Source organism: Pararhizobium sp. DWP1-1-3 (genome assembly GCF_049896125.1).
Classification (GTDB): Bacteria; Pseudomonadota; Alphaproteobacteria; order Rhizobiales; family Rhizobiaceae; genus Pararhizobium.
The window spans coordinates 1-218,865 of sequence record NZ_JAFCTR010000007.1 but is presented as its reverse complement, the minus strand read 5'-3'; the positions used below and the strand labels follow the sequence as shown (position 1 = coordinate 218,865).

234 protein-coding genes, 2 tRNA genes, 1 other RNA gene and 1 pseudogene (1 of these 238 only partly in view) are annotated in these 218,865 nt (G+C 60.1%); 137 read left to right on the top strand and 101 right to left on the bottom strand.

Annotated features, from left to right (window positions below):
• Both ACP7BS_RS16715 and ACP7BS_RS16710 read right to left on the bottom strand, forming a co-directional pair.
• Window positions 1-97, bottom strand: the 5' portion of a protein-coding gene (locus tag ACP7BS_RS16715; protein WP_426239044.1) for an aminodeoxychorismate synthase component I. Its footprint begins 1,061 nt before the window's first position; 97 of the gene's 1,158 nt are visible here — the first part of the coding sequence; it begins with the start codon at window positions 95-97; the stop codon falls past the left edge of the window.
• Between the two features lie 208 nt (window positions 98-305).
• Window positions 306-2,168 carry a M3 family oligoendopeptidase gene (locus tag ACP7BS_RS16710; protein ID WP_426238988.1) on the bottom strand — a complete coding sequence of 621 codons (1,863 nt, stop codon included), beginning with the start codon at window positions 2,166-2,168 and terminating at the stop codon, window positions 306-308.
• Window positions 2,169-2,372: 204 nt separating this feature from the next.
• Here ACP7BS_RS16710 and ACP7BS_RS16705 point away from each other — a divergent pair, with 204 nt between their 5' ends.
• The 5 genes from ACP7BS_RS16705 (at window position 2,373) to msrA (ending at window position 7,228) form a co-directional block, all read left to right on the top strand.
• Window positions 2,373-3,923 carry a sigma-54-dependent transcriptional regulator gene (locus tag ACP7BS_RS16705; RefSeq protein WP_426229708.1) on the top strand — a complete coding sequence of 517 codons (1,551 nt, stop codon included), beginning with the start codon at window positions 2,373-2,375 and terminating at the stop codon, window positions 3,921-3,923.
• A gap of 184 nt (window positions 3,924-4,107) precedes the next feature.
• Window positions 4,108-5,973: a DUF882 domain-containing protein gene (locus tag ACP7BS_RS16700; protein ID WP_426238987.1), complete on the top strand. Its 1,866-nt coding sequence runs from the start codon at window positions 4,108-4,110 to the stop codon at window positions 5,971-5,973.
• 79 nt (window positions 5,974-6,052) lie between these two features.
• Window positions 6,053-6,178: a hypothetical protein gene (locus ACP7BS_RS16695; RefSeq protein WP_426238986.1), complete on the top strand. Its 126-nt coding sequence runs from the start codon at window positions 6,053-6,055 to the stop codon at window positions 6,176-6,178.
• A gap of 82 nt (window positions 6,179-6,260) precedes the next feature.
• Complete coding sequence (gene msrB, locus ACP7BS_RS16690) at window positions 6,261-6,707, top strand: peptide-methionine (R)-S-oxide reductase MsrB (RefSeq protein ID WP_426238985.1); 447 nt, start codon at window positions 6,261-6,263, stop codon at window positions 6,705-6,707.
• Complete coding sequence (gene msrA / locus ACP7BS_RS16685) at window positions 6,707-7,228, top strand: peptide-methionine (S)-S-oxide reductase MsrA (protein WP_426238984.1); 522 nt, start codon at window positions 6,707-6,709, stop codon at window positions 7,226-7,228. The genes msrB and msrA overlap by 1 nt, the downstream gene beginning before the upstream one ends.
• A 110-nt stretch (window positions 7,229-7,338) precedes the next feature.
• Here the strand turns inward: msrA and ACP7BS_RS16680 are convergent, their stop codons facing one another.
• The 3 genes from ACP7BS_RS16680 to ACP7BS_RS16670 form a co-directional block, all read right to left on the bottom strand.
• A complete protein-coding gene (locus ACP7BS_RS16680) occupies window positions 7,339-7,602 on the bottom strand; it encodes a DUF2312 domain-containing protein (RefSeq protein ID WP_113317095.1) in 264 nt (87 codons plus the stop codon).
• Window positions 7,603-7,739: 137 nt separating this feature from the next.
• Window positions 7,740-8,045, bottom strand: coding sequence for a DUF1244 domain-containing protein (locus ACP7BS_RS16675; protein WP_426229704.1), 306 nt, complete (start codon window positions 8,043-8,045; stop codon window positions 7,740-7,742).
• A gap of 19 nt (window positions 8,046-8,064) precedes the next feature.
• On the bottom strand, window positions 8,065-8,859 hold the full coding sequence (locus tag ACP7BS_RS16670; RefSeq protein WP_426238983.1) for an N-formylglutamate amidohydrolase: 795 nt from the start codon (window positions 8,857-8,859) through the stop codon (window positions 8,065-8,067).
• A 216-nt stretch (window positions 8,860-9,075) separates the two neighbouring features.
• Between ACP7BS_RS16670 and ACP7BS_RS16665 the strand changes: the two genes are divergently transcribed.
• Window positions 9,076-9,528: a DUF1036 domain-containing protein gene (locus ACP7BS_RS16665; RefSeq protein WP_372353174.1), complete on the top strand. Its 453-nt coding sequence runs from the start codon at window positions 9,076-9,078 to the stop codon at window positions 9,526-9,528.
• Window positions 9,528-10,967, top strand: a complete 1,440-nt coding sequence (pyk, locus tag ACP7BS_RS16660; RefSeq protein WP_426229702.1) for a pyruvate kinase — start codon at window positions 9,528-9,530, stop codon at window positions 10,965-10,967. The genes ACP7BS_RS16665 and pyk overlap by 1 nt, the downstream gene beginning before the upstream one ends.
• Window positions 10,968-11,037: 70 nt before the next feature.
• Here pyk and ACP7BS_RS16655 read toward each other — a convergent pair whose 3' ends face one another.
• From ACP7BS_RS16655 to ACP7BS_RS16625, 7 genes are all read right to left on the bottom strand, one after another.
• Window positions 11,038-11,694 carry a hypothetical protein gene (locus ACP7BS_RS16655; RefSeq protein ID WP_426238982.1) on the bottom strand — a complete coding sequence of 219 codons (657 nt, stop codon included), beginning with the start codon at window positions 11,692-11,694 and terminating at the stop codon, window positions 11,038-11,040.
• Between the two features lie 160 nt (window positions 11,695-11,854).
• On the bottom strand, window positions 11,855-12,877 hold the full coding sequence (locus tag ACP7BS_RS16650) for an alpha/beta fold hydrolase (protein ID WP_426238981.1): 1,023 nt from the start codon (window positions 12,875-12,877) through the stop codon (window positions 11,855-11,857).
• Window positions 12,878-12,987: 110 nt separating this feature from the next.
• Entirely contained in the window at window positions 12,988-13,602 is a 615-nt protein-coding gene (locus ACP7BS_RS16645; RefSeq protein ID WP_426239043.1) for a tetratricopeptide repeat protein, read from the bottom strand.
• 153 nt (window positions 13,603-13,755) lie between these two features.
• On the bottom strand, window positions 13,756-13,881 hold the full coding sequence (gene ykgO / locus ACP7BS_RS16640) for a type B 50S ribosomal protein L36 (protein WP_113242037.1): 126 nt from the start codon (window positions 13,879-13,881) through the stop codon (window positions 13,756-13,758).
• A gap of 184 nt (window positions 13,882-14,065) precedes the next feature.
• The gene (locus ACP7BS_RS16635; protein ID WP_426238980.1) at window positions 14,066-15,115 is read right to left on the bottom strand and encodes a 5-(carboxyamino)imidazole ribonucleotide synthase; all 1,050 of its coding nucleotides are present in this window, start codon (window positions 15,113-15,115) and stop codon (window positions 14,066-14,068) included.
• Window positions 15,112-15,576 carry a 5-(carboxyamino)imidazole ribonucleotide mutase gene (purE, locus tag ACP7BS_RS16630; RefSeq protein ID WP_426239042.1) on the bottom strand — a complete coding sequence of 155 codons (465 nt, stop codon included), beginning with the start codon at window positions 15,574-15,576 and terminating at the stop codon, window positions 15,112-15,114. Before purE ends, ACP7BS_RS16635 begins: the two co-directional genes overlap by 4 nt.
• Before the next feature lie 132 nt (window positions 15,577-15,708).
• Window positions 15,709-15,912, bottom strand: a complete 204-nt coding sequence (locus tag ACP7BS_RS16625) for a YdcH family protein (RefSeq protein WP_426229698.1) — start codon at window positions 15,910-15,912, stop codon at window positions 15,709-15,711.
• A gap of 241 nt (window positions 15,913-16,153) precedes the next feature.
• On the opposite strand from ACP7BS_RS16625, the gene ACP7BS_RS16620 reads away from it, so the two are divergent.
• Window positions 16,154-16,327 (top strand): YdcH family protein, encoded by a 174-nt coding sequence (locus ACP7BS_RS16620; RefSeq protein ID WP_037099985.1) that lies wholly within the window; start codon window positions 16,154-16,156, stop codon window positions 16,325-16,327.
• A 195-nt stretch (window positions 16,328-16,522) separates the two neighbouring features.
• Here ACP7BS_RS16620 and ACP7BS_RS16615 read toward each other — a convergent pair whose 3' ends face one another.
• Both ACP7BS_RS16615 and ACP7BS_RS16610 read right to left on the bottom strand, forming a co-directional pair.
• Window positions 16,523-16,783, bottom strand: coding sequence for an ArsR/SmtB family transcription factor (locus ACP7BS_RS16615; RefSeq protein ID WP_426229697.1), 261 nt, complete (start codon window positions 16,781-16,783; stop codon window positions 16,523-16,525).
• A gap of 142 nt (window positions 16,784-16,925) precedes the next feature.
• On the bottom strand, window positions 16,926-17,705 hold the full coding sequence (locus ACP7BS_RS16610; protein WP_426238979.1) for a sulfite exporter TauE/SafE family protein: 780 nt from the start codon (window positions 17,703-17,705) through the stop codon (window positions 16,926-16,928).
• Between the two features lie 104 nt (window positions 17,706-17,809).
• Between ACP7BS_RS16610 and ACP7BS_RS16605 the strand changes: the two genes are divergently transcribed.
• The 7 genes from ACP7BS_RS16605 (at window position 17,810) to ACP7BS_RS16575 (ending at window position 25,279) form a co-directional block, all read left to right on the top strand.
• Window positions 17,810-18,463: a thiamine phosphate synthase gene (locus ACP7BS_RS16605; RefSeq protein ID WP_426238978.1), complete on the top strand. Its 654-nt coding sequence runs from the start codon at window positions 17,810-17,812 to the stop codon at window positions 18,461-18,463.
• 9 nt (window positions 18,464-18,472) lie between these two features.
• Window positions 18,473-19,675: a tetratricopeptide repeat protein gene (locus ACP7BS_RS16600; protein ID WP_426238977.1), complete on the top strand. Its 1,203-nt coding sequence runs from the start codon at window positions 18,473-18,475 to the stop codon at window positions 19,673-19,675.
• A gap of 104 nt (window positions 19,676-19,779) precedes the next feature.
• Complete coding sequence (efp, locus tag ACP7BS_RS16595) at window positions 19,780-20,343, top strand: elongation factor P (protein ID WP_426238976.1); 564 nt, start codon at window positions 19,780-19,782, stop codon at window positions 20,341-20,343.
• 70 nt (window positions 20,344-20,413) lie between these two features.
• A complete protein-coding gene (locus ACP7BS_RS16590) occupies window positions 20,414-21,214 on the top strand; it encodes an inositol monophosphatase family protein (protein ID WP_426229693.1) in 801 nt (266 codons plus the stop codon).
• Window positions 21,215-21,372: 158 nt separating this feature from the next.
• Window positions 21,373-22,476: a MotA/TolQ/ExbB proton channel family protein gene (locus ACP7BS_RS16585; RefSeq protein WP_426238975.1), complete on the top strand. Its 1,104-nt coding sequence runs from the start codon at window positions 21,373-21,375 to the stop codon at window positions 22,474-22,476.
• Entirely contained in the window at window positions 22,476-23,507 is a 1,032-nt protein-coding gene (locus tag ACP7BS_RS16580; RefSeq protein ID WP_426238974.1) for a peptidoglycan -binding protein, read from the top strand. The genes ACP7BS_RS16585 and ACP7BS_RS16580 overlap by 1 nt, the downstream gene beginning before the upstream one ends.
• Window positions 23,508-23,635: 128 nt before the next feature.
• Window positions 23,636-25,279: an FAD-binding dehydrogenase gene (locus tag ACP7BS_RS16575; RefSeq protein WP_426238973.1), complete on the top strand. Its 1,644-nt coding sequence runs from the start codon at window positions 23,636-23,638 to the stop codon at window positions 25,277-25,279.
• Window positions 25,280-25,326: 47 nt separating this feature from the next.
• Here ACP7BS_RS16575 and ACP7BS_RS16570 read toward each other — a convergent pair whose 3' ends face one another.
• On the bottom strand, window positions 25,327-26,316 hold the full coding sequence (locus tag ACP7BS_RS16570) for a Bug family tripartite tricarboxylate transporter substrate binding protein (protein WP_426238972.1): 990 nt from the start codon (window positions 26,314-26,316) through the stop codon (window positions 25,327-25,329).
• Between the two features lie 91 nt (window positions 26,317-26,407).
• Window positions 26,408-28,213 carry an ABC transporter ATP-binding protein/permease gene (locus ACP7BS_RS16565; RefSeq protein ID WP_426238971.1) on the bottom strand — a complete coding sequence of 602 codons (1,806 nt, stop codon included), beginning with the start codon at window positions 28,211-28,213 and terminating at the stop codon, window positions 26,408-26,410.
• 218 nt (window positions 28,214-28,431) lie between these two features.
• Between ACP7BS_RS16565 and rpmE the strand changes: the two genes are divergently transcribed.
• Window positions 28,432-28,653, top strand: coding sequence for a 50S ribosomal protein L31 (gene rpmE / locus ACP7BS_RS16560; RefSeq protein WP_113242022.1), 222 nt, complete (start codon window positions 28,432-28,434; stop codon window positions 28,651-28,653).
• A gap of 81 nt (window positions 28,654-28,734) precedes the next feature.
• Here the strand turns inward: rpmE and ftrA are convergent, their stop codons facing one another.
• Window positions 28,735-29,721, bottom strand: a complete 987-nt coding sequence (ftrA, locus tag ACP7BS_RS16555; protein ID WP_426238970.1) for a transcriptional regulator FtrA — start codon at window positions 29,719-29,721, stop codon at window positions 28,735-28,737.
• An 88-nt stretch (window positions 29,722-29,809) separates the two neighbouring features.
• Between ftrA and ACP7BS_RS16550 the strand changes: the two genes are divergently transcribed.
• The 8 genes from ACP7BS_RS16550 (at window position 29,810) to ACP7BS_RS16515 (ending at window position 34,448) form a co-directional block, all read left to right on the top strand.
• The gene (locus ACP7BS_RS16550; RefSeq protein WP_426238969.1) at window positions 29,810-30,238 is read left to right on the top strand and encodes a rhodanese-like domain-containing protein; all 429 of its coding nucleotides are present in this window, start codon (window positions 29,810-29,812) and stop codon (window positions 30,236-30,238) included.
• A 67-nt stretch (window positions 30,239-30,305) separates the two neighbouring features.
• On the top strand, window positions 30,306-30,635 hold the full coding sequence (locus tag ACP7BS_RS16545) for an ArsR/SmtB family transcription factor (RefSeq protein WP_426238968.1): 330 nt from the start codon (window positions 30,306-30,308) through the stop codon (window positions 30,633-30,635).
• On the top strand, window positions 30,632-31,114 hold the full coding sequence (locus ACP7BS_RS16540) for an SRPBCC family protein (protein ID WP_426238967.1): 483 nt from the start codon (window positions 30,632-30,634) through the stop codon (window positions 31,112-31,114). The genes ACP7BS_RS16545 and ACP7BS_RS16540 overlap by 4 nt, the downstream gene beginning before the upstream one ends.
• Before the next feature lie 167 nt (window positions 31,115-31,281).
• Window positions 31,282-31,698, top strand: coding sequence for a GFA family protein (locus ACP7BS_RS16535; RefSeq protein ID WP_426238966.1), 417 nt, complete (start codon window positions 31,282-31,284; stop codon window positions 31,696-31,698).
• Window positions 31,699-31,817: 119 nt separating this feature from the next.
• Window positions 31,818-32,462 (top strand): lysophospholipid acyltransferase family protein, encoded by a 645-nt coding sequence (locus tag ACP7BS_RS16530; RefSeq protein WP_426238965.1) that lies wholly within the window; start codon window positions 31,818-31,820, stop codon window positions 32,460-32,462.
• The gene (locus tag ACP7BS_RS16525) at window positions 32,459-33,409 is read left to right on the top strand and encodes a phosphatidate cytidylyltransferase (protein WP_426238964.1); all 951 of its coding nucleotides are present in this window, start codon (window positions 32,459-32,461) and stop codon (window positions 33,407-33,409) included. The genes ACP7BS_RS16530 and ACP7BS_RS16525 overlap by 4 nt, the downstream gene beginning before the upstream one ends.
• Window positions 33,406-33,801, top strand: a complete 396-nt coding sequence (locus tag ACP7BS_RS16520; protein WP_426238963.1) for a hypothetical protein — start codon at window positions 33,406-33,408, stop codon at window positions 33,799-33,801. Before ACP7BS_RS16525 ends, ACP7BS_RS16520 begins: the two co-directional genes overlap by 4 nt.
• Window positions 33,798-34,448, top strand: a complete 651-nt coding sequence (locus ACP7BS_RS16515) for a CDP-alcohol phosphatidyltransferase family protein (protein ID WP_426238962.1) — start codon at window positions 33,798-33,800, stop codon at window positions 34,446-34,448. The genes ACP7BS_RS16520 and ACP7BS_RS16515 overlap by 4 nt, the downstream gene beginning before the upstream one ends.
• An 80-nt stretch (window positions 34,449-34,528) precedes the next feature.
• On the opposite strand, the gene ACP7BS_RS16510 is transcribed toward ACP7BS_RS16515, so the two are convergent.
• The 3 genes from ACP7BS_RS16510 to ACP7BS_RS16500 all read right to left on the bottom strand — a co-directional run bounded on the left by ACP7BS_RS16510 (window position 34,529) and on the right by ACP7BS_RS16500 (window position 36,900).
• On the bottom strand, window positions 34,529-35,047 hold the full coding sequence (locus tag ACP7BS_RS16510; RefSeq protein ID WP_037099944.1) for a DUF1465 family protein: 519 nt from the start codon (window positions 35,045-35,047) through the stop codon (window positions 34,529-34,531).
• Window positions 35,048-35,434: 387 nt separating this feature from the next.
• Window positions 35,435-35,623 (bottom strand): DUF1192 domain-containing protein, encoded by a 189-nt coding sequence (locus ACP7BS_RS16505; RefSeq protein WP_426238961.1) that lies wholly within the window; start codon window positions 35,621-35,623, stop codon window positions 35,435-35,437.
• On the bottom strand, window positions 35,620-36,900 hold the full coding sequence (locus ACP7BS_RS16500; RefSeq protein WP_426229677.1) for an MFS transporter: 1,281 nt from the start codon (window positions 36,898-36,900) through the stop codon (window positions 35,620-35,622). Before ACP7BS_RS16500 ends, ACP7BS_RS16505 begins: the two co-directional genes overlap by 4 nt.
• Window positions 36,901-37,078: 178 nt before the next feature.
• Between ACP7BS_RS16500 and ACP7BS_RS16495 the strand changes: the two genes are divergently transcribed.
• From ACP7BS_RS16495 to ACP7BS_RS16485, 3 genes are all read left to right on the top strand, one after another.
• Complete coding sequence (locus ACP7BS_RS16495) at window positions 37,079-37,234, top strand: hypothetical protein (RefSeq protein WP_426229676.1); 156 nt, start codon at window positions 37,079-37,081, stop codon at window positions 37,232-37,234.
• Window positions 37,235-37,356: 122 nt separating this feature from the next.
• Window positions 37,357-38,871, top strand: a complete 1,515-nt coding sequence (locus ACP7BS_RS16490; protein ID WP_426238960.1) for a sensor histidine kinase — start codon at window positions 37,357-37,359, stop codon at window positions 38,869-38,871.
• Window positions 38,864-39,223 (top strand): response regulator, encoded by a 360-nt coding sequence (locus ACP7BS_RS16485; RefSeq protein ID WP_426229674.1) that lies wholly within the window; start codon window positions 38,864-38,866, stop codon window positions 39,221-39,223. The genes ACP7BS_RS16490 and ACP7BS_RS16485 overlap by 8 nt, the downstream gene beginning before the upstream one ends.
• A gap of 18 nt (window positions 39,224-39,241) precedes the next feature.
• On the opposite strand, the gene ACP7BS_RS16480 is transcribed toward ACP7BS_RS16485, so the two are convergent.
• The 5 genes from ACP7BS_RS16480 to tkt all read right to left on the bottom strand — a co-directional run bounded on the left by ACP7BS_RS16480 (window position 39,242) and on the right by tkt (window position 46,048).
• Window positions 39,242-40,162 carry a PhzF family phenazine biosynthesis protein gene (locus ACP7BS_RS16480; protein WP_426238959.1) on the bottom strand — a complete coding sequence of 307 codons (921 nt, stop codon included), beginning with the start codon at window positions 40,160-40,162 and terminating at the stop codon, window positions 39,242-39,244.
• A 172-nt stretch (window positions 40,163-40,334) separates the two neighbouring features.
• Complete coding sequence (locus tag ACP7BS_RS16475) at window positions 40,335-41,360, bottom strand: class I fructose-bisphosphate aldolase (protein WP_426238958.1); 1,026 nt, start codon at window positions 41,358-41,360, stop codon at window positions 40,335-40,337.
• A 218-nt stretch (window positions 41,361-41,578) separates the two neighbouring features.
• Complete coding sequence (locus ACP7BS_RS16470; protein WP_426238957.1) at window positions 41,579-42,778, bottom strand: phosphoglycerate kinase; 1,200 nt, start codon at window positions 42,776-42,778, stop codon at window positions 41,579-41,581.
• Window positions 42,779-42,982: 204 nt separating this feature from the next.
• Complete coding sequence (gene gap / locus ACP7BS_RS16465) at window positions 42,983-43,993, bottom strand: type I glyceraldehyde-3-phosphate dehydrogenase (RefSeq protein WP_426238956.1); 1,011 nt, start codon at window positions 43,991-43,993, stop codon at window positions 42,983-42,985.
• 72 nt (window positions 43,994-44,065) lie between these two features.
• Window positions 44,066-46,048, bottom strand: coding sequence for a transketolase (gene tkt, locus ACP7BS_RS16460; RefSeq protein WP_426238955.1), 1,983 nt, complete (start codon window positions 46,046-46,048; stop codon window positions 44,066-44,068).
• 338 nt (window positions 46,049-46,386) lie between these two features.
• Here tkt and ACP7BS_RS16455 point away from each other — a divergent pair, with 338 nt between their 5' ends.
• The 3 genes from ACP7BS_RS16455 to ssrS all read left to right on the top strand — a co-directional run bounded on the left by ACP7BS_RS16455 (window position 46,387) and on the right by ssrS (window position 47,287).
• A complete protein-coding gene (locus ACP7BS_RS16455; RefSeq protein WP_113317131.1) occupies window positions 46,387-46,659 on the top strand; it encodes a DUF4164 domain-containing protein in 273 nt (90 codons plus the stop codon).
• Between the two features lie 30 nt (window positions 46,660-46,689).
• Complete coding sequence (locus ACP7BS_RS16450; protein ID WP_426238954.1) at window positions 46,690-47,067, top strand: cell division protein ZapA; 378 nt, start codon at window positions 46,690-46,692, stop codon at window positions 47,065-47,067.
• 60 nt (window positions 47,068-47,127) lie between these two features.
• Window positions 47,128-47,287, top strand: a non-coding RNA gene (gene ssrS / locus ACP7BS_RS16445) — 6S RNA.
• 20 nt (window positions 47,288-47,307) lie between these two features.
• Here ssrS and ACP7BS_RS16440 read toward each other — a convergent pair.
• Together ACP7BS_RS16440 and ACP7BS_RS16435 are read right to left on the bottom strand one after the other, a co-directional pair.
• Window positions 47,308-48,192 (bottom strand): LysR family transcriptional regulator, encoded by an 885-nt coding sequence (locus ACP7BS_RS16440; RefSeq protein ID WP_426238953.1) that lies wholly within the window; start codon window positions 48,190-48,192, stop codon window positions 47,308-47,310.
• Between the two features lie 309 nt (window positions 48,193-48,501).
• Window positions 48,502-48,714 carry a transcriptional regulator gene (locus ACP7BS_RS16435; RefSeq protein ID WP_426229665.1) on the bottom strand — a complete coding sequence of 71 codons (213 nt, stop codon included), beginning with the start codon at window positions 48,712-48,714 and terminating at the stop codon, window positions 48,502-48,504.
• Window positions 48,715-48,994: 280 nt separating this feature from the next.
• Here ACP7BS_RS16435 and ACP7BS_RS16430 point away from each other — a divergent pair, with 280 nt between their 5' ends.
• The 8 genes from ACP7BS_RS16430 (at window position 48,995) to ACP7BS_RS16395 (ending at window position 53,737) form a co-directional block, all read left to right on the top strand.
• On the top strand, window positions 48,995-49,606 hold the full coding sequence (locus ACP7BS_RS16430) for a 5-formyltetrahydrofolate cyclo-ligase (protein ID WP_426238952.1): 612 nt from the start codon (window positions 48,995-48,997) through the stop codon (window positions 49,604-49,606).
• Window positions 49,584-50,408, top strand: coding sequence for a TIGR00282 family metallophosphoesterase (locus ACP7BS_RS16425; RefSeq protein ID WP_426238951.1), 825 nt, complete (start codon window positions 49,584-49,586; stop codon window positions 50,406-50,408). The genes ACP7BS_RS16430 and ACP7BS_RS16425 overlap by 23 nt, the downstream gene beginning before the upstream one ends.
• Before the next feature lie 46 nt (window positions 50,409-50,454).
• The gene (locus tag ACP7BS_RS16420; RefSeq protein ID WP_426238950.1) at window positions 50,455-50,736 is read left to right on the top strand and encodes a BrnT family toxin; all 282 of its coding nucleotides are present in this window, start codon (window positions 50,455-50,457) and stop codon (window positions 50,734-50,736) included.
• Entirely contained in the window at window positions 50,696-51,004 is a 309-nt protein-coding gene (locus ACP7BS_RS16415; RefSeq protein ID WP_426238949.1) for a BrnA antitoxin family protein, read from the top strand. The genes ACP7BS_RS16420 and ACP7BS_RS16415 overlap by 41 nt, the downstream gene beginning before the upstream one ends.
• Window positions 51,005-51,119: 115 nt before the next feature.
• Window positions 51,120-51,959, top strand: a complete 840-nt coding sequence (locus ACP7BS_RS16410) for an MBL fold metallo-hydrolase (protein WP_426238948.1) — start codon at window positions 51,120-51,122, stop codon at window positions 51,957-51,959.
• A gap of 16 nt (window positions 51,960-51,975) precedes the next feature.
• Window positions 51,976-52,455: a hypothetical protein gene (locus tag ACP7BS_RS16405; RefSeq protein ID WP_426238947.1), complete on the top strand. Its 480-nt coding sequence runs from the start codon at window positions 51,976-51,978 to the stop codon at window positions 52,453-52,455.
• A gap of 87 nt (window positions 52,456-52,542) precedes the next feature.
• On the top strand, window positions 52,543-53,289 hold the full coding sequence (locus tag ACP7BS_RS16400; protein WP_426229659.1) for a YebC/PmpR family DNA-binding transcriptional regulator: 747 nt from the start codon (window positions 52,543-52,545) through the stop codon (window positions 53,287-53,289).
• A 91-nt stretch (window positions 53,290-53,380) separates the two neighbouring features.
• The gene (locus ACP7BS_RS16395) at window positions 53,381-53,737 is read left to right on the top strand and encodes a cupin domain-containing protein (RefSeq protein WP_426238946.1); all 357 of its coding nucleotides are present in this window, start codon (window positions 53,381-53,383) and stop codon (window positions 53,735-53,737) included.
• A 45-nt stretch (window positions 53,738-53,782) separates the two neighbouring features.
• Here ACP7BS_RS16395 and ACP7BS_RS16390 read toward each other — a convergent pair whose 3' ends face one another.
• Window positions 53,783-54,784 (bottom strand): LLM class flavin-dependent oxidoreductase, encoded by a 1,002-nt coding sequence (locus tag ACP7BS_RS16390; RefSeq protein ID WP_426238945.1) that lies wholly within the window; start codon window positions 54,782-54,784, stop codon window positions 53,783-53,785.
• Between the two features lie 172 nt (window positions 54,785-54,956).
• Here ACP7BS_RS16390 and ruvC point away from each other — a divergent pair, with 172 nt between their 5' ends.
• From ruvC to ACP7BS_RS16345, 9 genes are all read left to right on the top strand, one after another.
• Window positions 54,957-55,469, top strand: coding sequence for a crossover junction endodeoxyribonuclease RuvC (gene ruvC / locus ACP7BS_RS16385; protein WP_426127036.1), 513 nt, complete (start codon window positions 54,957-54,959; stop codon window positions 55,467-55,469).
• Between the two features lie 55 nt (window positions 55,470-55,524).
• Entirely contained in the window at window positions 55,525-55,773 is a 249-nt protein-coding gene (locus tag ACP7BS_RS16380; protein WP_426126861.1) for an AbrB/MazE/SpoVT family DNA-binding domain-containing protein, read from the top strand.
• A complete protein-coding gene (locus tag ACP7BS_RS16375; protein WP_426126863.1) occupies window positions 55,773-56,186 on the top strand; it encodes a type II toxin-antitoxin system VapC family toxin in 414 nt (137 codons plus the stop codon). The genes ACP7BS_RS16380 and ACP7BS_RS16375 overlap by 1 nt, the downstream gene beginning before the upstream one ends.
• Before the next feature lie 13 nt (window positions 56,187-56,199).
• Window positions 56,200-56,817 (top strand): Holliday junction branch migration protein RuvA, encoded by a 618-nt coding sequence (gene ruvA / locus ACP7BS_RS16370; protein ID WP_426238944.1) that lies wholly within the window; start codon window positions 56,200-56,202, stop codon window positions 56,815-56,817.
• A 65-nt stretch (window positions 56,818-56,882) separates the two neighbouring features.
• Window positions 56,883-57,161 (top strand): AbrB/MazE/SpoVT family DNA-binding domain-containing protein, encoded by a 279-nt coding sequence (locus ACP7BS_RS16365; protein WP_426238943.1) that lies wholly within the window; start codon window positions 56,883-56,885, stop codon window positions 57,159-57,161.
• Window positions 57,161-57,565 carry a PIN domain-containing protein gene (locus tag ACP7BS_RS16360; protein WP_426239041.1) on the top strand — a complete coding sequence of 135 codons (405 nt, stop codon included), beginning with the start codon at window positions 57,161-57,163 and terminating at the stop codon, window positions 57,563-57,565. The genes ACP7BS_RS16365 and ACP7BS_RS16360 overlap by 1 nt, the downstream gene beginning before the upstream one ends.
• Window positions 57,562-58,602, top strand: coding sequence for a Holliday junction branch migration DNA helicase RuvB (gene ruvB, locus ACP7BS_RS16355; RefSeq protein ID WP_426238942.1), 1,041 nt, complete (start codon window positions 57,562-57,564; stop codon window positions 58,600-58,602). Before ACP7BS_RS16360 ends, ruvB begins: the two co-directional genes overlap by 4 nt.
• Window positions 58,603-59,475 carry a metallophosphoesterase gene (locus ACP7BS_RS16350; RefSeq protein WP_426238941.1) on the top strand — a complete coding sequence of 291 codons (873 nt, stop codon included), beginning with the start codon at window positions 58,603-58,605 and terminating at the stop codon, window positions 59,473-59,475.
• Window positions 59,476-59,478: 3 nt separating this feature from the next.
• The gene (locus ACP7BS_RS16345) at window positions 59,479-59,988 is read left to right on the top strand and encodes an NUDIX hydrolase (protein WP_426238940.1); all 510 of its coding nucleotides are present in this window, start codon (window positions 59,479-59,481) and stop codon (window positions 59,986-59,988) included.
• A 36-nt stretch (window positions 59,989-60,024) separates the two neighbouring features.
• On the opposite strand, the gene ACP7BS_RS16340 is transcribed toward ACP7BS_RS16345, so the two are convergent.
• Genes ACP7BS_RS16340 through ACP7BS_RS16330 form a run of 3 tightly spaced genes read right to left on the bottom strand, consistent with a single transcriptional unit; the run spans window position 60,025 to window position 63,006 of the window.
• Window positions 60,025-60,912 carry an NAD-dependent epimerase/dehydratase family protein gene (locus tag ACP7BS_RS16340; RefSeq protein ID WP_426238939.1) on the bottom strand — a complete coding sequence of 296 codons (888 nt, stop codon included), beginning with the start codon at window positions 60,910-60,912 and terminating at the stop codon, window positions 60,025-60,027.
• A 13-nt stretch (window positions 60,913-60,925) separates the two neighbouring features.
• Window positions 60,926-61,789, bottom strand: coding sequence for a glycosyltransferase (locus ACP7BS_RS16335; protein WP_426238938.1), 864 nt, complete (start codon window positions 61,787-61,789; stop codon window positions 60,926-60,928).
• Complete coding sequence (locus ACP7BS_RS16330) at window positions 61,786-63,006, bottom strand: NAD-dependent epimerase/dehydratase family protein (protein ID WP_426238937.1); 1,221 nt, start codon at window positions 63,004-63,006, stop codon at window positions 61,786-61,788. The genes ACP7BS_RS16335 and ACP7BS_RS16330 overlap by 4 nt, the downstream gene beginning before the upstream one ends.
• Window positions 63,007-63,131: 125 nt before the next feature.
• Here ACP7BS_RS16330 and ybgC point away from each other — a divergent pair, with 125 nt between their 5' ends.
• Window positions 63,132-63,575 carry a tol-pal system-associated acyl-CoA thioesterase gene (ybgC, locus tag ACP7BS_RS16325; RefSeq protein ID WP_426238936.1) on the top strand — a complete coding sequence of 148 codons (444 nt, stop codon included), beginning with the start codon at window positions 63,132-63,134 and terminating at the stop codon, window positions 63,573-63,575.
• A gap of 2 nt (window positions 63,576-63,577) precedes the next feature.
• Here ybgC and ligD read toward each other — a convergent pair whose 3' ends face one another.
• Genes ligD through ACP7BS_RS16310 form a run of 3 tightly spaced genes read right to left on the bottom strand, consistent with a single transcriptional unit; the run spans window position 63,578 to window position 67,367 of the window.
• On the bottom strand, window positions 63,578-66,196 hold the full coding sequence (ligD, locus tag ACP7BS_RS16320; protein ID WP_426238935.1) for a DNA ligase D: 2,619 nt from the start codon (window positions 66,194-66,196) through the stop codon (window positions 63,578-63,580).
• Window positions 66,197-66,205: 9 nt separating this feature from the next.
• Window positions 66,206-67,045, bottom strand: a complete 840-nt coding sequence (locus tag ACP7BS_RS16315) for a Ku protein (protein WP_426238934.1) — start codon at window positions 67,043-67,045, stop codon at window positions 66,206-66,208.
• A 49-nt stretch (window positions 67,046-67,094) separates the two neighbouring features.
• Window positions 67,095-67,367, bottom strand: coding sequence for a hypothetical protein (locus tag ACP7BS_RS16310; RefSeq protein WP_426229645.1), 273 nt, complete (start codon window positions 67,365-67,367; stop codon window positions 67,095-67,097).
• A gap of 308 nt (window positions 67,368-67,675) precedes the next feature.
• Between ACP7BS_RS16310 and tolQ the strand changes: the two genes are divergently transcribed.
• From tolQ to pal, 5 genes are all read left to right on the top strand, one after another.
• A complete protein-coding gene (gene tolQ, locus ACP7BS_RS16305; protein ID WP_426126885.1) occupies window positions 67,676-68,395 on the top strand; it encodes a protein TolQ in 720 nt (239 codons plus the stop codon).
• A 46-nt stretch (window positions 68,396-68,441) separates the two neighbouring features.
• Window positions 68,442-68,903 (top strand): protein TolR, encoded by a 462-nt coding sequence (gene tolR, locus ACP7BS_RS16300; protein ID WP_113317157.1) that lies wholly within the window; start codon window positions 68,442-68,444, stop codon window positions 68,901-68,903.
• A gap of 10 nt (window positions 68,904-68,913) precedes the next feature.
• The gene (locus tag ACP7BS_RS16295) at window positions 68,914-69,981 is read left to right on the top strand and encodes a TonB C-terminal domain-containing protein (RefSeq protein ID WP_426238933.1); all 1,068 of its coding nucleotides are present in this window, start codon (window positions 68,914-68,916) and stop codon (window positions 69,979-69,981) included.
• A gap of 38 nt (window positions 69,982-70,019) precedes the next feature.
• Window positions 70,020-71,324, top strand: a complete 1,305-nt coding sequence (tolB, locus tag ACP7BS_RS16290) for a Tol-Pal system beta propeller repeat protein TolB (RefSeq protein ID WP_426238932.1) — start codon at window positions 70,020-70,022, stop codon at window positions 71,322-71,324.
• 193 nt (window positions 71,325-71,517) lie between these two features.
• Window positions 71,518-72,045 (top strand): peptidoglycan-associated lipoprotein Pal, encoded by a 528-nt coding sequence (pal, locus tag ACP7BS_RS16285; RefSeq protein WP_426126890.1) that lies wholly within the window; start codon window positions 71,518-71,520, stop codon window positions 72,043-72,045.
• A gap of 78 nt (window positions 72,046-72,123) precedes the next feature.
• On the opposite strand, the gene ACP7BS_RS16280 is transcribed toward pal, so the two are convergent.
• A complete protein-coding gene (locus ACP7BS_RS16280; RefSeq protein WP_426238931.1) occupies window positions 72,124-72,258 on the bottom strand; it encodes a hypothetical protein in 135 nt (44 codons plus the stop codon).
• Between the two features lie 198 nt (window positions 72,259-72,456).
• Here ACP7BS_RS16280 and ybgF point away from each other — a divergent pair, with 198 nt between their 5' ends.
• The 9 genes from ybgF (at window position 72,457) to ACP7BS_RS16235 (ending at window position 84,249) form a co-directional block, all read left to right on the top strand.
• Entirely contained in the window at window positions 72,457-73,452 is a 996-nt protein-coding gene (gene ybgF, locus ACP7BS_RS16275; protein WP_426238930.1) for a tol-pal system protein YbgF, read from the top strand.
• The gene (tilS, locus tag ACP7BS_RS16270; RefSeq protein WP_426238929.1) at window positions 73,442-74,824 is read left to right on the top strand and encodes a tRNA lysidine(34) synthetase TilS; all 1,383 of its coding nucleotides are present in this window, start codon (window positions 73,442-73,444) and stop codon (window positions 74,822-74,824) included. Before ybgF ends, tilS begins: the two co-directional genes overlap by 11 nt.
• Window positions 74,825-74,925: 101 nt before the next feature.
• The gene (gene ftsH / locus ACP7BS_RS16265; RefSeq protein ID WP_426229640.1) at window positions 74,926-76,866 is read left to right on the top strand and encodes an ATP-dependent zinc metalloprotease FtsH; all 1,941 of its coding nucleotides are present in this window, start codon (window positions 74,926-74,928) and stop codon (window positions 76,864-76,866) included.
• Between the two features lie 369 nt (window positions 76,867-77,235).
• Complete coding sequence (gene glmM / locus ACP7BS_RS16260; protein ID WP_426238928.1) at window positions 77,236-78,588, top strand: phosphoglucosamine mutase; 1,353 nt, start codon at window positions 77,236-77,238, stop codon at window positions 78,586-78,588.
• Between the two features lie 231 nt (window positions 78,589-78,819).
• Window positions 78,820-79,641: an outer membrane beta-barrel protein gene (locus ACP7BS_RS16255; protein WP_426238927.1), complete on the top strand. Its 822-nt coding sequence runs from the start codon at window positions 78,820-78,822 to the stop codon at window positions 79,639-79,641.
• Window positions 79,642-79,824: 183 nt separating this feature from the next.
• A complete protein-coding gene (locus tag ACP7BS_RS16250) occupies window positions 79,825-80,631 on the top strand; it encodes an outer membrane protein (protein WP_426238926.1) in 807 nt (268 codons plus the stop codon).
• A 152-nt stretch (window positions 80,632-80,783) separates the two neighbouring features.
• Window positions 80,784-81,962 (top strand): phosphoserine transaminase, encoded by a 1,179-nt coding sequence (locus tag ACP7BS_RS16245; RefSeq protein WP_426238925.1) that lies wholly within the window; start codon window positions 80,784-80,786, stop codon window positions 81,960-81,962.
• Window positions 81,963-82,037: 75 nt separating this feature from the next.
• The gene (serA, locus tag ACP7BS_RS16240) at window positions 82,038-83,633 is read left to right on the top strand and encodes a phosphoglycerate dehydrogenase (RefSeq protein WP_426238924.1); all 1,596 of its coding nucleotides are present in this window, start codon (window positions 82,038-82,040) and stop codon (window positions 83,631-83,633) included.
• Between the two features lie 88 nt (window positions 83,634-83,721).
• Entirely contained in the window at window positions 83,722-84,249 is a 528-nt protein-coding gene (locus ACP7BS_RS16235; RefSeq protein ID WP_426238923.1) for a GNAT family N-acetyltransferase, read from the top strand.
• Here ACP7BS_RS16235 and ACP7BS_RS16230 read toward each other — a convergent pair.
• Window positions 84,246-85,160: a DMT family transporter gene (locus tag ACP7BS_RS16230; RefSeq protein WP_426229630.1), complete on the bottom strand. Its 915-nt coding sequence runs from the start codon at window positions 85,158-85,160 to the stop codon at window positions 84,246-84,248. The two genes, ACP7BS_RS16235 and ACP7BS_RS16230, sit on opposite strands and share 4 nt — an antisense overlap.
• A 20-nt stretch (window positions 85,161-85,180) precedes the next feature.
• Between ACP7BS_RS16230 and ACP7BS_RS16225 the strand changes: the two genes are divergently transcribed.
• From ACP7BS_RS16225 to ACP7BS_RS16215, 3 genes are all read left to right on the top strand, one after another.
• Window positions 85,181-85,450 carry a hypothetical protein gene (locus ACP7BS_RS16225; protein ID WP_426238922.1) on the top strand — a complete coding sequence of 90 codons (270 nt, stop codon included), beginning with the start codon at window positions 85,181-85,183 and terminating at the stop codon, window positions 85,448-85,450.
• Between the two features lie 137 nt (window positions 85,451-85,587).
• Entirely contained in the window at window positions 85,588-86,886 is a 1,299-nt protein-coding gene (locus ACP7BS_RS16220; protein WP_113241962.1) for an adenylosuccinate synthase, read from the top strand.
• 62 nt (window positions 86,887-86,948) lie between these two features.
• A complete protein-coding gene (locus tag ACP7BS_RS16215) occupies window positions 86,949-89,255 on the top strand; it encodes a hypothetical protein (protein ID WP_426238921.1) in 2,307 nt (768 codons plus the stop codon).
• Between the two features lie 74 nt (window positions 89,256-89,329).
• Here the strand turns inward: ACP7BS_RS16215 and rpoH are convergent, their stop codons facing one another.
• From rpoH to ACP7BS_RS16200, 3 genes are all read right to left on the bottom strand, one after another.
• The gene (gene rpoH, locus ACP7BS_RS16210; protein ID WP_426229624.1) at window positions 89,330-90,235 is read right to left on the bottom strand and encodes an RNA polymerase sigma factor RpoH; all 906 of its coding nucleotides are present in this window, start codon (window positions 90,233-90,235) and stop codon (window positions 89,330-89,332) included.
• 234 nt (window positions 90,236-90,469) lie between these two features.
• Entirely contained in the window at window positions 90,470-90,727 is a 258-nt protein-coding gene (locus ACP7BS_RS16205) for a DUF2171 domain-containing protein (RefSeq protein ID WP_426229622.1), read from the bottom strand.
• 171 nt (window positions 90,728-90,898) lie between these two features.
• A complete protein-coding gene (locus ACP7BS_RS16200) occupies window positions 90,899-91,921 on the bottom strand; it encodes an RluA family pseudouridine synthase (RefSeq protein ID WP_426238920.1) in 1,023 nt (340 codons plus the stop codon).
• A gap of 31 nt (window positions 91,922-91,952) precedes the next feature.
• On the opposite strand from ACP7BS_RS16200, the gene ACP7BS_RS16195 reads away from it, so the two are divergent.
• Together ACP7BS_RS16195 and ACP7BS_RS16190 are read left to right on the top strand one after the other, a co-directional pair.
• Window positions 91,953-92,336 carry a hypothetical protein gene (locus ACP7BS_RS16195; RefSeq protein WP_426238919.1) on the top strand — a complete coding sequence of 128 codons (384 nt, stop codon included), beginning with the start codon at window positions 91,953-91,955 and terminating at the stop codon, window positions 92,334-92,336.
• A gap of 12 nt (window positions 92,337-92,348) precedes the next feature.
• A complete protein-coding gene (locus ACP7BS_RS16190) occupies window positions 92,349-93,170 on the top strand; it encodes a TrmH family RNA methyltransferase (protein ID WP_426238918.1) in 822 nt (273 codons plus the stop codon).
• Window positions 93,171-93,177: 7 nt separating this feature from the next.
• On the opposite strand, the gene ACP7BS_RS16185 is transcribed toward ACP7BS_RS16190, so the two are convergent.
• A complete protein-coding gene (locus ACP7BS_RS16185; RefSeq protein WP_426238917.1) occupies window positions 93,178-94,377 on the bottom strand; it encodes a hypothetical protein in 1,200 nt (399 codons plus the stop codon).
• Between the two features lie 171 nt (window positions 94,378-94,548).
• Window positions 94,549-95,082, bottom strand: a complete 534-nt coding sequence (locus ACP7BS_RS16180; protein ID WP_426229932.1) for a DUF1134 domain-containing protein — start codon at window positions 95,080-95,082, stop codon at window positions 94,549-94,551.
• A gap of 321 nt (window positions 95,083-95,403) precedes the next feature.
• Here ACP7BS_RS16180 and chpT point away from each other — a divergent pair, with 321 nt between their 5' ends.
• Window positions 95,404-96,051 carry a histidine phosphotransferase ChpT gene (gene chpT / locus ACP7BS_RS16175; RefSeq protein WP_426239040.1) on the top strand — a complete coding sequence of 216 codons (648 nt, stop codon included), beginning with the start codon at window positions 95,404-95,406 and terminating at the stop codon, window positions 96,049-96,051.
• A gap of 110 nt (window positions 96,052-96,161) precedes the next feature.
• Entirely contained in the window at window positions 96,162-96,524 is a 363-nt protein-coding gene (locus ACP7BS_RS16170; RefSeq protein ID WP_426229613.1) for a response regulator, read from the top strand.
• A gap of 223 nt (window positions 96,525-96,747) precedes the next feature.
• Here the strand turns inward: ACP7BS_RS16170 and ctrA are convergent, their stop codons facing one another.
• Window positions 96,748-97,446 (bottom strand): response regulator transcription factor CtrA, encoded by a 699-nt coding sequence (ctrA, locus tag ACP7BS_RS16165; protein ID WP_060639445.1) that lies wholly within the window; start codon window positions 97,444-97,446, stop codon window positions 96,748-96,750.
• A gap of 441 nt (window positions 97,447-97,887) precedes the next feature.
• On the opposite strand from ctrA, the gene ACP7BS_RS16160 reads away from it, so the two are divergent.
• Complete coding sequence (locus ACP7BS_RS16160; RefSeq protein WP_037099811.1) at window positions 97,888-98,238, top strand: hypothetical protein; 351 nt, start codon at window positions 97,888-97,890, stop codon at window positions 98,236-98,238.
• A gap of 104 nt (window positions 98,239-98,342) precedes the next feature.
• Here the strand turns inward: ACP7BS_RS16160 and ACP7BS_RS16155 are convergent, their stop codons facing one another.
• A complete protein-coding gene (locus tag ACP7BS_RS16155) occupies window positions 98,343-98,624 on the bottom strand; it encodes a GNAT family N-acetyltransferase (protein ID WP_426229610.1) in 282 nt (93 codons plus the stop codon).
• A 114-nt stretch (window positions 98,625-98,738) separates the two neighbouring features.
• On the opposite strand from ACP7BS_RS16155, the gene ACP7BS_RS16150 reads away from it, so the two are divergent.
• Window positions 98,739-99,188 (top strand): paraquat-inducible protein A, encoded by a 450-nt coding sequence (locus tag ACP7BS_RS16150; RefSeq protein WP_426238916.1) that lies wholly within the window; start codon window positions 98,739-98,741, stop codon window positions 99,186-99,188.
• A gap of 37 nt (window positions 99,189-99,225) precedes the next feature.
• On the opposite strand, the gene ACP7BS_RS16145 is transcribed toward ACP7BS_RS16150, so the two are convergent.
• Window positions 99,226-99,501 carry a DUF1153 domain-containing protein gene (locus ACP7BS_RS16145; RefSeq protein WP_037099805.1) on the bottom strand — a complete coding sequence of 92 codons (276 nt, stop codon included), beginning with the start codon at window positions 99,499-99,501 and terminating at the stop codon, window positions 99,226-99,228.
• A gap of 556 nt (window positions 99,502-100,057) precedes the next feature.
• Here ACP7BS_RS16145 and ACP7BS_RS16140 point away from each other — a divergent pair.
• The 4 genes from ACP7BS_RS16140 to ACP7BS_RS16125 all read left to right on the top strand — a co-directional run bounded on the left by ACP7BS_RS16140 (window position 100,058) and on the right by ACP7BS_RS16125 (window position 102,728).
• Entirely contained in the window at window positions 100,058-100,744 is a 687-nt protein-coding gene (locus tag ACP7BS_RS16140; RefSeq protein ID WP_426239039.1) for a LuxR C-terminal-related transcriptional regulator, read from the top strand.
• A gap of 153 nt (window positions 100,745-100,897) precedes the next feature.
• Complete coding sequence (mnmA, locus tag ACP7BS_RS16135; RefSeq protein WP_426239038.1) at window positions 100,898-102,121, top strand: tRNA 2-thiouridine(34) synthase MnmA; 1,224 nt, start codon at window positions 100,898-100,900, stop codon at window positions 102,119-102,121.
• Window positions 102,122-102,290: 169 nt separating this feature from the next.
• A tRNA-Met gene (locus ACP7BS_RS16130) sits at window positions 102,291-102,367 on the top strand.
• Between the two features lie 136 nt (window positions 102,368-102,503).
• Window positions 102,504-102,728: a YMGG-like glycine zipper-containing protein gene (locus tag ACP7BS_RS16125; RefSeq protein ID WP_426239037.1), complete on the top strand. Its 225-nt coding sequence runs from the start codon at window positions 102,504-102,506 to the stop codon at window positions 102,726-102,728.
• A gap of 145 nt (window positions 102,729-102,873) precedes the next feature.
• On the opposite strand, the gene ACP7BS_RS16120 is transcribed toward ACP7BS_RS16125, so the two are convergent.
• Window positions 102,874-103,890, bottom strand: a complete 1,017-nt coding sequence (locus ACP7BS_RS16120; protein WP_426238915.1) for a hypothetical protein — start codon at window positions 103,888-103,890, stop codon at window positions 102,874-102,876.
• 144 nt (window positions 103,891-104,034) lie between these two features.
• Between ACP7BS_RS16120 and ACP7BS_RS16115 the strand changes: the two genes are divergently transcribed.
• The gene (locus tag ACP7BS_RS16115) at window positions 104,035-105,726 is read left to right on the top strand and encodes a hypothetical protein (protein ID WP_426238914.1); all 1,692 of its coding nucleotides are present in this window, start codon (window positions 104,035-104,037) and stop codon (window positions 105,724-105,726) included.
• Between the two features lie 56 nt (window positions 105,727-105,782).
• On the opposite strand, the gene ACP7BS_RS16110 is transcribed toward ACP7BS_RS16115, so the two are convergent.
• Both ACP7BS_RS16110 and ACP7BS_RS16105 read right to left on the bottom strand, forming a co-directional pair.
• Window positions 105,783-106,007, bottom strand: a complete 225-nt coding sequence (locus ACP7BS_RS16110) for a hypothetical protein (RefSeq protein ID WP_426229599.1) — start codon at window positions 106,005-106,007, stop codon at window positions 105,783-105,785.
• Window positions 106,008-106,071: 64 nt separating this feature from the next.
• Window positions 106,072-107,007, bottom strand: coding sequence for an AraC family transcriptional regulator (locus ACP7BS_RS16105; RefSeq protein ID WP_426238913.1), 936 nt, complete (start codon window positions 107,005-107,007; stop codon window positions 106,072-106,074).
• 221 nt (window positions 107,008-107,228) lie between these two features.
• On the opposite strand from ACP7BS_RS16105, the gene ACP7BS_RS16100 reads away from it, so the two are divergent.
• Window positions 107,229-108,269 (top strand): NAD(P)-dependent alcohol dehydrogenase, encoded by a 1,041-nt coding sequence (locus tag ACP7BS_RS16100; RefSeq protein ID WP_426126947.1) that lies wholly within the window; start codon window positions 107,229-107,231, stop codon window positions 108,267-108,269.
• Between the two features lie 60 nt (window positions 108,270-108,329).
• Here the strand turns inward: ACP7BS_RS16100 and ACP7BS_RS16095 are convergent, their stop codons facing one another.
• The 3 genes from ACP7BS_RS16095 to ACP7BS_RS16085 all read right to left on the bottom strand — a co-directional run bounded on the left by ACP7BS_RS16095 (window position 108,330) and on the right by ACP7BS_RS16085 (window position 110,547).
• Window positions 108,330-108,692, bottom strand: coding sequence for a hypothetical protein (locus ACP7BS_RS16095; protein ID WP_426238912.1), 363 nt, complete (start codon window positions 108,690-108,692; stop codon window positions 108,330-108,332).
• A 193-nt stretch (window positions 108,693-108,885) separates the two neighbouring features.
• Complete coding sequence (locus ACP7BS_RS16090; protein ID WP_426126950.1) at window positions 108,886-109,350, bottom strand: Lrp/AsnC ligand binding domain-containing protein; 465 nt, start codon at window positions 109,348-109,350, stop codon at window positions 108,886-108,888.
• Window positions 109,351-109,383: 33 nt separating this feature from the next.
• The gene (locus ACP7BS_RS16085) at window positions 109,384-110,547 is read right to left on the bottom strand and encodes a M20 aminoacylase family protein (RefSeq protein WP_426126951.1); all 1,164 of its coding nucleotides are present in this window, start codon (window positions 110,545-110,547) and stop codon (window positions 109,384-109,386) included.
• A gap of 142 nt (window positions 110,548-110,689) precedes the next feature.
• Here ACP7BS_RS16085 and ACP7BS_RS16080 point away from each other — a divergent pair, with 142 nt between their 5' ends.
• Genes ACP7BS_RS16080 through ACP7BS_RS16070 form a run of 3 tightly spaced genes read left to right on the top strand, consistent with a single transcriptional unit; the run spans window position 110,690 to window position 113,820 of the window.
• Window positions 110,690-111,817, top strand: coding sequence for a D-alanyl-D-alanine carboxypeptidase family protein (locus ACP7BS_RS16080; protein ID WP_426238911.1), 1,128 nt, complete (start codon window positions 110,690-110,692; stop codon window positions 111,815-111,817).
• 27 nt (window positions 111,818-111,844) lie between these two features.
• On the top strand, window positions 111,845-113,023 hold the full coding sequence (locus ACP7BS_RS16075) for a CobW family GTP-binding protein (protein ID WP_426238910.1): 1,179 nt from the start codon (window positions 111,845-111,847) through the stop codon (window positions 113,021-113,023).
• A gap of 20 nt (window positions 113,024-113,043) precedes the next feature.
• The gene (locus tag ACP7BS_RS16070) at window positions 113,044-113,820 is read left to right on the top strand and encodes a DUF930 domain-containing protein (RefSeq protein WP_426238909.1); all 777 of its coding nucleotides are present in this window, start codon (window positions 113,044-113,046) and stop codon (window positions 113,818-113,820) included.
• A gap of 14 nt (window positions 113,821-113,834) precedes the next feature.
• On the opposite strand, the gene ACP7BS_RS16065 is transcribed toward ACP7BS_RS16070, so the two are convergent.
• From ACP7BS_RS16065 to ACP7BS_RS16035, 7 genes are all read right to left on the bottom strand, one after another.
• Window positions 113,835-115,097: an RNA polymerase sigma factor gene (locus tag ACP7BS_RS16065; RefSeq protein WP_426238908.1), complete on the bottom strand. Its 1,263-nt coding sequence runs from the start codon at window positions 115,095-115,097 to the stop codon at window positions 113,835-113,837.
• Between the two features lie 70 nt (window positions 115,098-115,167).
• On the bottom strand, window positions 115,168-115,590 hold the full coding sequence (locus tag ACP7BS_RS16060; protein ID WP_426126960.1) for a YciI family protein: 423 nt from the start codon (window positions 115,588-115,590) through the stop codon (window positions 115,168-115,170).
• Between the two features lie 171 nt (window positions 115,591-115,761).
• Window positions 115,762-115,992: a sulfurtransferase TusA family protein gene (locus ACP7BS_RS16055; RefSeq protein ID WP_426229579.1), complete on the bottom strand. Its 231-nt coding sequence runs from the start codon at window positions 115,990-115,992 to the stop codon at window positions 115,762-115,764.
• A complete protein-coding gene (locus ACP7BS_RS16050) occupies window positions 115,992-117,458 on the bottom strand; it encodes a L,D-transpeptidase family protein (RefSeq protein WP_426238907.1) in 1,467 nt (488 codons plus the stop codon). Before ACP7BS_RS16050 ends, ACP7BS_RS16055 begins: the two co-directional genes overlap by 1 nt.
• 202 nt (window positions 117,459-117,660) lie before the next feature.
• Window positions 117,661-118,614 carry an acetyl-CoA carboxylase carboxyltransferase subunit alpha gene (locus ACP7BS_RS16045; RefSeq protein ID WP_426238906.1) on the bottom strand — a complete coding sequence of 318 codons (954 nt, stop codon included), beginning with the start codon at window positions 118,612-118,614 and terminating at the stop codon, window positions 117,661-117,663.
• A 79-nt stretch (window positions 118,615-118,693) separates the two neighbouring features.
• Complete coding sequence (xerD, locus tag ACP7BS_RS16040) at window positions 118,694-119,650, bottom strand: site-specific tyrosine recombinase XerD (RefSeq protein WP_426238905.1); 957 nt, start codon at window positions 119,648-119,650, stop codon at window positions 118,694-118,696.
• Window positions 119,647-119,796 (bottom strand): hypothetical protein, encoded by a 150-nt coding sequence (locus ACP7BS_RS16035; protein WP_037163889.1) that lies wholly within the window; start codon window positions 119,794-119,796, stop codon window positions 119,647-119,649. Before ACP7BS_RS16035 ends, xerD begins: the two co-directional genes overlap by 4 nt.
• 156 nt (window positions 119,797-119,952) lie before the next feature.
• On the opposite strand from ACP7BS_RS16035, the gene ACP7BS_RS16030 reads away from it, so the two are divergent.
• The 3 genes from ACP7BS_RS16030 to ACP7BS_RS16020 are packed head-to-tail and all read left to right on the top strand — an operon-like array spanning window position 119,953 to window position 123,003.
• Window positions 119,953-120,531, top strand: coding sequence for a shikimate kinase (locus tag ACP7BS_RS16030; RefSeq protein WP_426238904.1), 579 nt, complete (start codon window positions 119,953-119,955; stop codon window positions 120,529-120,531).
• A gap of 4 nt (window positions 120,532-120,535) precedes the next feature.
• Window positions 120,536-121,669: a 3-dehydroquinate synthase gene (gene aroB, locus ACP7BS_RS16025; RefSeq protein WP_426238903.1), complete on the top strand. Its 1,134-nt coding sequence runs from the start codon at window positions 120,536-120,538 to the stop codon at window positions 121,667-121,669.
• On the top strand, window positions 121,666-123,003 hold the full coding sequence (locus ACP7BS_RS16020) for an HlyC/CorC family transporter (RefSeq protein ID WP_426238902.1): 1,338 nt from the start codon (window positions 121,666-121,668) through the stop codon (window positions 123,001-123,003). The genes aroB and ACP7BS_RS16020 overlap by 4 nt, the downstream gene beginning before the upstream one ends.
• Window positions 123,004-123,015: 12 nt before the next feature.
• Here the strand turns inward: ACP7BS_RS16020 and ACP7BS_RS16015 are convergent, their stop codons facing one another.
• The 3 genes from ACP7BS_RS16015 to ACP7BS_RS16005 form a co-directional block, all read right to left on the bottom strand.
• Complete coding sequence (locus ACP7BS_RS16015; RefSeq protein WP_426238901.1) at window positions 123,016-123,762, bottom strand: peptidoglycan-binding domain-containing protein; 747 nt, start codon at window positions 123,760-123,762, stop codon at window positions 123,016-123,018.
• Window positions 123,759-124,493, bottom strand: coding sequence for a caspase family protein (locus ACP7BS_RS16010; protein WP_426238900.1), 735 nt, complete (start codon window positions 124,491-124,493; stop codon window positions 123,759-123,761). The genes ACP7BS_RS16015 and ACP7BS_RS16010 overlap by 4 nt, the downstream gene beginning before the upstream one ends.
• Before the next feature lie 318 nt (window positions 124,494-124,811).
• A complete protein-coding gene (locus ACP7BS_RS16005) occupies window positions 124,812-125,093 on the bottom strand; it encodes a BolA family protein (protein WP_426229565.1) in 282 nt (93 codons plus the stop codon).
• A 152-nt stretch (window positions 125,094-125,245) separates the two neighbouring features.
• On the opposite strand from ACP7BS_RS16005, the gene ACP7BS_RS16000 reads away from it, so the two are divergent.
• From ACP7BS_RS16000 to ACP7BS_RS15985, 4 genes are all read left to right on the top strand, one after another.
• On the top strand, window positions 125,246-125,881 hold the full coding sequence (locus tag ACP7BS_RS16000) for a J domain-containing protein (RefSeq protein WP_426229929.1): 636 nt from the start codon (window positions 125,246-125,248) through the stop codon (window positions 125,879-125,881).
• Window positions 125,882-125,974: 93 nt separating this feature from the next.
• Window positions 125,975-126,970, top strand: a complete 996-nt coding sequence (cobS, locus tag ACP7BS_RS15995) for a cobaltochelatase subunit CobS (protein ID WP_113241926.1) — start codon at window positions 125,975-125,977, stop codon at window positions 126,968-126,970.
• Between the two features lie 3 nt (window positions 126,971-126,973).
• A complete protein-coding gene (gene cobT / locus ACP7BS_RS15990; RefSeq protein ID WP_426238899.1) occupies window positions 126,974-128,878 on the top strand; it encodes a cobaltochelatase subunit CobT in 1,905 nt (634 codons plus the stop codon).
• A 120-nt stretch (window positions 128,879-128,998) separates the two neighbouring features.
• Entirely contained in the window at window positions 128,999-129,991 is a 993-nt protein-coding gene (locus tag ACP7BS_RS15985) for an esterase-like activity of phytase family protein (protein ID WP_426239036.1), read from the top strand.
• Window positions 129,992-130,233: 242 nt separating this feature from the next.
• On the opposite strand, the gene ACP7BS_RS15980 is transcribed toward ACP7BS_RS15985, so the two are convergent.
• Window positions 130,234-130,872 (bottom strand): queuosine precursor transporter, encoded by a 639-nt coding sequence (locus tag ACP7BS_RS15980; RefSeq protein ID WP_426238898.1) that lies wholly within the window; start codon window positions 130,870-130,872, stop codon window positions 130,234-130,236.
• Window positions 130,873-131,033: 161 nt separating this feature from the next.
• Window positions 131,034-131,336: a 50S ribosomal protein L28 gene (rpmB, locus tag ACP7BS_RS15975; protein WP_113241922.1), complete on the bottom strand. Its 303-nt coding sequence runs from the start codon at window positions 131,334-131,336 to the stop codon at window positions 131,034-131,036.
• Between the two features lie 349 nt (window positions 131,337-131,685).
• Between rpmB and ACP7BS_RS15970 the strand changes: the two genes are divergently transcribed.
• Window positions 131,686-132,462 (top strand): DUF3108 domain-containing protein, encoded by a 777-nt coding sequence (locus ACP7BS_RS15970; RefSeq protein WP_426238897.1) that lies wholly within the window; start codon window positions 131,686-131,688, stop codon window positions 132,460-132,462.
• A 27-nt stretch (window positions 132,463-132,489) separates the two neighbouring features.
• On the top strand, window positions 132,490-133,380 hold the full coding sequence (locus tag ACP7BS_RS15965) for a DMT family transporter (protein WP_426238896.1): 891 nt from the start codon (window positions 132,490-132,492) through the stop codon (window positions 133,378-133,380).
• Between the two features lie 2 nt (window positions 133,381-133,382).
• Here the strand turns inward: ACP7BS_RS15965 and ACP7BS_RS15960 are convergent, their stop codons facing one another.
• Both ACP7BS_RS15960 and gloB read right to left on the bottom strand, forming a co-directional pair.
• Entirely contained in the window at window positions 133,383-133,826 is a 444-nt protein-coding gene (locus ACP7BS_RS15960) for a cupin domain-containing protein (protein ID WP_426229555.1), read from the bottom strand.
• Entirely contained in the window at window positions 133,826-134,596 is a 771-nt protein-coding gene (gloB, locus tag ACP7BS_RS15955; RefSeq protein WP_426238895.1) for a hydroxyacylglutathione hydrolase, read from the bottom strand. The genes ACP7BS_RS15960 and gloB overlap by 1 nt, the downstream gene beginning before the upstream one ends.
• 90 nt (window positions 134,597-134,686) lie before the next feature.
• Between gloB and ACP7BS_RS15950 the strand changes: the two genes are divergently transcribed.
• The 3 genes from ACP7BS_RS15950 (at window position 134,687) to ACP7BS_RS15940 (ending at window position 137,733) form a co-directional block, all read left to right on the top strand.
• Window positions 134,687-135,430 (top strand): class I SAM-dependent methyltransferase, encoded by a 744-nt coding sequence (locus ACP7BS_RS15950; RefSeq protein ID WP_426238894.1) that lies wholly within the window; start codon window positions 134,687-134,689, stop codon window positions 135,428-135,430.
• Between the two features lie 258 nt (window positions 135,431-135,688).
• Window positions 135,689-136,795: a histidinol-phosphate transaminase gene (hisC, locus tag ACP7BS_RS15945; RefSeq protein ID WP_426238893.1), complete on the top strand. Its 1,107-nt coding sequence runs from the start codon at window positions 135,689-135,691 to the stop codon at window positions 136,793-136,795.
• Between the two features lie 11 nt (window positions 136,796-136,806).
• A complete protein-coding gene (locus tag ACP7BS_RS15940) occupies window positions 136,807-137,733 on the top strand; it encodes a prephenate/arogenate dehydrogenase family protein (RefSeq protein ID WP_426239035.1) in 927 nt (308 codons plus the stop codon).
• A 106-nt stretch (window positions 137,734-137,839) separates the two neighbouring features.
• Here the strand turns inward: ACP7BS_RS15940 and ACP7BS_RS15935 are convergent, their stop codons facing one another.
• Window positions 137,840-138,592, bottom strand: a complete 753-nt coding sequence (locus ACP7BS_RS15935; protein WP_426238892.1) for a hypothetical protein — start codon at window positions 138,590-138,592, stop codon at window positions 137,840-137,842.
• 166 nt (window positions 138,593-138,758) lie between these two features.
• Entirely contained in the window at window positions 138,759-139,802 is a 1,044-nt protein-coding gene (locus ACP7BS_RS15930) for a DUF2125 domain-containing protein (protein WP_426238891.1), read from the bottom strand.
• Between the two features lie 166 nt (window positions 139,803-139,968).
• Between ACP7BS_RS15930 and ACP7BS_RS15925 the strand changes: the two genes are divergently transcribed.
• Complete coding sequence (locus ACP7BS_RS15925; protein ID WP_426238890.1) at window positions 139,969-140,508, top strand: gamma-glutamylcyclotransferase; 540 nt, start codon at window positions 139,969-139,971, stop codon at window positions 140,506-140,508.
• On the opposite strand, the gene ACP7BS_RS15920 is transcribed toward ACP7BS_RS15925, so the two are convergent.
• The 4 genes from ACP7BS_RS15920 to ftsE all read right to left on the bottom strand — a co-directional run bounded on the left by ACP7BS_RS15920 (window position 140,505) and on the right by ftsE (window position 143,850).
• Window positions 140,505-141,299: a lysophospholipid acyltransferase family protein gene (locus ACP7BS_RS15920; protein WP_426238889.1), complete on the bottom strand. Its 795-nt coding sequence runs from the start codon at window positions 141,297-141,299 to the stop codon at window positions 140,505-140,507. The genes ACP7BS_RS15925 and ACP7BS_RS15920 overlap by 4 nt on opposite strands.
• 92 nt (window positions 141,300-141,391) lie before the next feature.
• On the bottom strand, window positions 141,392-142,087 hold the full coding sequence (locus tag ACP7BS_RS15915; RefSeq protein WP_426238888.1) for a YdcF family protein: 696 nt from the start codon (window positions 142,085-142,087) through the stop codon (window positions 141,392-141,394).
• Between the two features lie 100 nt (window positions 142,088-142,187).
• Window positions 142,188-143,198 (bottom strand): cell division protein FtsX, encoded by a 1,011-nt coding sequence (locus tag ACP7BS_RS15910; protein WP_426238887.1) that lies wholly within the window; start codon window positions 143,196-143,198, stop codon window positions 142,188-142,190.
• Entirely contained in the window at window positions 143,191-143,850 is a 660-nt protein-coding gene (gene ftsE / locus ACP7BS_RS15905; protein WP_037100430.1) for a cell division ATP-binding protein FtsE, read from the bottom strand. Before ftsE ends, ACP7BS_RS15910 begins: the two co-directional genes overlap by 8 nt.
• Before the next feature lie 276 nt (window positions 143,851-144,126).
• Here ftsE and ACP7BS_RS15900 point away from each other — a divergent pair, with 276 nt between their 5' ends.
• The 3 genes from ACP7BS_RS15900 to ACP7BS_RS15890 all read left to right on the top strand — a co-directional run bounded on the left by ACP7BS_RS15900 (window position 144,127) and on the right by ACP7BS_RS15890 (window position 145,925).
• Window positions 144,127-144,795, top strand: coding sequence for a hypothetical protein (locus ACP7BS_RS15900; RefSeq protein WP_426238886.1), 669 nt, complete (start codon window positions 144,127-144,129; stop codon window positions 144,793-144,795).
• A gap of 67 nt (window positions 144,796-144,862) precedes the next feature.
• Entirely contained in the window at window positions 144,863-145,408 is a 546-nt protein-coding gene (gene hpt, locus ACP7BS_RS15895) for a hypoxanthine phosphoribosyltransferase (RefSeq protein WP_113315266.1), read from the top strand.
• 157 nt (window positions 145,409-145,565) lie between these two features.
• Entirely contained in the window at window positions 145,566-145,925 is a 360-nt protein-coding gene (locus tag ACP7BS_RS15890) for a response regulator (protein WP_426238885.1), read from the top strand.
• 262 nt (window positions 145,926-146,187) lie between these two features.
• On the opposite strand, the gene ACP7BS_RS15885 is transcribed toward ACP7BS_RS15890, so the two are convergent.
• From ACP7BS_RS15885 to argH, 4 genes are all read right to left on the bottom strand, one after another.
• On the bottom strand, window positions 146,188-148,821 hold the full coding sequence (locus ACP7BS_RS15885) for a TIGR02302 family protein (RefSeq protein ID WP_426238884.1): 2,634 nt from the start codon (window positions 148,819-148,821) through the stop codon (window positions 146,188-146,190).
• A gap of 140 nt (window positions 148,822-148,961) precedes the next feature.
• The gene (gene lysA, locus ACP7BS_RS15880) at window positions 148,962-150,230 is read right to left on the bottom strand and encodes a diaminopimelate decarboxylase (RefSeq protein WP_426238883.1); all 1,269 of its coding nucleotides are present in this window, start codon (window positions 150,228-150,230) and stop codon (window positions 148,962-148,964) included.
• A gap of 12 nt (window positions 150,231-150,242) precedes the next feature.
• Window positions 150,243-150,437: an LPS translocon maturation chaperone LptM gene (gene lptM, locus ACP7BS_RS15875; protein ID WP_426229532.1), complete on the bottom strand. Its 195-nt coding sequence runs from the start codon at window positions 150,435-150,437 to the stop codon at window positions 150,243-150,245.
• 94 nt (window positions 150,438-150,531) lie between these two features.
• Window positions 150,532-151,935 carry an argininosuccinate lyase gene (gene argH, locus ACP7BS_RS15870; RefSeq protein WP_426238882.1) on the bottom strand — a complete coding sequence of 468 codons (1,404 nt, stop codon included), beginning with the start codon at window positions 151,933-151,935 and terminating at the stop codon, window positions 150,532-150,534.
• 31 nt (window positions 151,936-151,966) lie between these two features.
• Here argH and tlpA point away from each other — a divergent pair, with 31 nt between their 5' ends.
• Window positions 151,967-152,644 carry a thiol:disulfide interchange protein TlpA gene (tlpA, locus tag ACP7BS_RS15865; protein WP_426238881.1) on the top strand — a complete coding sequence of 226 codons (678 nt, stop codon included), beginning with the start codon at window positions 151,967-151,969 and terminating at the stop codon, window positions 152,642-152,644.
• 250 nt (window positions 152,645-152,894) lie between these two features.
• Here tlpA and ACP7BS_RS15860 read toward each other — a convergent pair whose 3' ends face one another.
• From ACP7BS_RS15860 to ACP7BS_RS15830, 7 genes are all read right to left on the bottom strand, one after another.
• Complete coding sequence (locus tag ACP7BS_RS15860) at window positions 152,895-153,767, bottom strand: 3-hydroxybutyryl-CoA dehydrogenase (RefSeq protein ID WP_318414004.1); 873 nt, start codon at window positions 153,765-153,767, stop codon at window positions 152,895-152,897.
• 228 nt (window positions 153,768-153,995) lie between these two features.
• Window positions 153,996-154,925 carry an electron transfer flavoprotein subunit alpha/FixB family protein gene (locus tag ACP7BS_RS15855; protein WP_426229527.1) on the bottom strand — a complete coding sequence of 310 codons (930 nt, stop codon included), beginning with the start codon at window positions 154,923-154,925 and terminating at the stop codon, window positions 153,996-153,998.
• Window positions 154,926-154,956: 31 nt separating this feature from the next.
• A complete protein-coding gene (locus ACP7BS_RS15850) occupies window positions 154,957-155,706 on the bottom strand; it encodes an electron transfer flavoprotein subunit beta/FixA family protein (protein WP_426238880.1) in 750 nt (249 codons plus the stop codon).
• A 287-nt stretch (window positions 155,707-155,993) separates the two neighbouring features.
• Window positions 155,994-156,788, bottom strand: coding sequence for a rhomboid family intramembrane serine protease (locus tag ACP7BS_RS15845; protein WP_426238879.1), 795 nt, complete (start codon window positions 156,786-156,788; stop codon window positions 155,994-155,996).
• Between the two features lie 39 nt (window positions 156,789-156,827).
• The gene (locus ACP7BS_RS15840) at window positions 156,828-157,406 is read right to left on the bottom strand and encodes a cob(I)yrinic acid a,c-diamide adenosyltransferase (protein WP_426238878.1); all 579 of its coding nucleotides are present in this window, start codon (window positions 157,404-157,406) and stop codon (window positions 156,828-156,830) included.
• A 3-nt stretch (window positions 157,407-157,409) separates the two neighbouring features.
• The gene (locus ACP7BS_RS15835) at window positions 157,410-157,607 is read right to left on the bottom strand and encodes a twin transmembrane helix small protein (protein WP_113246998.1); all 198 of its coding nucleotides are present in this window, start codon (window positions 157,605-157,607) and stop codon (window positions 157,410-157,412) included.
• Between the two features lie 24 nt (window positions 157,608-157,631).
• The gene (locus ACP7BS_RS15830; protein ID WP_426238877.1) at window positions 157,632-158,465 is read right to left on the bottom strand and encodes an SDR family oxidoreductase; all 834 of its coding nucleotides are present in this window, start codon (window positions 158,463-158,465) and stop codon (window positions 157,632-157,634) included.
• 93 nt (window positions 158,466-158,558) lie between these two features.
• On the opposite strand from ACP7BS_RS15830, the gene ACP7BS_RS15825 reads away from it, so the two are divergent.
• The gene (locus tag ACP7BS_RS15825) at window positions 158,559-159,491 is read left to right on the top strand and encodes a YihY/virulence factor BrkB family protein (protein ID WP_426229521.1); all 933 of its coding nucleotides are present in this window, start codon (window positions 158,559-158,561) and stop codon (window positions 159,489-159,491) included.
• On the opposite strand, the gene gluQRS is transcribed toward ACP7BS_RS15825, so the two are convergent.
• The gene (gene gluQRS / locus ACP7BS_RS15820; protein ID WP_426238876.1) at window positions 159,486-160,373 is read right to left on the bottom strand and encodes a tRNA glutamyl-Q(34) synthetase GluQRS; all 888 of its coding nucleotides are present in this window, start codon (window positions 160,371-160,373) and stop codon (window positions 159,486-159,488) included. The genes ACP7BS_RS15825 and gluQRS overlap by 6 nt on opposite strands.
• Window positions 160,374-160,459: 86 nt before the next feature.
• Here gluQRS and ACP7BS_RS15815 point away from each other — a divergent pair, with 86 nt between their 5' ends.
• Both ACP7BS_RS15815 and ACP7BS_RS15810 read left to right on the top strand, forming a co-directional pair.
• Entirely contained in the window at window positions 160,460-161,107 is a 648-nt protein-coding gene (locus tag ACP7BS_RS15815; RefSeq protein WP_426238875.1) for a DNA-3-methyladenine glycosylase family protein, read from the top strand.
• A gap of 108 nt (window positions 161,108-161,215) precedes the next feature.
• Window positions 161,216-161,773: an HNH endonuclease gene (locus tag ACP7BS_RS15810; protein WP_426131542.1), complete on the top strand. Its 558-nt coding sequence runs from the start codon at window positions 161,216-161,218 to the stop codon at window positions 161,771-161,773.
• 56 nt (window positions 161,774-161,829) lie between these two features.
• Here ACP7BS_RS15810 and ACP7BS_RS15805 read toward each other — a convergent pair whose 3' ends face one another.
• The gene (locus ACP7BS_RS15805) at window positions 161,830-162,339 is read right to left on the bottom strand and encodes a disulfide bond formation protein B (RefSeq protein ID WP_426238874.1); all 510 of its coding nucleotides are present in this window, start codon (window positions 162,337-162,339) and stop codon (window positions 161,830-161,832) included.
• 31 nt (window positions 162,340-162,370) lie between these two features.
• Window positions 162,371-162,958 (bottom strand): YqaA family protein, encoded by a 588-nt coding sequence (locus ACP7BS_RS15800; protein ID WP_426229516.1) that lies wholly within the window; start codon window positions 162,956-162,958, stop codon window positions 162,371-162,373.
• Window positions 162,959-163,135: 177 nt separating this feature from the next.
• Here ACP7BS_RS15800 and ACP7BS_RS15795 point away from each other — a divergent pair.
• Both ACP7BS_RS15795 and ACP7BS_RS15790 read left to right on the top strand, forming a co-directional pair.
• Window positions 163,136-163,220, top strand: a tRNA-Leu gene (locus ACP7BS_RS15795).
• 90 nt (window positions 163,221-163,310) lie between these two features.
• A complete protein-coding gene (locus tag ACP7BS_RS15790; RefSeq protein ID WP_426238873.1) occupies window positions 163,311-164,732 on the top strand; it encodes a tyrosine-type recombinase/integrase in 1,422 nt (473 codons plus the stop codon).
• A 47-nt stretch (window positions 164,733-164,779) separates the two neighbouring features.
• Here the strand turns inward: ACP7BS_RS15790 and ACP7BS_RS15785 are convergent, their stop codons facing one another.
• Window positions 164,780-165,820 carry a Shedu immune nuclease family protein gene (locus ACP7BS_RS15785; RefSeq protein ID WP_426238872.1) on the bottom strand — a complete coding sequence of 347 codons (1,041 nt, stop codon included), beginning with the start codon at window positions 165,818-165,820 and terminating at the stop codon, window positions 164,780-164,782.
• Window positions 165,821-166,384: 564 nt separating this feature from the next.
• On the opposite strand from ACP7BS_RS15785, the gene ACP7BS_RS15780 reads away from it, so the two are divergent.
• Entirely contained in the window at window positions 166,385-167,083 is a 699-nt protein-coding gene (locus ACP7BS_RS15780) for a recombinase family protein (protein WP_426238871.1), read from the top strand.
• Between the two features lie 881 nt (window positions 167,084-167,964).
• Window positions 167,965-168,366, top strand: coding sequence for a hypothetical protein (locus ACP7BS_RS15775; protein ID WP_426238870.1), 402 nt, complete (start codon window positions 167,965-167,967; stop codon window positions 168,364-168,366).
• A gap of 394 nt (window positions 168,367-168,760) precedes the next feature.
• Here ACP7BS_RS15775 and ACP7BS_RS15770 read toward each other — a convergent pair whose 3' ends face one another.
• Window positions 168,761-169,615, bottom strand: coding sequence for an SIR2 family protein (locus tag ACP7BS_RS15770; RefSeq protein WP_426238869.1), 855 nt, complete (start codon window positions 169,613-169,615; stop codon window positions 168,761-168,763).
• Window positions 169,608-170,648, bottom strand: coding sequence for a ParA family protein (locus ACP7BS_RS15765; protein WP_426238868.1), 1,041 nt, complete (start codon window positions 170,646-170,648; stop codon window positions 169,608-169,610). Before ACP7BS_RS15765 ends, ACP7BS_RS15770 begins: the two co-directional genes overlap by 8 nt.
• Window positions 170,649-171,284: 636 nt before the next feature.
• Here ACP7BS_RS15765 and ACP7BS_RS15760 point away from each other — a divergent pair.
• The 3 genes from ACP7BS_RS15760 to ACP7BS_RS15750 all read left to right on the top strand — a co-directional run bounded on the left by ACP7BS_RS15760 (window position 171,285) and on the right by ACP7BS_RS15750 (window position 173,970).
• Complete coding sequence (locus tag ACP7BS_RS15760; protein ID WP_426238867.1) at window positions 171,285-171,509, top strand: hypothetical protein; 225 nt, start codon at window positions 171,285-171,287, stop codon at window positions 171,507-171,509.
• Window positions 171,510-171,773: 264 nt separating this feature from the next.
• Window positions 171,774-172,241, top strand: coding sequence for a GNAT family N-acetyltransferase (locus tag ACP7BS_RS15755; protein WP_426238865.1), 468 nt, complete (start codon window positions 171,774-171,776; stop codon window positions 172,239-172,241).
• 100 nt (window positions 172,242-172,341) lie between these two features.
• Window positions 172,342-173,970 carry an AMP-binding protein gene (locus ACP7BS_RS15750; protein WP_426238864.1) on the top strand — a complete coding sequence of 543 codons (1,629 nt, stop codon included), beginning with the start codon at window positions 172,342-172,344 and terminating at the stop codon, window positions 173,968-173,970.
• A 24-nt stretch (window positions 173,971-173,994) separates the two neighbouring features.
• On the opposite strand, the gene ACP7BS_RS15745 is transcribed toward ACP7BS_RS15750, so the two are convergent.
• The 3 genes from ACP7BS_RS15745 to secA all read right to left on the bottom strand — a co-directional run bounded on the left by ACP7BS_RS15745 (window position 173,995) and on the right by secA (window position 179,831).
• Window positions 173,995-175,278, bottom strand: a complete 1,284-nt coding sequence (locus ACP7BS_RS15745; RefSeq protein ID WP_426229508.1) for a GNAT family N-acetyltransferase — start codon at window positions 175,276-175,278, stop codon at window positions 173,995-173,997.
• On the bottom strand, window positions 175,275-176,669 hold the full coding sequence (locus tag ACP7BS_RS15740; protein ID WP_426239034.1) for a lipopolysaccharide biosynthesis protein: 1,395 nt from the start codon (window positions 176,667-176,669) through the stop codon (window positions 175,275-175,277). The genes ACP7BS_RS15745 and ACP7BS_RS15740 overlap by 4 nt, the downstream gene beginning before the upstream one ends.
• Before the next feature lie 450 nt (window positions 176,670-177,119).
• Window positions 177,120-179,831 carry a preprotein translocase subunit SecA gene (secA, locus tag ACP7BS_RS15735; protein ID WP_426238863.1) on the bottom strand — a complete coding sequence of 904 codons (2,712 nt, stop codon included), beginning with the start codon at window positions 179,829-179,831 and terminating at the stop codon, window positions 177,120-177,122.
• Window positions 179,832-180,060: 229 nt separating this feature from the next.
• Between secA and ACP7BS_RS15730 the strand changes: the two genes are divergently transcribed.
• The 6 genes from ACP7BS_RS15730 (at window position 180,061) to ACP7BS_RS15705 (ending at window position 184,338) form a co-directional block, all read left to right on the top strand.
• A complete protein-coding gene (locus tag ACP7BS_RS15730) occupies window positions 180,061-180,927 on the top strand; it encodes a peptidylprolyl isomerase (RefSeq protein WP_426229504.1) in 867 nt (288 codons plus the stop codon).
• Between the two features lie 144 nt (window positions 180,928-181,071).
• A complete protein-coding gene (gene argJ, locus ACP7BS_RS15725; protein WP_426238862.1) occupies window positions 181,072-182,313 on the top strand; it encodes a bifunctional glutamate N-acetyltransferase/amino-acid acetyltransferase ArgJ in 1,242 nt (413 codons plus the stop codon).
• Complete coding sequence (locus ACP7BS_RS15720) at window positions 182,313-183,092, top strand: GNAT family N-acetyltransferase (RefSeq protein ID WP_426238861.1); 780 nt, start codon at window positions 182,313-182,315, stop codon at window positions 183,090-183,092. Before argJ ends, ACP7BS_RS15720 begins: the two co-directional genes overlap by 1 nt.
• Window positions 183,093-183,094: 2 nt before the next feature.
• A complete protein-coding gene (mutT, locus tag ACP7BS_RS15715) occupies window positions 183,095-183,508 on the top strand; it encodes an 8-oxo-dGTP diphosphatase MutT (RefSeq protein ID WP_426229501.1) in 414 nt (137 codons plus the stop codon).
• Window positions 183,509-183,701: 193 nt separating this feature from the next.
• The gene (locus ACP7BS_RS15710; RefSeq protein WP_426229500.1) at window positions 183,702-184,022 is read left to right on the top strand and encodes a hypothetical protein; all 321 of its coding nucleotides are present in this window, start codon (window positions 183,702-183,704) and stop codon (window positions 184,020-184,022) included.
• Between the two features lie 139 nt (window positions 184,023-184,161).
• The gene (locus tag ACP7BS_RS15705) at window positions 184,162-184,338 is read left to right on the top strand and encodes a Flp family type IVb pilin (protein WP_426238860.1); all 177 of its coding nucleotides are present in this window, start codon (window positions 184,162-184,164) and stop codon (window positions 184,336-184,338) included.
• 15 nt (window positions 184,339-184,353) lie between these two features.
• Here the strand turns inward: ACP7BS_RS15705 and ACP7BS_RS15700 are convergent, their stop codons facing one another.
• A complete protein-coding gene (locus tag ACP7BS_RS15700; protein WP_426238859.1) occupies window positions 184,354-185,244 on the bottom strand; it encodes a methyltransferase domain-containing protein in 891 nt (296 codons plus the stop codon).
• A gap of 68 nt (window positions 185,245-185,312) precedes the next feature.
• Here ACP7BS_RS15700 and ACP7BS_RS15695 point away from each other — a divergent pair, with 68 nt between their 5' ends.
• The 7 genes and pseudogenes from ACP7BS_RS15695 to ACP7BS_RS15665 form a co-directional block, all read left to right on the top strand.
• Window positions 185,313-186,101, top strand: a complete 789-nt coding sequence (locus ACP7BS_RS15695; protein ID WP_426238858.1) for a ComF family protein — start codon at window positions 185,313-185,315, stop codon at window positions 186,099-186,101.
• A gap of 48 nt (window positions 186,102-186,149) precedes the next feature.
• Window positions 186,150-186,407, top strand: coding sequence for a glutaredoxin 3 (gene grxC / locus ACP7BS_RS15690; RefSeq protein WP_426131566.1), 258 nt, complete (start codon window positions 186,150-186,152; stop codon window positions 186,405-186,407).
• A gap of 12 nt (window positions 186,408-186,419) precedes the next feature.
• On the top strand, window positions 186,420-187,274 hold the full coding sequence (locus ACP7BS_RS15685; protein WP_426238857.1) for a carbon-nitrogen hydrolase family protein: 855 nt from the start codon (window positions 186,420-186,422) through the stop codon (window positions 187,272-187,274).
• Entirely contained in the window at window positions 187,271-187,699 is a 429-nt protein-coding gene (locus tag ACP7BS_RS15680) for a DUF1178 family protein (protein WP_426229492.1), read from the top strand. Before ACP7BS_RS15685 ends, ACP7BS_RS15680 begins: the two co-directional genes overlap by 4 nt.
• Before the next feature lie 256 nt (window positions 187,700-187,955).
• Entirely contained in the window at window positions 187,956-188,237 is a 282-nt protein-coding gene (locus ACP7BS_RS15675) for a ribbon-helix-helix domain-containing protein (protein WP_426238856.1), read from the top strand.
• Entirely contained in the window at window positions 188,227-188,541 is a 315-nt protein-coding gene (locus ACP7BS_RS15670; RefSeq protein WP_426238855.1) for a type II toxin-antitoxin system RelE/ParE family toxin, read from the top strand. Before ACP7BS_RS15675 ends, ACP7BS_RS15670 begins: the two co-directional genes overlap by 11 nt.
• A gap of 253 nt (window positions 188,542-188,794) precedes the next feature.
• Window positions 188,795-189,157 (top strand): annotated as a pseudogene (locus tag ACP7BS_RS15665) (GNAT family N-acetyltransferase); the annotation flags it as partial.
• Between the two features lie 287 nt (window positions 189,158-189,444).
• Here ACP7BS_RS15665 and ubiG read toward each other — a convergent pair.
• The 6 genes from ubiG to ACP7BS_RS15635 form a co-directional block, all read right to left on the bottom strand.
• The gene (gene ubiG / locus ACP7BS_RS15660; RefSeq protein ID WP_426238854.1) at window positions 189,445-190,191 is read right to left on the bottom strand and encodes a bifunctional 2-polyprenyl-6-hydroxyphenol methylase/3-demethylubiquinol 3-O-methyltransferase UbiG; all 747 of its coding nucleotides are present in this window, start codon (window positions 190,189-190,191) and stop codon (window positions 189,445-189,447) included.
• A gap of 54 nt (window positions 190,192-190,245) precedes the next feature.
• Window positions 190,246-190,632 carry a hypothetical protein gene (locus ACP7BS_RS15655; protein ID WP_426238853.1) on the bottom strand — a complete coding sequence of 129 codons (387 nt, stop codon included), beginning with the start codon at window positions 190,630-190,632 and terminating at the stop codon, window positions 190,246-190,248.
• A 514-nt stretch (window positions 190,633-191,146) separates the two neighbouring features.
• Window positions 191,147-191,917, bottom strand: coding sequence for an SDR family oxidoreductase (locus tag ACP7BS_RS15650; protein ID WP_426238852.1), 771 nt, complete (start codon window positions 191,915-191,917; stop codon window positions 191,147-191,149).
• Between the two features lie 171 nt (window positions 191,918-192,088).
• The gene (locus tag ACP7BS_RS15645) at window positions 192,089-192,475 is read right to left on the bottom strand and encodes a response regulator (protein ID WP_426238851.1); all 387 of its coding nucleotides are present in this window, start codon (window positions 192,473-192,475) and stop codon (window positions 192,089-192,091) included.
• Window positions 192,472-193,452 carry a sensor histidine kinase gene (locus ACP7BS_RS15640; RefSeq protein WP_426238850.1) on the bottom strand — a complete coding sequence of 327 codons (981 nt, stop codon included), beginning with the start codon at window positions 193,450-193,452 and terminating at the stop codon, window positions 192,472-192,474. Before ACP7BS_RS15640 ends, ACP7BS_RS15645 begins: the two co-directional genes overlap by 4 nt.
• Window positions 193,453-193,660: 208 nt before the next feature.
• Window positions 193,661-193,822, bottom strand: a complete 162-nt coding sequence (locus tag ACP7BS_RS15635) for a hypothetical protein (RefSeq protein WP_426229483.1) — start codon at window positions 193,820-193,822, stop codon at window positions 193,661-193,663.
• Window positions 193,823-194,102: 280 nt separating this feature from the next.
• Here ACP7BS_RS15635 and ACP7BS_RS15630 point away from each other — a divergent pair, with 280 nt between their 5' ends.
• From ACP7BS_RS15630 to ACP7BS_RS15620, 3 genes are all read left to right on the top strand, one after another.
• Window positions 194,103-195,740 (top strand): phosphoethanolamine transferase, encoded by a 1,638-nt coding sequence (locus ACP7BS_RS15630; RefSeq protein WP_426239033.1) that lies wholly within the window; start codon window positions 194,103-194,105, stop codon window positions 195,738-195,740.
• A 140-nt stretch (window positions 195,741-195,880) separates the two neighbouring features.
• Window positions 195,881-196,543 (top strand): response regulator transcription factor, encoded by a 663-nt coding sequence (locus tag ACP7BS_RS15625; RefSeq protein ID WP_426229481.1) that lies wholly within the window; start codon window positions 195,881-195,883, stop codon window positions 196,541-196,543.
• Window positions 196,544-196,569: 26 nt separating this feature from the next.
• Complete coding sequence (locus ACP7BS_RS15620) at window positions 196,570-197,901, top strand: sensor histidine kinase (protein WP_426239032.1); 1,332 nt, start codon at window positions 196,570-196,572, stop codon at window positions 197,899-197,901.
• Window positions 197,902-198,063: 162 nt separating this feature from the next.
• On the opposite strand, the gene ACP7BS_RS15615 is transcribed toward ACP7BS_RS15620, so the two are convergent.
• Window positions 198,064-198,723, bottom strand: coding sequence for a glutathione S-transferase family protein (locus ACP7BS_RS15615; RefSeq protein WP_426238849.1), 660 nt, complete (start codon window positions 198,721-198,723; stop codon window positions 198,064-198,066).
• 91 nt (window positions 198,724-198,814) lie between these two features.
• Between ACP7BS_RS15615 and ACP7BS_RS15610 the strand changes: the two genes are divergently transcribed.
• Window positions 198,815-199,318, top strand: a complete 504-nt coding sequence (locus ACP7BS_RS15610; protein WP_426238848.1) for a winged helix-turn-helix transcriptional regulator — start codon at window positions 198,815-198,817, stop codon at window positions 199,316-199,318.
• Between the two features lie 566 nt (window positions 199,319-199,884).
• On the opposite strand, the gene ppk2 is transcribed toward ACP7BS_RS15610, so the two are convergent.
• Complete coding sequence (ppk2, locus tag ACP7BS_RS15605) at window positions 199,885-200,787, bottom strand: polyphosphate kinase 2 (protein ID WP_426229478.1); 903 nt, start codon at window positions 200,785-200,787, stop codon at window positions 199,885-199,887.
• A gap of 221 nt (window positions 200,788-201,008) precedes the next feature.
• On the bottom strand, window positions 201,009-201,386 hold the full coding sequence (locus tag ACP7BS_RS15600) for a hypothetical protein (RefSeq protein WP_426238847.1): 378 nt from the start codon (window positions 201,384-201,386) through the stop codon (window positions 201,009-201,011).
• Between the two features lie 453 nt (window positions 201,387-201,839).
• Here ACP7BS_RS15600 and ACP7BS_RS15595 point away from each other — a divergent pair, with 453 nt between their 5' ends.
• From ACP7BS_RS15595 to ACP7BS_RS15540, 12 genes are all read left to right on the top strand, one after another.
• Window positions 201,840-203,093 (top strand): aspartate kinase, encoded by a 1,254-nt coding sequence (locus ACP7BS_RS15595; RefSeq protein ID WP_426229476.1) that lies wholly within the window; start codon window positions 201,840-201,842, stop codon window positions 203,091-203,093.
• Between the two features lie 90 nt (window positions 203,094-203,183).
• Window positions 203,184-205,451, top strand: a complete 2,268-nt coding sequence (gene ptsP / locus ACP7BS_RS15590; RefSeq protein ID WP_426238846.1) for a phosphoenolpyruvate--protein phosphotransferase — start codon at window positions 203,184-203,186, stop codon at window positions 205,449-205,451.
• Between the two features lie 244 nt (window positions 205,452-205,695).
• On the top strand, window positions 205,696-206,778 hold the full coding sequence (gene prfA, locus ACP7BS_RS15585) for a peptide chain release factor 1 (protein WP_426238845.1): 1,083 nt from the start codon (window positions 205,696-205,698) through the stop codon (window positions 206,776-206,778).
• On the top strand, window positions 206,775-207,638 hold the full coding sequence (gene prmC, locus ACP7BS_RS15580) for a peptide chain release factor N(5)-glutamine methyltransferase (RefSeq protein WP_426238844.1): 864 nt from the start codon (window positions 206,775-206,777) through the stop codon (window positions 207,636-207,638). The genes prfA and prmC overlap by 4 nt, the downstream gene beginning before the upstream one ends.
• A 355-nt stretch (window positions 207,639-207,993) precedes the next feature.
• Complete coding sequence (locus ACP7BS_RS15575) at window positions 207,994-208,974, top strand: DUF4167 domain-containing protein (RefSeq protein ID WP_426238843.1); 981 nt, start codon at window positions 207,994-207,996, stop codon at window positions 208,972-208,974.
• 131 nt (window positions 208,975-209,105) lie between these two features.
• The gene (locus ACP7BS_RS15570) at window positions 209,106-209,318 is read left to right on the top strand and encodes a hypothetical protein (protein ID WP_426238842.1); all 213 of its coding nucleotides are present in this window, start codon (window positions 209,106-209,108) and stop codon (window positions 209,316-209,318) included.
• Window positions 209,315-209,776, top strand: a complete 462-nt coding sequence (locus ACP7BS_RS15565; protein ID WP_426238841.1) for a DUF2268 domain-containing putative Zn-dependent protease — start codon at window positions 209,315-209,317, stop codon at window positions 209,774-209,776. The genes ACP7BS_RS15570 and ACP7BS_RS15565 overlap by 4 nt, the downstream gene beginning before the upstream one ends.
• Window positions 209,777-209,838: 62 nt before the next feature.
• Window positions 209,839-210,714, top strand: coding sequence for a phosphotransferase family protein (locus ACP7BS_RS15560; RefSeq protein WP_426238840.1), 876 nt, complete (start codon window positions 209,839-209,841; stop codon window positions 210,712-210,714).
• Between the two features lie 191 nt (window positions 210,715-210,905).
• The gene (clpB, locus tag ACP7BS_RS15555; protein WP_426229467.1) at window positions 210,906-213,512 is read left to right on the top strand and encodes an ATP-dependent chaperone ClpB; all 2,607 of its coding nucleotides are present in this window, start codon (window positions 210,906-210,908) and stop codon (window positions 213,510-213,512) included.
• A 66-nt stretch (window positions 213,513-213,578) separates the two neighbouring features.
• Complete coding sequence (locus ACP7BS_RS15550; RefSeq protein ID WP_426238839.1) at window positions 213,579-214,217, top strand: glutathione S-transferase family protein; 639 nt, start codon at window positions 213,579-213,581, stop codon at window positions 214,215-214,217.
• A 9-nt stretch (window positions 214,218-214,226) separates the two neighbouring features.
• Complete coding sequence (locus ACP7BS_RS15545; RefSeq protein WP_426238838.1) at window positions 214,227-215,219, top strand: alpha/beta hydrolase family protein; 993 nt, start codon at window positions 214,227-214,229, stop codon at window positions 215,217-215,219.
• A 242-nt stretch (window positions 215,220-215,461) separates the two neighbouring features.
• Window positions 215,462-216,406 carry a S66 peptidase family protein gene (locus tag ACP7BS_RS15540; RefSeq protein ID WP_426238837.1) on the top strand — a complete coding sequence of 315 codons (945 nt, stop codon included), beginning with the start codon at window positions 215,462-215,464 and terminating at the stop codon, window positions 216,404-216,406.
• Window positions 216,407-216,445: 39 nt separating this feature from the next.
• Here ACP7BS_RS15540 and ACP7BS_RS15535 read toward each other — a convergent pair whose 3' ends face one another.
• Entirely contained in the window at window positions 216,446-218,413 is a 1,968-nt protein-coding gene (locus ACP7BS_RS15535) for a M23 family metallopeptidase (protein WP_426238836.1), read from the bottom strand.
• Window positions 218,414-218,660: 247 nt separating this feature from the next.
• Here ACP7BS_RS15535 and ACP7BS_RS15530 point away from each other — a divergent pair.
• Window positions 218,661-218,865 (top strand): hypothetical protein (locus ACP7BS_RS15530; RefSeq protein WP_426238835.1); only part of this gene is annotated, 205 nt, incomplete at its 3' end.

The following is a 218,865-nucleotide window of genomic DNA, read 5'->3' as shown; positions in this document are numbered from 1 at the left end:
TTGTATGCGCGGTGATCACGCGCAGCGGCTCGGCAAACACAGTCGTCCTGTCTTCGCTGTCGTCCCTGAAAAGGACATAGGGGCCGGTGCCGGTCATGCTGCTCACGCTTGTGTCCGCATGGATCCTCGGGTCGAGCCGGAGGATGACGGAGAATGGAGTTGCCGCCGGAAATCGGTTTGCCGACCGCAGAGTAGAAGCGGTTTTGCAGCCAGCCGCGCCCGCAGCTCGTTATCCTCGGACCTGACCCGAGGATCCACGCCGGTATCCGCAAAGCACGCTGTCATCGTCCGTTCCTGCTCAAGACTTACGCCTGTCTATCAAGCACTTCCAACTCGTCGATCAGCCCTTCCAGCATCGACAGGCCCTGTGCCCAGAACGACGGATCGGTGGCGTCCAGCCCGAAAGGCGCGAGAAGCTCGGAGTGATGCTTGGTGCCGCCGGCCTTCAGAAGCTCGAAATACTTCTGTTGGAAGCCGGTTTCGGCCTTCTGGTAGACGGCATAGAGCGAATTCACCAGGCAATCACCGAAGGCATAGGCGTAGACGTAGAACGGCGAATGGATGAAGTGGGGGATATAGGCCCAATAGGTCTCGTAGCCCTCTGAAATCCGAATGGCCGGGCCGAGGCTTTCCTCCTGTACCGACAGCCAGAGCTGGCCGATATCGTCAGCGGTCAGTTCACCGTTCTTGCGGGCGGTGTGGACCTTGCGCTCGAATTCGTAAAAGGCGATCTGTCGCACGACGGTGTTGATCATGTCCTCGACCTTCTGGGCGAGCATGGCCTTGCGTTCGCGCTTGTCCTTCGTCTTGTCCAGAAGGGCGCGGAACGTCAGCATTTCGCCGAAGACGGAGGCGGTTTCGGCCAGCGTCAGCGGCGTCGAGGCCATCAGCGCGCCCTGGCCACCTGCCAGAACCTGATGCACGCCATGGCCAAGCTCGTGAGCGAGCGTCATCACGTCGCGCGGCTTGCCCATATAGTTGACCAGCACGTAAGGGTGGGCCGAAGGCACGGTCGGGTGCGCAAAAGCGCCCGGCGCCTTGCCGGGACGAACCGGCGCATCGATCCAGCCGCCATCGAAGAAGCGGCGGGCGATATCGGCCATTTCAGGCTCGAAGCCGGCATAGGCCGACAGCACGGTTTCCTTGGCTTCGCTCCAGGGGATCAGCGTTGTCGGCGATTCTGGCAGCGGCGCGTTGCGATCCCAGAATTCCATCTGTTCCATGCCGAGCCATTTTGTCTTCATCGCATAATAGCGGTGCGACAGGCGCGGATAGGCGTCCTTCACGGCAGCGGCCAGCGCATCGACCACGTCGCGCTCGACACGGTTGGCCAGGTGGCGAAAGTCAGCAATATCGTCGAAGCCACGCCAGCGGTTCTCAATTTCCTTGTCTTTAGCGAGCGTATTGGTGATCAGCGTGAAGGTGCGGATATTGTCCTTGAAGGTTTTCGTCAGCGCCTGCGCCGCTTTCTTGCGGATGGCCGGATCGGCCTCCTGCAGCATGCTGAGTGTCACTTCGAGCGGCAGTGTCTCGCCATCGACCTCGAAGGTCAGTGCCGCCATGGTTTCATCGAACAGCCGGTTGAAGGCGCTGGCGCCGGTCATCGATTTTTCAAGGAAGAGCTGCTCGATCTTGTCGTCGAGCTGGTAGGGCTTGTCCATGCGCAGATCGACGAGCCAAGGCTTGTAGTGAGCTGCCAGCGTGTCGTTTTCCAGTGCCGCATCGATGACGGCGTCGTCGATCCGGTTCAGTTCCAGCGCGAAGAACAGGAGGTGGCTCGCCATGTCAGTGAGCTTGGCCTGGGCATCGCCATAGAGCTTGCCGTTGGCCGGATTGGACGTATCGGAGAAATAGGTCAGGCCGGCAAAAGAGCCGATCTTGCCCATCAAATCTTCGAGCACTTCGTATTCGCGCACGGCAGCGCCAATGCCATCGTTACCGACGAGCGTCGCTGCCTGCGCCAGCTTGCCCTTCCATTTGGTCTCGAAGGCCTTGGACAGCGTGTCAGCCTTTTCCAAGTCGCCGAGATATTCGGGCGAGTTTGCCGAGGGGTAGAGATCTTCCAGCTTCCAGGACGGTAGCTCGCCCAATTCCGCCGTATGCGCGCCGCTCGCCGATGCGGCCAGGACGATGCGCGACGATGTCTGGAAGGCAGAAAGATGGTGCATTGGCGGTCACTCTTTGTGTCGAAGTAAGCCCGGATTCGGGCGGCGAGGCAGAGGTCGGATATGGGGCCATGACCTAACGTCGGCAATGGATAAAATGCAAGCATTTCTCAAAAGAGGATTTTCAGGCCTTTCTGACAGGAATGCTTCTCACGATACGGCACATGATGTGGCGATCGGGTTCTACGCGGAAAGCAGGAGGCCTTCATGACATCCCAAATTCTCGTCATCGATGACGATCCGGTCCAGCGCCGGCTGCTGACGAACATGATCGAGCGGCTCGGTCATATTGCCCATCTCGCCGACAACGGACGCAGCGGTCTGGAACTGCTGGAGCGCAAGCGCGGGCTGATCAGCGTCATTCTTCTAGACCTGATGATGCCGGAAATGAACGGTCACGGCTTTCTCGAAGCGATCGCCGAGCGCGGCATCGAAACGCCCGTCATCGTGCAGACGGGGCAGGGCGGTATCGAGACGGTGGTTCTGGCCATGCAGGCCGGTGCCTTCGATTTCGTCGTCAAGCCGGTGTCGCCCGAGCGCCTTTCCGTTGCCATCACCAACGCCCTCAAGATGGATCATCGCGACAGCAAGAGCAGCCGCGCACCAAAGCGGTCGCGCAGCGGTACTGTCGGGTTCGACGATATCGTCTCGGCCAGCCCGGCGATGATCCGCGTGCTGGATCTGGCGCGCCGTGCCGCGCAGTCCAACATTCCGATCGTGCTCGAAGGGGAATCCGGCGTCGGCAAGGAAATGGTCGCGCGTGCCATCCAGCATGCCAGCGAGCGTGCCAGCAAGCCGTTCATTACCGTCAATTGCGGCGCCATCCCGCACAATCTGGTCGAGAGCATTCTCTTCGGCCACGAAAAAGGTTCCTTCACCGGCGCCACCGAAAAACACGCCGGCAAATTTGCCGATGCTGACGGCGGCACGCTGTTCCTCGACGAGATCGGCGACCTGCCGCTTGAGGTCCAGGTAAAGCTGTTGCGCGCTGTGCAGCAGGGCGAGATCGAAACGATCGGTGCCCGCCATCCGCAGAAGGTCAATGTCCGGCTGATTTCGGCCACCAACAAGGACCTGATTAACGAGGTGCGCGAAGGCCGCTTCCGTGAAGACCTCTATTACCGGCTGAACGTGTTTCCAATCGCCATGCCGGCACTGCGCAGGCGTAAGGAAGATATTCCGGTTCTGGTTCGGACCTTCGTTGAGCGGTTCGCGCTGGAACAGCGGCTGGCGTCGCCGCTTTCGGTGTCGAGCGGGGCAATGGCGCTGCTGACGGCCTATGACTGGCCGGGCAATATCCGCCAGCTGGAAAACGCCATCTTCCGGGCCGTTGTTCTGGCCGAGGGTGCCGAATTGACGGTGAAGGATTTTCCGCAGATTGCAACCCAGATTCCCGGCTATGTCGTCGCCGAGAAGTCTGGCTTTACCTGGGAAGAAACCGGGCCGGCAAAGGGAACAGTTGCCGACGCCAATTATCTGCCGCCCGTCTACCCGCATTTCAGCGCCGCCGAAAAGGCGGATCTGCGCAATGCAGCGCCCGATCAGCATTCCGACAACGCGATTGCAAGCGTCGATGACGGTGGAAATGTGCGGAAATTGGCCGACGTGGAAGAGGAACTGATTCGGTTCGCGCTGAAATTCTACAGGGGCCAGATGAGCCAGGTGGCCCGCAAGCTCGGCATTGGCCGCTCGACTTTGTATCGCAAACTCAAGGATTACGGCATCAATCCGGACGATCCTTTCAGCGAGGCCGCCTAAAACCAGGGATAACGATCCTTAACGGTCCGTCGTATTTGGCTGTTGTCGTTTAGACCTTGTTAGTGAACCATTCACTATATTATAAGGATAACCGATGACTGTGGCATATTTGCCATGCTGTCACCGCAATTGACAGTCATCTGAGCAGCCACGGGACGCGTTGTCCGTCGGACGGGGATTGAGTTTGCAAAATTTGTTCGGATTCAAGAAGCCTAGCGGCTCCGGGATCACCCGCTTTTGCGCCGCGGTTGCCGGCAAGCTGCCGCGTGTTCTCGCATCGCTTCTGATCGCCGCGTCCATGGTTACGCCCGGCTTTGCGCCGCCTGTCGAGGCAGCAGGCCAGACGCGTACGCTCAAGCTCTATTTCATTCACACCCAGGAAAAGGCGTCGATCACCTTCAAGCGCAACGGCCGTTACGATGCCAAGGGCCTGCAGGAGATCAACCGCTTCCTGCGCGACTGGCGCCGCAATGAACCGACGAAGATGGACCCCCGTCTTCTCGATCTCGTTTGGGAAGTCTACCAGAAGAGCGGTTCGCGCGATTATATTCACGTGGTTTCGGCCTACCGTTCGCCAGCCACCAACGGCATGCTGCGGTCGCGCTCGAAGGGTGTCGCCAAGAAAAGCCAGCACATGCTGGGCAAGGCGATGGATTTCTATCTGCCTGACGTCAAGTTGAAGACCCTGCGCGAAATCGGCATGAAGTTCCAGGTCGGCGGCGTCGGCTTTTATCCGACCTCCGGATCGCCTTTCGTGCATATGGATGTCGGCGGCGTACGCGCCTGGCCGCGCATGACCCGCAACGAACTTGTCCGGCTGTTCCCGGACGGCAAGACCCTGCATGTTCCGGCCGACGGCAAGCCGTTGCCGGGCTATGAGCTGGCCGTCTCAGACTACAAGCGGCGCGTCGGTGCCAGCGGCATCGAAGTAGCCGGTGGCGGTACCAAGGGGGCGGGCGACAAGGAAACGACCAAGCGTAAGGGCAACTTGTTCGCCATGCTCTTCGGCGGCGGCGGCGGCGATGAGGATGAAGAACCCAACGCAATTGCCAGTGCCGATCTTGAAGGCTCTGACGAGCAGCCGGCCGCCAAGGCGAAAGTCACGCAAGTCGCTGCTGCAGAACAGGCCCTTCCGGGCGTAGAGAATTCCGTCCAGCAGCCAGCCGCGCAACAGAAGGATGTTGCTGCTCCCGTTCCCGGCGTAAGGCCGGCCTTCAAGGATGCCGACGCCGGCATTCAGACGGCCCTGGTCGCGCCGACCAAGGAAACCACACAGGAAGCCTGGGCTGCCGCTCTGCCGGCACCCGCTGCAACCACCGAAGGTCAATATGCCGATCTGACCGCCTACAAGATTCCGGTGCCTCAGATGCTCGGCAAGCGTGGCGCCAATGGCGATGCCGGCAGCGACACGCTGATGGCCTCGACCGACCCGAATGCGGCCGTGTTGCCTGAAGACGTGGCAGCGCTCGGCTTTGTCCCGGTTCCCGGTGCGCGGCCGGCAGGCGAGGAAGCGCTGATGGCCGTGGCAGACGCCAATGTCGCGGTCCCGTCGTTCGCCGAACGGGTACAGCCGCAGGCCGTTGCCTTGGCGCAGAAGCCGGTGGAAGCCGCAGCCGAAGCGCAGACACGCGTCGCATTGGCGGAGCCGACGCAGAAGGAGCAGCCGGTCGAAATGGCTGCGTTCGTCCCGCAATCGGCTGCTAGCGCGCGCGATGCAGTGTTCGACGATGCGTTCGATGGCAGTTCCGAAGCGCCTGCCAAGGGCAAGCGTCCGAAGAAACAGGAGGCCGATGCCGCGACCCGCTCGTCGGTGCGCACGGAGCCGAAGCTGACCCAGCAGATCATCTCTTCCTGGGCGTTGACAAACGGCCGCATGGCCACCCTGTCGAAGCCGGTGAAAGCGCCGCGCTTTGTCAGCAAGGCCCTGCGCGCTTCACCGACGACGGTCTACTCGGCTGGCTTCTCCAATGAAGCCGTGGCGGCCGACACCGCGCGGTTCAGTGGGACCGCGGTCAACTTCCTCGAAGTGAAGAAATTCAGCACCAACTGATTGTTGAGATTGAACCTCGACAAGGCCCGCCGGTGACGGCGGGCTTTTTGTTGTCCGCAGCGGCGCGCAACGATATCACATGAAAGTGTGCGTTTACGGCGTTCGAGCGCCTCTTTTGGCGTTGAACGGCGTGGCGAAAGCGCTTTTGCCTTCCTATATCACCGTCATTCCCTTCGTCGGAGAAACGTTTCCCATCCTGCTGTGATGTGTTTGGTTTGCAGCCAGCGGCGCATGGAAACGGAAGGCCGTGAAGGAGTTCCCGTTTAAAACGGACAAGGAGTGTGCGAATGCCGAAGTACAGCAAGACCCCGGAGGCGATTGCGAAACTGTCTGCAGAACAGTATCGCGTCACGCAGGAGAACGGCACGGAGCGGCCGGGCACCGGGCAATATAACGATAACAAGGCGCCGGGCATCTATGTCGATATTGTCTCCGGCGAACCCTTGTTTGCGTCATCCGACAAATATGAATCCGGTTGCGGCTGGCCAAGCTTCACCAAGCCGATCGAGCCTGCCCATGTTGCCGAGCTGCGCGATGTATCGCATGGAATGGCCCGGACCGAGGTCCGCTCGAAACACGGCGACAGCCATCTCGGGCATGTCTTTACCGACGGTCCGCGCGACCGCGGCGGATTGCGCTATTGCATCAACTCGGCCTCTCTCCGCTTTGTCCCCCGCGACAAGATGGAGCCGGAAGGCTATGGTGACTATCTCTTTCAGGTGGAGGATATCTGATGACAACCGAACGCGCAGTATTGGCCGGTGGCTGCTTCTGGGGCATGCAGGATCTGATCCGCCGTTATGACGGCGTCATCTCGACACGGGTCGGTTATACCGGCGGCGACGTCGCGAATGCGACCTATCGCAACCATGGAAACCACGCCGAAGCCATCGAAATCACCTTCGATCCCGCGCGGATCAGCTATCGTGATCTGCTGGAGTTCTTCTTCCAGATCCACGATCCATCGACGGCCAACCGACAGGGCAATGATACGGGCGCCAGCTATCGTTCGGCGATCTACTATACCGACGACGCGCAGAAGCGGGTTGCCTTGGAAACCATTGCCGATGTCGATGCCTCCGGACTGTGGCCGGCAAAAGTGGTGACGGAAGTGGACGCTGTCAGCGATTTCTGGGAAGCCGAGCCCGAGCACCAGGATTACCTGGAGCGCATTCCGAACGGCTATACCTGCCATTTCATCCGTCCGGGCTGGAAACTGCCGCGACGCGAGAAGGGCAGCGAAGCGGCTGCCTGAGGCGGTTATCTTCGCTCTATTTTGCCATCGTTCCAGAATGATAAAGGCCGGTCGACACCGGCCTTTTTAATGTTCAAAGCCTGCACCCGTTTCGATTGGGTGAGATTGCTTTATGCGGCGTCCGGCGCTTCGATCATGCCGAGGGCTGCGAGATAGGTGTCGAGGATGGCTTCCTGTTCCATGCGCTCGTCCTTGTCCTGCTTGCGGATCGCGATGACCTTTTTCAGGATCTTCGTGTCGAAACCGGTGCCCTTTGCTTCGCCGTACACATCCTTGATGTCGTCGGCGATGGTCTTCTTTTCTTCTTCCAGCCGCTCGATGCGCTCGATGAACGAACGAAGCTGGTCGCGTGCGACGCCGTGGGCATCCGACATGGTGTTCTCCTTGTTGGGGATATCAATGAGGTGGGACTGAATTTGTGAGGCTGTGACCTGCCGCGAAGTGCGGTCGAGGTCAAGTGACATTGCGCAACACCGCGCTGATTTTCGGCCCGGGAGGGCTGCCTCGAGCGTTATTCCTTGGGCTTGCTCGCTTCAAAGGCCGCCTTCTGCTCGCCAGTGGCCTCCTTCTGGTTCAGAGCCCGCCACTCCTCGTAAGGCATGCCATAGACGATCTCGCGGGATGTTTCCTTGTCCATATCGACGCCTGCGGCATTGGCGGCATCACGGTACCAGTTGGACAGGCAATTGCGGCAAAACCCGGCCAGGTTCATCAAGTCGATGTTTTGCACGTCGCCGCGTTCGCGCAGGTGGGACACCAGGCGGCGAAAGGCGGCGGCTTCGAATTCAAGCTGTTGTTGTGGTGTCAGGTCGCTCATCGTCGGTCTCTTTCAGCTGTCAGAACATATAGGGTCCGGTGCGCGACGGATAACGCCTGATTTCGTGCAATTCGGGGCGGGCATTCAAATTTTTAAGGATCGGGCCAAGCCGGGCATCCCATTCGGCAACGCCGCTATCATCGCCGATCAGGTCCTGGCGCACTTCGATCAGCGCGTGGGCAATGCCGGTTTCCATGCCGTGGCGAAACATCGTGTCGCCACGCAGGGCACCGTCATAGGGCTCATTGTCGCCGACAAGGATTTCGCCGGAGACTTCAAGCGCTTCGATCAACGGCGTCACCGCGCGCGGATCGCCGTCCCAGAGAACCGCAGCATGCCAGGGGCGGGGTACACCCTTCCAGGCTGGGGTATAGGAGTGGATGGAAATCACCAGCGGCGCCTTGCCGCTTGCTGCGCTGACATCGGCGATGGTTTGCGAAACCGCGCGGTGATACGGGCGATGGAAACGGTTGAGGCGGGTTTCCCATTCCTCCGCGGTAATCGGATGGTTGCCGGGAACAATGGCACCGTCGGAAATCTTCATGATCAGCGTCGGATCGTCCTCGCCCCGGTTGGGGTCGATCAACAGCCGCGAGAAGCAGCTAAGAACAGCCGGCACATTCAACCGTGCCGCCAATCGGCGCACGAGCGGTTCGACGCCGATGTCATAGGCGATGTGGCGCGCGAAAGCACTTTCGGGAAGGCCCAGGCGGCCATATTCCGGCGGCAGGCGGTTTGTGGCGTGATCGGCAAGAATGACCAGTCCAGCCGACGGGTCGCCTTCAATGATTTCGAATGGTGATGTTTGGGGCATACAGTATCAACTTGTTTCATCCTTGACAAAATTTGATGGCATGCTGTGGTGGATATCGCAAGGCAGTCGCGGATTTGCGATGTTTGCGTCAACAAAAAGCCAGATGTAATCGATTAGAGTCGCGTTGACATTCAAGCCCTACCGTCGCAAGAAAGTCCCTCGACTAATCCCAACGGAGACCCATTGGAAACCGTGTCCAGATATCCTTTTTCCAGGCTGACTCTGCGGAACTGGTCCTTAAGCACCATTCTCCTCTTCGTTCTTACCGCGTTTTCGCCGGCGTTGATCGCAAGTGAAGCCCGCGCCGAGTTTCGCGTCTGCAATGGGACGCAGAATCTGGTCGGCGTCGCTATCGGCTACCGTGCCAAGGAAGGCTGGATCACCGAAGGCTGGTGGCAGGTCCCCGCGACAACCTGCGCCACCCTGATCGAGGGCGAACTCCAGTCACGATACTATTATCTCTATGCTGAAGATGCGGCTCGCGGCGGACGCTGGACGGGCGACGTCAATATGTGCGTTGCCGAAAACGAGTTCAAAGTAACCGGCGTGCAGGACTGTTTCGCGCGCGGTTTTCAGCGGATGGGGTTCAAGGAATACGACACGGGGCGTCAGGGAAGCTGGATGGTTCAGTTGTCCGACACCCCAGGGACTCAAGAAAGCCATAACTGATGAAGCGGAATAGAAAAGTCAAAATCCTCGCAACGCTCGGACCGGCATCGGGCGAAGAAGAGATGATCCAGAAGCTGCACGAGGCGGGGGCTGATCTTTTCCGGATCAACATGAGCCATGCCAGCCACGATATGATGCGCACGCTGATCAAGCGCATCCGCAATGTCGAGGCGCGCTGTGGCCGGCCGATCGGCATTCTCGCCGACCTTCAGGGACCGAAACTGCGGGTCGGCAAGTTTGCCGCCGGCAAGGTCGATCTGGTTCCCGGACAGACGTTTACCCTCGACAACAAGGACGAGCCGGGCGACGCCACCCGTGTCTACCTTCCGCACCCGGAAATTCTGGAATCGGTCAAGGCCGGCCACCGCCTGCTGATCGATGACGGCAAGCTGCATCTGCGCGCCGACAAGTCGGACGGCAAGAGCATTGTCTGCACCGTTATCGCCGGTACCAAGATTTCCGACCGCAAGGGTGTCAGCCTTCCCGATACGCTGCTGAGCGTCGGTGCGTTGACCGAAAAAGACCGTGCCGACCTCGACGCCGTCCTCGAAACCGAGGATGTCGATTGGGTCGCCCTGTCGTTCATTCAGCGTCCGGAAGATCTGTCCGAAGTCCGCAAGATCTCGCGCGGCCGCGTCGGCCTGATGTCGAAGATCGAAAAGCCGCAGGCGATCGAGCGGATCGACGAAATCATCGAGCTGTCCGATGCGCTGATGGTTGCCCGTGGCGACCTCGGCGTGGAAATGCCGCTTGAGGCCGTTCCCGGTCTGCAGAAGCAGTTGATCCGGGCTGCCCGCCGCGCCGGCAAGCCGGTCGTCGTCGCCACGCAGATGCTGGAATCGATGATTTCGGCTCCGGTCCCGACCCGCGCCGAGGTCTCCGACGTTGCGACGGCCGTGTTCGAAGGCGCTGACGCCATCATGCTGTCGGCCGAATCGGCTTCGGGTGATTATCCGGTGGAATCGGTGGCGACCATGGCCTCGATTGCCAGCAAGATTGAAACCGACCCGCATTATCCGGGCATCATCTATGCCCAGCGCACTCCCCCGGAAGCCACCGGCGCCGATGCGATTTCGCTGGCTGCCCACCAGATTGCCGAAACGCTCAAGCTGTCGGCCATCGTCTGTTATACCTCGTCCGGCACGACCGGCCTGCGCACCGCGCGCGAGCGTCCGCAGGTTCCGATCCTGGCCTTGTCACCGGTTATCCAGACGGCACGCCGTCTCTCCGTCGTCTGGGGCCTGCACTGCGTCGTAACGTCCGATGCGACCGATCTGGACGACATGGTCAACCGCGCCTGCCGCATCGTTGCCACCGAAGGCTTCGGCAAGCCGGGCGACCGGGTGATCATCTCGGCCGGCGTTCCGCTCGGAACGCCGGGCGCCACCAACATGCTGCGTATCGCCTATATCGGCTCCGACGGCCTCAGCGGCGTCTGAGACAAGCTTAAAGTTCATGAAAAAACCGCCCGAGCGATCCGGCGGTTTTTTTGTCTTTTGGCTTCTCTGGTCAGATGGTGATGCTGACGGGGATGGCGATTGTCACACCCGGTGCTCCAGCTGGAGCGCCGCTGCCGAACGCGGCGTTCAAGCCTTCGATTGCCTGGTTCAGGCTCTCTCCCGACCTCTGCACTTCGCTTATGGCGTTCTGGTCGGCATTCTTCTGCTCGCGCATGCGCCGCTGGGCATCTTCGAGCAAAGCCTTGATCTCCTGCGCCACGGCCTTGAATTCCTCAAGCGTCTTGCGGTCATCGGCGGAGACGGTCTGTTGCTCCGTGCCATCCTTCATCGTGTCCTGATAGGCCTTCTGGGCGAAGGACATGTCGTCTTCAGCGCTGTCGGTCGTCCCAGCGGTCTGCGCATCGGACTGCCCGGCCAGCGTTGCCGCAGCCTCCGTCGTGCTGGTCGTGCCGGCTCCTGTGATCGATCCGGCTGAAACGGCCGATGCAAAGTCCTTGGCTGCAGCGCCGATTTCGCGGGCCAGATGGCCTGCCTGCCGGGCGAGGATTTCCGGATCGAAATTCCAGCGGCGGAGGTATTCCAGCTGCTTCTTGGCGTCATCCAGTTTTTGCCTCGCCCGCGCCTTCATGTCGTCGGCATCGGTTTCTGCCGTGCTTTTCAGCATGCCGAGCGCCCAGTCCCGCAGGCTTTGCGTATCGGTTGCCACGCCAGCCGGGCCCGCCCCTGCTGTGGAGGCCGTGGTGCGACGGGATAGGTTGTGGCGATGCCGCCGATTTGCATGAATGGGACCTCCGGATTGGGGCCGCAGGTTGCAATCGCCAACTTGCATGGGGCTGGCGCGTTAGCTGTTAAGCTGCTGAAAGAAGCTAGTTTACCACCGTGATCCCGGCCTCAGCCTGTGCGGCGAATGCGTTCAGGTCACGCTTCTTGCCCGCCAGAGATTCTATCGCGGCAATGGCGAGATCCGTGACGATGTAATCCGGCTTGTGGCCCAGATTATGGATGCGCAGCAGTGTCGAGCCTGCAATCTCTTCATGCAGTTGCCGCGAGTGGATCTCCGGCAGGACGACGCGGTCGGCATCGCCGGTGATGATCACGGTCGGTGCCTTGATCTCCTTGTAGCGCGGCGCAACTCGCTTCACGTAGTCGAGCAGATTGGCGATATCGATGGCGTTGTTGCGAAAGGCGGCGGGCCTGATCGCCAGGTAGGCGGCTGTGTCTTCAACATAGCTGTCAGGGCGCGGATTGGGTGCAAAAACGTATCTGGTCGCCTTGTCGATCGAGGCAAGGCCGATGGGTGGCGCCACCAATGTGGCAAACAGCCAGCCGAGCACCGGCGTTCTGGTGACGCTGTAATACCACTCGATACCGCCGGGCCAGGGGTGGGTGGCCGGGGACAGAAACAGCAGGCCCGCCACCATATCCTTGTGGTTCAGGGCGAAGGTGGCGGCAATCGCACCGCCGAAAGAATGGCTGACGATGATGGCTTTCTTGATGCCGCGCTTTTTCATCAGGGCGGCGATCGCATCGGCTTGGCCGTCGGGATAGGCATTCTGCGGCCCGCCGCGATCGGAGAAGCCGAGGCCGGGGCGGTCGAGGAACAGCATGTCGGCGCGGCCTTCGAGCTTGCTGCGGAAGGCAACCATCGGGTCGCGCAGATTGGCGCTTGCCCCGTGGATGAAAACCAGGGTGGGCAGATCGGCGTTTTTCGGGCGCGGCACGTAGACGCTGTTCATCTTGTAGCCGCCGACATCGATCCGCTCACCGGTATTGGGATTGTCCCGTTCGAAGGCTGCCGCCTGATAGGCGCTGAAACCGAACCCAGTGACGAGGGCGGCAAGGAACACGGATGCAAAGACCAGCATGACTTTCCTGAAAACGAAATTCATCAATCCCTCTTCCGCGCGCTTGCAGATCGTCCGGATGGGCAATCGGCCGGATGGTCGGTTATCGTCCGATACGTAGAAGAGGGCGCCACGGTTTCGCCGGGGAGGCAGAATTATGTGCGGTTGCCGGCAAGTTTTTCTTCCAGCTCGCCAAGCTGCTCCTGCGCCTTGCGGTCGGCGGGATAGATGTCGAGGAATTGTTCCCAGGCGCGCAGTGCCAGCTCGTCCTGTCCGGAAGACGTGAGGATCGCGGCCATTCCGGCAAGGGCGCCGAAATGACGCGGCTCGATCGCCAGCACTTGGTTGATGTCGGACATGGACTTGCGGTAGTTGCCCATCTGGTAATGCAGCGTTGCCCGCTGGTTCCAGCCTTCGACATAGCGCGGTGAGAGGGTGATGACCTGGTCGAAAATATCCAGTGCGGTTGCCTGCTGGTTAGTTTCGACGGCTTTGGACGCCCATTGCATCAGGAGATTGACGGTGGCGCTGCCGGACTCCTGCCACTCCACGCGGATCCGGTTGGAAATCTCGCGCGCCTTGTCCTGGTCGCGTTCGCGCTTCAATTCGGCAAAAAGCGTATCGAGCTTCTGCATGGGCGTCGTCAGCTCAGACGTCGCCGATGCCTGGGCCGCATCAGCGGCAAAGGCGGGCAGGGGACTGGTTGCGGATGCAACGAGTATGCTGCCGAGAATCAAAAATGAAGACATGAGTTTAACCATGGCAGATATGGTAGTCCGCCATGGCCGAAGATCAAATCAAATTTGAGACATCAAAATGATGAACCGCTGGGAAACAAGCTGTGTTGAAAGCAAGTCTACCCGAGCGCACTCAACCCATGCGTGGTCTTTCCGAAAGCACAGACTTCCGGCGCACACGATGGATCAGCCCTGACGGGCCTTGAAGCGCGGGTTCAGCTTGTTGATGATGTAGACGCGACCCTTGCGGCGAACCAGACGGTTTTCGCGGTGACGGGACTTCAGCGACTTAAGCGAATTTTTGATCTTCATTTTTCTGATCCGCAGTTTCGGCGACTTTGAACTCGCCGGTCTTTAACAATCAAAAGCGCGCTTGCAGACCGTTAAGGCCGAGCGCGCTCTTAGGGTGGCAGGCAAATAACCCGGCATCGTAAACGTGTCAACCGCAGAGAGCCTGTTTTCATGGCGGTTGGCGGCTTTTCTGTGGGTTAAACCCTTAGTCAAGCCAGGTGACATGCCCCATCTTACGTCCCGGCCGTGCTTCCGTCTTGCCATAGAGGTGAACGAGCGTATCGGGCTTGGCGAGCCATGCCGGCAGGTCGTCGATATCGTCGCCGATCAGGTTCTGCATCACGCAGCCGGAGTGGCGGGCGCCGTCCGACAGGGCCAATCCGGTGACGGCGCGGATGTGCTGCTCGAACTGCGAGACTACGCAGGCTGCCTCCGTCCAGTGGCCGGAATTGTGGACGCGCGGGGCGATCTCGTTGGCGATCAGGGTGCCGTCCGAAAGCACGAAAAACTCGACGCCGATGACGCCGACATAACCAAGCGCCGTCAGGATAGCCGTGGCCGCAAGGCGGGCTGCCTCGGCCGTCGCCTCGTTGATCGAGGCCGGAACGGTGGACGTGTGGAGAATGCCGTTGCGGTGGACGTTTTCGGCCGGATCGTAGCAGGCAATGGTGCCATCGGTGCCGCGCGCGGCGATGATGGAGACTTCCCGCTCGAACGGCACGAAGCTTTCCAGAATGCACGGAACGCCGCCGAGCGCCAGATAGGCGCCACCCGGATCGTCAGCCTCGCTGCGGAACACCCTCTGGCCCTTGCCGTCATACCCGAGGCGCCGGGTTTTCAGGACCCCCTTGCCGAAGAAGTCGGCAAGCGCCCGCTCAAGGTCAGCCTGGCTGTCAATTGCATGAAAATGTGCGGTGTCGATGCCGCAGCCGTTGAGAAACTGTTTTTCCGTCACCCGGTCTTGCGATATTTCCAGAGCCTTTGGCGGCGGGAAGACGGGGAGGGTCCGGGCGAGGCGTTCGGCCGCATCGACGGGAACGTTCTCGAATTCGTAGGTGACGACATCACAGTCCGCAGCAAGCCGTTCGAGCGCTTCCGGGTCGTCATAAGCGGCGACGATCTGGCTGTTGGCGACTTGCGCTGCCGGACAGTCGATCTGAGGCTCCAGTATGACGGTGCGGAAATTCAGCCGGGCTGCGGCCATGGCCAGCATGCGGGCGAGTTGGCCGCCGCCGATGATGCCGATGGTCTTCATGCCTGATCCACGGGATATTCGGCAACCCCAGCGCTTTGCTGTTCGCGCCAGTCGTCGAGCCGGTCGGCAAGATCGGAATCGCTGAGTGCCAGAACGGCGGCGGCCAGAAGGGCTGCATTGATGGCGCCGGCGCGGCCGATCGCCAGGGTGCCGACGGGAATGCCGGCCGGCATCTGGACGATGGAGAGCAGGCTGTCCTGGCCGGAGAGCGCCTTGGACTGGACCGGAACGCCGAAAACGGGAAGCGGCGTCATCGCGGCTGTCATGCCGGGCAGGTGGGCTGCGCCGCCGGCGCCGGCGATGATCACCTTGAAGCCCTCGTCGCGCGCGCCTCTGGCAAAATTGATCAGTCTATCGACCGTGCGGTGCGCCGAAACGATACGGGCATCATAGGCGATGTCGAGGGCATCGAGCGTGTCGGCGGCATTCTTCATGGTTTCCCAGTCGGACTGGCTACCCATGATGATGGCGACGGGCGGGGTTGCTGCTTTCGTCACGTTGTTCGTTCCGCTTTGTTACAAGGCCGGGTTACAAGAGGGCCGAAGGTCCGGCCGGAGCGTTCGCAGCGTATCATGGCGGGACACGCAAGGGCTTCAGGCGATGATATCGGGAATGATCATGTCTTCGATCTTGGTGATCTTGTCCTTTATGATCAGCTTCTTCTTTTTCATCCGCTGGATACGCAGAGCGTCACAGCCCGTCTGGATCATCGCATTGATCGCAACATCATAGTCTTCATGTTCCTGTCTCAGCCGCGCTACGGTCAATCTGAGTTCGGCCTGATCCTGATCTGGCATGCAATTTTCCCCGTCAGCGCCGGCAGCAGATAGTCTGCTATCCGCATGAATCGAGCGTCCTCTAGCACAGAATTGTTGGTAACGGGAAGTTATCCCAATACCAAATCTCGACATCGAGATTTGCTGTCGGCCACGATTTCGCCTTCGACAAATGAAAAATAGCATGGCACACTATCTCGGTTGATACGTGGAACACCCGGCGCTTACTGATCGGGTGCAAGCAAAAGGAAGGGACTGCCACATGACCATTGAGGCTCATCTTGCAACGCTTGAGAAAAAACATGGTGTCTTGGAGCAGGAGCTCCATTCGGCGCTGACACAGCCGTCGGTCCAGGATCAGCATATCGCTGACATCAAGCGTCGGAAGCTGCGCTTGAAGGACGAAATTGAGAAGATTCGTTCTTCAACTCACTGATTACAGAAAGCAATCACATTCATCGGGAGACTTGTGTTCCAGCGCATTTGTTGAATTCCGGACAGCCAACTGAACTTTGAAGGCCGGTTTCAAGCGTTGTCGATAATGCGGAGTTGGTTGGTGCGGACATGAGGTTCGCCAAAACTGCGCAAGTATTAAGTTTCCCGATGACTGGCCATTGGCGGCCAAAACCCCTTACGACCAGAACTGATCCAGCCAGAGATTGACCCGGTCAAAGCCTGGCTTGTTGATCGCGTAGATCCGCTTTGTGCCGCTGGCCGATACGGATACGAGATTTGAATCCAGCAAAGCTTTCAGATGCTGCGATACGGCAGGCCGGCTGATTGGCAAACCCTGTGCCAGTTCATTCACCGTGCGCGGCGCGCGGCGCAATTCCTCCAGCAGATACCGCCGGTTCGGGTCCGAGATCGCATCGAAGGGATCAGCTTGTGCCATGCACAAAAGCTAAGAGAAATAGCGGCGCCCGGCAAGTAAATTGTGCGGTGCGGTAGAGAAATTTTGCGTTGCGGAATGCAGCTTTGGCGCGTGCATTGTCCACGGTCGGCCTACAGATCTTTCAGGTCTTCGCATCGAACGGCTATGACCCTGCAACAAGCGCGATGATCCCGTCATAGACCAGCTTGGAGCCGGCCAGAAATGCCATCGTGTACATGAAGGGATAAAACACCTGCGGCTGCATGCGCCGGACCACCCATGCGCCGGCCATAGTCGCCAGCATGGCGAGCGGAAACAGTGTCAGCGACGTGGTAAGATTGCTGAGATCCAGCTGTCCGAGCGCGAAATATGGGATGAGTTTGACGGCGTTGAGGATCGCAAAGAACCGCACGATCGTGCCGGTATATTCGCGCGGCGGCAATTTCAGCGGCAGGGTGTAGATCTGGAATGGCGGACCGCCGGCATGCGCGACAAAACTGCCATAGCCGGCGAGGCTACCGAAAAACGTTGCTTGAACCGGCCTTTGCGGCTTGGCGGGGGTGATGATCCCCTGACGCGCCCGCCACAGATTATAGACGTAGCGCAGCACGAAAAGAACGGTGATCGCCCCGATGATCAGCCTCAGTGCATCGCGCGGCACATAGGCTGCCGTGGCCCAGCCGATGACGATACCGATCAGTGCGCCGGGCAACAGGATCTTCAGCGTCGTCATGTCGCCATGCTTTCGCCATGTCCAGAGCGCGACCAGATCCATGGCGATCAGGATCGGTAAAAGAAGGGCTGCCGCCTGTACCGGCGAGACGGCCAGCGACAGAAGCGGCACGCCCATGAGCGAAAGCGCCTCTCCCATGCCGCCCTTGCTGAAGCCGACGAGCAGAACTGCGGGAATGGCGATGGCATAGAATTGAAAATCAGGAAGCATGGGTATCGGTTGATCCTTTGGCCGCTAGGGTCTATCGCTTTTGCAGATCGAAATCGAGTAGGGGTGATGCGCCGCCGCGCATTTCACCGGGAACAGAGACATTTATGAGCAATACAGACAATCGCTGCCGCCTCGTCCTCATCGTGCCGGATATCGCCGATATCGACAGCCGCGCGCAAATCCTGGGCAATGCGCTGCGTGGCGGCGATGTGGCCTCGGTGATCGTGCCGCAATACGGCCTAGACGATCAGACCTTCCAGAAGCATGCCGAAGCGCTGGTGCCGGTGATCCAGGCAGCGGGTGCTGCGGCACTGGTTGCCGGCGATACGCGGGTTGCGGGCCGGGTCAAGGCCGACGGCCTGCATGTGACCGGCAATGCCACCGAGCTGGCGGAAGCGATGGAAAAATTCTCGCCCAAGCTGATCGTTGGCGGCGGCAATGCCACCGACCGTCACCATGCGCTGGAAATGGGTGAAGTCCGTCCGGATTATGTATTCTTCGGAAAGGTCGACGGCGATATCAAGCCGGAGGCGCATCCGAAAAACGTCGCGCTGGCCGAATGGTGGGCCTCGATGATCGAAATTCCCTGCATCGTCATGGGTGGTACGGATCCGGAATCGGTGCTTGACGTCGCCGAAAGCGGAGCGGAGTTCGTCGCGTTGCGGCTGGCTGTGTTTGCCGAGCCGGAACAGGCACCGGCCATTGTCGCGAGCGTCAATGCACTTCTGGACGAAAAAGCGCCACGGTTTGAAGCTTAAGACATTTGCATGTTGATCCGTCCTTTTCCATCGCTACGCCGAATTCCTCTCCTGTTGCTCGGAGCTGCCCTTCTGGTTGCGCCGTCGGGCCTTCGTGCCGACGATACGCTGCCCGGTGTCAATGACGCGGCGCCGCCTGTGGTGCAGGACGAAAACGACGAGGGTGTGGTTGCCAAACGCGGCCGCATCACGCCCTTCAACGGGGCTGCGCTGCCCGAGGGCGAGCTCCCGGCCTTGCAGTCTCCCGAAGATGCCAAGAAGGCCGATGACGAGGCAAAAAAAGCCGATGCCAAAAAGCTGGGGCCGTCGACCGGCGTCAACGTGCTGGAGCGCATGGGCGCCGAACTGCCGGCCTTGCCGCAGGAAAAGCCGTTTGAGGGCAAGGCTGACGATGCCTATGGTGCGTTTCAGCGCGGCTATTATCTGACCGCGATGGAAATGGCTTTGCCGCGTGCACAGCTTGGCGATGCGGCGGCGCAGACGCTGGTCGCGGAAATCTTTTCGCAGGGGCTTGGTGTCGCGCGCAACAAGAAGGATGCGGCGTTCTGGTATGGCCAGGCGGCCAATTCCGGCGATCCGGCAGCGATGTTCAAATACGCGCTGCTGCTGATGGAAGGCCGCGATGTTACCCGCGACAAGAAGAAGTCGGAAGAGCTGATGAAGAAGGCTGCCGATCTCGGCAATTCTTCTGCACAGTTCAATTACGGCCAGCTGCTCGTCGCCGACATGCCCGGTGAAAAAGGCCTGAAGGCAGCGCTGCCTTACTATGAGAAGTCTGCCGAGCAGGGCATTGCCGACGCGCAATATGCCCTGTCGCAGATCTATCTAAATGTCGATGGCATCGATGACAACAAGCGGGCGACGGCGCGCGACTGGTTGCTCCGGGCAGCCAAGGCAGGGTTCGATACCGCCCAGCTGGACCTTGCCATCTGGTTGGTCGATGGCATCGGTGGCGACCGAAATCTCGAGGAAGGCTTCAAGTGGATGTCGCGGGCAGCCGGCGGCGGCAATGTCGTGGCCCAGAACAAGCTGTCGCATCTCTACGTCAATGCGATCGGCACGCGGCCTGATCCGATCGAGGCGGCCAAATGGTATGTATTGTCGCGCCGGGCCGGGCTGAAGGATGCGGCTCTTGAGGATTTCTATCTGGGGCTGACGGATGAGCAACAGAAGGCGGCGCTCAGTGCTGCCAACAAATACCGCTCGTCCTGACCGAGTTTCTGCGGCAAGACTTGAACTTTCGAGGGTTTTGTGGTCTTGAAGCGCCGGATTGGCGGCCGTAGGGGCGGCTCTCGGTTCTTTAGGGAATGCTCCCCATGAAAATCAACGGCAATGAAATTCGGCCCGGCTGCGTGGTCGAGCACAATGGTGGTCTTTGGGCTGCCGTGAAGTGCACGACCGTTAAGCCGGGCAAGGGTGGTGCTTTCAATCAGGTCGAACTGAAGAACCTGATCGATGGCACCAAGCTGAACGAGCGTTTTCGCTCGTCGGAAACCGTTGAGCTGGTCAGCCTTGAACTGAAAGACTTCCAATTCCTCTATGAGCAGGGCGATGCGCTGGTGTTCATGGACAATGAGAGCTATGAACAGCTGGAATTGCAGAAGGATTTCGTCGGCGATCGCGCCACCTTCCTGCAGGACGGCATGATGGTGACGGTGAAGCTTTACGACGAGAAGCCGATCGGCATCTCGCTGCCGGACCAGGTGGTTCTGACGATCGCGGAAGCCGATCCGGTGGTGAAGGGACAGACGGCAGCGTCCTCCTACAAGCCGGCGATCATGGAAAATGGCGTTCGCGTCATGGTTCCGCCGTTCGTCGCGACTGGAGAGCGTATTCTGGTCGATACCAATGAAATTACCTATCTCCGCCGCGCGGACTGATCCGCAGCGGCATATCTGAATTTCTCCGGCCGTTCCTGCGGCCGGTTTTCTGTTTCGAAGGAAAAGCCAAATGGCACGCTCAGCTCTTCTCAATGTCATGGTTCAGGCCGCGTTCAAGGCCGGCAAGTCCCTGGCGCGCGACTTCGGCGAAGTGCAGAACCTGCAGGTCTCGCTGAAAGGCCCCGGCGATTATGTTTCGCAGGCCGACCGCAAGGCAGAAAAGCTGCTCCGCGAGGAACTGATGAAAGCCCGCCCGACCTACGGCTTCCTCGGCGAGGAAGGCGAAGAGATCATCGGCACCGATGGCGCGCATCGCTGGATCGTCGATCCGCTTGATGGCACGACGAACTTCCTGCACGGCATTCCGCATTTCGCGATTTCGGTGGCGCTTGAGCGCCAGGGCGAAGTTGTCGCCGCTGTCATGCTCAATCCGGCGACCGACGAACTCTACACGGCAGAGCGTGGCGGCGGAGCCTTCCTCAACGACCGCCGTCTGCGCGTCGCCGCCCGCAAGAACCTCTCGGATGCTGTCATCGGCACCGGCACGCCGCATCTGGGCGTCGCCAACCATGGCACCTATTTGGTCGAACTGCGCCACGTCATGGGCGAAGTTGCCGGCGTGCGCCGCATGGGCTCTGCCTCGCTTGATCTCGCCTATGTCGCTGCCGGCCGTTTCGACGGCTTCTGGGAGCGCGGCCTGATGCCGTGGGATCTGGCAGCCGGCATCCTTATGATTCGCGAAGCCGGCGGCTGGGTTGCCGATATCGACGGTGGCAACAAGCCGATGGACGACGGCTCGATCGTTGCGGGCAACGAATATATCCGCAAGGCGCTGCATGACGTGTTGCACCGCCCCATTCCAGGCAAGTAAGCAGAGAATGGTCTGAACGGGCGGCTGTTTCATCCTGTTGATGTTGCCCGTTGTTTCCCCTTCAATTTGGCACAAACTTCCTCTAGTCTCCGCCCAGCGTCGCCCTACCTGTTCGGCAGGCAAGGGCGCAGCACTGGCAAACCGGAGAGTAGAGCCCCATGGCGAAATTGGAACTGTCGGGATGGGATGCCGGCGGAGGTTTGAACGAGGGGTATAATCCCAACAAGCTGTCGAGCCCGATGGTCTTCTTCTGGACCATGGTGATCTTCCTGATCATCGTCGGGTTCGTCGCAGCCATCCTGTTTCGCCAGGCACAGGCGGCTTTTCTCAGCAATCCCGGCCTGAACGGCCTTATTTTCGGCGTTCTGCTGATTGGCGTCCTGCTGGTCTTCAACCATGTCTTCAGTCTGCGGCCCGAAGTCCGCTGGTTCAATTCCTTCCGCGCTGCCGGCAGCGCCGAGAAGGTCGGCCGCGATCCGGTGCTTCTGGCGCCGATGCGGGCGCTGATCGGCCAGCGCCATTCGATGTCGATCTCGACGACGGCACTGCGCTCCATTCTCGATTCGATCGCCACCCGCCTCGACGAATCGCGTGACACCTCGCGATACCTGATCGGCCTTTTGGTCTTCCTCGGTCTGCTCGGCACGTTCTGGGGCTTGCTCGGCACGATCGGCTCGATCAATACCGTCATCCAGTCTCTGGATGCTGGAACGGGAAGCACCGAGGACGTCCTTGCCGCGCTGAAAACCGGCCTGTCTGCACCTTTGACCGGCATGGGCACGGCATTCTCGACATCGCTCTTCGGTCTGTCGGGATCGCTGATCCTCGGTTTTCTTGATCTTCAGGCCGGCCGCGCGCAAAACCGCTTCTATACCGAGCTTGAAAACTGGCTCTCCTCGGTGACGGACGTCAGTTCCGACCAAGCATCCGTGCCTGGCAAGCCGCTTTCGGCGCCGGTCGAGGAATTGCGCCAATTGACCGAACAATTGGCCCGGCTGAACCAGGATGGCGGCATGAACCAGCGCACCACTGCCGCAATGGCAAGTCTTGCCGAGGGCATACAAGGGCTGGTGAAAAACATGCGCGGCGAACAGCAGATGCTGCGCGACTGGATCGAGGCGCAGCAGGAAGAGGCAAAGTCGATGCGCAAGACGCTCGACAAGCTTTCGTCCCGCATCGGCCATGCAGACAAGATTCCGACGCACCCGGACAGGACCCCACCCAAGCTTGCCCGCGTCGAAGATGCCGGAGGGAATGACTGATGGCACTGGCGCGCAAGGGCCGCAGCCAGAGGACCGTCGATTACTGGCCGGGTTTTGTCGATGCCCTGTCGACGCTGCTCTTGTCGATCATGTTCCTGCTCTGCGTGTTTGTGCTTGGGCAGTTTCTGCTCAGCCGCGAAATCAGCGGCAAGGACGATGTGCTCAACCGGCTGAACAGCCAGATCAACGAACTGACCCAGCTTCTGGCGCTGGAAAAGGGCGGCAAGCAGGATCTTGAGGATTCGCTGGCCAATCTCCAGGCATCGCTGTCCACATCGGAAGGCGAGCGCTCACGGCTGCAGGCGCTGCTGGATCAAGGTGCGGGCAGTTCCGATAGCGCAAACCAGCAGATCGGCGACCTCACGGGAAAGCTCGATGCGGAAAAGCAGGTGAGCACCCGGGCCATGAACCAGATCGATCTGCTCAACCAGCAGATCGCCGCACTGCGCAGCCAGATTGCTGCCATCGAGGGCGCGCTGCAGGCCTCCGAGTCGAAGGACACTGCCTCGCAGACGAAAATCGCAGATCTCGGCCGCCGGCTGAACGTGGCGCTGGCACAGCGCGTGCAGGAGCTGAACCGCTACCGCTCCGACTTCTTCGGCCGTCTGCGTGAAATCCTTTCGGACCGTGAGAATATCCGTATCGTCGGCGACCGTTTCGTTTTCCAGTCGGAAGTGCTGTTTCCGTCAGGCGGCAACGAGTTGAACCCGGCAGGCCAGGAAGAAATGGGCAAGCTTGCCTCGGCGGTGCTTGATCTTGCCAAAGAGATTCCCTCCGAGATCAATTGGGTGCTGCGTGTCGACGGCCATACCGACAACGTGCCGCTGTCCGGGACTGGGCGCTATATCGACAATTGGGAGCTTTCGTCTGCGCGTGCGACATCGGTCGTCAAATTCCTGATTTCCAAGGGCGTTCCCGCCAACCGTCTGGTGGCCGCCGGCTTTGGCGAATTCCAGCCGATTGCCGAGGGCGAAACGCCGGAAGCGCGATCGCAGAACCGCCGCATCGAGTTGAAGCTCACCGAGAAGTAAAGGACCCGCCCTCTTTTGACGCGGCGGTCAACCATTCACTACCGAGGACTTTCCGGCCGTGTTGCCCGTTGCCCTGACGTTTACGTGTGCGTAATGTTTGGAGTGGGTGGAATTGCAGGAGGATGCCGATGGATTGTGATGTTCTGGTGATCGGGGCGGGGCTTGCGGGCCTTGTGACAGCTGTCGAGGCTGCCGATCGCGGTCTGCGGGTCATCGTTCTCGATCAGGAAGGCGAACAGAATCTCGGCGGCCAGGCCTTCTGGTCGCTCGGCGGTCTTCTGTTTATCGATAGTCCCGAGCAGCGGCGTATGCGCATTCGCGATACGCTCGATCTTGCCCACCAGGACTGGATGGGATCGGCGCAATTCGATCGCCCCGAGGATTTCTGGCCGCGCCGCTGGGCAGAGGCCTATCTCGATTTCGCGGCGACTGAAAAGCGCGCCTGGCTGCACAGTCAGGGCATGCGCTGGTTCCCGGTGGTCGGCTGGGCAGAGCGTGGCGGTGGTCTGGCCGATGGTCACGGAAATTCGGTGCCGCGTTTCCATGTGACATGGGGAACGGGACCGGGCGTTTTGGCGCCGTTCATTGCGCGGGCACGGGCGCTGGAGGCGCGGGGGCGCATCCGTTTCCGGTTTCGCCATCAGGTCGATGAACTGATCATGAGCAATGGGGCGGTTACCGGTGCGCGCGGCTCGGTTCTCAAAAGTGACGGCGTGCCGCGCGGCCAGCGCAGTTCGCGAGAGGTGGTCGACGAGTTCTGGTTCGAGGCCGGTGCCGTCGTCGTCTCGTCCGGCGGTATTGGTGGCAATCACGATATGGTGCGGCGGCAATGGCCGGTCGATCGCCTTGGCCCGCCGCCGAAGTTCATGGTCAGCGGTGTGCCTGACTATGTCGATGGCCGCATGGTGGAGATTGCCGAGCATGCGCGCGGATCGGTGATCAACAAGGATCGCATGTGGCACTATACCGAAGGTCTTAGAAACTTCGATCCGGTCTGGACGAACCACGGTATCCGCATCCTGCCCGGGCCATCCTCGTTCTGGTGCGATGCCGACGGCAACCGGTTTGCAGCACCTGCCATGCCGGGCTTCGACACGCTTGGAACGCTGAAAGCGATCCGCAAAACCGGGGCGGACTATAGCTGGTTCATTCTGACCAAGGCGATCATCAGACGAGAGTTCGCGCTGTCCGGCTCCGAGCAAAACCCGGATCTGACGGGGAAGAATATTCCACTGCTGTTGAAGCGGCTCGGCAAGAACCCGCCCGGCCCGGTACAGGCGTTTATGGACAAGGGCGAGGATTTCATCGTTCGCGACCGGCTGGAGGATCTGGTTGAGGCGATGAATGCGCTGAGCGGCGAAGGGCGGCTGTCGCTGGAGCATCTGCGCGGTCAGATCGAGGCTCGCGACCGGGAGATCGGCAATCCGTTCTCCAAGGATGCTCAGGTGACCGCCATTCGTGGCGCGCGCAATTACCTCGGCGACAGGCTTATGCGGACGGCCAAGCCTCATCGGCTGCTCGATCCGAAAGCCGGACCGCTGATTGCCGTGCGGCTAAATATCCTGACACGGAAGACGCTGGGTGGCCTGCAGACGGATCTGAACGGCCGGGTGCTGGAACTGTCGGGCGAGCCGGTTCCGGGGCTCTATGCGGCCGGCGAGGTCGCCGGTTTCGGTGGTGGCGGCATGCACGGCTATAACGCGCTGGAAGGGACGTTTCTCGGCGGGTGCCTGTTTTCGGGACGGGTCGCCGGGCGCAGCGTCGGCATCTGATCGATGCTTGGAGACAGCTCCCCGGATGACCGGGGAGCGGCTTATGATCAATCCAGCTGGACGTTGGCGTCCTTGACGACGGGACCCCATTTCGCCAATTCGGCCGTGACATGGGTGGCCAGTTCTTCCGGTGTCGAGGCAATGATGGTGGCGCTGAAGTCTTTCATCTTTTCGGCCACGGTCGGATCTGCGAGCGCTTTCTTGGCGGCAGCATTCAGCCGGTCGATGGCCTCCTTCGGCGTTCCGGCCGGGGCAAACAGAGCGTTCCAGGTATAGGTCTCATAACCCGGGATGGTCTCGGCGATGGTCGGCACATCCGGGAAGGACGGCGCGCGTTCCTTCGTGGTCACTGCAAGCGCCCGCAAGGTGCCGGACTTGATATGGCCGGATGACGAGGGCAGGTTGTCGAACATGATCGGCACCTGGTTGCCGATCACGTCGTTCAGCGCCGGACCTGATCCCTTGTAGGGCACGTGCTGCATGCTGACACCAGCCATCTTCTTGAATAGCTCGCCGGAGAGATGCAGCGGCGTGCCATTGCCGGAAGAGGCATAGGAATATTGCTCCGGTGCCGCCTTTATAAGAGCGACGAGCTCCGCGACGGTCTTGGCCGGCAGTTCCGGATTGACGACAAGCACGTTGGGCACCAGCACCAGCAGCGAGACCGGAGCGAAATCCTTTTCCGGATCGTAGGGCTTGGTCTTGAGGATCAGCGGATTGAGCGCGTGGGTCGCGACTGTTCCCATCAGGATGGTGTAGCCATCGGGCTCAGCCCGTGCCACCCGGTCGGCGCCGAGATTGCCGCCGGCACCGGCGACGTTTTCAACCACGACCTGCTGGCCGAGATCGTCGGCCATTTTCTGCCCGATGATGCGGGCAACGACGTCGGTCGAGCCGCCGGCTGCAAATGGTACCACGAGGGTGACCGGCCGATCGGGGAATTCCTGTGCTTGCGCTGCAGTGGCAAGCGTAAGCGCTGATGCTGCTGCCATCGCAAGCGCGAGAGCCGTGCGTCGCTTCAATAAAGACAAAGTCATTCAAATCTCCTCCCAAAGACGTTGCTGCGGGCAACAATAGCGCTGCAAGCCGGCAGGGCAACCGTTGGAAGAAGATTAACGGTTAACAGCGTCAGCCAAGCGTGACCACATTGCTTGCTTCTGGCGCATCATAGTCGAATTGCAGCCGGGCGAGCTTGGCATAAAGGCCGCCCTGGCGGACGAGGGACGCATGCGTGCCCTCCTCGACGATCCGGCCCTGGTCCATCACCAGGATGCGGTCTGCCTTCAGAACGGTTGCCAGCCGGTGGGCGATGACCAGTGTCGTGCGTTCGCGCATCAGGCCATCCAGAGCCTTCTGCACCAGCGTTTCGCTTTCGGCGTCGAGTGCCGAGGTCGCCTCGTCGAGCAGCAGCACGGGCGCATCCTTGAGGATCGCACGGGCAATGGCGATGCGCTGCCGCTGGCCGCCCGACAGCGTGATGCCGCGTTCGCCGACCTGCGTGTCGTAGCCCTGATCCAACCTGGCGATGAATTCATCAGCCTGTGCGGCCATGGCAGCGATCTTGACCATATCGCGTGATGCCGACGGCAGGCCGAAGGCGATGTTGTCGTGGATCGAGGCGGCAAAGATCGTCACGTCCTGCGGCACGATGGCGATGCGGCGGCGCAAGGCTTCCGGATCGACGGCGCGGATATCGGCGCCATCGACGGAAACCGCGCCCTTGACCGGATCGTAGAAGCGCAGAAGCAGCGAGAACACCGTGCTCTTGCCCGCACCCGACGGGCCGACGATCGCAACCGTCTCGCCGGGCTTGACGGCAAAGCTCAGGCCCTTGACGCTCTTGTAGCCCGGCCGCGACGGATAAGCGAAGTGCACGTCGTCAAAGCTTACCGCACCCTGCGCCGGTTCCGGCATCGGCAGTGGATTGGCCGGCGCGGTGATCTCGGGCTGTTCGACCAGCAATTCGCTCAATCGCTCGGCGGCACCTGCGGCCTGGGAGAGTTCGCCCCAGACTTCCGAGAGCGCGCCGAGGCTGCCGGCGGCAAAGACCGAATAGAGCAGGAACTGGCCAAGCGTACCGGCCGAGAGGGCGCCGGACAGCACGTCCTGCGCGCCGAACCACAAGACGGCGACGACGCTGCCGAAGATCATGGTAATGGCAAATGCTGTAAGAATGGAGCGGGCCTTGATGGCGGAGCGCGCCGCCTCATAGGCGCTTTCGACGGAACTGCCGTAGCGGGCCTGCGCTGCCGCTTCGCCGTTGAAGGCCTGAACGGTGCGGGCGGCGGAGATCGCTTCGCCGGCATAGGCTGAGGCGCTGGCCAGCGTATCCTGTGCCTCACGCGACCGGCGCCGCACCGAGCGGCCGAACCCCACCAGCGGAAAAACGATGACGGGGATCGCGGCAATCACCAGGCTCGACAGTTTCGGGCTGGTATAGACCATCATGCCGATGGCCCCGAGACACAGGATGATGTTGCGCAGCGCCACCGACGCGGTGGCGCCGACGGCGGATTTGATCTGCGTCGTATCGGCGGTCAGCCGCGAGACGATCTCGCCGGACTGGTTGACGTCGAAGAAGGACGGGGAAAGCCGGGTGATATGATCGAACACATCGCGGCGCAGATCGGCGACGATGCGCTCGCCGAGCGTGATGACGAAATAATAGCGGCAGGCACTCGCCAAAGCCAGAATGATCGCCAGGATCATCAGCATCGAGAAGTAGGTGTTGATGAAACCGGAATCGGAATTGGAGAAGCCGTGGTCGATCATCCGGCGCACGGCCATCGGCAGCGTCAAGGTGGTCACGGCTGCGGCGACCAGCGAAATGCCGGCGCCTATGACGAGATTGCGATAGCGCTGGATATACGGCAGCAGCTTGACCAGCGGGCGGACTGACTTTCGCCCCGCCGGTTGAACGACCTCATTCGACACATGACCTCCAATACCGGAAGAAGCTTACAAAACTCGCATGAGTCTTCTCCGGCGGTACTTGTTATCCTAATGACCATCATGTATAGGCACGGCATCAAATTGGGAAGCCGTGGTCCCTTCAGTGGTCTTCGGCATCATTTACGTGTTCGGTCCTCATGCCGCAATGGCCCGCTAATGGCTTGCGACAATTGGACCCTGGAACTTGCAGGAAGATTGTTATGAAGGCTGATATCCATCCCGCTTACCACATGATCAAAGTCGTCATGACGGACGGCACCACGTACGAAACCCGCTCGACCTGGGGTACGGAAGGCCAGACCATGAACCTTGAGATCGACCCGACGTCGCACCCGGCATGGACCGGCGGCAACCAGCAGATGCTGGACCGCGGCGGCCGCGTTTCCAAGTTCAAGAAGCGCTTCGAAGGCCTCGGCCTCTAAGCTTCCTGCTGGAAGATATTGTCGAGAAAGCCCGGTTTTGCCGGGCTTTTTTGCGTTGCGGTTGCGCGGTCTTTCGCCTTGTCATGACGCTTTGCCGAATGCCTCCTTGTAGGCGGCGGGCGTCGTGGACAGATGCTTGCGGAAGTGATGGCGTAATGTCGCAGTCGTTCCGAAACCGGCGATCTCGGCCACCGTCTCGACGGAAACATTCGACGTCTCCAGCAAATCCCGTGCGCGCGACAACCGCTCGGCCAGGAGCCAGCGCGCCGGTGTCACGCCTGTCGCCGCCTCAAAGCGCCGCAGGAACGTGCGCGTGCTCATGCCTGCGCGCATTGCCAGCGCCTCAACCGAATGGTCGCCACCCAGGTTCGCGCGCATATGATCCAGCAGCGGTCCGAGCCGGCTGCTCTCGTGGGGCTTTGGGACCGCCTGCGCGATGAACTGGGCCTGGCCGCCATCGCGGTGGGGTGGAACAACCAGCCGGCGGGCGACTGTATTGGCGGCTGCCGTGCCGAAGTCGCGGCGGATCAGGTGCAGGCAGAGATCAAGACCGGCGGCGCTGCCTGCGGATGTCAGGACATTGCCCTCGTCGACATAAAGCACGTCGGGCGTCACCAGAATGTCGGGATATCGCAGCTTCAGGGTTTCCGTGTAGCGCCAATGCGTCGTCGCACGTTTTCCGGAAAGAAGCCCGGCGGCGGCAAGAACGAAGACGCCAGAGCAGATCGATAGAATGCGGGCGCCACGGTCATGCGCCTTGTTCAGCGCATCGCACAGATCGTCAGGCACCGGCGTCTCCACGCCGCGCCAACCGGGAACGATGATCGTATCGGCCTCTGACAGAAGCTCCAGCCCGCCATCGACGACAAATCGCACGCCGCCTGTCGCGCGCATCTCACCATCATCGATCCCGGCAACGGCAAAACGGTACCAGTCCGGCCCCATCTCCGGCCGCGAAAGGCCGAAAACCTCGACCGCAACGCCGAATTCGAACGTGCACAGGCCATCATAGGCGATGGCAACGACGAGGGGATTGCGGCTGGGCGAGGTTGGAGATACGTTTGGCATAATATTGATCCTATATGGCGATAGTGCCATCTGCAACTCCGCCCGGATGTGGCTTAGGAATTTCTCCGTCATCATAACGGAGGCCAAAATGAGCTTTGTAACCGACTATCCCGCCGCACCATCCATCGTCGCCATCGATCACTTCCTGAAGCGTCTTTCGGTGGAGACCGATTGCTCGGATGTGGCATCTGCCTTGAGCTCCGGCGAGCAGGATTTTGTCCTTCTGCACGTCGTCGGTTCGCCCGACGCTTATGCGCGCCGCCATGTTCCGGGCGCGCTCCACCTGCCGCACCGCGAAATGACGCATGCGCGCATGGCGGAATGGCCTGGTGATACGCTGTTCGTTGCCTATTGTGCCGGCCCACATTGCAACGGGGCGGACCAGGCTGCGCTCAAGCTTGCGCGCCTCGGGCGGCCGGTGAAGATCATGATTGGCGGCATCACCGGATGGGCCGATGAAGGGTTGCCCTTTGCGTCGGGCTCGCAACCGGACGTTTTTCCCAAGACGGCGGCATGAGCGTCAACCGGGCAGAGTTGAATCAATAGTGTTGACTAATCAATTAGCGAATACTACTTGAAATGTCATGATTGAAGCGACCGATATTGCCACTGTCCTGCGAACACTTGCCGACCCGACGCGCCGGGCCGTGTTCGAGCGTGTCGCCGGTTCAGACGAAATATCCGTGGTCGAGCTGACGCGCGGCAGCGGGGTGACGCAAGGCGCCATCTCGCAGCACCTCAAGTCGCTGAAGCAGGCGGGTCTGGTCGTGGAGCGGCCGGAAGGCCGCAATGTCTATTATCGCGCCCGGCCGGAAGGTCTTGAGCCGCTGGCCGACTGGATGGGCCATTATGGTGCCTTCTGGCGCGACCGCTTTGCCAATCTCAGAACCCTGCTCAAGGAGATCGATTCATGACCGGTGCCGCATTGAAATCCGATACGCAGGACATCGTGCTTGAAGAGGTATTCCCGCATGCGCCCGAGACGATCTGGAAAGCGTTGACATGGGGCGATCTGATTGCCCGGTGGATGATGGCCCCGGCGGGGTTTGAGGCGGTCGAGGGAACGCATTTTACCTTCACGACGACACCGTCAGGTGAATGGGACGGGGTTATCCATTGCCAAGTGCTGCAGGTCATTCCCAATCAACGCCTGGCCTATGCCTGGAAAGGCGGGCACGCGGGCAATTCCGGTTATGGCTCGCCGCTCGATACTGTCGTTACCTGGGTGCTGACCAAGGCTGAGGGAGGGACGCGCATCCGGCTTGTTCATTCCGGTTTTGTACTGCCGAGGAATGATACGGCCTACCAGAACATGAGCAATGGCTGGAAAAAGGTTGTCCGGAACCTCGATGCGGTGGCGGCCGAACAGGAGGGGACGAAGTCCCTGCATTGACGATACCCCGTGCGGACCTGCTTGCTGAAGCCGGCCGGCCTCCGCTCGCGTCGTCACTGAAATCATAACGCTGCTGCCAACTGAGGTTCCGGTCTACCCGCGTACGTCGCGGGCGAGCCCGTGCGCGGGCACTATTTGCTTTCAACCGCATCTTGAGGAGAAGAGAGATGAGCATGGCTTTCAAGGGTGGATGTGCCTGCGGCGTGATCCGTTATGAAATCTCCGCAGAACCGATTTTCATGAACGAGTGCCAGTGCCGGGATTGCCAGCATAGGAGCGGCGGCGGACATGGCTCCTATATGACATTCGCCGGCCGCAAGGACGTGAAGCTTGAGGGGGAGGCGAAAGAGTGGGAAGTCGCTGGCGATAGCGGCGGCATCAAGCGTCACGCCTTTTGTCCCACATGCGGATCGCCGGTTTATCTGACCTTCGTGGCAATGCCGGATCTGTTCACGGTGCACGCTGCCAGCCTTGACGATCCCAGCAGGTACAAACCGCAAGCGGTGACTTACCATGTGCGCGGCTATGCCTGGGACCACCTTGATCCGGATCTACCTAAATTCGACAGAATGCCGCCGGCGTAACGATACGCACCGGTTAAACGCCGGCTTTGCACCGGATGCTTCAATGGCGGCTTCCCTCACGGCGCAACCGCCGCTAGAGTTCTCATCAGCGTCACGAAGCTGACGGGGGTGGGATAAGTATGAAGATCATGATTGCGGAGTTCGCTGCGGCGGCCTTCGTTCTGTTTGCCCGCGCGATCACCGCAGTTCGCGCCATCTGGCCGGAGCATGGACTGCCGTCGCGCCCTTGCGTCTATTTTGCCAATCATTCCAGCCATGGCGATTTCGTTCTGGTCTGGGCGGTGCTGCCGCCGAGACTGCGCAAGCTGGCGCGGCCGGTGGCCGGTGCCGAATACTGGCTGAAATCGAAGGTCAGCACCTTCATCGGCCGCGATGTCTTCAACGCGGTGCTGATCGAGCGCGAACGGGAAAACCGCACGCAGGATCCGATCGCGCTGATGACTGCGGCGATCGACGAAGGCTCGTCGTTGATCCTGTTTCCCGAGGGGACGCGCAATCAGACGGATGCGCGGCTGCTCCCTTTCAAGAGTGGGCTCTTTCATCTGGTCTCGTCGCGGCCGGACGTCGATCTCGTGCCTGTGTGGATCAACAATCTCAACCGCGTCATGCCGAAGGGCGAGATCGTGCCGATCCCGCTGATCTGCACCGTCACCTTCGGCGACGCCCTTCGCATCGCGCCAAACGAGGGCAAGGACGCCTTTCTTGAGCGGACGCAGGCAGCACTTCTGGCCTTGGCTCCAAAACCATTGGGAAGCGGCGAATGAATACGGCAAGCTCCGACCTCCTGACCCTGGTTTTGGGTATTTTCGGAGTCCTGATCCTTGCCTCGGCAATCGGCTACGTGCTACAGCGGCGCTTCGCCGCCACCGGACCGAATGCCGCGGTGGACAACCTCAATGCCCGCATCAAGGCGTGGTGGGTGATGGTCATCCTGATCGGCATCGCCTTTATCGCCGGCCGGGTCGGCGTCCTCGTTCTCTTCGCCTTCTGCTCCTTTGCCGCCCTGCGCGAGTTCGTCACCCTGATCAACACCCGGCGCGCCGATCACTGGGCGCTGGCCTCGGCCTTCTTCATCGTCTTGCCGATCCAGTACTATCTGCTGTGGGCTGAGGAATACGGCATCTTCGCGATCTTCATTCCGGTCTATGCCTTCCTGTTGATGCCGATCATTTCCGTGCTGAGGGGCGATACCGAGCGGTTCCTCATTCGTATTGCAGAGGTGCAATGGGCGCTGATGATCTGCGTTTTCTGCGCCTCGCATGTGCCGGCGCTGCTGACGCTCACCATACCCGGTTACGAGGGACGCAGCGTGCTTCTGATCGCCTTTCTGGTGATCGTCGTGCAGTTGAGCGATGTGCTGCAATATGTCTGGGGCAAGCTGTTCGGGCGTACCAAGATCGCTCCGAACCTGTCACCGTCGAAGACGGTTGAGGGCTTTGCCGGCGGCGTCATCAGCGCCACGCTGATCGGCGCATCGCTGTGGTGGATCACGCCGTTTACGCCGTTCCAGGCAGGCGTCCTTGCCTTCATCATTACCATCATGGGGTTCTTCGGCGGGCTGGTGATGTCGGCGGTCAAGCGCGATCGCGGTGTCAAGGACTGGGGTAACCTGATCGAAGGCCATGGCGGGCTAATCGACCGGCTGGATTCCGTCGTCTTTTCGGCGCCGATCTTCTTCCACATCGTGCGCTACTGGTGGTCGCTGTCGTGACGGCAACGTTGAGGCGATTGGCAGGCAGCGGCACGGTGCATGTCCTGTTCGCCTTTCTGGCGATGGGCGGCTGGGCTTCCTTTGCCAATCGCGGTCATGCCATGCCGCAACCGCTCTATTCGGGGCTTCTGCAGGGGGCGCTGTCGGCCTGCCTGACGCTGTTCCTAAAATCCGTGATTGACGTTCTGTCCAGACGTTTTAGAGGCGTCACGAGATTTTGGGCGCCGCCTTTGATCGCATGCCTGGGCTCGGCAAGCCTGCTGACCGCGTTGCATGCACTGATCGGCACGCCCGAAATCGCCAAAACCATCGCGGTGCCATTGCTGGTCTCGACCAGCTATGCGGCGATCTACAATTATTCGATTTCCAGAAGAAGAGGTGCGGGATCATGACGGAGACAGGCGACCGGCGGCCGCTGGCAAGCCGCAACACCCGATGGGCCGGAACCATCGCCCGGTGGCTGGCAGCACGGGCGATTACGCCCAACCAGATCTCTCAAGCCAGCATGGTGGCGGCAGCGCTGGCCGGTGGCGCATTCGTGCTGGCCGGGCAGAGCACAGGCGGCTTGCGGATACTCTGCCTGCTCTCGGCTATCCTGTTTTGCCAGCTTCGGCTGCTCTGCAACCTGTTCGACGGCATGGTGGCCGTCGAAGGAGGCAAGGGGGCGCCGGATGGGCCGTTCTGGAACGAGTTTCCGGATCGGGTCGCCGATCTCCTGATCTTTGCCGGTGTCGGCTACGGCATCGGCATGCCGGGCCTCGGCTGGGCCGCCGGTGCCTTTGCCGTCCTCACAGCCTATGTCCGCGAACTCGGCCGTGCCACCGGGCAGCCAAGCGACTTCTCAGGCCCGATGGCCAAGCAGCACCGTATGGCGGCGATCACGGCGGCGGCTGCCATCTCTATTCTGGAACCGATGTGGAACGGTCACAATCAGGTGCTGATGGTGGCGCTGTGGATCGTTGCCATTGGGGCAGCTCTCACGGCAGCTCGTCGTGGCCGGAAATTGGTCCTTCGTCTGAAAGCTGCGGGCGAGCAGTAGTCCCTAAAGGAACGCCAGAGGAACAAAAAACCCGGCTCATTGGCCGGGTTAGTAAGTCCTGTTGCCTGTAGGCTTGGAGATCAGTTGGTACCGAAGGCGGTCTGCAACAGGTTGAGCTGTGCCTTGACGCCGTTCTGGTTGTCCGGAAGGAAGTTCTGGGCTTCCTGCGGGCGGTAGATTTCGCGGTCGAGCAGGGCGACGCGGTTTTGCAGGCGCAACGAGCGGTCGATCAGATCGCGAAAGCCTTCCGGCAGGTCGTTCCAGCCCGGTGCGGTGCGATCGACATTGAAGCTGTCGAGCCGAACCTTGTTCTTTTCCGACAGGACCTGTTCGCGGTTCATCTCGCCATTGTTGACGGCGCGCTGCAGCAGAAGCCAGGACGCCATCTGCATCAGGCGGGTGGTGAGGCGCATCGATTCGGCTGCATAGAGCACCGACGCCATGCGCGGCAGCACCTTGGATGCGGTGCGGCCGGGGCCGTCGAGATAGCTTGCCGTTTCTTCAACCAGGCCCATGCCTTCAGCGTACAGCACCTTGAACTGCGCCGAAGATGCAGCATGCCCCGCGAAGCTCACAGTATTCAATCCCCGTTCGGACATGGTTTGATTCCCTGGTTAAACGCATCGACTTGGTCAGGTAACGGACGGGTTAACGAAAAGTTTCCTGCCGCCCGTTTGATAGCTTGAACATGATCCCATAGCGCATTCCGCGCAAGCCTATTCTTAAGAAAGGGTTAATCTCCACAATTCTCTGCAAGTTGTGGAAAAAAAGACAAAAAAAGAGCCGCAAAAGCGGCTCTCAAGGTAAAACAGGGAGAAAAATCAGACCATTCGCCAATGGTGAAATGTCTGAGTCCAGAGCGATCCGGATGCCTCAGTAATACATTATAATGCTTAATGATGTGTTTCGACGGCCAGAATCAGGGCGAAATGTTGCCATAGTTTCAATGGCCAGCCGTCATGACGTTCCTTCGACATGCAAAGCTATTAACGAAAGAAACTCTCGGCGGCGGATTTGCTTGCCGACTTTCTTTGCCGCTCTGCTTCCAGCCGCTCGATCTCCTGTTTCAGCAGGTCGATGCGTAGGGAAAGCTCGTCGGCCGACAGCAATGCGAGGTCGGAGCCGATCTCATGGGCCAGCTGTTTCTTCGGGCGGTCATCATCAAACAGGCTCATTGCGGCTTCCTTTCCGGCTCTTCGCTAGCCGGCTCCTCGTCGAACGGCGCGGCGCGCGGCGACAGTTGCAGGCTCTCGGGCGTCGTCAGCGTTCCCGGGTTGATCGTCGAGTAGGCGTCGCGTTCGGACGCCGGTACGGCGGCGCGCATGCGGCTGCGGAAGATCGCATAAGCGGTGATCAGCACATGGGCGCAAGCGGTGATCATGAACAGGCCGTAGGGGCCGGTGACGGTCATGATCGGGCCGCCGATGGTCGGTCCGATGATCGTGCCGATGCCATAGAGCAGAAGCAGGCCGCCGGAAATCTTGACGAAATCCTCGGGCGTCGCAAAGTCGTTGGCGTGCGATACGGCGATCGGATAGAGCGCGTTGGCGGTGGCGCCATAAATGCCGACAAGCGTGATCAGCATGATCACATGGGTCGGCTCGATCAGGAAGATCAGCGTGCCGGCGACAGCGGCGACGGCGGCGAGCGCTGCCAGAACATAACGGCGGTCGATCATGTCGGAGAGGCGGCCGGCGGGAAACTGCATCACCGCCCCGGCAAAGATCGTCGTACTCATCATCAGCGCGACATTGCTGTCGGTCAAGCCGACCTGGCGGCCGAACACGGCGCCGAGCGTACCATAGGCACCGTTGGCAATGCCGACCAGCAGGATGCCGAGGAAGGAGATCGGCGAATTGCGATAGAGGCCGCGCAGGTCGAGGCTGACCTGTTTCAGCGGCTGCGGCGAGGCTGCTGTCGAAAGCAGCGTCGGCAGCATGGCCAGGCAATAGACGATGCCGCAGATCATGAAGAATGTCGTCGTTCCGGTATCGCCGAACGGGATCATCAACTGGCCGCCGACGACGCCCATCAGCGTGATGGCGATATAGAGCGAGAAGATGGCGCCGCGGCTTTCATTGGTGGCGCGCTCGTTCAGCCAGCTTTCGATGATCATCGACGTGCCGGCCGTCGAAAACCCGGTAAAGGCGCGCAGCACCACCCACCAGATCGGATCGACCAGCAGGCCGGTCAACAGGGCGATGATGGCGAGAAGGGCGGCAAAGCCGCTGAACGCGCGCACATGCCCGGCGCGCTTGACGATCGTCGGGGCAAGCAGGCAGCCAAGGACGAAGCCGCTGGCCCAGGACGTGCCGAGCAGACCGAGCAATGTGGTCGAATAGCCTTCCGTCGTCCCGCGCACCGGCAAAAGCAGGCTGTGCAGGCCGTTTCCAAGGAACAGAAACAGCGTTCCGAGCAGGAGTGCGGCGACAGGAAGAAGGTTTTTTCGCATGTGAAATCCGCTGGTTCCGGGCTCCGACAAAACTAAGGCCATGCCTGCGCAATTGCCAGCCGGAATTTTTCATTGAGTGAGAATGCAAAAGACGCTCTAACCCAGATCGCGCGCAAAAGCGACGCGCGCGTGACGGGCCGGAAGCGTCCTTAAGCTCTTCGCAACAAATGAGAAAACAATGTCGAAAGCGTTAACGGTTCTTCTGCTTTTGGCGATGCTGATCCAGGTGTTGAAACCGCTCAACCTGCCCGGGCTGCGCCGTCGCAGCGATTTCTGGAAGATTGCCGTGTTCGCTATCGCGGTGATGATGATAACGGTGCTGATCCGGCCGTGAAACTTTGCTTCAAACCCGCCGCCGCCAGTCTTGCCGTTTCAAAATTGTGCGTTAAATCCCGTCCGTTAGTGAAACGATTGACAGTTTAACCTGCTTTGCGGTTGGCGTGAAAGGGCTTGGCCATGAGCCTTGGACTGATTGAAGCTCGAAACGATGAAGACGAATTCGAGTTTCTGGGAAATGGGGGCGCGTTGGGCAGGCTCATCCGGGACTGTGATTGGGCATCGACGCCTCTGGGTCCTGCCCGTGATTGGCCCGGCTGTCTGAAGACGGCGACGGCGCTTCTGCTGCAATCTCCCGTGCCCATCGTCATGCTTTGGGGGGAGCAGGGCGTGATGATCTACAACGACGCCTATTCCATCTTTGCCGGTGGACGGCACCCCGACCTGCTCGGCTCGAATGTGCGCGAAGGTTGGCCAGAAGTCGCCGATTTCAACGATAATGTCATGAAGGTTGGACTGGCCGGCGGAAAGCTTGCTTACCGGGATCAGGAGCTTACCCTGCACCGCAAGGGCGTACCGGAACAGGTCTGGATGGACCTGGACTACTCCCCGGTGCTTGACGAGAGCGGCAAGCCTGCCGGTGTCATCGCCATTGTCGTGGAGACGACGGAGCGCGTTCTCGCCGACCGGCGCAATGCCGCCGAGCATGAGCGGCTTCAGCAATTGTTCGAGCAAGCCCCGTCTTTCATGGCTATGCTTCACGGCCCCGAGCACCGGTTCGAACTGGTCAATCCGGAATATCGCAAGCTGATTGGCGAACGCGACGTCCTTGGAAAAACAGTTGGTGAAGCGCTTCCGGAAATCGCAGGTCAGGGTTTTGTCGAATTGCTGGATACGGTGTTTGAAACCGGACAGGCGGTCAGCCGTTTTTCCGAAAGAGTGCTGCTGCAAAGATCAGGCGAAGCGGTCGAAGAGCGATATCTCGATTTCGTCTATCAACCGATCAAGAGTGACGATGGCAAGGTGACCAATATTTTCGTGCAGGGATCGGATGTGACCTTGCGGGTGCGGGCGGAGAACCATCAAAGGCTGCTGGTCAACGAACTCAATCACCGGGTCAAGAACACCCTTGCATCGGTGCAATCGATCGTCATGCAGACCCTGCGCGGCTCGCATTCGATGGAAGAAGCAAGCGGCGCGATCAGCGCTCGTATCCTCGCCTTGTCGGCAGCGCATAATATCCTGACCAACGAAAACTGGGATGGAGCTGATCTCTCCGTCATCGTGGCATCATCGACTGACGCCTTCGACGGCCCTGCCCGGGATCGCTTCCGGATCAAAGGGCCGCATGTCCGGCTTGGACCGCGGGCAGCGCTGTCGATGGCCCTTGCCCTTCACGAACTGGCGACGAACGCAGTCAAATATGGAGCACTGTCGAACGAGACCGGGTTTGTGACGATCGAATGGTCGGTGAACAATACAGGCGATGACGGTGCATTCATGCTCACCTGGCGCGAGATCGGTGGCCCGTCCGCGCCCGTATCCGACCGCAAGGGTTTCGGGTCCCGCCTTATCCTGCGGGTCCTGCCGATGGAACTCGGAGGAACGGCGCAGATCGATTACGGCCCTGAGGGATTTTTCTTCACGCTGGACACGACACTCAGAGCCATCGAGGAAAGTGTGTCCGGTGGATAGACAGGCAAAAAAACGTGTCCTTCTGGTCGAGGATGAAGCCCTCGTCGCCATGCTGGTTGAAGATTACCTGACGGATCTCGGCTTCGATGTGGTCGGCCCTGCCATGCGGCTGGAGCCGGCGCTGCAAATGGCGCAGACTGCGGATATCGACTTTGCCGTTCTCGACATCAACCTTGCCGGAAAGCAATCCTTTCCGATCGCCGAAATCCTGCGTCAGCGCGGAATAGCCTTCCTCTTTGCCAGCGGCTATGGCGCTGCCGGGCTGGCGGAGGGATTTGAACAGGTGCGGGTGCTGCAAAAGCCCTTCGATCGCAGTGATCTCGAAAAGGCGATGCAGCAAGTCACCTCGTAAGGACTGCCGGTACGTTGCCTAGAGAAGGATCGTGCCGCTCATCACGGTGGCGCATTCTCCGGCGATGCGGATGCTTTTGATTTTTCCACCGGATTTCCTTGCCGTCACGCCGATCACGCTTCTGCGCCCCATCTCGACGCCCTGCTCTATGGTAATTTCTACGACGGTGTTGCTCTCCGGCAGCAGCGAGGTCAGTAAAGCGCCCAGTGCACCGGAGGCGCTGCCGGTTGCCGGATCTTCGATGACGTTATCGAGCGGCGCAAACATGCGGGCGCGCAGATGCCACGGGTTTTCCGCCTGACGCACGTAGAGAAACAGCGCAAACTGATCGTCTTCCGGCGAGTAACGCCGCCCGGCCTCGGCAAAGGCTGCGGTGTTTGGGCATGCCTTGCCAAGCGTTTCGAGATCGGCCAGTTCGGCCACCGCAAAGGGCAGGCCGACAGAGGCGATAACCGGGGCGTGGGCCGCAAGGGAAATCGCTGCTACCTCGATCGAGGCGCAGTGGGCGATGGTTTCGCGGTCGATCTGTGGCCCAAGCGATAGTCGCTGCGGCGCGAAAATACCGGCGCCAGTCACTTGCCCATCGGCCTCGCGTATCAATGCCGCCTCGACAATTCCAGCTTTCTCCTCGAACCGGAGCACATCGCCTGTTGGACGGCCGAAAACATCGGGCTGACGGCCGAGAACGAAGGCTGTGCCGACATTGGGATGCCCGGCAAACGGAATTTCCATGGTCGGCGTGAAGATCCGCACATGCGCCGTGTTGGCGGGATGTTGCGGGGGCAGCACGAAGGTGACTTCGGAATAGCGGAATTCGGCGGCGATGTTCTGCATCTGCGCGTCCGTGAGACCACGGGCATCCGGGATGACAGCCAGCTGATTGCCGGAAAACCGTTCGCTGGTGAAGACATCGACGGTGACATAGGCAATGCTGTTCATAATGGTTTTCCCTTGGCCAGGCTGATCCGCGTGTCAGGGATAGCGCGAGGCGGAGATCATGCGAACACGATTTTTGTCACCCAGACAATCGAAAGGGCATCATGGCTTTGCGCAACAGTAAAAGCCCGGCCGCTTGCGCGAACCGGGCTTCCTCCCCTCAGTAACTGTGACGTTACGCGGCTTTTTCGAGGTCTTTCTTCCAGCCGCCCTTGGCGGCAAGGCTGCACATTTCGGCGCGATGGCTGAAGGCGCGCTGGCCGGCGGCGATGTTTTCCGGCTTGCCGCTCCAAGCGGCCAGTGCCTCGGTCTGCAGCGCTCGGCCATAGGAGAATGTCATGCCCCAGGGTAGGTCGTAACCGGCCTTCATAGCAGAGAGATGCGCGGTCGCTTCCTCGGTGGACTGGCCACCGGAAAGGAAGGCGATGCCCGGAACGGCTGACGGCACGGTGCGCTTCAGAACCTTGACCGTACGTTCGGCGACTTCGGCGACCGAGGCTTTGCGCGCTTTCTTGCCGTCGATGACCATGCTTGGCTTGAGGATCATGCCTTCCAGGCTGACGCGGGCATCGTTCAGTTCGTCGAACACGATGCGCAATGTCAGTTCGGTCACTTCCTCCGAGCGTTCGATCGAGTGGGTTCCGGGTACGCCGTCCATCAGCACTTCCGGCTCGACGATCGGCACGATGCCGGCTTCCTGGCAAAGCGCGGCGTAGCGGGCCAGCGCCTGCGCATTGGCCTTGATGGCGCCGAAGCTCGGCAGTACATCGGAGACCGAGATCACGCCGCGCCATTTGGCGAAGCGGGCGCCGGCATCATAATAGGTTTTCAGGCGGGCGGCGAGGCCATCGAGGCCTTCGGTGATCGTCTCTCCCGGAAACTTTGCCATCGGCTTGGCGCCGGTATCGACCTTGATACCGGGAACGGCACCGGCGGCGCGGATGACATCGACGAGCGGTGTGCCGTCGGCTGCCTTCTGGAACAGGGTTTCCTCATAGAGGATGACGCCGGAAATGTAGGCCTTCATCGCGTCGTCGGCGCGAAACAGCATCTCGCGGTAATCGCGGCGGGACGTTTCCGTCGATGTCAGGCTGATCGTCTCGAAGCGCTTGCCGATCGTCGCGGTGGATTCGTCGGCTGCCAGCAGACCCTTGCCGGTGGCGACCATGGCGGCTGCAATATCTTCCAGTCTTTCGCTCATATGCGTTCTCCTGATTGTCCTGATGGATCGCGGATAGCAGAAGAATACGGCAAGGAAAACGGAAGTTAAATTGTTTAAAACGATTAAAATAAATTTAATCGTTTGAAAGATTGGGATTATTTTTGCACTGCATCCAAAAGTGGGTGCGACGCAACGAAAAACCCCCGGCACAGGGCCGGGGGGTGGAAGGGTGATTGGCGTTCGCTCAAGCGGTCAATTTACTTCTGCTGGTGCAGAACATCGACGCCCGGCAACGGCTTGCCTTCCATCCATTCGAGGAATGCGCCGCCGGCTGTCGAGACATAGGTCAGGTCATCGGCAACGCCGGCATGGTTCATTGCCGAAACCGTATCGCCGCCACCGGCAACCGAAACGAGAGCGCCGCTCTTGGTACGGCTTGCCGCATGTTTGGCCACTGCGACGGTGGCCTTGTCGAACGGGGCGATTTCAAACGCGCCGAGCGGGCCGTTCCAGACCAGCGTTTCGGCCTTGCTCACCCATTCGTTGACGGCAGCGATCGACTTCGGTCCGACATCGAGCACCATGGCGTCGGCCGGGATCGCTTCGATATCGACCACTTCATTGTCGGCACCAGCCTTGAACTCGCGGGCAATGACGCCGTCGACCGGCAGTACGATGGCGCAACCGGCCGTCGCTGCTTCGATCATGATCTGCTTGGCGGTGTCGGCAAGGTCATGCTCGCACAGCGACTTGCCGACATTGGTGCCGCGGGCGGCGATGAAGGTATTGGCCATGCCGCCGCCGATCACCAGCGCATCGACCTTCTTCACCAGGTTCATCAACAGGTCGATCTTGGTGGAGACCTTGGCGCCGCCGACGATGGCGACGACCGGGCGCTTCGGATTGCCGAGGCCCTTTTCCAGCGCCTCAAGCTCGGCCTGCATGGTGCGTCCGGCATAGGCGGGCAGCAGGCGGGCAAGGCCTTCGGTCGAGGAATGGGCGCGGTGGGCGGCAGAGAAGGCGTCGTTGACATAGATGTCGCCATTGGCGGCCAGCGCCTTGGTGAACGCGGCGTCGTTCTTTTCCTCGCCCTTGTGGAAGCGGGTATTTTCGAGCAGCAGGACGTCGCCGTCGTTCATGCCGGCAACAGCAGCCGCTGCCTTTTCGCCGATGCAATCGGCAGCGAATTGAACGCGCTGGTCGAGAATGTCCTCGACGGCAGACGCGATCAGCGACAATGACATGTCGGCGACCGGTTCGCCCTTCGGACGGCCGAAATGGGCAAGCAGGATAACCTTGGCGCCCTTTTCGGAGAGTTCGCGGATGGTCGGTATGATACGTTCGATGCGGGTCGCATCCGTCACCTGGCCGTCCTTGACCGGCACATTGAGATCGACGCGCACAAGCACGCGTTTGCCGGCGATATCGGTAAGGTCGTCGAGGGTCTTGAAAGTCATGGATTGTCTCCGGATCGGCGTTCGGAGTATGAGGCGGGCTACCCCCCTCTGTCCCTCCGGGACATCTCCCCCTCAAGGGGGGAGATCACCGAAGCCCCGAATGCTTCATGTAAGGTTGGCAGGTGTGTTGCAGCCAATCTCCCCCCTTGAGGGGGAGATGTCACGGTAGTGACAGAGGGGGGTGCCCCTCCAAGTACTCGAATCCTAGATCAGCTTTGCCATCGCAACGGCCGTGTCGGCCATGCGGTTGGAGAAGCCCCATTCATTGTCGTACCAGGACAGGATACGGACGAACTTGCCTTCCAGAACCTTGGTCTGGTCGTTGGCGAAGATCGACGAATGGCTGTCATGGTTGAAGTCGCGCGACACCAGCGGCTCGTCGGTGTAGCCGAGGATGCCCTTGAGGGCGCCGTCAGCGGCTGCCTTGATCGCGCCGTTGATTTCGGCAACCGTCGTGTCGCGCTTGGCGACGAACTTGAAGTCGACGACCGAAACGTTCGGGGTCGGCACGCGGATCGAGGTGCCGTCGAGCTTGCCCTTGAGGTGCGGCAGCACGAGGCCGACGGCCTTGGCGGCGCCGGTCGAGGTCGGGATCATCGACAAAGCTGCAGCGCGGGCGCGGTACAGATCCTTGTGCATCGTGTCGAGCGTCGGCTGGTCGCCGGTATAGGAATGGATCGTCGTCATGAAGCCATGATCGATGCCGACGACATCGTCCAGGGTCTTGACGACCGGAACCAGGCAGTTGGTCGTGCAGGAAGCGTTGGAGATGACCAGATGTTCCTTGGTCAGTTCGCTGTGGTTGACGCCGAAGACGACAGTCAGATCGGCACCGTCGGCAGGCGCCGAAACGATGACACGCTTGGCGCCGGCCTGAAGGTGCAGGGCAGCCTTGTCGCGCGATGTGAAGATGCCGGTGCATTCCAGAGCGATATCGACGCCCATTGCGGCATGCGGCAGGGTTGCCGGGTCCTTGATCGCGGTGACCTTGATCGGCTTGCCGCCGGCAACGATGATCGTGTCGCCTTCGACCTGCACCGTGGCCGGGAACTTGCCGTGGATCGAATCGTAACGCAGCAGATGGGCATTGGTCTCGACAGGGCCGAGATCGTTGATGGCAACGACTTCAATATCGGTGCGGCCGGATTCGACGATGGCGCGAAGGACGTTGCGGCCGATGCGGCCAAAGCCGTTGATGGCAACTTTTACAGTCATTTCAGGTCTCTCCCTGTCTAAGGTGTCGATGTGGAAAACGGAGCGCGTTCTGACGCGCTCCGAAGGGGAAAATCAGGCAAGCTTCTTTTCGGCAGCCGCGACGATGGCGTCCGAGGTGATGCCGAAATGCTTGAACAGGTCCTTGGCCGGACCGGACGCGCCAAACGAGTGCATGCCGACGAAATCTCCATCATTGCCGATGAAGTAATCCCAGCCCTGGCGGACTGCGGCTTCTGCGGCGATCTTGACCGGTGCTGTACCGATAACGGCCTTGCGGTAATCGTCCGGCTGCTCCTGGAACAGTTCGACGCAGGGAACCGAAACCACGCGGGTCGCAATGCCCTTGCCGTTCAGTTCGGCTGCAGCCTTGACGGCCAGTTCGACTTCCGAGCCGGATGCGAAGATCGAGACCTTGGCATTCTCAGCGGCGATTAGCTCATAGGCACCCTTGGCGCAGAGGTTTTCGGCCGAATAGGTCAGGCGCGCCGGCGCCAGATTCTGGCGGGTCAGCGCCAGGCCGGATGGACGGTGCTGTTCCTTCAGGGCTTGCTGCCAGCATTCAGCGGTTTCCACCGCGTCGGCCGGGCGGAACATCAGGAGGTTCGGAATGGCGCGAAGGGCTGCCATGTGTTCGACAGGCTCGTGCGTCGGGCCATCTTCGCCGACCCCGATCGAATCGTGCGTCAGGACATGGATGACGCGGATGCCCATCAGGGCAGCCAGGCGGATCGACGGACGGCAGTAGTCCGAGAAGATCATGAAGCCACCGGAATACGGGATCAGACCGCCGTGCAGCGTGATGCCGTTCATGGCGGCAGCCATGCCGTGTTCGCGGATGCCCCAGTGCATGTAGCGGCCGGAGAAATCGGTCGGGGTGATCGACGTCATCTGGCTGGTCTTGGTGTTGTTGGACGGCGTCAGGTCGGCCGAGCCGCCCAGCATTTCCGGCACGATGCCGTTGATGACTTCAAGCGCGTCTTCCGACGCCTTGCGCGTGGCAATGGCCGGCGGAGCATCGGCCAGCTTTTTCTTGTAGGTGTCGATGGCGGCATCGAGATTGCCCGGAAGCACACCGGCAAAACGGCGGGTGAACTCGGACTTCTTGCCGGCCTCGGTCGAAGCCAGACGGCCTTCCCAGGCCTTGCGCGCGTCTGCCGAGCGGCCACCGGCCGTGCGCCAGGCGTCGAGAACGTCTGCTGGGATGGTGAAGGCTTCGGATTCCCAGTTCAGCGCCTTGCGGGCTGCCGCAATTTCCTCGGCGCCGAGCGGCGAACCGTGGACTTTATGGGTGCCCTGCTTGTTGGGCGCGCCGAAACCGATGACGGTCTTGCAGGCGATGAAGGTCGGGCGGTCGGACTTGTGGGCTTCCTCGATGGCTGCCGCGATCTGATCCGGATCATGACCGTCAACGCGGATCGTGTTCCAGTGAACGGCCTGGAAGCGGGCGATCTGGTCGGTCGAATCCGACAGCGAGACGGCGCCGTCGATGGTGATGTTGTTGTCGTCCCAGAACAGCACCAGCTTGTTGAGCTTGAGGTGGCCAGCCAGCGCAATGGCTTCGTGGCTTATGCCCTCCATCAGGCAGCCATCGCCGCACAGGACATAGGTGCGATGGTTCTGCAGGTCGCTGCCGAACTCTTCTTCGAGCTTGCGCTCCGCAATCGCCATGCCGACGGCATTGGCAATGCCCTGGCCGAGCGGGCCGGTGGTGGTTTCGATGCCGGAGGCATGACCGTATTCCGGATGACCGGCCGTTTTGGAACCCAGCTGGCGGAACTGCTTGATGTCCTCGATGGTCATATCCTCGTAGCCCGTCAGATAGAGCAGCGAGTAGAGCAGCATCGAGCCATGGCCGGCCGACAGGACGAAACGATCGCGGTCTGCCCAGAGCGGCGCCTTCGGATCGAATTTCAGGTAACGGGAGAATAGCACCGTTGCCACATCGGCAGCACCCATGGGCAAGCCGGGATGGCCGGAATTGGCCTTTTCAACGGCATCCATGGAGAGGAATCGGATTGCATTTGCCATCCGGTCGTGATTTTCGCGAGAGATCATTGTCTGTTCCGCTTGAGTTCGGTGGACAGGGGACGGTCTCTATCCTCCAAAGACCGTATGAGAAGCGGCTGACACATAGCACCTGCTTCGACGGAGTCAACAAATACGGGCTTTCCGACTATGCCGGAAGGTGCTTTTTGGAGTGGTTTACGCTTAATCGGTACGGGCGGGCCTGCGGCATGCTAATCGATTTAAAAATCGTGATCCACAGGTTCCGCAGCCTGTGCGGGCCGTCGGCGTTGTGAACACTTGCCGAATGGGTTTATTAGTGTGATTGGCTTGAAATACAGGCTCCGGGCGGCGATTCGACGCGGCCTGGCGCGTATCAGGAAAGCGTGATGGCGGCAGGAAAGACAGTCAAGGCGGCGATCGACGAGTTGCGTAGTGCATTAAGCAGCCTCGAAAATGCCATTGATGGACGGTTCGACCGGGAGCGGGATCGCGGCGAGATCGAAGGTGAAGTGCGGCGTGTCAACACCGACCGGTCGCGGCTCGCCCAGGAACTCGACCAGTCGCAATTCCGGGCAAACCGCCTTGAGGAAGTCAATCGCGAAGTCTCGCGCCGTCTGGTGACGGCCATGGAAACGATAAGGGCAGTGCTGGACCGCTAAGGCGCGGTCGGCCTGCGGGTCAGGTGACGTATGGCGCAAGTAACGGTGACGATCGACGGCAAGGCCTATCGCATGGCATGCGAGGAGGGCCAGGAAGATCACCTGACCGAACTGGCCACCCACTTCGACCAGTATGTCAATCATCTGAAAAGCCAGTTCGGCGAGATCGGCGACCTGCGCCTGACCGTGATGGCCGGCATCATGGTGATGGACGAGCTCAGCGAAGTGAACCGCAAGCTGAAAAACCTGCATGAAGAGGCCGATGGTCTGAGACAGGGCCGCGCCGCGACCTTGTCCGATCAGCAGAAGAATGAGGATGCCCTGGCTTCGGCGCTCTCAGAGGTGACATCGCAGATCCACGACATTGCCGCCAAGCTCAGCGGCAAGGCTGCTTCTTCGTCTCATTGAATTTTGACAGTTTCAGCGCGTGCCACTGGCGCAAGCGGTCAATGCACTCTATATTCCAGTTGCGGTCTGCGCTTCCCGACAGGACACCACAATCCCTGGGGCCATACTCGATCCAAAGGGAGCTGTCCCTGACCTGGCCCGTGGGCTAGGTCACATGGCGCCCACCTACGTTTGTAGGCACCCAGGATCGTAAAAAGTCCATCGGTTGTGTGGATCGCACTTTTCCCCTTCTGAAAACACCTATCCCTGTGCCGCTGGCCGAAATGCCTCGCGGATGGCGTTGGACATGGTTTCGACGATCCGTTTGTTGCCGCGGGGCCTGGTTTTCATCACGACATTCGAAAAATCGATGACATCGTAGCCATCCGCTGCGGTGAGCTCGCGGCAGCCGGCGGGGATGCTTGAGCGAGTGAGCGGGGCGATGGCAAGGCCTGACGTGACTGCGGCGATCAGGCCGCTGCTGGTGCGGCTGATATAGGCGACCCGGCTATCGATGCCGCGTTTCGTCAGGCTGCGCAGTGCCAGCTCATCGCACCATCCATTTTTGAGGTAGGTATAGGTGGCGATCGGTAGAGGCTGCCTCGTGTGGGCACCGTGCTGGTCGGATGTCACCCAGACGGTTGGATCGACCATCAGCACTTCGTTGCGCGTTGGTCCGCCCGGCTCGAAAACAACCGCAATGTCGATTTCGCCGGCATCGAGCGCTGCGAGGTTGGACATCGAGACACCCTGCTGCACGGTGACTTCGACGCCCGGATGAACGGCGGCGAATGCACCCAGCGCCTTCGGTAGGGTCGAGTTGATATATTCCTCCGAGATGCCGATCCTGACCGAGCCATCCAGAGCCGGAAGCCGGATCGATGCGGCGGTGTCGTCCAGCAGCGTGACGATGCGGCGGGCGTTGTCCAGCAGCCGTATGCCGTGCCCGGTCATGTTGACGCCGCGTGAACCGCGCTCGAACAGGCTCTCGCCCAGGATCTCCTCGAGCTTTTTGATCTGCATGCTGACGGCCGATTGCGTCCGGCCGACGGTTTCACCCGCCTTGGTGAAATTGCCGCTTTCGGCGACGGCGACGAAGGTACGGAGAAGATCGCTTTCGAGAGGAGGAAACATCGTGCCAGCCATCATATTTTCTGATGATAGGCATGCTCGCAATTCGTTGGCTTGATGTCAATGGACGTCCGATACTCCCGGTAAACACGTCGGAGTTGTCCGGATATGAAGCACGACCACAGAACACGGCGGTGGCCCGCCAGACTGAGCAGATGGATATGGAGCACGCTTGCGCAATGGCAGCAGAAGCGCCGGGCGCGGCTGGCATTCACGGAAATATGGCGCCGTAAAAGCGCGCATCTGCTGGAGGACATCGGTTTGAACAGAAGGGATGCCGGATGCGATCTGCCCGATGGTGCCAAGCGGCACCGTTTCTGGATGTTATGAGATCAAATCCATCCGGGCGGCGCGAAAAACCGCTTCGGCGACGTTGCCAGCCTGCAGTTTCTCCATCGCCGAGGCGAAGGCCTGCTCTATCTTCTCGTGGCAAATATCGGTTTCCCGGGTGATGTCTTCCCGGGTTCTCCCGCGCGCCGTCAGTGACAGGCAACGCAGTTCCAATGGATCGAGTTCTTGCAGCATCTTGTCCTTCATGGACATATCCGGCTCCGTATAAAAGCTGAACAGTTCCCCGCATCGCCGGAAGCGGGCACCGAACTGTTTTCCTGATGTTGATTGCAGCCCTCTCTTGCACGGCGGCGAGAGGGCGCGAAAGTGGAACCGGTTTGCATGATGAACAGACTTCTAAAATCGTGCCAGTTTGGGAAAACCGCGCGGTTGTGTGGCAAAAAGTGGCAGATGTACCGGTTGCGCGGTTCCCTTGGCCCGGTTTGATGCACTAGACATGAATGATGGCAGACGGGAGAGCATGTCCATGACACCGAGGGAACTGAAAGCTGCGCTGCGTTTGGAACGTCTGGCGCTGCGCGATTCGATGACGCCGGAGGCGCGCATCGAAGCGAGCCTCAGAATGCTCGACCATGCCGGCGATACGATTGAATTTGATTCCGGACAGGTGATTTCCGGCTTCTGGCCGATCCGCTCGGAGGTGGATATCCGGCCGCTGATGGCGCGCCTGTGCGAGCGCGGCGCCCGGCTTTGCCTGCCGGCCATTCTCGACAAGCAGACGATCGTTTTTCGTGAACTCGTAGCCGGCGCCCCTATCGTGGAAACAGGGTTTGGTACGACCGGGCCAGCCGAAGACGCGCCGGTTCTCGATCCGGACATTATGCTTGTGCCCTTGGCTGCCTTCGACAGGACGGGCCACCGGATCGGCTATGGAGCTGGATATTACGACCGAGCCATCGAGCGTTTGCGCCTGAAAGGCCATATGCCGAGGCTGATCGGGATTGCATTTGACTGCCAGGAAGTGGCATCAGTGCCGGCGGAGCCGCATGATGTGGCGCTGGATGCCCTGCTGACCGAAAGCGGGTTCCGGATTTTCGGGCTAGGAATAAGCAAATATGAGACTTTTGTTTCTGGGTGACATGGTTGGCAAGACTGGCCGGACGGCGGTCTGGGAAAAACTGCCTGGCCTGATCAGCGACCTGAAACTCGATTTCGTCATCGTCAACGGCGAGAATGCCGCCGGCGGTTTCGGCATCACCGAAGATATCTTTCTCGAGACGATCAATGCCGGCGCCGATGTGGTGACCACCGGCAACCATGTCTGGGATCAGAAGGAAGCGGTTTCATTCTGCCAGCGGCACGACCAGTTCCTGAGGCCTGCCAATTATCCGGCCGGAACACCCGGGCGTGGCTCGAACCTCTATTTCGCCCGCAACGGCGCCCGCGTGCTCGTCGCCAATGTCATGGGCCGCGTCTTCATGCATCCGGAGCTCGACGACCCCTTCAAGGCGGCCGAAAGCATTCTGGCTGCCTGCCCGCTGAAGGAACAGGCCGACGCGATCATCTTCGATTTTCATGCGGAGGCAACCAGCGAGAAACAGTGCTTTGGCCATTTCGTCGATGGCCGCGCCAGCTTTGTCGTCGGGACCCATACCCATGTCCCGACCGCTGACGCGCAGATTCTTAATAGCGGCACGGCTTACATGTCGGACGCTGGTATGTGCGGCGATTACGACTCGTCGCTCGGCATGGAAAAGGAAGAGCCGCTCAACCGCTTCATCTCCAAGATGCCGAAGGGCCGCTTCGAGGCCGCCTCCGGTCCGGCCACCCTCTGTGGAGTCGGTGTCGAGATTTCCGATCGCACGGGATTGGCCGAGAATATCGCGCCGCTGAGAATCGGGCCGCGGTTGGCCGAGACGATCCCCACGTTCTGGAGTTGAACTTTCCCTTTCATAATTTCACGCGATTAAATGTGATACAAAAATTATGAAAATCGTTTATGATGAGATCAAGCGGAAGCTCAATATAGAGCAGCACGGGTTTGATTTCGCCGATTTGACACTGGACTTTTTTGCGAGCGCCACGATCGTTCCGGTCAAGCAGGGACGATTGATGGCGATCGGAATCATGCGACCCGGCGTGATCGCCGTCGTCTTTGTCACTCTTGGTACGCAGGCCATTTCGATTGTCTCGCAACGCCTGGCAAGCAGAAAGGAAAGGTTGGCTCATGAACGTTCACAAGCCGCAAATCCCACCGCTGACGGATGAGCAGGAGGCTGACATTCAAAGAAAGATAGCCAGTGACCCGGACAACCCTGAAGCGACCGACGAAGAACTGTCGCAAGCGCGCCCTTTTGCCGAGGTGTTTCCCGAATTGATGGACAGTATCCGCCGTTCGCGCGGGCGCCCGGTTGTTGAAACACGCAAGCAGCAGATTTCTTTGCGGCTCGATCCCGATGTCATCGCGAAGTTCAAAGCGACGGGCAAGGGCTGGCATGCGCGCGTCAACGAGATTTTGAAGCAGGCAAAACCCTAATCCAGCCATTATACTGATGACGTAATCGTGAGTGGCAGCTCGGCAATCGAGACTGGACCTTGCGCATCCGCTGTCTATCCTCAGCGTCCATGCCAACCTTGGTTCTAAGAGGTGCATGATGCCGCGATTGATCCTGATTGCATTTGCCGCCATCGCTCTTTTGCACATTCTGTGGCCGATGCCTGCGCATGCGCAGAGCGCCCGGCCGCCGGTCAGCCAGTGCCAGGCGATCGCCCGGTCTCTTCCCGCCGTCATCTTCGCCAGTTTCAAGCCGTCGTCCGCCTTTGGCGTTCAGGCCGCGGCCGACGACAAGGTCGTTATCACCTATGTCGGCCATTCGACGTTTCTGATCGAGACGCCGGGCGGCGTTTCGATCGCCACGGATTACAGCGGCTGGTATGCGCCACCGAAGGTGCCGGATGTGGTGACGATGAACAAGGCGCATTCCAGTCACTATACGCTGACGCCGGACCCGGCGATCAGCCAAGTGCTCCACGGGTGGGGTGATAACGGGCAACCGGCGGATCACGATGTCGTTGTCGGTGACGCCTATATCCGCAATGTCACGACGGATATCCGCTCGGGCGGCGCCGTGATGGAGCCGGACGGCAATTCGATCTTCATCTTCGAGGTGGCGGGCCTTTGCATCGGCCATCTCGGGCATCTGCATCATGAACTCGACGATACCGATTATGCCGAGATCGGCAGGCTCGATGTGCTGATGGTGCCGGTCGATGGCGGCCTGACGATGGGGGCGCAAAGCATGAGCCGGGTGGTGACGCGGCTGCGCTCGTCGCTGATCCTGCCGATGCACCGCCGCGGCCCGCCGGTCACAAGCTTCCTGCAGATGTTCGGGGATGGTTTCGACAAGAGTTTTTCCGCGCAGGCAAGCGTAACGGTCTCCATGCGTTCCTTGCCAAAGAAGCCGCTGATTTATATTCTGCAGGGCGTCTGACCCTGGGGACCCTGGAATGAAGTTTTTCGCCGCTTGCCTTCTTGCCGTTCTTTCCATGACAACTCAGGTTCTTGCCGACGGCGCCCCGCCGCCGCGTTTGCCCGCTGCGGAAGGCGGCAAGACGCCTATCACCGTGCCGGAGACGACAACGTTCGGCCGGCAGGAAGAGTTCGTTCTGCCCTCCGGCAATATCGGCTGCATCTATACGCCTGAAGGCGGCACGGAGGTGTATCAGCCAGCGGACGGCGGTCCGGAACTGTCCTGTGATCGCGTCGAGCCCCATTATGTCCGCGCGACATTGTCCCGCAAAGGGGCTGCCGCGCTTGTCAAAGATGTCGGCGATCCGAGTTGCTGCTCGGCAGGCCCCGTGCTCGATTATGGTCAAAGCTGGGCTGCAGGGCCCTTTTCCTGTCTTTCGACCCGAACCGGTCTGTCCTGCCAGCGTAGCGACGGCCATTCGTTCTTTCTCAGCCGCAAGCGCCTTGCCGCCAACTGAAAAAAGGCGGCCCCTTCTGGACGCAAAGCGCCAATGAAACTATAAGGCGGCCAATTCCAAACATGACTAGCATGAGAAGAGGGCGCCATGGCCGGCCATTCACAGTTTAAAAACATCATGCACCGCAAGGGCCGTCAGGACGCCGTGCGGTCGAAAATGTTCTCCAAGCTCGCACGCGAAATTACCGTTGCGGTCAAGGGCGGTCTGCCCGACCCGACGATGAATGCCCGCCTGCGCCTGGCGATCCAGAACGCCAAGGCACAGTCGATGCCGAAGGACAATATCGAGCGCGCCATCAAGAAGGGCTCGGGTGCCGACGGCGAGAACTACGAAGAAGTCCGTTACGAAGGCTATGGCCCGGGCGGCGTTGCCGTCATCGTCGAGGCTCTGACGGACAACCGCAACCGCACCGCCTCCAATGTCCGCTCGACCTTCACCAAGGCCGGCGGCGCGCTGGGCGAAACCGGCTCGGTTTCGTTCTCGTTCGATCGTGTCGGCGAGATTTCCTACAAGCTTTCGGTTGGCGATGCCGACACGGTGATGGAAGCGGCAATCGAGGCCGGTGCCGAGGACGTGACGACCGACGAGGACGGCCACTTCATCATCTGCGGCTTCGAGGATATCGGCGACGTTTCCAAGGCGCTTGAAGCGACGCTCGGCGAAGCCGATACCGTCAAGGCGATCTGGAAGGCCCAAAACACGGTGCCGGTCGACGAAGAACGCGCCCAGTCGCTGATGAAGCTGATCGACACGCTGGAAGACGACGATGACGTGCAGAACGTCTACACCAACTTCGAAGTGTCCGACGAAGTGATGGCCAAGCTTTCGGCCTAACTTGCGCGGTTCACGTCACCGCCTGTCGGAATTGGCAATCCAGTTCGGGCAGTTGGGCATTAGGCTCCCCTCTTTTCGAGAGGATGTTGATATGCAGACCGTGACGAAACTCGCGACACCCGTTCCCGCAGACGGCGATCCGGCAACACTGGATGGTTGGGTTGTTGTCGCGGGTAATCCTTCGATGAAAACCTGGGCACTGCACACATCGTCTGACGGGTCGATGGTATCGGGCTTTTGGGAAGCGACGCCCGGCACCTATCACGCGACCTACACGGCCTATGAGTTCGTGCACATGATCGCCGGCAAGATCATCATCACACCGGATGGCGGCACGCCCGTCACGGTCTCCGCCGGCGATGCCTTCGTCGTCGAGGCCGATTTCAAGGGCACGTGGGAAATCCTTGAAACCGTGCGCAAGCATTTCGATTTCAAGGTTTCAGCCTGATCTAAGATTGAGGTGATGGATACCCCGGATTTCTCCGGGGTATTTTTATGCCGCCTTGGCCAGTCGCTGCTGCGCATCTGCAAACAGCCGGACCGATTTCAGCCGCGCGTCCATATCGTAGATCGGCATGGAGACAATCACTTCGTCGGCGTCCGTCTGGTCGATGAACCGGTCGAGTTTCGTTTTGATCGTCTCCGGCCCGCCGACGACTGCATAGGTCATGGCGTGATCGACGAAGATTTTCTCATTGTCGCTCCAGAGATCGTCCATCGAATCGACCGGTGGCGGAAACTGACCGCGGGCATTGCGGCGCAGTGCCACGAAAGACTGCTGCATCGAGGTGAAGAGGTGGTCGGCCTCGGCATCGCTATCGGCGGCGACGCCCATCATGCCGACCATGGCATAGGGCTGGTCGAGATATTGCGACGGCTCGAAACGTTCGCGGTAGATTTCCAACGCCGACAGGAGCATGTCCGGAGCGAAATGCGAGGCGAAGGCGAAGGGCAGGCCGAGCATGCCGGCCAGATGCGCACTGAAATGGCTTGAACCGAGCAGCCAGATCGGCACATTGCTATCGGCGCCGGGCACGGCGATCAGGTCCTGACCATCTTGGATCGGACCGAGCAGCGCCTGCAGTTCAATCACGTCATTGGGGAAATTGTTGGCGCTCGCTTCCATGTTGCGGCGAAGCGCCGATGCGGTGCGCATGTCCGTTCCCGGCGCGCGGCCAAGGCCAAGGTCGATGCGGCCCGGATAGAGCGCGGCCAGCGTTCCGAACTGCTCGGCAATCACGAGCGGAGAATGGTTGGGCAGCATGATGCCGCCGGAGCCGACGCGAATGGTCTTGGTGCCGGCCGCCACATGCGAAATGACGATGGCGGTCGCCGCACTGGCGATGCCCTTCATGCCGTGATGCTCGGCCAGCCAGAAGCGCTTGTAGCCGGATGCTTCGGCTTCCTGCGCCAGCCGGCGGGAGTTTTCCAGGGCTTGGGAGGCGGTCGACCCCTGCGTGATCGGGGAGAGGTCGAGGATCGAAAAGGGCACCATGGGAAAAGCCTTCGATGAATGGAACTGATAGAAGCCTATGTAAGATCGAATTTCGTAAATCCAAGCCTGACGATGACATGTGATGAGACCGTATCGCCAAATTGTGATGGATGTTTTTGTTTTGTTCACATTTTGCTGGCAGCGTCCGGGCATGAGTATTAAGCTTCCGACCATGCACAACACGATTCGTATCATCGGCATCGATCCAGGCCTGCGCCGCACCGGCTGGGGTGTCATCGATACGCTCGGCAATTCGCTGCGCTTCGTCGCTTCCGGCACCGTTACCTCGGATGGCGAGATGGACTTGGCGTCGCGGCTTTGCCAGCTGCATGACGGTCTGGTTGACGTTATTCACACCCATAAGCCGGATGAGGCTGCCGTCGAGCAAACCTTCGTCAACAAGGACGCGGTGGCGACGCTGAAGCTCGGCCAGGCGCGCGGTATCGCCATGCTGGTGCCGGCGCGGGCGGGTCTTCAGGTGGCTGAGTATGCGCCGAACGCGGTGAAAAAAGCCGTGATCGGTGTTGGCCACGGTGAAAAAAAGCAGATCCACATGATGCTGAAAATCCTGATGCCGAAAGCCGAATTCAAAGGCGACGATGCTGCGGATGCCTTGGCGATCGCCATCTGCCACGCCCACAATCGCGGCGGCGCGCGGATGCGCATGGCGGCGCTCGCCGGCTGATTTGTTCTTGACTTGTTCTATTTTGGCGCTTAAGTAATACCTAAGAGGTATTACAATGCGTGTGACGGAAAAAGGTCAGGTGACCATCCCGAAGAATGTGCGATCGAATCTGGGTATCGAGCCGGGGTCGAGCGTTGAGTTCGTTCTGAAAGGGAGCGAGGCCGTTCTGCGTCGCATCGAGCCCGCTCACGCGGCGATCGAACGCTCGGTTCAGGAGTTTTCTGATCATCTCAACCGCCACAAAGGATCGATGCATCTTGGCGGTATGGATGGAGATGAATTTTACCGGCTGTTGAGGGACTGATGGCAACATTGGTCGATACGAACGTGCTGATTGACGTGTTTCACACGGGCAGCCCGTTTGAGGAGTGGTCGGCTCTGCGGCTGGCGGATGCCAAGCGCGTGGGTTCAGTCGTCATCAATCCATTGATCTACGCCGAAATGGCTGCAGGCTTTGTTCTTGCTTCAACGCTGGAGGCGGTTCTGTCCCCGTCCGCTTTTCAGCGTGAGGATTTGCCATGGGAGGCTGCGCACGCGGCTGGACAGGCTTTTTTGCGATACAAGAAATCTGGTGGAGACAAGCGGTCGCCGTTGCCGGATTTTTATATCGGCGCCCATGCAGCGGTGCGCGGCTACCGGATTCTGACCCGTGATCCGGCGCGATACAAACTCTACTTTCCCTCCGTCGAACTGATCACCCCGGACACTCACCCATGAAGGATTTTGCGCCATGATCGGCAAGCTCAAGGGAACGATCGACGAGATTGGCGAGGACCATGTCGTGGTGGATGTTCATGGCGTCGGCTACGTCGCCCATTGTTCGTCACGGACATTGTCGAAGATCGGTTCGCCCGGCGAGGCTGTCGTGCTGTTCATCGAGACCTATGTGCGCGAGGACCAGTTGCGGCTGTTTGGTTTCTTGTCGGCCCTTGAACGGGAATGGTTCCGGCTGCTGCAAAGCGTGCAGGGCGTCGGCTCCAAGGTGGCGCTTGCCGTTCTCTCCGTGTTGACGCCGGGCGAATTGGCCAATGCCATTGCGCTTCAGGATAAGACAGTCGTGTCGCGCGCACCGGGCGTCGGGCCGAAGGTTGCGGGCCGCATCGTCACCGAACTCAAGAACAAGGCACCAGCCTTTGCCGGCGATGCGGGCGCCAATATCGGCTTGAAGCAAGAGCTTGGCGAAGGCGTCGCTTCCGCGCCGGTGTCGGATGCGGTGTCGGCGCTGAGCAATCTCGGCTATTCGCGGGATCAGGCGGCCAATGCCGTGGCAGCGGCGTTGAAAAATGGCGGCGAGGGGCTGGACAGCGCCAAGCTGATCCGGTTGGGGCTGAAGGAATTGGCACGATAGTTTGTTGCTTTTCACACGCCGCCTTACTATTTTAGAAAAGTAAGGATTTTGGCTGGGGTAATATGATGGGACATCATGCGACGATTACGTCAAAAGGTCAGATGACTGTACCGAAGGCTGTTCGGGAAGCACTGAACATAAAGCCGGGCGATAAGTGTTATGTGTGGGTTCGCGACGGTGAAATGATCGTTATTCCCCGCAACAAGAGTTTTGCCGATTTGGCTGGCATACTCGGTGAGCCGCCGTATGGAGCAGGTGCGACGATTGGTGACTTGTCCGACGCCGCCGCCGATGGCGCAACCAAGCATGTGATGCGCTCCGTTCGGCAGGCAGACGCGGAGTGATGGCGCGCATCGGTGTGGGCACTAACATCTTGGTTCGCCTCTTTGTGAAGGACGATCTCAGGCAATTCGCATCTGTTGCACGATTGGTTACTACTCTTAAGGACGACGATGTATTTTTTATCAATATCGTCGTCTTGATTGAGACATTGTGGACGCTGAGCAGACAATACGGTTACCAAAAGCCTCAACTTTTGGCTTTGGCCCAGGCGCTTCTGGAGCGTAGTGACCTGGAGGTTGACCAATATGAAATCGTCGGCAATGCGATCAATATATCGAGACTTTTGGGCGCGGACATATCCGATGCCCTGATCGGTGAATTGAACCGGCTTTCGGATTGCGCCCACACTCTTACTTTCGACGCGAAAGCCGCCAAAACAGTCCCCGGAATGGAACTTCTCGCATGACCGATGCCGCACGTTTGATCACCCCGGAAAAGCGCGGCGAGGACCTCGATACGACGCTGCGCCCGCAATCGCTGGACGAGTTTACCGGCCAGGCGGAGGCGCGCGCCAATCTGAAGGTGTTCATAGAGGCGGCGAAGAACCGGGGTGAGGCGCTGGATCATGTGCTGTTCGTCGGCCCGCCCGGCCTCGGCAAGACCACATTGGCGCAGATCATGGCCAAGGAGCTCGGCGTCAATTTCCGCTCGACATCCGGCCCGGTGATCGCCAAGGCTGGTGACCTTGCGGCACTTTTGACCAACCTTGAAGACCGGGATGTGCTGTTCATCGACGAAATTCACCGGTTGAACCCGGCCGTAGAGGAAATCCTCTACCCGGCGATGGAGGATTTTCAGCTCGACCTGATCATCGGCGAGGGACCGGCGGCCCGGTCGGTGAAGATCGACCTGTCGAAATTCACGCTGGTAGCGGCCACCACCCGGCTCGGGCTGTTGACGACGCCGCTGCGCGACCGTTTCGGCATTCCGGTGCGGTTGAACTTCTATACGATGGAAGAACTGGAATCGATCGTCCGCCGTGGCGCCCGGCTAATGGGGCTGGGTATCACCGAAGATGGTGCGCGCGAAATCGCCCGCCGGGCGCGCGGCACGCCGCGTATTGCCGGACGGTTGTTGCGCCGGGTGCGGGATTTTGCCGAGGTTGCAAAGGCCGAAGCCGTCACCAAACAGATCGCCGATGAGGCGCTGACCCGGCTTCTGGTCGACAATATGGGGCTCGACCAACTCGACAAGCGCTACCTGACGATGATTGCACTCAATTTTGGCGGCGGTCCGGTCGGCATTGAAACAATTGCCGCAGGTCTGTCCGAACCCCGCGATGCGATCGAGGACATCATCGAGCCCTACATGATCCAGCAGGGTTTCATCCAGCGGACCCCACGGGGGCGTATTTTAACCGCAAACGCATGGAAACACCTTGGATTGCAGGTGCCGAAGGATCTGGAAGCCACGCAGTTCCGCCTGTTCCAAGAGGATGATTGATTGTTGACGCGGCGGAGTTTTGTAAGAACGCTTGGCGCACTGATGTTGTCGGGCGTGGCCTCCGGCGCTTATGCCGTCGGGATAGAGCCTGTGGGACGGCCGCGGGTCGTTCGCTACAATCCGGTTCCAAACAAGTGGCCGGCCGGGTTAAAACTGCGGCTGGTGATCCTGGCCGATCTGCATGCCTGCAGGCCTTGGATGTCACCGCGCCGGATCGGCGATATCTGCGCGCAGGCCAATGCGCTTGATGGCGACATGATCCTGCTGTTGGGCGACTTTCTCTCCGGAATGCGCATGGGGGGCAACCGGGTAACATCCGATGAGTGGGCGGGCGAGCTTGCCCGCCTTGCGGCGCCTCTCGGTGTTCACGCGGTGATGGGAAATCATGACTGGATCGATGATCCCGATGCAATGATCGCAGGCATGGGGCCAACGATCGTGCACAAGGCTCTTTCCTCGATCAATGTCCCTATCTACGAAAACCAGGCAGCCCGTTTCGAAAAGGACGGCAAAGGGTTTTGGCTGGCAGGTCTTGCCGACCAGATCGGGCCGCGCGAAGGCCTCGACGATTTACCGGGAACCTTGGCGCAGGTCACCGACGAAGCGCCGGTTATCCTGATGGCGCACGAGCCCGATGTTTTTCCAGCGGTGCCGGACAGGGTGTCGGTGACATTGTCGGGGCATACGCATGGCGGGCAGATCCGGCTGTTTGGCTATTCGCCGATCGTGCCGTCGCGCTATCGCAACCGGTACGCTTATGGGCATGTGGTGGAGGACGATCGTAACCTGATCGTTTCAGGTGGGCTCGGCTGCTCGATTGCCCCCATCCGTTTCGGCTCGCCGCCGGAAATCGTCGTCGTCGAACTTGGATAGGTCATGCCCAAACGTAAAATGATCCGGATGGATGGGCCGCGCAGACAGCGGTTCAATTTTCGCATTGCAGGCCTTGGCTTTCGCGACGGTCACGTTCTGGTGCATCGGGCAGTGCATGAGGATTTCTGGACATTTCCGGGCGGGCGGGCAGAGATCGGCGAGACGTCGGTTGAAACATTGAAGCGCGAAATGATCGAGGAACTCGGCGTCGAGGTCAGCGTCGGGCGCATGCTCTGGACGGTCGAAAACTTCTTTCGCTACGAGGAGCGCGATCATCACGAGATCGGCTTCTACTACGAGATGGAAATTCCCGCGCGGTTTCCGTTTCATCCCAGCGATATCGTTCATCGCTTGCGGGACGGCAAGAACGATCTGGAATTCAAATGGGTGAAGGCTACCAAGGCGGCGCTGACGGCGCTTGATATCCCGCCCTATTTTATCGCCGAACAGATTGAGGCCTTGCCACAGACACCGGTCCATATCATCTGGCATGACGGCGATCTCGATCGGTAGATCACAGCGCCCGGCACACGGACGGACACTGCCGGGCTAAGCCAGCTGTCCTATCGTCGCTCTGAGCAACTCCAAGCCGCCCGGCTTCCAGTCTAGCGCTTCAATTTTGCAAGTGCCCATCGGGTTGCAGGCTGCCCTGTCCCCGGGGGGCGGCAGGGGATGCGGACAGTGCGTGGCGCGCTGCAGAAACGACAGGATTTCACGGGTGTCGGTCACGACATCGGAGACGTTGAAGGTTTCTCCGTTGATCCGCACGCTGTCCGCTTCCAGCATCAGCCGCACGGCTCGGGCAACATCGTCGCCGTGTACTTCGGTGCTGGCGCGCGGTGTAATGGGCTTGCCGCCAAGGTAGTCCTCAAACAGCCTGGCCCATTTATGCCGACGCCCGGGTCCTGCGGGGCCGTAGATGCCGGTTGCCCGCAGGCTTGCGGTGACGAAGCCATGGCCGCAGAGGGAAAGCAGGCTGCGCTCCGCCTGCAGCTTGACTTCGCCATAGAGCGTGTCCGGCTTGCCGTGCATATCCTCTGTCAAGAGCGTGCCGGGTGGTTGCTGGCCATAGGCGGCGCGACTCGACAGGAAAACGCAGCGGCGCACGCCGGCGTCGCGGGCGGTTTCGAAAAGCCGCACCGTGCCGTCAAGATTGGCGCGTTGAAATCCTTCGGAATCATCCCCTTCGCCGTCGCGATATTTTCCGGGCACATGATGAAAGGCGGCATGTACGAAATAATAGACATGATCGAAGGCTTCGATCTGTTCGGCATCCGGATCGAGCCGCAGCGGCACGAAAGCGACATCCTTGGAAAAGAAGCCCGGTTCGGGCGCGGTGCGGCCGCCGACGGTGACTTTGTAGCCATTGGCCAGCAGGTGCTCGACGATGAAGCGGCCGGCATAGCCGGTGCCGCCGGAAACGAGAACGCGTGTCATAAGCTTCCTGATGTCACTCCGGGCTTTGCGGGCTCGGGTTTGGCAGATCGGCAATGGACGGAATAGCCTTGCCGCTGAAAAAAGCATGCCAGAGATTGATCAGCGGTCGCAGTCTTTCCGCTTTCGGATGGTCCTTTTCCCACGGTTTTTCATATTGATAATGCAGCACACCGATCGATGACCAATCCCACAGCGCCGGCATGGTAAACCATACATATTGCAGCATATTCATCGTGACAGGGAGCCCGTGCCATTCCGGGAAAAAATCCTGCAGAAAAGTCTGGTCGGTGCGCGGCCAGAAGGTATCCGGTGCATCCAGTCGTGCCAGCATGGCGTCGAACGTCTGGAGAGAGGGCGTGGCGACGAAGACCCCGGAGTTCAGCCGATGGAAATCAGCAAGGCTCTCATAAACGTTGGGCGCTGCGGAAAATTCCGGATAGTCGAAATAGCGGTCGATGTTTTTCAGGACCAGCGCATCGGCATCGATGAAGATACAGCGCTCGTAGCCAGTTAGTTGCCAAAGCCGCAGCTTGCAGAAATTGTCGAGTGGCGAGTGAAAGTCAGGCTTGCGCCCTTTGGTGAAGGGGGCCGTGCTGTGAATGCTCTTGCGTGCATGCCGGGCGTTGAAAGCGTCCGAGAGCGGCAGAAGCTCGATGGCGACACACCGGCAGCCGAAGTCGCAGAGTGGTTTCAAAGCCTGCTGATCGACACCGCCGGTGTGGAGAACGACGATATCGGCCTTTGTTCCCGTCAGCCGGATCGAGCGGGCCAGCGCCGTTGCACCCATCGCGTAGTCCGCATTCGTTACCAGCGTCACGAATGCGTGCCGCGATCCGGCAGGGGCGACACCGTTTAAGGCAGCAACGGATTGCATCATGAAACCGATTTCAGCCTTTTTCCTTCCGGATCGTGATTGATCCTGGCGGCGATGTCCTTGGTCCAGGCTGAAACGGCAGGCACGCAGCTGCGATCGACACGGTAGGCGTACTTCTTGCCGACATCGACGATTTCCGCAAGCAGGCCGTCCTGCAGCGTGATCGGGTTGAGGCCAAGTTGGCGGAATTTTTCGTTGCGCACGACCAGATCGTTTTCGGCCGCTTCCTTGCGTGGGTTGGGCAGCCAGGCGATTTGGGAACCAGTGAGGCCGGCGATCATCTCGGCAAGATCGCGGATCCGGTGGGTCTCGGTCATCTGGTTGAATATCTCGACGCGCGCGCCGCGCTGGGGCGGGTTTTTCAATGCCAGTTCGATGCAGCGGACCGAATCCTGGATGTGAATGAAGGCGCGGGTCTGGCCGCCGGTGCCATGCACGGTCAGCGGATAGCCGATCGCCGCCTGGATCAGAAAGCGATTGAGCACAGTGCCGTAGTCGCCGTCATAGTCGAAACGGTTGATCAGCTGCTCGTGGCGGCGGGTCTGTTCGGTATGCGTGCCCCAGACGATGCCCTGATGCAGGTCGGTGATCCGCAGGCTGTCGTTCTTGGCATAGAACTGGAACAGCAGCTGATCGAGGCATTTGGTCATGTGGTAGATCGAGCCGGGATTGGCCGGATAGAGGATATCCTGCTTCGCCGTCTCACCGCTTTCGGTCTCGATGCCGACTGGAAGGTAGCCTTCCGGAATGGCCGCGCCGACCGTCGAATAACCATAGACACCCATCGTGCCGAGATGGACAAGATGGGCATCGAGGCCGATCTCGACCAGCGCGTTCAGCAGGTTATGGGTGGCATTGACGTTGTTGTTGACCGTGTAGTTCTTGTGGCGGTCGCTTTTCATCGAATAGGGCGCGGCGCGCTGCTCGGCAAAATGGATGACGGCATCCGGCCGGTTTTCGGCGAGCCAGTTTTTCAAGAGTTCGTAGTCGCGGGCCAGATCGATCAGGTGGAAATGGATACGCCGGCCGGTCTGCGCATGCCAGATGCGGGTGCGCTCCTGAATGCTGTCCATCGGGGTCAGCGACTGCACGCCGAGCTCGGTGTCTATCCAGCGGCGCGAGAGGTTGTCGATAATGTGGATGTCATGTCCGGCATCGGACAGATGCAGGGCTGTCGGCCAACCGACAAAGCCGTCACCGCCAAGGACTGCAATCTTCATGCGCCAATCTCCAGTGGGATGGAAGTCATGCGCCGGTGATAGGAGAATAGTGTGACAAGCCTGCAAAGCTTGCAAAAGGCGTCCGGTTCCTGCACAGGAAAACGAATAATTTTGCGAGGTTGCGGATGACTTTGATCGCACTTTCAGGCGAACTGACGGATGCCGGACACCAGCTTGTGCAGCGTGTCTACTACGAGGACACGGATTTTTCCGGTGTCGTCTATCACGCCCGATACCTGCATTTCATGGAGCGGGCACGTACCGATTATCTGCGCCTGCTCGGCGTCGAGCAGGCGACGCTGGCGATCGAGGGGGATAGCGAAGGTCTGGTATTCGTCGTTCACCGGATGGAGATCGATTTCAAGCAGCCGGCGCGCATGGACGATATCTTGACAATCATCACGGCAACGGAAAAGGCCGGCGGCGCGAAGATGATATTGCAACAGGAAATCCGCCGCGAGGGCACGCTGCTGATCGCGGCCAAAGTGATCATCGCCGTGATCAACGGGCAAGGACGGCCACGGCGGCTGCCTGAGACGCTGGGCAAAAGGTTCCTCGGACAAGGCTGAATTTAGCCGTCCGCCTCGACGGCTTTCAGCATCGCCTTGGTCAGGCTCTGTTTCCAGTCCTTTGCATGGCCCCACGGGTCGGTGCCGCTTTCCAGCCGCTTGAGAATATCGGGAATATGAAACCCGTTGGCGGCGTCGAGACCGTCCAGTTCGTCCCAGCCGACAGGTGTGGCAACCGGGCCATTGGCGCGGGCGCGCACCGAATAGGGAGCGACGGCGGTGGAGCCGCGATCGTTGCGCAGCCAGTCGATGAAAATGCGGCCCTTGCGTTTGGCCTTGGACATGGTGGCGATGTAGTTGTCCGGATCGTTGTCGGCTATCCTGGCGGAAAGCCCCTTGGCAAAGGCCTTGGCTTCCTCCCACGGGGCGCGGCGCGACAGCGGCACGATGACATGGATGCCCTTGCCGCCGGAAATCATGGCGACCGATTTCAATCCAAGCTCTTCCAGCGCGTCGCGAAGCGCGACGGCGGCCTGTTTGACCGTCTCGAACGTCACGCTCGGATCCGGGTCGAGATCGAAGACGAGCCGGTCGGCGGCGTCGAGCTTGTCGATGGTCGAGCCCCAGATATGCAACTCGATCGTGCCCATCTGCACGGCGGCAACCAAGCCCTTGGCATCATTGACGTAGAGATAATTGGCCATATCGCCATCGGATTCCTTGATGGGAACCTGATGGATTTCATCAGGGAAACCGTCGCCGGCATGTTTCTGGTAGAAACACTGATGATCTGGTCCCTGCGGGCAACGCAGGATCGAGGCGGGGTGGTCGGCAGCGTAGGGCAACATTCGATCGGCGATGACGCCGTAATAGCGGGCGAGGTCGATCTTGGTGATATCCGGATCGGAAAACAGCAAACGGTCGGCATGGGTAATGCGGATACCAAGCACGTCGCCGTCCGCATCCTTTTGCCTGCGCGCCGGACGTTTCTTGTCCGCAGGCGGCTCGGCCGGTGCTTCCGCTTCATTCGCCGCGGCTCTGGACGGTGGTGTTGGGTTCTTCGTTTCTGGTGTCACGGCGGAAGCCTCCTTGTCTTCACGCAGGCCCTGAAAAGCCCCGTGACGGATATGACCATCGTCGGTAAACTCGGCGAAATCGACCTCTGCAACAAGCTCCGGCGTCAGCCAGACAGCGTCACGGGCAATCTCCTTCGGGACCGCGTCGAAGGGTGACGTCTTGCGCTTCAACTTCAGGAAGCGTTTGGCCATGTCTGCCATCGTGTCTTCGTCAAACCCGGTGCCGACGCGGCCCTGATAGACGAACTTCCCGCCATCATAGGCACCAACCAGGAGCGAGGCGAATGGGCGGCCGCGTTTGTCGGAGGGCGAATAGCCGCCGATGACAAACTCCTGCCGTTTCGTGCATTTGATCTTCAGCCAGCTGCCGACCCGGCCTTCGCGATAGGGGGCATCGACTTTTTTGGCGATGATGCCTTCTTGCCCAGACTTGCACATGGCCTGGAATACTTTCTCGCCATTGCCACGGACATGTTCGCTGTACTGTACCGATCGGCTTGGGCCGAGTGTGTCCAAGAGGGCTTTCAGCGCCTTCTTGCGCTCGATCAGCGGTTGCTTGCGCAAATCCTTGCCGTCGAGTTGCAGCAGATCGAAGGCATAGAACCGCGTTTCACCGCCGGTCTTGATCGCCTTCTGCAAAGCGGAGAACTTCGAGCCTTCGTCGGAGGCAGCGACGGCTTCGCCGTCGATCAATGCGGTATCGCAATCCAAATCGGCGAACCCATGGGCGATGTCGGGAAATTTTTCCGTCCAATCCAGTCCTGTACGGGTGAAGCAGGTGATGCCGTCCTTGCCGATGGAAACAATCAGACGGTAGCCGTCGAACTTGGCTTCGTTCAGCCAGCCGTCGCCTGCCGGTGCTTCGGCGGTAAGGGTCGCCAGCTGCGGCTTGACGAAGGCGGGCGATTTGCCCGTGCGTTTCCGCGCATTTCGTGGCTCAGAGGGTTCTGCGGCAATGGCACTAGCCTTGACGTTGGCGGCAGCGCTTTTCGCCGATTCCCAGACATGGGCTTTCTTTTCCCCCTCGCCGGACGCGATCTCCTCCATCGAGCGGCCGGTTTTCACGCTTGTCAGGTTTTCTGTCAAAAGGCTTTCACCGTCCTCGCCGGTTTCCTCGTCATGCTCTTTGATCAGCAGCCAGTTTTCGCGCTTTTCTCCGTTGCGCGGCTTCATCCGCACCAAAGTCCAGCCGCCGTGCATGCGCTGGCCATGGATGTGGAATTTAAGCTTGCCTTCCCTCAGGCCTTCATCCGGATCATTGTCCGGCTCCCACCAGCCGGTATCCCACAGCATCACCGTGCCGCCGCCATATTGCTTCTTTGGAATCGTGCCTTCGAAATCGCCGTAGGCGAGCGGATGGTCCTCGGTACGCACGGCAAGCCGCTTGTCGTCCGGGTTGATGCTCGGACCGCGCGTCACCGCCCAGCTTTTCAAAACGCCCTTCCATTCGAGCCGGAAATCATAGTGCAGCCGGGTCGCATCGTGTTTTTGCACGAGAAATAGCTTGCCCGCCTTGGCGCGTTTTGCCGCCCCCTTGGGCTCGGCAGTCCTGGTGAAATCGCGCTTGCGGTTGTATTCGGAAAGGGTGTCTTGCTGCTCGGCCATGGCGGTGCCTCAAGCGGTTTTTTTCTTCGGGGCAGCTTTCTCAGGCGCGGCCTTCTCGCCGCCGCCTTCGAGGCTTTTCTTCAGCGCCGACATCAGATCGACGACATTGTCGCCACGTTTGCTGGTATCTTCCTCATCTTCGACCTCTATCTTGGCCTTCTTGCCCTTGAGCTTTCTCTGCACCAGTTCTTTCAGGGCGGTTGAGTAATTGTCCTTGAAGGTGGTGGCATCGAACGGAGCACTCTTCTTGTTAATCAAAGCGGTTGCGACTTCCAGCAGGTCCTCGTCGGAGGTTTTACCGGAAAGGCCGTGGAACATCGGGTCGGCCTTGCGCAACTCGTCGGCGTAATGCAGCGTCTCCAACAGCAGCCCGTCACCGCAGGGTTTGATGGCGGCGATGTATTCGCGGCCCCGCAGTGTCAGCTGGCCAAGCCCCACCTTGCCGGATTTGCGCAGCGCATCCCGCACCACGCGATAGGCGTCCTCGGCCAGATCGTCGGCGGGGACGACATAATAGGGTTTGTCATAGTAGATCGGCGAGATTTCCGAGGCATCGACGAACTGAACGAGTTCAAGCGTCTTTTTGGTCTCGAGTTTGACGGCGTCGATTTCCTCGGGCTCGAGCAGGACATATTTGCCGCTCTCGTACTCATAACCTTTGACAATCTCGTCGGTATCGACCGGCCCGATGCCATCGACCACCTTGTCATAGTGAACCGGCTTGCCGGAGGGTTCGTGGATCTGGCGGAAGGCAAAGCGCGCGCCGGTCTTGGTGGCGCTGAACACTTCGACGGGGATGGAAACGAGGGAAAGGCGCAACTGCCCCTTCCACAATGCACGCGATACCATGGCTCCACCTTTTCCGTGTGTCGATGTTAGTGCGGAATATTCGTCGTGGTTAGTGCGGAATATTCGTCGTGTTCGTGTCGCGGGCCAGCAGACGTTCCAGCGCCGCCACGTCCTCGCTGGTAATCACCGGCACCGGATCGGCGACCATGGCCTGCAGCAGGTCCGGCGTTATGGCACCGTTCTCGATAGCCCATTCCAGCGCTTCACGCGTCTCGCGCTCTGCCTTCAGTTGGGCGTAAAGCGCAAGGATCAGGCGGTCGCGATGATCCAAATGCGGCCGGGACAGAGGTTTGGACGATTTCTTCGGCGTGGTGGTGCTCATGGCCGGGTAACGCGGCGGGGGGCAAATTGTTCCGGTGCCAAGTCTTGGCAAAGATGACATTGCAGTGCGGCAAAGTAATACTCTCTTAACCATAATGATGTCTTAATGCGCATATTAGGGTTTCGTGCAGTGCACGTCATCCTTTCACCAAGATTGAACGCAAGAAGGCAGACAGGAAGCTTAAAGATCGGCATGACGCCGGTCATCGGCAGCTGCCGGGTCAATCTTGCAACAATGACGTTTGAGCACCCTGGCTGTGAGCATGTGACTGCTCTTGCCGGGCGTTTGGATTCGGGGATTTGAGAACGATGGAACAGGTTGGATTGGCTGCGGCGACGACAGACGTGACGCTGTGGTCGCTATTCATGCAAGCGGGCTTCGTGGTGAAGCTGGTCATGCTGGGACTGATCGGCGCGTCGATCTGGACCTGGGCGATCGTCGTCGACAAGACGCTGAAATTCGGCAAGGCCCGCCGCCAGCTGGACGCCTTTGAACAGGTGTTCTGGTCCGGCCAATCCTTGGAGGAACTCTACCGGACGCTGTCCGACCGGACGACCTCCGGCATGGGCGCGATCTTCGTCTCGGCCATGCGCGAATGGAAAAAGTCGTTCGAGCGCGGCGCCCGTTCGCCGATCGGTCTGCAGATGCGTATCGACCGGGCGATGGACGTCACCCTGTCGCGTGAAGCCGAGGCCCTGGAAGCCAGGCTCGGATCGCTCGCCACCATCGGTTCCGCCGGTCCGTTCGTCGGCCTGTTCGGTACGGTCGTCGGTATCATGACCTCGTTCCAGGCCATCGCCGGATCGAAATCGACCAATCTTGCAGTCGTTGCACCCGGCATCGCCGAGGCGCTTCTGGCCACCGCGATCGGCCTTCTCGCCGCTATTCCGGCGGTTATCGCCTACAACAAGTTCTCCGCCGATGCAGGCAAGCTGACGGCCCGCATGGAAGGTTTCGCCGACGAGTTCTCGGCCATTCTTTCGCGCCAGATCGATGAAAAGCTGCAGCCGCGCCAAGCGGCACAGTGACGGCCGCACAGTAAAAGCCTGAGCGGCACGAAGACGGAGATAGACCATGGGTATGTCAGCAGCAGGTGGATCTAAGGGTGGCGGCCGTCGCCGTGGCGGCCGTAGCGGCCGCGGTGGCAAGGGCGTCATGAGCGAAATCAACGTGACGCCGTTCGTCGATGTCATGCTGGTGCTTTTGATCATCTTCATGGTTGCAGCACCGATGATGACGGTCGGCGTGCCGATCGACCTGCCGGAAACGCAGGCCAAGGCGCTCAATGCCGAAACCCAGCCGATCACCATTTCAGTCAAGAGCGACGGCCAGGTCTTCCTGCAGGAAACGCCAATCCCGGTCGAAGAGGTCGCAGCAAAGCTCGAGGCGATCGCCACGACGGGCTACAGCGAGCGCATCTTCGTGCGTGGCGATGCGACGGCGCCTTACGGCGTGATCGCCGATGTCATGGCGCGCATTCAGGAAGCCGGCTTCAAGAATATCGGTCTCGTCACCCAGCCGCAGAAGGGCCAGTAGAGCGCGTACGATGAAGAGCAGTCTCATCACATCCGCTGTGCTGCATGGCCTGGTTCTGACCTGGGCGCTGGTGTCGCTTGGCAGTCCCAAATCGTTCGAGGTCTCCAGCATGGAGTCCATTCCGGTCGATATGGTGTCTGTCGAAGAGCTGACCCAGTTGCAGCAGGGAGACGCAAAGGCTCCGAAGTCCGAAAAGCCTTCGCCTATTCCAACTAAAAAGCCGGCCGAAATCAACAATGGTGAAAATACCGGCGACAACAGCGTCGATCTCAAAACACCGCCGAAACCGGAATCCAAGCCGATCGAGAAGGAATCGACCGGCGCGATCAAATCCGAAGAGAAGCCGCTGCCGACACCTGAACCGGTGAAGGAAGATACGCCCGACGTGACCGAAGAAAAGCCGGCATCGGAGCCTGCGACGGAGGTCGCTTCGCTGCCAGAGCCGAAGCAGGAGGTCCAGCCCGACCCCAAGCCTGCGGAGACCCCTGCCGAGGAGAAGCCTGCGGAAAATCCGGATGCCGAAGCTTTGCCGGACAAGGTTCCGACGCCAATGGCAAAGCCCAAGGTGGAACAGCCGGCGCAGACGGCCAAGACGCCCGATCGCAAGAATGAAGAGAACAAGACGGAAAAGAAGAAGACATCGACAGCGATGAAGTCGGATTTCGATGCTGACGAAGTGTCGGCCCTCTTGAACAAGCAGGACTCGTCCGGTGGCGGCACGAAGAGGTCCACCGAAACGGCTTCGCTCGGTGCCAAGAAAACCACGGGCAATACGCTGTCAGCCAGTGAAATGGATGCGCTTCGTGGGCGGATCCAAAACAATTGGTCTGTTGTTGCAGGCATTTCCGGTGCCGAAGGCCTGACGATCAAGGTGACGATGCAGCTCGACAAGAATGGCGAGATCATCGGTCGGCCTGAAGTGGTGGCGTCCGGTGGAACCGATGCCGCACGGCGGACTTTCGAAGGTAGTGTGCGGCGAGCGATCATGAAGTCGGCGCCGTTCGATAATCTACCGACAGATAAATACGACGACTGGAGCGAAGTGGTCGTCAATTTCGATCCAAGCTCCATGCTTTAGAACATCACATGAATGAATGGCTGAAAGGCTCCGTTACAATGTTGACACGCAATCCCTTCCGTTTTCTGATCGCGCTCGCGACGATGGTTACGCTATCGATCTCGCCCGTGCTTGCGAAAGTCGAACTGAATATCAACAAGGGCAATGTCGAGCCTTTGCCAATCGCCGTCACCGACTTTCTGCAGGGTGAACTGGGCCAGAAGATTTCCGATGTCGTCGCAGCCGACCTGAAGCGCTCCGGCCTGTTTGCGCCGATCGCCAAGAGCGCCTTCATCGAGAAAATCACCAATCCGGATGCTGCACCGCGCTTCGAAGACTGGAAGGTCATCAACGCGCAGGCGCTGGTCACAGGCCGTGTCACTCAGGAAGGCGACGGACGTTTAAAGGCTGAATTCCGCCTGTGGGATAGTTTTGCCGGTCAGCAGATGGCAGGCCAGCAGTTCTTCACCCAGCCGGAAAACTGGCGGCGTGTCGCCCATATCATCGCCGACGCGATCTACGAGCAGATCACCGGGGAGAAGGGCTATTTCGACACGCGCATCGTCTATGTCGCCGAAAGCGGCCCGAAGACGGCACGCAAGCGTCAGCTGGCCATCATGGACCAGGACGGCGCCAATGCCCGCGGCATCACCAATTCCAACGACATCGTCCTGACGCCGCGTTTCTCGCCGAACAAGCAGGAAATCACCTACATGTCGTTCGAGGGCAACGAGCCGCGCGTCTATCTGCTGCAGCTCGAAACCGGACAGCGCGAGGTGGTCGGCAATTTCCCCGGCATGACCTTTGCGCCGCGCTTCTCGCCGGACGGTCAGCGGGTGATCATGAGCCTGCAGCAGGATGGCAACGCCAACATCTATACGATGGACCTGCGTTCGCGCACCACGACACGCCTAACCTCGACGCCGGCAATCGACACGTCCCCATCCTATTCACCTGATGGTGGGCAGATCGTCTTCGAAAGCGATCGCGGCGGCCGCCAGCAGCTTTATGTCATGAGCTCCGGTGGCGGCGGACAGAACCGCATCTCGTTCGGCGACGGCTCCTATTCGACTCCGGTCTGGTCGCCGCGCGGAGACCTGATCGCGTTTACCAAGCAGTCGGGTGGCAAGTTCTCGATCGGCGTGATGAAGCCGGACGGGTCTGGCGAACGCATCCTGACGACCGGCTTCCACAACGAAGGCCCGACCTGGGCCCCGAACGGCCGCGTCCTGATGTTCTTCCGCCAGAACGCCGGTGCCGGTGGCCCGCAGCTCTATTCGATCGACCTGACCGGCTATAACGAGCAGCTGGTCCAGACCAAGGGCTTCGCTTCCGACCCGGCCTGGTCGCCGCTTCTCGAATAGCCTCCTCGAATAGCATCGTGACGGTGCGGCGGGAAATAAGGCGAAATTGCCGCTTTCTCGCCGCAAAGGACTGATCTAGCAAGCCCACAAGTCTATTTTGACAAACTGTTAACCATATCCGTTGAAATGGGATTAACCGCTTCCGGTTACAGTCTGGCAACCCTGAATTCAGACCATCCAAGGAGACCGGCCCATGAGCCGCATTCACGCCCAGGCCGCAGGCCGCATGCAATCCATCGCCCGCAACCCGATCATGATCGCTCTCTTCGCCAGTCTGGCACTTGCCGCCTGCGCCAAGAAGCCGATGAACAGCGCCGGTGATCTCGGTCTCGGTGCCAATTCTGCGGCGACCCCGGGTTCGACCCAGGATTTCACCGTCAATGTCGGCGATCGCATCTTCTTCGACACGGATTCCACATCGATCCGTGCAGATGCCCAGGCAACGCTCGATCGTCAGGCTCAGTGGCTGGCCAAGTACCCGAACTACGCCATCACGGTTGAAGGTCATGCCGACGAACGCGGCACCCGCGAATACAACCTGGCACTGGGCGCACGCCGTGCCGCTTCGACCAAGGAATATCTCTCTTCGCGCGGTATCTCAGCTTCGAAGATCCGTACGATTTCCTATGGCAAGGAAAAGCCGGTCGCCGTCTGCGACGACATTTCCTGCTGGTCGCAGAACCGCCGCGCCGTCACGGTTCTCGGTGGCGCCGGCATGTAATTGCCGGTCTGTGTGACAGCCGGACTTTTCTTCAAAATGCCAAGGGCCGCGTGTTTTTCACGCGGCCCTTTTTTTACTTCACGCGGCGGCGGCATGCGCCGCGATCGCTCCGATGATCTGCGGCCAATCGTTCCGATGCAGTTCGTGGCCGCCGCCTTCGATCCACTCCAGTTTCGCGTCTCCGACGACGTTTGCCAGAGCCTGGTTTGACATGAGGATTCTCTCCGGTGCCGTGGTTTCAATCGCCGCATGGGCGAAAGGGTAGGCATTCCGGCCGTTCCTTTCTTTTTTGTCACACTTTGACCGAACTCCGTTGCTTTTTGAGGCCAATTGGAAAACTGTGCGGCAATCATCCGTCAACCGATTTGCAACGGTTTGGGTGAGAGTGGATACACAAACAGGACACATGACATGAAACATTTTGTCGTGGCGGGATTGATCGGCCTGACCGCCCTTGCGGGGTTTGGACAGACAGTAACCGCCATGCCGCTTTCCGCGCTGTTTAACCGCGCAATTCACGGCGAAGCCCAATCGCCGGGCAAAGCGCCGTTGCTCAAGGTCCAGTCGAGTGAGGTTGGACGCATTGGGCAGCTTGAGGAACAGATCCGCTCGCTCAACGGGCGTATCGAGGAGATGAGTTTCCAGCTTCTGCAGATGCAGGAGCAAATCCGCAAGTTCCAGGAGGACAACGAGTTTCGTTTCCAGGAACTGGAAGGCGGCAAGTCTGGTTCCACCAAGAAGAGCCAGCTTGAAACACCACGCACCAACGATCAGGCTTCCGGCACCGCGCCGGCAGCGACCGATCAGGCAACGGCAACCGATCCCAACGCAGGTTTGGGATCGGGTACCGTTGCCGGTGCCAGTACCGGCGCGCCGTCATCGACGCTCGGCCAGATCGTCTTTGACGAAAACGGCAATCCCGTCGCAGCAAACCAGGACACGTCGAGCCTTGAATCAACACTTCCCGGTGCTGATCAGGGCATCAACCAGACACCGGATAGCCAGCAACAGACAGCGGCGCTCGACAATCCCGGCGATCTCTATCAGTCGGCCTATGGCCATGTTCTGACCGGCGATTACAGCCAGGCCGAAAACGAGTTCCGCAGCTATCTCGACGCATTTCCGAAGGGCGAAAAAGCCGCAGATGCGAGCTTCTGGATGGGTGAGGCGCAATATTCGCAGGGCAAGTTCAACGATTCCGCCAAGACGTTCCTGAATGCCCATCAGGCCTATAGCAAGTCGCCGAAGGCGCCGGAAATGCTGTTGAAGCTCGGCATGTCGCTGGCAGCTCTCGACAACAAGGATACCGCCTGCGCCACGTTGCGCGAGGTCAACAAACGCTATCCGAAGGCTTCGCAGGCGGTAAAGACCAAAGTTGCCAGCGAACAGGGCCGCCTTGCCTGCTGAGGCGGACCGCGCCGCGCCGCACGCCGCGATCGATGCGGCAAAACGATTTCTTTCCACGTTCAAGACCCCCGGCCTGATTATGGCCGCCGTTTCCGGCGGGAGCGATTCAAAAGGCCTGGTTCTGGCGTTGCATGAAGCGATAACGCTCGGCGGCTTCTCAGCTTTTTCACTTGCCGCCTGTACCGTTGATCATGCGCTTCGGTCTGAATCTGCAGAGGAAGCACGTGATGTTGCGGCCTTCTGCGCCGAAAAAGGCATCCCGCATACCATCCGCCAATGGTCCGGCGACAAACCGGCGACCGGTATTCAGGCAGCTGCGCGCGCAGCGCGCTATGGGTTGCTCGCCGATGCGGCGCAGGGCATGGGCGCCTTGTGCATCGTCACGGCCCATACCGCCGATGACCAAAACGAAACGATTGTCATGCGGCAAAGCCGGTCGGACCCCAACGCGCCGGGTCTGGCCGGTATGGCTGCGGGGGTTCTGGTTGACCGTCGCGCCTGGGTGTGGCGTCCCTTTCTCCATGTGTGCCGGGCAGACATCCGTGCCTTTCTTGCGGCGCGCGGTGAGGGGTGGTTTGATGATCCAAGCAACAGCAACCGCCGCTTCGAACGCGTGCGTGTGCGGCAGGCACTGAACGAGAGCGGGCCGTCGTCCGCCGACATGCTTGCCGCTGGGAGAGCCCGCCTTGGTTCGAGCGAGCGTGCAGCGCTACTGGTTGCGCGGTACGTGCAAGGTTTCGAAGGTCTGGTGGCGCGGGTCGATCCTGCACTCTCAGCCAATATGGCTGACCCGGATGGTGCGCGGGCGCTGATGTCGATTGCCGCTGTTGTCGGTGGACGTCATCATCTTGCCGGCCGCGAGACGGCCGTACGGCTTGCCGCGTTTCTGAGAGATGCCGATGGCGGTCGGATGACGGCCGGACGGGTGGTGTTCGATCGCCGCAAGTCCGGGCTCTATCTCTACCGCGAGGCGAGGGGGCTGAGACAAATGGAGCTTCAACCCGGTGAACGCGCCCTCTGGGATGGCCGCTTTCTGGTCAGCAATACGGGTTTGGACAGCGTTGCAGTTCATGCCGGGGGTGAAACGGCCGGATTACGCGCGAGACTGATTGCCGCAGGCCTGCCCCAACCGGTGGCCAAGCGCGCCGTCAAATCCGCCATCCATTTTTCCGCGATGGCTGAGGTATCGTCTCCTTCCGATGCGGCGGCTCCCTTGCAGCCAACGCCTTGCGTGCAAACCCACATCAGCCTTTACGACACCTTTTTGCCGTGTTTCGACCTGATGATGGCCAACAGCATTGCCACGCTCTTTGGCCGTGACCGCTATCTTGCTCCTCCGGTTCACGATGTTTTGACGGAAAAGTCAGGTTAGTCTTGAGTTTGCCTTGGCAAGGCGGTCACGCAACCCTATGTTAGGGGCAAGAATGCAGCCACAAATCATTGCGGGTTGCGACAGAGGTTCCGGGGAGTTCGATGAACCCTAATTTCAGAAATTTTGCACTTTGGGCAATCATTGCCCTGCTTTTGATCGCGCTGTTCAGCATGTTCCAGCAGCCGACCGAGCGGACTGGATCGAAGGAAGTTCCCTTTTCCCAGTTCTTGAAGGATGTGGACGGAAGTCGCATCAAGGAAGTGGTGATCACCGGCAATAAGGTGATCGGCTCTTATGCCGAGAGCGGTGCGACCTTCCAGACCTATGCACCTGCGATCGATACCGCCCTGACCGAGCGCATGGAAGCCAAGAACGTAACCGTGACGGTTCGCCCCGAAACCGATGGTTCGTCCGGCTTCCTGAGCTACGTCGGCACCTTGTTGCCGATGCTGCTCATCCTCGGTGTCTGGCTGTTCTTCATGCGCCAGATGCAGGGCGGTTCGCGTGGTGCGATGGGTTTCGGCAAGTCCAAGGCCAAGCTTTTGACCGAAGCCCACGGCCGGGTGACCTTTGACGATGTCGCCGGCGTGGACGAGGCCAAGCAGGATCTTGAGGAAATCGTCGAATTCTTGCGCGATCCGCAGAAGTTCCAGCGCCTTGGCGGCCGAATTCCGCGCGGCGTTCTGCTCGTTGGCCCTCCAGGCACCGGTAAGACGCTTCTCGCCCGCTCCGTTGCCGGCGAAGCCAATGTGCCGTTCTTTACGATTTCCGGTTCGGACTTCGTGGAAATGTTCGTTGGTGTCGGCGCAAGCCGTGTCCGCGACATGTTCGAACAGGCCAAGAAGAATGCCCCCTGCATCATCTTCATCGACGAAATCGATGCCGTCGGCCGCCATCGTGGTGCCGGTCTCGGCGGCGGTAACGATGAGCGCGAACAGACGCTCAACCAGTTGCTGGTCGAGATGGATGGGTTTGAGGCCAATGAAGGCATCATCCTGATCGCCGCCACCAACCGTCCCGACGTTCTCGACCCGGCGCTTCTGCGTCCAGGCCGTTTCGACCGCCAGGTCGTCGTTCCGAACCCGGATATCAACGGCCGCGAGCGCATCCTCAAGGTGCACGTCCGTAACGTTCCGCTGGCCCCGAATGTCGATCTCAAGGTTCTGGCCCGCGGTACCCCTGGTTTCTCCGGTGCCGACCTGATGAACCTTGTCAACGAAAGCGCCCTGATGGCCGCACGCCGCAACAAGCGCGTCGTCACCATGCAGGAATTCGAAGACGCCAAGGACAAGATCATGATGGGCGCGGAACGCCGCTCGTCTGCCATGACCGAAGCCGAGAAGAAGCTGACCGCTTATCACGAAGCCGGGCACGCCATCATGGCGTTGAAGGTTCCGGTTGCCGATCCGCTGCACAAGGCGACGATCATTCCGCGCGGCCGTGCACTCGGCATGGTCATGCAGCTTCCCGAAGGCGACCGCTATTCGATGAGCTACAAGTGGATGGTCTCGCGTCTTGCCATCATGATGGGCGGCCGCGTTGCCGAGGAAATCACCTTCGGCAAGGAAAACATCACCTCCGGAGCGTCCTCCGATATCGAACAGGCAACCAAGCTTGCCCGGGCAATGGTGACGCAGTGGGGCTTTTCCGACGTGCTTGGACAGGTTTCCTATGGCGAAAACCAGCAGGAGGTTTTCCTCGGGCATTCGGTTTCGCAGACGAAAAACGTGTCTGAAGCGACGGCTCAGAAGATCGACAACGAAGTCCGCCGCCTGATCGACGAGGCTTATCTGGAAGCCAGGCGGATCATTACCGAGATGCACAGCGAGTTTGTTGCGATTGCCGAAGGCTTGCTCGAATACGAGACGCTGACCGGCGATGAGATCAAGGCTTTGATCCGCGGCGAGAAGCCTGCCCGTGACCTTGGCGACGATTCGACCCCGCATCGCGGTTCAGCCGTTCCATCGGCCGGAACCAAGAAAGACGGGTCCGTCGGCAAGGGTGACGAAGCCGAAGGCGGGTTTGAGCCGCAGCCTCAGTAATCTACCGAAGTAGACAATCGAAACAGAGCCGCCGCGCCTTGATGCGCGGCGGTTTTCGTTTGTGTCTCCTGGTTTTCCGGCCTCCGGCTTGGTAACGCGCTGTAATGAATTCTGATGATAGGGTGGGATGCTGTTGCAGAAGATTTATGCCATGACGTAACGAGGTCGCCCAAAAGGATGCGTCGGATTTTGGCGCAACTGCAGGCATAACTGAAAACCTCGCAGTTGCGGGAGGGCAGCCGTCGATGACGCTCCCCGGCGACGGTTTCTTGAAATGACCCATTGGGCTTAAGATGGAATTCAGGGTGATGTCGCCGGCAGTGCTCTCTTGGTGAGCCGCCGGAACCCCTGATAAAAATTGGAGTTTTTATGAAGCGCAAATATTTCGGCACGGATGGTATCCGCGGACAGTCCAATGTTTTTCCGATGACACCGGATCTGGCGATGCGGGTCGGCATTGCCGTTGGCACCATCTTCCGCAATGGCGCGCATCGTCACCGTGTGGTGATTGGCAAGGACACACGGCTGTCCGGCTATATGCTGGAGAATGCGCTGGTCGCCGGTTTTACAGCTGCAGGCCTCGACGTGTTTCTGCTTGGACCTATTCCGACGCCCGGTGTCGCCATGCTGACGCGCTCGCTTCGCGCCGATGTCGGCGTGATGATTTCGGCCTCGCACAATCCGTTTGAAGACAATGGCATCAAGCTGTTCGGGCCGGACGGCTACAAGCTGTCCGATGAGATCGAAGCACAGATCGAGGATCTTCTTGAGAAGGACATGACCGCCCAACTCGCGAAATCCCAGGAAATCGGCCGGGCCAAGCGTGTCGAAGGCGACATCTACCGCTATATCGAACATGCCAAGCGCACCTTGCCGCGCGATGTCACGTTGCAGGGGCTGAGGGTCGCCATCGACTGCGCCAACGGTGCCGCCTACAAGGTCGCCCCCTTGGCACTTTGGGAGCTTGGTGCAGACGTGGTGACCATCGGAAACGAGCCGAACGGTGTCAACATCAACCTCGAATGTGGCTCGACGCATCCGGCAGCGCTGTCGCGGAAAGTGCATGAAGTGCGGGCCGATATTGGCATTGCGCTCGATGGCGATGCAGACCGCGTCCTGATCGTCGATGAGAACGGCACGGTTATCGATGGCGACCAATTGATGGCGGTTATCGCCAACAGTTGGGCCGATGACGGTGTGCTCAAGGGCAATGGCATCGTCGCGACGGTGATGTCCAATCTCGGCCTGGAACGCTACCTCAACGGCCGCGGCCTCGATCTGCACCGCACCAAGGTTGGTGACCGTTACGTGGTCGAGCACATGCGCCAGCACGGCTTCAACGTCGGCGGCGAGCAATCCGGCCATCTGGTTCTGTCCGACTTCGGCACCACCGGTGACGGTCTTGTCGCAGCTCTTCAAATCCTCGCCTGCGTCAAGCGCCAGGGCAAAACCGTCAGCGAAGTCTGCCATCGCTTCGACCCCGTGCCGCAGGTGTTGAAGAATGTCCGGGTGTCTGCCGGCATGCCGCTCGAAAACGCCGTCGTGCGTCAAGCCATTGCCGACGCGGAATCCGAGCTTGCCAAGAATGGCCGCCTGCTGATCCGTCCGTCGGGTACCGAACCGTTGATCCGCGTTATGGCGGAAGGCGACGACCGGGCCCAGGTGGAGCGCATCGTCGATGATCTGATCAGCGTGATCGGTGGCGTGCGAAACGTCGCCTGATCTGCCCCGTGAGACGAGACTTGAAGAGGCCGGGTTTTCCCCGGTCTTTTTTATGCGTTGTTTAACGGGCAGGGAGCGTTGCTTAATAATTCAGCCGATGTATTAACAGTTACAGTAAATTTTTGTAGTTAATTAGACCTTAACCTTTCCTATCCATGATCCACATCAACACGATTTGTTGGAGGCCGGTCTGCCGGCTGACCAAGCAGCAAGATGTATTGGAGTGTGGCAATGAAGACTATTTTGATTGGCGTTGTTGCAGCTTTGCTCGGCAGCACCGCGACCTTTGCTGCGGATCTCTACGAGCCGCCTATGGAGCAGCCCGTCGCAGAGCCGGTTCAGCTGGTCGAAGCAAGTGGGTGGTATTTGCGCGGTGACGTTGGTTACGCCTTCACCAATCTTCGTGGTGCCAATTTCTATCAAGGCCCGGGCCGCTACGTTCGCGATTTCGATGAGGCCGACCTCGATGACAGCTGGACGGCCGGCGTCGGTGTCGGTTACCAGATCAACAATTACCTGCGCACGGACCTGACGCTCGATTATCTCGGCAATGCCGATTTCGAGGGTTCGACGACTGGCGGCTGCGGCGTCGCCGTCGCCTGCACATCGCGGGATATTTCGGCAATCGCTGCCTGGAGCCTGATGGCCAACGCCTATGTTGATATCGGTACCTACGGTTCGTTCACTCCCTATATCGGCGCCGGTATTGGCGGAACACAGGTCCGTTGGGACAAGCTGCGCAACACGAGCTGCGAAACGGCCAATCCAAGCAATTGCGATCCGACCTTCGAACATGAAGGCGGCCGCAAGTGGCGCTTCACATACGGCCTGATGGCGGGTACGGCGATCGACCTGACCTGTAATCTGAAGGCTGACGTCGGCTACCGCTTCCGTCACGTGCTTGGCGGCAACATGTTCGGCTACAACGAGAACAGCGGTCCAGGTTCAGACAAGGGTATGTATCTCCATGAAGCCCGCGCCGGTCTGCGTTACTCCTTCGGTGGATGTGCCGAAGCTTACGTCCCGCCGGCTGAGCCAATCGTTTACAAGTAAGCGCGTCGCGCTCCCGATCTGCAAAAGGCCGTCCGGTTTCCGGGCGGCCTTTTCGGTTTTGCGGACCCGTTTGGTTAAGGAGCATGCTTAACCTGAGGTTAACCGGCGGATGCGATGATGGGAGCATATTAACGCGGGCGACGGGAGTTCCGGTCGCCGATACCATTTTTCAAGGACAGCAAAATGAAGTTGCGGCTTTCTCTCCTCAATGCATCTGCACTGATCCTGCTGTTTGCCGGTGGGCAGGCGATGGCTGCAGATCTTCTCGAAGCGCCGGAAGTCAGCATCTCACCCATGGAGACTGTGGGTCAGGGGTTCTATCTGCGGGGCGATCTCGGTTACGCCGGATGGACGCGAGGCGGCGACCCATCGCTGCGCCTATTCGATGCCGGCACGGGTGCGACCAACTCCGCGTCCTTTGACAATGACTTCGACCAACCTTTTTCCGGGACCCTTGGCGCCGGCTATCAGTTCAATGATATGTTCCGGGCGGATTTGACCGGCGATTATTTCGAAGGCGACGTCCGGGGAAGCGGCCAGGCTAACATTCCTTGCGACGGTGAAGCTGCCGGGACATCTTGCGCCGGCGGCCTCAACGCCGACTATAAGGCGATTGGCCTGATGGCGAACGGCTATGTCGATCTCGCGACCGTGGCCGGCTTGACCCCTTACGTCGGCGCCGGTCTCGGCGTGACGCAGCTTCGCTGGAACGATATCGCGTTGCGCACCAGCTGCGTGCCGGGCGCAGCCGGTTGCTCCGGTGCTGGGCCGGTCAATCAAACTTTTGACGGCGAAAGCAGCTGGCGCCTGACCTACGCGTTGATGGCAGGCGTTTCCTACAATATGACCGAGCAGCTGAAACTGGACGTCGGCTACCGCTATTCGCAGATCACCGACGGCGACATGTTCAACGGCAGCGATATCGACGGCCTGGACGACGGCCTCGGCCGCCACGAAATCCGCGCTGGCCTGCGCCTGTCTTTGTGGTAGGCGAGACGGCATCGACCCTAGCAATGCTCTCAACGCCAAAAATCTTTCCGGAAACGACACATCATTCTTGACTTCCTGGCCTGTCCGCAATATCCACGGCGGCAGGCCACCTCTCCCTAACGAGAGGCTTTCTATCTGGAAGGATAGCATTGATGACGACCCCTGCGACACCGGAATTGCGTCCGGCAAACACCCATTTTTCTTCTGGTCCCTGTTCCAAGCGCCCCGGTTGGTCGCTTGATGCTCTCTCTGATGCGGCCCTCGGGCGCTCGCACCGTGCCAAGGTTGGCAAGAGCAAGCTGAAGCAGGCGATCGATCTCACCCGCGAAATTTTGCAGGTTCCGGCGGACTACCGCATCGGTATCGTGCCTGCCTCCGACACCGGCGCCGTCGAAATGGCGCTCTGGTCGTTGCTTGGGCCCCGTGGCGTCGATATGGTCGCCTGGGAGAGCTTCGGCTCCGGCTGGGTCTCCGACGTCGTCAAGGAGCTGAAACTCCCCGACACCCGCAAGTTCGTTGCCGATTACGGCAAGCTCGTCGATTTCGACCAGGTCGATTTCGACCGTGACGTCGTCTTCACCTGGAACGGCACCACCTCTGGGGTCCGTGTTCCCAATGCCGATTTCATTCCGGCCGACCGCAAGGGCCTGACGATCTGCGATGCCACATCGGCCGCGTTTGCGCAGGACCTCGATTTCGCTAAGCTCGATGTGGTCACCTTCTCCTGGCAGAAGGTTCTGGGCGGGGAGGGCGCGCATGGCATCCTCATCCTCAGCCCGCGCGCTGTCGAGCGGCTGGAAAGCTATGAACCTTCCTGGCCGCTGCCGAAGATCTTCCGCATGACCAAGGGCGGCAAGATCATCGAAGGCATCTTCCAGGGCGAAACGATCAACACCCCGTCGATGCTGTGCGTCGAGGACTATATCGATGCGCTGAACTGGGCAAAGTCGCTCGGCGGCCTCAAGGCACTGATGGCGCGGGCCGATGCCAATGCGCAGGCTATCGATGACTTCGTTGCGAAGACCGACTGGATTGCCAATCTGGCGGTCGATCCGGCCACGCAGTCCAACACCTCGGTTTGCCTGAAGATCGTCGACAAGGACGTTGCAGCGCTCGATGCTGCCGGTCAGGACGCCTTTGCCAAGGGCATGGTCGCGCTGCTGGAAAAGCAGGGCGTCGCCAATGACATCGGCGCCTACCGCGATGCGCCGTCCGGGTTCCGTATCTGGGCCGGTGCGACGATCGAGACTTCGGATATCAAGGCGCTGATGCCCTGGTTCGACTGGGCATTTGCGACCCAGAAGGCAACGCTGTCTCAGGCAGCGGCCTAACCGGTTAGACCGCGCCAACAGGGCGCGGTCCTCCTCACCAATCAGAATTTTTGACGAAACCAATGGAGGCCTCTCATGGCACCGCGCGTACTCGTATCCGATGAACTGTCGGAAACTGCCGTCCAGATTTTTCGTGATCGCGGCGTAGACGTCGATTTCCAGCCGCAACTTGGCAAGGACAAGGCAAAGCTTGCCGCAATCATCGGTAATTATGATGGTCTTGCGATCCGGTCTGCCACCAAGGCGACGGAAAAGCTGATTGCTGCTGCGACCAACCTCAAGGTCATCGGCCGCGCCGGCATCGGCGTCGACAATGTGGATATCCCGGCCGCCTCGCGCCGCGGCATCATCGTCATGAACACGCCGTTCGGCAACTCGATCACGACGGCCGAACATGCCATCGCGCTGATGTTTGCCGTTGCCCGTCAGCTGCCGCAGGCCGACACGTCGACCCAGGCCGGCAAGTGGGAAAAGTCCAAGTTCATGGGCGTCGAAATCACCGGCAAGACGCTTGGCGTTATCGGTGCCGGCAATATCGGCGGCATCGTCTGCTCGCGCGCCATCGGCCTGAAGATGCATGTGCTCGCCTACGACCCCTTCCTGTCGAAGGAACGGGCCGAGGAAATGGGTGTCACCAAGGTCGAGCTGGACGAACTGCTCGCCCAGGCCGATTTCATCACCCTGCACGTGCCGATGACCGACAAGACGCGCGGCATCCTCAATCGCGAGGCACTGGCCAAGACCAAGCCCGGCGTGCGCATCATCAACTGCGCCCGTGGTGGCCTGGTTGACGAGCAGGCGCTCGCCGATGCCATCAAGTCCGGCCATGTCGCCGGCGCCGGTTTCGACGTGTTCGAAGTCGAGCCTGCAACGGAAAGCCCGCTGTTCGGCCTGCCGAACGTCGTCTGCACACCGCATCTCGGCGCCTCGACCACGGAAGCGCAGGAGAATGTCGCACTGCAGGTAGCCGAGCAGATGTCGGATTATCTGGTCAAGGGTGCGGTCTCCAACGCCATCAACATGCCGTCGATCACGGCTGAGGAAGCCCCGCTTCTCAAGCCTTTCATCCGGCTTGCAGATGTGCTCGGCGCCTTTGTCGGTCAGGTGACGGAAAGCGCGATCAAGGAAATCGAGATCCTTTACGATGGATCGACCGCTGGAATGAACACCAAGGCGCTGACGAGTGCTGCCCTTGCCGGTCTCATCCGCAGCCAGGTTTCCGACGTTAACATGGTTTCTGCACCGGTGATGATCAAGGAAAAAGGCATCATCCTGTCCGAGGTCAAGCGTGACAAGACGGGTGTGTTTGATGGCTACATCAAGCTGACGGTGACGACCGAGAACCAGACGCGCTCGGTTGCTGGTACCGTCTTTTCCGATGGCAAGCCGCGGTTCATCCAGATCAAGGACATCAATCTGGACGCCGATGTCGGCAATCACATGGTCTACATCACCAATACCGACGTTCCCGGCATGATCGGCTTCATTGGCATGACGCTGGGCGATGCCGGCGTCAACATCGCCAACTTCCAGCTCGGCCGCCACAATGCCGGAGCCGATGCGATTGCACTGCTCTACGTCGACGGCGCCGTGTCGGAAGACGTGCTCGACAAGCTGCGCGCCAACCCGGCGATCCGGGCTGCAAAACCGCTGGTCTTCAACGTCGATTGATCAGCTGAAAGGTTGATGGCTTCGAAGAATTGAGAGGCAAACGCGCCGGATGCTCTCCGGCGCGTTTGCCGTTGATGAAAGTAATGGAATGAACGCGACAGACCGCCTAGCCGATTGGCGCCCTGCCATTTTGACGGATATTGACGCCATCTACGGTATCCAGTGCATCGTACATGCCGAATACCCCGAGGCGCGGGAGGTTCTGCTTGAGAGGCTGGAACTGTGCCCGGCGGGATGTTTCGTGCTGGAAAAAGGCGGCGTGGTTTCGGGATATGTGCTCAGCCACCCCTGGCGCCGTCTCTCGCCGCCGCCGATCGATACCAGGCTTGGGGCAATTCCGGCAGGCGCGGATAGCTGGTATCTGCACGATCTGGCCTTGTTGCCGGGCACGCGTGGTTCCGGCGCGGGTGCGAAAGTGGCGACGCTGATTGCGGAACGCGCCCGCAGGGATGGATACCAAACCCTGGCACTGGTCTCGGTCAACGGATCGCAAGGTTTCTGGGAACGGCAGGGTTTTTCCGTGCACCAGGATGAAATGCTTGCCGCCAAGCTTTCCGGCTATGGCAACGAGGCCGTCTACATGGAGCGCGATCTGGCTGGTGCGGATCGGCGCTAGGATGTTTTCCCGGTGTCTGTCGCCAGGCGCGGGCGCCCTTTTTCCGCCACCGCAATACCACCCAGCACCAGCACGATTGCGACGATATGGAATGTCTGCAGCGCCTCGCCGATTAGGGCGATCGACAGCAACGTGCCGAAGATCGGGATTGTGTTGATGAACAGGCCGGCCCGGTTCGGGCCGATCAGCTCAACCCCGCGCACGTAAAGAATCTGCGACACGAGAGAGGGCAGGAGGCCGGCATAGGCGACGATGATCCAGCCTTGCGTATCCGGCCAGATCAACCGGCCGGTGGAGAATTCCCAGACGACCAGCGGAAGGCTGCTGAGCAGCGCCCCGAAGGCAGAGATCGCGATCAGGCTTTTCCAGTGGATTGCCGGTTTCCAGCGCAGCGCCACCGTATAGCCGGCATAGACCAGCACCGCTGCCATCATCAGCGCGTCACCCTGGTTGAGATCGAGGGAGAGGAGTGTCGTCAGATCGCCATGCGACGCGGTCAGCGCCACGCCGAACAGCGTCAGTGTAAAACCGGCGATCTGCGCCATGGAAAAGGCGGTGCGGAACAGCACATAGTTCATGACGAAGATCACCATCGGAATGCCAGCCTGTTCGATGACGGCATTGATGGCGCTGGTGAACTGCAGAGCCGAATAGAGAAAAGCATTGAAGGCGGTGAAGCCGACGGTGCCGTAGCCAAGCAGGAGCAGCCAGTTCTTGCGGATAACCGGAAAATCGCGGCGCACTTGCGGAGCGGCAAAAATCAAGAGCACGCTGCAGGCAATCACCCAGCGCATTTCCGTCAGCATCATCGGACTGACATGGCCGATCGCCATCTTTCCGGCCACCGTGTTCCCGCCCCAGATCAGGGTGGTGATGCAGAGAATGATGTAAGCTTGCAGATTGACGGGCACGGTATTCCCTAAGGCAAAACATGACGGGTATAGATGATGGTAAAAGACAGGTGCTGCCGTACCAGCCTTTGCCGACGCAGCTTTATCCGCGCATTGAATCAACCCGGACCGCAGAAGGCAAGCCCGCATTTTTGGCCGTGGCAGTGTTGCAGCAGGATAGAGCGGGGCTCACGCCACTCTTGAGGACGATGCCGCTGCAAAACTGGCATGAATATTTCGCGATCCAGCCGTTTTGTCAGTATCCCCGGTTAATTCAGTCCTGCCAAACAGCGCGTCAAGGCAAAATCTGAGGGTCAAATGCGGTCTTTACCATGCAAAAACCGCGAATCCCGGCTTAAGCAGGGTCGCTTTCCAAAAAACAAAACAGTATAGATGCGCGGGTTTGAAGACAGCGCAATCACAGGCGCGTGGAAACAGGAAAACTGAAATGACGAATGTCGTGGTGGTCGGATCGCAATGGGGTGACGAAGGCAAGGGCAAGATTGTCGACTGGCTTTCCGAGCGTGCCGACGTGGTCGTGCGCTTTCAGGGCGGGCACAATGCCGGCCATACGCTTGTCATCGATGGCACCAGCTACAAGCTTTCCCTTCTTCCGTCCGGCGTCGTGCGCCCAGGCAAGCTCGCCGTTATCGGCAATGGCGTGGTCATCGACCCGCATGCACTGATCTCGGAAATCGAGAAGCTCGACAAGCAGGGCGTCACCATTACGCCGGAAAACCTGCGCATCGCGGACAACGCCACGCTGATCCTGTCGCTGCATCGCGAACTGGACGGTATCCGCGAGGATGCAGCCTCCAACAGCGGCACCAAGATCGGCACGACACGCCGCGGCATCGGCCCGGCCTATGAAGACAAGGTCGGCCGCCGCGCCATCCGCGTCATGGATCTTGCCGATCTCGATACGCTGCCCGCCAAGATCGATCGTCTGCTCACCCATCACAATGCGCTGCGCCGTGGTCTTGGCGAAGCCGAAGTGAGCCATGAGGCGATCATGACCGAGCTTTCCTCGATCGCTGCCCGCGTTTTGCCGTTCATGGAAACCGTCTGGCTGCTGCTCGATCGTCATCGCCGCAAGGGTTCCCGCATCCTGTTCGAAGGCGCGCAAGGCACGTTGCTCGATATCGATCATGGCACCTACCCCTTCGTGACGTCGTCCAACACGGTTGCCGGACAGGCGGCGGCCGGTTCCGGCATGGGGCCAGGGGCGCTCGGCTATATCCTCGGCATCACCAAGGCCTACACGACCCGCGTCGGCGAAGGCCCGTTCCCGACCGAGCTACATGACGAAATCGGTCAGTTCCTCGGCGAAAAAGGCCATGAGTTCGGCACGGTAACGGGGCGCAAGCGCCGTTGCGGCTGGTTCGATGCGGCTCTGGTGCGTCAGTCGGTTGCCACCAACGGCATCACCGGCATCGCGCTGACCAAGCTCGATGTGCTTGATGGCCTCGACGAATTGAAGATCTGCGTCGGCTATACGCTCGATGGTGTCGATATCGATCATTTGCCGGCAAGCCAGGCGCAGCAGGCCCAGGCAAAGCCGCGCTACATCACGCTTGAGGGCTGGAAAGAATCGACTGTCGGTGCCCGCAGCTGGGCGCAGCTTCCGGCCCAGGCGATCAAATATGTGCGTCAGGTCGAAGAGCTGATCGGTGCGCCGGTGGCGCTGCTTTCCACCAGCCCGGAGCGCGACGACACCATACTTGTGACGGACCCGTTTGAGGACTAGTCTGACGTTGACGACTAGGGAAGAATTTGGCGTAAACGCGCCGATGGTATGAGAAAGTTCTGATGGCGGATTTTGTTGCAGTTATTCGAAGGACCGTCGATGGTCTGTCGGACAATGTTCCCGAAATGCGGGCCAAGGTCTATGACAAGGCCCGCGGCGCCGTCCGCCGTCAGCTCGAAAGCATGAAGCCTCGTCCTTCGGACGAGATGATCGAGCGCCAGATGGTCAAGCTCGAGGCGGCGATCAACGAGGTCGAGGACGATCACGCCGAGGCGCTTCCGCCGTTGGACGAGCCGCACGATGATTCGATACCGGAAGCGGCCGATGCCGAGGAGCACGTTGCTGACCCGGCAACGGTAGCGGAATATCAACCGGAACCGGAAGCCGCGGAGGACGAACGCCCGGAACCCGTTGCCGAGCCGTACGCCGCCGCCGAACCGATGGAAGAGCCAGTGCCGGCCGCTGCCGTCCAGCCACCGGTGGAGGACGAGCATGTCTATCCTCAGCCAGAGCCAGAAGTGGTGGATGCCGGCACGGCAACTGCTGGTGTCGAAGACCACGTCCCAGCCGTATCGGTCCATCCGGAAGAGCCGGAAGGCGATCGCCACGAGCCTGCTGCCGAGCCGGAGCATCCGGCCACTACGGTGTTCGACCCTCTTGAGCACTACGGCGCGGCTGTTGAAGAAACGGTTCACACTCCGGAAGCCGTCGCCGAACCGGAAACAGTCGCCGAACCGATCACCGAGCCGGCTGTCGAACCGGTCGAAGAAAAACCTGCGGCTTCCGCTGAGTGGGAATTGCCGGAATGGAATGATCCGGTTCCGGCAACTGCCCATAACGAACCGGTCTGGACGGAGGCTGCGGAAGCAGCACCTGTCGTTGACGACATTCCCGACCTGACGCAGTACCAGCCTGTCGAAACGGTAACGCCGCTGCACGACGACACCGGCGTCAAGAACAGAGCTGCAGGTGAAGCTGCGGCCGCCTGGGCCTGGGACGATAACGATCCCTTTACCCAGGCGCCAGCCGCCGCACCAGCCGAAACGTCGGAACCTGCAATCGCTGACTGGTCCTGGCCGGTCGAGAAGACGGCTGCCGCCGAACCTGAACAGCGCAAAGCTGCCAATGACAGCTGGAACGATATCGACGAGCTTCTGGCGCACGGCAGCACGGCCGCAGCAGTTGGAGGCGCCAGCGCGTCACAGGCCGGTAGAACTTCCGCCGCCGTCGATGACGATGTCGACGTGCCGGCGCGGCCCGTTTCCTACCGGGTAGAGCCGAAGCGCTCGCGATTGAATGTGAAGGCGATCGGACTTGCCGCAGTGCTTGCGCTCATCCTGGGCGGCGGCGGTTATGCCTATTGGCAAAATCAGACTAGAGTGAATGCGTGGGTCTCCGGCGTGCTGGCCTCCATCACTGCAAAGATCCCGAGCCAGACAACGCCGGAGGCATCTGCGCCCGAAGAGGGCAACAAGAATCTGACTGCGCCGGAGACGAACAACCAGACGCAGACGCCGGCGAATGCCGAGGTCGCGGCGGTCGAAGGCAATAGCAAGTTCACACAGCGGTTGCAGCAGGATGGTACGGAGATCGATCCGGGTCCGGCGGCGGTGCCTGCAGGTGCAAATGCTACCGAGGAGGGCAAGTCGGTGGCTGCGCAGACCGAGGCCGGCAAGCCTGTCGATACTGCTCAGGCGACTGCAACCACGCCGGCAGGCCAGGCGGCGACTGACGCGCAGCCCGCCCAGCCCGTGCCCGGTCAGCAGACAGCGGCCAATCCGGCGACGCAGCAGGTGCCAGCCGGAGCTCAGAAGATGTTCCTCTATGAGGAGCGGCTGGGCCAGTCGGCGCCAACGGCAATCGAAGGCAATGTCGCCTGGTCGGTCAAGGAAGAATCACCTGGTGGCGATGCCAAGCCGGAACCGGTCGTTCAGGCGCAGATCAATGTTCCCGAGCGCGGGCTGACGGCCCTCATGACGATCAAGCGCAACGCCGACTCATCGCTGCCGGCCAGCCATGTGATCGAGTTTGTCTTCTCGCTGCCGGAGAATTTCGAAGGTGGCAGCATCGATAGCGTCCAACGCGTTTCGATGAAGCGCAACGAGCAGGATCGTGGCGATGCGCTGATTGCGGTTCCGGCCAAGATCACCGAAGATTTCCACATGATCGCGCTCAACGACTTCCCCGAAGCGGTCGCGACGAATACCGAACTTCTGCGCACGCGCGGCTGGATGGATATTCCTTTGACCTATCGCAACGGCCGCCGCGCGCTGTTGACCCTCGAGAAGGGGGCTGCCGGCACGGAGGCCTTCACCAAGGCGATGCAGGCCTGGAGCCTGGCCGCAAAGCCCGATCCGGCCGGTCAGTAATCTTCAAGAGTACAAAAAAGAAACCCGGCTGGAGCGATCCAGCCGGGTTTCTTTTTGTTCAATCAGCGCCGGTGTCAGGCGTCTTCGACGACCCGAAGCGCATTCTGGCGCTCCTGCGCCGCCTTGCGGACGGCATCCTGGACTTTTTCGAAGGCGCGGACCTCGATCTGCCGGACGCGCTCGCGGCTGATGTCGAACTCCGTCGACAGCTCCTCAAGCGTCACCGGATCTTCCGTCAGGCGGCGCGCCTCGAAGATACGGCGTTCACGGTCGTTCAACACGTTCATCGCGCTCGACAAAAGGCTGCGGCGGTTATCCAGCTCGTCCTGTTCGATCAGGATGTCTTCCTGGTTGTCGTGGTCATCGACGAGCCAGTCCTGCCACTGGCCGGATTCGCCTTCACCCGCCTTAATCGGCGCGTTCAGCGAGGCGTCGCCGGAGAGGCGCTGGTTCATCGAAATCACTTCGGCTTCCGACACCTTCAGGGTCGTGGCGATATGCGCGACCTGATCGGGCTTCAAGTCACCCTCGTCGAGGGCCTGGATCTTGCCCTTGAGGCGGCGAAGGTTGAAGAACAGCCGCTTCTGATTGGCGGTCGTGCCCATCTTCACCAGTGACCACGAGCGCAGGATATATTCCTGGATCGAAGCCTTGATCCACCACATGGCGTAGGTGGCCAAACGGAAGCCCCGTTCCGGGTCGAACTTCTTGACCGCCTGCATCAGGCCGACATTGCCTTCAGAAACGACTTCGCCGATCGGCAGGCCGTAGCCGCGATAACCCATGGCGATCTTCGCCACGAGGCGCAAATGGCTGGTCACGAGCTGATGGGCAGCCTTGCGGTCGTCATGCTCCTGATACCGCTTGGCCAGCATGTACTCTTCCTGCGGTTCAAGCATGGGAAATTTGCGGATTTCATCGAGATAGCGGTTAAGACCACCTTCTCCTGCAGTGATGGACGGTAACGTACTGCGGGCCATGATGCACCCCCCTTTCGCGTTCCGGCCTCCTGGTGGCAGGCCGGGAATGTGGGTCTGTCCGACCCCACATCCTCATAGATAAGTGCAGCGAAAGCATGATTCAAGAACGCCGGTTTCACAGAGACGTGAAGCCGGAGACGCGTATGCTCCAGTTGGGTTACAGCCTGTAAATTGGGTCCGCCCCCGAAATATCAAGGGCGGAAAGGGAATTCGCGATGTTTTCCGGCGTCTGGATCAGTGGATCGGCGAATTGTCTTCTTCTTCCTCAAACATCACGGCGACGTCGCCATTGGCGCTGAGGCGCACACGATTGTCATCAACGCTTGCAACCAGTTCAAGGGCGATGAAGTGGTGATGGCCTTCATGGCCAGAGCCGCTATCTCTTTTGGTCAACTTGATCCGGTCGCCTTCGACATGATCGACCGTACCGACATGAAGGCCGTCGGCGCTGATCACTTCGGCATGTTCTTTGATCTGTGTGACATCAATCATCGGGTTTCTCCTTTTGCTGTTTCGCAACAACGCGCCAGAGCTGGAAAGGATGCATAGCGACATCAGAAATCGTATGACGCCGCTATGCAAATTCTGCCCTTTGCTCGCGCTTGAGCGCGCCGCTCTTCGCGCGTGAAGGGCCTCAAACAAGCGAATGTCCGAGTCTGTGCTTCAGCCGCGCAGTGCTTCGACCAATTCCTGTATGTCGTCGGGAACCGGCGATTCGAAATGCATGGTCTTTCCGGTGGTTGGATGTTCGAAGGCCAGCATGAAGGCATGCAGGGCCTGGCGGGGGAAACGGTTGACGACCGCCTTTGCAGCATCCGGAAGAAGATTGGCTTTCGTCTTGAAGGCAGCGCCGTAATCCGGGTCGCCGATCAGCGGATGGCCGATATAGGCCATATGGACGCGGATCTGATGGGTGCGGCCGGTTTCGAGATTGCAGCGGACCATGGCTGCGAGCGCCGTGGAATCCGGTTTTTCTAGGTAGCGCTCGACCACCTGATAGTGGGTGATCGCCTCGCGGGCGTCATCGGCGCCTTCCTGCTTGACGGCGCGCTTGATCCTGTCGCCGGCGCGGCCGAGCGGCGCGTCGATCGTGCCCTTCAGGCCGCGCGGGCGGCCCCAGACGATAGCCATGTAGGCGCGCTCCAGCGGCCCTGTACGGCCATGGTCGGCAAACTGGTCGGAGAGGTGGCGATGGGCGATATCGTTCTTTGCGACCACCATGACGCCGCTGGTATCCTTGTCGAGCCGGTGGACGATGCCGGGGCGCTTGACGCCGCCGATGCCCGAAAGGCTTGCGCCGCAATGATGGATCAGCGCGTTGACCAGCGTGCCGGTCCAGTTGCCGGCGCCGGGATGAACCACAAGGCCCGGCGGCTTGACCAGAACAATGAGATCGTCGTCCTCATAGAGTACGTCGAGCGGGATGTCCTCGCCCTTCGGTTCCGGGTCTTCCGCTTCGGGCATGCCGATCTCGAAGACGTCGCCGGGCTGGACCTTCTTCTTGGCTTCCTTGACGGTCTTGCCGTTGACCGAGACCTCGCCCTGTTCGATCAGGCTCTTGATGCGGTTGCGCGAAAACTCGCCGCCCAGCGCTTCGGTCAGATAGGCATCCATCCGCCCGGTCGCGTCCTCATTTGCCGTGAGGACTTTCCTAATCGCCGAGGCTTGTTTAAAGGGGTCGTTCATTCTCATTCCATTTCCGCAGGGTAGGCCAGCCATGTCCAATCAGAAACCAGTCGAACAGGAAGACAAGCCGCTCGATCCGGTGATGGAGAACGTGCGCCGCAAGATGGTCAAGCTGCAGCTGGTCTCGGCTGGTGTCATGGTGGTGATGCTTATGGTCGTGCTTTCAGCGATTGTCTATAAGCTTACGCGTCCGGGCAAGGCCGATGTGACGCAAAGCGCCTCTATTACGGTGCCGGGCGAGGCGCCGGTCACGGCAATCGCTGCCCTGCCTGCCGGGTTCGAAGTTTCCGACGTTGCTTTGTCGGGCGGCCAGATCCTGTTTTATGGCGCGGTTGCCGGTGGCGATCGCAAGGCGATCGTCTTCGATATCGCTGCCGGCCGCATCGTTGCGGATGTTTCCGTCAAGACCAACTGAGAAGGCCTGGCCGTGATCCCGCTCCGCATCGACGACCCGGCCGATCCGCGCATCGCCGGCTTCGTCTCGATCAAGGAGCGCGACCTGACCGGACGCCATGGCCGGTTCATTGCCGAGGGTACGGTCGTGCTACGCATGCTGGCGGCAGCGCATCATGCCGGGCGTGGCATCGAGGCTGAAGCCATCCTGCTGCTCGAAAACCGCGTCGATGGTGTCCGCGGCATCCTGGCTGAATTCCCGGCGGACATTCCGGTCTATGTGGCCAGCGCTCCGGTGTTCGATGCCATTGCCGGTTTCAACATGCACAGGGGCGTGCTGGCGCTCGGCAAACGTCAATCGGCACGCGGTCTGGATACGCTCGTCAGCAGCCTTCCGGAGAAGAGCCTGGTTCTCGCTGCCTGCGGCATTTCCAACCATGACAATATGGGCTCGATGTTCCGCAACGCCGCCGCCTTCGGCGTCGATGCCATCCTGATGGATGAGACCAACTGCGATCCGATGTATCGCAAGGCGATTCGGGTCTCGGTCGGCTCGGTGTTGAGCGTGCCTTTTGCCCGCGAGGGCTCGGTGACAGCACTGATCGGGCGTCTGCAGGCGGAAGGTTTTGCGATCTGGGGATTATCGCCGCGGGGCAGAACCGATCTGCACGATATTCCACCATCGCCGCGCACCGTGCTGCTTGCCGGGACGGAAGGCGAGGGGCTGCCTGAAAACATCATGGCATTGATCCAGACCGCCCGCATCCGCCAGCGGCCGGGCCTCGACAGCCTGAACGTCGCGGCAGCGACAGGCATCGCACTGCATCAGGTGGCGATGATCAACGGCTTTATCTGAGTAGAAGTTATCGATGGTCCGGCGGCAGCATGTCGCGGGCGCGGGCTGCGAGGCTTTTATCCGAACGATTGGGCTGCGTGCCTGCCGCAGCGAGGAGGGTGGGTATCGGCGATCCCTGGCCTTCCCTGGCCGCTGTCAAAGCCACCATGGTTGCCGCGATGTCGGCAATTTCCTCGCGCAAGGCGTCGTCGTGTGCTGAAGATGCCGAGTTGATCAACTGTTCCGAAAGTGCGGCAGCCCGGTTGCGGGCATAGTCGGCCGGCACGGTCAGATCGATGGCGGCTACGGGTGACATGGCGTTCTGTGCATCCGGGTTGTCCTGTGTTCGTATGGTGCCGACTGTTGCCGGATCCGGTGCCGCGATTTTCTTCTCGCGGCGCACGGGCATGGTCAGACCGGCGGCACGCAACGCCTTTGAGGCGTCGCGCAGGTCCGTGCCCGCATCCCTGACCTTGGCTTTCAATCGCTCGATCTCGCCGCCCCTGCGTTCCAGAAAACTGTCCTTGTCGGCATTGGCAGCCATTTCTCTGGCAAGCTTTGCCTCCAACTGCTTCAGGCGGGTTTCGTCACGGGCAAGCCGGACTTCCAGTTCGCGCGCCTTGGTGCTTTCGGCTTTCAGTTCGTTGCGCATGATCTCGCGTTCGTCCTTCAGGCCGGCAATGCGGCTCTTCAGGTTCTCTGCCTCTGCATCATGGGCAGCAACGTCGATCTTCAGACTGTCCATATCGCCGGAAAGGTGCTCCACCTGTCTGGTCAGGGTTTTGATGTCGATGTTCTTTTTGACATTGTCGCGCTCGACATCGGCAAGCGTCACTTTCAGCCGCTCGATGTTCTGCTCGAGCTGCCGGGCAGCCGAACGCAGGTCCGCCGCTTCGACATTCATGTCGGCAAGCTGCGCATGCAGGTCGGCGTTTTCACCGGCGAGGCGCTGGGTTTCCTTCAGGGTGGAACCGTTTTGCAGCAAAAGAGCGACGTTCTTGTCGCGCTCGCGTTTCAGCATCTGGCTGGTCCTGGCATTTTCGGCCGCGTACCCGGCGCGGGCCGCGTCTTTCTGGGCCCGGACCTCCTGTGGCGACAGCGGCATCGTTGCCGTCAGCCGGTCCTCGGCAAAGCGGACGATGCGCCTGTGCACGACGGGCGCCACCAGCAGGCCGAGCAGCGCCGCAGTCAGAAAACCCAGGGCGAACAGGAGTGCGAATTCAATCACGGGCTGGCCATTTCAGTTCAGGGCACGCGGCGATACGCAATAATCCATGGTTTTCGTTTCATTCGCACTAAAGACGAACGAGAATATCACTTCAAGTGCTCGCGAACGCGCATTTTTTTCCAGCCGCCTCAACGACTGGAAAACCTCGGGAAAATCAGCAGACGTTTTGCCTCAGAAGGGGTTCCAGGTCGGCTGCTGTGTCAGCTTCAGGTAGCCGACATTGATGCCGAGGCGAGCGCCAAGGCCGGTTCGGATCGGAACCAGGACGATGTTTTCGTCGGTGAGTACCGTCATGCCGACACCGGCGACCACGTAGGCCGAGCCCGAGACGCCGCCAAAACGCTTGTAGAGCGAGGGGACGGCAGGCAGGTTGTACACCAGCATCATCGTCCGGCTACCCTGCCCACCCCAGTCGAGTCCGAGCGACGGCCCCTGCCAGAACACGTTATGCTGGCCGGCATTCTTGGTATAGAGGTCGCCTTCGCCATAGGTCAGGCCGGCCACGAATGCGCCGGATCCTTCCTGGCCGAGAATGTAACCGTTCGGCAGGCCGTATTTGGAAAATGCGTTCTCGACCACCTTGGCAAGTCCGCCGGAGGTGGAGCCGAAGAAGCCGTGACCGGCATCGACGATTTCCTGCATCGTGTATTGTTCGCCTCTGCTCTGCGCAAGCGCCGCCGGCATGAGGCTGAACGCAGCCATCATCGCCACGAATGTGCGCAAGAGTGGGAATTTCACGGCATTGAGGATCCGCTGCATGTTTTTCTCCGTAATCTCAGGAGCGCCGCGACGTCATGCGCGGGCCGCTATCCTGCCCCGTTTCACTCTGTGACGGGGGTCGGGCTGATTGTCAGCAATTTGAACCGATGATCTTAACAATCGGTTTACCAAATGTGGTGTCTTTATGATCTTCGCCTTGAGACTATGCCCGCGCAATCTTCGCGGGCTAGACCAATGGGCAATAGGATCGCGGAAGGCCGCCTGATCTCGCTTGTGAGCCGTCCGGCGGCTATTGAGGATACGACCATGGGAAAGAACCCGAACCTGACCTTGACCGGTCCCGATCTCGCAGCGCTTCTGTGCAGCCGTGTCTGCCATGACATCATCTCGCCGGTTGGCGCGATCAACAACGGCCTCGAACTGCTGGACGAGGGCGGGGCGGATGCCGATGCCATGGACCTCATCCGCACCAGCGCGCTCAACGCTTCGGTCCGGCTGAAATTTGCCCGTCTGGCCTTCGGTGCTTCGGGCTCGGCCGGCGCTTCGATCGATACTGGTGAGGCGGAAAAGGCGGCCAAGGATTTTGCCTCCGTCGAAAAGAAGACGGAAGTCACCTGGACCGGACCGCGCGTGATCATCGCCAAGAACCGGGTCAAGCTGCTGCTCAACCTGTTCCTGATCGCTTACGGCGCCATTCCGCGTGGTGGTTCGATCGATGTCGTCCTGGAAAACCCGGAATATGACGCGGCCTTCAAGCTGATCTGCAAGGGCCGGATGATGCGCGTACCGCCAAAGCTTGTCGAGCTTCTTTCGGGAACGCTCGAAGAGGCCGTCGACGCGCATACGATCCAGCCCTACTACACGGTTCTGCTTGCCGACGAGGCCGGCATGGAGATCGAGGTCACCTCGAACTCGGAAGAAATCGTGTTTTCCGCGAAAATGGTTGCAGCCTGAAGTCGAGATAAATCTGCTTTTAGGCATGGCGGTAACTGATTCTTTGCCAAAGCGGCATACGGTTGTAGATAGGGATTAGTTCCCGCTGTAGCGCCAAGAGGGAGCTTGAGATGCAACGCTTGATGATTGCCGATGATTCGGACGTCGTACGCAAGGTCGGGAAGCGCATCCTCTCGGGCCTGAATTTCCTGGTCTCCGAGGCCGCAAACGGCCTCGAAGCGCTTGTGCGCTGCGAAGCGGAACTGCCCAACATCATCATCGTTGATGCGGGCCTTGATGGCGCGCTGGATTTGATTGCCAATATCCGCAACCTTCCCGACGGCAAGGCCGTCCGCATCTATTATTGCGTCGTCGAGGCGGACCTGAAGAAGATGATGGCCGGCAAGCGCGCCGGTGCCGACGATTTCCTTTTGAAGCCGTTCGACCGCAAGATCCTGACCAGCGTCTTTGGCAGCCTGTCGATCGCCGCCTGATCCTTTACAACCGATATCGTTTCAAACCAGCCGTTGCCTTTCCAGGCGGCGGCTTTTTTACGCACCCCTCATAAGGGGCCGGGCGCGGTACGATGCGGAAACCCGGAAACGCAAAAGCCCGCCATCATCGGCGGGCTTTCACGAAACTTTCGGCACGATCAGCCGTGGCGTCCCTGCATTATGCGGGATGCGAAACACCGCCGGCTGGAATGGCCGGTGGTTATCAGGCGCTTTCTGCGAATTCGCCTTCCGGCTCGCGCAACACATAGCCGCGACCCCAGACGGTTTCGATATAGTTGGCGCCGCCGGCAGCATTTGCGAGCTTCTTGCGCAGCTTGCAGATGAACACGTCGATGATCTTCAGTTCCGGTTCGTCCATGCCGCCATAAAGGTGGTTGAGGAACATTTCCTTGGTGAGCGTGGTACCCTTGCGGAGCGAAAGCAGCTCCAGCATCTGGTATTCCTTGCCCGTCAGATGAACGCGCTGGCCGCCGACTTCAACGGTTTTCGCGTCCAGGTTGACGATCAGTTCGCCGGTCGAGATGACCGACTGCGCATGGCCCTTGGAACGGCGCACGATCGCATGGATACGAGCAACCAATTCGTCCTTGTGGAAAGGCTTGGTCATGTAGTCGTCTGCGCCGAAGCCTAAGCCCCGAACCTTATCCTCGATGCCGGCCATGCCGGAGAGGATCAGAATAGGTGTCTTGACCTTGGACAGACGCAGCGTTCTCAAAACCTCGTAACCGGACATGTCCGGCAGGTTAAGATCGAGCAGAATGATGTCGTAATCATAGAGCTTGCCGAGATCGACACCCTCTTCACCAAGATCGGTGGTGTAAACGTTAAAACTTTCCGACTTGAGCATCAGTTCGATGCTCTGCGCTGTCGCGCTGTCGTCTTCGATGAGTAGAACCCGCATAATTGTCCCCTTTTCCGCCGCCGAAAGGTCGTTGTGGCCCCCTTACGCGATACGGATCCAGTCGTTGCCTGATTTGGAGGCTGCCAGCAAATGGTTAACAAATTCTGATTCACTCTGGCAAGGTGTATCGAAAATGTTAAATATTTTTTGCAGACCTCTGATTTTACATGTGAATCTAGAATGACATCCTTAACGCACAACATTAAGGAAATCGGCTATGTGACTCATCTGACTCAATCTATGCCAAACACCAAATTTAGCGCTGGGCATTTACTGACCCTTAAATGATCGTCCCTATGATTAACGATGCCCGTAAACGAAAGGTTACCAGCGGTAGGATTTTGTTAAGATCGCTGTAATTATTTTCGTTTCCGACGCCGTAAGGTCGGTTGAACGGGTCAAATCCAGTAACCGGGGTCTCGCATCACGGGAGTATTGCGTATGAAGTCACGTGAGAGCCTTGTTCGCCTGAAGGAATTTCAGGTGAAGGAGAAACAGCGTCAGTTGAGCCAGCTACAACTGATGATGTCCGAATTTGAGCGGATGACCAAGGAATTGGAAAATCAGATCACTTTCGAGGAAAAGAAGTCCGGGATCACCGATCCCACCCATTTCGCCTATCCGACGTTTGCCAAGGCTGCGCGACAGCGGGCAGACAATCTCCAGGTCTCGGTTCGGGAACTGAAGGTACAGCAGGATGCGGCGGAACTTGCGCTGGAAGAGGTTCAGGCGGAATTCGCCAAGGCCGCAGCGCTCGAAGAACGCGACAGCGGTGCGCGCATGCGCGCTTAGGCGCGCTTGAGGCTTGCCCAAGGCCAAAAGGCCCTTCTCACGGACTTACGTCAAGTCCGTGAGAAGGGCCTTGTGTATTTTTGAAGCAGGTTCAAGGACGCTTCTTAAGCTTGGATTGCGTCCTGCCATTCCGGATGACGCTGTGTCTGGGCGCGCATGAAGGGGCAGAGCGGAATGATCTTCCAACCGCCTTTTCGCGCCGCGTCAATTGCGTGCGCCGCCAGCGCTTGGCCGACGCCTTTGCCGCGCAGTTCATCCGGAACCGCAGTGTGATCGATGATGATCAGTTGCGGCGATGACCGGGAATAGGTCATTTCAGCCGTATGGCCCTCGACTTTTGTACTGTAGCGGCCATGCGAGCCGGTTTCTTCGCTGATAATATCCATCAATCTCTCCCCCTTGCCGGCTGCCCGGACCGTTTCCATCGTGGTTGGTTCATCACTGTTCAGCGCCACCAAAGGTGATATGTAATCCCGTCCGTGCAAGAGAAGACAAGAATCATGCGTCTCATCCCTCCGCTTTTCCTTGTTCTGTCCGCTTTTTTTCTCGCTCTCGGGCTTGTGCTGCCATTGGTTCAGTTTGAAAAACTGGTTTTTTTCACCGAAACGCCGTCGCTGCTGGGAATCGTATCGTCGCTTTGGGGAGAGGGCAACCAGATGCTGGCCATCATCGTGGCGCTTTTTTCCATCGTGTTCCCTTTTGCGAAGCTGGTCGGGATTGCCTTCGAGGCGACAGCACCGGCGAACGGTAAGGCTGCGGACGGAATGGTCGCCCGCCTTCTGCCGTTACTCGGCAAATGGTCGATGATGGATGTGATGCTTGTAGCGCTCGTCATCTTTGCGGCAAAGACCAGTGGAATGGCAGAGGCTTTCACCCAGCCGGGCCTTTGGTTCTACGCCGGATCGGCGGTGCTGACGGGGCTGCTTCAAATGCAGCTGCGGCCGCACTGAATGCGGCCGCTTGAGCTCTTGCAAATGAAGGGTCTGGCTAGTGGCGATATTGCTGGATGCGGGTCGTCCGCAGGCCGGCAAGGCCATGGTCGCTGATCGAGGACTGCCAGGACAGGAATTCTTCGACGGTCAGGGTATAGCGGTCACAGGCTTCTTCCAGGCTCAGCAGTCCGCCACGCACGGCGGCGACGACTTCTGCCTTTCTGCGGATCACCCAGCGGCGCGTATTGGCCGGTGGCAGATCAGCAATTGTCAAAGGGCTGCCATCGGGTCCGATGACATATTTCACGCGGGGTCGTATCATTTCGGTCATTGGACTCTCTACACATACTCAAGACCATGTAGGCTCAACTTACCCTGCCACATTTAACATTTGCCTAAGCGCGTGGTAACAATTTGCTAATAATTTTAGAGACTTCCAGAACGCTCTTCGACCAATTGCGGATCGTCCAAGCGGTATATGGAGCGGCGTAACTGTTCTCCCGAACCTATTTTTATTGTAGTCTTCGAAAGCTTTGTCCTGGTAATTTCCAGGTATGCATGGGAGCTATGCAAATATAATGGTTCAATTTTCATCAAATTGTTGATAATAACGGCGAGTAATTGAGCATATGCAACATTTTGTTGCTCTGGAATGCTCTCGATGCGCCATTTTATTTCAAAACACCCTCCTTTTCGCTTCGATTGTGTCCCTGGTGGCCTCTCGGAGTTTTTGTCGGTGTTGGATCTATCGTGCTGCTGCCGAAAAAATTCCGGAATGAGAATTTTTCGAGAGCTGGCGCGATGGCCGGCAGGTTGGTGATGAAAATATGAGAGACCCTGACAAGCTGACCTTGCGAAGCGAAGCTTATGCTGATTTTCTTTCAGGCATGAACAGTTCCGCAGTCCAGACGGAGTATGAAGTGCTCCACCTGATGCGCCAGTGCACGGCGCAATTCGGTTTCAGCCATTTCATGATCGCGCGTATTCCCTTCGGCGAGCAGCAGCGCTTCGCCGAGCGCCTTGTTTTGAGCAGCTGGCCATCGGAGCTTGTGCGGGAATACGACGCCGCCACGGTTTTTCAGGCCAGTGCACTGATCGAGCGGCTGCGTCATACGAAACTGCCGGTCTTCGGCGCAACACAATCGCTGCTCAATGCGCAAGGCTCTGCAGCCCGTGACACTGTCGGCGCGCTGTTTGCCGCGCAGGCGATGAACAATACATTTGCCGTTACGCTGCACACCACCCACGGGGAGGCATTTGCTGCTCTGCTGTGCGGACCGCGTGGCGAGCCCGACAGGGCCGAGACGGCCGATCTCTATCTGACCCTGCTGCAACTGTTCGAAACCCTCGAGCGAACCTTCGAGGTCGGCGCCTCGGCGCGCGACAAGCTGTCGACGCGCGAGATCGAGTGTCTGCGCTGGGCTGCGGCGGGCAAGAGCAGCGACGAGATCGCCATCATCCTCGGTATTTCCGCCTATACGGTTTCCAGTTACTTCAAGACCGCGACCCGCAAGCTTGATTCGGTCAATCGCATGCAGGCGATTGCGCGCGCCATGCGGATGAAGCTGATCTGACCAGCCCAAAGCCCTTGCCCTTGTTCAATTCCCCGCGACTTTCTATATAACGGCTTGCGGCATGGCCGGCCTGGGCCGGAACCGCTTTGCTGCGGCGTTGGCCGTTTGCAGGAAACAGGGTATGGTCGCGCGACAATGCCGAACAACCCGCCGATGGACCGCAATGCCGGATTGGATGCCGTGAACAGTCTCGATTTTGACCGCAAGCCCGAAGATACGCGCGTCGTGGTTGCCATGTCCGGCGGCGTTGACAGTTCCGTCGTGGCCGGCATCCTGAAACGGCAGGGCTACGACGTTCTTGGCATCACCCTGCAGCTTTACGATCACGGGGCGGCCATCCATCGGGCCGGCTCCTGCTGCGCCGGCCAGGACATCGACGATGCCCGCCGCGTCTGCGAGGTGCTGGGCATTCCGCATTACGTTCTCGACTATGAGCAGCGTTTTCGCGAAACGGTAATAAATCCCTTTGCCGAAAGCTATGTCGCCGGCGAGACGCCGATCCCCTGCGTTGCCTGCAATCAGACCGTCAAATTCGCCGATCTTCTGGCGACGGCCCGCGATCTCGGCGCCGATGCGCTGGCGACCGGCCATTACATCCGCTCGAAGGCCAATCCGCAGCCGGACGCGCCTAGCCGCCGCGCGTTGTTTCGCCCGACGGATGCCGATCGGGACCAGAGCTATTTCCTGTTTGCCACCACGCAGGAGCAGATCGACTATCTACGTTTTCCGCTCGGCAACCTCACCAAGGCGGAAACAAGGGCGCTTGCCGAAGATATGGGCCTCGTCGTCGCCAAGAAGGCCGACAGCCAGGACATCTGTTTCGTGCCGCAGGGCAAATATGCCGATATCATCAACAAGCTGAAGCCGAATGCGTCTTTGGCGGGCGATATCGTCCATCTGGATGGCCGCGTTCTCGGCAGCCACGATGGCATCCTGCACTATACGATCGGTCAACGCCGCGGCATCGGCGTCGCCACCGGCGAGCCGCTTTATGTGGTGCATCTCGATGCCCGTTCGCGCCGCGTCATCGTCGGTCCGAAGGAAGCACTGGAAACCCGCCGCGTCTATCTGCGCGACATCAACTGGCTGGGTGACGGCGATATTTTCGATGTAGCGGCCGATGGGTTTGCCTGTTTCGCCAAGGTCCGATCGACGCGTCAGCCAGCGCCTGCGATCCTGCGCGCCGGCGCAGACGGCGTCTCGGTCGAGCTGCTGGAAGGCGAGGCGGGCGTTGCCCCCGGCCAGGCCTGCGCGCTCTATTCCGGCATCGGAGAAGACGCCCGCGTCTATGGCGGCGGTTTCATCCTGCGCTCCGAACGCGAGGCCGCAGCCGAAGCTGCTCTGAAGGACCTGCTGCAGAGCGTGGTTGCAGCCTGATAAAGGGCCGGGGACTGCGCATCACGCGCTGTGTCCGGCCATTGTCCAGCGTCCCTTGAAAAACTTCCGGTTTTTTGAAACGGCTCGGCTTGACACCAGCATGAACCGCACCTTATAAGCCGCCCACTGACGCGACGACAGCGGCCAAGCGCCCAAGTCGCAGTCTGATGGCGGGGTAGCTCAGGTGGTTAGAGCAGCGGAATCATAATCCGCGTGTCGGGGGTTCGAGTCCCTCTCCCGCTACCAAAATTCCAAAATCTTTTGAACAACTTTTAGATGCTGTCAAAATTGGCAGCTATTCTCTACCGCTCACGCTTTAGCAGCTTCTTTGGTCATTCGGCCGGACTGGAAATGAGCGGCGTCCCGGCGTGCTCCCACACTAATTGTTGCCCTGTCGTCTTGCGCGGTGACAGAGCGAGGGACTGCAATCGGCGCAGGCTCCGGCGCAATCATCGGCGGCGTTGTCAGCAACAGCTGGGGCGGCGCGGCTATTGGCGCAGTAGCGGGCGGCATCGTCGGCAATCTCATTGGCCGTTCGCATGAGCGCAAAGGCTATTGCATCTATCGAGACCGTAACGGCCGGCGGTTCGAGGCGCGCTGCCGGTAAGGCATTGTCATCCTCTCCAGCGTTGTGGAAAAAGTGACCCGACTGGCGTAGCCCGTCGTCGGGGCCTCAGGAGACACGCCTTTGCTGCTCATGGCAAAGAGCATTTCTCCTCATTTTGGCGCACCTCTTTCAGCGGCGGCAAAGCTCACACCGCTCCGCCCGCGGCCTTCATAAACCGCACATATTTCTCAGCCAGCCCCTCCTGCAGCCGGTCGATGATCAGCAGGGAGATCTGGAAGGCCGTGTCGAGATCGGGGGTCTGGCCGGTCAGTTCGGCCAGATAGACCACTTCGGGATCGTATTGATCAGGGGTCTTGGTGACTTCGTGCAGAAATGTGCGGAGGGCCAGCCGGGCATTGGCCATCTGCGCAGTCCGGCGCTCGGCATCCGGAAGGGGCAGGCTGATCAGGAAGACGTGAACGTCTATGAACCGCAAAAGGGCCGAGAAGTGCTCTGCCGTGTCGGGCAATCCAGCCTGCAGATAGAGGCTGGTTTTTGCAGCCTCCAGCTTGCTGCTGCTCGCCCAGCGGCCAAGGTCATAGCGGTAGATCGTCGACGTATCGGTCAGAAATTTTCCGGCGGCGGAGAATGCAAAGCTCAAGGCCCAGTCACAGTAGCCGCCATGCGTCGGATGGGCGTCCGAAAACAGCGAAAACAGGCCTTTGAACAGGTCCGAGCGATACATGCTGTAGTAAAGCCCGTTATTGCCATTGGCCTTGCCGTTATATTCGAGCAGCCGGCCGCCGGCATCACCGGCGGTGATCGCAAACCGATCGACCTGCTGCACCCCTTTTTCATTCGTCCAGATGAATGTCTGCGGCCGAACTCCGATCACGTCGCCGGGCAGGGCCGAAAGATCAAGCGGCTGTTTGTCATCCAGGCCATAGATCTCGTCGTCATCGCCCATCGGCATCAGGAACGGCGTTTCGACCTTTGACAAAGCAGAGGCCATGTTCTGCAGCCCGCCATCGCCATCCGGAACGACATAGGTCAGCCGTGGATGGCTGTTTTCATAGCGGGCGCGCTTTTGCGGATCTCCGGAATTGTCGGATACGACCAGCCGGCAATCTCTCTTGTCCGCGTAGATCAGCGCCGTTTCGATCGCGCTGGCGGAGTGCTGGAGATTGCGGTTGCTTGGCATGCAGAGGGTCAGCTGTGTCATCAGGCGTATCCACGCGGAATTGAGGTTTCCCGCTGTAGGCCGTGTCGGGTGCGCGAGGCTTGCGTGGGCGTTTTCGATCGATCCAGCCTTGCACCAGCCGGTTTTGCTAGCGATGGCCTATCTGTGGATACGTCGGGAAACTTGATGTCGGCATCTCTTTCAAAAGCGCTCGGTTTTTACAATGCAGGTCACTATGACAAGGCATTGGGCATTCTGTCGCCCGCCCGCCGGCAACCGTTCGCGCTCAACGAGCTGCTGTTGATTGCCCAATGTTATGCCAAGACGCAGAAGTTCGCTGAGGCCGCTGCATTCTACATCAAGGGAGCGGAAATGGGAGGCCCCAAGCAGGCGATGCTGCGGGCACTTGCGGCCAACATGCTGCAGGAGGCGGACGATTCCTTCGCATCCTTGAACATAGCCCGGCTCGCCGCCAAATCCGGCGTATTCGATACCAATGCTGAGGAAACCTATCGCCGGTATCTGCACGAGTTTCTCTGCCTCGACGAAGCGCAGATGGATGACCAGCGATTTCTGGACCGGCTGAAAGCCGGCGATGAGCGCTATCTGGCCGCAGAGTTTTCACATCGCCATATCGGCTGGTGCGGCGACGAGAGCATCAATGCGCGGCAGACGAAGATCCACGATGCCGCAGCCTTCACGCCGGCATCCAGAGCGGCAAGGCGGGCGGCGCCCCACAGGTTTTCTGACAGGATCAGGGTCGGCTATCTCTCGGCCGATTTCAGCGATCAGCATGCCACGATGCGCCTTTTCCAAAGCGCGCTGCTGCAGCACGATCCGGACCGGTTCGACATCGCGCTTTTCTGCAGTACCGGCGACGACCTGATCCGGCTCGACCAGGGATCGCGCGATACCTATCCCAATCTGCAGCGCATCGGCTACCTGTCGGACCCGGATGCGGCGGCACTGATCCGCCGCTCGGGTATCGACATTCTCGTCGATCTGAAGGGGCATACCAAGGGTTCCCGCGCCGGGTTGCTCAATCACGGGGCTGCCCCGATCCAGGTGGCCTATCTCGGCTTTCCGGGATCCGGGACCGGCATCGACTGCGACTATATTCTCACCGACGCCGTGGTGACGCCGGAAACCAGCCGGCCGTTCTATCACGAAAAATTCTGCCTGCTTCCCGACAGCTACCAGGCCAATGACAATGTCACACGCCCGCTGCCGCCCGCGACCCCGCGCAGTGCGCTCGGCCTGCCGGAAGACCGCATCGTCTTTGCCTCCTTCAACACGCACCGCAAGATCAAGCCGCAGACGGCTGAGCTCTGGGCGGACATTCTGCGGCAAACGGAAGACAGCCTGTTATGGGTCATGTGCTCCAATCGTTTTGCACGTGACAATCTTCTGCGCTGGATGGAAAACGCAGGCATCGCCGGTGACCGGATTATCTTTGCCGATCCGGTTGCCTATCCCGATCACATCGCCCGCCTTCAGGCGGCGGATATCGGGCTGGATACGTTTCCCTGTAACGGCCACACGACGACATCCGACAAATTATGGGCTGGCCTGCCGGTGCCGACCTTCAAGGGCACACACTTTGCCTCGCGGGTGACGGAGAGCCTGCTGCGGGCGCTTGGGGTTGGCGAACTGGTTGCGGATAATGCAGAACAGTATGTCGAACTTTGCGTCTCGCTGGCGAAAAACCGGGATGAACTGCGTGCCATAAAAGAGAAAATTGCCGCGCAGCGCCCGGTCGCGCCGTTGTTCGATACGACGCGCTTTGTCCGACATCTGGAAAAGGCGTTCGAGCTGATGGTCGAGCGCGCTCGTGAGGGGCAGGAGCCGGATCATATTGCGGTGCCGGTCCTCTTTTAGGAGCTCAAGAGCCGCTGGCCACCTTTTTGGCTGCGCTCCCTATCCATGACCGATGCTCAGGACTGCAGGATTTTCTCGATCGTAGTGGTGGCCTCGTTGAGGCCGCAGAGTTCGTAGGCGCCTGTTTCCTCCACCTGGCGGCAGACGAAATTGACCCTGGCTTCGTCGTGATCGAGCGCCGCAAGCAGGGTCTCGCGCAACCCCATCGCCGTCAGCAGCACCGGTTCCCGCAGGAGCCGCCCCTCCCGCCATGAACTCAGGCGTACGGTGACTGGCATCATGGTGATTCTCCTCCGTGCCAGTCTACCACGAAGCCGATCAGAATATGAGCGAGAGGTTTTCCAGTCAGCCTTCGCTGAGTGCTTCCATGCCGCCGGTCAGACGGTCCATCAGGCTGCGGCGGACACGGCCGACATCCCTCAGCGGCGGCTCGCCGAACTGACGGGCATATTCGCGGCTGAACTGCGACTGGCTCTCATAGCCTACCTGATGGCCGGCGGAACCGGCATCCAGCATGTCCTCCAGCATCAGCCGGCGGGCTTCCTGCAGCCGCAGTTGCTTCTGGTACTGCATCGGGCTCATGGCGGTGATCGCCTTGAAATGGTGGTGCAGCGACGAAACGCTCATGCTGACGCGGCTGGCCAGATCCTCGATCTTCAGGGGCAAGGCGTAATGTTCCTTCAGCCAGACGCAGGCACGGCTGATCTGGTGCGATTGGCTTTCGGTAACCGCCATCTGGCGCAGGCGCCCGCTCTGCGGACCGGTCAGGAGCCTGTAGATGATCTCCTGTTCGATCAGCGGCAGCAGGGTGGGGATGTCGTCCGGCCGGTCCAGCAGCTTGAGGAGCCTTATGGTTGCATCTTCCAATTCTGCTGTCACCGAACTGACGGTCATGCCGCGTGCTGTTGATGCAGGGACGCCGCCGCCAGCGCGTTCGAGAAGCGAAGCAATACGCGTGGTGTCGATGCCGAAAGTCACACTCAGATAGGGTTTTTCCTCCGACGCTTCGACGATCTGCGTGGTCACCGGCAGGTCGATCGAGGTCAACAGATAATCGGCGCCGCCATAGCGGTAGATGTCGTCGCCAAGCACCACCTGCTTTGCGCCTTGGGCAATCAGTGCCAGGCTGGGCTTGTAGGAACCACAGGATTTCGTCCCGGTTCCTGAGCGCCGGTGAACGCTGACGCCCGGTATAGCCGTTTTGTGATCGCCATCTTCCTTGGCGAAACGGGCAATAAGATCAATCAGTTCCTGACTGCGTGGGGTTCGTGAAGCTGTCATAATCGAAAGTCTTTCCAGCTATTTAGATTTTGTCTCGCAAATCGCAAGTTAGTCGCTCTGCGGTTATCTGCAAAACCTTGAAGACACGTTTTGCAGGATCGTACAATAATCTTGCAGGATTGCTCTAACGTTCTGCCAACATGATCTGCAAGTATGCTTCCGGGGAGAGGCGATCTGTGCTTCCATCACAATCCCCGCTTCATCAGATAAAGGAGTGACCCATGGCCCTGGCAAGAGGATATGCTGCGACGGATGCGTCAAAGCCGCTGCAGCCCTTCACATTCGAACGGCGCGAACCCCGCGAGGACGACGTCGTCATCAGCATCAAATATTCCGGCATCTGCCATTCGGATATCCATCAGGCCCGCAATGAGTGGGGCAATTCGGCATTTCCAATGGTTCCCGGCCACGAGATCGCCGGCATCGTTACGGCGGTCGGCTCGAAGGTTTCCAAGTTCAAGGTCGGCGACCGGGTCGGCGTCGGCTGCTTCGTCGATAGCTGCACAGCCTGCGCCAGCCGCGATGTCGATCTCGAACAGTACATGCCGGGCCTCGTGGTCACCTATAACGGCGTTGAAGCCGACGGCAAGACGCCGACCCAGGGTGGCTATTCCGATTTCATCGTCGTCAAGGAAGGCTACGTCCTTTCCATTCCGGAAAACCTGCCCTTTGAGGCGACGGCACCGCTGCTTTGCGCCGGTATCACGCTCTATTCGCCGCTGCGCAACTGGGGTGCTGGTCCCGGCAAGAAGATCGCAGTCGTCGGTATGGGCGGTCTTGGCCATATGGGCGTCAAGCTTGCTCATGCGATGGGTGCCGATGTCACGGTCCTCAGCCAGTCCCTGTCGAAGAAGGAAGATGGCCTGAAGCTCGGTGCCGATCACTATTATGCGACCGCCGATGCCGAAACCTTCACGAAACTGGCAGGAACGTTCGACCTCATCCTGTGCACGGTCTCGGCTGAGATCGACTGGAACGCCTATCTCGGCCTGTTGAAGGTCGATGGCACGCTGGTGCTGCTCGGTATTCCGGAAAAGCCGGTGCCGGTGCATGCGTTCTCGCTGGTCCCGTCGCGCCGCTCGATTGCCGGTTCGATGATCGGCTCGATCAAGGAAACCCAGGAAATGCTCGATTTTTGCGGCGAGCATAACATCGTCTCGGAAATCGAACTGATCCGCATGGACCAGGTCAACGAAGCCTATGAGCGCGTCATCAAGAGCGACGTGCGCTACCGCTTCGTCATCGATATGGCGACACTGTAATCCATTAAAACGAAAAGGCCGGCAAATTCACCTTGCCGGCCTTTTGTCGCGTCCGCCCAATCATTTGACTTCGGTCAAAACTTCGGTGCCGGAGCCGTCCTTGCCGGTAATCGTCCAGGCGCCGTCAAGCGTGCCATTGCCCTTGACCTGGTAGACGATCAGCCCCATGGCGTCTTCGAGCACGTAGGCAGCTGCAAAAGCATCGCCGTTGAGCATGCAGACGCCGGTCGATTTGACGCCGGCGGTTTCCCACTCGATCACGCAGGTGGTTTCGCTGGCGAGCGTGATTTCCGCCGTACCGGCATAGCTCGACCCGTCGAGATTGGTACCTTGAACGGTGTACTTGCCGGCATTGACGGTTTGCGCATTCGCGCCGGAAGCAGCTGCGAGCGCGAGCGCCGCGGTGATAATGATGTTCTTCATGGGACCCCTCAAAAATTGGCTCGATGGTCGAGCTGCAATATGAGCCTATGCGCAATCAATGCCGTTTGAAAAGAACCAAAATTGTGGTGATCGAGGCGAACAGTGTTGTCTTCAAGCCTTCCGCATGATCCTCGCGCTGACACTGCTCCGGCTGCCACAGCCGCCTTCCTTGCGGCCTGGAAACAGACGCACCTCAGCCCAGCGGTAGCGGTCCGTCGTTCTTGATTTCTTCCATCACCGCGTAGGTCCGCGTTTCCTTGACGCCGGGCAGGGTCCAGAGCACCTGGCCGAGGAAGTTGCGATAGGCGTTCATATCCTCGAAGCGGGTCTTGACGAGATAGTCGAAGCCACCGGCCACCATATGGCATTCGAGTACCGACGGCGCCTGTTTGACGGCGATGGCGAACTTGTCGAACACTTCGGGTGTCGTTTTGTCGAGCATCACCTCGATGAAGACGAGAAGCCCGAAACCGAGCTTGTGCGGATCAAGCCGCGCGCCAAAGCCCGAGACATAGCCTTCCTTCAGCAAGCGGCGCAGCCGCTCGCTGGTGGCAGTCGGAGAAAGCCCGATGCGGTCGGCCAGTTCCAGATTGGTGATCCGGCCGTCCGCCTGCAGGATGTTGAGGATCCGCCGGTCGATTTTGTCTATCTCATGCATCGGATTCTCTACCCTTTCAGCGCTTGCGGCAGCTTAAGCCGCCAGCCGCGTTTCGGCGAGCTTCACCCAGTACGAGATGCCGTGCGGGATAGCCTCGTCATTGAAGTCGTAGGCCGGATTGTGCAGGCCGGCCGTGTCGCCATTGCCGATGAAGATGAAGGCGCCGGGACGGGCCAGCAGCATGTAGGAAAAATCCTCGCCGCCCATCATCGGATCAAGATCGCCTGATACCTGGTTTTCGCCGGCGATGATTGCCGCAGCCGAAAGGGCATGGCCGGTTTCCTCGCGATGATTGACCGTGACCGGATAGTTGCGGGCGTAGGAAACCTTGATCTTGGCACCATAGGCGGCACCCAGGCCTTCGCAAATCTGCTTGATACGTTGTTCGGCGAGATCGCGCACTTCCGGCATCAGCGTGCGCACCGTGCCGCCGAGCAGGGCCTGTTCCGGAATGATGTTATGGGCAAAGCCGGCATTGAATTTGGTCACCGAAACGACCACCGAAAACAACGGATCGACCGAGCGGGAGGCGATGGTCTGCAGCGCGTTGACGATCTGCGAGCCAATGACGATCGGGTCGATCGTCTTGTGCGGCTGGGCGGCGTGGCCGCCGCGGCCATCGATGGTGATGGTGAATTCATCGGTCGAGGCCATGATCGGGCCGACGCGGCTGCCGAACTGGCCAACCGGCATGCCCGGCATATTGTGCATGCCGTAGACTTCCTCGATGGCGAAACGCTCCATCATGCCGTCCTTGACCATTTCGTGGCCACCGGCGCCGCCTTCTTCTGCCGGCTGGAAGATCACTGCAACCGCGCCTTTGAAATTGCGTGTCTCGGCGAGATATTTTGCAGCGCCCAGAAGCATGGCGGTGTGGCCGTCATGGCCGCAGGCGTGCATCTTGCCTGATGTCGTCGAGGCCCAGGGCTTGCCGCTGGTTTCGGTCATCGGCAGGGCATCCATGTCGGCGCGCATGCCGATGGTGCGGCCTTCGCCGAGATTGCCCTTGATCAGGCCGACAACACCGGTGCGGCCAAGACCCGTGACGATTTCATCAACGCCGAATTCCTTCAGCTTATTTTCGACGAAAGCTGCCGTATTTTCGACGGCAAACAGCAGTTCCGGTTTCGTATGGAGGTGGCGACGCCATTCTGTGACTTCGGTCTGGAGCTCTGCTGCGCGGTTCAGAATAGGCATTTTGTCTTCCTGTGGATCCATTGCGGGCATGGGATACGAGAAATTTGGCATCGGCGCAAAAGAATGGTCTTTGCCATCTCCTCGCCATATAGGTTAAATAGCCGGACGATACGAGGCAATTCCCGAAATTTCGAGGTTTGACGTGGTGACAACTGGAATTCGCAAGAGTGGCGCGTTGAAGCTATTCGCAGTCCTGACTGGCGCCTGCGCGTCGCTGCTTTCGGCCAGCTTGCCGAGTGCGGCCAATCCGCAGCTGGTTGTCGATGTCAGTTCGCTGAAAGTCTATGAGCAGCGGGAAATCTATCAGAAATGGTATCCGGCCTCGCTGACCAAGCTGATGACGGCCTACACGACGTTCCGGGCACTGAAATCCGGCCAGCTGACGCTGGAAACACCGGTGGTGATGAGCAAGAACGCCGCCGGCGAGCCGCCGAGCAAGATGTTCTACAAGCCCGGGCAGGCCGTCACGCTCGACAGTGCATTGAAGATGATGCTGATCAAATCGGCCAACGACATTGCCGTTGCGATCGGCGAAACCGTGGCTGGCTCCGAGCCCGCCTTCATCAACCAGATGAATTCCGAGGCGCGGCGCATCGGCATGACATCCTCGCATTTCGTCAATCCGAACGGGCTGCCTGCGCCGGGTCAATATACGACCGCCCGCGATCTCGCCGTTCTGGCGATCACGATCAAGCGCGAGTTTCCGCAATATGCAGCCTATTTTGCCTATGAAGGCTTCACCACGGGCAAGAAAAACTATCCCAACTTCAATATGCTGATCGGCCGCTTCGATGGTGCCGACGGCATGAAGACCGGCTTTATCTGCGCTTCGGGCTTCAATCAGGTTTCATCTGCGACACGCAATGGGCGTGCCGTCGTTTCCGTCGTGCTTGGCGCCGACAGCCTTGGCGGCCGGGCGGACGAATCTGCGCGCTTGCTGCAGCTCGGTCTGACGTCGAGCGGCGCCGGCAAGCCCGGACTTGGCCAGATTGCGCCCTATGGCGAGAGCCGCGATATGGTCGCCGATGTCAGCAAGGAAATCTGCAATCCGAAGGCCGCCAAGGTGCGCTCGGAAAACCGTGATGAAGGTGGCCGGCAGAAATTGCTGTCGCCCTATATTCACGAGATCAACCGCCCGCTGAACCTTGTCGCCGCCGGGCTTATCCCGGGCACCGAAAAGGTGGCCGATGCCAAGGGCAAGGACCAGACGGAGACCGCGCAGGGCGATGTCGCCAATGTGCCGATCCCGGTTCCTCGCCCCGTTTTCTAAAGCTTCCGCATACTGATCGGATAAACCATGAGCCTTCTGCTGAACGCCGTGCCGGTGTCGATCCTCACCGGTTTTCTCGGCGCGGGAAAGACGTCCCTTCTGAACAGGCTTCTAAAGGATCCTGATCTCACGGACACGGCCGTGATCATCAACGAATTCGGCGATGTCTCGCTGGACCATCTGCTGGTCGAGGCTTCGAGCGACGGGATCATCGAGCTGTCGGACGGTTGCCTCTGCTGCACGGTGCGCGGCGAACTGGTCGATACGCTGGCCGATCTGATGGACCGGATGCAGACCGGCAAGATCAAGCCGTTGAAGCGCGTGGTCATCGAGACCACCGGCCTTGCCGATCCGGCGCCGGTGCTGCAGTCGGTGATGGGCAATCCCGTCATCGCCCAGAGCTACCGGCTCGATGGCGTCGTCACCGTCGTCGATGCGGCCAACGGTCTGTCGACGCTCGACAATCACGAAGAAGCGGTCAAGCAGGTGGCGATGGCCGACCGGCTGGTGATCAGCAAGATGTCGCTGGCGACGCCGGATGCGGTGATCTCGCTGAAAGCGCGGCTTAGGGCGCTCAATCCGCGCGCACCGATGATCGATGGCGATCTGCCCGAGGCTGGCAAGGCGGAACTTTTCCATTGCGGGCTCTACGATCCGACAACCAAGATCGCCGATGTCGGCCGCTGGCTGCAGGATGAAGCGACGGCGGACCATGATCATCACCACGATCATGCCCATGGTCACGACGACCACCATGATCATGAGCATTGCGGTCACGAAAATTGTGGCCATGACCATCACCACCATCATCATGACGAAAACCGGCATGGTGCCGATATCCGCTCGTTCAGCCTCGTCCACGACCGGCCAATCGATCCGATGGCGCTGGAAATGTTCGTCGATCTGCTGCGCTCCGCCCATGGCGAAAAGCTGCTGCGGATGAAGGCCATCGTCTCGATGTCCGACAATCCGGACCGGCCGCTGATCCTGCATGGCGTGCAGACCGTGTTCCATACGCCGCAGCGCATGGCTGCATGGCCCGACCCGTCCGACCGGCGCACCCGCATGGTGCTGATCACCAAGGATCTACCGGAAGCGTTCGTGCGCGATCTCTTCGACGCCTTTACCGGCAAGCCGCGCATCGACCGGCCGGACCGGCAGGCGTTGGAGGACAACCCGCTGGCGGTTCCCGGGCTGCGGATGTAACCAATCGGCAAGGGGCCGGCATGTTTCTCGAGGCGAGCGAAGTCATCGGCAACATGCGGGCGCCAGCCTATCCTTCCAGCCGTCCCGGCGGCTGGAGTATCAGCGCCTCGCTCGGCTTCCATCTGCTCATCGGGCTTGCCCTGCTTCTGGCCGTGACGCCACCCCGGCAGGTCCCGTCATCGGAAGACAGCGTCAGCGTTGATGTTCTGACACCGCAACAGTTTGAAGCTGCCAACAGCCCACCGGCTGCTGAGGTGCAAACCCAGGCTCAACCGCCCCAGCTCCAGCCCCAACCACAGCCCGGGGCCATGAGCGATGCGGCACCTGAGCCACAAACAGAAAGTCCGGTTCCGGACTTTGCCAAACTGCCAACGGACCGGCCACGTCCTCAAGCAAGCGTCATGGTTCAGGCGACACATCTCCGGTCGGCGAAGGTCCTGGCGGATCCGCGCAGCGCCAAGGCGCGCAAGACGCTGGGCCAGCTGGCGCCCTCCGAGCGCATCGTCCAGCTTTGCAATATCGAGGCGATGGAGCAGGTCCATCTTTGGAAAGCCGCGCTGAAGCCGGACTTTCTGGTCGCCTATGCGATGGCCGATACCGAACTTTCCGGGCAGAAACTCCATGCCGATGGCGCGGCGTTTCGCAGCAAAAGCCACTGGTACAACATTGGTTTCACCTGCGAGGTCACGCCGGACCTGAAGCAAGTCGTATCGTTTGCCTTCGCGGTAGGTAGCGAGATTCCGAAAAGCGACTGGGCCGATCACAATCTGTCAGCCGATGACGGTCCTGCGGACTAGAAAAGGCCAGCGGTTCAACGGCTGCAGGCAGCGGCCCGGGCCAGAAAGAACGCCTTTTCGCGTGCGTTGCGGGTGAGGTCTGCCGCGCGATCGAATTCAACTTTGGCTTCCGCCAATCGCCCGGCACGGAACAGGAAATCGCCTCTTGCAGCGGGCATGGGGACATAGTTGTGCAGGCCCGCTGCTTGATCGATCTCATCAAGGCGCGCGAGGCCGGTTTCCGGCCCGAAGGCCATGCTGTGGGCTACGGCGCGATTGAGATCGACCACTGGCGACGGCATCACTTGGCGCAGCGTGTCGTAGAGGCCAGCAATCTTCTGCCAGTCCGTGTCCTCCGCCTTGCGGGCGCGTGCATGACAGGCTGCCAGGGCCGCCTGTAGGACGTAAGGGCCGTTGGCACCACCGAGCGTTTTGGCGCGCTGCAGGGCGGCAAGTCCGCGGCGGATCAACAGCTGGTCCCAATGGGCACGGTTCTGCTCGGTCAAAAGGATCGGCGACCCGTCCGGTGCTACGCGGGCGTTGAGACGGGAGGCCTGGATTTCCATCAGCGACAGCAGGCCGAGCACTTCCGGCTCTTCTGGGAGCAGGCCTGCGAGAATACGGCCCAACCGCTGCGCTTCGGCGCAAAGCGCCGGGCGGATCAGATCCTCGCCGGCGGTCGCCGCATAACCCTCGTTGAAGATCAGGTAGATCACCTCCAGCACTGAGGAGAGCCGTTCTCCGCGCTCCGGCCCGCGCGGCACGGCAAAGGTCAGGCCGGCATTGCCGATCGTCTTCTTGGCCCGGACAATCCGTTGGGCGATGGTTGCTTCGTTGGAGAGAAAGGCACGGGCAATTTCATCCGTCGTCAATCCGCCGATCAGCCGCAGGGTGAGTGCTGCGCGCGCCTCTGCCGACAGGATGGGATGGCAGGCGGCGAAGATGAGGCCGAGCAGTTCGTCGCCGAGATCGTCGTCCAGTGCCGCTTCCACATCCCCAACACTGGTATCGCGCTCGTCTTCGAGGTCGCGGCCGATTTCGGCATGCTTGCGCACCAGCATCTTCTTGCGGCGAAAACCATCGATGGCGCGGCGCTTGGCGGCGGCCATCAGCCAAGCTCCCGGATTTTTCGGCACGCCTGTCTTCGGCCATTCGGACAGGGCGGTCACCAGCGCGTCCTGCGCCAGCTCTTCGGCAAGACTCACGTCCCTGACCATACGGGCCAGGCCGCCGATGAGCCGGGCCTGTTCGATCCGGAAAACTGTTTCAATCGCCTGGTGTGTTTGGTTAGCCGCCATGCTTCCGGATTAAGCGAGCAGTGGCGGCTGCGTCAAGCCGCAGTGGTGGCTTGACGCGGTCCGGCCGAAATCAGCGCTTGGCTGCCTTTTCGCGCAGCCGTTCTTCCTGCTCGGCCAGTTCAGGCGTCAACGCCTCGCCGAAATCGGCTGCCTCGAACACCCGGCGTATTTCCAGCTCGCTTGGTCCAAGCATCGGATTGGGGCAGCGCTTGGCCCATTCGACGGCTTCGGCCATGTCCTTGACTTCCCAGAGCCAGAAGCCGGCGATCAGCTCGCGGGTTTCGGCAAAAGGGCCGTCGATAACGGTGCGGCTTGGCCCGTCGAAGGCGATCCGCTTGCCTTTGGACGAAGGGTGCAGTCCTTCGCCGGCCATCATGATGCCGGCATTGACCAGCTCTTCGTTGTATTTGCCCATGGCTTCCAGAAGCTCGGTCGTCGGCATGATGCCGTCTTCGCTATCTTTCGTCGCCTTGACGATCACCATCACACGCATTGTCTTCTCCCTTGGTTATTGGAAGCCGGTGGGGCCTTCCTGATCATACGACGAACGAAGCCCGGCTCGATCGACGCCAATTGAAATTTTTTTGAAGAATTTTTTAAAACATGATCGGCAGTTCACCACTGGGGCCAACAGCTAGACGGGATTGGGGCCACTTGGCCGCCCTCAAGCCTTCTTGCGGATGACGAAGCGGTGTCCGCCAGCCAGAACCTCGGATTGCTCCAGACTGTGGCCGTCTTCCTGGCAGAAATGTGGAATGTCGATGATGGCGAGGGGGTCCGTCGTCTCCACCGTGATCAGCGTGCCCGGCGCAAGGGTCAGCATGCGCTTGCGGGTTCTTAAAACCGGCAAGGGGCATTTCAGCCCCTTGAGGTCATAGACCAGGCCGTCGGGCATCAATTGCCCCAGATTTTCCAAAACGGCCGCTTCTTCGGCTGCTGTTCGGCAACGGCCTGCTCGGCCATCGGCGCCGCCTCGGTGGTGGCCGCTGTCTGTGCGGTTGCGTCAGCCGGTTTTTTCGCTGTCGCAGTGGTCACCGGCTCCGGCGTTGCGATAGCTGGCGAGTGCTGCACGGCTTGCTTCTGGTTGAGCGGCTGCTGTTGAGCCGCCTCGACCGGGGCTACGGCTGCCGGCTCAAGTTGCTGCGCATCTGCACTGTTCTTGGAGAACAGGCTGCCCCAGAAGCCTTTGCGGGCAGCACCTGGCTGCTCGATAGCGGCCTGCTGTACCGGCTTGGGCAAGGGGTTTTCCACAGGCACCGGCACGCTCTTGCCGTTGCGGGTGGATTTGTCCAGCTCGGCCTTCTGGATTTCGATCGCCTTCTTGGCTTCTTCCAGCTCGGCGCGGCGGGCTTCCTGCTTTTCGAGATCGGCGACCTTCATCAGCTTGCCGGCGTCGAGCGAGGTGCCGGTCGGCGCGTAAGCCAGTTCCTTGCCGACGCGCAGCTTAGCGACGATCGCCTTGCGTTCCGCTTCGGTCGGCTCGTACCAGACCAGGCCGTCGAGCTTCTTCGTCGCCTTGGCGTAGTCGTCATTGTATTTTTTGTTAAAGGCCGCGAGGGCGCCCTGCATCGCCGCCGGTGTCGACATGGCCGGGCATTGACCGGTTGGGCTGAATTTGCCGTCCGTCTGCTGGTTGAAGACGTATTTCTTCTCGCAGATGTTCACTTCCGGCGGCCGCTTGGTGATCTCGAACTGGTCGTAGCCCGGCTTCAGCATGTTCCAGAATTCGATGTTCGGGCTGTTGCGGTGACGCGCCATGTTTTCGGCGGTCATGCGGAAGGGCAGGGCCTGCAGCTGGATCGCCTGTTGGCCGCCCTTGTAGGCGTCCCGCGACAGCGCAAAGATTTCCTGCATCTGCTCGTCGGTCATCGAATAGCAGCCCGACGACGAACAGGCGCCGTGGATCATCAGATTGGTGCCGAAACGGCCATTGGCCTGGTCGAATCGGTTGGGAAAGCCGGTGTTGATGGCGAGATAATAGCTGGAATTCGGGTTCATCTGGCCCGGCGAAATCGGGTAGAAACCTTCCGGCGCCTGCCGGTCGCCTTCCTTGACCTTGGGGCCGAGCTTGCCTGACCAGGCGCAGATCTTGTACTGGCGCAGCATCTCGAAACGGTTGGAAGAATTGGCCTTCCAGACTTCAAGAACGCCTTCCTCCTTGAAGATGCGCAGCATGATCGGCGAATCCTTCGCCATGCTCATCGCCTGCATCTTCTGGACTATTTTTCCGGAGAGCTGGTAATTGACCTTGCTGGAGACTTTCTTGAGGTCGACATCGACTGTGTCCATCGCCTCATTGGCGGTGCAGCTCGCAAGGAGTGCGGCGATGGCAGCGGTGGCAACAAGATGTGTCAAACGCATCGGCAAAGGTCCATCAAGAAAAACTGTCGAACGTGGCGTTCCGTGCAGGCGGTCCACAGGGAATCAATATGCCCTTTTACTTCACAAAATATTAACCTTACAAAACCGCTTTGCTCAACCGTTCCAGACGCCCAGAATATGGCCAAGGTTGGACCGCGCACTCCATTTGTCACGCGAACCCCGGCAAAGCCAGCAAATATGATTAGAGCTGGCGGCCGATCGCCAGGTATTTTTGGCGGCGATCGGAGCGCAGCTCGTCGCCGGTGCGGCCCGAAAGCTCCTTGAGCGCGTCGGCGATGACGGTGCCGGTCTTGTCGATCACGGCATTTGGATCGCGATGGGCGCCGCCGACCGGCTCGGTGATGATGCCGTCGATGATCCCCAGAGATTTCAGGTCCTCGGCGGTGATCTTCATGTTGGTCGCCGCTTCCTTGGCACGGGTACTATCGCGCCAGAGGATGGAGGCCGCACCTTCCGGCGAGATCACGCTGTAGATCGAGTGCTCGAGCATATAGACGCGGCTGCCGGTAGCAATCGCGATGGCGCCGCCGGAACCACCTTCGCCGATAACGACGGAGACGATCGGAACGCGCATGTTGAGGCACATTTCCGTCGAGCGGGCGATGGCTTCCGCCTGGCCGCGCTCTTCCGCACCGATGCCGGGATAAGCGCCGGCGGTATCGATCAGGGTAATCAGCGGCAGGCCGAAACGATCAGCCATTTCCATGACGCGGATTGCCTTGCGATAGCCTTCCGGACGGGCGCTGCCAAAGTTGTGCTTGATGCGCGACTTGGTGTCGTTGCCTTTTTCCTGGCCGATGAAGGCGACAGGGGTGCCGCGAAAGCGCGCAAGGCCTGCCTGGATGGCCTCGTCATTGGCAAATTTGCGGTCGCCGGCCAGCGGCGTGAATTCGGTGAACAGGTTGGCGGCATATTCCTGGAAGTGCGGGCGCTGCGGGTGGCGCGCGACCTGCGTCTTCTGCCAGGGATTCAGCTTGGAATAGATTTCGGCCATCGCCTCGCGGGCGCGCACTTCAAGGCGCTCGACCTCATCGGCGGTGTCGATGCTCTCGTCCTCGCTGGCAATCTTCTTCAGCTCGTGAATCTTGCCTTCGAGATCGGAGATTGGTTTTTCGAAATCGAGATAATTGTGCATGTGATGCGTTTCCGATCATATTGCGCCAGTGGCCACGGGTCTGACGTTTCAGCCGCCCCGGCTAAGTGTTCTGGCGCTCCTAATCCTGTTTTTTCGCCTGTTTGGCAAGAGGGTGATGGTTCTGGACCAGCTGATGCAGCCGTTCTTCCAGCACATGGGTATAGATTTGTGTCGTTGAAATGTCCGAATGTCCGAGAAGTTCCTGCACGGCACGAAGGTCGGCGCCGTTGGCCAGAAGGTGGCTGGCAAAGGCATGGCGCAGCACATGCGGCGAGATCGCCGCAACCCGGATACCGGCGCGGGCAGCAAGATCCTTGAGGTCGCGGGCAAAAACCTGGCGTGGCAGGTAGCCGGCTTTGCCTGAGGAAGGGAACAGCCACGGGCTTTCCGGCGGTGGGGTTTTCTGCGCGGCATTGTCGCTTGCCATCGCCGCGCCATAGGCCTGCATTGCCCGGATCGCCGAATGCGACAGCGGCACCATGCGCTCCTTGTTGCCCTTGCCGCGAACGACGAGAAAGCGGCCGTTTTGGGCGAGCACCGAGGCCGGTAGCGAGACGAGTTCGCTCACCCGCATGCCGGTGGCGTAAAGCAGCTCGATCAGCGCGTGCATACGCAGCCGCGCCACCGTATCCTCTCCGCTTTTCGCCGCCTCCTGTTCAGCCTGTCCAATCAGCTTCGACACGTCGTCGATGCTCAGCACCTTGGGCAGCGAGCGGCCCTTCTTCGGCGCGTCGAGAACGCCGGTCGGGTCGTCGGTGCGCAGTCCTTCGGCATAAAGGAACTTGTAGAACTGCCGCAGCGCCGACAGCCGGCGGGCCTGCGACGAGGCCTTGAAGCCCTGCTGCGCCAGATGCGAGAGATAGGCGCGCAGATCGTCAGAGGTCGCGGCAGTCGGTTTGACGCCGCGCTGCTTGAGGAAGGAATAGGCGTCTTCCAGATCGTGTTCATAGGAGATCAACGTGTTGTTGGCGGCACCCCGTTCGGCGCTCATCATCTCCAGGAAGGATTCCATATGGGCGGCGGAGAGATCGATCATTGCGGTTTGTTGATCCGCTCTGAGGGAATGCGGATCGTCACGTCGCGCTCCACAGGATTGACGAAGGTCACCAGCGCCACCATCGTTCCATAGATCACGCCGGCGATCAGGGCGCAGATGAACAGGAACCGGAACAGGGTGGGCATTTTCAACTCCTAGGGTCAGGGGTCTATATGACCATGCCTGTTTGCAAGTGCAAGAACCGCTGTATCGCACGGGATTCCCGTTGCCTTATGCCGTGAAGTCTTGACGCTTCCGGCTGTTTTGTCGATACCGGAACGGAACGGGGAAATTGAAACTGCATGAGCGACGTGATTGAACCGGTTTCCGAAGCGCTGATCGGGCGAGCGAAGGCCGCGCTCGGGCGACGAAACCTGATCTTCGTCGGTCTGATGGGGGCCGGAAAATCGGCGATCGGCCGGATGACGGCGTCGGCGCTCGGCATTCCCTTTGTCGATTCCGATCATGAGATCGAGCGCGTGTCGCGCATGACCATCAGCGAACTTTTTGCAGCTTACGGCGAAGACGAGTTTCGCGCGCTGGAGGCTCGCGTTATCAAGCGGCTGCTCAATACCGGCCCGCGCATCGTCTCCACCGGCGGCGGCGCCTATATCAATGAGCGTACCCGCAAGCATATCAAGCGCCACGGCCTGTCCGTCTGGCTGAATGCCGAACTCGACGTGCTGTGGGAGCGTGTCAACAAGCGCGATAGCCGTCCTCTGCTGAAAACCGAAAACCCCAAGCAGACGCTCGAAAACCTCATGCACGCCCGTTATCCGATCTATGCGCAGGCGGACCTGACGGTGCTGTCCCGCGATGTCAAGAAAGAGGTGATGGTGGAAGAGGTTCTCGCCGCTCTCGCCAGTCTCCCGAAGAAGTGAAGCCATGACCAGTGCCAGCCCATCCGCCGCCCGTAAAACCGTTCGCGTCAATCTGGGCGATCGTTCCTACGATATCCTCATTGGCCCCGGCCTGATCGCCACGGCCGCCGGCGAGATTGCCGGGCGGCTGAAGGGCCGCCGCATGGCTGTCATTACCGACGAGCACGTCGCGCCGCTCTATCTTGAGCCGTTGATGGAAAGCCTGAAGGAAAAGGGCATCACCGCCGTCTCGATGGTTCTGCCGGCCGGTGAAAAGACCAAGAGTTTCGAACACCTGATCCCGGTCTGCGAGGCAATCCTCGGCGCCCGCATCGAGCGCAACGATGCAGTCATCGCGCTCGGCGGAGGTGTCATCGGCGATCTCACCGGTTTTGCCGCCGGCATTGCCCGGCGCGGATCGCGGTTCATCCAGATCCCGACCTCGCTCTTGGCGCAGGTGGATTCGTCCGTTGGCGGCAAGACCGGCATCAATTCGCCGCACGGCAAGAACCTGATCGGCGTTTTCCACCAGCCCGACCTCGTGCTCGCCGATACCGATGTGCTGGATACGCTCAGCCCGCGCGAGTTCAAGGCTGGTTATGCCGAGGTCGCCAAATATGGGCTGATCGACAAGCCGGACTTCTTTGCCTGGCTGGAAAACAACTGGCAGGCGGTGTTTGCCGGCGGCGATGCCCGCATCGAGGCGATCGCCATCAGTTGCCAGGCCAAGGCCGATGTGGTCGCAGCCGACGAGCGCGAGAATGGCCGTCGCGCACTGCTCAATCTCGGCCACACATTCGGCCATGCGCTCGAAGCCGCAACACAGTATGATGGTACGCGTCTCGTGCACGGCGAGGGCGTGGCGATCGGCATGGTGCTGGCGCATCAGTTTTCGGCACGCATGAACCTTGCAAGCCCGGACGACGCCAAGCGCGTCGAAGCCCATCTGAGGACTGTGGGCTTGCCGACCCGCATGGATGACATCCCCGGCACGCTGCCGCCTGTGGAAAAGCTGATGGACGCGATTGCGCAGGACAAGAAGGTCAGCGGTGGCAAACTTACCTTCATCCTGACGCGCGGTATCGGCCAGTCGTTTGTCGCCGATGATGTTCCGGGATCGGAAGTAACCGCCTTTCTCAAGGAAAAGCATCTGGGATGAACAACGAGACATTCACGGTTTTCCTGGCGGATTATGGCCCGGGCATCCTGATCATCCTCCTGATGATCCTGCTGTCGGCGTTTTTCTCGGGCTCGGAAACGGCCCTGACCGCAGCATCCCGATCCCGCATGCACACACTGGAAAACAATGGTGACGAGCGCGCCGGGCTGGTCAACCGCCTGATCGAGCGCCGCGACCGGCTGATCGGCGTATTGTTGATCGGCAACAACCTTGCCAACATTCTGTCGTCGTCGATTGCCACCAGCCTGTTCCTGCATTTCTTCGGTGCGTCCGGTGTTGCCTATGCGACGCTTGCGATGACCGTCATTCTGGTCATCTTTGCCGAAGTGCTGCCAAAAAGCTGGGCGATCGCATCGCCGGACCGGTTTGCGCTGACGGTCGCCCGGGTGGTCAATATCGTTGTGCTGGTGGTCGGCCCGGTTTCAAGCCTGGTGAACTGGATCGTCCGGCGCATTCTCGGCCTGTTCGGCATCAATCTATCTTCGGAAATGCCGATGTTGACGGCGCACGAAGAACTGCGCGGTGCCGTCGATTTTCTCCACCGCGAAGGCTCCGTCATCAAGGCCGATCGCGACCGGCTCGGCGGTGTTCTCGATCTGGGCGAACTCGAAATCTCCGACATTATGATCCACCGCACCTCCATGCGCGGCATCAATGCCGATGACGCGCCGGAAGTGGCGGTTCGCACGGTGCTCGAAAGCCCCTATACCCGCATGCCGGTCTGGCGCGGATCGACCGACAACATCATCGGCGTCGTGCACGCCAAGGACCTGTTGCGGGCGCTGGCCGAACCGGATGTCGAGCCGGAAAATCTCGATATCGTCCGGATTGCGCAAAAACCATGGTTCGTACCGGAAACCACCAATCTGAAAGAACAGCTCAACGCCTTCCTGCGCCGCAAGGGGCATTTCGCCATCGTCGTCGATGAATATGGCGAGGTACAGGGGCTGGTGACGCTGGAGGATATTCTGGAAGAAATCGTCGGCGATATTTCCGACGAGCACGATATCGAAATCCAGGGCGTGCGCCAGGAGGCCGACGGCTCGATCGTCGTCGATGGCAGTGTGCCGATCCGCGATCTCAACCGTGCGCTCGACTGGAACCTGCCGGACGAGGAGGCGACGACGGTGGCCGGCCTCGTGATTCACGAATCCAAGACGATCCCGGAAGAGCGGCAGGCGTTCACCTTCTACGGCAAGCGCTTCACCGTGATGAAGCGGGTGAAGAACCGGATAACGCGGCTCAGAATCAGATCGGCTGATGATGCAACAATGCCTCCGCTCTCGATGAAGAGCGAAGGCATTGAAGGATAGGCCGGTTTTGTCTTAACGGCTGCCGATAATACCCCCAAGAGCGCCGCCGAGCAGGCCACCGGCGAAGGCTGCCCCTGCCGGATCGACTCCGCCGCTGTTTCTTTCCACAGGGCCTTCCAGGGTTGCGCCATTGTGTTGCCGCTTGACGCGCTGTCCAGCCACCTTTTGGCGGGCCGGGTTTGGCGCCTTGCGAACCGCAATCGCAGCTTTCTGCGTTTCATCCTGGGCGCGGATCTGCGGCATCATCGGATCGGTCTGAATCATCAGGAACATGTGCTGCTGTTGCGTCAGGTAGGTTGTCTCGACCATGCCGTTCTGCTGTTGCCATGCACCGATCGCCGTGCGTGAGCGGGCACCGAGCGCACCATCTGCGCCGCCGGTGACATGGCCAAGCGCGCCGAGCCTGAGTTGCAGATCGATCCTGCCCTCCTTGTCGAGATTAAGCGCCGTTTCCGTTTCCGGCGTCCCGACACTGAGCTTGACATCATCCGGCATTGCGACGGCGGTGCGGACTTGCGAGGCCGATGCCGTCGCCTCACCGGCCGGAGCAACGGAAGCGACTTGCGTGGTCGCCGTGGCTTTCAGCTGGTCGAGGTTGAGCTTGGCAAGCGTGGCAAAATTGCCGCTCGGATATTGCTGAAGGTAAAGCTCGTAATGCGCGACGGTGTTGCGCTTGGAGGCCTCTTCCCACAGTTTCTGCTCTACGGTCCAGTTGACATCGTTGGCGCCGGCCGCAGTCGCTTGACCCGCAGGTTTCACGTCGGCGGGTGTAGCAATTGCAGCCTCGGCCGCAGGCTCTGCACCAATGAACACTTCGCGCGATAGCGAGGCATTGTGCCAGGGAGCTGGGCGCCACCGGTTGCTTCCGAGACGTCGGCGCGGACCCGCGTCAGGGCGCTCTGGATTTCAAGCCCCGGTGTCGTCAGATGCCGCGCCAGTGCGGTCGTATAGGGACTGTTGATGCCTTTGCCGTCATAGGCCACGGCGCCTGGATCGGTCGCATAGGCGATCAGCAGTCCGCCGGATCCGGGTGTCTGGCTGTTGGCTTGCACCGGTGCCAGGCCGACGCCCATCGAGGCGGAGCGGCTGGCGGGCATGGCCTTTGCCAAAGAGCGTGCCAGCGGATTGTCGCGGCAGGCATCCAGGATGATGATGCTGACGGCAGGGTCCGGCGGCAGGGCGGCCAGGAATTTTTCGGCGGGCACCGTGCGTGTCTGTAATTGCGCCGCCTTTTCCAGCTGTGCATCGATCGGCACGAGATAGTTGTGCCCATCGACCTGCAGGCCGTGGCCGGCATAGTAGACGACGGCAACATCGGCGTCATAGGCGATTTCGGTGAACTGATCGACCAATGTGCTCATTGCCGTCTTGTCGAGATCTTCGCCCTCGATGACGGTGAAGCCGGCCGTGCGGAACGTTTCCGCCATCAGTTTGGCGTCGTTTTTCGGGTTCGGCAATTCGACCGCGTGCTTGTAGGCACTGTTGCCCATGACAAGGGCTACTTTTTTACCGGATGGAGTTGCTGCCGAACCTTCACTGAATGATAGAAACGCGGCGACGAACGCCGCGACAAGCCCAAACCTCCTGAGCATCGTCTTGACCCCAAAAAAGAGGCTCCCCGGACAACCTTGAACCGGCTCCGCCTATGATGAAAATTTTCTGTATGTCTTAATAATAAACGGATCGCCCGATCCGATAAATCTATGGCCCCACCGGCAATTGTAGATGTTGGCCACAATCTCGTCAATTCGGCAGAAATTAAACCCTTCGGTCTACCTTCGTTGCTTCAACAAACGCTACCCTTATCCTTACCAGCGGGTTGTTTCCCCGGGAACAGCTGGTTCAAGGGCAAGCGCATGCAATCCGGCGTCGATTTCGGTCTTCAGAACATCATTGATGGCGCGGTGCCGGGCGATGCGGCTCATGCCGATAAAGGCGCTGGAAACAATCCGTACCCGCATATGGGTTTCGCCAGTGCCGTCGATGTCGGGATGATGGCCGGCGTGCAGATGGCTTTCGTTGACAACGATCAGCCGTTCGGGCGAAAATGCCGCGTTGAGTTTTGTTTCGATGCGGCTTTGAAGCGACATGTTTTGGCCCCGTTTTTCTGGCTTTTCCGTCAGCATCGACCTCAAACGAACGACCCGTGCGGGATTGCGTTTTGCGCGGTGCAAAATTGCTTCACAAAGCCTGCAACATTCCGGTTTGTCAATTCTTGTTGTGGCGTCCGCCACGCCCCATAATTAGCGCCATGAAACTTGATTCAAAATACTTTGACGGGATCCGGACGCGCCGCAGGGTGACCCAGAAACCCGAGCCGATGGCACCCAAGTGCCAGTGGGACGGCTGCGAGGAGAATGCGGTTCATCGCGCGCCGGTGGGCCGCAATGCCGAAAACGAGTTTTTCATGTTCTGCTTCGAGCACGTCAAGGAATACAACAAGGGCTACAACTATTTCTCCGGCCTTTCCGACAGCGAGATCGCCCGCTACCAGAAGGAAGCCATCACCGGCCACCGCCCGACGTGGACGGTGGGGGTGAACAAGAATGCCAAGAATGCGCCGCAGCAGTCGCAACAACGCTCCGGGTCGGCCGGTGCCCAGGCCCGTATGCGCGATCCCTTCGGTTTCGTCGATCAGGCGCGTGCCCGCGCCAACCGGCAGGAACCGCGGCTGCGCAAACTGAAGACATTGGAGGCTAAGGCCTTCGAGACGCTCGGTCTGCATGCCAATGCGACCGCGGCAGATGTGAAGACGGCGTATAAAGAGCTTGTAAAAAAGCATCACCCCGATGCAAATGGCGGAGACAGGGGATCGGAAGATCGTTTTCGCGCCGTGATCCAGGCATATCAATTGTTAAAACAGGCTGGCTTCTGCTAGGAACCCGTTTTATTACGGTCACACTTTTATAAAGGCATAGACGGGAACGCCCCAGCCATTCGAGTCAAGGGGCTTTACCGTGCTGGAGACATGATGAGCAAGGTAGACCTCGATATTTCCAACCTCCCCGATACGACAGTTTCCGTCCGTGACGTTTTCCGTATCGACACCGATCTGCGCGTGCCGGCCTATTCGAAGGCCGATGCCTATGTGCCGGATTTCGATCCCGACTATCTCTTCGACCGCGAGACGACGCTCGCCATTCTGGCCGGCTTTGCCCATAACCGCCGCGTCATGGTGTCCGGCTATCACGGCACCGGCAAGTCGACCCATATCGAACAGGTCGCCGCCCGCCTCAACTGGCCCTGCGTACGCGTCAACCTCGACAGCCATGTCAGCCGTATCGATCTCGTCGGCAAGGACGCCATCGTCGTCAAGGACGGCATGCAGGTCACCGAATTCAAGGATGGCATCCTGCCCTGGGCCTACCAGCACAATGTCGCGCTGGTCTTCGACGAGTATGACGCCGGCCGGCCGGACGTGATGTTCGTCATCCAGCGCGTGCTGGAATCGTCCGGCCGCCTGACGTTGCTCGACCAGAGCCGCGTCATTCGCCCGCACCCGGCTTTCCGCCTGTTTTCGACGGCAAACACTGTCGGCCTCGGCGACACGACCGGCCTCTATCACGGTACGCAGCAGATCAACCAGGCGCAGATGGACCGCTGGTCGATCGTCACCACGCTGAACTACCTGCCGCATGACAACGAAGTCGATATCGTCGCCGCCAAGGTCAAGGGCTTCACCAAGGATCGCGGCCGCGACACCGTCTCGAAGATGGTCCGCGTTGCCGATCTCACCCGTGCTGCCTTCATCAACGGCGACCTGTCAACCGTCATGAGCCCGCGCACCGTCATCACCTGGGCTGAAAACGCGCATATCTTCGGCGATATCGCCTTTGCCTTCCGCGTCACCTTCCTCAACAAGTGCGACGAGCTCGAGCGGGCGCTGGTGGCAGAACACTATCAGCGCGCCTTCGGTGTCGAGCTGAAGGAAAGTGCTGCCAATATCGTGCTCGAAGCCACGGCCTGATCGATGGCAGGCCGGGGCGATAATTCGAAAGCAAGGCCGGCCGGTGTCGTGGATGTGGAGCCATTCCGCCGCGCACTGACCGGTTGCATCCGCTCGATTGCCGGGGATTCGGAAATCGAAGTCGTGTTTGCCAACGAGCGTCCGGGTCTTGCCGGCGAGCGCGTGCGGCTGCCGGAAATCTCCAAGCGGCCGACGCTCCAGGAGCTCGCGGTCACCCGTGGGCTCGGCGATTCGATGGCGTTGCGCAAGGCCTGCCACAATGCCCGTATCCACGCCACCATGGCGCCGCAGGGCGCTGATGCACGCGGTATCTTCGACGCTGTCGAACAGGCGCGCGTCGAGGCGATCGGTTCGCTGCGCATGAGCGGCGTTGCCAGCAATATCACCTCGATGCTGGATGAAAAATACGCCCGGGCCAATTTCGGCAATATCGACCGCCAGGCGGACGCCCCGCTGGAAGAGGCCGTTGCCCTGATCGTGCGCGAAAAACTGACTGGCCAGAAGCCGCCGGCCTCCGCCGGCAAGGTGCTGGACCTCTGGCGCGATTTCATCGAGGAAAAAGCTGCCGGCGACATGAAGGAACTGTCTGCCGCGGTCAATGACCAGCAGGCGTTCGCGCGTGTCGTACGCAATATGCTGACATCGATGGAGATGGCCGAAAAGTACGGCGACGAGGATGTCGAGCCGGACGATCAGGAAAGCCAGACCGACGAAGACCAGCCGCGCAGCCAGGAGCAGGATGAAAACAGCTCCGACGAGGATGCCGGTTCCGACGCTGCCCCCGCCGACGAGAACGAATCTGCCGACGAGCAGATGGACGAAGGCGAAATGGACGGTGCCGAAATCTCCGAGGAGGAGATGTCGGACGACGGCGAGGACGACAGCGAAACGCCCGGCGAGGTCAAGCGCCCGAGCCATCCCTTCGACGATTTCAACGAGAAGGTCGATTACGGCGTCTTCACCGAGGAGTTCGACGAAACCACTACGGCCGAAGAGCTTTGCGACGAAGCCGAGCTCGACCGCTTGCGGGCCTTCCTCGACAAGCAGCTGGCCCATCTGCAGGGTGCGGTCGGCCGTCTGGCCAACCGGTTGCAGCGCCGCCTGATGGCGCAGCAGAACCGGTCCTGGGAATTCGACCTGGAAGAGGGCTATCTCGATTCGGCGCGGCTGACGCGCATGATTATCGACCCGATGCAGCCGCTTTCCTTCAAGCGCGAGAAGGACACCAATTTCCGCGATACGGTGGTGACGCTTCTGATCGACAATTCCGGCTCGATGCGCGGACGGCCTATCACGGTTGCCGCCACCTGCGCCGATATTCTCGCCCGCACGCTGGAGCGCTGCGGCGTCAAGGTCGAGATCCTCGGCTTCACCACCAAAGCCTGGAAGGGTGGACAGTCGCGCGAAAAATGGCTGGCCAGCGGCAAGCCGCAGACGCCGGGCCGCCTCAACGATCTGCGCCACATCGTCTACAAGTCTGCTGACGCCCCATGGCGCCGCGCACGCCGTAATCTCGGCCTGATGATGCGCGAAGGCCTGCTCAAGGAAAACATCGACGGCGAAGCGCTGATCTGGGCGCATAACCGGTTGCTTGGCCGTTCCGAGCAGCGCCGCATCCTGATGATGATCTCGGATGGTGCGCCGGTCGATGATTCGACCCTGTCGGTCAATCCGGGAAACTATCTCGAACGGCATCTGCGCGCCGTCATCGATCAGATCGAGACGCGCTCGCCGGTCGAACTGCTGGCGATCGGTATCGGTCACGACGTGACGCGCTACTATCGCAAGGCCGTGACCATCGTCGATGCCGACGAGTTGGCCGGGGCGATGACCGAGCAGCTGGCGTCGCTATTCGACGATGAAAGCTCCCGCCGCCGCGCTGGCCCCGGGCGCCGGCGTGGGAGCTGACAATAGCGTCTGGCCGGGACATCCTGTGTCCCGCCTTGCCCGCCTATTGCTTGCTGATTTTTACGGAGCCGCTTTGCGCTCCATGCCGGCCTGCCGGAAGGACGTCTTTTGAAAGCGACACTGATCCAGGCCGCCGCCTTTTCCCTATTGCTGGCCGTCGCGGCCTCGGCTGCGCCGCAACTCGCACCTTCGGAAACCGTTCCGGTGAAAAGCCGGCAGATCGAGAACTTCAAGATCGGCTCGGATCAGCACCTGTTCGGCAAGCTGGAATTCATCGGCGGCATCGAGATGTCGTCGTCGAATGCCCTGCTCGGGGCAATCTCGTCGATCCGCTTTCGCCCGGACCGGACATCGTTTGTCGCGATCATGGACACCGGCCATTGGGTCGAAGGCGAAATAGAGCGCGACTCGAAGGGCCGGCTGTCAGGCATGAGCGATCTGACGGTCACCTCGATGATCGATGCCAATGGCCGCTCGGAGCAGGTCAAGGAGCGCATGGACTGCGAAGGTGTGGCGCTGCGTGATGGCGCGGTTCTCGCCAGCTATGAGGGCCTTCACCGCGTCGATATCTATCCGGACCCCGGCTTTGCCCGGTCCGGGCCGGTGGCGACCCTGCCGCTTCTCATTCCGGTCACGTCGCTGCGCGGCAATCGCGGGCTTGAAACCATCGCCGTTTCGCCGAAGGACAGTCCGCTTGCGGGCGGCGTCACCGTCGTGTCCGAGCTAAGCTTCGACAAGAACGGACATCTCTTGGCCGCTGTCCTCGATGGCCCGCGCAAGGGTGTCTTCGGGGTCGTCCGCAAAGGTCCGTTTGCGGTCACTGACGGCGCGTTCCTGCCCAATGGCGACCTTTTGATTCTGGAGCGCCGCTTCAGTTTTGCCGAAGGCATCGGCATGCAGATCCGCCGCATCAAGGGCGACGATATCAAGCCCGGCGCGGTGGTCGATGGCGAAATCCTGCTAAGCGCGGATATGGGCTACCAGATCGACAATATGGAAGGTCTGGACGTCGTGGTGGAACCTGGCGGGGACATCCGCCTCATCCTCGTTTCCGACGATAATCACTCCATCCTTGAGCGTAACCTGATGCTGGAATTTCGGCTGGTCGAGTGACGGTCTGTAGTGTTGTGAGTCGGGAACTCCGAGCAAGCTCGCCCCCCTCTGTCAGCTGCGCTGACATCTCCCCCACAGGTGGGGAGATTGTTCTTTCCCTTACCGGCTCGCCTCAACTCAACTTGTTCACATTGTCAGGGAGCCGTGAACTCTCGGCCAATCTCCCCCCTTGTGGGGGAGATGTCACGGAGTGACAGAGGGGGGTGAACTTGCTCTGCCGTCGCCTTGTTGCATCACGCAGCTCAGGCGTTTGCCTTCGCTCCCGGCATCGGCTTGATCACGTTCATCAGTGCGCCATAGGGCAACAGCATCACCAGACCGACGATGATCTTGACGCTGAGGTCGCCGAGCGCCCAGGAGATCCAGCGCGGCGCTTCCGCTGTCATCACGCCGAGGATCGGAGCGGCTTCGAGCGCGAAAGGATCGTTGGGGCCAAAGAAAACGAAGACCGCGGCAAAGGCGAACGAGAAGAAGATCGCCGTGTCAAGGAACGAGCCGAATAGCGAGCCGACCAGCGGCGCGCGCCACCAGCTCTGCATCCGCAGCTTGTTGAACACCGAGATATCCAGAAGCTGGCCGAGCAGGAAGGCGGAGCCCGAGGCGATCGCGATGCGCGGCGTGGCGACCAGTACCGACAGGACGATGGCGACGGCAAAGCCGGCGATCACCACCTTGCGGGCAGTGCGGGGGCCGAACTGGCGATTGGTAAGGTCGGTGACGAGAAAGGCGATCGGATAGCTGAAGGCGCCCCAGGTCAGGAGATCACCCAGCTGCATGCCGGCGATCGAGCCGGGCAGGGGGTACTGGACCAGGAAATTCGAGGCCACGACCACGAGGGTCATCAGCGCGACATAGGTTAGGAACGTGCGGTTTGTAAGCATTTTTTTATCCTGGGGTATGCCACCAGTTGGAGTCATCTGAGCCCGCAATTCACCGGGCCTTAAGCCCGGCAAGCGCGAACGGTGCACTGGAATATTACACGAGAAAAAGGCTCGCCGGTTGCCCTGGCAAGCCTTTTAAACTGTAGAGCCAAGCTCGCCGATTAAGCGGCGATAGCGACGGCTTCAGCCGTCTTCTTGACGATCTGGCGGCGCAGCAGACGCGCGCGCATCGACAGCTCGACTTCGTCAGCCTTGATCAGGAATGCGTCGAGACCACCGCGATGTTCAACCGAACGCAGGGCTGCGGCCGAAACGCGCAGACGGTAACGCTGGCCGAGCACGTCGGAAATCAACGTGACCTGGCACAGGTTCGGAAGGAACTTGCGCTTGGTCTTGTTGTTTGCGTGGCTCACATTGTTGCCCGACTGGACGCCCTTGCCGGTCAATTCGCAACTACGGGACATGATGCACCTATTTTCTTTTCGCCTTCGGTCCATGCGTTGGCGGGCCATATGCCCAGGCCGCATTCCGTTGGCCATGATTGGAAAGTTGCGGTTCTATAGTCAGCGAGAGCCGCGGCGTCAAGCCAAACCTTCGTTTTCCGGGAAAAACTCTTGAGAAACGCCGTGGTCTTTCAAGCCGGAGATGCCGTTCGGTTCAGATTCTCTGCGTCCTATACATCTTTGCAGCAGCCAATTCCACTTTATTGGTCCACGGGTTAAGGCTTGTGGCAAAAGCGGGTTTCACGGCGCAGAAATGCCGCAAACCCGCCGTATCGGCTAATGTCGCATGACGAAATGGAAGGGCTCTGGAATGAACTGGCGCATCAGTGTCTCGGCGCTTCTGGCGTTTGCAACGGCAACGTTTTCCACAGGTACGGCTTATGCCGTCGATGTGACGCACAATACGGATTACAGCATCTCGCTTGCCGGCCTGCCGATTGCAAAGGCTTCGTTCCATACCGCGTTGAACGACAAGCGCTACACTATTTCCGGCACGATGAATTCTGCGGGGCTTGCCGATATCTTCGCCCAGACCTCGGGCGAAACCTCGGTCTCCGGCATCGTCGGCCGCGACCAGTTGAGCGCATCGGAATATCGGGTCAGGTATCAGACCGGCAAGAAGGGCCGGGCGATCGACGTCCAGTTCCGCGATGGCGATGTCGTGTCTGCCTCGATGAAGCCGCCGCGCAAGATCTCGAAGAATTGGGTGCCGGTGACGAAGGCGGATATGCGCAATGTCGTTGATCCGCTTTCCGGACTGATCTTCCCCGCCGATACGAAGGTCTGCCCGAAAAGCGTGCCGGTCTTCGACGGCGAATCGCGCATGGACCTGAAGCTTTCGCCCAAAGGCACCCGGCCGTTCAAGACGGAAGGTTTCCAAGGCGATGTTATCGTCTGCGGCATCAAGTTCGTACCGAAATCCGGCTTCCGCAAGGGCCGCGACGACGTCGATTACCTGCGCAAGCTGGAAACGATGGAGATCTGGTTTGCCAAGGCCGAGGCGGTGAATGTATATGCTCCGGTCTACGTCCGCATCCCGACCAGCTATGGCCCGGTCACCATCTGGGCAACGCGTTTCGGGAGCTGACGATCAATCAAGGCCGGGGGGCGGGGTATGAAAGTCAAGGCAACGCTGATCGGGTTTTCGGCAATCCTGATGTGGTCGCTGCTGGCGCTGTTCACGGCCGCCTCCGGCACCATGCCGCCCTTCCAGCTTTCGGCTATCTGCTTTTCCATCGGCAGCATTCCCGGCCTCGTCGTGCTGGCGCTCAAGCCTGAGCGGCTGGCGCTTCTCAAGCAGCCCGCCAAAGTCTGGATCGTCGGCATTGCCGGCCTGTTCGGCTATCATTTCCTCTATTTCACAGCGCTTCGAAATGCGCCTGCGGTCGAAGCAGGCTTGATTGCCTATCTCTGGCCGCTGCTGATCGTCGTCGGCTCTGCCCTTTTGCCGGGCGAGCGGCTGCGCTGGTATCACGTCGCCGGGGCCGTCTGCGGTCTTGCCGGTACGATCCTGATCGTCGCGCGCAATGGCGTTCAGTTCGATGATGCCTATGTCATGGGGTACAGCGCGGCTTTGGCCTGCGCCTTCACCTGGTCCGGCTATTCGCTGCTGACGCGGCGATTCGAGGCCGTCTCGACGGATGTCGTCACCGGGTTCTGCCTGGCAACGGCGGCACTGTCGTTCCTCTGCCATCTTGGCCTCGAAACCACTGTCTGGCCGCAGACAGCGACGCAATGGGTCGCCGTTGCCGGTCTCGGCCTGTTGCCCGTCGGTGCTGCCTTCTATGCCTGGGATTTCGGCGTCAAGAACGGCAATATCCAGATCCTCGGCGTAGCCAGCTATGCCGCACCGGTTCTCTCGACGCTGATATTGATCGCGTTCGGCTTTGCCGAGCCGTCGTGGCGTATCGCGCTTGCCTGCCTGTTTGTGACGGGCGGCGCGGTGCTGGCGGCCAAGGACATTATTTTCCGTGACCGCTCAAGTGCCTCGCAACCCGCCGAATAGGCTTAAGCCGCCGGCGGCTGCCAGCCGGCCGGAGCCATTTCGAACGCCGAGAAATCAAAGCCCGGCGACACTGTACAGCCGACCAGTGTCCAGGCACCAAGCGAGGTCGCCGATTGCCACCCGTTGGCCGGGACGATGGCCTGCGGCAGCTCGCCGATCAGGATGTTGGAACCGAGCTTGACGGTCGTGGCCGGTTTGCCGTCCTCGGCGATGCTGAGCGACAGCGGCGCGCCGGCATAGAAATGCCAGACCTCGACCGCGTCGCGCACGCGGTGCCAGTGCGAGTGTTCGCCGCGCTCCAGCAGATAGTAGATCGCCGTCGAGTGGCCGCGCGGCCCGCCCGCCTTGTCCTTGAACGTCTGGATATACCAGCCGCCTTCCGGATGGCGCTCCATTTTCAAGGTCTCGATGATGGCTTGCGCCGACAGCGGCAATTGAACATCCATCAGAAATTATCCTTGCGCTTGCGGATCTCGGCAAAGACTTCGGCATCCGAAGCGCTCTGCATCCCCAGATGTGTCCGTATGCCCGCGTCGTGCGGCCGCAGGAACGGGTTGGTGGCCTTTTCCAGTCCCAGTATCGTCGGTGCGGTAAAGCTGCCCTTGGCGCGCAGAGCCTCGATCTCGGCCGCACGCGATTTCAGCGCCGCATTGTCCGGATCCACCGTCACCGCGAAACGGGCATTGGAGAGCGTGTATTCGTGGCCGAAATAGACGACGGTGTCGTCCGGCAGCGCCATCAGCTTCTGCAGCGAAGTCCACATCTGCGCCGGCGTTCCTTCAAACAGGCGGCCGCAACCGAGCGCAAACAGCGTGTCGGCGGAAAACAAGAGCTTGTCGTCGGGAAAATAAAAACAGATATGCCCGGCCGTGTGCCCCGGTGTTTCGAAAACATGTACCTTGTGACCGGCAAATTCGAAATCGCCGCCATCGCCGATGGTCATGTCGAGACCCGGAATTTTCGAGGCCTCGTTTTCCGGGCCGATGATCGTCGCCTCATAGCGCGTTTTCAGCGCCAGGTTGGCGTCTACATGGTCTGGATGATGGTGCGTGGTCAGGATGTGGGTCAGCGTCCAACCCCGGCGTTTCAGGGCGTCGAGGATAGGCTGTTCATCCGGCGCATCGATGGAGGCGGTGGCGCCGCTGTCCGGATCGTGGATGAGCACGCCGAAATTGTCGGTGCGGCATGGGAACAGTTCGATGTCGAGATTGGCCATGGGGAGGATTCCTGCGGAGGGGGCGGGGCGTTTAGGCGAATGTAGTGAGCGCCGCCTTGAAGTCCACCCGTTCGAGTCTAACATGAGGGCATGCACGCAGATATCGTTGACCTTCGCCAATTCTATCATTCCCGCCTCGGGCGCTTTGCCGAACAATCGATCGGCATGGCGCTATCCTCGGTCTGGGCCAGGTTGCCGGAAGAGCGTCTGGTGGGGCTCGGATATGCCGTTCCCTATCTCGATCGCTTTCGTGCCGATACCGAGCGCACCTTCGCCTTCATGCCGGCGGGGCAGGGGGCGGTGAACTGGCCGGTTGCCGAGCTTTCCTCAACGGCGCTGATCTTCGACGAGGAACTGCCGCTGCCCGATTCGTCGATCGACCGGGTGCTGATGGTGCATTCTCTCGAATTTGCGGAAAACCCGCGCGAGACGATGAAGGAGCTTTGGCGCATTCTGGCGCCGGGCGGGCGCCTGGTGATCGTCGTGCCGAATCGCCGCGGCGTCTGGGCCCGCATGGAGCACACGCCATTCGGTTCCGGCCGGCCCTATTCGCGGGGACAGCTGACCGCGCTGTTGCGCGAAACCAATTTCACCCACGGCGCTTCCGCCGATGCGCTGTTCTTTCCGCCTTCGAAGCTGAAGGTAGTCCTGAAAATGCGCCAGGCCTTCGAGCGCATCGGCCGGTCGCTCTGGCCGGTGTTTTCCGGGGTCATTATCGTCGAGGCGCAGAAACGGCTCTATCAGGGCCTCCCGGTCGCCGCCCGCGCTTCGCGCCGCGTCTTCGTACCGGTGCTGGCACCGCAGGGCGTGCCGACGACGCGGGACAAGTCGTAGCGTTTCGGTCGCTGGCGACAGAGCCCAGTCGCCCCCCTCTGTCACTATGTGACATCTCCCCCACAAGGGGGGAGATCGTTCTTTTTCCTTATGGCCACAGCTTTCGTTCAATCTCCCCCCTTGTGGGGGAGATGTCGGCGTCGCCGACAGAGGGGGGTAAACCACAAGCGCGAGCGAAGAAACAATGCCACACTCGACAAAAACCCGCTGCACCGGTATTGCCTGAGCGTCATTTCCTTGTCGCCGAAAGCTGATCCCATGAGCACAGACCTTACGAGCCCAACGCCACGCCCCGGTATCCTCGATATTGCCGCTTACGTGCCGGGCAAGGAGCATGCGCCGGGTGTCGCCAAGGTCTATAAGCTGTCCTCGAACGAAACCCCGCTTGGGCCGAGCCCAAAGGCGATCGAAGCGTTCCAGAAGGCAGCCGCCAAGCTCGAAATCTATCCGGACGGTCAGGCGATCGAGCTGCGTGAAGCCATCGCCTCCGTTTATGGCCTCAACACTGCCAACCTGATGTGTGGCAACGGTTCCGACGAGCTGCTTGGCCTGCTCTGCCACGTCTATCTCGCCCCCGGCGACGAGGCCATCATCACCGAGCACGGTTTCCTCGTCTACAAAATCCAGATCATGGGTGCGGGGGCTACGCCGGTCACCGTGCCGGAAAACGATTGCCACGTCACCGTCGATGCCATCCTTGCAGCCGTCACGCCGAAGACCAGGATGGTCTTCCTTGCCAATCCCGGCAATCCGACCGGCACCTATGTTCCGGTCGATGAAGTGCGCCGCCTGCAGGCCGGCCTGCCGAAGAACGTTATCCTGGTTCTCGATGCTGCCTATGCCGAATATGTCCGCCGCAACGATTACGAAGCCGGCCTCGAGCTGGTATCGTCCAACCAGAACGTGGTGATGACCCGCACCTTCTCGAAGATCCACGGGCTTGCAGCGCTTCGCGTCGGCTGGATGTATGCACCGCTTGCCATCATCGATGCACTGAACCGGGTGCGCGGGCCGTTCAACATGAATGCGCCGGCGATTGCCGCCGGTGCCGCCGCAATGCGCGATCAGGCGTTTATGGCGACTGCGCTTGAGCACAATTCGCTGTGGCTCGGCAAGCTGACCGACGCATTCTCCGCGCTCGGTCTGCGGCTGACGCCGTCGGTCACCAATTTCGTGCTGATCCACTTCCCCGATATCGACGGCAAACGCGCGCCGGAGGCGGACGAATTCCTGACCAGCCGCGGGTTCATCCTGCGAGCGGTGCGCGGCTATGGCCTGCCCAATGCGCTGCGCATGACGATCGGCTCGGCGGAAGCCAATGAGGGCGTGATCGCGGCGCTGACCGAGTTCATGGGGCAACCTTGATGTCAGGTGGCGTGATGGCAAAGCAGTTCGAAACCATCGCGCTGATCGGCATCGGCCTGATCGGCTCGTCGATCGCCCGCGAGATAAAGGACAAGGGCCTTGCCGGGTCGGTGACGATCTCGACGCGCAGTGAAGCAACGTTGAAGCGGGCAGAGGCACTGAATCTCGGCGACCGCTATACGATATCGGCCGCCGATGCGGTCAAGGATGCCGATCTGGTCATCGTTTCGGTGCCGGTCGGTGCATCCGGCGCTGTCGCGGCCGAGATCGCGCCTCATCTGAAGCCGGGTACGATCGTCACCGACGTCGGCTCGACCAAGGGCTCGGTGATTGCCCAGATGGCGCCGCATATGCCGCCGGGCGTGCATTTCATTCCCGGCCACCCGATCGCCGGTACCGAATATTCCGGCCCGGATGCCGGCTTCATCGGCCTGTTCAAGGGCCGCTGGTGCATCCTGACGCCACTGCCGGATACCGATGAAACGGCCAAGTCCAAGCTGCGCACCTTCTGGGAAACGCTGGGCTCGATGGTCGATGACATGGACCCGGAACACCACGACAAGGTTCTGGCGATCGTCTCCCACCTGCCGCACATCATCGCCTATAACATTGTCGGCACGGCGGACGATCTGGAAGCCGTGACCGAATCGGAAGTGATCAAATATTCGGCCTCGGGTTTCCGCGATTTTACCCGTCTTGCGGCGTCCGACCCGACCATGTGGCGCGATGTCTGCCTGCACAACAAGGATGCGATCCTGGAAATGCTGTCGCGCTTTTCCGAGGATCTAGCCTATCTGCAACGGGCGATCCGCTGGGGCGACGGTGACAAGCTGTTCGACCTCTTCACCCGCACCCGCGCCATCCGCCGGTCAATCGTCCAGGCTGGCCAGGATACCGATATGGCCGATTTCGGCCGGCATGCGATGGATCAGAAGTAGGCGGGCGCGTTGCGGCATGAAGCCGGGTGCGAAGAGTCGTGTCATCGAATGCGCAAGCTATGCCATCGCCTGAAAATAGTCCAAAGTGCTGGGGACGAAAGTGGCGCTAGACTTCGGTTGTCGTCGAGTCCCATAACCTCGCGGCAACAGATTCTTCGATCTCCTTGAACAGCGGTTCGCCTTCATTCTTAAGCTTGGTGGCTCCGTCCCTAATCCAAGGATGAACGTTGTATTCTTGGTTGGCTTGATGTTCGATGACGGCTGCGTGTAATAGGTCGATCATCTTTTTGAACTGCTCTCGAAGAGCTGGCTGCAGGAAAATGCCATTTTTACTCAAGCCAGAGTTAGCTTCTCTTAATTTGTCCATAACATCTGAATATCGGTAGCGCTCAAGAATAGAGACGTATGTTTTATGTTTATCCGTCGCGTTCTTAATGTCCTTTTTTTGGGCTTCGGAGAACTGCGTGCGGTTGAGGAACTCGCTAAGCCTCTCGACATCCATAGTATCCACGTTGGCATATTGCTGAAATGCTGCAAGATAACCACCCGCCTCGCTCCTCGCGTCTACCAGTTTCGCCCAAACGTCAGGTAACAACTCAAATTCTCGGTCGTGCAACCGTTTTGTTCTATCAAAAACACCGTTAATCTTGTGGCGCAGTCGTTCCAATTCGCGTACCTGCTCCGACTTGTAGGCCTCCAGTTGTTCAGCAAACCTTTGACTGATCCACTTTTCGCCTAGAAATTTAAAGACCGCGAACGTTGCGCCAACGACCAACGTAACGGACAGTCCTGTAAGGCCGAGGATTGCGAGTAGAGACTTTCCCCATTCCCATACCGTCCAGAAATAATACTGTTCCAAATGCTTCATCCTCAGCGTGTTGCACACGTAATAATAGGGTTATCAGTTTGCATTTTTTGCAACGTACCGCGAGGTGCTCGCGCACTCACGAAGATCTTTCCCGTGAACATTACAAGTGCGTTGGAGGAAGTGTGTTAGGGGTATTCAATTACCGTCGTTGACGGCCTCAAAGCTGCGGCAGTTTCCCAATCGGAAAGAACGCCAGAAACGCGATCCCGTCGCGGACGTTGAGCTTCACGGTCGCCTCGTTCTTGCCGTCGGCCAGTGCCGTCAGCATATTGGCGATATTGTTGACCATGACGGTGCCATCCTCGTCGGGAAAAACCTTGACGAGGTTCTGGCGCCAGCCTTCGATATTCTGCATGGTGACGCTGAACTCTCCCGAGATCAGGCCTTGGTCGTTGACGCTGAACGGGCCGGTCGCTGATGTCACCATGCCATTGCCGAGATCGAGCGTCAGGTTGCGCATCTCGCCCTTGCTGCCCCGCAGGGCATCCGGCTTCCATCCGCCCCGCTGCATCAAATTGGCGCGATCGACGAAGGTCATGTCGGCGCTGGCGTTGACGGGCGGCAGCAGGCTCAATCCGGCATCGAGCTTTAAATCGAACTTGTCGATGCTGAGAGCCGCATCGAGATCGGGGCCGTTCTGGCGGAAATGCGCCTCGCCATGTCCGGCATTGAAGATGAATTTATGCGTGTCACCCGGTGCGGCATCGTCCTCGAAGGCGGGCAGCATCGCCGTGCCGGCCAGCTTGTCATAGGTCAGCGAGGTGCGATCGAGGCCCGACAGCGTTGCCTGTACGCTGGCATGCATCAGTTCCCAGTCTGCAGAGACGGTCATGCCGGGCGAGAAGCGGATTTCCGCCGGGCCGTCGAGCTCGATGATCGCATGACCGGGCCTATAGACTTGTGCTGCCGAGCGCAGCGCGCCGAAGGATGCCGATGCCCCGCGCGTCATGTCGTCAAGACGTACGCTATTGCAGAACAGGCCGATGCGGAAGGGAAAGCCGCGCACGTTCAGGGCGTCGCACTCCGCTGAAGAACCGCCCGTCTTCCTCTCGGTCAGGAAAGCCCCCAGCCGCGTCTCGATCTGGTGGGCTGCGATGAACCATGCACCGGAATAGACAATGAGGAACAGCACGACACCGATCGCCAGGCGTCTGATTTTCCGGTTGCCGGCGGAGGGAGCGGCGATATCTGTTGCGGTCATGGTCTACTCCGGGGTCAGTCGATCGGGCAGTCCACGGTCGCATGCGCTCCAAAAATCGTGCAGGAAATCGATTCCGATTGCCGGGCAGATGCGCTAGGAAAGCACCCGAGTGGTCTGTACGCCGCTCCTGGCCCCGTTTTGTGGCGCCGGGATGGCATGGATGTGAATGGCAGTGGATATGGACGATTTTTGGGTGTTTGGCTACGGTTCGCTGATGTGGAACCCAGGCTTTGCCTTCGAAGACAAGATGACGGCGCGGGCTTTCGGCTACCGGCGCTCGCTCTGCGTCCGCTCCTTCGTCCATCGGGGAACGCCGGAACGTCCCGGCCTCGTGCTTGGTCTCGACCATGGCGGCTCCTGTCGCGGCATGGCGTTCAAGGTGGCCTTGAGGGACAAGGACGACGTTATCGGCTACTTGCGTGAACGCGAACTGGTCACCCATGTCTATATCGAGCGTACGATGCCCATCCTGCTTGCCGACGGCCGCCGCGTCGCCGCGCTCACCTACACGATCGATCGAGCCCACGCGCAATATGCCGGAGCGCTGAGCGCCGCGGAGGCCGCTGCCACCGTCGCCGTGTCCCATGGAAAATCAGGGCCGAATACCGAGTATGTCATGAATACGCTCGCCCACCTGAAAGAGATGGGCATTCGCGATGATTGGCTGGAAGACGTGGCTGCAATCGTCGAAAGAACGAAATTTTAGGCTTGAGCCCCGAGCTCCTTGAGCTCTTTCAAACGCTGGACGACCGTCGGCGGCAGCGGCACATGCGGATTGTTCCTCACCGTCTCGGCCAGCAGCGCATCGCTGGCGCTTTCCATGACATCGACCAGCTTTTTCAGGAAGACGTCCGGGTCGAGCCCGGCCTCGATCGGCGGCAGGATCTGTACCTTGAAATGGCCGGGATAGCGCAGGAACTTCCGGCGCGGCCAGAACAGGCCCGGATGCATGACGACGGGGATCACCGGCATATTGAGATCGCGGTAGAGCCTTGCAATACCGTATTTGTATTCGGGGGGCGCACCGGGCGGACGGCGCGTGCCTTCCGGATAGATGATCAACTGCCGGCCGGTTGCCAGTTCATCCTTGGCACGCTGCATCACTGCCGCCATCACCTTGCCGCGTGCACCCCGATCGACCGGAACCATGCGCTGTTTCTGCACATACCAGCCAAACAGCGGGATCCAGACGAGTTCGCGCTTGAGGATGAAGAAGGGGTCCGCCAGCCACGGCAGCAAGGCGTAGACATCCCAGAACGACTGGTGCTTGGGCGCAAAGATGTAGCCGCCCTTGGGGATGTTCTCCAGGCCCTCGATCTCGAACGTCGTGCCGACCATCACCCGGAGCAGCCAATGATTGCTGCGCGCCCAGTTCTTCGGAACGAACCACGAGGTCTTGCGCGGCGCCAGGAAGTAGAACGGCGTCATCACGACCATCTGAAGGATCAGGTTGATGTAGAACACGATGTTGAACAGGACTGAACGCAGGATGATCATCGGGCAGGCTTTCGCAGCGAAAAGGTTAGCCCGCTGCCTACACCAATATTCCCGCAAGGAAAACAGCTGGATGGCCTGATCAAGCAGGATGTCTACCCGCTGCTGCCGCCAACCTTCGTTTCGGTGCGCAATCCGCTCGCCGGATGCGCGCCGAGCGCGTCGCGCGCAGAAGCGATCGTCAGCTTGAGATATTCCAGCAGGATCGTCTTCAGCACGATCGGATTGGCCAGCCAGTTGGTGCTCTTCAGATCGGAATTGACGACGGGATAGGCGATGAACTCGATTTCCGGATTGGCCCGGCGCAATTCGAGCAGGCTGCGCGGCATGTGGTAATTATTGGTGACGACCAGAATGCTGCGATAACCGTTGTCGCGGATCCAGTTGGCGGTCTCGTTGGCATTGCCGATCGTGTCGATCGCATCATGACCGATATCGACGCAGCATTTGAACAGATCAGCCGAACTCTGGGTGTTGCGGCGAATCTGGCCGCCGGTGGTGGAAGGGTGGACGCCGGAGATCAGCAGCCGTTTTCCCGCGCCGTTTTTTAACAGATCGACAGCCTGGTCGATCCGCTGGAAACCGCCGGTCAGCACAACGATGGCGTCCGCCTTGGGATTGGCAGGCGGCTGAAGAGAGGCAACGGAATCAGCAAAATAAAGAAAGCCGGCAGCGGCGGCGGCGGCAAACAGCAGAAGCACGTAAAATGTCAGCCGCACGATCCGGCGGCGCAGGCTTACGTGCCGCCGCACCAGCGTTCCCCTCTGCCGTGTTTCGCCGCTTTCGCTCATTGCCGTTCCGGCTGCTCCATCAGGCGCAGGAGTGATTCGAACTCCTCAATAGAGGCAGATTGCGGCAACGGATGGATGCAAGGCAACGCAATCATGACAATCAGGTCTGGTTTCCGTCGATGCGGGCCGGATCCGACCGGATCAGATCGATCTCGTAGATCGTCCGCATCACCGTGAAGCGGGCCGTCAGCGTCGTCAGGAGCGCGATGACGATCATGATGGCGGCAATGCCGAGATAGCCGGAATATCCGATGGAGAAACTGCCGAACATGGCGGTCGTCTGGTCGCTTTGCGGCGTGGCCAGCGAGCGCGATTGCCAGAAGCTCGCGACCGCAAAACACGCGGCAGCCAGAAGCCCGCCGGCACCGGCACCTTTCAGGCTGATCTTCAAAAAATGTTTCTGGAATTCCGAAGCGACGAAGCCAGCTTCGGCGCCGACGAAATGCAGCACCTCGACGATGTGACGGTTGCCGGAAAGCGTTCCGCGGGTGGCAAAAACCACGGTCAGCACCATGGCGGAAAACACCAGCACCAGCACGCCGGTGCCGATCAGCGCTGTGGTATGCGCCATCGCCACCAGCCGGTCGACCCAGGTGCGGTGATCGTCGAGATAGGCCTGGGGGATGGTTTCGGTCAACATCGTTCGCATGGCGGCGAAGTCGGGGGGGTTCTGCTCGTCGATGGTGATGATCACGAGGCGCGGCACCGGCAGGTCATCGAGATCAAGGCCCGCTCCCAGCCATGGCTCCAGCAGCCGGGCGGTCGCGGCCTTATCGACGATGGTGCCGTTGGTGGTGCCCTCAAAGGTGAGCGCCAGATCGCGCGCATCGGCCAGCGCCTTTTCCATGTCGAGGTTTTCGTCGGGCTTGATTTGGATGGTGATCTCGCGGGAAATCTGACTTTCCCAGCTTTGCGCCGTCGAGCGCACCATGCTGACGGCGCCGAGCGTCAGGCAGGCGAGGAAGGCCATGATGGCGATGACCAGCACCAGCGCATTGCCGGAGACGTTTCCCGGCGGCACGATCGGTGCTGTCGGGCGCACGCGTAGGGCCGCCTTGCGCTCCTTGGGCGCAGCAGGCTGGGAACGACTGGTGGCGGAGGCGTCACTCATAGATATCGAGCCGTCCCTGGGACAGGATCATGCGGCGCGCTTCCACCTGGTCCATCAGCGAGAGATCGTGCGTTGCGATAACGACAGCGGTGCCGAGCCGGTTGAGTTCGAGGAACAGGTTGAGCAGGCGCCGCGCCATCGGCGGATCGACATTGCCCGTCGGCTCGTCGGCCAGCAGGATTTCCGGCCGGTCGATCAGGGCGCGGGCGATTGCCGCACGCTGCTTTTCGCCCCCTGAAAGAACCGGTGGCAAAACGTTGATGCGCTCGCCGAGCCCGACCCAGCCAAGCAGTTCAAGAACATCGGAACGATAGGAGGACTCGTCCTTGCCGCGCACCCGCAGGGGCAGCGCGACATTCTCGTAGGTTGTCAGGTGATCAAGCAGCCGGAAGTCCTGGAAGACGATGCCGACACGGCGGCGCAGCATCGGAAACTCGTCGCGCGGAATGGTCGAGATGTTGCGGTCGAACATGCGGATCAGGCCGCGGGTCGGCTGCAGCGACAAGAACAGCAGCCGCAACAGCGTGGTCTTGCCGGCACCCGAAGGGCCGGTCAGGAACTGGAACGATTTCTTGGGAATGTCGAAGGTCAGGTCACGGAGAATTTCCGGGCCCATTCCATAGCGCAATCCGACATTTTCAAAATGAATCAACGGGTCAGTGTCCAGCTTCTCTTCAATCCAGCATGCCACGTCTTCGCGGCGGGTTGATGGCCTTTGTTGCAGCATATAGCGCAGCGTTCGCTGTTACAGCGCCAACATGGTTAAACAGTGGTTAAATTTGCGTGAAAACAGGCGGTTCGGTGCTGCCGTTTTCGAAGCGTTAACCATTTAGGTTTACGTCTCGAAAAGGTTTGTTTCAATGCCAGAATCTGGCCTGCCGATGCCTTTGCATCCTGGTGCGGCCAGTGTGGCTGCGAAGGAGAGACGATGACCGCTTTCCGTTCCAACGGTACGTCCAGCCGCATGGATTTCCTGCCGCCTGAACGGCGGGGGCGAGCCAGGGCCGCAGGGGGCATGCCGCATCGCGCCGATATCGTCGATGCCGAATTCGAGACTATCGCAGCGAACGTCCGGCGCACCGTCTATCCGGTCTTCAACGACAATCGGGCGCGCACGGCTGTTCCGCCTGCGCTGAGCCCAGGCCGTGTTGCATCGGTGTTCGGATGGGCGGTAAACCATTTCGAGCGCCTACTCCAGACCGCGTCCCCCAAGGCGTTTGCGGTCCTTGTGACGTGCCTATGCGCTCCGGTCTTCGTCTTGTTTGCCAGCATGCCCCAGTATCAGCCTGCCGTTGCCACTGTACCGGCCTTGTCGATCAGCGACGTCACCACGTCGCTGAATGATGCCAATGGCATGAAGATCCTTTCGGTCTACGGCGCGGTGCAAAATCACTCCGAGGTGCCCAAGGTCGTTCCGGTGATCCTGGTTGATGTGATTGCCAACGGTCACCGGCGCACAGCCACCCGGATCGAGCAGGGCCAGCCGGCTCTTGGCCCCGGAGAGAGCCGTCCATTCTCCACGCGTCTCTTACACACAGGTGGAAAACTGCCCAGTGTCGGCGTTTCCTTCGGTCAGCCGGGTGATTCGGCGCCCTGACTGTGCTAAGCGGCTAGCTTCCGGAGGCATGAAACGCAGTCTCCATTATCGTTCTGGAGACTATCCCATGCCCGTCGTCCGTGGAAAAAATATCGATCCGCTCTATACCGCCGAGGTGATTGCGGCGCGCAACGTCGAAATGGCCGAGCAAATCGTCAAGGGACCGATCAACGACCTTTTGGTCATTGCCGTGCTCAAAGGCTCCTTCATCTTCGCTGCCGACCTGATCCGTGCGATGCACACGGTCGGTCTTGCGCCGGAAGTCGAGTTCATCACGCTGTCGAGCTACGGCACCGGCACCGTGTCGCAGGGCGTCAAGATCATCAAGGACATTGACAGCGACGTGCACGGCCGCGACGTTCTCTTGATCGACGACATCCTGGAATCCGGCCGGACCCTGCGCTTTGCCAAGGAACTGATGCTGGAGCGGGGCGCAAAGTCGGTGACGATCGCCGTTCTGCTCGACAAGAAGGTCAAGCGCCAGACCGATCTCGAAGCGGATTATGTCGGCTTCGAATGTCCCGATTATTTCGTCGTCGGCTACGGCATGGATGTCGCCTATGCCTTCCGCGAACTGCCCTTCGTCGGCATCGTCACCGGTGACGCCGAATAGTCATCCGGCTGTGGAAAGCCTTTGATCTGGCCATCCGCGTTTACGGAAAACAAACAAAACTCTGGTGGTGTTGAGCCCGCAGCCTGTGCTGCGGGTCAGGGACTGGATGCCTTCAAGCAAACGTCCCGGCAGAGCTGTTGCCGAAACGGAGGCCATGATGGCGAAAATCCTGATTACCGAAGATGAGGACGGCCTGCGCCGTTTCGTTGCCCGTGCCCTGCAGCTGGATGGTCATGAGACCGTCGAGGCAGCCGATGGCGCCGAGGGACTGGCCTGCCTTCACGTCGAAAACTTCGATCTGCTGCTGTCCGATATCCGCATGCCGGTGATGGACGGCATCGAGCTTGCCCATCAGGCATCGGCCGCCTTTCCGGCCCTGAAAATCCTGTTGATGACCGGCTATGCCGAACAGCGCGAACGCGCCGACAACCTGACCGGCAAGGTCATCGATGTCGTGTCGAAGCCGTTCACACTGCCGGATATCCGCAAAGCGGTGGCTGTGGCATTGGCTGCTTGAGTGTATTTCAGAGAATATTTTCGCTGGGAAACGCACCCCCCTCTGTCACTCCGTGACATCTCCCCCTCAAGGGGGGAGATTGGCCGCTTACTTTCTGCGCCCCTGACTGACGATATTTCCGAGGGAAAAGATTGATTGCCCTCTGAGGGAAAAGACTGATCTCCCCCCTTGAGGGGGAGATGTCACGGAGTGACAGAGGGGGAAAGGCTCGGCATATGCCGTCAATGCCTTTACGCTACAAGCCGTCGATCCTGATAATGCCTCACCTTATATCCAGCAACCGTTCCAGATACTGCCGCTCGGTCTCCGGCGATGCGTTCGTACCAAGACGCCGGCGGATTTCGTCGAGGATTTCTCGGGCGCGCTGGGTGTCGATCTCGTCCGGAACCTTCACCTGATCGCCGAAGTCCGGGCCGGCATTCTGTTGGCGGCGGCCAAGCGGGTCGCGGCCGTTCTGGCCGTATTGCGGCACCCCCTGACCTTGCCCTGGGCCCTGACCCTGGCTTTGCATCTGCTGCATCATGTCCTGTGCACCGTCACGCAGCGCCTGTAGCGCCCGGCCCTGGCTGCCGACGGCCTGTTCGCCCTGACCGTTGCCAAGTGCGCCTGAAGCGCCTTTCATCTCGCGCCCGGCCTCGCCAAAACCCTTGCCGGGCTTGATGCCCATGCCTTCAAGGCCCTTCTGCAATTCGCCGAGCTGCTTGCCGAGCTGGTCCTGCTGGGCCTGCATGTCCTTCAGCGCCTGCTTCAGCTCCTCCGCCGTCATGTTGTCGAGCGGGCCGGGCTGCTGGGCCTCTTCATTTTGCGGCTGGCCGGGCTGTGGCGGCATGTCCTGACCAAACAGTTCCTGATCCTCGCCCTCCAGCGGATCGCCACGCTGCATGCGGTCGCGCATGGCCTGGTCGAACTTGAACGTTTCATCCATCAGCCGCTGCTGCTCTTGCATCAGCTGGCCGAGCTTATCCATCTGCTTGCGCATCTCGCTGTTCTCCTGGCCCTGCTGCTGCTGTTGCGGCCGGCCGGCCTGGAGATTGTTCATCATGCGCTGCATTTCCGACAGCATCTGGCGCGCCTGATCCTTGGCGCCGGATTTGGCGAGGTTCTCGATCTGGTTCATCATCTTTTCCAGATCCTGCTGACGCAGAACGTTGTTCTGGTTCGGATTGGCCGCCACCTGCGGGTTCTTTGCCGCCTGCTTGGCCAGCGCCTCCATGTAATCCTTCATGGCATCGCGCAATTCCTGCATCAGCTTGGTGATTTCCTCGTCGGAAGCACCTTTTTCCAATGCCTCTGACAGCTTCTGCTGCGCATCGCGCAGCCGCTTGTCGGCCAGCGCCATGTCGCCACCTTCGATGCCCAGCGCGATATCCCAGAGATAGCCCGCCGCATCGCGCAGCATGTCGTCGTTGCGCGAAAGCGCCATGCGGGTGCGGGCCGATTGCAGCAGGAGGAAATGTGTCAGGTTCGGGATCGTCTCATCCGGCCGCACCGACAGTGCGTCATTGAGTTCAATCGCACGTGGCAAGTCATTGGCATTGAGCGCAAACACCTGGCGCTGTTCGGCGACGGCACCGGCCAGGGGCTCGAAGAAGGGGCGGGCGGGCAGGATCATCTCCTGCGGCACGCTGCGGCCTTCCTGACCGGCCGCATCCTTTGCAACCAGCGTCACGCGAACGCGCTTTCCCGACAGCGGATGTTCGCTGAGATTGCGGCTGGTCAGCCCCTTGGCCTCGCGTGCATTGCGCTTGGGCAGGTCGAGGCGGTATTCGGGGAGCGGATAAAGCGGCCGCGCGTCAGTGGCCTGCTTGTCCAGAGGGACGATCTCGGCCCAGGCATCTTGAATGCCGTAGTCGTCCTTGGCTGCAAAACCAATTTCGAGCGCAGCGTTGACCGTGGTGCGCGGTATTCCGTCGAAGGCGATATCCGGAACGCTGTCCGGGATCACCGTGAAGGCCCATTGTTCACCACCAACGGAGAGCGAACCGTCCTTGGTGATTTTCAGCACATGCGTGTCACTGCCGGGCGTTGCCGGATCGGCAGAAGCTGCTTCGGCCGGCGCTTTCCCGTCCTTGCCGGGCTTTGCAGCTCGTGCCGCGATAACCAGCGGCTGGGCCGCGCCGTTTTCCAGATAAGTGACCGCTGTGTCCTCACCGCCGCTGGTGATGCGCACGGTCAGTTCGCTGAACTGCGGGATGCGCAGCGTTTCAGTGCTATCGGTGGGCTGTGCCGTGCCCTGCCGGCCGGTCAGGAAAACCGGCGCGCGGCCGGTATAGGCCGGTGGGGTCACCCAGGCGTCGATGCGGACATCCGGGGTGGCGGCGATCTGCTGCGGCGGGTGGAAAGCATCGGAAATCAGGCCCGCGCGGTTTGAATAGGAATAGGCAAAGGCAACGCAGGCAAGCAGCACCGGAACGGCGCGCAGGCCGTAGCTGTCGGTGCGGGCAATGTCGGGTTTCGGCAGGCCGGCTTCCAGTGTGCCGATCATCCGCGCCATGCGCGTCTGGTGTTCCTGCCATAGCGCCTGGCCGAAGGCGCCGCTGGTGGCGGGTTGATCGTCCTGGACCCGGATAGCCTGATGCGGCAGGGCGTTGCGCTCCTCCAGCATCCGGTCGGCTTCGGTATCGCCGGGAATGCGGATGCGCAGCAGCGGGATCAGAAAGACGATGAAGGCAGCGGCAGAGGCAACAAGGGTGGCCACATGCAGCCAGCCGGGGACGGCGCGGAAGAAGCCGAACCATGCGGCGGAGAGAAACAGCAGAACGATGGCAATGAGCGGCAGGGCGCGGGGTGCTGCCTGTTCGGCGATAAGAACGATGCGCGCAAGCGTCCGCTTGACGGCGAGACTTCTCATAAAGCCTGCCGTCGCCGTCGAGCCATCCCGCCGGATTTCCGTCATCCGTTCCCTTTCAACGTTTGAAACGTGCCGTGAAGGATAACACTCTTTGTGGCGAAGACGAGGGCGACAACGCAATCGTGATCGATTTCGCCGCCTGCAGAGGTTCTATCAACAGCGGCAGATCGGCCGCTGGCCTCCAATCAATCGAGCCAGTCGGGAACCGAGTCGAGGCCGATCAGGTCTTCATAGGTCGTGCGCGGCCGAATCACATGGAAGCGATCGCCCTTGACCAGCACTTCAGGCACCAGCAGGCGGCTATTATAGGTGCCTGCCTGCACCGCGCCATAGGCGCCGGCTGTGCCGATCGAGATCAGGTCTCCGGGCTTTGGCATGGCCATTTCGCGGTCGAGCGCCAGGTAGTCGCCGGTCTCGCAGACAGGGCCGACGATATCGGCCTTGATGCGCGGCGCGTTGGCGGCCGATATGCGTACCGGCTGGATCTCGTGATAGGCCTCATAGAGCGTCGGGCGGATCAGGTCGTTCATGGCGCCATCGACGATGACGAAGGTTTTCGAGCCGCCGTCCTTCACATAGATGACTTCCGTGACCATGATCCCGGCATTGCCGACGATCAGCCGGCCTGGCTCCATGATGATCTTGCAGCCGAGTTCGCGCAGCTGGTCCTTGACGATCGTGGCATAGGCATCGGGCAGTGGTGGCGGGTTATTGTCCGTCTTGTAGGGAACGCCAAGGCCGCCGCCGACATCGACATGAGCGATGCTGTGGCCGTCGGCACGCAGCGTGTCGACCAGTTCGCGCAGCAGCTTGAAGGCATCGGCGAAGGGCTGCAGCTCGGTGATCTGGCTGCCGATATGCATGTCGATGCCAGTGACCTGAATGCCGGGCAAGGTCGCGGCATGGGCATAAACAGCGCGGGCGCGTTCATAGGCGATGCCGAACTTGTTTTCTTTTTTGCCGGTCGAAATCTTGGCATGGGTCTTGGCGTCGACATCCGGGTTGATGCGGAAGGAGACATGCGCCTTCTTGCCTTCGCGCACGGCCCGCGCATTGAGCACTTCCAGTTCCGGCTCGGATTCGACGTTGAAGCAGTAGATGCCGGCGTCCAGAGCCAGGTCCATTTCGGCGGCGGTCTTGCCGACGCCGGAAAACATGATGCGGTTGGCGGGAATGCCGGCCGCCAGGGCCCGGCGCAGTTCGCCGCCCGACACCACGTCGACACCGGCGCCCAGACGCCCAAGCGTCTTCAGCACCGCCTGGTTGGAATTCGCCTTCATCGCATAGCAGACCATCGCGTCGATGTCGGAAAACGCTTTGGAAAAGACCGAATAGTGCCGTTCCAGCGTGGCGGTGGAGTAGCAATAAAAGGGAGTGCCCACCGCCTTGGCGATGTCGATGACGGAGACGTCTTCCGCAAACAGAATGCCGTCACGATATTCGAAATGGTTCACGAGTGTGCTCTGTTACAGGAGGGGATCAAGGAGGAAGGGCTTGCCCTGCGCTTCGTCCTGTTTTTCGGGGCTGCCGGGTGCCGCTTTCGTATTGATCGGCGCGCTTGAGCCGGGACGATCGAGGTCGCCCTTGCGGCCGCAACCGGTCAGCGTCAGGCCTGTAATGGCAAGGGCTGCAAGCAAAATGGTGGTGTTTCGTGACAGCATCGATGGTTCCCGGTCCGGGCAATCAGCCCTTCTGCGCAAATTCGTCAAAACTCATATCGGCTTTTCAGGGCATTGTGCACCCTGAATCTTATGCTCAATTGCGGCTGCGCCACCAGGCGATCTGCTTGCGCACTTCGCTCGGAGCCGTGCCGCCGAAGGATGTGCGGCTGGCAACCGACGCTTCGACGGTCAGCACGCCGAATACCTTGTCGGTGATATCCGGATGGATCGCCTGCAGGTCTTCAAGAGAAAGTTCGGCCAGTTCGCAGGCCTTCTGCTCGGCCAGTGCCACGGCGCGTCCGGTGACGTGGTGGGCGTCGCGGAAGGGCAGGCCTGCCTCGCGCACCAGCCAGTCGGCAAGGTCGGTCGCGGTAGAGTAACCGGAACCGGCTGCGGCCTTCATCCGGTCCACCCGGATCGTCATGTCGCGAACCATGCCGGTCATTGCGGCAATCGCCAGCTCCAGGCTCTCGGCCGAATCGAACACCTGTTCCTTGTCTTCCTGCATGTCCTTGGAATAGGCGAGCGGCAGGCCCTTCATGACGGTTAGAAGCGCGATCAGCGAGCCGTTGATACGGCCGGTCTTGGCGCGCACCAGTTCGGCAGCGTCCGGGTTCTTCTTCTGCGGCATGATCGAGGAGCCGGTGGAAAAGGCATCGGACAGGCGCACGAAGCCGAATTGCGGCGTCGACCAGATGACGATCTCTTCGGCCAGCCGCGACAGGTGCACGGCGCAGATCGAGGCGATCGAAAGGAATTCCAGCGCGAAGTCACGGTCGGAGACCGTATCGATCGAATTGCGGGTCGGTTCGCGGAAACCGAGCGCCTTGGCGGTCATATGGCGATCGATCGGAAAGCCGGTGCCGGCAAGGGCGGCAGCCCCGATCGGGCTCTCGTCCATATGCTCAATGGCGTGACGCACCCGCTGCCGGTCGCGGCCGAACATTTCGACATAGGCCATGCAATGATGGCCGAAGGTGACGGGCTGGGCCGTCTGGAGATGGGTAAAGCCGGGCATGACGGTTTCTGCATGCTCTTCGGCGCGGTCGAGGAAGGCAGCAATCAGGCCTGTCAGCATGCTTTCGCACTTCTGCAGCTCTTCCTTCACCCACAGGCGGAAATCGAGCGCCACCTGGTCGTTGCGCGAGCGGGCGGTGTGCAGGCGACCGGCCGCCGGGCCGATCAGGGCCGCAAGCCGCGCTTCGACGTTCATGTGGATGTCTTCGAGCTGGCGGGAAAATTCGAACTGGCCGCTTTCGATCTCTGACAGGATCGTGTCGAGACCGTGAACGATCTTGTCTTTATCCGCTGCCGAAATGATGCCTTGATGGGCCAGCATGGTGGCATGCGCCATTGAGCCGCGGATATCCTGGGCGAAAAGCTTCTTGTCGAAGCCGATCGAGGCATTTATCTCCTCCATGATCGCCGCCGGTCCCTGAGCAAAGCGACCGCCCCACATCTGGTTGGAGCTTTTGGTTTCAGAAGTGCCGTCAGCCATGAAGAACGCCCGCCCTGGAGAATGACCCGTTTTGGAAAATGAAGTAAACGACAGACAAAAACGCTTTCCGCCTGCCAGACTGGTGATGATCGCTGCCCTCGGAGGGCTGATCGCCGGTGCGGCTGCGGTATACGTCAGGGAAAGCGGGTCTGGCAATGGTGTGGCGGTGGAAACCGCCGGTGCCAAGACCTGCGAAGCGGCGAAAGACAAGGTCGCGGCCATCACGCCGTTCCTCAAAGGCCAGGTCGCCGCCATGGCTCCGGTCAGCGAACCCCGGCAACTGTCGGGCCTGAACTTCAAGGGCAAGGACGGCAAGGATCTGACGCTTGCCGATTTCGGCGGCAAGACCGTCCTCCTCAATCTCTGGGCGACATGGTGCGTACCCTGCCGCGAAGAGATGCCGGCATTGAACGCGCTGCAGAAAGCGGCGGGCAGCGACAAATTCGAAGTCGTCGCCGTCAACATCGACATCGGCTATGATGAAAAGCCGACGGCATTCCTGAACGAGACCGGTGTGCACGAGCTTGGCTACTACCGCGATGCGTCGATGGGCATTTTCAACGCTTTGAAAAAGGAAGGCCTTGCGTTCGGCCTTCCCGTAACGCTGCTGATGGATGACAAGGGCTGCCTGATCTCGTCGATGAACGGGCCTGCCGCGTGGGACAGCGACGATGCCAAGGCATTGGTGAAGGCCGCTACCTCGGGCTGATGGAGCGCAGAGCGGTCGGGAGTGGTCTACGACAAGGGCTTCGACGACAGCCAGACTTCGGGGTAGATGGCAACTGCGGTTTCGTCGGGCGCCTTGTCAGTGGCGAGCCAGATCGATTGCACGGACCGCGCCTCCGCGCCGGTTTTTGCTCGCTGCTGCCATCAGCTTGGGATAAAAGCTGCGAATTTCTTCCAAACTGGCGCGATCGCTCAAGAGCGTTCTCCTCAGCTATCAAAAGTGGAACGGGTATTTACCGTGTCGGAACAGGTACTTCGCCACGATAGTCATAGAAACCACGGCCGGATTTTCGGCCGAGCCAGCCGGCTTCCACATATTTCACCAGCAGCGGGCAGGGGCGGTATTTCGAATCCGCCAGGCCATCATGCAGCACCTGCATGATCGACAGGCACGTGTCGAGCCCGATGAAATCGGCGAGCTGCAGCGGACCCATCGGGTGGTTGGCGCCGAGCTTCATCGCCGTATCGATGGCATCGACACTGCCGACGCCTTCGTACAGCGTATAGATCGCCTCGTTGATCATCGGCAACAGGATGCGGTTGACGATGAAGGCCGGAAAATCTTCGGCAACGGTGATCGTCTTGTCGAGCGTGGCGACGAATTGCTTGGCGGTTGCGAACGTGCCTTCCTCAGTGGCAATGCCACGCACCAGCTCGACCAGCTTCATCACCGGCACGGGGTTCATGAAATGGATGCCCATGAAGCGTTCCGGCCGGTCGGTCGCGGATGCGAGCCGCGTGATCGACAAGGACGATGTATTGGTGGCGAGAATGGCGTCGGCCTTCAGAACTGGACAGATCTGGCCGTAGATCTTGCGCTTGACGCTTTCGTCTTCCGTGGCGGCCTCGATCACCAGGTCCATCGGCGACAGATCATTGACGTCGGCGGAGCCCTTGATAAGCGACAGCGCCTTCTTGCGCTCCTCGTCGGTCAATTTGCCGGAGGAAACCTGACGTGCCATGTTGCCGTTGATGGTTGCAAGGCCGGCTTCAACGCGGTCGGCCGAAATGTCGTAGATATGCACCTTGTAGCCGGCCGAAGCCGATACCTGGGCGATGCCGCAGCCCATTTGTCCAGCGCCAACAATTCCGACATTCTTGATCATCGAACCGATTTTCCATCATCCATACGAAAGGGCGATCGCGCTTCCGTTCGTGCAAAAAGCAAAGCGCCCAGAAAGGCTGGGTATTGTCATGTCAGTGATAAAGGCATCGCGCCCACTTTTCCAGCCTTTATTCACGGCGCAAGCCATTGTCGGTTAAGTAAACACATTGCTTCTAAAACGAAAACGGCCGCGCAGAGGTGCGCGGCCGCATATGTCTTTCTTTAAGGCTCAGAGTGCTTTTTCAAGCTCCGGCAGGATCGTGAAGAGATCGCCGACGAGGCCGTAGTCGGCGACCTGGAAGATCGGGGCTTCCTCGTCCTTGTTGATGGCGACGATGACTTTCGAATCCTTCATGCCGGCCAGATGCTGGATGGCACCGGAAATGCCGACGGCGATATAGAGCTGCGGCGCAACCACCTTGCCGGTCTGGCCGACCTGCCAGTCGTTCGGGGCATAGCCCGCATCGACCGCAGCACGGCTTGCACCGACGGCAGCACCGAGCTTGTCGGCCACCGGCAGGATGACTTCCTGGAACTTTTCCGCAGACCCGAGTGCACGGCCGCCGGAAATGATGATCTTCGCCGATGTCAGCTCCGGACGGTCCGACGAGGATAGCGCGTCCTTGACGAAGGTCGAAAGGCCCGGATTGGCCGCTGCCGAAATGGTCTCGACCGAAGCCGAGCCGCCGTCGGCAGCCGAGGCGAAGGAGGCCGTCCGCACGGTGATGACTTTTTTGGCCTCGCCCGACTGCACCGTCTGGATGGCGTTGCCGGCATAGATCGGCCGCTTGAACGTATCGGCCGAGACGACTTCGGTGATTTCGGAGATCTGGGCGATGTCGAGCAAGGCCGCGACGCGCGGCATCACGTTTTTGCCGGTCGAGGTGGCGGCCGAGATGATGGTGTCGTAGGATCCGGCGAGCGAAACGATCAGGGCTGCCAAGGGTTCAGCCAGATTGTTGGCAAGGTCGTCGCTTTCGGCGAGCAAGACCTTGGACACGCCGGTGAGTTTTGCGGCAGCATCGGCTGCAGCCTTGGCGCCGTTGCCTGCCACCAGCACATGCACGTCGCCGCCGATTTTCGATGCCGCCGTCAGCGTCTTGGCGGTCTGGTCGGAAAGCGTTGCGTTGTCGTGGTCAGCCAGAAGAAGAATGGCCATGGTGTTAGTCTCCTTTTCTTTTCTGGACGTGTTAGAGAACGCCGGCTTCGTTTTTCAGCTTGTCGACGAGTTCGGCGACGGTCTTGACCTTGATGCCGGCCTTGCGGCCCGAGGGCTCCTCGGTCTTCAGAACCTTCAGGCGCGGGCTCGTATCGACGCCGAAATCGGCTGGCGACTTCTTGTCGAGCGGCTTCTTCTTGGCTTTCATGATGTTCGGCAGCGAAGCATAGCGCGGCTCGTTCAAACGCAGGTCGGTGGTAACAACGGCTGGCAGCTTGATCTCGATGGTCTGCAACCCGCCATCGACTTCGCGCGTCACTTGCGCCTTGCCGTCGCCAAGCTCGATCTTCGAGGCGAACGTGCCCTGCGCCCAGCCGAGCAAGGCCGACAACATCTGGCCGGTCTGGTTCGAATCATCGTCGATCGCCTGTTTGCCGACGATGATCAGGCCGGGCTGTTCGGCTTCCGCGACACCCTTGATGATCTTGGCGACGGCGAGCGGCTCGACTTGGTCGTCGGTCTCGACCAGGATCGCCCGGTCGGCACCCATGGCAAGCGCCGTGCGCAAGGTTTCCTCGGCCTTCGCGGGACCAACCGAAACGACGACCACTTCCTCAACCTTGCCGGCTTCCTTCAGCCGCAAAGCTTCCTCGACCGAAATCTCGTCGAACGGGTTCATCGACATCTTCACATTGGCAAGCTCGACGCCCGATCCATCCGGCTTGACCCGGATCTTCACGTTGTAATCGACGACACGCTTGACGGTGACCAGAACTTTCATGATGTCCTTCCTTACGAAACGTTTGCGAGAAAATGCGCTTTAACGCAGCGGCCTGATTGTCGGTTGGCGACATCGATACGCGTTTTTTCTCCAATTACAATCTTTGCCCATTGCTCCCTCGCAAGATTGCCATCGGAAAAATACTGACGTTTACGTGCGCGTCAATGCTAAATCGGATGAACGCAATCGTCTTAGGCCAAGCCTTGGTGTCCAGCCATTATGGTCGAGCCATTAATGCACTGATATCAATAGGCTATCACAGAAGTTATGCCAGTGTTGGGCCAAAGTCAGGTGGGCCGGCCCCAAGGCGTCGGTTTCTTGATCGTCTCCGCAGCAGCAGGCCGTGCCTCTACCGTTGCTGCTTCAACATGCCGCACGGCACGCGGTGTAACGATAGTGCGGTCGAACAAGGGGACGTCGCGGCGTCGCAAAATGACCACCAGGATCAATCCGGCAATGATGCCGCCGACATGGGCACCCCACGACACGTCGCCCTCGGGGTCGATGAGCACCATGAAAAACTGCTGGCCGATCCAGAAGGCCAGCGGAATGAAGGCGGGCAGCGGCAGCGGAATGCGGAACAGCACCAGCACCCAGACACGCACCTTCGGATGCAGCAGGAAATAGGCAGCGATGACGCCGGAAATGGCGCCCGATGCGCCGATCAGCGGCGCTTGCGATTCCGTGTTGATCAGCCCATGCGTCAAAGCGCCGGCGGCCGCGCAGAGAAGATAGAAGATCAGGAAGCGGAAATGCCCCAGCGCATCCTCGACATTGTCGCCGAATACCCAAAGAAACAGCATGTTGCCAGCCAGATGCCAGAAGTCGCCATGCAGGAAGGAATAGGTGAGGTAGGTTGCATCATCGGGAACCAGCACCAGGTTCGGCGCCAGATGCGCATAATCGAAAGCGATGGCCGGAATATAACCCAGACCCATCGTCGCGGCATTGGTGAAGTCTTCCGGGACCAGTAGCGGCCCGGTGATCAGCCAGACGAGTATGTTGATGACGATCAGGCCGATCGTGACATACTGGACCTTGATATGCTTGAGGGAATTCGCGTCGTGCAGCGGTATGAACATAGGCGCGTTGATTCCTCGAAGCGGCGATGAGCGTCAAGCTTACCTGTTTTTTCCGGGAACCCAAAGCACATCCGATTGTCCTTTGCCGTTGCTCCAGCGGGCGGCGACGAAGAGGAAATCGGACAGACGGTTGACATAGGCCAGCGCCTCGTTGCTGACGATTTCGCCATCCGTCCGGGCGAGCTCCACCATCAGCCGCTCCGCCCGCCGCGCCACGGTGCGGGCAATGTGCAACGTGGCTGCAGCACCGCTGCCACCGGGCAGCACGAACGAACGCAGCGGCTCGAGATCGGCGTTCAGCGCGTCGATCTCGACCTCAAGCCGTGCCACCTGCGCGGCAATGATCCGCAGCGGCTCATAGGCGAGCGTCTCGCCGGTATCGGGCGTCGAAAGGTCGGCGCCGAGGTCGAACAGGTCGTTCTGGATGCGCATCAGCATCGCATCGAGAGCTGCGAGTTCCTGCGTATGCTGGCGTGCCAGCCCGATGCAGGAGTTCGCCTCGTCGATCGTGCCATAGGCCTCGACGCGCAGGTCGCTCTTCAGGCGGCGCGGGCCGGTGGCCAGCCCCGTCGTGCCGTCGTCGCCGGTCTTGGTGTAGATCTTGTTGAGCTTCACCATATGTCAGCGTCCGCCGCCGGTGATCCACAGCGTCAGCATGATCAAAACGATCGCTACCGCCTGCAGAAACACGCGGGCCTGCATCAGCTTGTTGGATGTATTGCCGTCACCGCCTTTTGCCATGTGCAAGAGGCCGCGGACGAGAACGATGGCGACAAGGCCCATGACGAGCAGTGTCAAACCGGTGAGAAAACTATGCATGTGACTTAACCCTTGCCTTTCAGCTCAGCCGAGGCGGCCGATGAAACGATAAAACAGCCCGGCCGGAAGCAGTTTCTTCAAAAGCGCACCGTGTTTGGCCGGCTGCGTCACGATGTAATGCGGCTTCGGCTTCTTCGCGGTCAATGCGCGTTTCAGCGCAGTATACACCGCATCGGGCTCAAGCTTGCCTCTTGCCGGGCCGCTCTCGCCCTTCAGCCGCTTTAGCTGCCGTTCGTATTCCACAGCGTGCACCGAGCCCTTGAGGTCGATGAAGCGTTCGATATTGATGAGCGCATTGGCGGTGAAGCGCGAGGTGATTGGCCCGGGCTCGATCAGGCTCACTTCGATGCCGCTGCCTTCAAGCTCCATGCGCATGGTGAGCGTCAGCCCTTCCAGGGCGAATTTCGAAGCGTTATACGCGCCCCGCCATTTATAGGGAACAATGCCGAGGATGGATGAGCACTGCACGATCCGTCCGTGGCCCTGTGCCCGCATCGCCGGGATGACCCGCCGGGTCAGGTCGTGCCAGCCAATGACATTGGTCTCCATCTGTAGCCGCAGCGCTTCCACCGGCAGGTCTTCGACGGCGCCCGCCTGGCCGTAGGCACCGTTGTTGAACAGCGCGTCCAGCCTGCCGCCGGTGCGGGCAAATACGTCGTCGATAAGTTTGGATATGGTGTCCGGTTTGGTATAGTCCATCAGGAAGGCTTCGATGCCGTCGTTTTCGAGCGCGGCCAGATCTTCCACTTTCCGGACGGTGGCGAACACCCGCCAGCCATCTTTCAAGAGGGCGCGCGCGCACCAGGCACCGATACCCGTGGAGCAGCCGGTGACGATTATCGAGGGACGGTCGGTCATAATGGGTTGTTTCCTGTAGAAATTGTCGCCCGGTTTCCCATATTCATGAACGGGTTACAATCGGGGGAGCATGATGAGACAATTGGAGAGAGAATGCCGGCCTTCATTCGCATAGCCTGGAAGGTCGTCTTCGATGCCGTCTGGCATTTCAGCGAAGACGACGGCTGGGCCATGGCAAGCCATGTGGCGCTCTCCACTCTCCTGGCGATTTTTCCGTTCCTGATCTTCGGCACGGCGCTCGGCAGTTTTCTCGGCGCCGATCAATTCGCCACGACGGCGGTGCATTTCATCTTCGATACCTGGCCGGAATCGATCGCCAAGCCGATTTCCGATGAAGTCGTGCGCGTGTTGACCATTCCGCGGGGGGGATTGCTCACCGTGTCGGTTCTGGCGGCAGCCTATTTCGCCTCCAACGGCGTCGAAGCGTTGCGGGTATCGCTTAACCGCGCCTACCGGGTGGCCGAAAGCCGGCCCTGGTACAAGACGCGGGTCGCCAGCCTCGCCTTCGTCCTTGCCGGGGTGCTGGTCCTGGCCATCGTCAGCCTGCTTCTTGTCGCAGTGCCGCTCGCCATCCGCTATGCCGGAACTTATCTGCCCTGGTTCAACGGCCTCCTGACCATGATCGACAGCTGGAGCCTTGCCGGCGTCTTCGTCATGCTGACCACCGGCCTCATCGTCAGCCATCTCTGGCTGCCGGACGGGCGCCGCAAGATCATGGATGTCCTGCCGGGCATCATTCTGACGCTCATCGCCTGGTCGATCGGCGCCTATGTTTTCGCCTCCTACCTCGCCACCTTCGCCAATTACGTTTCGACTTATGCTGGTCTCGCCTCGATCATGATCGCACTGGTCTTTCTCTATATCGTCGGCGTCATCTTCATCATCGGTGCCGAGATCAACGCGGCTATCATGAAATACAAGGTCAAACGCATGGTGATCCGCCACATCATGGGGCCGCGGGAAGACGAGGTTAAGGCAGAGCTGGCAGCCCGGGAGACCGAGGTCCCCCAGGAAAAAGTCCTATAGCACCATCGCCCGTACATCGCCGGGGGTCTTGCCGGCTTCGCGGAACGCGGAAATGCCGGTGTCGCGATTGCTCTTCGACAGCTTGCGGCCGTCGGGGCCAAGCATCAGCCGGTGATGATGGTAGGCCGGTTGAGGAAGGTCAAGCAGGCTTTGCAGCAGCCGGTGCACCGATGTGGCATGGAAGAGATCGTTGCCCCGCACCACATGGCTGACACCCTGAAGCGCATCATCGACCGTCACCGCCAGATGATAGCTGGACGGCGCATCGGAGCGTGACAGCACGACATCGCCCCAGGCAGCCGGGTCGGCCGTGATCACGCCGGTGGCACCATCCGGGCCGCTGCCGGTCTCCTGCCATGTCAGCGGCTCCTTCAGCTCGACCAGCGCCTTGGCCATGTCAAGCCGCCAGGCATGCGGCTTGCCACCGGCGAGCAAACGCTGCCGGGCATCGGCGGAAAGCTTGCGTTCCTCGCCGGGGTAGAGCGGTGCTCCGTCGGGATCGCGCGGCCAGCTTTTGCCCTTCGCCTCGAACTCGCCAACGGTGGTCTTGATCGCCCCCCGCGTCAAAAATGCCGGGTAGACCAGGTCGCGGTCGATCAGCGTGCCGAGCGCCTGCCGGTAGAGGTCCAGATGCTCCGATTGCCGCCGCACCGGTTTTTCCCAGTCGAGCCCCAGCCATTCGAGATCGGCGACAATTCCGGCCTCGAACGCCGGCGTCGAGCGGGCAATGTCGATATCCTCGATCCGCAGCAGGAAACGTCCGCGCTCGGCTTTTGCCATGTCGTGGTTGAGAATGGCCGACAGCGCGTGCCCAAGATGAAGCTGGCCGTTGGGGCTTGGCGCAAAGCGGAAGACCGGTTGTTTTGAAGCTGTTTTGTTCATATTTACGTCTTGGCACGGAAGCGCGCATCCGGCCATGCGTTTTGTCCGTCCGCAAGCAGATGCCGACGGGGGCTGGAGGATTAAAAATGCGGATCATCCGCACGCATGAGGATATCAATGCCGGCCTCAGCGGGCTGGTCATGCTCGATGCGCGGCTGGAGCATGTCGTGTCGAAGGCCGGCCCGGTGCCGCTGCGCCGCACGGATCCCGGCTATCGCGGCATCGCCAACATCATCGTCTCGCAAATGGTTTCCAAAGCCAGCGCCGCCGCGATCTGGAACCGCATGGAAACGGCGCTCGGCGCTATCGATGCGGCCACCGTCACGGCCATGTCCGATGAGGATTGCCGGCTGGTCGGCCTGTCGCGTGCCAAGGCCGACACTTTGCGCCGGGTCGCCGCTGCGGTGCTGGCGGGCGAACTCGATCTGGAGGCGATCTGTTCGATCGAGGGCAGTGCTGCGATCCGCGAAATGACGGCGATAAAGGGGGTGGGCCGCTGGACGGCGGAGGTCTATCTGCTGTTCTGCGCCGGTCATCCCGATGTGTTCCCGGTCGGTGACGTGGCGCTGCAAAATGCCGTCGGCCATGCGCTGATGCTGGAGATGCGCCCCTCGGTGCGCGAGCTTGATATGCTGACCGAACTCTGGGCGCCATGGCGCAGTGTCGCGGCGCGTCTGTTCTGGGCCTATTATGCCACTGAAATGCGCCGGGATGGCACGCCGGCCACTCCGTAAGACAAAAAGCGAATCTTTTGTTTCCTTTTTCCTTTTGGCTTCACAATCCTGACGCAACGGGCCTAATATAGAAGGTGCAGGTGCCGAATCGAGCAGGAGTATACTGGCTTGACGATTGCAGTCTCACCACACGGCCTCCCAGCGCTCGTGCTGAACGCTGACTATAGGCCGCTGAGTTATTACCCCTTGTCGCTGTGGTCCTGGCAGGACGCGATCAAGGCGGTTTTTCTAGACCGTGTGCATATCCTGGCCGAATACGATCATCAGGTCTCTTCTCCCAGCTTTTCCATGCGCCTGCCGAGTGTCGTCTGCCTGAAAAGCTATGTGCAGCCGTCCCGCCATCCGGCCTTCACCCGGTTCAACGTGTTCCTGCGTGACCGGTTCGAGTGCCAGTATTGCGGATCGCCGGATGATCTGACCTTCGACCACGTGATCCCACGCTGCTGCGGCGGCCAGACAACTTGGGAAAATGTCGTCGCCGCCTGTTCGCCCTGCAATCTGCGCAAGGGCGGCAAGATGCCGCGCCTGGCGGGGATGTTCCCGCACCAGAAGCCGTTCCACCCGACGGTGCAGGACCTGCACAACAATGGCCGGCTGTTCCCGCCCAACCATCTGCACGACAGCTGGATGGACTATCTCTACTGGGATGTCGAACTGCAGCCTTGATGGCTTCGGCCGGATATGTGTGAAGACGGCGGCTGCGCTTGCAGCCGCGTCGATGTTTATGCCTTGGCGGCACCGCGCAGCGCAATGGCCGCCAGGATCAGGCTGGCGATGACGTTCCATCCGGCAAAGGAAAGACCGAGCACGCGCAGGGACGCATCCGTGCAGGATGGGCCATGTTTACTGTCGAGGTCGCCGAGCAGGTCGCCGACATTGCCGGACACGCCGGATGCCGATGTTGCGCAGGTCGCCGGGCCCTCCCAGAAATGCCATTCGACGCCAGCGTGATAGACGCCGGTTCCTGCACCCACCAGCATCAGGATGCCGACGACCACGAGCAGCGCGCGGGTCGTCCAGACGGGTAACTTGAGAACCGAAGTGGCAATCGCGACCAGGCCGATCGGAATGCCCCAGTAATAGGGCGTGCGCTGCAAAAGGCAGAGCGCGCAGGGAATGTAGCCACCGATATGCTCGAAGGCGAGCGCGCCGCCGACGGTGGCTGTCATGCCGAGTGTGGCGAGCGCGGACGGCAGAAGGCCGCGGGGGGACTGGGTCTGGCTGTCGCTCACGGCGGGCTCCATAGGGGTGTCAGGCGGAATGTCAGGCAAGGAAACGGTAGGCAGCGAACATGGCGATCAGCACGCCGGCGGCGGCTGCGGCCAAAAGACCGAGGCGCTTTTCGATGAAATCGCGGATTTCCTCGCCGTAGCGCTGCAAGAGCCAAGCCAACAGGAAGAAACGGGCACCACGGGCGACGATTGCCGAGACGATGAACAGGCCGAGATTGATGTTGGCGGCACCGGACAGAATGGTCACCACTTTGATCGGCGGCAGATGCGCCAGGCCGGATGTCACCAGAAGAAGCACCAGCGTCTCGTAACCGACCGAAGCCTTCATCGCCTCGAAGGCGTCGAGCTTGCCGTAGAAATGCAGGATCGGCTTGGCCAGTGCCTCAAAGGCGTAGTGGCCGATATACCAGCCGGCAATGCCGCCGAGCACGGAAGCGATCGTCGCCACCAGCGCATAACGATAGGCACGCTCCGGCCGGGCCAGCGCCATCGGCAGGAAAAGAACGTCGGCAGGAACAAGGAAAACGGAACTTTCGACGAAAGCGATGATGGCCAGCCACGCTTCGGCGGATTTCCGGGCGGCGAGCGACATTGTCCAGTCGTAAAGGCGTCGAAGCATCAAGCATTTCCAGTTTCGGTTCCCGCCTTTTAGGCAGGATTGGCGATGCTGTAAATGATTTGCTGCGGTTGCGAATTGCACAGTTTTGTGATTCCTGCCCGCCGATCTTCAAAATCCCGGTTGACCGTTCCGAAACGGTTCGTGTAAACGCTTTTTGCTACCCCGAAAGGTATCCGTGCCCCGTTGGCGGAATTGGTAGACGCGCCTGACTCAAAATCAGGTTCCGAGAGGAGTGCTGGTTCGATTCCGGCACGGGGCACCATTTATCGGTGGTATTAACCAGATAAATCAATGGCTTCAATGCTTTAGGCCTCTCCTTTGGTACATTCTATGGTACAGGGAGAGTACATTCGTGGGTCTCGTTTTGTTTTATGCGCAAGAGGTGAAGTCGGGGTGGCGCTATCGCCGCGTTGTTCCAAAGCTACTCAAGCCGCTCGTCGGTAAGAAAGAATTTATCAAGGCGCTTGGTAAGACCCGAGCCGAAGCTTTGAGCGCTTACCCGCAGGTTCACGCAGAGGTCGAAGGTGTCATCCACAAAGCTGAGCGGGTTCTCGCTGAGCAGACCGACCCGAAGGATTTGCCGATACTGACGAAGCTCGATCTTTACCTTGAGGGCATCGCCAAGGTTCGGCGCATGGGTTTCGATCCTCATGACGCGACAGTTGATCCAGACGATCCCGAGAGCGTCATGGAGGACAATGCGCGAACTTCTGTGGCCGACGTGATCCTTGATGACTACCCGAAAGACCCGGCATCCGGTGACCCCGTAGGCGTTACAAGGCTGGATGAATTTGTTGTGCGAGCGCTCAACGGTGGCGCACCTCCGGCACCCGAGCCGACACTGGAAGATGCCAAGAAGCTCTACATTGCCGAGAGGGTTACAGGAACCGAGACGGAGATCAAGAAGAAGGTCCAGCGCCTTGACCGCATCACTGGGTATATCGAAGCTGCATTGGGTCGCCCTCCGACGATCCCACAATTTAGCCGCTCTGACGCAAAGCTGGTGCGCGATCATATGCTTTCCGGCACACTCAAGCCGTCTTCCGTGAAGCGTGACCTCAATGTCGTAAAGGCGATGTTCAACCACATCATCACGGAAATGCAGCTGGCTGGGTGCATGAACCCGTTCGCCAAGCTGCCCATTGCTGGTCTCAATGAAGACCCCGAGGACGAACTCCGCGACCCGCTGCCCGACGATATCCTCCAGTCTATCAGGCGCCTGATCCTCAATAGCGCCAATGACGACCTTCAGACTATCTGGCGTCTTCTGGAGGGAACCGGTTGCCGCTTGGCTGAGGTGACCGGGCTGCGGGTTGAGGACATCGTTCTTGACGATGCATATCCGCACCTGCTGGTGACATGGCACGAGGGACGCAGGATAAAGAACGGCGCTTCCAAGCGGGAGGTCCCGTTGGTGGTTGATGCCTTGGAAGCGGCTAAAGAAGCGGTCGCAGCAGCAGGGGAACGAAAGATGCTCTTCGGTCGGTACGGAAAAGAGAGTGGCCCAACGAACGCTTCCGCCTCACTCATGAAGTATGTGCGCAAGGTAACTGCGGACGCGGCCCATGCTGTCCATTCGCTGCGCCACAATATGAAAGACAGGCTTATCTTGGCCGAGGTTGGCGATACGGAGCAGAACCTTATTCTTGGTCACTCCCTTGGTGGCGTCGGAAACCGATACTACGGAGGCGACCGGGCAAAGCTCAGAGCCATCACCAAGTCGATGAAGCGGGCATTCGGTGTGGAAGAGGTCATCGCAGCGACCGAGGCTTGATAATCAAGACGAAACCATAGGTTCTGAGAAACTTGTTATCCCTCAGCTTACACGGGCGCAGCTGTGTCAACGATAAACTTCGCCCTGTGGTACAGCTCATCAAACGTAATGATTTCCGGCTTGGCCGTGTTACGTCGAAACTGTTCGAAGGAGCGTACCTTCTCGATGTTGGGGCCATGTTCTTCGATAAGCTGGCCGAGGCTACCCACGACAAGAAACGACCGTGGCTCGATGGTGTGAACTTCTTCACCGGTAGGATTACCAAGGGCGTCGTACAGCTTTGTCTGGGTCTTCAAAGTTTCCATGGCTGCAGCGACCGTTGCTTGAACCTGCGACACCGCACCAGTTACCTCATTGTGCGGAGGCCAAACTCCTGGCCTGTAGGGAGTGGAACGCAGAAGCGGGGTGTCGGCATGTTTGATTTCGAGGAAGCAAAGCGAGCTGATCAAAGCTTGCGTCTTCATTACGCCATCGGCCCTTTTACCGTGTCCAGTGAGGTCGTAGCCACGAACGACTTGCTCCAACTTTCGGTCATCCAGCCCTGACAAGAACAGATAAGAAAGCCCATAGCCAAATATCCAGTGATTTTTCTCAAAAAACGATTGCCATACATTCTCAGGCTTACCGTGGTGAGCTTGGACTGCAGCCTCAAAGAAGCTCCTGTCATTGAGCATACGCTCAAAAATACTGAGCTGCTTTCGCCGATAACCAAGTGCTACGATGTCTTGTGTCGTAAGCTCGCTGCTCGCTATCGCCGCTGCACGTTCGGGGTTGTCCAAAATCATCTGCCGGATGTCTTGGAGGGCGGTAATTGGGTCGGGGTTGTGGCTATCGGTATCGCGAACTCTGAAGCTACGGGTTGTGGTAAACTCCAACTCCTTAGCACTCTTGATCACGTTCATTAATTCAGTTATCTCATTACCCACAAAACTAAAGTAAAAATTCTCAGATGCGCCGCCAACTCGGTTGTATTTTTGAATAGTTAGTACGTATACACCTCGGGTGTCTTCGAAGACTTTTGCGGTTATTTCGTAGCGTTCCTTGGGTGTCTTGCGAAGGACAACACTTCCGCGCTCTATGGCTTCCATAATGCCTCCCTGTGCTTCGATTATTTTTGACACATACCTTAGCGGGCGCTCGGGTGATATTCTGGGGCTGACATGCGTCCAACCGGTACTTCTGCTCCAGTAATATTGTTCATTGGACATTCGTTGCCTTGATTTGTGGGATGCCAACGCGGTTGCTCGTTTAGAGAACTACAACACATCCTCAGCGCTTCCCATAGGTGTACCCCAGTATTTCTTGTGCGGCGTTCGGCCAAATATTTGCTGACAAATTTCTCTCCGACCCAATCAGATAAGCGGCACAGGCTGGTTTCCCCCATGCCCCGTCCGATCTCTATTACAGAAGCTGGCGATTGCTCGGGGACAGCGCATTTCTTCTGCGCTACCTGAGGCGACATCAGGGTCTTCGACCTCAAGGGTGCTGAGATGGTGGTCAACGCGCCGGAAGGCTATGGCTACCTGTCCGTGCTGTAATTGGCGCGAACTGGGCCAAGTCAATCACTGAATTCATTGTTATTTACATTCACAACGTTCGTTGACATTAGATAATCGCCCTGTCATGCTCCTTCCAACGCAGGAGAGCAGACCGTGCAGCAATACGTCATCTACACCCGAGTTAGCACCGAGGATCAGGGCCGCAGCGGTCTCGGGCTGGAAGCTCAGGAGCGAGACATCGCCATCTTCCTCAACAGGTTCTCCGACATTCCATACGAGATCATTGGGAAGTTCCAAGACATTCAGTCGGGTAGTGATGCCGACCGACCAGAGTTGACCAAGGCGCTGGAGCTGGTGCGCCGGGCAGGAGCCGAACTGCTGATCGCTAAGCTGGACCGGCTGAGCCGCAAGATGTCGTTTATCGCCACGCTCATGGATGACAAGAAGGTCAAGCTTCGGGTCGCCCAGATGCCACAGGCCGACAAGTTCCAGCTTCACATCTACGCGGCATTGGCCGAGCAGGAGCGCACGTTCATCTCGGAGCGAACCAAGGCGGCACTCGCAGCGGCCAAGGTGCGCCATCAGACTGCACGGGCGGAAGACCCCGGCTATACCAAGCGTATCGGTGGTCTCCGCGACAAGACGATGAAGCGCAACGAAGCGATCCAAGTGAAGGCAGACACCGAAGCGGCCAAGGTCATGAAGATCATCGGCCCGTTGAGGGCGGCAGGGCAGACCCTGAGCGCAATTGCCGGGACGCTGGACAGCATGAACATCCCGACATCCCGAGGAGGCAAGTGGACGCCCACGCAGGTATCGAGGGTGCTGGAGCGGGGAACTGTGGTCGCATAGAGCCCCACACTATGATGCGGTAGCGCCCATGTGCAGCGTTCAGCGCAATCCGAGGGGAAGGGTGGCCCAAGCCGGGGAAGGCGCTCTATGGCCCTCTACGGCATCACAAGGCGGGGCCGGATCGGGGCAACAGTAGCAATTTCGTTTCTCGGTTTTGCCCCTCGTCCCGCTCACAAGGAAATGCCTCCATGACCTCCCCTTCTTCCACCACTGCCGCCTCCAGTTCACCGCAGCGCCCCACGGTTCTCCCCACCCGTTGCTTCGCGGTCACCTACGGCTCTTGGCTGCAGCCGTCAGTCGGTTGCGGGAGGCGTATCGATCACGTCTCGAATGACCTTACGGCTCCGGTCGAACGCCATGGACGGCAAATAGGGACAACAGTAGGTGGGCCCCGGTTTCACACTATAGTTATAACCATGGTGGACTGAGGTCTGGCTATGGCTTCCTGATCAGAGGGAGGGTGTTCACCTCTCCTCCCATGGACCATAGCAGTACTGCAGGTAACCACGGTCTGCACCTGCCTAAGAGCCTTGGGCTGAGACTGTGGTCCTCTCTCGCAGGTGATCACCGTGGAACTCACGCGAGAGACTTCTGCGGTCCCGACCAAGGCTCCGAGCCGGGACGAAGAGGATCAGCGATCCCTCCAGACAATGAACAGCCCAAGGCAGACCGCAGCCGCACCACGGTCTATCACCCTGGACGATTATGACAGCTGGTCTCCGCCGCTCCGGCTAGGTGAGTTGAACCCGTGTAGCACCTGTGTCGACCGCAGACGCGCTTCAGTCAAACCCGGCAACAATCTCCAGTCAGACCCGCAGCGCCGATAAATCGCGTCCGCCGCATCACTAAGAATGCCGGTCTGAACGCAGTGGCTGGCTGTCGTGCCCGACCAACCAACTTCACCCATCATCACCACCAATCCTGAATTGATCCCAGCGGTCACCACCGCCATTTACACCGTCGAATTGATCGGCTCCTATACAGCCCGTCACGTCGGAAGCGGCCTCACGGTCGATCTCACTTCCCAAAGAAACCGCAGTACCACCAAGGGGCCACTATCGCCTTTGTGCCGGATGCTGCTGGACCTTGGTCACGACCCGAGCGGCAAGGTTCACGTCATCCGAAGGGCTCTCGACAGAGATGGACATATCCCCGTCTTCAAACGCGACCGGACACTCAAGACTTGGGCCGGTGCCGATTGTGTCGAAAGCGAAACGCGGTCAGTCCGCATCGTCAAACATCGCCCATTCTCTGGTACGGTCGAAGCGCTTCATGAGCGTTAGCGTATAGCGTGGCTCTGGGTAGCTCGGGCAAAACAAACGCGCTCCTTGGGGAGGCCGGTGATCCGCCGCTGGCTTCCCAATGGACCGTTCCCACAACGCCCTTACCCGCAGGTCATCTGTTTGTTTCGCTTGGTTCGGGGGGCATCAGTGTTTTTTGGCTGAGCGCCCTATACAGCCCGGACGACTATGTAGAAGGTAGAGCGCCTAATCGGGAGGGCGCCCAAGCCTGTATTCGCCCGTCTCCCGCCATCAGGCGCCTATCCGCGCCGCTTTGAATGTACAATAGATACATCGGGACAAACATCTGGCGTCTCCGCCAACTGACTTTCTTTGGGAAATTGCTATTACCGAGCAGCCCGCCTTCCGCTGAGTAGAGGGCGTAGGATCGGGCTTGCTACGCTATCCCAGTGCTGCTGCGGTGAGCCAAGACCTGCTCAGCTAGGTCTGATATTGCACTGGGCACAACAGCATGGTTTCCGGCAGGGTATTCGACAATCTCCACGTTGTAGGTATTTTTCATAACCTCTTTTAAGGCAGTGTGCTCGGGCTTTTGCATGAGCGCATAGTGAGGATGTTGGGCGCCGTTAAAGAGATTGACATTTTCCAGAATTAACTGGATGTCTGGATCGCTCAAAGAATATCCGACAAACACTACAGTGTGAACTGTTACCAGTGCTGTTATTGTCTGAAATAGACCTTGGTTTTTCTGCCTAATCGCGAAATATGACTGTCTATCAAGTACTATATTATCTTGTTCTGTAATGCAGCCGTGCATTTTAACGATAGATCTCACGGGTGACCTAAGGTCATTTAAAAGATTGCTGCCGCCGCTTGGTCTAGCAATATTATGAATTGCCTGGCCGCCACTGTAGTGCTCAAAGTTCTTCTCAAGGAATTCATCGTAATTTGTTGTTATAACCGTCTTTGGATCCATTTGGAGCAAGCTCTCGTAGATTGGATTATACGGTACAGGGCGCGGCTGAAAGGTTGCTCTTAAGATAGCATTGATCTGTGGCTTTGTGCATCCCGCTGTTATGATCTGCGCCGCGTCCAGCATTCGCTGTTTGTCCACCATTTTCTTGACCAGCGCCTGATCGACCCTCTTCGGAAGCGAGGCCGCAAGTGACATGAGAAGCGCACTCCACGTAGGGAACTCGGGTCTTGCGATCTTAGAAAAGCCTGCTCCTACAAAGAATACGACCCTTCTCTCAGCAATTTCCTGGACAAGGCTTCCATCCCATTTAAACATTCCAGACGATCCGCTTGTTTATTTCGCCAGCAAGGCTGCCTACTATGTCCCGATACGTCGCAGCTTGATTAAATTGACTGCCGACCAAACCATCTTTTGACTTCAAGTCAATTATTGGAGCGTTGACGCTTTGTGCCAAAGGGATGAGGCTATAAAGGTTCGGCACATCACCCAAGTGAGGATCAATTGCTGCGTTGACGCTACCAAATGGTGAAAGATAGGTACTCACCTCATTTGGAACGTCCATGAGGATGCGCTCATAAGCCTTGGTTGGTCGTCGTTCGCCAGCTTTCGCTTTGGCGATGTATTGCTGTAGCGTGTATCCTAGAAAGCCACTGTCAATCGATAGATCACGGGGAATGCTAAACCGATCGAGGACCCCGGGATTTAGACGTTCCGTCTGCTCAAGACCGATTTTGTAATAGTCCACCCACTGTGAAATCCACCTAGCGATGTTGCGGATACCTAGCAGACTGAAAGCGTCTGCTCCCAGCGGTGCGACAAAGTGATCACAGCTCAAGAGGACTGACCGGTTCAATGAACCCAACGATGGGCTAACATCTAGGAATGCAATGTCGTATTTGGGGGCAAGTGATTGCAGATACATCCGCAGCCAATTCGTCACGCGAAATCCACCAGCATTGCCGCCCGGCAACTCTGTCCAAGCCGCTGAGAGTTTGTCTTCTACAAGTGAGAAACGTGGATGACCGGCCACGAGATCTACACCAAAGCGGTTACCCTTGCTGCTTATAGGCTTCACAGATCTGTTTACCGACGCGTCACCGTCGATAATCGGCTGTACTACATCCAAGATAGTCTTCACCGCAGTTTCATCTTTGGATGAGTTACCGGGCCAATAGAGGTCGATTGCCTTACTATCTCCAATTATAAATTGGGTAATGTTGCATTGGGGGTCGCAGTCCACGACCAACACTCGTCGGTTCATTGCCAAGGCGAAATAAGCTGCGATGTTTGCAGTCAACGTCGTTTTCCCGACCCCACCCTTGTTATTGAAAAACGAGATTACTTTCATGAGCTACTGCCTCCTGGCTTTGAATGGGTTGTATTGGTCAAACTCGACGTTTGTCAAATAGCTACTACCTAAGGTTCTAGTGGCGCGCGCCCGGGAACACATCTTTCTATTGACGGGTCGCGATTGGTTCGGTGAGCGCCTTTCAAAGGCGAAGTGAGTTGACCGAGGCGTCGTCAGCAACTGTCTCGGAAACGTATGAGGTGGACTGGGGATTGGTGTCTGCACTAGTACACTTTTCAGAGAAGTTTGGTACATTGGTTTATTCTAAGGCTGGAGAGGGCAAGAGCTTAAATTATTGATTTACCATGGTTAAACCCACGTTCGGCATTTTCGATATGATGGCGGCGTTCCGGCACGGGGCACCACTTCAATTTTCCCATCAGAATTGCATAGGTTCCGAATCGCCCCGCTGAGCGGGTCGGCGGTTTGCGCGCGATACGCAACTTGCTTAATCGAAACACAACTATCCGGCGTGCACATCGTGGATATCGCAGCCGGTCTGCTCCAAATTCGAACAGGTCGAAAAGAGGATTAACCGCCCCATTGCATGGCGATTGCAAAATTCTGCGGCGATGCCCAGTCTGGAACACATCAATCCCCCATCGGCACACTTTGCCTGCAACCATGGAGTCGAGCATGTCCCAGTCTGCTACGTCCTGCGCCATTTTCGATGATGTCGATGCGTTGTCCGGCGCCCTGTTTTCGTGGTGCGCTGAACGTGGTGTCCGCCTGCGCAGCCAGGAGGGCGTCAGTGCCGCCGGTGCCGTCATCGACCTGTTCTTTGCGGGATATCGAACGCAGGACGAACTTCTTGACGCTTTGAACGAACACCACAGCCGCGAAGTCGTCTTCGCGTCCTGATGCGGCGTAGTGTTTCGAATTGAATGCGGCAACAGGAGTGGTGGTGAAAACCTCGGCAGGCTGTAAGTGAGCCGTTTCCCGCCAAAAATGCGTATCCGAGGCACATCTGCAAACGGAACATAGTGGTTATAGCAGGCGTCGAGAGGTTTGCTGTGCAAATTTCATTGTCGCGATTTTATCGATGCAAGCCGCCGAGCGGCTTTTCAGCACTATCGGGGGAAGGCGGATTTTGGTGTAATGACTGCTCTGCGCAGAGGAGTTTCAGTGGCAGTTTTCATTCGAGCGGCACATGACGAGGACAGGATTACCCTCGGAGCACTTAAGCTGCGGTCTTCGCTGGCTTGGGGAGACCATATTGAAGAGTTGCAAGCGCTTGCAGAAGCGAACGAGGTTTGTGTCGAGCACATGCCACATGCCATTATTGCGGAGGTCGATGGGGAGATCGTCGGCTTCGTAACTGTTGTTTTTAACGAGAGCGCCATGCAGGCCGAACTGGAGGATCTGTTTGTTGCACCGGAAGTGTGGCGAATGGGGATCGGTAGACAGCTACTCGCGCAGGCTGAGTGTCGTGCCGCAGAACTCGGGGCACGATCATTATATGTCGTCGCTGGCGAGCGGGCCAGACCATTCTACGAAGCTTTGGGATACCGGTTTGCTGGGACGGTCGCGACGGATTTCGCTCCGGCAGCCGAATTGATCAAGAATCTGCCGCAAGACCGCAGTAACGCATAAGCCGAGTTCTAACCGAGATGATACCCCGCGAGGGGCTCAGTTGAATTTCATGATCCAGAAGTGTTAGGTGCGCTGCAGCGAAATTTCTTGCGGCGGGCACATGCTTCCGATCAGCGATACCTATGACAATCTCCGCCGCGACTTCCGCTGGCAGATTCCGGAAAAATTCAATATCGGCACCGCCGTCAGCGATGACTGGGCGGCGCGCGAGCCGGATCGGATCTGCCTGCAGCATTTCAGCCCCGATGGTGCGCATCTATCGCTGACCTACGGGGCTTTTTCGGCGCAATCCTCCTCCTTTGCAAAGGGGCTTCTGCAGCAGGGCGTCAGGCCTGGAGACCGCGTGGCGATCCTTCTGCCGCAGAGTTTCGAGACGGCCATCGCTCATGCTGCAATCTACAAGCTTGGCGCCATCGCCTTGCCGCTGGCGCTGCTGTTTGGTGTCGAGGCGCTTGAATACCGGCTGCGCGATGCGGGGGCCGTGGCCATTGTCACCAACCGTTTCGGCAATGAGAAGATTGCAGCGATCCGTCAGCAGCTGCCGGATTTGAAGGCCATCGTTCTGGTCGATGGCGACGGGCCGGATACGGTCGGTTTTGCAGCCCTTGCGCAAATGTCCGCGCCGAATTTTACCGCTGCCGATACGACGCCGGATGATCCGGCGATGATGATCTACACGTCGGGCACGACGGGTCCGCCGAAGGGCGCGCTGCATGGGCATCGGGTTCTGCTCGGCCATATCCCCGGCTTCCAGTTCCATCACGCTTTCCTGCCGCAGCCGTGCGACCGGATGTGGACGCCGGCCGACTGGGCCTGGGCTGGTGGGCTTTTGAATGCACTTTTACCGTCGCTGCTGCTTGGTGTTCCGGTGGTGTCCTCGCCCGGTCAAAAATTCGATCCGCATATGGCTTTCCGCATTCTGGAGGAGATGGACGTGCGCAACGCCTTCATCCCGCCGACAGCATTGCGGTTGATGAAATCGGTCGACAATCCGCGTGCGCTCTACAGGCTCAACCTGCGCACCATCGGCTCGGCCGGCGAATCGCTTGGGCGCGAAACCTGGGAACAGGCCAGTGCGGCCTTCGGCGTTCCGGTCAACGAGTTCTACGGCCAGACCGAGTGCAACATCGTCCTGTCGTCCGCAGCCAATCTCGGGGTGCTGAAGCCGGGCTCGATGGGCAAGCCGGCGCCCGGTCATGACGTTGCAATCATCGATGGCGAGGGGAGGGTGCTTCCGGTCGGCGCCGTCGGACAGGTCGCCGTGCGCCGGCCCGATCCGGTGATGTTTCTCGGCTACTGGAACAATGACGCAGCGACAGCGGCAAAATTCATCGGCGACTGGATGACGACGGGGGATCAGGGCGTTCAGGATGAAGAGGGTTACATCACCTTCTTCGGCCGCGACGACGACGTCATCACCTCATCCGGCTACCGGATCGGTCCGGGCGAGATCGAGGACTGTCTGGCAGGCCATCCGGCGGTGCAGCTTGCCGCTGCCATCGGCAAGCCGGACCCGGTGCGCACCGAGATCGTCAAGGCCTATGTGGTACTGAGGCCGGGCCATGCGGCAAGCGCCGAGCTTGCCGCCGATATCCGCGATTGGGTCAAGACGCGGCTGTCGATGCACGAATACCCGCGCGAGATCGAATTTCTCGACAGCCTGCCGCTCACCACCTCCGGCAAGGTCATCCGCCGCATCCTGCGCGACAGGGCGATGGCAGAGGGGTGATCTCTTACAGGGATCGCCTCCGGCCTATCGCAGGACGCGGGGTGCCAGCGACCGGATTTTTTCACGCAGCAGCCGCGCCATGTTGCGGGTGTTGCGGTAGAGGTGGAGCTGGGCCGCCACCTGCCGCACGTCGCGGTCGCGGTTCTGCTTGAGACCGATCACCAGCGTGCCCATCTCCTCGCGTTCCTCCCAGAACCGGCTCATCACCGGATGATCGGGAACCGCGCAACTGTCGGAACGCACGATGTTGGCGTCGTCGAGATGCCATTCGGTCAATTCGGCCAGCAGCAACTTTCCCGGCGAATATTTGGCATATTGCTCGTCATAGGCCGTTTTCCAGGTATAGGCCTCGCCCGCCATCATGAAGACGATCATCGACGCGATCGCCGTGCCGTCGAGATCGAGCGTGTGGATGCGCACGCTGTCGGCTTCGGCGAGATTGGTGATGGCTTCGCGGGCAAAGGCGGCGCGATAGCGGTCGAGCACCATCGCCGTGGAGGCCCGGCCTTTCCAGCCGCTCGCTTCCAGCGCCAAAAACTCCTCCATCCGAACGCGGATGTCGGCCGGTTGACGGGCGACGTTGTAGGAGACACGGCCAACCCCCTCCAGCAGCTTCCACTGCCGGCGCAGTTCGCGCAGGTGCCCCGCGCTGATGGCGTGGCGCAGATAGGTCTGGCCGTCTTCAAGGCTTTCCAGCATCGGCCGGCTGAACGTGTCGGTGACCGTCAGCGGCAGATTGCGGCCAATGGCGACGGCGCGGGCCAGCTGGGCGAACTTGCCCTTGAGGCGAATATCGGGAAGCACGAGAACGCCGGGCAGGTTCGCTGTCGGGGCGGTGAGCGCCTCGTAGAGATTGTCGATGGTTTCGGCCGCGTCCTCGGCATCGAGCAAGGGCACGCCGAGCGGCCCGAACGGATTGGACCAGGCGCGGATGATCGGCGCTCCGATCGAAAATCCGGGCTTCTCGATCGAAAACGGCATCAGGAAGCGGATGCGGCTGCGGCGTGCGTCCGTGTCGCGGATCAGTGCCAGGCGGATGATGCGGTCTTCCAGACGCGGCATGGCCGGTGCCAGAAAACGGCCGGTGAAGAAAACGTTCGGCTCCATCGCCCGGTTGGAGAGGAAGTCCAGCTCGGTCTGCAACTCATAGCCCTGGCGTGCCGGATAAAAGCACAGCTGACGGCCGGGACGGCCGATGGCGATGGTGTTGTCGGCGATGGGCTGATCGGGCACCGGCTGCACGAGGCCGCCGAGAATGCGTGCCGACCGGCTGTTGGCGTCGTCTGGAAAATGGGGATTGCCGGTCATGAGCGGGGCGCCTCTGCTTTGATGGTTCGGGCATGCGGGTCGGCAAAAGCGAAGAGAACGATGCCGAAGGTGCGACGGACAGCGACATGAAGGAGAATGGCCTCGACGAACATGGCGCCGGCCGTGGCGATCGCCGCACCGGTCAACCCAAACATCGGGATCATCGTGACGTTGAGCGCCAGATTGCAGACAAGGGCCACGGCATAGAGCGCGACGCAGAGTTTTTGCTGGCCGGCCATGGTGAGAAAGGCTTCCGCCGGGCCGACCAGGGCCTTTGCCATGATGCCGGCAAACAGGATGGCCATCAGCGGATAGCCGGAAACGAAGGCCGGGCCGAACAGCGAGAGCAGGAACGAGCCACAGGCAAGGAGCATCAGGCCGACGGCCAGCGACGGCCAGAACGACCATTTGGCGCTTTCAATGGCTATAATGGCCAGTTGCTGGCGGTCTGGGTTGGCCATGGCAGCGGAAAAGCGGGGCGATGCGGCGGCTTTGACCGAGAACATCACGAAATGCACCAGAGCCATGGTCTTGGCGGCGGCGAAATAGATCGCGACGCTGGCCGGATCGAGATAGAGGCCGACGATGACGACGTCGGAATTGGTCAGCATGAAGCCAAAACCCTCGATCAGGAAGATCGGCAGCGCGACCCGCAACCATGTGCCGAATTCGATGCGGCTTGGGCCTTTGACGTAGCGCCGGCGCAGGCGCCAGGTCAGGATGAAGAACTGGCTGACGCTGGTCAGATAGGTGGCGGCCATCGCCGCGATCATCGCGGTGCGGGCAGTATGCGGTTCGCCGCTCGTCACCGCTAGCATCATGAAACCGAGGATCAGCAAGGGCCGGACGATATAAGTCGGGCTCATTGCCGAAACGGCCCAGCTATGGGCCCGTGACGTGCCTTCCATCACGTCGCCGAGCGCGATCATCGGCAGTGAGAAGACGCCGAGATACAGGGGTACGAGATAGTAGCTTTCGATATGTTCGCCGAACAGCCAGAGGCCGCCGATCCCGAGGATTGCAAAGCCGGTCGCCGACATGAGCGCGAAGATGCGCACCGTGGTTGTCATCCCGCGGATTTCGGCAAACGCCTCGCGGGCGCGATATTGCGGCAGAAAGCGGATGATGGCGGTGTGAAAGCCGAGGCAGGAGAGGTTGCCGAACAGGACCACCAGCACCCAGACAAAAACGAAGATGCCGTATTCGAACTCGCCCATGGCGCGGGCAAGGATGATTTGCGACACGAAGGCTATGGCGGCGCTGGCGACACGGATGGCAAAGGCGACAAGCGCCATGCGCTGGGCAAGGTGTTTGGGATCGTTGCTCGTCAGTATGGGAATGAGCTTTTCAAGCAGCGTCGATAGCCGGTCCCTTACTGCGGGCGGCAAAATTCGACCAGCGGTTTGACAGGCTGCGATGAACACTGAAATACCCAAAACTACGCAAAACAGGCTGCCAGTCTTGACAGAACAGCGTTAACAAAGGGTGCAGCAAGGGGCCACGTGCCTGCGGTTTCGCCTAGCCTCAGGCGGCTGACATCATGAAATCTTATGCTATTATCGGTTGCATTCGGTGGCAGAAGCAGCGCACGTAAAACCAGCTTGCGATACCGCGAAGATGGGCTTCACGGCTGTGGCAACGGCCTTGCTGTCGAATCTGGAGGTGATCTATGTGGCAAAAACCATTTAGCATCACGCTTATGAAGCGAAAAACCCGGACGGGCTGGTCACTAGCTGTCCGGGTCAATTTCACAAAATAAGCAAATCGGCAGGCGGGAGTGCAATCTCGCCTGCCACTTCAGAAATAAGCGATATCGCTTATAAAATCAAGTTTTCGATGCTTTATGCTTCAAACGTACCGTGGCAGTGCTTGTATTTCTTGCCGGATCCGCAGGGGCAGGCCTCGTTGCGGGAAACCTTGCCCCAGCTCGATGGATCCTGCGGATTGCGGTTTTCCGGCTCGACGAAGTTCAGGTTGACGCTTTCGGCGAAGTCATCGATGCCGGTGTCGGGGTCGATATGATGACCGACCATTTCCGGCGGCACGGGCTGCGGCGCTTCTGCAGCTTCCCGCACCAGTTCGACGCGCATCAGTTGTGCGGTCACGGCCTGGCGAAGGTTTGCCAGCAGGGCCTGGAACAGCTCGAAGGCTTCCGACTTGTATTCCTGCAGCGGATCGCGCTGGGCGTAGCCGCGGAAGCCGATGACGGAACGCAGGTGATCGAGGTTGACGATATGCTCGCGCCAGAGATGGTCGAGTGTCTGCAGAACCACGGAGCGCTCGACATAGAGCATGATATCCGGGCCAAAGCGTTCGGCACGATCGGCTGCGGCTTTGTCGGCTTCCGCCGTAATGCGCTCGCGGATATCGTTTTCGTCGATGCCTTCCTCGGCCGCCCATTCGATGATCGGCAGGTCGAGGTTGAGCGAGTTCTGCACGTCGGTCTTCAGGCCAACGGCATCCCACTGTTCGGCATAGGCTTTTTCCGGGATACGCTTGGTAACGATATCCTCGATGACCTCATGGCGCATATCGGCGACGGTTTCGGAAATGTCCGTCGCATCCATCATCTCGATGCGCTGCTCGAAGATGACCTTGCGCTGATCGTTCAGAACGTCGTCGTATTTCAGGAGGTTTTTACGCGTATCGAAGTTGCGGGCTTCGACCTTCTTCTGGGCGCGTTCCAGCGCCTTGTTGATCCACGGATGGACGATGGCCTCGCCTTCCTTCAGACCGAGCTTCTGCAGCATCGAATCCATGCGGTCGGAACCGAAGATGCGCATCAGGTCGTCCTGCAGCGACAGGAAGAATTTCGAGCGGCCGGGGTCGCCCTGACGGCCGGAGCGGCCGCGCAACTGATTGTCGATGCGGCGGCTTTCGTGACGTTCTGTCGCCAGAACGTAGAGGCCACCGGCAGCCAGCGCGATGTCCTTCAGGCGCTGAACTTCAACCTTGATTGCGGCTTCCTTCTCGTCGCGCTCGGGGCCATGTTCCATTTCGCCGAGTTCGCGCTCGACGCGCATTTCAAGGTTGCCGCCGAGCTGGATGTCGGTACCACGGCCGGCCATGTTGGTGGCGATCGTCACGGCACCCGGCACGCCTGCCTGCGAAACGATGTAGGCTTCCTGCTCGTGATAACGGGCGTTCAAAACCTGGAAATTGGTAAAGCCGGCCTTCTTCAGCATTTCGGCCAGAAGTTCGGATTTTTCGATCGAGGTCGTGCCGACCAGAACCGGCTGCTGGCGATCCTGTGATTCCTTGATTTCGGCGATGATCGCCTTGTATTTCTCTTCGACCGTCCGGTAGACTTCGTCGTCCTCGTCGATACGCTTGATCGGCAGGTTGGTCGGCACTTCCACGACTTCAAGACCGTAGATGTTGCCGAATTCCTCGGCCTCCGTCGAAGCCGTACCGGTCATGCCGCCGAGCTTTGAGTACATGCGGAAATAGTTCTGGAAGGTGACCGATGCCAGCGTCTGGTTTTCCGGCTGGATGGTGACCTTTTCCTTGGCTTCAAGCGCCTGGTGCTGGCCTTCCGAATAACGGCGGCCCGGCATCATGCGGCCAGTGAATTCGTCGATGATGACGATCTCGTCGTTGCGGACGATGTAGTCCTTGTCCTTCTGGAAAAGCTTGTGGGCCTTCAATGCGTTGTTGACGTGATGGACGATCGCGACGTTCTCGACGTCGTAGAGTGTTTCGCCCTTCAGAAGGTTGGCTTCGCGCAGCAGGTTTTCCAGCTTTTCGGTGCCGTCTTCGGAGAAATTGGCCGAGCGCTGCTTTTCGTCGATCTCGTAGTCCTCCGGCGACAGAAGCGGAATGAACTTGTCGATCGTGTTGTAGAGATCTGAGCGGTCGTCGAGCGGACCGGAAATGATCAGCGGCGTGCGTGCTTCATCGACGAGGATCGAGTCGACTTCGTCGACGATCGCGAAGAAGTGGCCGCGCTGGACCATCTGGTTGCGCTCGTACTTCATGTTGTCGCGGAGATAATCGAAGCCGAGTTCGTTGTTGGTCGCGTAGGTAACGTCGCAGGCATAGGCGGCGCGGCGCTGGTCGTCGGTCAGGCCGTGGACGATAACGCCCGTCGTCAGTCCGAGGAACGAATAGATCCGGTTCATCGTCGCCGAGTCGCGGGTGGCGAGGTAATCGTTGACCGTGACGACGTGAACGCCCTTGCCGGCAATTGCGTTGAGGTAGACCGGCAGCGTTGCCACCAGCGTCTTGCCTTCGCCGGTCTTCATTTCGGCGATCGATTTTTCGTGCAGGATGATCCCGCCGATCAGCTGGACGTCAAAAGGCCGCAGGCCAAGTGTGCGGCGCGCGGCTTCGCGGGCAACGGCGAAAGCAGGCACCAGGAGATCATCGAGCGTCTTGCCGTCGGCGAACTGCTGGCGGAACTCGACGGTCTTGGCGGCCAGCGCTTCATCGGAAAGCGCTTTGGTTTCAGCTTCGAGCGCATTGATCGCATCGACCTTGGCTTTGTAGCCACGCACACGGCGGTCATTCGATGAGCCGAAGATTTTGCGGGCGAGGCCGCCGAGACTGACCATAAGAATGGTCCTTTCTTCTATGTCGCCAACGCGGTCAATTTCCGCGAAATACTATGAAACGCCCGGAACTGTTCTGGACGCGAGGTTGCGTGACAGATAAGAGGGGGGTCGAATTATGTCAACGGAGTTGAGGCACGCCAAGGCTACAGAACGGCCACAATCTGATGATGTGGAACGTTTCAGGCCGGCCGTGACCGCGGTTTCGGATACCATCGTGGAAGGTATGAGGATGTTGAAATACAAAATGCTTGCGGCTGTTGCCCTGATCGCTGTCATGGCCGCCCAAGGCCCGGTAGCGGCACAGGATGCCGCCGATCCGGTCATCGCCAAGGTCGGCGGCGCGGAAATCCACCAGTCGGAGCTTGATTACGCCCTGACCGGTCTTGACCCGCAGCTGGCCCAGCTGCCGGAAGATCAGAAGCGCGCCGCAGCCCTTTCCGGTCTGATCGACGTCAAGCTTCTGGCCAAGGATGCCGACAAGGAAGGCCTGCAGAATGATGCGGATTTCAAGAAGCGTCTCGCCTACCTGACCGACCGCGAATTGCACAATGCCTTCTTCAAGAAGCACGTTGTCGATGCGGTCAAGCCGGAAGAGGTCAAGGCCCGCTACGACGTGGAAATCGCCAAGATCCCTGCGCAGGAAGAAGCCAAGGCCCGCCATATCCTGGTGAAGACCGAGGAAGAAGCCAAGGCGATCATCAAGGATCTGGATGCGGGTAAGGACTTCGCAACCATCGCCAAGGAAAAGTCGACGGACCCGAACAAGGCTGACGGCGGCGATCTCGGCTATTTCACCAAGGATCGCATGGTTCCGGAATTCTCGGAAGCCGCTTTCAAGCTCGAAAAGGGCAAGTACACGGAAGTGCCGGTGAAGACCCAGTTCGGCTTCCACGTCATTCTGCTCGAAGACAAGCGCATGCAGCCGCCGCCGCCGTTTGAACAGGTCGAGCCGCAGGTCAAGCAGCTGGTCATGCGCGACAAGTACATCGAGCTTCTGGCTGCGGCCAAGAAGGATGCCGGCGTCGATATCACCGACCCGGCCCTGAAGAAGGCCTATGACGAGGCGAACAAGGCGGAAGCCGCAACCGCCAACTGATGAGATCGAGCGTGACCGTTCGTCTTCGGCCGGTCACGCCTTTCTGATATACAGTGAACGACACAGGTCCCGGAGGCGTCAGGCTCTTCGGGATTTCGTTTGTGGGCCCGCAGGCCGGGCCATCATCGCTAAACAGGGTTGATCATGTCCGGTTCCGTTTCCCCGCTTGCTCCGAAATCCTTCGCCGACATGCCGCCCGTTCGTGGCGTCCGCATGGCAACCGCCTCAGCCGGCATCAAGTACAAGAACCGTACCGACGTGCTGCTGATGGTTTTCGATGAACCTGCCGCTGTCGCCGGCGTCTTTACCAAATCGCGTTGCCCGTCGGCTCCCGTCGATTTCTGCCGCCAGAACCTGGGGGGCGGCGTAGCCCGTGCCGTGGTCGTCAATTCCGGCAATGCCAATGCCTTCACCGGCAAAAAGGGCAGGGCTGCGACCGAGCTGACGGCGAAGTCGGCTTCAGAAGCGGTTGGATGCTCGACCGGGGAGGTGTTTCTTGCCTCGACCGGTGTCATCGGCGAGCCGCTTGACGCAACAAAGTTTGCCGGTGTTCTCAGCGACATGACCATGCAGGCAACCGGCGATTTCTGGTTCGAGGCCGCCAAGGCGATCATGACCACCGACACCTATCCGAAAGTTTCAACCCGCACCGCCGAGATCGGCGGCGTCGCCATCACCATCAACGGCATCGCCAAGGGCGCCGGCATGATCGCGCCCGATATGGCGACAATGCTGTCCTTTGTCGTCACCGATGCGGATATCGCGCCGGAAGCCCTGCAGGTTCTGTTGTCGGACGGCACAGGCCCGACCTTCAACTCTGTTACCGTCGACAGCGATACCTCGACCTCCGACACGCTGATGCTGTTTGCCACCGGTGCTGCCGGCAAGGACGGCCAGACGAAGATCGTCAGCCCAACGGATCCGGCGCTGGATGGTTTCCGTGCGGCGTTGAACGATCTCCTGCGCGATCTGGCATTGCAGGTGGTCCGCGACGGTGAAGGCGCCCGCAAGATGGTTGCCGTCACCGTCGAAGGCGCCGAAAGCGACGCTGCTGCCAAGCGCATAGGCCTGTCGATTGCCAATTCGCCGCTGGTGAAGACAGCGGTTGCCGGCGAGGACGCCAACTGGGGCCGCGTGGTCATGGCTGTCGGCAAGGCTGGCGAATTGGCCGATCGTGACCGGCTGGCGATCTGGTTCGGCGACGTGCGCGTTGCCGTCGATGGCGAGCGCGATCCGACCTATTCGGAGGCCGCTGCATCGGCCGTAATGAAGGAAGAAGACATCACTATTCGTGTCGAGATGGGTCTCGGGTCCGGCAAGGCGACCGTCTATACCTGCGATCTGACCAAGGAATATATCGAGATCAACGGCGACTACCGGAGCTGATGGCAGTGCAGGACACGATTTCGAAAGCCGATCTGCCGAACGTGCGCCGCTTGGAGGCCGTCGGTTTTCGCGCCTGGCCTGCGGCTTCGGTGCAGTATGACGGCAGCTGGTTGATCCGCCTGACGGCGGGCCATGATTCCAAACGGCTGAATTCGGTCAATCCGCTCGATCCCTCCGACAGCCGCGATATCGGAATCAGGCTTCTAAAGGCTGCCAAGCGCTTTTCCGACTATGGAAGGCCGCTGACCGTTCGCCAGACGCCGCTGACCCCGCCGCCGCTGATTGCCTATATGGACGAGCATCGCTGGCCGGTATTCTCCGAGGCCATCGTGATGATGGCAGATATTCCGCCGAACGATACGAAGGAAGCCATCGAGCATCTGCCGTTGCGCGATGTCGGCCGTTTCGTCGACGCCCGGCTGCAGATTTGTGGCGAAAGCAGCCAGGACAAGGCGGGTCTCACCGAAGTCATCAACGCGATCAAGCCGGAATGCGGGCTGTTTCTGTTCGAGGCGCAGGACGAGGGACCGATCGCAGTGTCGCTTGCCGTTCATGACAATGATCTTGCAGGGATTTTGCAGGTGGCGGTCTCCGAGAGCGTTCGGCGGCAGGGCGTCGGCAGCGCCATCGTCAATGCGTCGCTGCGCTGGGCCCGTCTGCGTGGCGCCCGCACGGCCTGGCTTTCGGTCGAGAGCGACAATGACGCCGCGATCGCGCTCTATCGCAAGTTCGGCTTCAGGGATGTCTACCGGTATGCCTACCGGCGCGAAGGGGTATGACCATGGACGTTGCCGGCCGAAAGATTCTTCTGGTCGCCGCCTGCGCTCTGGTCGATAGCGACGGCCGGATCCTTCTTGCCCAGCGGCCTGAGGGCAAGTCGCTGGCGGGGCTATGGGAATTTCCCGGCGGCAAGGTCGAGCCTGGGGAGACGCCGGAAGAAACGTTGATCCGCGAACTGGACGAGGAGCTGGGAGTTCGCACCAAGGTCGCGTGCCTGGCGCCTTTGACATTTGCCAGCCACACCTATGAGGATTTTCACCTGCTGATGCCGCTCTATGTCTGCCGGCGCTACGAGGGCGTCGCCTATGGCCGCGAAGGCCAGGCGGTGAAATGGGTTCGCCCCAAGGCCCTGCGTGATTATCCGATGCCGCCCGCAGACGAGCCGCTTATCCCCTACTTAATGGATTTGCTCTGATCTAATCCTCAAAATTTCTGTTTTATTAATCGAACATTTATCACCCTCCCGCAAAATCAGCCTCGAGTAAGTGCCGGTGTCTATTGGTTTGGGGATGATTCCCGTAGCCGATACCGGTTTTTATAGGCGTCGACATGGTGAAGTGGTCCGTGAGCCGGCTTCAGGGAAACGCACGTATTCGAAGAGGCAGACGATGGTCGATGACGATTTTTGGAGAACGGTTCAGGACAAGGATCTGGTGACGACCCAGAGCCGCCGGACCGGTGCGCTTAATCTGTCGCTGCTGTTCGGTACGGCCGTCATCGCGCTGACACTGATTTTGACGCCGATGTTGACGTCGAAGACTGACAACAAGGTGCTGGCCGACGCGCCGATCGACTACGATAATATTCAGACCGGCTCGATCCCGAGCAGCCCGCCGGCCAAGCGCTATACCGTGCGCCGCAGCGTGCTGCAGGAAATGCCGGGCGCCGTCTGCATTATTGACGGCGATGGAAGCAAAAGCGGCTGCTGACGCCCTCGGGGCCGGGACTGTCCCGGCATTCCTGTTCGTTGCCAGTCGTGGTCGGAACCGACCGATGACGAGGGTGCATATCGGTGCTTTTCGGGTGAGATCGCCTGTTGGGGCATGCGCAGGACAGGCTGGGGAGCCCATGACGACACTGATCCGGTTTATGAAGGACCAATCCGCAGCGACGGCCGTCGAATACGGTCTGCTGGCCACCTTGATTTCGATCGGCATGATCGTCGGGCTAGGGGCATTCTCGGATTCACTGCTGGCTGTTTTTCAGACGATTACCAACGCCATTATCGGCGCCGGCGCCGTCTAAGGCCGACACGCATTCTTATTGTCCATCCTTCAACGGCAGTTCCCGCGTGCTCAGCGCATCGGACAGCCGTTGTTTCGCCGAGCCCGGTTTCAGCGGTTTCTGCTGGCTTTCGTGCGGTGCCCATCCGGAAATATAGATAATTGAAAACGTCGCCCGGATGCGGCCGTCAGGGTCGCCAAAACGCTCGGCGTAGATTTCGGCGGCACGCACGAAAAAGCGGCGGGTCAGCGGTTTGCGGCTGCGGGCTGCGAGCGGATTGGTCATGCCCATCGACCGCAGGTCTTTCAACAGCGAAAACAGCGACGCGTAACGCACCGTATAGCTTTCGGTATCGGCAACCGGCAGGCTGAAGCCGGCACGTTGTAGCAGCGCGCCGATATCGCGGACGTCGGCAAAGGGGATGACACGCGGGCTGGCGCCGCCGGTCAATTCGCTTTCGGCGGCAAGAAGAACCTCGCGCAATTCCTGCAAGGTGCCGGAGCCGGGAATGGCGGCGAGGAACAGGCCATCGGGTTTCAGCGCACGGCGCACCTGGATGAACACGCCGGGCGTATCGTTGGTCAGGTGCAGCGACAGCGGCGAGACGATCAGGTTTGCCGATTCCGCTGCAAGCGGCACCGTCTCCAGTGACGCGGCGGAGACTTTTTCATTTGCGGCGGCAAAAGCGGCATCCGTTTCGACCCGCTCGATTTCGGTGACCTTGCCGGTATTGGCGATGTAGCGGGCCGTCAGTCCGGTATAACCGTGCAGTTCGATGGCCTTGTCGAAATGCCGTTCGACCACGCTCAGGCGTTCGGACAGCTCTTGGGCGGCAATCTCCAGCAGGAATTGCGCCTTTGGATCGCCGTTGCGAAAGGCGCGCTTGCGCCGGGCCTCGATGAGCGTCTGGTCGAAAACGATATCCATGGCTTGGCTTTCCTGATCGCTCGAAAATCTGATCGCAATGAAACCCGGCTCGCCGTAATGTCAACCTCATGGGGGACGAAGAGGCGGAAAATCCGGGGTGGCGGCTGGCCAATAGCTTGCGTGGAGGTTTGCGCGGGCTGTGGTCTGCTGCGGTGGATGCGGTCTATCCGCCGGTCTGTGCCGGTTGCGGCCGCATGACCGGGCGGCATCGCGGTGTCTGTGCCGCGTGCTGGGCGACGCTGCGGCTGATCGAGCGGCCCTATTGCGAGGTTCTGGGCCTGCCGTTTTCGCATGATCTGGGGGCTGGCATCCTGTCGGCCGATGCCATTGCCAATCCGCCGGTATTCGACCGGCTGCGCTCCGTCGCCATCCATGACGGCATTGCCAAGTCGCTTGTCCACGGCCTGAAATACCGCGACCGCACCGATCTGGCCGTGATGATGGCGGAATGGATGATAAGGGCCAGCGACGGCACAGTTGCGGCCTGCGATGTGGTCGTTCCGGTGCCGCTGCACGCTTTTCGCCTCTGGAGCCGCAAGTTCAACCAGTCCGCCGAGCTTGCCCGGGCGATTGCCCATAGCTCGGGTAAACCTTTTCTGGCCGCCGCGCTGATCCGCAACAGATGCACCGCCCAGCAGGTGGGGCTGGGCGTCAGCCAGCGGCAGGAGAATGTGCGCGGCGCCTTCTCGGTGACCGGGACCGGCAGGGCGGCGCTGTTCGGCAAGCGGGTCGTTCTGGTCGACGATGTCTATACCACAGGGGCGATGGTATCGGCTGCCACAAGGGCGCTGAAGAAGGCGGGGGCGGCGGATGTCACCGTTTTGACCTTTGCAAGAGCCGTGTCCGGTCTTATATGACACGGTATGTGATGCTGGCGCAGGGCCGGCGAAGGAGCAGATCAACTCATGGCTTCGGTCGTCATTTATACCCGTCAATTCTGCGGCTATTGTTCCGCTGCGAAGAAACTTCTGGAAACCAAGGGCGTGACGTTCGAGGAACATGACGCGACCTATGCGCCGGAGGTTCGCCAGAAGATGATCGAGCGCTCGAACGGCGGCACGACCTTCCCGCAGATCTTCATCAACAATGCCCATATCGGCGGCTGCGACGACCTGCATGCGCTGGAACGCGCCGGCAAGCTGGACGCGATGCTCGCCGCGTAAGGAGACGCTTCCATGACGCTCAAGGCCGCAGCGATCCAGATGTGTTCCGGTGTCGACCCGGCTCGCAATGCCGAGACGATGGTACGGTTCGTGCGCGAGGCCGCCGCACAGGGCGCAACCTATTTGCAGACGCCGGAAATGACCGGTGCGCTGCAGCGGGACCGCGCTGCGATGAAGGCGGCGTTGCGCGACGAGAGCAATGATCTGATCGTTGCCGCAGCGTCGAAGCTTGCCGGCGAACTCGGCATTTACCTGCATGTCGGCTCGACGGCGATCGGGCTTGCCGATGGCAAGATGGCCAATCGCGGCTTTCTGTTCGGCCCGGATGGCCAGAAGATCACCCATTACGACAAGATCCACATGTTCGATGTCGATCTCGACAATGGCGAGAGCTGGCGGGAAAGCTCCGCCTATACGCCGGGCGGCACGGCGCGGCTGGTCAGCCTGCCGTTCGGCAAGCTCGGCTGCGCCATCTGCTACGACGTGCGTTTCCCCGAACTCTTCCGGGCGCAGGCTGCGGCCGGAGTGCAGATCATGTCGGTACCGGCCGCCTTTACCCGCCAGACCGGCGAGGCGCATTGGGAAATCCTGCTGCGCGCCCGCGCCATCGAAAATGGCATGTTCGTCATTGCCGCGGCCCAGGCAGGCGTGCATGAGGATGGCCGCGAGACGTTTGGCCATTCGATGATCATCGATCCGTGGGGACGCATTCTCGCGTCCGCTGGCGGCACCGGCGAGGGCATCGTTGTCGCTGATATCGACATCGGCGCGGTTGCGGCGGCGCGGGCGAAAATTCCCAACCTGAAGAATGGCCGGGCATTCACGCTGGAGGAAGTGCCCAGCGCTTCCAAGGACGTGGCCGCTTGATCAAGTACACGCTTGCCTGTGACAACGGCCATTCGTTCGAAGGATGGTTTTCCTCGAGCGCCGACTTCGACCGCCAGGCTGAACTCGGGCTGGTTTCCTGTCCCGTTTGCGGTTCGGCCACCGTCGGCAAGGAACTGATGGCGCCTTCGGTCTCTACGGCCCGCAAGAAGGACGAGACCAAGGTTCTGATGATGGATCAGGCCCGCAAGGAGGCGGTCGCCAAGATCCGCGAACTGGTCACGTCCATTCGCGAAAATGCCGAGGATGTCGGGGCGAAGTTTCCCGAGGAAGCGCGCAAGATCCATTATGGCGAAGCCGAGCAGCGCGGGTTGATCGGCCAGGCGACGATCGATGAAGCCAAGGCCCTGCTCGAGGAAGGCATCGAGATTGCCGCCCTGCCGGTGCTGCCCGACGATGTGAACTGAGAGGACGGCCGCATCAGCCAGAGCATTCACTTTCAAAGAACCCTTTACCGCCGATGGCAAAGTCTATGCGATCGACCCTGAAAAAGTCTGGCGGATCACGGAGGAGAATGCCAAAGGGCAGGCCGATCTGTTGGCGCATGTGCTGACGTTGAAAGTCTAGGGCGGGGCAAGGGGCGGGAACGCAGTTGCCCGATCTGCTTGGCAGCGAGGTCAAACGGTAGTAATATTTGCTACCATTCAAGTCTGGGAATTTCGGATGTCCAACGTAGAGAAAATCAGTGTCGCGTTGACAACGCAGCAGGCGGCGATGCTTCGCGATGTTGTGGGAACCGGTGCCTACGCTACAACCAGTGAAATTGTCCGCGAAGCCGTGCGTGACTGGTCTGCTAAATGGGAGGTTCGGCAAGCCGATACACGCAGGCTGAGCGAGCTGTGGAATGAGGGCAAGGCCAGCGGCGAGCCTACGGCTGTCGACTTTGACAAACTGCGTGAGGAAGCCCGTCAGGAACTCCGCGCCGCGCAGAAACGTGCCGGCTGATCTCGTCTGGTCACCCTTGGCACAGGCGGATATCCGCCGAATCTATGTGGAAATCGGCCGTGAGCAACCACAGGCCGCCGAGCGCTTCTACGAGCGGTTTCAGCACAAAGCCGGCCTTCTGATCGACCAGCCGCGCCTCGGTATGCGACATCCGGAGATCAGCCCGGCTGCTCGAATGCTTGTGGAGGCGCCGTTTGTGATCCTCTACGAGACGATACCCAATAACGACGAAGGCCTTGTGAAAGTGGTGGAAATCGTACGCGTCATCGACGGCCGACGTGACTTAAAAAATCTCATCACATGAACGTGCTTACATCCGACACGCGGGGTTGAGTTCGGCTGTCTGCAAGCCCCCACTTTGTCAAAGAACTGAACGACCCAGGACATAATTTCCTCCGTCTGGCTCGATCTATTGCAGTCTAGCACAGCGGCAAGGGGCGGGGATGATGGTGCATTGGCTTCTTGAGGTGGCCCGGGCAGGCGTCGGGTTTTCCCGATCATGGGAAAGGTTGCAGCACTCTTTTAATTCAACGGCTTGATACCCATCTGCGGGCGGTATGCAGAATGGAGTTTCGAGACTGATGGATTTTTCCGACCTTCGCTTTTTGACTGAACGCCTTGAAATACGGCGGTTCGTGCCCGGCGATTTTGCGGCTTTTCATGCCTATCACAGCCAGCCGGAGGTCTACCGTTATCTCTATGCCGAGCCGCTTGACGATGCTGCGGCTGCCGAAAAATTCCAGAGGGCGAGCGCGCCGCGGCTACGCGAGGACGATGATGCCGCCGTGTTTGCCGTCGAGCGCCGCGAGGACGGTGCCGTCATTGGCGAAGTGGTGCTGAAGCTTGCAAGTGCGATCGCACGGCAGGTGGAGGTCGGTTACATCTTCAATCCGGTCTTTGCAGGCAAGGGCTATGCTACCGAGGCGATGCGGGCCGTTCTGGACTTCGCGTTTTCGCGGTTGAATTTCCACCGCCTTTGCCCGGCTCGATGCCGCGAATGCCGGCTCGGTCGGGGTTGTCGAACGGCTGGGCATGCGGCGCGAGGCCCATCTGATCCAGAACGACCAGTTCAACGGCATCTGGGGCGACGAATTCATCTATGCGCTGCTCAAGGACGAATGGATGGCGCGGCAAAAGGGCTAAAGGCCCGCCAGCGCCGAAAAAATTCTGCCGCGAAGCAGATCGCGGCAGGGCAGGGAGCCCGTGGTTACGCCGGGCGCTTGGCGACGATCATGTAGTTGACGTCCATGTCCTTCGACAGGTTCCACTGGTTGGACAGCGGATTGAAAAAGACGCCGGTGCGATCGGTGATCTGCATCCCGCTTGCCGTGATCGGCTTTTCGAGTTCTTCGGGGCGCACCAGCTTTTCATATTGGTGGGTGCCGCGCGGCAGCCAGCGCAGGACGTTTTCGGCGGCGAAGATGGCAAGTGCCGCCGCCTTCACCGTGCGGTTGATGGTGGCGACGAACATCAGGCCGCCGGGGCGCACCATCGAGGCGCAGGTGCTGATGAAGAATTCGACATCGGCGACATGCTCGACCACTTCCATGTTGAGCACGACATCGAAGGTCTCGCCGGCTTCGGCAAGCGATTCCGCCGTCACCGCCCGGTAATCGACGGCGACGCCGCTGCCGGCCGCGTGGGTCTTGGCGATCATGATGTTCTTTTCCGAGGCGTCGGCGCCGACCACGTCGCCACCCATGCGGGCCATCGGCTCTGATAGGAGGCCGCCGCCGCAGCCGATATCGAGGACGCGCAGGCCCTTCAGCGGCTGCAGCGCCTTGGCCTCGCGGCCGAAATTATCCGAAACGCGGTCGCGGATATAGGTGAGACGGACCGGATTGAACTTGTGCAGCGGCCGGAATTTGCCCTTCGGATCCCACCACTCGGCGGCCATGGCGGAAAACCGGTCGACTTCGGTCTGGTCGATGGTGCTGCGGGCCTGTTCACTCATGGTCGGAACTCCTTGGATCATACCCTTGTGAAGTCGGATGATCAGTCATGAAAGTCAAGGGTTGGCAGTGTCGCGCCTCGTCTGGCGGCCTTTCAGGCAACGATCGAATTTCGGCAGGTCTTCATCCGGATAGGCAATCATGTCTCTTTGAAGATCATCGAGGCATTCCGCAAATGTCTCGAAAGCTGCGACACTGGCTGTTGCCATGCAGCGTGGCAGTTTTGCGCAGGCGTTGCCGGACAGGCCGGTTTCGCGCTGGGCGCGGATTTTGCGCTCCTGGTGCTCGGAGGCAAGCATTTCCCCGCTGCAGGCGTTATCGCGGCGGCATTTGCGGATTGGGCAGACGCGCCATGCGCTGTGAATGGTCAAGGTGGTGCGGCATTGGCGTTCGTGATCGGCGGACACGCGTTTTTCATATTCGGAAAGATCCGGTTTTGGCATGGGATGTTCCTTTGGCTACGGGATCAGACAAGACAGGCGTTCGCATTCACGCGGCGTGTTTCGCCCGTGGCATGCCGTTGCGGTGATCTTTTTGCGCCGGGGCGCCGGCAGGATCGGCCGGGGCACATCGTGTGCCGAAGTGTTTGGTAGTAAATGACACGCGATGTGCCCCGTCTCGGTGGTTTTTACCTGCAACTTCGATTTCTCTGCGGGGATGACGGCACCCTTTTGATACGGGGCGGCGCTTACGGCTGTTCGCCGTCTCGCCACGAAAGGCCTGTCTCTCGACACACCCGTCGCCGGTCCTCATGTGTGCCTCACAGGCACGCCCCGCCATTTTTCAGACGGGAGGGAAACCACTTTCTGCAGGCCCCAACAGCCGCGCCTGCGTTTCAAACACAGACCGAAGGCACCGGCCCCACCTCGCCGGCAACGCTTTCCGGTGTATCCGATGGCAGGACGAGATGATTGTGCCACGGTTTTTGGGGGCGGGGATTTGCGGGGATAATTTTTTTTACGTCCGGTTGATCGAGACGCCGCCGTCGACAAGCATGGCTGTGCCGGTCGTGAAGCTTGACGCATCCGAGGCGAGGTAGAGGACGGAGCGGGCGATCTCCTCCGGTTTGGCCATGCGCTTCAGGGCATGCAGGCCTTCGACGAAGGCAAGAACTTCCGGCCCGGCGCCGGGCGCATTGGTAAAGCTCATCGGCGTATCGGTGCCGCCGGGCAGGATCGCGTTGACGCGGATACCCTTCTGCCCCAGTTCCGCAGCAAGGCTCTGGGTCAGGCCGATCAATCCGGCTTTTGCTGCGGCATAGGCGCTGGTGTTGGGCATGCCGGCAGTATGCCCGACAAAGCTGGAGGTGAAGATCAGCGAGCCTGCGCCGCGCGATGCCATGGCGGGGACCTGATATTTGGCGCCGAAATAGGCGCTTGTCAGGTTGGTGTCGATGGTTTCCTGCCATCCGGCTGTCGAAAGATCGGCGATCGCAGCCATTTCTCCGGTCGTGCCGGCATTGTTGAAGGCGATATCGAGACCGCCGAATGTTTCCGTGGCAGCGGCGACCAGGGCGCGGGCGTGGGCCTCGTCGCGGACATCGCCGTCGATGGCGAACGCCTTGCCGCCTTCGGCCTCGATCTCCGCGACGAGTTCGTCGAGGGCGGTCCGGCGGCGGCCCGAGACGATCAGGCTTGCACCTTCGCGGGCAAACAGTTTTGCCGTTGCGCGGCCGATACCGGAACTGGCGCCGGTGATGATGGCGACCTTGTTGGAAAGCGTGGACATGATGGAAACTCCTCTGGTTGCGGGAGGTTCAATCGCAGCACGGGCCGGATGCCGCCACCCGTTTCCTGCGCGCCATCACGCTGCCCGCCGCCGGTCGGGTTGCGAAGTACGGGGATGATCCTTTACGCCGGGTCGATCGAGGCGGCGCCATCGACGCGCATGCCGCGATGCTCACGCATGGAGGGCACGGACAGCGGCGACGAGGCGCTTCATATCCGTCGGCTTGCCAAGATTGGCAACATCCGCAAGGACAGCATAGCGCGACAACTCTGCCGCGCTGCTGGCACTGGCAAGGACGAACGGCACGCCAAGCGATTTTAACTGAAGGGCGACAGGCGTGACCTTGTCCCTGCCGAGATTGAAATCGAGAACAGCCGCATCGGGACATTCGCGGCCGAGCAGATCAAGCGCATCCTTGACCGAGGCGGCCGGCCCCAGAACCCGAAAGCCGCCAGCGGTCAAGGCGGTTTCCAGTTCCATCGCCAGGAACAGTTCATCCTCGACGACGAGAATGCAGGTCCTATGATCGACATCTCCCACAGGATTGCGCATCGTCATTGCACCGGTATCTTGAGGACGGCGGTCAAACCGCCCGGAGCATAGGTCAGTTCCATGTCACCCCCCAGTTGAGCGGAGGTGCCTTTCATCAATGTCGTGCCATACCCTTTCCGTTCCGGCAGTTTGACGCGAGGACCGTTTTCCTCGCGCCATTCGCAGGTCAGGTATGGCCGCTCCGGCGCGGTGCCGTCCAGCGTCCACGTGACGTGGACTTTGCCCTCGGGGGTGGAAAAAGCGCCGTATTTCACCGCATTGGTGGTCAGTTCATGGAAAATCAAGCTGATCGAAAGCACCTTCGGGCTTTCAAGCTCGATAGCCGGACCGTTGCAGGAGAGGCGGCCGACGCCCAGTTCGCCGACTGCCAGTCTCAGGACGTCTTCAAAATCGGCGGCGTCACGCGTCGCGGCAATTTCCTGCGCCCGGAACGTCGTCTCCAAACGCCCCAGCAGCGTTTCGCGATAGTCAACCGCCGTGCGGTCTTCGACGCTGGTCTGCATGGCGATCGAACGCACCACGGCAAAGAGGTTGTTCATCCGGTGCCGCGTTTCGGAGACAATGAATTCCATTTCGGCATCGTGATGCTGACGGTCCGTGACGTCATCGAAAAGGACGAGGATGTTCGTGCCGTTATCATTCGGGTGGATGAGGCGGCGGGCATCGATCAGAAAGGTTCGCAGCCCGATCTTTGGAAAGTCATGCTTCACCTCGAAGCCGATCACCGCCGCAGCTTTCGGGATGACCGATGCCAGCAGATTTCTAAGCTCGGCGATGTCCCACTGGCCGTCCCCGAGGCCAAAGAAGCTCTCCCCGAGGATATCGTCCCGATTGACCTTGAAGGATCTGATGAAGGCGTTGTTCGCGGTGGTCACGCAGAAATTCTGATCGAGAACCACGATGGGCTGCGTCATCGTATCCACGACGCCCTGTGCCTGCACGTGTCCGCTTTTCAACAATCGATAAAGGTCTTCCAGCATCATCTGTTTTTATCTTCCTGAGCAATTTCAGGTCGATGTGCTGCTTAAATGCCTCGACCTTGGGGTGCTTGAGATGGATCTCAACAGAAATACTAGGGCTTGGTTCCATTTTGAAAAGAGCTTCGAACCGGCGTTTTTGGCGGGTCCCGACGATCGACGCCGTTTTTCAGTTGCTGCACGGATGGCGCGCGTCAGCCGGTCATGAGGCTTTTCAACGGCTCATCGTATCCATGCGCAGCGCCGTTGCCGAGGACAGCCTGTGCGTCAGCGCGGAGGATTGCGATCCGGAAAACTGGATCATCGGGATCAGGACGATCACCAGGATGAGGAGGGCGATATAGAGCAATCCAAACGGAATTCGACGCGCTTTCAAACAGCAATCTCCAGTGTCGATGGGACCGTGCCTGCGGATGCTGACAGCAGCCTGAACGTGGACAAGGCAGGCGCGCCTGGCTTTCGCCGCGTCGTCCGACACTGGCCGCGCTGTCCTGTTGACCGTTCAGGTTCCTGTCAGAAAGCCGGACCAGATGTGCGGGAATGGAAACGGCCGCGGCACTGCCCGGCCACCGGACCGTGGCTGACGGTTTGGACAGCGACGGACGTGTCGCGGCCGGATCCACCCGTCTCTTATCCTGCAGGAGAGTTCCTTGTCGGTGGAAAGCCTATCAATCGCCACGCCGCGCGTGCTGCGCCCGGTCATCGGCAGCGTCACGCTGAGCCTGATCGTGGCGCTCTATCTCGTCTCCGTCGCCAACAGGACGTTCTGGTCGAAGGCCATGGAGTATCTCGCTGCCCCGAGCACCGCGGTGTTTCTGCTCGGCATCGGGCTGTTTTCGCTGTTTGCGGCGATCTGCGTCACGGCTTCGGTGAAATATCTGACGAAGCCGTTTTTCATCCTGCTGATCATGATCGCCGCCGCCTGTTCGCGCTTCATGGATACATTCGGCACCATCATCGACGTCGACATGATCCGCAATGCGGCAGAGACGACCGGTTCGGAAGCGGGCCATCTGCTGACTGCGGGTTTCCTTGCCCATATGTTCCTGTTCGGGATCGTGCCGTCGCTGCTGATCGCCGTGGTGCGCATCAAGCACCGGCCTTTCCCTCAGAAGTTCAAACACAATATCGTGCTGATCCTGTGCCTGCTGGCCGTCTTCACGTCCGTCAGCATTGCCAATGTGCGGACGTTTGCATCGACGATCCGCCAGCACCGCGATCTCGTCGCCACGCTGAACCCTGTCGCGCCGATCTTCAATGCCGTGCGCTATGGCGTGGCGACCGGGGCGGACAAGAATGTCGCCGTGCAGCCGCTCGGCACCGATGCCCGGGTGATCGCGCCGACACAGTCGGGAAAACCGCGCGTCACCATCATCGTCGCCGGGGAAACGGCGCGGGCGGAGAATTTCTCGCTGGGCGGCTACGCCCGCCAGACCAATCCGCTGCTTGCCCGGCAGGACGTGCAATATTTTACCGATACGTCGAGCTGCGGCACGTCGACGGCAGTGTCTCTGCCCTGCATGTTTTCCGTCTATCCCCGTTCCAGCTATACGCACCGAAAGGGGCTCGAGACCGAAAACCTGCTCGACGTGCTGACCCGTGCCGGGGTGAAGGCGGAATGGTGGGAGAACAATACCGGCAGCAAGGGCGTTGCCGACCGCATCGCCTACACGTCGTTTTCCGACATCAACGACCCGCGGTTCTGCAAGAACAACGAATGCCTGGACGGGGTTGCGCTCGACCGGCTGGGCGCCTGGCTCGACGGCGTCAAGGGCGACAGCGTGCTGGTGATCCACCAGCTCGGCAGCCACGGGCCGGCCTATCATCTGCGCTATCCGGAGAATTTCCGCCGCTTCACGCCGGAATGCCGGACAGCGGAACTCGGCAATTGCTCACGCCAGGAGATCGTCGATGCCTACGACAATTCGATCCTCTATACGGATTACATTCTCTCGACGGTCATCGACATGCTGAAGGCACGCGAAGACAGGATGGCGGGAGCGATGGTCTACATGTCCGATCACGGCGAGTCGCTGGGCGAACGCGGGCTCTATCTGCATGGCGCGCCGTATTTCATCGCACCGCCGCAGCAGACCCACATTCCGTTTGTGCTTTGGACCGGCAGCGAAACCAAGGCCGGGATCGACCAGGCCTGCCTTCAGGCAACGCTCGACGAGCCGCGCTCGCATGACAACCTGTTTCACACGGTGCTTGGCCTGATGAACGTCTCGACCAAGGTTTACGAACCGGCGCTCGACGCTTTGGCCACGTGCAGGACCCGCGCGGCGTCCTAAGCGGCGGGCAAGACGGTTTGACGGATGGGCGCGCTCCTGCACGGGAAGCGGCCATCGCCGTGGCTTCAGCCCATTTGACGGCGCAGCTCAAAGCGGGAATAAGAATGCTGGTGGAGCTGACCGATAAGAGGACCAGCGGCTTGCGTGTTCTGCTCGTCGAGGACAATGAGATACTGGGAGAGGCCGTTCGCGATCATATCGCCGCCGCCGATCATGCCATCGACTGGATGAAGACGCTGGACGATGCGCGGATGTCGCTGCGCACCGTTTCCTACGGTCTGATCCTGCTCGATCTTCGCCTGCCGGACGGCAGCGGGATATCCCTGCTGAAGGAGTTGCGGGCAAGCGGCAACGCCACTCCGGTGATCATCCTGACTGCGCATGACCAGATTTCCGACCGGATCGAAGGGCTGAACAGCGGCGCCGACGATTATCTCGTCAAGCCGTTCGATCTCGGCGAACTGTCGGCCCGCATGCTCGCCGTCATCCGCCGCTACGGCGGCAATATTGCACCGGTGATCCGCTTCGGAGACCTGAAGATCTCACCCGTCGACCGGCGGGTGTTTGCCGGCGACGTGGAAGTCGGTCTTTCCGGGCGCGAGTGGGCGGTGCTCGACACGCTTTTGTCGCGGCCCGGCGCGATCATATCCAAGGCGCAGATCGAAGAGGCGCTCTATGCCTTCGGCTCGGAGATCGAGAGCAACACGGTGGAGGTCTATGTCAGCCGGTTGCGCAAGAAACTCGGCCGGGATTACGTCGTCACCGTGCGCGGCGTCGGCTACAAGATCGGGGTGCCGGCGTGACGCCGCAAAAACCCCGCACGCGCAGCATGACCGGCCGGTTGATCCTGTGGCTCACCGGCGTGACCGTGGCTTTCTGGCTGATCGCGGCGGGCCTTGGCATTGCTGTCATGAAGGACGAATTCGACGAATTCTTCAACGGCTCGCTGCAGGAGACGGCAGAACGGCTGATGCCCTTGGTGCTCGACGACCTGCAGCGTCGCGAGGGTCCGCCGTCGCCCCGGCATTTTCAAAGCGAGGCCGCCGATCTGGGAGAGGAATATCTGGTCTATCAGGTGCGCGATGCGACCGGCAAAATTCTGATCCGCTCGCATGATGCGCCGATGGAGCCGTTCGACGTGCCGCTGAAGCGCGGGTTCTGGGAAAACGACACCGATCATTTTTACACGGCAACCGCTGCCGACGGCCTGACCTTCGTGCAGGTGGCCGACGCCATGGACAATCGCACCGAAGCGGTGATGGAGGGCAGCATGGCGCTGTTCCTGCCGGTTCTGGTGCTGATCCCGGTCAGCATTCTGCTGGTCTGGCTGATCGTGCGCCGGGCGCTGGCGCCGGTCGATGATCTGCGCGAGGCCATCGAGAAAAAGGACGGCGGCAATCTGGCGCCGGTGCCCTCCAGCATATTGCCGCGCGAGCTGCGGCCGATCGCCAGCTCCGTCAACCGGCTCCTGAGCCGGCTGCAGGCGGCTTTCGATGCGGAGCGGGAATTTACCGCCAACAGTGCGCATGAGCTGAGAACGCCGATCGCCGGCGCATTGGCGCAGACGCAGATGCTGATCGCCGAGCTGGAGGGGCCACGCAAGCGGCGCGCCCAGCAGATCGAACTGTCGCTGGCCAATCTTGGCCATACCACCGAGAAACTGCTGCAATTGGCACGGGCCGAAGCCGGTATCGGCGCCGGTACCGTCGCCGTCGATCTGGCGCGCGTGCTGGAACTGGTGGTGACCGATTTTATGCGCAGCGAGCCCGGCGCGAGGCGGTTGTATCTTTACCGCGAACCGGGGGCGGCGCTGAAAGGAAGCTACAGCGAGGACGCCTTTGCCATCGTGCTGCGCAACCTGATCGAAAATGCCCTTGTGCATGGCGATGGCGAAGAGCCGGTGAACATCCGGCTGGAGGCGGGCGGCGTGGTCCGTATCGTCAATGGCGCGGCCGCCCTGTCGCCGGACGATCTGGCGGCAGTCCGCAAACGCTTCGGTCGCGGCAACAGCCTATCCCCCGGCTCGGGGCTCGGCCTGTCGATCGCCGAGCGGTTGCTGCAGCAGATGAATGCCGGCTTCGAGGTGCTCTCGCCAGCCAGCGGCCGGGCGGACGGGTTCGAGGTGGTGTTGCGGTTCGGTGTAGAGGATGTTGTTGGCTGATTGGGAAGGTGCGCCACCTCTCTCTTCTCCCCAGCGGGGAGAAGGTGGCCTGGAAGGCCGGATGAGGGGCTGCAGGCTCTGAACTTGCGGAGAGCCCCCCTCATCGCCTCGCATGCGCTCGGCACTTCTCCCCGTGGGGGAGAAGAGAAAAAGCAGTACCTCTCAATCCCTGTCCGGCGCGCCGAGCGGAAAGAATGACCGGTAGGGGCGGCCTTCGTCGATGGCGCGGGCGAAGGAGGGGCGGGCGAGGAGGCGGGCGCGGTAGGCGCGGACATTGGGGAATTGCTCGGCAATCGGATGCACCCAGTCGGCATAGAACAGCGACGGGCAGGCGGCGCAATCGGCAAGGCTGAACGTGTCGCCGGCCGCCCATCCGGTCTCGGCGACGACGCCGTCGAGCCAGCCATAGGCATCGTCCAGCATGGCCTTGGCCTCGGTGACCCCATAGGGGTCGCGCTCAGTCTCCGGACGGATCTGGTTGAACACCACTTTCTGCATCGGCGTCATGATGTAATTGTCGAAGAAGCGGTCCATCATCCGGGTGCGCAGCGCCGCTTTCGGGTCTTCGGGGATCAGGCGGACGCTGCCGGGATAGTTCAACATCAGATATTCGATGATGATGGTCGCCTCCATCACCGCGTTTTCGCCGTCCTTCAGCACCGGAAAGCGCTTGATCGGCCAGATCGACTGCCACTCCTCGACCGTGCCGGTCTCCTCGGGGCTGAGCATGCGATAGTCGAAGTCGGTGCCATTCTCGTAGATCGCCACGAGCACTTTTTGGCAGTAGGACGAGAACGGGTGGGCGAAAAGCTGCGGTTTCATCATATCCTCCAATAACTGATTTCAATCTGCAACTGGTTGTTTTGTACGGTGACCGATCTTATATTGCAAGCGGTTTTAACGAGGATGCACCGTGGATACTGCACAACGATCGGGATGCCCGATCAACCTGACCCTGGAAATGCTCGGCGACCGCTGGAGCCTGATCATCATCCGAGACCTGATGTTCGGCAACCGGCGGCATTTTCGCGAGCTTTTGACCCAGTCGGAGGAGGGGATCGCCTCGAACATCCTGGCCGACCGGCTGAAGCGGCTGACCGAAAGCGGGCTGTTGTCGCGCCGCGACGATCCGAGTCATAAACAGAAGGGCATCTACAGCCTGACCGAACCCTCGATCCAGCTGGTGCCGCTTTTGGCGCAGATGGGCGCCTGGGGCAGGCGGCACACGCGGGCCTCCGAGGAATTGTCGATCCGCGCGGAACTGCTGGAAGAGGGCGGACCGGCGGTGTGGACTGATTTCATGGAGGAATTGCGGGCGCTGCATCTGGATGCGCCGGCGCCGGCGCGATCGGTGTTTGCGGAGCTGCGGGCGGCGTATCTGGCGGTTGTGGCGAGGAATGCGGGGGCTGTGGGTTGAGAGAAGTGGGCTGACACGGGGCTTTGGGTTGGTTTCTCGCGATTGTTCCTCTCCGTCATCCTCGCCCTCGTGGCGGGGATCCAGCCGCCGCGCGTCTGCGCGGCGAGAGAACGGCTTCTCCTTTGGCGTGAAGAGTCTTTTGACCCGACGGACGTGGGGTCACTGGACCCCCGCCACAAGGGCGAGGATGACGGGAGGTGGAGTGCCGTTTACAAGCAAAAGAGGCGTGAACTGAAGCCACAACACCCAGCGTGGGGCGGTGACTGAAGCCTAGCGGCTTTTGCGGGAGCGCCCTGACGGCGAAGCTCCCAAAGGGGCAATTTGCCGAAGCGGATACCTCATTTTCCGTCATCCTCGCCCTTGTGGCGGGGATCCAGTCCGCTCACGTCCGTGAGCGAAGGACTCTTTTCACGGCGCCGACGCGCCGTGGCTAGATTCCTGTGACGGGCACAGGAATGACGGAGGTTTGGGATGCCGCTTGATGCCCCCAATGAACCCATCAAAGCCGGGGAGGCCCTTTTCATCAGTTCAAACCCAGCCCATTCCAGCCGGGCCATTACTCCCAATCAATACACTTCCGGCACATACAGTTCCGGTGGAACCGGGTGGCGCTGGTAGTCGTCGTTGCGGACGCGGTCGGGCAGGACGAGGTCGGGTTTGGGGACGTCCTCGTAGGGGATCTGGGCGAGCAGATGGGCGATGCAGTTGAGGCGGGCCTTCTTCTTGTCGACCGCCTGGACGACCCACCACGGTGCTTCCTCGATGTGGGTTTTCGCCAGCATCTCTTCCTTGGCCTTGGTGTAATCCTCCCAGTGAATGCGGCTTTCCATGTCCATCGGCGACAGTTTCCACTGTTTCAGCGGATCGTGGATGCGCATCTGGAAGCGGAACTCCTGCTCCTCGTTGGTGATCGAGAACCAGTACTTGATCAGGATGATGCCGGAGCGCACCAGCATGCGTTCGAATTCCGGAACGGTGCGGAAGAATTCATCGAGTTCCTCCGGCGTGCAAAAGCCCATGACGCGCTCGACGCCGGCACGGTTGTACCAGGAGCGGTCGAACAGCACCATTTCGCCCGCCGTCGGTAGTTGCGACACGTAGCGCTGGAAATACCATTGGTTCTTTTCGCGCTCGGTCGGTGCAGGCAGGGCGACGACCCGGCAGACGCGCGGATTGAGCCGCTGGGTGACGCGCTTGATGGCGCCGCCCTTGCCGGCACTGTCGCGGCCTTCGAACAGCACGACGACCTTGAGCTTCTTGTATTGAACCCAATCCTGCAGGCGCACCAACTCATGTTGCAGGCGGAACAGCTCGCGGAAATAGGTCTTGCGCTCGAGCGTGGGCTCGGCCGGCCCCGACATGCCCTCGGCGACCAGCTCGTCGAGCCGGTCTTCTTCCATCTGCATTTCCAGCTCTTCGTCAAAGCTGTCGGCGATTTCCGCCTTGATGCGGTCGAGTTGGTCGATCATTGGTCACACATCCCCGTTGGTCGCCGGCACAGGAGCAGGTCTTCATGACAGGTCTATGACAGTGGCATTGTTCTGCCAATCTGAAGGTTTGAAACAGCGGCGCGGCGGCGCTACCGGCCGTGGTTGCGACGTTCCTTGGCGACCATCTCTATCTCGTTGGTCCAGATGCCGCCTGAATAGTTTTCCGGCAGTCGGGAGAGCATGCTGACCTTGAAACGGAGCTAATCAATCCGCCGCAGTTGTCTTGCAAAGACACCAAATCGTGTGCCTCGCCCGGTAATCGCGATTTGTACGCCGGGATGAAGAGTTTTCCGCACTTCGTCGGAGATGTAACACAGCGTTTGGGCGACAATTGGCAACTGATCCATTGTGACGGAATTTCCGCATTTGCTTGATCTTCCCGTCTGCACACCCGAAACAGTGTAGATGTGCTCGACGTTGTGGCCGGCGACCAGCGTAATGATCGCCGGGCCGCCCGCCATGACTGCCGAATAGCTGATGAAAAATCCAAATACCGGCGAAACAACCACCGCCAGCGCCTTTCGCGCCTCCCCAATTCCAGTTTCTTTGGTTTTCGCTCGGACGACAGCGATACTCATGTATATGGCTGCCGAAACTACTGCAGCGCTTAATGCGGCTCCCGTCGCCTGGTTAACCCAGTCCACAGCCGGTAAGTACTGGAGTCTGAAAATTGGCAGTAGCAATGGTAATAAACCAAGCAAAAACCAGCCGACAGTGAGCCCAATTCTCAGGTTGGCTAGCTTTGTTGATTTGGCGCGTCGCGATGTGTGTTGTTTGTGTGTCGACATGGGCTAGGCGATATTGTTGATGGAAGCGGCCAAAACAGCGTCAGGAGCTGGCGTGTTTATGCGGTTTCTGGTTGTATGGCAATATCAGTACACTGCAGTGGCTGCTTCCGGACGCAAAGAAGAATGCTGCAATAACCCGCATCCTTCTCCATTGCACCGCGCCGGCAATTTCGCTAAGAGACCGGCGACTTGAGACGACACGGGCGCGGGTTTGCGCGCAGCATTTTCGACCGGTAGAGGCACATGGCACGCATCGTGATGAAATTCGGCGGCACGTCCGTCGCGGATATGGATCGCATCAGGAATGTGGCCCGCCATGTGAAACGTGAAGTCGATGCCGGCCACGAGGTTGCGGTGGTGGTATCGGCGATGTCCGGCAAGACCAACGAACTGGTTGCCTGGACACGCGATGCCTCGCCGATGCACGATGCGCGCGAATACGATTCTGTCGTTGCCTCCGGCGAGCAGGTGACCTCCGGTCTCCTAGCGCTGGCGCTGCAGAATATCGGCATCAACGCCCGCTCCTGGCAGGGCTGGCAGATCCCGATCAGGACCGACAACGCCCATGGCGCGGCGCGCATCATGGAAATCGACGGCACCGAACTGATCCGCCGTTTCGGCGAGGGCCAGGTGGCGGTCATTGCCGGCTTCCAGGGGCTTGGACCCGACAACCGGATCGCCACGCTCGGCCGCGGCGGGTCCGACACGTCGGCAGTCGCGATCGCCGCTGCGGTCAAGGCCGACCGTTGCGATATCTATACCGATGTCGACGGCGTCTACACCACCGACCCGCGCATCGAGCCGAAGGCCAAGCGCCTGAAGAAGATCGCGTTTGAGGAAATGCTGGAAATGGCGTCGCTCGGCGCCAAGGTCCTGCAGGTTCGCTCGGTCGAGCTTGCCATGGTATTCAAGGTTCGCACCTTCGTGCGCTCCAGTTTCGTAGACCCCGATGCGCCGGGCATGGGCGATTTTCTGAACCCGCCCGGTACGCTGATTTGTGATGAGGATGAGATTTTGGAACAGGAAGTCGTCACCGGCATCGCCTATGCCAAGGATGAAGCGCAGATTTCGCTGCGGCGCCTGGCCGACCGGCCCGGCGTATCCGCCGCCATCTTCGGCCCCCTGGCCGAAAGTCATATCAATGTCGACATGATCGTCCAGAACATTTCCGAGGACGGTTCCAAGACCGACATGACGTTCACGGTGCCCTCCACCGACGTCGACAAGGCCTTGAAGGTGCTCAACGATTCGAGGGACAAGATCGGCTTCGACGTCATCCAGAACGAATCAGGCCTGGTCAAAGTCTCGGTCATCGGCATCGGCATGCGCAGCCATGCGGGCGTGGCTGCGTCCGCTTTCCGCGCACTTGCCGAAAAAGGCATCAACATCAAGGCAATCACCACCTCGGAAATCAAGATTTCCATCCTGATCGATGGTGCTTATGCCGAATTGGCCGTTCGCACTTTGCATTCCGTCTACGGTCTGGATAAGAGTTAAAGCGGACGGTGGTGACGGCGTTTTCGCTTCTATAAGCCGGAACAAATTACCGCTTGCAGTTGTTGACTTTTATTCGGGAGACGTTGCGCGATGAGAGACCTCTCTGCGGGTCCACGCGTCCTCCTCAGGCGGTTGCGCGAACTGATGGCGGAACCGCTCGAGCCGCAGGATCGCCTTGACCAGATTGTTCGCCAGATTGCGCAGAACATGGTCGCAGAAGTGTGCTCGGTCTATGTGCTGCGCTCAGACGGGGTGCTCGAACTCTACGCCACCGAAGGCCTGAACAAGGACGCCGTGCATCTGGCGCAATTGAAGATGGGGCAGGGCCTCGTCGGCACCATCGCGGCCTCGGCACGGCCGCTCAATCTTTCCGACGCGCAGGCGCATCCGGCCTTCACCTACCTGCCGGAGACCGGCGAAGAAATCTATCATTCGTTCCTGGGCGTGCCGATCCTGCGCACCGGCCGCTCGCTCGGCGTTCTCGTCGTGCAGAACAAGGCCAGCCGCACCTATCGCGACGACGAGGTCGAGGCGATGGAAACAACGGCAATGGTGCTGGCCGAAATGGTGGCGACCGGCGAGCTGAAGAAGCTGACCCGCCCGGGGCTGGAACTCGACCTGTCGCGGCCCGTGACGATCGACGGTTCGAGCTTCAACGACGGCATCGGGCTGGGTTACGTCGTGCTGCACGAGCCGCGCATCGTCGTGACCAACCTTTTAAACGACGATACCGATCATGAGCTCGGCCGGCTGGCCGAAGCGCTGGGTAGCTTGCGCATCTCGATCGACGACATGCTGTCGCGCCGCGACGTTTCCATGGAAGGCGAACACCGGGCGGTTCTCGAAGCCTACCGGATGTTTGCGCATGACCGCGGCTGGGTGCGCAAGCTCGAAGAGGCGATCCGCAACGGTTTGACGGCGGAAGCGGCGGTCGAGCGGGTGCAGAGCGAAACCAAGGCGCGGATGATCCGGCTGACGGATCCGTATCTGCGCGAGCGCATGCATGATTTCGACGATCTGGCCAACCGGCTGCTCAGGCAGCTGACCGGGTACGGCGCAAAGATGTCGGCGACGAATTTTCCCACCGACGCGATCGTGGTCGCCCGTGCGATGGGGGCGGCCGAGCTGCTGGATTATCCGCGTGAAAACGTGCGCGGCCTCGTGCTCGAGGACGGTGCGGTGACCAGCCATGTGGTGATCGTTGCGCGGGCCATGGGCATTTCGGTGGTCGGCCAGGCTGCGGGCGTGGTGGCGCTTGCGGAAAATGGCGATCCGATCATCGTCGATGGCGACGATGCCAAGGTGCATTTGCGGCCGATGGCCGATCTGCAGCGGGCGTATGAGGAAAAGGTACGGCTGCGGGCGCGCAAGCAGGAGCAGTTCAAGGCGCTGCGCGGCGTCGAGCCGGTCACCCTGGACGGCAAGCGGATCAAGCTGCAGATGAATGCCGGCCTTCTGGTCGATCTGCCGCAGCTGGTGGAATCCGGCGCCGAGGGCATCGGCCTGTTCCGCACCGAGCTGCAGTTCATGATCGCATCGACCATGCCGAAGATGGAAGAGCAGGAACTGTTCTACCGCAACGTCATGAAACAGGCGGCCGGCAAGCCGGTGACGTTCCGCACGCTCGATATCGGCGGCGACAAGGTCGTGCCCTATTTCCGCGCTGCGGAAGAGGAAAACCCGGCGCTCGGCTGGCGGGCGATCCGCCTGTCGCTCGACCGGCCGGGCCTGCTGAGAACACAGCTGCGCGCCATGCTGCGGGCTTCCGCCGGCCAGGAACTGCGCATCATGCTGCCGATGGTGACCGAGGTCTCCGAGCTGCGCACGGTGCGCGAGTTGTTGCAAAAGGAAATCCAGCGGCAATCGAAAATCGGCGAGCAATTGCCGCGCAAGCTGCAGTTCGGCGCCATGCTGGAAGTGCCGGCGCTGCTCTGGCAGCTGGACGAACTGATGGACGAGGTGGATTTCGTCTCGGTCGGCTCCAACGACCTGTTCCAGTTCGCCATGGCGGTCGATCGCGGCAATGCGCGGGTGTCCGACCGCTTCGACGTGCTCGGCCGGCCGTTCCTGCGCATCCTGCGCGATATCGTCCGGGCGGGCGACCGCAACGAGACGTCGGTGACGCTGTGCGGCGAGATGGCGAGCAAGCCGCTGTCGGCGATGGCGCTGCTCGGCATCGGCTATCGCTCGGTCTCGATGTCGCCGACGGCGGTCGGGCCGGTCAAGGCGATGCTTTTGGCGCTCGATATCGACAAGCTATCGACAATGCTGCACGCGGCACTCGACGACAAGCGGAGCCAGATACCGGTGCGCGAAATGCTGGTGGCGTTCGCGGCGGAGACTGGGGTTCCGTTGTAGCGGCGGTGCAGCCAGAGTTCCTGGAGGCTTACCCCCCTCTGTCACTCCGTGACATCTCCCCCTCAAGGGGGGAGATTGGCCGTTATGATTGTGCGCCCCTGACTTTGCTGTAGATAAGGGAAAAGAATGATCTCCCCCCTTGAGGGGGAGATGTCACCTTGGTGACAGAGGGGGGCAAGCCTCCCCAATTTCGGACAGAATGACGGACGAACGCGTGAAGCGGTCGGCACCCACGGAGTACACATTGGCAACCTTACCTGTTGAAAAGATGCGCGAGCTGGAGCGCCGGTTTTCCGAGATCGAGGCGCGCATGGCCGAGGGGCCGGCGGCGGACGTCTATGTGAAGCTGGCGTCGGAATATTCCGAGCTGCAGCCGGTGGTGACGAAGATCAGGCTGTATGAGAAGGCACAGGCCGAGCTTGCCGACGTCAACATGCTTTTGACCGCCAAGGATACCGACCGCGAGATGCGCGATCTCGCCGACATGGAAAAGCCGGAGATCGAGGAGCGCATCGAAAAGCTCGAGCAGGAAATGCAGATCCTGCTTCTGCCGAAGGATGCGGCCGACGAAAAGAGCGCCATCCTTGAAATCCGCGCGGGTACCGGCGGTTCGGAGGCAGCGCTTTTTGCCGGCGATCTCTTCCGGATGTACGAGCGTTATGCGGCGGGCAAGGGCTGGAAGGTCGAGGTGCTCTCGGCCAGCGACGGCGATGCCGGCGGTTTCAAGGAAATCATCGCCACGGTGACCGGGCGCGGGGTGTTTTCCAAGCTGAAATTCGAATCCGGCGTGCACCGGGTGCAGCGTGTGCCTGACACGGAAACGCAGGGGCGCATCCACACGTCGGCGGCGACCGTCGCGGTTCTGCCGGAAGCCGAGGATATCGATATCGAAATCCGCCAGGAAGACATCCGCATCGACACGATGCGCTCGTCGGGTGCCGGCGGCCAGCACGTCAACACGACGGACTCGGCTGTTCGCATCACCCATATGCCGTCCGGCATCGTCGTCACCTCGTCCGAAAAATCGCAGCACCAGAACCGCGCCAAGGCGATGCAGGTGCTGCGCTCGCGGCTCTACGACATGGAGCGGCAGAAGGCCGACAGCGAGAGATCGGCTTCGCGCAAGAGCCAGGTCGGTTCGGGCGATCGCTCGGAACGCATCCGCACCTATAATTTTCCGCAGGGGCGCGTCACCGATCACCGCATCAACCTGACGCTCTACAAGATCGACCGGATGATGATGGGCGAGATCGACGAGGTCGTCGATGCGCTGCTCGCCGACTACCAGGCCGATCAGCTGGCACAGCTGGGCGAGGTCAAGGGATGACCGATACGCTCGACAGCCTGTTTGCCGAGGCCAGGGCCCGCTTTCTGCAGGCCCATATCGGCGAAGCGGCGCTCGATGCGCGCGTGCTGATATCCGGCCTGCTCGATCTGCCGGCAGTGGCGTTCATGACGCGCGGCGGCGAGATCGTTTCGGACAAGGACGCAGAGCGCATTCGCGCGGCGATTGAAAGGCGGGCGGCGCATGAGCCGGTTCACCGCATTCTCGGTCAGCGCGAGTTTTATGGCCTGACGCTCGGCATGTCGGAGGACACGCTGGAGCCTCGGCCGGATTCGGAGATGATCGTCGAGGGGCTCATTCCCTTCGCGCAGAAATTCGTGACTGAGAAGGGCAGCTGCCACCTGATCGATCTTGGTACCGGAACCGGGGCGATCTGCCTGGCGCTGTTGAGCGCCGTTCCGCAAGCAACAGGGATTGGATCCGACCTGTCGGCCGGTGCCGTCGAAATGGCGAAGGCCAATGCTGAACGCAACGGTTTGAGCGGGCGTTTTGCCGGCGTGGAAAGCGACTGGTTTTCCGGCATCGTCGGCAAGTTCGACATCATCGTGTCAAATCCGCCCTATATTCGCACGGACGTGGTGGCATCGCTGGCGCCCGAAGTGCGCGATCATGATCCGGCGCTTGCGCTTGATGGCGGTGCTGATGGTCTGGATGCCTATCGCACCATCGCTGCCCATGCAGCGCGCCATTTGGCAGAGGACGGCATTGTCGGTGTCGAAATCGGCTACGACCAGCTACAGGTGGTCGGTGGGCTTTTCGAGGGCGAGGGCTTCCGGGTGATCGACCGGGTGAAGGACCTTGGCGGAAACGACCGCGCCATCCTTTTCGCTTTCGGGCGGTAACCCCTGTAAACCGGCGGATATCGCAATGTTCTTTTTCGAAACCGCGAAGAAAAAGCTTGGAATCGCACGGGAAGCGGGCTAGGTTCCTCTCACGCACTGGGCAGAAGGTCAAAGATCAGAGATTCGTTCCGGTCAAACCTTGCCGCAGGGATTACTCTCAAAAAAGAGTTGCTAAGGTTCGACAGTGCCTGGTGCGGGTACCTGTTAATTTGACTTTAACCAGCGACGGTACCGTCAAAAGGCGGTTGGGTCGCGGCGCGTGTCTGCTTGATACGGAATCCGTCGAGACGGAATTCCTGGCAAGCCGCGAAGCCACAAGATCATCAATATCAAAGAGAATCCAGGTGAGTGAACGATGAGGCCAGGACAGCAGAACAAGCGCGGCCGTGGGCGTAACAACAACAATACCAGCAGCAACAACAGTGGCGGCGGTAACAACAATAACAACAATCATAACCGGAAGGGTTCCAACCCGCTGACCCGGACCTATGACAGCTCCGGCCCGGACGTGAAGATCCGCGGTACTGCCCAGCACATCGCCGAGAAATACTCGACGCTCGCGCGCGACGCGCAGAGCTCCGGTGACCGTGTCGTGGCTGAAAACTATCTGCAGCACGCCGAGCATTACAACCGCATCATTGCAGCCGCACAGGCGCAGATGCAGGAACGCTTCCAGCGTGATGACCGCGGCGAATTCAACGATCGCAACGAGTTCCAGGATCGCGACGGCAACGACCGCGACGACGATATGGACCAGAGCGACAACGACGAGAATTCCGTCGGCCAGGACCAGCAGCTCGAGCAGGAGCGTCATCACCAGCAGGCCGAGCGCCAGCAGCGGCGCCAGTCGGAAGGTGAGCGTCAGCAGCGCCAGCCCGATCAGCAGGAGCGCCAGTCGCGCCAGCCCGAACAGTCGCGTCAAGCCGACCAACCGCGTCAAGCCGATCAGCCGCGCCAGGCGGATCAGGATCGCCAGCCCGACCAGGAGCGTCCGCGCCAGGATCGCCAGCGCCAGCAGGACCGTCCGCGCCAGCCGCGTCCCGAACGTACCGAGCAGCCCCGATCGGAGCAGGCCCAGCCGCGTCCGGACCTTGCTCCGCAGCCGATCATCGACGGCTCCGGCCCGCAGCCGATCATCGAAGGCACACCGGTTGAGGTCGCTCTGGAGGAGGAGGCACCGACAGGCCGCGCTCCGACACGCCGCCGCACTGCTCCCCGTCCACGCCGCCAGCCGCGCCGCGGCGATGCCGGTGGTGACGAAGCTGCAGCAGCCGGCGAAGGCGGTGCCGAGCCGGCGGGCGATGCGCCGTCGCTGGAACCCGTTACGACGGAATAAGCCGCGAACAGCTGCCGCAAGGCGGTTTTTGCCCATGTTGAAGGACCCGGTTCGCTTTTTGCGGCCGGGTTTTTTGTTGCAGCGATCTGATGTAGACACAGGCATCACGGAATCGATAAGGGGATGTTTGAATGGATGGCTGGACTTTGCACTGGCTGGAGGCCTCGGGCTATCTGTCCGGCTACCGCACTGAGATAACCGCCGCATTCGAACAGGCTTACCGGACTGTTTCGACGATGATGCCGCCGCCGCGCCTCGATATAACCGTCCAGCGGCTTGCCGGCGAAACCATCCCCGAAATGGCCTCGTCGGGCGCGCCTATCGCAGCACGATGTTCTCGATGACGGTCGATATGGACAACCCGAACTTCCTCCGCAGCCTCAGCGACGGCGCCCTTCACCGGCAGATCGTGCACGAAGTGCATCATTGCATGCGCATGGCGGGACCCGGCTATGGCTATACATTGGGTGAAGCGCTGGTCAGCGAGGGACTGGCCGGCCAGTTCGTGCGCCATCTGCTGGGCAGCGAACCGGAGCCATGGGAATGCGCCGTGACGCCGGAGGTACTGCAGGCCGATCTGCCCGGCGCGGAGGAGCTTGCAGCGTTTCACTACGACCACGCTGGCTGGTTCTTCGGCACGGGTGTGCGTCCGCGCTGGGCCGGTTACACGCTGGGATACCAGATTGCCGGGCGTTGGCTGGCCGCAGCCGGGGATATCGATGCCGCCATGTGGGTGAATGTCCCGGCAGAGACCGTGCTGGCCGCGGGGCTGGAGAACGGATTGGCCGGGCAGGGGCGATGATTCTGCAAGCCATCTTCACCGGGTGGGTTTTCTGAATCGCTGTTACCATTATAATCAAGTCTATGAAAACATGTGACGAAGACCATTTTCGCAGCATTATTACCACCATATTTCCGGAGCTTGCCCCGTCGCGCTTCGAGCTGGCGACGGCGGGATGGGATTCAGTGGCCGTCGATGTCGACGACCGGCTGATCTTCAAGTTTCCCCGCCATGCGGTGGCCGAAAAGGCGCTGCAGCGCGAGGCGCAGCTTTTGACCGTGATCCGGCCGCAGATTTCGATGCCGGTTCCCGATCTGCGCATCATCAGTGGCCCGCCGCTGTTTTCCGTGCATGAGAAGCTGAAGGGCGTGCATCTGCTCACTGCCGATTACGATCGCCTGCCGGAGGCCGCGCGGCAGCGGCTGGGCGAGATGCTGGGGCGGTTTTATGCCGAGCTTCAGGGGCTGGACGAGGCAAAGATGCTGGCGGCGGGGGCGGGGCCGGTTGCGCCGTGGCAGCCGGTGGCGGCGATACGGGAACGGTCGCTGCCCATGTTGACGGCTGACACCCGGCAGAAGGCCGAGGCCGCGATCGACGCTTTCGAGCAATTGCCGCCTGATCCCTATGGCACGACCTACGGCTTCTTCGATGGCCACGGCTGGAACATGGCGTTCGACCACGCGAACCAGAGATTGACCGGCATGTACGATTTTGCCGATTCCGGCTTTGCGCCCGTGCATCAGGAGTTCATCTATGCGCGCTTCGTTTCGGCCGATCTGACCGAACGGATCATCGCGTCCTATGAAACACGGACGGGCCGTGCGATCGACCGGCAGCGGGTGGATATTCTGACTGCGGCTCACCGTCTGTCCGAACTGGCGGAGCTCACGGACAATCCCGAGCATGTGGACATCATGATCGACAGCGTCGAAAACTGGGCGCGGTCGACGGCTTTGTGAGCCTCCCGGCGAAATCGGCGGCCAAGGCGTCAAACGCTCTTTAATTTCGAAAATCCCGGCCCCATATTCACTGCAGCGGCCGGTCCTGTGCAATGCAGGGTCCGGTCAATACGGGCTTGCCTTTTCAGGGAGCTCCATTCCAACTGTCGGCAGTGCCACGTGTGGGCTGACCGATTACCGGAGGTTGACGTATGAATATCGAAAAATACTCCGAGCGCGTGCGCGGTTTTCTGCAATCGGCTCAGACCTATGCGCTGGCCGAGGGCCATCCGCAATTCGTTCCCGAACATGTGCTGAAAGTCCTGCTCGATGACGACCAGGGCATGGCGGCATCGCTGATCGAGCGGGCCGGCGCCAGCGCCAAGGACGCAAAGCTCGCCAATGACATTGCGATTGCCAAGCTGCCGAAGGTTTCGGGCGGCAATGGCTCGATCTCGCTGTCGCAGCCGCTGGCCAAGGTTTTTACCACGGCCGAAGAGGCTGCCAAGAAGGCAGGCGACAGCTTCGTCACCGTCGAACGGCTGCTGCAGGCGCTGATCATCGAGACCTCCGCTGCCACGTCCGGCATCCTGTCGAAGGCAGGGCTGACGGCGTCCAAGCTCAATCAGGTGATCAACGAGATCCGCAAGGGCCGCACCGCCGATGGCGCCAATGCCGAAGCGGGCTTCGACGCATTGAAGAAATATGCGCGGGATCTTACGGCGGACGCCCGCGACGGCAAGCTTGATCCGGTGATCGGCCGCGACGATGAAATTCGCCGCACCATCCAGGTCCTGTCGCGCCGCACCAAGAACAACCCGGTGCTGATCGGTGAACCCGGCGTCGGCAAGACGGCGATCGCCGAGGGTCTCGCCTTGCGCATCATCAACGGCGACGTGCCGGAAAGCCTGAAAGACAAGAAGCTGATGGCGCTCGACATGGGCTCGCTGATCGCCGGCGCAAAGTTCCGCGGTGAATTCGAAGAGCGGCTGAAGGCCATTCTGTCCGAAGTCCAGGCGGAAGCGGGCGACATCATCCTGTTCATCGACGAGATGCACACGCTGGTCGGGGCCGGCAAGGCGGATGGGGCGATGGATGCGTCCAACCTCCTGAAGCCTGCGCTTGCGCGCGGCGAACTGCATTGCGTCGGCGCCACCACGCTCGACGAGTACCGCAAGCATGTGGAAAAGGACGCAGCGCTTGCCCGCCGGTTCCAGCCTGTCATGGTCAACGAGCCGAATGTCGAGGACACGATCTCGATCCTGCGCGGACTGAAGGAAAAGTACGAACAGCATCACAAGGTGCGGATCTCCGATTCGGCGCTGGTGGCGGCGGCGACCCTGTCGAACCGCTACATCACCGACCGGTTCCTGCCCGACAAGGCGATCGACCTGATGGACGAAGCCGCATCGCGGCTGCGCATGCAGGTGGATTCAAAGCCGGAAGAGCTGGACGAACTCGACCGCCGCATCATGCAGCTGAAGATCGAGCGCGAGGCGTTGAAAAAAGAAACCGACCGCGCCTCGAAGGACCGGCTGGACAAGCTGGAACTCGACCTCACCGGGCTCGAGGAGCAGGCCGATGCGCTGACGGCGCGCTGGCAGGCGGAAAAGTCTAAGCTGGGTCTGGCTGCTGATTTGAAGAAGCAGTTGGAAGAGGCCCGCAACGAGCTGGCGGCTGCACAGCGCAAGGGTGAATTCCAGCGCGCTGGCGAGCTTGCCTATGGGGTGATCCCGAAGCTCGAAAAGGAGCTGGAGGTTTCCGAAAGCCAGGATTCGTCGGCGCTCGACCCGATGGTTCAGGAAGTCGTGACACCGGACAATATCGCCCATGTCGTCTCCCGCTGGACCGGTATTCCGGTGGAAAAGATGCTCGAAGGCCAGCGCGACAAGCTGTTGCGCATGGAGGACGAGCTGTCGCAATGGGTTGTTGGTCAGGGGGATGCGGTTCAGGCCGTGTCGCGTGCGGTTCGCCGTTCGCGTGCGGGCCTGCAGGATCCAAACCGTCCGATCGGTTCGTTTATCTTCCTCGGCCCGACCGGCGTCGGCAAGACGGAGCTGACCAAGGCTTTGGCGCGCTTCCTGTTTGACGACGATACGGCGCTGGTGCGCATGGACATGTCGGAATATATGGAGAAGCACTCCGTCTCCCGGCTGATCGGTGCACCTCCGGGCTATGTCGGCTACGAGGAAGGCGGCGCTCTGACCGAAGCGGTACGGCGCAAGCCCTACCAGGTCGTGCTGTTCGACGAGATCGAAAAGGCGCATCCGGACGTGTTCAACGTGCTGCTGCAGGTTCTCGATGACGGCCGCCTGACCGATGGTCAGGGCCGCACCGTCGATTTCCGCAACACGATGATCATCATGACCTCCAATCTCGGGGCGGAATATCTCGTCGGGCTTGGCGAAAACGACGACAGCGACATGGTGCGCGATCAGGTGATGGACGTGGTGCGCGGGCATTTCCGGCCGGAGTTCCTCAACCGGGTCGACGAGATCATCCTGTTCCACCGCCTGAAGCGCGGCGAGATGGGGGCGATCGTCGATATCCAGCTGACGCGCCTGCGCCAGCTGCTGACCGATCGCAAGATCACGCTCGAACTCGACGACGAGGCACGCGCCTTCCTCGCCGACCGGGGCTACGATCCGGCCTATGGTGCGCGTCCGCTGAAGCGGGCCATCCAGAAATACGTCCAGGACCCGCTCGCCGAGCAGATCCTCCAGGGCAATTTCCCGGATGGTTCGACGATCAAGGCTTTTGCCGGCTCGGATCGCCTGAACTTCAAGCTTCGCGAGGGCGGCGAAAAGGCCGCCGCCTGAACCAGACCTCAAGAAAAAGGCCGTCCTTCGGGGCGGCCTTTGTCGTTTGGATGATACGGGGGTCGGATGGGAAAACCGGTATTGTATGGCGCTGATTACAGCGTCTATGTGCGCGCAGCCCGGCTTGCCCTTCATGAAAAGGGCGTCGATTACGACTTGGTGCCGGTCGATGTCTTTGCCGAGGGCGGACCGCCGCCCTCCTATTGTGCCCGGCAACCGTTCGGCCGCATTCCAGCTTTCGAGCATGACGGATTTGAGCTCTACGAGACCGGTGCGATCAGCCGTTATGCCGATGAGGCCTTCGATGGACCCGATCTCCAGCCCGCAGATCCGCGAAGCCGTGCCCGCGTCAACCAGATCATCAGCATTGCCGACGGATACATCTATCCTGTGCTTGTCTGGGGCGTGTATGTCGAGCAGGTGTCGAAGCCTGCGCGTGGCGAGCCGGGCGACGATCGACGGCTTGCGGTATCCCTTTCCAAGGCGCCGGTCATCCTGAAGGCGCTTGCCGATCTGACGGGCGGCGGCCCGTGGCTTGGCGGCACGGCCTTGACGCTCGCCGATCTGCATGTCGCGCCGATGATCGAATATTTTACCAAGGCTCCGCAGAGCCTGCCGATGCTCGGCGTCCATGCCACTCTCATGGGCTGGTGGTTGCGAATGCTGGAGCGGGCGAGCATGCGGCAGACGGAGCCGGTGGGATAGGAGAAACGGATGCTGGTAGGGTTCAGAGAGGGCGCCAGCTTTGACGGCGCAAGGCGGAATTGGGATGATTCTGGTTCCCGGCCGCTGGTATGGTCGGCTTGGTACCCCGCCGGCGAGAATGCGACGGCTGCCACCCCCACTTCATCCTTATGGTTCAAGAGGGAGGCATTGGCGTGGGGTGCACCGCTTCCATCCGGAAAACCATGTCCCCTGGTGCTATTGTCGCACGGAAGCGGTAGCAGCGCGATCGCGCTGGAGTGGCTAGCCTATCGGCTTGCGCAACGCGGACATGTCGTTCTGGGTGTCAATCATCATGGCCATACCAATGGTGAGTCATATCGTGCCGAAGGATTTCTATGCTTGTGGGAGCGTGCAAGAGATCTGAGTGCACTTTTGGACGATCCTTCCTGGCGAAGCGCTATCGGTGGCATCATCGATGATGAGGCCTGCGTTGCCGGTTTTTCGGCTGGAGCTTATACAGCCATGCTTCTCATGGGCGCGCGTGTTGCCTATTCACAATTTGAACCGGAAAATCCCGTTAAAAGCCCGATCCGGGGTCCGAGAGAGTTTCCCGATCTCATAGATGAATTACCACGGCTCAAAGATCACCCGGTTTTTCAGGAATCGTGGCAGCGGCGGCGGCGCGACTATGCCGACCCGAGGATCAAGCGGGCCGCTGTGATTGCGCCGGGCCGTTCCGTGTTGGGCTTTGCCCGTGATAGCCTGCAAAATATCCGCAAACCGATCCAATTGTTCGGTGGAGATGCCGACACGGTTGCTCCCCCAGCAGATTGCTGCGCATGGATCAACAAACATGTGCCTGGCAGCGCGCTTGAAATTATCACCGGTGGAGTAGGGCACTATACCTTCCTGCCGGAAGGAACAGAAATTGGCGATCAGGCTGCCGCAGAACTCTTTCAAGACAAGCCCGGCGTCGTGCGCGCAGCCGTCCATGGCTATGTCGCACAGCGAATAGCGAACTTTTTTGACTGCGGCTCATAGCTTGTCCGCCAGCCGTGCAGATCAGCCAAATCATCAGCATTACCGGAGAATATGTCTATCCGGCGCTCGTCGGGAAGTTTATGTCGAACAGGGTTCGAAGCCCGCGGGGGCAACCGGGCGACAGAGCGCGGCGAACGGCACGGCCCTGATGCTCGGCGTCCACGCAATCTCATGGGCTGGTGGTTGCGAATGTTGGAGCGGACGAGCATGCGGCAGACACGACCTGCGGAGTCAGAAAACCTATGAGCAATATCGTACAAACCGGGGCCGCTTTTCGGCCGGCGATCGTCACGCCCGGAAAATTGAAGCCGGGCGACCGTATCCGTTTCGTTTCGCCGGCCAGCACGCCGGATCGTGACGAGATCGTCGCCCGCGTCCGCAGTCTGGAAGAGCTCGGTTTTAAAGTGGATTTCGGCGCGCACGCTTTCAATCGCCATGGGTTTCTGGCTGGGACGGACGGCGAGCGGCTCGACGATCTCAATTCCGCGCTGCGCGACCCGGATGTTCGCGCAATTTTTGCGACGCGCGGTGGCAAGGGAGCCTACCGGATCGCCGACAGGCTTGATTTCGATGCCGTGCGGCTTGATCCCAAACCTCTGGTCGGCTTCAGCGATATCACCATTCTGCATCTGATGCTTTTGCGCCAATGCGGGGTAGCGGGGATCCACGGCGCGCTTTTCCGCGATGGCGATGGCGGCGTCGATCTTGGAAACCGTGACGTCCTCGGGCGGATGCTGATGGAGGCGGGTCGTATGACCATTCCGTCGCGACCAAACGAACCGACGGCCAGACTGACGACCAAAGGCAAGGCGAAAGGTGTGATTGCCGGGGGCAATCTTGAGTTGATTGTCACGGCCGCAGGCTGGGCACTGCCGGACATGACCGGAACCATCCTGTTGCTGGAAGCGGTCGATTGTTATCCGGGGCGGGTCGATCGCGCGCTGACCATGCTGCGGAAGGCGGGTCATCTCGATGGCGTTGCGGGCGTGGCGGTCGGGCAGTTCCTGATGGTAGAACCATCCCGCGGCGAGGTGATCATCGACATCGTACGGGATCATCTGGACGTGCTGGGTGTCCCGGTGCTGGGCGGATTGCCGATCGGGCATGGAGAACGCCCGGTCAGCCTGCCGATCGGGACAATGGCGGAGCTTGATGCGGATTTGGGAATTCTGACCGCCGAATATTGACAAGCTGGCCGGGCCTATCCGCCAATGCAGTGCGTCACCCTACTGCGCCGCCGCCACTTCGGCACTGCCATTGTCCTTGGCCAGCAATTCGTCGATGCGGCCGCGTTCCTTGTCGAACTGGGCCAAAGCCTGGCCGTCCAGCGACTTGCCGCCGGGCAGACGGATGCGCAAGGGATCGACGCGGTTGCCGTTGACGATCAGCTCGTAATGCAGATGCGGGCCGGTCGACAGGCCGGTGGTGCCGACCCAGCCGATCACCTGGCCCTGCACGACTTTCGAGCCGGCGGTGACATTTTTGGCGATGGCGCTCTGGTGGTTGTAGGACGAGACATAGCCATTGGCATGGCGGATCAGCGTCTGGTTGCCATAACCGCCGGAATCCCAGCCGGCCTTTTCGACGATGCCGTTGCCCGCCGCGATGATCGGCGTGCCGCGGGGCGCCGCCCAATCGACACCGGTATGCATGCGCGAAAAGCCGAGGATCGGATGGCGGCGCATGCCGAAGCCGGAGCGGAACGTACCGTTCGGAACCGGGTTGCGCAGCAGGAACTGGCGGATGCTCTTGCCCTGCTCGTTGTAATAGTCGATCGAATTGTCGTCGGGATCCTGGAACCGGTAGAAACGCGTCTCGGCATCGCCGAACTTGGCGTTGACGTAGAGCAGTTCTGAATCGTCGGTTGCCTTGCCGCTGCTGTCGGCGACCGAGAAGAACGCCTCGAGACGGTCGGTCGGTTTCAATTGCGCCTGGAAATCGACATTGCTGGCGAGCAGCTTGATGATCTGGGCGATCATCGCCGAGTTCATGCCGTAGGAGAGGGCGGCGCGGTAGACGCCGTCATAGACGCGCGGCAGGTCGCGCCCGGCATTGATTACCGGGGTTCCATTGTCGTCGAATGCGCTGGCAACGGCTGCCAGTTGCGGCGGCTCGTAAGCCTTGACGAAATTGCCCTTGTCGTCCAGCGCCATGGTGAAGACATGCGCACCGCGCGTATAGACGGTGGCCCGTACGACCTTGGCCTCTTCGTTCTCACCCTTCTGGATGATGCCGATGCGAAGCACGTCGCCCTCCTGCAGATCGGTGGCGTCGAGGGCCGGCCGCAGATAGCCGGCGATATCCTCGGCCTGGGCTTTCCCATAACCGGCATTGATCAGGACGGTGGCGATCGGCGTTGCCCGGCGCACCGGAATGACGTCGTCGGCATATTCGGTTGTCTGGTTGGTGATCGTCTCGAAGGCGGAGACCGTCATGTTTTCCTCGACCACCCGGGCCGACAGGCCCTGGATCAGGTCGAGATCGGAGGCGTCGGAGGCGAAGCGGCGCGGATCGATATAGAACAGCGAGGCCAGCTGGGTATTGCCGTCGGTCAGAACCGAGCCATTGGTACGGACATTCTCCTCGACTTCATCCATCGACATCGAGGGTGCGAATTTGAGCGTCGAGCCCTTGAGCGGGAAATCCACCGTCTTCAGCGCCACTTCGGATTCGACGTCGGAGCCGTAGAGCGTCCCGGTCCGGCTGACCGGCGGGGCCGCATCCGCCTCATCGCTGGAAAAGATCGCCAGCGGATCGAAGGCGGGATATTTTTCCGCCGGCTGATGGTTGGCGGCCAGCGTCATCTTCACATGCGCGAAAGGCTGGCGGCGAACCACCTCCTTCTCGCCATCATGGGTCATGGTCGAGACTTCCATGATCGTGCGGTCGGAGGGCTTGGCGACAATGCTGGGGCTTAAGATACGGTCGCCGCGCTTGGCAGCGGCTGTCGGCTGCGAACCGCGGACGGACGGGTCCATCGCGGCATAGGCTTCGGCGGGAATGGCCAATTGCTGGCGCCCGTCCAGCGCTGCAAACAAAGCAACGCCCATCAAAAGGCTGGAGGTAATGCCGGTCAGAAACGTACCCGAAAGCCAGCGCAGGGAAATCTCGCGCCGGTCGGGAGCCTTGCGTCCATCCGCAAGGATCGGCGGCTCGTTGCCGAGCGACCGTATCATGGTCTTGTCCGTGATCATGCCAATCGAGCGGGGTCCCTGGTTACGCGCCGTTTCTTATTATGGTCCGGGTAATGTTGTGCGAAGATGTGCATCTTTCATGCCTTCAAGTCAAACAGAACGGCCATCACTCTATAAGGGGCTCTCCTATAGAGAGGGAGAGCTATCAAAACGCAGTTGCGAGACGCTGTTTAGAGCGCCAATTGTGAAGAAGTGAGGGCGGCATTGTGTTTTCGGTTCCATACAAGGGGTTATCCGGATTGTCGCAATGCAGCAAAGCCTTACGGCGCAAGCCTTTGTCAAAAAACTGTCATTTTTTTCAAAATTCCTGTTGACTATGAACGATGCCCGGGACTATAAACCGCTCACCAACGAGGGCGGCGGCGCTGCTGGCGACCGACGAACTCGCTCTGAAGTTTCTTACGAAAGTTTGGTGCGGATTGTGGGTTTAGGCGGGAACGCTGAGGCTCTCG

Excerpts from the sequence above, each read along its gene's own strand:
- ACP7BS_RS16710 (WP_426238988.1), bottom strand. The coding sequence starts at position 2,168 with ATGCACCATCTTTCTGCCTTCCAGACATCGTCGCGCATCGTCCTGGCC.
- ACP7BS_RS16705 (WP_426229708.1), top strand. The coding sequence starts at position 2,373 with ATGACATCCCAAATTCTCGTCATCGATGACGATCCGGTCCAGCGCCGG.
- ACP7BS_RS16695 (WP_426238986.1), top strand. The coding sequence starts at position 6,053 with ATGAAAGTGTGCGTTTACGGCGTTCGAGCGCCTCTTTTGGCGTTGAAC.
- msrB (WP_426238985.1), top strand. The coding sequence starts at position 6,261 with ATGCCGAAGTACAGCAAGACCCCGGAGGCGATTGCGAAACTGTCTGCA.
- msrA (WP_426238984.1), top strand. The coding sequence starts at position 6,707 with ATGACAACCGAACGCGCAGTATTGGCCGGTGGCTGCTTCTGGGGCATG.
- ACP7BS_RS16680 (WP_113317095.1), bottom strand. The coding sequence starts at position 7,602 with ATGTCGGATGCCCACGGCGTCGCACGCGACCAGCTTCGTTCGTTCATC.
- ACP7BS_RS16675 (WP_426229704.1), bottom strand. The coding sequence starts at position 8,045 with ATGAGCGACCTGACACCACAACAACAGCTTGAATTCGAAGCCGCCGCC.
- ACP7BS_RS16670 (WP_426238983.1), bottom strand. The coding sequence starts at position 8,859 with ATGCCCCAAACATCACCATTCGAAATCATTGAAGGCGACCCGTCGGCT.
- pyk (WP_426229702.1), top strand. The coding sequence starts at position 9,528 with ATGAAGCGGAATAGAAAAGTCAAAATCCTCGCAACGCTCGGACCGGCA.
- ACP7BS_RS16650 (WP_426238981.1), bottom strand. The coding sequence starts at position 12,877 with ATGAATTTCGTTTTCAGGAAAGTCATGCTGGTCTTTGCATCCGTGTTC.
- ykgO (WP_113242037.1), bottom strand. The coding sequence starts at position 13,881 with ATGAAGATCAAAAATTCGCTTAAGTCGCTGAAGTCCCGTCACCGCGAA.
- ACP7BS_RS16635 (WP_426238980.1), bottom strand. The coding sequence starts at position 15,115 with ATGAAGACCATCGGCATCATCGGCGGCGGCCAACTCGCCCGCATGCTG.
- purE (WP_426239042.1), bottom strand. The coding sequence starts at position 15,576 with ATGGGTAGCCAGTCCGACTGGGAAACCATGAAGAATGCCGCCGACACG.
- ACP7BS_RS16625 (WP_426229698.1), bottom strand. The coding sequence starts at position 15,912 with ATGCCAGATCAGGATCAGGCCGAACTCAGATTGACCGTAGCGCGGCTG.
- ACP7BS_RS16620 (WP_037099985.1), top strand. The coding sequence starts at position 16,154 with ATGACCATTGAGGCTCATCTTGCAACGCTTGAGAAAAAACATGGTGTC.
- ACP7BS_RS16615 (WP_426229697.1), bottom strand. The coding sequence starts at position 16,783 with ATGGCACAAGCTGATCCCTTCGATGCGATCTCGGACCCGAACCGGCGG.
- ACP7BS_RS16610 (WP_426238979.1), bottom strand. The coding sequence starts at position 17,705 with ATGCTTCCTGATTTTCAATTCTATGCCATCGCCATTCCCGCAGTTCTG.
- ACP7BS_RS16605 (WP_426238978.1), top strand. The coding sequence starts at position 17,810 with ATGAGCAATACAGACAATCGCTGCCGCCTCGTCCTCATCGTGCCGGAT.
- ACP7BS_RS16600 (WP_426238977.1), top strand. The coding sequence starts at position 18,473 with ATGTTGATCCGTCCTTTTCCATCGCTACGCCGAATTCCTCTCCTGTTG.
- efp (WP_426238976.1), top strand. The coding sequence starts at position 19,780 with ATGAAAATCAACGGCAATGAAATTCGGCCCGGCTGCGTGGTCGAGCAC.
- ACP7BS_RS16590 (WP_426229693.1), top strand. The coding sequence starts at position 20,414 with ATGGCACGCTCAGCTCTTCTCAATGTCATGGTTCAGGCCGCGTTCAAG.
- ACP7BS_RS16585 (WP_426238975.1), top strand. The coding sequence starts at position 21,373 with ATGGCGAAATTGGAACTGTCGGGATGGGATGCCGGCGGAGGTTTGAAC.
- ACP7BS_RS16580 (WP_426238974.1), top strand. The coding sequence starts at position 22,476 with ATGGCACTGGCGCGCAAGGGCCGCAGCCAGAGGACCGTCGATTACTGG.
- ACP7BS_RS16575 (WP_426238973.1), top strand. The coding sequence starts at position 23,636 with ATGGATTGTGATGTTCTGGTGATCGGGGCGGGGCTTGCGGGCCTTGTG.
- ACP7BS_RS16570 (WP_426238972.1), bottom strand. The coding sequence starts at position 26,316 with ATGACTTTGTCTTTATTGAAGCGACGCACGGCTCTCGCGCTTGCGATG.
- rpmE (WP_113242022.1), top strand. The coding sequence starts at position 28,432 with ATGAAGGCTGATATCCATCCCGCTTACCACATGATCAAAGTCGTCATG.
- ftrA (WP_426238970.1), bottom strand. The coding sequence starts at position 29,721 with ATGCCAAACGTATCTCCAACCTCGCCCAGCCGCAATCCCCTCGTCGTT.
- ACP7BS_RS16550 (WP_426238969.1), top strand. The coding sequence starts at position 29,810 with ATGAGCTTTGTAACCGACTATCCCGCCGCACCATCCATCGTCGCCATC.
- ACP7BS_RS16545 (WP_426238968.1), top strand. The coding sequence starts at position 30,306 with ATGATTGAAGCGACCGATATTGCCACTGTCCTGCGAACACTTGCCGAC.
- ACP7BS_RS16540 (WP_426238967.1), top strand. The coding sequence starts at position 30,632 with ATGACCGGTGCCGCATTGAAATCCGATACGCAGGACATCGTGCTTGAA.
- ACP7BS_RS16535 (WP_426238966.1), top strand. The coding sequence starts at position 31,282 with ATGAGCATGGCTTTCAAGGGTGGATGTGCCTGCGGCGTGATCCGTTAT.
- ACP7BS_RS16530 (WP_426238965.1), top strand. The coding sequence starts at position 31,818 with ATGAAGATCATGATTGCGGAGTTCGCTGCGGCGGCCTTCGTTCTGTTT.
- ACP7BS_RS16525 (WP_426238964.1), top strand. The coding sequence starts at position 32,459 with ATGAATACGGCAAGCTCCGACCTCCTGACCCTGGTTTTGGGTATTTTC.
- ACP7BS_RS16515 (WP_426238962.1), top strand. The coding sequence starts at position 33,798 with ATGACGGAGACAGGCGACCGGCGGCCGCTGGCAAGCCGCAACACCCGA.
- ACP7BS_RS16510 (WP_037099944.1), bottom strand. The coding sequence starts at position 35,047 with ATGTCCGAACGGGGATTGAATACTGTGAGCTTCGCGGGGCATGCTGCA.
- ACP7BS_RS16505 (WP_426238961.1), bottom strand. The coding sequence starts at position 35,623 with ATGAGCCTGTTTGATGATGACCGCCCGAAGAAACAGCTGGCCCATGAG.
- ACP7BS_RS16500 (WP_426229677.1), bottom strand. The coding sequence starts at position 36,900 with ATGCGAAAAAACCTTCTTCCTGTCGCCGCACTCCTGCTCGGAACGCTG.
- ACP7BS_RS16495 (WP_426229676.1), top strand. The coding sequence starts at position 37,079 with ATGTCGAAAGCGTTAACGGTTCTTCTGCTTTTGGCGATGCTGATCCAG.
- ACP7BS_RS16490 (WP_426238960.1), top strand. The coding sequence starts at position 37,357 with ATGAGCCTTGGACTGATTGAAGCTCGAAACGATGAAGACGAATTCGAG.
- ACP7BS_RS16480 (WP_426238959.1), bottom strand. The coding sequence starts at position 40,162 with ATGAACAGCATTGCCTATGTCACCGTCGATGTCTTCACCAGCGAACGG.
- ACP7BS_RS16475 (WP_426238958.1), bottom strand. The coding sequence starts at position 41,360 with ATGAGCGAAAGACTGGAAGATATTGCAGCCGCCATGGTCGCCACCGGC.
- ACP7BS_RS16470 (WP_426238957.1), bottom strand. The coding sequence starts at position 42,778 with ATGACTTTCAAGACCCTCGACGACCTTACCGATATCGCCGGCAAACGC.
- gap (WP_426238956.1), bottom strand. The coding sequence starts at position 43,993 with ATGACTGTAAAAGTTGCCATCAACGGCTTTGGCCGCATCGGCCGCAAC.
- tkt (WP_426238955.1), bottom strand. The coding sequence starts at position 46,048 with ATGATCTCTCGCGAAAATCACGACCGGATGGCAAATGCAATCCGATTC.
- ACP7BS_RS16455 (WP_113317131.1), top strand. The coding sequence starts at position 46,387 with ATGGCGGCAGGAAAGACAGTCAAGGCGGCGATCGACGAGTTGCGTAGT.
- ACP7BS_RS16450 (WP_426238954.1), top strand. The coding sequence starts at position 46,690 with ATGGCGCAAGTAACGGTGACGATCGACGGCAAGGCCTATCGCATGGCA.
- ACP7BS_RS16440 (WP_426238953.1), bottom strand. The coding sequence starts at position 48,192 with ATGGCTGGCACGATGTTTCCTCCTCTCGAAAGCGATCTTCTCCGTACC.
- ACP7BS_RS16435 (WP_426229665.1), bottom strand. The coding sequence starts at position 48,714 with ATGAAGGACAAGATGCTGCAAGAACTCGATCCATTGGAACTGCGTTGC.
- ACP7BS_RS16430 (WP_426238952.1), top strand. The coding sequence starts at position 48,995 with ATGACACCGAGGGAACTGAAAGCTGCGCTGCGTTTGGAACGTCTGGCG.
- ACP7BS_RS16425 (WP_426238951.1), top strand. The coding sequence starts at position 49,584 with ATGAGACTTTTGTTTCTGGGTGACATGGTTGGCAAGACTGGCCGGACG.
- ACP7BS_RS16420 (WP_426238950.1), top strand. The coding sequence starts at position 50,455 with ATGAAAATCGTTTATGATGAGATCAAGCGGAAGCTCAATATAGAGCAG.
- ACP7BS_RS16415 (WP_426238949.1), top strand. The coding sequence starts at position 50,696 with ATGAACGTTCACAAGCCGCAAATCCCACCGCTGACGGATGAGCAGGAG.
- ACP7BS_RS16410 (WP_426238948.1), top strand. The coding sequence starts at position 51,120 with ATGATGCCGCGATTGATCCTGATTGCATTTGCCGCCATCGCTCTTTTG.
- ACP7BS_RS16405 (WP_426238947.1), top strand. The coding sequence starts at position 51,976 with ATGAAGTTTTTCGCCGCTTGCCTTCTTGCCGTTCTTTCCATGACAACT.
- ACP7BS_RS16400 (WP_426229659.1), top strand. The coding sequence starts at position 52,543 with ATGGCCGGCCATTCACAGTTTAAAAACATCATGCACCGCAAGGGCCGT.
- ACP7BS_RS16395 (WP_426238946.1), top strand. The coding sequence starts at position 53,381 with ATGCAGACCGTGACGAAACTCGCGACACCCGTTCCCGCAGACGGCGAT.
- ACP7BS_RS16390 (WP_426238945.1), bottom strand. The coding sequence starts at position 54,784 with ATGGTGCCCTTTTCGATCCTCGACCTCTCCCCGATCACGCAGGGGTCG.
- ruvC (WP_426127036.1), top strand. The coding sequence starts at position 54,957 with ATGCACAACACGATTCGTATCATCGGCATCGATCCAGGCCTGCGCCGC.
- ACP7BS_RS16380 (WP_426126861.1), top strand. The coding sequence starts at position 55,525 with ATGCGTGTGACGGAAAAAGGTCAGGTGACCATCCCGAAGAATGTGCGA.
- ACP7BS_RS16375 (WP_426126863.1), top strand. The coding sequence starts at position 55,773 with ATGGCAACATTGGTCGATACGAACGTGCTGATTGACGTGTTTCACACG.
- ruvA (WP_426238944.1), top strand. The coding sequence starts at position 56,200 with ATGATCGGCAAGCTCAAGGGAACGATCGACGAGATTGGCGAGGACCAT.
- ACP7BS_RS16365 (WP_426238943.1), top strand. The coding sequence starts at position 56,883 with ATGGGACATCATGCGACGATTACGTCAAAAGGTCAGATGACTGTACCG.
- ACP7BS_RS16360 (WP_426239041.1), top strand. The coding sequence starts at position 57,161 with ATGGCGCGCATCGGTGTGGGCACTAACATCTTGGTTCGCCTCTTTGTG.
- ruvB (WP_426238942.1), top strand. The coding sequence starts at position 57,562 with ATGACCGATGCCGCACGTTTGATCACCCCGGAAAAGCGCGGCGAGGAC.
- ACP7BS_RS16345 (WP_426238940.1), top strand. The coding sequence starts at position 59,479 with ATGCCCAAACGTAAAATGATCCGGATGGATGGGCCGCGCAGACAGCGG.
- ACP7BS_RS16340 (WP_426238939.1), bottom strand. The coding sequence starts at position 60,912 with ATGACACGCGTTCTCGTTTCCGGCGGCACCGGCTATGCCGGCCGCTTC.
- ACP7BS_RS16335 (WP_426238938.1), bottom strand. The coding sequence starts at position 61,789 with ATGATGCAATCCGTTGCTGCCTTAAACGGTGTCGCCCCTGCCGGATCG.
- ACP7BS_RS16330 (WP_426238937.1), bottom strand. The coding sequence starts at position 63,006 with ATGAAGATTGCAGTCCTTGGCGGTGACGGCTTTGTCGGTTGGCCGACA.
- ybgC (WP_426238936.1), top strand. The coding sequence starts at position 63,132 with ATGACTTTGATCGCACTTTCAGGCGAACTGACGGATGCCGGACACCAG.
- ligD (WP_426238935.1), bottom strand. The coding sequence starts at position 66,196 with ATGGCCGAGCAGCAAGACACCCTTTCCGAATACAACCGCAAGCGCGAT.
- ACP7BS_RS16315 (WP_426238934.1), bottom strand. The coding sequence starts at position 67,045 with ATGGTATCGCGTGCATTGTGGAAGGGGCAGTTGCGCCTTTCCCTCGTT.
- ACP7BS_RS16310 (WP_426229645.1), bottom strand. The coding sequence starts at position 67,367 with ATGAGCACCACCACGCCGAAGAAATCGTCCAAACCTCTGTCCCGGCCG.
- tolQ (WP_426126885.1), top strand. The coding sequence starts at position 67,676 with ATGGAACAGGTTGGATTGGCTGCGGCGACGACAGACGTGACGCTGTGG.
- tolR (WP_113317157.1), top strand. The coding sequence starts at position 68,442 with ATGGGTATGTCAGCAGCAGGTGGATCTAAGGGTGGCGGCCGTCGCCGT.
- ACP7BS_RS16295 (WP_426238933.1), top strand. The coding sequence starts at position 68,914 with ATGAAGAGCAGTCTCATCACATCCGCTGTGCTGCATGGCCTGGTTCTG.
- tolB (WP_426238932.1), top strand. The coding sequence starts at position 70,020 with ATGTTGACACGCAATCCCTTCCGTTTTCTGATCGCGCTCGCGACGATG.
- pal (WP_426126890.1), top strand. The coding sequence starts at position 71,518 with ATGAGCCGCATTCACGCCCAGGCCGCAGGCCGCATGCAATCCATCGCC.
- ACP7BS_RS16280 (WP_426238931.1), bottom strand. The coding sequence starts at position 72,258 with ATGTCAAACCAGGCTCTGGCAAACGTCGTCGGAGACGCGAAACTGGAG.
- ybgF (WP_426238930.1), top strand. The coding sequence starts at position 72,457 with ATGAAACATTTTGTCGTGGCGGGATTGATCGGCCTGACCGCCCTTGCG.
- ftsH (WP_426229640.1), top strand. The coding sequence starts at position 74,926 with ATGAACCCTAATTTCAGAAATTTTGCACTTTGGGCAATCATTGCCCTG.
- glmM (WP_426238928.1), top strand. The coding sequence starts at position 77,236 with ATGAAGCGCAAATATTTCGGCACGGATGGTATCCGCGGACAGTCCAAT.
- ACP7BS_RS16255 (WP_426238927.1), top strand. The coding sequence starts at position 78,820 with ATGAAGACTATTTTGATTGGCGTTGTTGCAGCTTTGCTCGGCAGCACC.
- ACP7BS_RS16250 (WP_426238926.1), top strand. The coding sequence starts at position 79,825 with ATGAAGTTGCGGCTTTCTCTCCTCAATGCATCTGCACTGATCCTGCTG.
- ACP7BS_RS16245 (WP_426238925.1), top strand. The coding sequence starts at position 80,784 with ATGACGACCCCTGCGACACCGGAATTGCGTCCGGCAAACACCCATTTT.
- serA (WP_426238924.1), top strand. The coding sequence starts at position 82,038 with ATGGCACCGCGCGTACTCGTATCCGATGAACTGTCGGAAACTGCCGTC.
- ACP7BS_RS16235 (WP_426238923.1), top strand. The coding sequence starts at position 83,722 with ATGAACGCGACAGACCGCCTAGCCGATTGGCGCCCTGCCATTTTGACG.
- ACP7BS_RS16225 (WP_426238922.1), top strand. The coding sequence starts at position 85,181 with ATGACGGGTATAGATGATGGTAAAAGACAGGTGCTGCCGTACCAGCCT.
- ACP7BS_RS16220 (WP_113241962.1), top strand. The coding sequence starts at position 85,588 with ATGACGAATGTCGTGGTGGTCGGATCGCAATGGGGTGACGAAGGCAAG.
- ACP7BS_RS16215 (WP_426238921.1), top strand. The coding sequence starts at position 86,949 with ATGGCGGATTTTGTTGCAGTTATTCGAAGGACCGTCGATGGTCTGTCG.
- rpoH (WP_426229624.1), bottom strand. The coding sequence starts at position 90,235 with ATGGCCCGCAGTACGTTACCGTCCATCACTGCAGGAGAAGGTGGTCTT.
- ACP7BS_RS16205 (WP_426229622.1), bottom strand. The coding sequence starts at position 90,727 with ATGATTGATGTCACACAGATCAAAGAACATGCCGAAGTGATCAGCGCC.
- ACP7BS_RS16200 (WP_426238920.1), bottom strand. The coding sequence starts at position 91,921 with ATGAACGACCCCTTTAAACAAGCCTCGGCGATTAGGAAAGTCCTCACG.
- ACP7BS_RS16195 (WP_426238919.1), top strand. The coding sequence starts at position 91,953 with ATGTCCAATCAGAAACCAGTCGAACAGGAAGACAAGCCGCTCGATCCG.
- ACP7BS_RS16180 (WP_426229932.1), bottom strand. The coding sequence starts at position 95,082 with ATGATGGCTGCGTTCAGCCTCATGCCGGCGGCGCTTGCGCAGAGCAGA.
- chpT (WP_426239040.1), top strand. The coding sequence starts at position 95,404 with ATGGGAAAGAACCCGAACCTGACCTTGACCGGTCCCGATCTCGCAGCG.
- ACP7BS_RS16170 (WP_426229613.1), top strand. The coding sequence starts at position 96,162 with ATGCAACGCTTGATGATTGCCGATGATTCGGACGTCGTACGCAAGGTC.
- ctrA (WP_060639445.1), bottom strand. The coding sequence starts at position 97,446 with ATGCGGGTTCTACTCATCGAAGACGACAGCGCGACAGCGCAGAGCATC.
- ACP7BS_RS16160 (WP_037099811.1), top strand. The coding sequence starts at position 97,888 with ATGAAGTCACGTGAGAGCCTTGTTCGCCTGAAGGAATTTCAGGTGAAG.
- ACP7BS_RS16155 (WP_426229610.1), bottom strand. The coding sequence starts at position 98,624 with ATGGATATTATCAGCGAAGAAACCGGCTCGCATGGCCGCTACAGTACA.
- ACP7BS_RS16150 (WP_426238916.1), top strand. The coding sequence starts at position 98,739 with ATGCGTCTCATCCCTCCGCTTTTCCTTGTTCTGTCCGCTTTTTTTCTC.
- ACP7BS_RS16145 (WP_037099805.1), bottom strand. The coding sequence starts at position 99,501 with ATGACCGAAATGATACGACCCCGCGTGAAATATGTCATCGGACCCGAT.
- ACP7BS_RS16140 (WP_426239039.1), top strand. The coding sequence starts at position 100,058 with ATGAACAGTTCCGCAGTCCAGACGGAGTATGAAGTGCTCCACCTGATG.
- mnmA (WP_426239038.1), top strand. The coding sequence starts at position 100,898 with ATGGACCGCAATGCCGGATTGGATGCCGTGAACAGTCTCGATTTTGAC.
- ACP7BS_RS16120 (WP_426238915.1), bottom strand. The coding sequence starts at position 103,890 with ATGACACAGCTGACCCTCTGCATGCCAAGCAACCGCAATCTCCAGCAC.
- ACP7BS_RS16115 (WP_426238914.1), top strand. The coding sequence starts at position 104,035 with ATGTCGGCATCTCTTTCAAAAGCGCTCGGTTTTTACAATGCAGGTCAC.
- ACP7BS_RS16110 (WP_426229599.1), bottom strand. The coding sequence starts at position 106,007 with ATGATGCCAGTCACCGTACGCCTGAGTTCATGGCGGGAGGGGCGGCTC.
- ACP7BS_RS16105 (WP_426238913.1), bottom strand. The coding sequence starts at position 107,007 with ATGACAGCTTCACGAACCCCACGCAGTCAGGAACTGATTGATCTTATT.
- ACP7BS_RS16100 (WP_426126947.1), top strand. The coding sequence starts at position 107,229 with ATGGCCCTGGCAAGAGGATATGCTGCGACGGATGCGTCAAAGCCGCTG.
- ACP7BS_RS16095 (WP_426238912.1), bottom strand. The coding sequence starts at position 108,692 with ATGAAGAACATCATTATCACCGCGGCGCTCGCGCTCGCAGCTGCTTCC.
- ACP7BS_RS16090 (WP_426126950.1), bottom strand. The coding sequence starts at position 109,350 with ATGCATGAGATAGACAAAATCGACCGGCGGATCCTCAACATCCTGCAG.
- ACP7BS_RS16085 (WP_426126951.1), bottom strand. The coding sequence starts at position 110,547 with ATGCCTATTCTGAACCGCGCAGCAGAGCTCCAGACCGAAGTCACAGAA.
- ACP7BS_RS16075 (WP_426238910.1), top strand. The coding sequence starts at position 111,845 with ATGAGCCTTCTGCTGAACGCCGTGCCGGTGTCGATCCTCACCGGTTTT.
- ACP7BS_RS16070 (WP_426238909.1), top strand. The coding sequence starts at position 113,044 with ATGTTTCTCGAGGCGAGCGAAGTCATCGGCAACATGCGGGCGCCAGCC.
- ACP7BS_RS16065 (WP_426238908.1), bottom strand. The coding sequence starts at position 115,097 with ATGGCGGCTAACCAAACACACCAGGCGATTGAAACAGTTTTCCGGATC.
- ACP7BS_RS16060 (WP_426126960.1), bottom strand. The coding sequence starts at position 115,590 with ATGCGTGTGATGGTGATCGTCAAGGCGACGAAAGATAGCGAAGACGGC.
- ACP7BS_RS16055 (WP_426229579.1), bottom strand. The coding sequence starts at position 115,992 with ATGCCCGACGGCCTGGTCTATGACCTCAAGGGGCTGAAATGCCCCTTG.
- ACP7BS_RS16050 (WP_426238907.1), bottom strand. The coding sequence starts at position 117,458 with ATGCGTTTGACACATCTTGTTGCCACCGCTGCCATCGCCGCACTCCTT.
- ACP7BS_RS16045 (WP_426238906.1), bottom strand. The coding sequence starts at position 118,614 with ATGCACAATTATCTCGATTTCGAAAAACCAATCTCCGATCTCGAAGGC.
- xerD (WP_426238905.1), bottom strand. The coding sequence starts at position 119,650 with ATGATCGATCTCTCCGCCGCCCATATGGAATCCTTCCTGGAGATGATG.
- ACP7BS_RS16035 (WP_037163889.1), bottom strand. The coding sequence starts at position 119,796 with ATGCCCACCCTGTTCCGGTTCCTGTTCATCTGCGCCCTGATCGCCGGC.
- ACP7BS_RS16030 (WP_426238904.1), top strand. The coding sequence starts at position 119,953 with ATGAGCGACGTGATTGAACCGGTTTCCGAAGCGCTGATCGGGCGAGCG.
- aroB (WP_426238903.1), top strand. The coding sequence starts at position 120,536 with ATGACCAGTGCCAGCCCATCCGCCGCCCGTAAAACCGTTCGCGTCAAT.
- ACP7BS_RS16020 (WP_426238902.1), top strand. The coding sequence starts at position 121,666 with ATGAACAACGAGACATTCACGGTTTTCCTGGCGGATTATGGCCCGGGC.
- ACP7BS_RS16010 (WP_426238900.1), bottom strand. The coding sequence starts at position 124,493 with ATGGGCAACAGTGCCTACAAGCACGCGGTCGAATTGCCGAACCCGAAA.
- ACP7BS_RS16005 (WP_426229565.1), bottom strand. The coding sequence starts at position 125,093 with ATGTCGCTTCAAAGCCGCATCGAAACAAAACTCAACGCGGCATTTTCG.
- cobS (WP_113241926.1), top strand. The coding sequence starts at position 125,975 with ATGAGCAAGGTAGACCTCGATATTTCCAACCTCCCCGATACGACAGTT.
- cobT (WP_426238899.1), top strand. The coding sequence starts at position 126,974 with ATGGCAGGCCGGGGCGATAATTCGAAAGCAAGGCCGGCCGGTGTCGTG.
- ACP7BS_RS15980 (WP_426238898.1), bottom strand. The coding sequence starts at position 130,872 with ATGCTTACAAACCGCACGTTCCTAACCTATGTCGCGCTGATGACCCTC.
- rpmB (WP_113241922.1), bottom strand. The coding sequence starts at position 131,336 with ATGTCCCGTAGTTGCGAATTGACCGGCAAGGGCGTCCAGTCGGGCAAC.
- ACP7BS_RS15970 (WP_426238897.1), top strand. The coding sequence starts at position 131,686 with ATGAACTGGCGCATCAGTGTCTCGGCGCTTCTGGCGTTTGCAACGGCA.
- ACP7BS_RS15965 (WP_426238896.1), top strand. The coding sequence starts at position 132,490 with ATGAAAGTCAAGGCAACGCTGATCGGGTTTTCGGCAATCCTGATGTGG.
- ACP7BS_RS15960 (WP_426229555.1), bottom strand. The coding sequence starts at position 133,826 with ATGGATGTTCAATTGCCGCTGTCGGCGCAAGCCATCATCGAGACCTTG.
- gloB (WP_426238895.1), bottom strand. The coding sequence starts at position 134,596 with ATGGCCAATCTCGACATCGAACTGTTCCCATGCCGCACCGACAATTTC.
- ACP7BS_RS15950 (WP_426238894.1), top strand. The coding sequence starts at position 134,687 with ATGCACGCAGATATCGTTGACCTTCGCCAATTCTATCATTCCCGCCTC.
- hisC (WP_426238893.1), top strand. The coding sequence starts at position 135,689 with ATGAGCACAGACCTTACGAGCCCAACGCCACGCCCCGGTATCCTCGAT.
- ACP7BS_RS15930 (WP_426238891.1), bottom strand. The coding sequence starts at position 139,802 with ATGACCGCAACAGATATCGCCGCTCCCTCCGCCGGCAACCGGAAAATC.
- ACP7BS_RS15925 (WP_426238890.1), top strand. The coding sequence starts at position 139,969 with ATGGCAGTGGATATGGACGATTTTTGGGTGTTTGGCTACGGTTCGCTG.
- ACP7BS_RS15920 (WP_426238889.1), bottom strand. The coding sequence starts at position 141,299 with ATGATCATCCTGCGTTCAGTCCTGTTCAACATCGTGTTCTACATCAAC.
- ACP7BS_RS15915 (WP_426238888.1), bottom strand. The coding sequence starts at position 142,087 with ATGAGCGAAAGCGGCGAAACACGGCAGAGGGGAACGCTGGTGCGGCGG.
- ACP7BS_RS15910 (WP_426238887.1), bottom strand. The coding sequence starts at position 143,198 with ATGAGTGACGCCTCCGCCACCAGTCGTTCCCAGCCTGCTGCGCCCAAG.
- ACP7BS_RS15900 (WP_426238886.1), top strand. The coding sequence starts at position 144,127 with ATGACCGCTTTCCGTTCCAACGGTACGTCCAGCCGCATGGATTTCCTG.
- hpt (WP_113315266.1), top strand. The coding sequence starts at position 144,863 with ATGCCCGTCGTCCGTGGAAAAAATATCGATCCGCTCTATACCGCCGAG.
- ACP7BS_RS15890 (WP_426238885.1), top strand. The coding sequence starts at position 145,566 with ATGGCGAAAATCCTGATTACCGAAGATGAGGACGGCCTGCGCCGTTTC.
- ACP7BS_RS15885 (WP_426238884.1), bottom strand. The coding sequence starts at position 148,821 with ATGACGGAAATCCGGCGGGATGGCTCGACGGCGACGGCAGGCTTTATG.
- lptM (WP_426229532.1), bottom strand. The coding sequence starts at position 150,437 with ATGCTGTCACGAAACACCACCATTTTGCTTGCAGCCCTTGCCATTACA.
- argH (WP_426238882.1), bottom strand. The coding sequence starts at position 151,935 with ATGGCTGACGGCACTTCTGAAACCAAAAGCTCCAACCAGATGTGGGGC.
- ACP7BS_RS15860 (WP_318414004.1), bottom strand. The coding sequence starts at position 153,767 with ATGATCAAGAATGTCGGAATTGTTGGCGCTGGACAAATGGGCTGCGGC.
- ACP7BS_RS15855 (WP_426229527.1), bottom strand. The coding sequence starts at position 154,925 with ATGGCCATTCTTCTTCTGGCTGACCACGACAACGCAACGCTTTCCGAC.
- ACP7BS_RS15850 (WP_426238880.1), bottom strand. The coding sequence starts at position 155,706 with ATGAAAGTTCTGGTCACCGTCAAGCGTGTCGTCGATTACAACGTGAAG.
- ACP7BS_RS15845 (WP_426238879.1), bottom strand. The coding sequence starts at position 156,788 with ATGTTCATACCGCTGCACGACGCGAATTCCCTCAAGCATATCAAGGTC.
- ACP7BS_RS15840 (WP_426238878.1), bottom strand. The coding sequence starts at position 157,406 with ATGGTGAAGCTCAACAAGATCTACACCAAGACCGGCGACGACGGCACG.
- ACP7BS_RS15835 (WP_113246998.1), bottom strand. The coding sequence starts at position 157,607 with ATGCATAGTTTTCTCACCGGTTTGACACTGCTCGTCATGGGCCTTGTC.
- ACP7BS_RS15830 (WP_426238877.1), bottom strand. The coding sequence starts at position 158,465 with ATGACCGACCGTCCCTCGATAATCGTCACCGGCTGCTCCACGGGTATC.
- ACP7BS_RS15825 (WP_426229521.1), top strand. The coding sequence starts at position 158,559 with ATGCCGGCCTTCATTCGCATAGCCTGGAAGGTCGTCTTCGATGCCGTC.
- gluQRS (WP_426238876.1), bottom strand. The coding sequence starts at position 160,373 with ATGAACAAAACAGCTTCAAAACAACCGGTCTTCCGCTTTGCGCCAAGC.
- ACP7BS_RS15815 (WP_426238875.1), top strand. The coding sequence starts at position 160,460 with ATGCGGATCATCCGCACGCATGAGGATATCAATGCCGGCCTCAGCGGG.
- ACP7BS_RS15800 (WP_426229516.1), bottom strand. The coding sequence starts at position 162,958 with ATGCTTCGACGCCTTTACGACTGGACAATGTCGCTCGCCGCCCGGAAA.
- ACP7BS_RS15785 (WP_426238872.1), bottom strand. The coding sequence starts at position 165,820 with ATGGAAGCCATAGAGCGCGGAAGTGTTGTCCTTCGCAAGACACCCAAG.
- ACP7BS_RS15770 (WP_426238869.1), bottom strand. The coding sequence starts at position 169,615 with ATGTTTAAATGGGATGGAAGCCTTGTCCAGGAAATTGCTGAGAGAAGG.
- ACP7BS_RS15765 (WP_426238868.1), bottom strand. The coding sequence starts at position 170,648 with ATGAAAGTAATCTCGTTTTTCAATAACAAGGGTGGGGTCGGGAAAACG.
- ACP7BS_RS15760 (WP_426238867.1), top strand. The coding sequence starts at position 171,285 with ATGTCCCAGTCTGCTACGTCCTGCGCCATTTTCGATGATGTCGATGCG.
- ACP7BS_RS15750 (WP_426238864.1), top strand. The coding sequence starts at position 172,342 with ATGCTTCCGATCAGCGATACCTATGACAATCTCCGCCGCGACTTCCGC.
- ACP7BS_RS15745 (WP_426229508.1), bottom strand. The coding sequence starts at position 175,278 with ATGACCGGCAATCCCCATTTTCCAGACGACGCCAACAGCCGGTCGGCA.
- secA (WP_426238863.1), bottom strand. The coding sequence starts at position 179,831 with ATGGTCAGTCTCGGCGGCCTCGCCCGCAAAATCTTCGGCTCATCGAAT.
- ACP7BS_RS15730 (WP_426229504.1), top strand. The coding sequence starts at position 180,061 with ATGTTGAAATACAAAATGCTTGCGGCTGTTGCCCTGATCGCTGTCATG.
- argJ (WP_426238862.1), top strand. The coding sequence starts at position 181,072 with ATGTCCGGTTCCGTTTCCCCGCTTGCTCCGAAATCCTTCGCCGACATG.
- ACP7BS_RS15720 (WP_426238861.1), top strand. The coding sequence starts at position 182,313 with ATGGCAGTGCAGGACACGATTTCGAAAGCCGATCTGCCGAACGTGCGC.
- mutT (WP_426229501.1), top strand. The coding sequence starts at position 183,095 with ATGGACGTTGCCGGCCGAAAGATTCTTCTGGTCGCCGCCTGCGCTCTG.
- ACP7BS_RS15710 (WP_426229500.1), top strand. The coding sequence starts at position 183,702 with ATGGTCGATGACGATTTTTGGAGAACGGTTCAGGACAAGGATCTGGTG.
- ACP7BS_RS15705 (WP_426238860.1), top strand. The coding sequence starts at position 184,162 with ATGACGACACTGATCCGGTTTATGAAGGACCAATCCGCAGCGACGGCC.
- ACP7BS_RS15700 (WP_426238859.1), bottom strand. The coding sequence starts at position 185,244 with ATGGATATCGTTTTCGACCAGACGCTCATCGAGGCCCGGCGCAAGCGC.
- ACP7BS_RS15695 (WP_426238858.1), top strand. The coding sequence starts at position 185,313 with ATGGGGGACGAAGAGGCGGAAAATCCGGGGTGGCGGCTGGCCAATAGC.
- grxC (WP_426131566.1), top strand. The coding sequence starts at position 186,150 with ATGGCTTCGGTCGTCATTTATACCCGTCAATTCTGCGGCTATTGTTCC.
- ACP7BS_RS15685 (WP_426238857.1), top strand. The coding sequence starts at position 186,420 with ATGACGCTCAAGGCCGCAGCGATCCAGATGTGTTCCGGTGTCGACCCG.
- ACP7BS_RS15675 (WP_426238856.1), top strand. The coding sequence starts at position 187,956 with ATGTCCAACGTAGAGAAAATCAGTGTCGCGTTGACAACGCAGCAGGCG.
- ubiG (WP_426238854.1), bottom strand. The coding sequence starts at position 190,191 with ATGAGTGAACAGGCCCGCAGCACCATCGACCAGACCGAAGTCGACCGG.
- ACP7BS_RS15655 (WP_426238853.1), bottom strand. The coding sequence starts at position 190,632 with ATGCCAAAACCGGATCTTTCCGAATATGAAAAACGCGTGTCCGCCGAT.
- ACP7BS_RS15650 (WP_426238852.1), bottom strand. The coding sequence starts at position 191,917 with ATGTCCACGCTTTCCAACAAGGTCGCCATCATCACCGGCGCCAGTTCC.
- ACP7BS_RS15645 (WP_426238851.1), bottom strand. The coding sequence starts at position 192,475 with ATGACGATGCGCAATCCTGTGGGAGATGTCGATCATAGGACCTGCATT.
- ACP7BS_RS15640 (WP_426238850.1), bottom strand. The coding sequence starts at position 193,452 with ATGATGCTGGAAGACCTTTATCGATTGTTGAAAAGCGGACACGTGCAG.
- ACP7BS_RS15620 (WP_426239032.1), top strand. The coding sequence starts at position 196,570 with ATGACCGGCCGGTTGATCCTGTGGCTCACCGGCGTGACCGTGGCTTTC.
- ACP7BS_RS15615 (WP_426238849.1), bottom strand. The coding sequence starts at position 198,723 with ATGAAACCGCAGCTTTTCGCCCACCCGTTCTCGTCCTACTGCCAAAAA.
- ppk2 (WP_426229478.1), bottom strand. The coding sequence starts at position 200,787 with ATGATCGACCAACTCGACCGCATCAAGGCGGAAATCGCCGACAGCTTT.
- ACP7BS_RS15600 (WP_426238847.1), bottom strand. The coding sequence starts at position 201,386 with ATGAGTATCGCTGTCGTCCGAGCGAAAACCAAAGAAACTGGAATTGGG.
- ACP7BS_RS15595 (WP_426229476.1), top strand. The coding sequence starts at position 201,840 with ATGGCACGCATCGTGATGAAATTCGGCGGCACGTCCGTCGCGGATATG.
- ptsP (WP_426238846.1), top strand. The coding sequence starts at position 203,184 with ATGAGAGACCTCTCTGCGGGTCCACGCGTCCTCCTCAGGCGGTTGCGC.
- prmC (WP_426238844.1), top strand. The coding sequence starts at position 206,775 with ATGACCGATACGCTCGACAGCCTGTTTGCCGAGGCCAGGGCCCGCTTT.
- ACP7BS_RS15575 (WP_426238843.1), top strand. The coding sequence starts at position 207,994 with ATGAGGCCAGGACAGCAGAACAAGCGCGGCCGTGGGCGTAACAACAAC.
- ACP7BS_RS15570 (WP_426238842.1), top strand. The coding sequence starts at position 209,106 with ATGGATGGCTGGACTTTGCACTGGCTGGAGGCCTCGGGCTATCTGTCC.
- ACP7BS_RS15565 (WP_426238841.1), top strand. The coding sequence starts at position 209,315 with ATGACGGTCGATATGGACAACCCGAACTTCCTCCGCAGCCTCAGCGAC.
- ACP7BS_RS15560 (WP_426238840.1), top strand. The coding sequence starts at position 209,839 with ATGAAAACATGTGACGAAGACCATTTTCGCAGCATTATTACCACCATA.
- clpB (WP_426229467.1), top strand. The coding sequence starts at position 210,906 with ATGAATATCGAAAAATACTCCGAGCGCGTGCGCGGTTTTCTGCAATCG.
- ACP7BS_RS15550 (WP_426238839.1), top strand. The coding sequence starts at position 213,579 with ATGGGAAAACCGGTATTGTATGGCGCTGATTACAGCGTCTATGTGCGC.
- ACP7BS_RS15545 (WP_426238838.1), top strand. The coding sequence starts at position 214,227 with ATGCTGGTAGGGTTCAGAGAGGGCGCCAGCTTTGACGGCGCAAGGCGG.
- ACP7BS_RS15540 (WP_426238837.1), top strand. The coding sequence starts at position 215,462 with ATGAGCAATATCGTACAAACCGGGGCCGCTTTTCGGCCGGCGATCGTC.
- ACP7BS_RS15535 (WP_426238836.1), bottom strand. The coding sequence starts at position 218,413 with ATGATCACGGACAAGACCATGATACGGTCGCTCGGCAACGAGCCGCCG.